Consider the following 200,571-nt stretch of genomic DNA (forward strand, 5'->3'; position numbering starts at 1 on the left):
ATAGACTTTTTCTACATAAGACCAAAGTTCTTTCAGCTGTTTTTTTAATGCGCTCTTTACTTGTTTTTATGGACTTGCCCCATACAAAGGTATAACGATTGGCGTTGGCTTCGATCTTAGTGCCATCGACATAAATATCCTTTAAACTAATAACACCTTGTTCAACTAAAAGCAGAACGACTTGATGAAAAAATTTCTTTAAATGGCCTTGTAAACGCTTTCCCCTAAAGTTATTGACCGTGTTGTGGTCCGGTTTGTTCTGCCCGCTGGGCCACATAAAATGGATGTTCTCATTTAGAGCTTGTTCTGTTTTACGTGAAGAATACAAATTACGCAAGTAAGCATAGACAATAACCTTGGGCAACATGCGCGGATGATAGCTTGAGGTTCCGCCACCTTTATAGCTTTTTTCCTAAGCACTTATATCGACATGGTCAATAATTGTATTTACAGTACGAACGGGATGATTGACGGGAACTAGATCATCATAACTGGGAGGTAAAAGACTTAGCTGGTCTTGATTGTAAGTCTTAAAAACTACTTTTCTGCTCATTCTTAAATTTAAGAATTTACTAGAAATTAGAGTATAAAAAAGAGACTGCCTTTTCAGACAGCCTCTTTTTTATGCATTTTATTTTTAATAAAAGTTATGCGTCGATATTAGCGTAAACGGCATTTTTCTCAATAAAATCTCTACGTGGTGGCACTTCATCACCCATTAACATAGAGAAAATTCTATCGGCTTCAGTACCGTTATCAATTTGTACCAAACGTAGGGTTCTAAACTCTGGATTCATAGTAGTATCCCAAAGCTGCTCGGCGTTCATCTCACCCAAACCTTTGTATCGTTGGATGTTGGCCGTTCCTCCGTACTCTTCAACCAGCGCATCGCGTTCCTTATCATTCCAAGCATATCGCTTCTTCGCTCCTTTTTTAATTAAATAAAGTGGCGGCGTAGCAATATAAACGTGTCCGTTTTCAATCAGTTCCTTCATATATCTGAAGAAGAACGTTAAAATCAATGTTGCAATGTGGCTACCGTCAATATCGGCATCACACATAATCACGATTTTGTGGTAACGTAGTTTTGAAAGATTCAAAGCTTTGCTGTCTTCTTCCGTACCTATGGTTACCCCAAGTGCGGTAAAAATATTTTTAATCTCTTCATTTTCAAAAACCTTGTGCTGCATGGCTTTTTCAACGTTTAGGATTTTACCTCTTAACGGAAGAATAGCCTGAAAGTTTCTGTCACGACCTTGTTTCGCCGTTCCACCTGCCGAATCTCCCTCTACCAAGAACACTTCACATTTTGTTGGGTCTTGTTCTGAGCAATCGGATAATTTCCCAGGTAAACCACCAATACTCATGGCCGTTTTACGCTGTACCATTTCACGGGCCTTTTGTGCTGCATGACGAGCTTGCGCTGCCAAAATTACTTTTTGCACAATGGTTTTGGCATCGTCTGGGTGCTCTTCCAAATAATCAGATAGCATTTCTGATACCGCTTGACTTACCGAGGCCGACACTTCTCTGTTACCCAATTTGGTTTTGGTTTGCCCCTCAAATTGTGGCTCGGCTACTTTTACAGAAACGATAGCCGTTAAACCTTCACGGAAATCATCACCGGCAATATCAAATTTCAGCTTATCCAACATACCCGATTCATCGGCATATTTTTTAAGCGTATGCGTTAAACCACGGCGGAAGCCCGATAAATGGGTGCCTCCTTCGTGGGTATTGATATTGTTTACGTAAGAGTGTAAGTTTTCTGCATACGACGTGTTGTAAACCATAGCTACCTCAACTGGAATACCATTTTTCTCTCCCTCAAAAGCAATAACATCCTGCATTAAAGGTTCGCGTGTCGCATCCAGATATTTTACAAACTCGGTCAACCCAGCTTCAGAATGGAATGTTTCCCCTTCAAAAGAACCATCTTCCTTTTTGCTTCTTCTATCAACCAAGTGCACTGTAATACCTTTATTCAAAAAGGCCAACTCGCGCATACGGTTTGCTAAAGTATCGTAACTATATTCTAGGGTTTGCTGAAAAATAGTAGGATCCGGCTTAAAGGTTACAATAGTACCACGCTTATCGGTTTCGCCTATAGATTTTACTGGATACAGTGGCTTTCCGCGCTCGTATTCCTGCTCCCAGATTTGTCCGTTACGATAAACAGTTGCTTTTAGGTGCTCTGACAACGCGTTAACGCAACTTACACCAACACCGTGCAGACCACCAGATACTTTATAAGAATCTTTATCGAATTTACCCCCAGCACCAATTTTGGTCATTACTACCTCAAGTGCCGAAACGCCTTCTTTTTTATGTAAATCTACCGGGATACCACGTCCATCATCTTCAGTAGTGATGGAATTGTCTTCGTTAATGGTAACGGTTATATTATTACAGTGTCCGGCTAGCGCCTCATCAATGGAGTTATCAACCACCTCGTAAACCAAATGGTGCAATCCGCGCACCCCAACATCTCCAATGTACATAGACGGACGCATACGTACGTGCTCCATCCCTTCGAGGGCCTGGATACTATCTGCCGAATAGCCCTGCTTGTTTAAATCTTCGTTTGCTTCGCTCATATCTTCTTTAATCTAAATTTTGTTAGGTGTTGTTCACAAAAAAAGATGCCTTTTGAGCATCCTTTTGAACACAAACAAATATACGAAATTTTCAGCTACAAAGGAAGCTTTTTATCGACCCAAACATAAAATTATCAACATTTGTTGATTACTCAAAAACGCCTTAAATCGTCTAAAAAGCACCTTAAAATGGATTTCAACCACCTTCACCCCGCTCCCTAAAACTCAAATTTTACAAAATTGCTCTCCGACGCTTATTTCACTTTGCTACACACATATCATATCAAAAGAAACAGACGAATTATGGCCAATTACCGCTCGAAATTAAGCGAAACAATCGCACGTAAAATCCCTAAACCTGATTTATATCAGAATTCAGCAGCAAAGTTCATACTAATTTTGCATTGAATCTTTAGAAACACTCATACATGACACCTAAAAGAGACGTTTTAAGCCTGTATATTTCTATTTTTGCGTTGATTATTACTACTCTCGCCAGCGGCCAGACAGAACCATTTAAGCCCACTCTAAAATGGAATATCACCTCTCAGTTTTGGATGAGGTATTCCGATTTAAATAACGGTTCGATTATTCACGGCGAGCCTACCTCTCAGTTTTTCGATATTTCCATTCGCCGATTGCGCATTCCGGTTTCTTCGCAAATCTCTCCTAAGGTTTTCGTCTATGCGATTTTTGGCGGCAACAATTATAATTTTAAAGGAGACGATTTCCCTATTGAGATTTTAGATCTTTACGCCGAATATTCCTTTGCCAAATTTTTAGAAATAGGCATTGGAAAATCCGGGTGGCAAGGCTTGAACCGTTGGAACATCCGCTCCAGCAGCACGCTCATGGGGCTAGATTCTCCTTTATTCACGCTTAACTCCGTTCAAATTAATGACGACGTGGGGCGTTTGTTCGGTTTTTGGCTTAAAGGCCAGACCGGGCAGTTCGATTACAGAATGGCGTTTAACCGCCCCTTTTACGTAAAAACTATTCCCAGCGGCGCCGTAAACTTTGCCAATAACAAACCACGTGTAAAAACTTCAGCCTATGTGAAATATCAATTTTTTGAACACGAATCGAACAAATCGGCCTACCAAATTGGCACCTATATGCAAAACAAAAAAGTATTCAATATTGGAGCTGGGTTTCAATACCAACCAGAAGCCATGAGTGATGGCGATACCAATCTTCCAGAAACCAATATTTATGATATCTCACATTTTGCTGCCGACTCCTTCATAAATCTTCCTCTAAAAAATGGCCATGCCATTACGGCTTATTTAGGCTATTACGACTACAATTTTGGAAAAGATTACATAAGGAACGTTGGAGCCAACAATCCCACTACGGGGGGCGATAGTGACTTTAATGGTTCGGGCGTGGCCTTCCCAATGATTGGAACGGGCACCTCGTGGTACGTACAGTTTGGTTATGCCTTTAAGCATACAAACATTTTTAACCACATGGCCGTTATCCAGCCGAATATTGCCGTACAGCATTCCGATTGGGACCTCCTGAACGACAACTTGACCGTTTTCGACTTTACCGTTAACTTTTTTGTGAACGGCTCACACAAAGATAAAATTAGCTTGGGCTACCAACACCGCCCTATTTTTGATGCCACAACACTGCAACAAAAAAACTATAAAGGTATGGCCGTTTTGCAGTATCAAATTTCGTTTAAATAATAAAACCAGCTCTTCAGCTTATCCATTTTCAGAAGTAAAAACCACCAACTTTTGTATTTACTTAAAAAACCTGCAATTATAATTGTAAATTTTTAACAATTTGACAATAGCATATAGGTTATCTGTAAAACATGGTGCGCAGTACATTATTTCTACATATATTTGAGGCGCAAAAAAATGATGAACACTAATAACAACAATAATAATTTCAATAATCCTAACATTTAGGACTGGAAGGTTGTTGTTTAAAAATATGTAAAGCCTTCCGAGTTCGGAAGGCTTTTTTTTAATCTAAATAGTTAAGACATGAGCAAAATTATGACAGTCGATGTATTGTCGAGCATTAAGGGAGCACAGCCCAGCGAGGCCGTAAACCAATTATTTGAGGTGATTAAAAACGCCAACGCATCAAACAACAATGCTATTAACCATAATACCAGCAGTGTGTCTTTAGATGATTTGCGCGACGATGTGGTGATAGACAGCCCCGAAACGGAAAAACAAATCATCATCGAAAACTTCCCAAAAGAAAAAAACGGCTATTTAGTAGTCTCTAAAGTTATAGAAGAATAATTATGGACTCGCAAATACGCAGCATACACCAACAATTGGTGAACAAAGAAATTACTTGCACCAGCTTGGTTCAGGAAAAATTGGATTTACTGGCCAAGAACAGCCATAACACCGTAAACAGCCTATTAATCGATACCGCATTAAAATTGGCTAAAAAAGTGGACGATAAAATTGCCAAGGACGAAAAGATTGGCCTATTAGAAGGTATTCCCTTTGGCATTAAAGACGTTTACATGGTTCAAGGCACGGTAACCACGGCCAGTTCTAAACTGCTTAAAGATTATAAATCGGCATACACGGCCACGGCTATCCAAAAACTGTTGGATGCCGGCGCCATTCCATTGGTAAAAGAAAACTGTGATAGTTTTGGGCACGGCTCATCGAGCGAAAACACCATATTTGGTGCCGTAAAAAACGCCAACAACCCCGATTTGGTCGGTGGTGGCTCTAGTGGCGGATCGGCAGTAAACGTGGCGTTGGATTACACGGTATTTTCCATTGGTGGCGACACCGGTGGCTCCATTCGCCAGCCAGCAGGTTACAACCACGTGTATGGTTTAAAACCCACATACGGACGCATTTCGCGCTACGGATTGATGGCTTATGCCTCGTCGACCGACTGTGTTGGCCCAATTGCCAAATCGGTGGAAGATATTCGCATTGTTTTGAACGCGATGAGCGGAAAAGACACCAAAGACCAAACCACTTACGCTTCCGAGCACATTTCAGAAGACAGTCTTTCTACTTCCGAAAACATAAAAACGGTAGGCTACTTTAAAAACTTTATTGAAAGTGAAGCCATCGACGATAAGGTAAAAACCGATTTTTTATCAGCCATTGAAAACATAAAAGCTAAAGGCATCGAGGTAAAAGCCTTAGATTTCTTTGAGTCGAATACTTTGGTATCCACTTATTATACTTTGGCCATGGCCGAAACCGCTTCCAACCTTTCGCGATTGGACGGCACCAATTACGGCAACCGCATTGAAGCCGAAAATTTAAAGGAAACTTATGCCGTTACCCGTTCGGAAAACTTTTCGGAAGAAACCAAACGCAGAATCGTTGGTGGAAACCAAGTGCTTTCTCAAGGGTTTTCAGATGAAATTTATTTAAAAGGTTTGGCGCTTCGCGATGCCATTTCGAATAATTTCGAGGAAGATTTTAAAGCCGTTGATGTGATTATTTCACCCGTAACCCCAAGCACACCGCCAAAAATTGGCGACAGCTTAAAAGACCCGCTGGCCATGTATTTAAGCGATGCATACACCGTTGGGTTCAGCTTAGGGCAATTACCTACGCTAACTATTCCGCAAGGCACCGAAACTGGGCTACAAATTACCGCTGCAAAAAATAACGACGAACTTGTTTTGAAGTTTGCTAACTTCTTAAAAGACACGATATAATGGAACTGGAACAATTAAACGATTTACTGAAAAAACACGAACTGGAGTTAGTCATTGGGTTGGAAACCCACGTTCGGTTAAACACCAAAACCAAACTGTTCTGTTCTTGCGCCAATCAGGAAACTGAAACCCCAAACACCAATATCTGTTCGGTATGTACCGGGCAAATGGGCGTGCTTCCTGCGGTGAACAAAGAAGCGGTAAAAAAGGCCATTTACTTTGGAAAAGCCGTAAAATCGACTTTTGAAAATGAGGTGATTTCGTGGGATCGTAAGCATTACGAGTACCCCGACAACCCGAAAAACATTCAGATTACCCAATTCCACAACCCCATTATTCCCGATGGGCAAGTGTCGTGTTTCAGAAATGACGGTTCGCAATTCACGGTAAACTTAACCCAAGTCCACATCGAGGAAGACGCCGCTAAATTGATGCACGAAAAGAAAATTTCGTTGGTCGATTTTAACAAAGCCGGTGTTCCGTTGATTGAAATTGTTACCGAGCCTTGCATCCGCCATATCGAAGATGCTTCAACCTATGCACAGTACATTCAGCGTATTGTCCAAAACCTAAAAATATCGGAAGCCAACCTTGAAAAAGGGGAATTCAAATCGGATGTTTCCGTTTCACTCAGAAAAAAACACACTTACAATTTAAATCCGCGTACCGAGATAAAAAACCTCAACTCGTTCAAATTTATGGTTGAGGCTTTAAAAGAGGAAGTTGAAAAACAGCTTAATTATTATTTGGAGCACAAGGAGTTTAGGCCAGACCAAACCACCGTGCTTTTTGATGCCGATTTAAAGCAGACCAAAACCATGCGTAAAAAGGAGTTTGAGGCCGATTACCGTTTTATTTCGGAGCCAGACCTTCCTTTTGTAAACATAAAAAATGCCGTCGAGTCGATCGATGTCGATATAAGCGCACTGCCCTTTGCCGTAGAGCGTATTTTGATAAAAGGCGGCGTTTTGCCACAAGACGCTAAGTTTTTTACGGCCGATGCGTTGCGTTCGGAAACCTTTGTTGCCATTAACAACCAACTGCACGACCCATCGTTTGTTGCCAAAACATTAACCAACAATATTAAGCCTGAAGACTACACAAAAATTGAAAATCTTGCCGATTTCATTGAAATTTTCAGCTTGTTTAAAGATGAAAAGGTAACGCCAGTATTGGCCCAACACGCCATAAAATCGTTGTTGGCCGATGCGCAATTCGACTACAAATCTTATTTTGAGGAAAACACCATTTCTGAAGAAAAAATAGAAGCGGCCATTGCCCAAGTGATTTCAGAAAACGAAGCCATCGCCAAAGACATTAAAGCTGGAAACCAAGGCAAAGCCGGTATTTTAGTCGGAAAGGTGATAAAAATAATTGGTAAGGGCGCATCAGGAAAAGTAATCCGTGAAGGCATTTTGAAGCAATTGGCTGGTGATGCTAACCTAAGCTCAAAGGCCGAAATCAGCAGCACCAATGATGTCAAGCTGAGCGGAGTCGAAGCTAGCAAAAGCAACAAACATCAAGAAGAAGTATTGCCGCAAATACCCATCGTGGTAAAAGATGAATACCGCACACATCTCATCACCGATATTACTGATGACAGCATTGACGAAACAGTGACTTTCTCGGGGTGGGTAGCCAGTGTCCGCGACCACGGCGAACTCATGTTTATTGATTTACGCGATTCGAGTACCGAAAAATTCCAAGTGCGACTAAGCCGCGAATCGTTCCCTAATTTGGATGAATTGGTGCGATTGAAACCCGAATCGGTGATTTCGGTGTCCGGGAAAATCGTTCAACGAAAAGAAGACGATTACAACCCGAGTTTGCGCACCGGAAAAATTGAAATGGAAGCCACCGAACTGGATATTTTAAACCTATCCAAAACGCTTCCGTTTGAAATTAAACGTGCTACAAAAACCAACGAAAACACCCGTTTTCAGTATAAATATTTAGACCACAGAAACGACGATGTGCGCCGCGTTATCGTCAACCGCCACAAAGTCATTAAGTTGATGCGCGACATTCTGGACGAAGAAAACTTCCTTGAAATAGAAACGCCTATTTTAAGCGCCGGAACCGACGAAGGTGCCCGAGAATTTATCGTACCATCTCGAAAGCAAGCCGGAGCATTTTATACGCTTCCGCAAGCACCGCAGCAGTTTAAGCAAATGCTTATGGTGAGCGGTTACGAAAAGTATTTTCAGTTGGCCCGCTGCTTTAGGGATGAAGATTCGCGTGGCGACCGCCAACCGGAATTCACCCAATTGGATATCGAAATGGCCTATGCCAGCATGCAACAAATTATCGATTTGAACACTAAAATGTTCAACGAAATTGTTGAAAAAATTTACGGCAAAAAATGGATTTTACGTCCGTTTGAAGTGCTGACTTATAAACAAGCGATGGACGATTATGGTTGCGACCGCCCCGATTTACGCTTCGGTTTAAAACTACAGGACATTACCGAAATTGTAAAGGACACCACGTTCCAAGTATTCAGTAAACCCATTGAAGAAGGCGGTATTGTAAAATGCATCAAGGTTTCAGCCGAAGAGCAGGGCAAAAAGCGCCTTTCAAAAGGACAAATTGAAAAACTTACGGGCATTGCCCAACAACATGGTTTAGGCGGATTGGCCTATATTATTGTAAACGAAAACGATTTGCAATCGCCCATCATTAAATTTTTGGGCGAAGAGATTGCTGCAGGAATCATAAAAGCCACCAACGCGCAGGTGGGCGATATTGTATTCTTTTCGGCTGCCGATTACGCCACGGCCAATAAGGCCCTCGATGCTGTTCGTCAGGAATTGGGCAGTATGTTGCGACTCATTAATCCGAAGGAATTACGCCCAGCTTGGGTAATTGATTTCCCGATGTTCGAAAAAACCGACGAAGGGCGCTGGACCTTTACCCATAACCCGTTCTCGATGCCAGCTGTTTACGATATTGAAAAGCACATGAACGGAAAAGAGGAAGAAATTGGAAGCATCATTGCCCAACAATACGACCTTATTTTGAATGGTTACGAAATTGGCGGCGGCTCGGTACGTGCGCACAAGCCTGAAATTTTAGAAGCTACCTACAAAAATATGGGCTACAACAAAGAGGAAATGATGAAAAGCGTGGGCACCATGTACAAAGCCTTCCATTACGGGGCACCACCACACGGTGGTATTGCTTGGGGCGTAGACCGATTGATGATGATTTTAGAGAAAAAAGCATCTATTCGAGAGGTTATGGCCTTCCCTAAAACCGGCACTAGTGATGATTTATTATTTGGAGCACCATCCTTACTTTCCGATAAAAAGGTAGAGGAAATGAATGTAAAAGTGATGAAGAAGTAGTTAATTTAAAGACAACTTATAAATGAAAAAATCCCGACATGAATTTGTCGGGATTTGTTTTATTAAATAGGTTTATTCATCAGAAATTAAAAATTTCATTTTCTTCCAAAACAACATTGCAGTAACACTTGTAGGCTTACTTAAATCTGCTAACATGATTAAATTGCTTTTAAATTGATTCAACTCCGATTGAGTAGAGTTGTCATTAGCTGTGTAATATGCCATACCCCAGTCAGGAAAATTACGTTCCGAAATGTTGTCTTCTGAAAAAAGAGAAACGTCGGTATGTCTTTTGTCGTTTTCAATTTGAGCGAACAATTCCTTTACTTTTTCTCGTGGCCCTTCAAGTATTTGAATAAATTGATTGGCATAAAAAATGAGGCAACCAGTTATACCATGAGATGTATTAAATGATCTTGCTGTCTCTAAAATATCATTTATCGCTGTTTCCTTTAAGCCATCAATTGCTTTAGACTCATAAGTGAGAGTATACATGTAGTTGTTTTTTTTTAAAGGATTAGATTACTTCGATACTAATTTACGTAATATAGTTATGCTTATTTCTTTTTCACAAACAATTAGTCACAAAGATTATAAAAACAAAAACTTTAACTTTACCTAATCATCCAAACTTTAACAAAAACTCCGCACTTTTATAAAAACTTTAAAGGTTTTTCGGCTTAACTTTAAAACATTAAAAACCACTAAGATTTTAAGCATGAAAAAAGTGACCACAATGATTATCTGTGTTTTTGCTTTGCTCCTTTCGGGCAATGTTATGGCACAGAAATTTGCAAAATTGGATAAAAGTCCGCTAGACATTAGCTACTACCGCACCAGCCGCAATGCCACACCTATGGCGAAAGTGATTTACAGTCGTCCACAATTAAACGGTCGTGATTTAAGTCAGTTAGCCCCGAACGGTAAAGTCTGGAGAACCGGTGCCAACGAAGCTGCCGAAATTAAATTTTACCAAGACACCCAATTTGGTGGCAAAAGCGTAAAAGCCGGCACGTATTCGTTGTACACCATTCCAGGAGAAAAAGAATGGACCGTTATTTTAAGCAACGACACCGATGTTTGGGGCGCCTACAACTACAATGAAAGCAACGATGCCTTGCGCGTTCAAGCGCCTGTAACTATTGGCGAACCTATCGAAGCCTTTTCAATAGCCTTTGATGACAACCAAATGTTTTTGGCTTGGGGCACGGTTAGGGTTGCTGTTCCTGTGAGTATTTAATCCAGTCTATATAATAAAGCACATTGTCATTTCGAGCGGAGTCGAGAAATCTCAATACTTTGTGAATCTGACTTTTTATTCATAAGATTCTTCGACTCGCTCTGAATGACATGCTAATTAAAACAACCGTTTTTATTTGTCGTCTCCATTATTAACCGATTCAGACATGTAATACAAACGCTTTAAACTCTTTTTTAGCAGGGTAAATCGGTACACCCCAATCACAAAAAATATAATACTGAAAAAGAGCGAGGCCAAGGCCAAATACTCAAAGTTGGGATATTTTTTTATCTGAAAAAGCGCAATGCTGCCCAACAGCAAATACAACGACGACCGAATGTAAGACAGTAAAGTACGTTCATTGGCCAAGCGGGTGCGCTCAATGGCTAAATAATCTCGTAGAATAACTTCTTGGTCGGGCTTAAAATCGCGCCCAAAACGCAGAAGTTTCATTTTTTTCAACTTTACTGGTGCTTTCATAAAAGGTCGCTCTTTTGGTTGAACACCTAAAAATAAACAAAAATTTAAGGAATATTCAAATACTTGTGGGTTTGTAGCGACACTTTCCACTTGGGGTTCTGCATCACGTAATCCACAATTTGCGGAATCATTTTATCACGTTTGCTCCATTCGGGCTGCAAATACAAAATACAATTGTCGTTTACCCTGGCAGCTTGTTCTTCAGCAAACCGAAAATCGTCCTTGTTGTAAATAATCATTTTAAGCTCGTGGGCTTTCACATAAACCTCATCGGTTGGCAGCTTCATTTTTTTTGGCGACAGGCAGATCCAATCCCATTGCCCTGTCAACTCATAAGCTCCAGAAGTTTCAATATGAACTTGAAGTCCTTCAGCCTTCAATTTTGAAGTGAGGAAAGTCATATCCCAAGTTAGGGGTTCACCTCCGGTTACCACAATCGTGTCACTGTACTTTTTGGCATTTTCAACAATTTTGGTCGTTAATGTAGGTGGGTGCAATTTAGCATTCCAACTTTCTTTCACATCACACCAATGGCAGCCCACATCGCAGCCACCAATCCTAACAAAATATGCCGCTGTGCCCTTGTGGAAGCCTTCACCTTGTATGGTGTAAAACTCTTCCATAAGCGGCAACATCTCTCCTTTGTTTACCAATAATTGTATCTCTTTCTCCATAATTAAGTGTGCAAAGATACATATTCCATCCTGATTTGGAATATTTTAAACTTCAATTCAACCTTAATACGCAAAACCCTATTTTTTTATTTTTTAATTTCTGTATTTTTATGCAAAATTTAGGCATGGGCACAAAACAGACTTTTCACGAATACATTACCAAAGGCTACGAAACTAAAGGCGAACACATCCCTGTTGGCGCAGCGATGTTAAATGGCGAAACCATTACTGGGGCGCATGTAAAAATCCCACTAAAAACCATGAACCGCCATGGGTTAATCGCAGGGGCGACCGGAACCGGAAAAACTAAATCGCTGCAAGTTTTGGCCGAAAATTTAAGTGAAAAAGGCGTACCGGTGTTGCTAATGGACATTAAAGGCGACCTTAGTGGTTTAGCGCAACCCAGCCCAGGGCATCCTAAAATTGACGAGCGTCACGAAAAAATAGGACTGCCTTTTGAAGCCAAAGCCTTTCCAGTGGAAATTTTAACCCTTTCCGAACAAGACGGTGTTAGACTGCGGGCCACCATCAGCGAGTTTGGCCCGGTTTTATTATCCCGGATTTTAGATTTAACGGAAACGCAAAGCGGTATTGTTTCTGTGATTTTTCAATATTGCGACGACAATAAATTACCGCTTCTCGATTTAAAGGATTTTAAAAAGATTTTACAGTACGCCACAGATGAAGGTAAAGCTGAATTCAATGAGGCCTACGGACGTATTTCTACGGCATCAACGGGCGCCATTCTTAGAAAAATAGTGGAATTGGAGCAACAGGGCGCCGATTTGTTTTTCGGGGAAACCTCGTTCGACACCCAAGATTTACTGAGGGTGGATGAGAACGGAAGAGGTTACATCAACATTTTAAGGCTTACTGATATTCAAGATCGGCCCAAATTATTTTCAACCTTTATGCTGAGTTTGTTGGCCGAAATTTATTCCACATTTCCAGAGCAAGGCGATAGCGGCCGACCAGAATTGGTAATGTTTATTGACGAGGCCCATTTAATTTTCGACCAAGCTTCGAAAGCGCTTTTAAACCAAATTGAAAGTATTGTCAAATTAATTCGCAGTAAAGGTGTCGGTTTATATTTTGTAACCCAAAACCCTACCGATGTTCCGGAGGAAATATTGGGTCAATTAGGCTTAAAAGTACAGCATGCGCTGCGAGCGTTCACGGCTAAAGACCGAAAAGCGATAAAGCTCACCGCGCAAAACTATCCCGATTCTGATTATTACGACACTACCGAAGTGCTTACCTCCTTGGGTATTGGCGAGGCCTTGGTTTCTGCCCTCGATGAAAAAGGTCGCCCCACACCATTGGCTGCCACTATGATGCGGGCACCCATGAGCCGAATGGACATACTTTCTGAAACTGAATTGACTCAGTTACTTTCGCAATCTAAATTAGCTAAAAAATACAACGAAACGGTAGATCGCGAAAGTGCCTACGAATTGCTGAACGATAAAATAGAACGCGCTGAAGCCGAAGAGGCCAAGGAAAAAGCCAGAAAGGAACGTGAAGCCATTAAAAAAGCGGAATCTAAAAAACGTACATCGTCCCGAAGCCGCAGCACCCGAATGAACCCCATTGTAAAAGTGCTTACCAGCGCGACCTTCATCCGCAGTGTTTTTGGCATTTTAACCAAAGTGATGAAAAAATAAATTGATTAACTTTTTACTAATTTAAAACCCGAACTATTTAATGCGCTTATCTCATTTAGGCTTGATTGCCACCATATTTTTTGCTGCTGCTTGCAGCAACCAACCTGGTCCTTTCGAAATTTCAAAACAGCATATTGGACACTTAACCGACTCCACTCAAGTAAAAGACCTTGAAGCCATTTATGCTAAAGATTCCATCGTTAGATCGGTTAGCGGCGAGGAGTTTTCAGGAAACCCAAACCAAATAGAAATTTTTGAAAAAGGCGGCAAAAAATTGCTCACGCTCACCGCAAAACGAGCGTTAGATTCTACCTCAACCATTTCCAGTATTCGTATTTACGACGAACGTTTTAAAACTGAAAAAGGAATAACTTCAGCCAGTACTTTTAAGGACATCAAAGACCATTACAAAATATCGAGAATCAGCAACTTAATCAACTCGATTGTAGTTGGGGTGGATGAAATAAATGCAGCCTTTACCATCGACAAAGAAGAACTTCCTGCCAACTTAAGGTTCGATAGAAACCTAAAATTCGAAGCAACACACATACCGGACGACGCCAAAATTAAATACTTTTTCATAAATTGGAGTAAGTATTAAAATTTATGAATCCGTTTCTGTCTAAACTTTTATTTGAGGCCGCCCGAAAACGGCTCGAAAAAAAACGGCTTGGAAAACCCGTAAGAAAAAGGGAAGTTTTACCCTTGGTAAGACGGTTGCAGGTTGAACTTACACATGCCATAAAAGAATATATTTTTATTGTAGTTGGGGTGTTTTCGGCAGGTTTTGGACTGAAAGGTTTTTTACTTCCCAATAAGTTTATTGACGGTGGTGCCACTGGTATTTCACTGTTGTTACAACACGTTACCTCAATACAACTGGGCATCCTTTTGGTGATGGTAAACTTGCCTTTTTTAATTTTAGCCTATAGAACCATTGGCCAAAAATTTGCATTAAAAAGTATTGCCGCCATTGCCTTTTTGGCCGTGGTAGTCCATTTTGTGGAATATCCCACTATTACAGACGACAAACTACTAATAGCCGTTTTTGGCGGATTCTTTCTCGGGCTGGGTATTGGCATGTCTATGCGAGGCGGAAGTGTTATTGACGGCACCGAAGTACTCGCCATATTTTTAAGTAGAAAACTATCGCTCACCATTGGTGATGTGCTGCTAATCATCAACATTATCATTTTCTCGGTGGGTGCTTATATTCTTTCTGTTGAAACGGCGCTTTACGCAATTTTAACCTATTTATCGGCTGCAAAAACCGTCGATTTTGTGGTTGATGGCGTTGAAGAATACGTGGGCGTCACCATCATTTCCAATAAACATGAAGAACTACGGCTTATGCTTACCGAAAAACTACAGCGGGCCTGTACCATTTATGCGGGAAAGGGCGGCTACGGCAAAAGCGGCGATAGCTACGATAAAGACATTATTTATACCATCGTTACCCGACTTGAACTCGCCAAGTTACAGACTGAAATTGATAAAATTGATAAAAGGGCATTCATTATAATGGGCATTGTAAAAGACCTAAAAGGCGGTATGATTAAAAAGAAACCGATGAAGGACCATTGACCAATGACTATTGACTAATGACTATTAACTATTGACTATTGACTATTGACTATCAAAATAAATGAAAAAGAAGTATACCATACAAAATGCGCCATTTGAAGTACCAACCACCGATGGCAAAATTATCCGCGAGCATTTCGGCTTGGCAAGCGATGGCAACTCCAAAATAAGTATTGCTCACATGAAAGCCCCAGCTGGTTGGAGCGAACCTTTCCAAACGCCAGAATTCGATGAGTACACCTTTATAATAAAAGGCAAAAAACAGTTTATTATTGAAGGCGAAACCGTAATTTTGCAAGCTGGACAATCCATAAAAATACAACGTAACACGAGGGTGCAGTATTCCAATCCGTTTACTGAAGTTTGCGAATATATCGCTATTTGCACCCCAGCGTTTTCAATGGATGCCGTAAATCGAGAAGATTAAATGAACAATATTAAAATAGTTGGTTTTTTAATAAACCTACTGAGCTACCTATCGCCTAGCTTATCGGCCAAAATTGCAGTAAAATTATTTTCAACGCCTCGAAAAGCAGCATTAACACACGAGGGAAGCAGTTACTTAAAAACGGCTAAACAACAAAACCTATCTTTCAACGACTTTGAAATACAAACCTATCAATGGGAAGGCCACGGAAAAACCGTCCTATTGGTACATGGCTGGGACAGTAATTCATTTCGATGGAAAGACCTCATTGAGCTTTTAAAACAGGACGGCTACAACATTATATCGATTGATGCCCCCGCACATGGTGCTTCTGGAAACAATATTTTTAATGCGCCACTGTATTCCGAGTGCATCAATATTGCTATAAAAACATTTAAGCCAGAAATTGTTATTGGCCACTCCATTGGTGGTACAGCAACGGCCATTGCCCTAAAAAATCACAATGCGCCTTCAGTAGAGCAAATCGTCCTATTGGGAGCGCCTTCCAATTTGGCTATTTCGGTGGGCAATTATGTAAACATGATGGACTATAACCAGCGTGTTGAGAAAGCCATCAACCAATACTATTTAAAACATTTTAACCAATTACCCGAATTCTATAACGTTGAAAATTTCTTCTCGAACATCACGCCCGAAGGCCTAATTATTCACGATAAAAAAGATCGCATCATTTCATTTAAAGAGGCATTGGACATCCATCGGGCCTACAAAAACTCCAAACTCATTAAAACCAAAGGTTTGGGGCACCGACTAAAATCTGAAACGGTTTACCAACATATTTTAGACTTTTTAAACGCATAAGTTTATCGTATTTTTGAAGCATGGCAGACACATCCTTAAAACGAATCAACAAATACCTTAGCGAAGTAGGCTATTGCTCACGCCGTGAGGCCGACAAGCTTATTGAAGCAGGACGTGTAACCATTAATGGCAGCATTCCTGAAAAGGGCACTAAAATAGGGCCAAAGGATGAAGTTGCCGTTGACGGAACTTTGGTTAAAAACACCAAAGAATCATTTGTGTATTTAGCCTTCAACAAGCCTGTGGGCATTGTGTGCACTACCGATACTTCGGTTGAAAAGGATAACATAATCGATTTTATCAACTACCACAAACGTATTTTTCCTATCGGAAGACTAGACAAACCCAGCGAAGGCTTGATCCTTTTGACGGATGATGGTGACATTGTGAATAAAATTCTAAGGGCCAGCAACAATCACGAAAAGGAATACATTGTAACCGTTGACAAGCCCATTTCGCAAACTTTTATTGAGCGCATGTCTGGTGGCATACACCTACCCGACCTCAACAAAACCACCAAAAAATGCAAGGTTGAAAAATTGGGCACTTATAAATTTAGGATTGTGCTGACCCAAGGATTAAACCGCCAAATCCGACGCATGTGCCAATATCTCAACTACGAGGTACAAACCTTAAAACGCGTTCGGATTATGAACATTAAGCTAGACGTTCCCTTTGGCCAATACCGCGAATTGACCAAAGAGGAATTCACCCAACTGAATCAACTTTTAAAAGATTCTTCTAAAACTTTTAAAAGTAAAACTCAAAAGTAGTCCATAAAAAAAGGATTTCAAGCCTATGCCTAAAATCCTTTTCTTATTATGTAGTACAAATTCTATCCGCGTCTTTCTCTAGCAAGAAGTGTGTTTTTTAGCAACATAGCAATCGTCATTGGTCCAACGCCACCTGGCACCGGTGTAATGTAACTCGCTTTTTGACTTACACTTGCAAAATCTACATCGCCAGCTAATCGGTAGCCATTTTTCTTTGTAGCATCTGGCACACGGGTAATACCTACATCAATAACCACAACATCTTCCTTAACCATGTCTCCTGTTAAAAATTCTGAAATCCCAATAGCTGCAACAATGATATCGGCCTGCTTCGTAATCTCTGCCAAGTTTTTAGTTCGGCTGTGAACAACTGTTACGGTAGCATCGCCAGCTTTTCTTTTTTGGCTCATTAAAATACTCATAGGTCGGCCTACAATATGGCTGCGCCCCATAACCACCACGTTTTTACCAGAAGTTTCTACTTGGTAACGCTCTAAAAGCTCTAGTATTCCGTATGGTGTTGCCGGTAAAAAGGTAGGCAAATCTAAAGCCATTCTGCCAACATTTACAGGATGGAATCCATCCACATCTTTATCAGGATCAATCGCCATCAATATCTTTTGCTCATCAATTTGTTCTGGTAGAGGCAACTGCACGATAAACCCATCGATGTCATCATTGGTATTCAGCTCGTTGATTTTTTCAAGCAATTCTTCTTCAGAAGTGTACTCTGGAAGCTCGATTAGCGTCGATTCAAAACCGATACGCTCACATGCTTTTACCTTGGCGTTAACGTAGGTCATACTCGCACCATCGCTACCTACTAAAACTGCTGCCAAGTGTGGCACTTTTTCACCTTTTGCCTTCATGCCACTTACGTGCTCGGCAATTTCTTCTTTAATGTCGTTACTTACTTTTTTACCGTCTAAGATTGTCATTTAATATAAGTTTTCAGTGGCAGTCGCAGTTGCAGTTTTAAAAAACTGCTACAGACAGCAAAGCTATTCCGTTTTAACTCCAAACTTCCCTGGGTTATTTATCATATAATTTATAAGTTTCCCAATGTTTTTTCCTTCTTCCGAACACTTTGTATGCTCTTCCTGTGAGATATAATTGCAAGCCAGTGCAAAATCCAACCAGGTGCTAGTTTCAGAGTTTTCACCATCCGCATCTGTTAATTTACTAACAAAATGTTTTGGATATATTCTTTTCCGGTAAGCTTCGAAAAGATTTACACAAACCGACCGAGAACTCCGTCGTATCTGATCTGTTAACGAGTATGTTTCCTCCTTTGGGAAGGATTTTGAGATTTCAAAAATATTCATAGCCAAATCAAATGCTTTTTGATAAGCCAATAATTTTTTGAAATCCATAAACTTTTATTTTCTACTAATTACTGAAACTGTGACCGAGACTGCAACCGCGACTTAAATTAGCGCATATTCTTCATCATTTGCATCATCTTTTTGCCGCCACCACCTTGCATCATTTTCATCATTTTGCTCATTTGGTTGAACTGCTTTAAAAGTTGATTCACTTCCTGAACCGAAGTTCCCGACCCTTTAGCCACTCGCTTCTTTCTGCTGGCATTTAATATTGAAGGGTTGGTTCGCTCTTTTGGCGTCATGGAGTGGATAATGGCCTCAATGCCTTTAAAGGCGTCATCATCTATGTCTACATCTTTCAGCATTTTACCAGCACCAGGAATCATGCCCATCAAATCTTTCATGTTACCCATTTTCTTGATTTGCTGGATTTGCTTCAAGAAATCGTCGAACCCAAACTGGTTTTTGGCTATTTTCTTTTGAAGTTTTCTAGCTTCTTGCTCATCAAATTGTTCTTGGGCACGCTCTACTAAAGACACCACATCACCCATGCCCAAAATACGGTCGGCCATACGAGACGGATAGAACACATCGATAGCTTCCATTTTTTCACCCGTACCAATAAATTTAATTGGTTTGTTCACCACCGATTTAATGGAAATAGCGGCACCACCACGGGTATCACCATCTAATTTGGTAAGGATAACCCCATCAAAATTCAACACATCGTTGAAGGCTTTTGCCGTGTTTACGGCATCTTGTCCCGTCATGGAATCAACCACGAAAAGGGTTTCCTGTGGTTGGATAGCCTTATGGATATTAGATATTTCGGTCATCATGGCCTCATCAACCGCCAAACGACCTGCGGTATCGATGATTACCACGTTGTGTCCGTTTGCCTTGGCATGAGCAATAGCCGCTTGTGAAATGGCTACCGGATCGTTATTGCCTTTATCACTAAACACCTCAACACCTATTTGCTCTCCAACTACGTGTAACTGGTCTATCGCTGCCGGACGGTAAACGTCGCAAGCTACCAATAAAGGTTTTTTAGTCTTTTTGTTTTTAAGATAGTTAGCCAGTTTACCAGAAAAAGTGGTTTTACCAGACCCCTGTAAACCCGACATTAAAATAACACTTGGTGTCGCAGATAAATTAATTCCTTCAGCATCACCTCCCATTAATTGGGTCAGTTCATCCTTAACGATTTTCACCATTAACTGCCCCGGCTGCAAGGTGGTCAATACATCTTGCCCCAATGCTTTTTCCTTTACCTTATTGGTAAATTCTTTAGCTATTTTAAAGTTAACATCGGCATCTAAAAGTGCACGTCTCACCTCTTTTAAAGTTTCAGCAACGTTCACTTCGGTGATGCTTCCGTGCCCTTTCAGGACGTGTAAGGCCTTATCTAATTTATCGCTTAAATTATTGAACATAATTCTTCTAAATTTTTAAGAGTTGCAAATTTAATGATTTGAAGCGTATTATGACAAGAATCGTTCATTAATGTGAACAAAAAAAGGCTGCCATTTTAAAATGACAGCCTTTATAAAGGAATCTGTAATAATTAACCTAACCAACCGAAAATGCAGGATTCCTTTTTGTTGCAAACATATTTTTTTATGCTTTCTTTTCCAGAACCAAAATTCTTTCTATGCCGCCATTGGCATTTAAATCCTTTAGCTCAATTCTATTAGGCGAAACTTCTCTAATTTTCCATCTATGGTTTAGTTTGCCGAAAGGCTCATTGTTTCCAAAGTACAACCCTAGGTTTAAACCTTCTTTTCGGTAAGCCAACCAAGCTCCGCTAAACGTACCATTGTTAGGATCGGTTACCACTACTCTTCCTGTTTCCTTAAAATCTAGAGTGTACATATAAAATGGCTCTGGGTTATTATTGTCTTCAACATGATAGGCTGCAACCTCCCATAGACCGTTAACCAACACTCTATCAATATAAGTTAAATCGTCGTCAACATCTGGGCAATGTCTTTCTAAAATCATTTTATTGTTGGCGTTTTCAAGTTTTATCAACCCTTCTTCCAAGAAGGTAATTAACCACTCGAGTTTTAAATTTGGTCGGCCTTCCAACATGATTTTAAGGGTAAAACCAGCATTTCTGAAGCCTATTTCGTAAGTCCCTTCAACCAATTCGCCATTCACACGAAGCTTTACTACATTATTTTCAAAAAACTTAAGCGGCGTTCCTATATAGTCTTTTTCATTATCTGCACCATCAACACTCAATCGAGCCACGCGCCACAGGCATTTTTGAAGGTAGTTTTCAATACGTTCTTTGGTAATATCGATTACGATTTCGCAATTACGCTTCATGATAATGCGGTTACCGCCTTCTTGGTACAGTTTAATTTTACCATCTTCAATATCGTAAACAAACCATTCGAGGGTGAAATCGGCTAAGTTTTCAAACTCCATTTTCAGCAAGGCTCCTCTCTGACCTACACGAGTACTCCATGTTCCGGTTAAAATATCGCCTCCTCTAGCACGCATTACCACAACGCCATTGGCTCTAAAGTTTAAGGCATACTCTTTAAAATCTGCTGTATTATCCAGATTATTTCTTTGGTATTCGTAAACTACCCAAGGACAAGCTACCAAGTATTTATCTAAACGCTCTTTTGTGAAATCGTCGTCGCCATAATCGTTATCGTCGTCTTCATCACAAGCATCTTTAGCTTCCTTAATGGTTCGTGCCAATTCTATGTTATTATTTACCACAATTTCGGTACCGTCTGCCAATTGCATGGTTACAGGGAAATTTAAACTAGCAAATACTTCTGAATTTTTAACTCGTTTAATGAAACGGTATAATTGGCGGTCGTTTTCAATGGTAACGACATTGATGATTTGGAAATCGGTATCGTACACCGAAAATGAAATAGGATATTGAAAATCGATACACTCAATATCATCATCGGGTTCGTTTTCATCTTTACATTCATCAATCAATTCTTCAAGGGCATCTTGATTTTGGATAACAATTTCTTCGTGATTGGACATTACAATGGTAATGGGGAACACAATATCCAATCGGTCTTCATCATCATCAAACTCCTTAAACAAGGCTTCAATAACCTTGAAGTCTTCTTTAGAATCGATAATGATTTCAACACCTTTAACAATAACGGTAACCGGGAGTTCTACCGCCAAACAGCTGGCGCCGTCAATAATATTGTCTGCAGAGCCATCCATGGTAGATGTGGAGAGCATTAAATTGGTTAACTCTGCATCTGGGGCTAGGGCTTCACTTTCGTCAATGGGCGTTATTTCAACGGCCTCCTCTTGACAGGACGTGAACAATAAAAGGGCAAAAAAAGGAATTAGTAATAACGTTTTAATGTTAGTTTTCATGATTAGTGATTTTGGGTTAAACATAGCTTTTGTTTATAAAACAGGTCAACTTTAAAAATTCCTACCCCTAATGTTAAAAAAAATTAAAATTTCCTAAATCCCAAACTGTAAAAAGACTTATTTTAGTGGCACCAACTACCAATAAACATGGGGAAACAACTACACGAAAACATTTGTGAAGAGCGTTTATTTTCTTCTATTTTCACGAAATACTCTAAAGATTTACACCATTTTCTCTATTACAAATTTGGTGAATTGCTCAACCCCAAAGACAAAGTGCAAGAAGCCTTTATTAAACTTTGGGAAAACTGCGCTAAAATTTCGCCCGATAAGGCCAAGAGTTTTTTGTTTACCACTGCCAATAATTTAATGCTGAATGAAGCCGCACACCAAAAAGTGGTTTTAAAATACCGGCAGACCAAGCCCAAACTAAGCACCAACGAAAGCCCTGAATTTTTAATGCAGGAGACTGAATATAATGACAAACTGCAAAAAGCCTTGGCCAATTTAACCGAAGCACAGCGCGAAGCTTTTTTAATGAACCGCGTGGAAGGCAAACGCTTTAAGGAAATTGCTACACTTTTGGATATTTCGACCAAAGCCGTTGAAAAACGTATTTATGGCGCTTTGGAAAAATTGCGGAAAGACATTAAAGAACTATAGGTTTAAAATTCCGGGTTCAAAGTTCAAAAAAACCGCTGATTGAACTTTGAATTTTAAATTTTGAACTTTTTTAACCAAAGGGGTAGGAAAAAATAAAAGTTAACTGTTATATAGTTGAATAAGCAAATGATGAACCGAGAAGAACTCATATTAAAATGGCTGGACAACAACCTAACCGAGAAAGAACTCGAGGCTTTTAAAAGCCTTGAGGACTACGACGAATTGGTTGCATTGAACAGGGGTTTACAGGCATTTAAAGCTGATGATTACAACACCGAGCAAGAACTCGAAAAAGTGATGCAGGTGGTAAAAACCAGAAAAAAAACGTCTGTTAACCTTTTAAAGCCACTATTGCGCATCGCCGCCATTTTGGCCATTTGCTTTTGTGTATACTATTACACCACCACTTTAAACACGACAGTTGCTACCGAGTTTGCCCAAAAAACAACCATCGAACTACCGGACGCTTCCAAAGTATCGCTTAACGCCAAATCGGTTTTGGTGTACAATAAAAGCGATTGGAAAGACCACCGCGAAGTAGAGTTGCAGGGTGAGGCCTTTTTTAAAGTAGCCAAAGGGTCGTCGTTTAAGGTGAACACCGCAGCTGGGTACGTAACCGTTTACGGCACCCAGTTTAATGTAAAACAACGCGACAATTATTTTGAAGTTATTTGCTACGAAGGGCTTGTTGGGGTAACCTACAATTCTCATGAAACGAAATTAAAACCTGGCGACAGTTTTTTAATTATCGACGGGAAAACAATTGCTAAAGAAAAAGAAAACCTCAGCGGGCCTTCGTGGTTAAATAATGCCAGTAGCTTTACCAGCGTACCGTACAAAATGGTGGTTGAAGAATTTGAACGCCAATACAACGTCAACATCACCCTATTGGGCATCGATTCCTCACAGCGGTTCACGGGTAGTTTTACTCACGACAATATCGATGTGGCCTTAAAATCTATTACCTTACCTTTACATGTAACTTATAGCAAAACCGACAATTCGATTACATTAAAGCGTGAGTAGAAACCACTTCTTTTTCATTGTTTTTTTATTGTTTCTTTTGAATGTAGTGCCACTTAGGGCGCAAAACTTGCAAAAGAAACAACAACCGCTTACCACCGTTTTAAAGGTGCTTTCGGAAAAATTTGGAGTGAGTTTTTCGTATATCGACGATACCATAAAAGACAAGGAAAGTGTGCTTCCGCCAACTGATATATCATTGGAAGCCACTTTGGAATTTCTGAGAACCGAAACCCAATTGGATTTTGAACTGCTCAACAACAAATATATCGTCATTTCAAAACCAAAATATTCTGAAGCCAAATTTTTAACCCAGAAATTAAAAGAGGTTTTTGTCACCAATTATTTAACCTCGGGAATCACTAAACTCAACGATGGTTCGTTAACCATAAAACCGAGAACCTTTGGCATTTTACCCGGATTGATTGAGCCGGACGTACTGCAGACCATTCAGGCTCTTCCCGGTGTATTGAGTGCCGACGAAACCGTATCGAACATTAACGTTCGCGGCGGCACGCACGATCAAAACTTGCTACTTTGGGATGGCATAAAAATGTTTCAATCAGGGCATTTTTTCGGACTCATTTCAGCCTTCAATCCGCATACCACAAAAAAAGTTTCGGTGTTTAAAAACGGTACCCGCGCCAAATACGGCGATGGCATTTCGAGCATTATCGACATGCAATTGCCCGACGAAATTGATAACGAATTTAAAGCCGGAATGGGTTTCAACTTTATCAACGCCGACGGTTTTGCCAAAATCCCGCTTTCAAAAAACACCGAACTGCAATTATCGGCCCGACGTTCCATCACCGACCTCATCAATACCTCAACCTACGAACAGTATTTTAAACGTATTTTTCAGGATTCCGATTTTAACGATGCCACAAAAAACGATGATTTCATTTCGCAAAACGAAAGCTTTTACTTTTATGATATTGCGGTGAAATTTCTGTTTGATGCTACCAAAAAGGATAAGTTCCGTTTTCATTTTTTAAACATCCACAACCAATTAAATTACGATGAGCAATCGGTAATCAACGACCGAAGCGAGGCGCTTAACAGTAATTTAATTCAAAACAATTTGGCTTTTGGGACTACTTATTTGCGCGATTGGAGCGACAAACTATCCACCACAGCACAAGTGTATGTTACCAATTACGATTTGGATGCCACGAATTTCGACATTCTCAACAACCAACGGCTTATCCAGGAAAATGAAGTTTACGATGGCTCGGCAAAATTCGATATTAATTACGAGGCCAACCTCAACTTCCATTTTAACGGCGGTTACCAATTTACCGAAACGGGCATCAGCAATTTAGAAGATGTGAACAACCCCACTTTTAGAAGCTACATAAAGGAAGTAGTGCGCACGCATTCGGTTTATGCCGAGAGCCAGTATTTATCCAACGATGCTAAAACCCGATTAAATTTGGGCGGGCGACTGAACTATTTTGGGAAATTCGATTTAATTCTCGCCGAACCGCGACTCAGTTTCAGTCAGCGGTTTTTAAACTTTTTTAGGTTTGAGGTTTTGGGTGAATTTAAAAGCCAAACCACCCAACAAATTATCGATTTACAAAACGATTTTCTGGGCATTGAAAAACGCCGTTGGGTCCTTTCGAACAACCAAACCCAAGTGATTGAAAACGGTAACCAAACCATTTACCCTATTCCGGTGCTGAGGAGCAAACAGCTTTCCACGGGTATTCATTTTAACAAAAATAAACTGTTGGTGAGTGCCGAAACCTATATTAAAAAAGTGGATGGCATTACCACGAGAAGCCAAGGTTTTCAAAACCAATACCAGTTTGTAAATGCTATTGGCAGTTACGAAATTAAAGGCATTGATGTGCTTCTCAACAAACAGTTTAGCGATATAGTGGGCGGTTGGGTGTCGTATTCGTACAGCAATAACCGTTACCAATTTGACGCATTAAACAACGGCAAACCTTTCCCCAATAATGTTGATATTACCCATGCCGTAAGCTTTGCGGGCACCTACACCAATAACAACCTAAAATTGGCCGTAGGCGTGAATTGGCACTCTGGAACACCCCACACCGAACCCAGTGCCAACGATAATCCAGACGATAACCGCATTAGCTATGCCCTACCCAACAGCAGCCGATTAAATGACTACCTCCGTGCCGATTGCTCTGCCACTTATGCCTTTAATATTAGCGATGCCACCCGTGCCAGCATTGGCGCTTCGGTTTGGAACGTGCTCAACAAACGAAACGTCCTGAACACCTACTACACTTTAGACAGCGACAACAACATCAATACGATTGAAAACGAATCGCTGGGCATTACACCCAATGTGAGTTTTCGGGTTTATTTTTAAAATCACTCGCTTAATTTGTACGAAAAATTTTTAGTTTGGTTTGTTGTTGGTATATTTAGGCAGATAAATTTAATGGGAGTAAACGCAATTGTGTTTATTCCATTTTTGGCCACCATAAAAAACACTACACTTTAATTCAAAATGGAATATCTGATTCCGAGCATATTAGTCATTTGGACAATCTTGGTGATTAACTCATCAAGAAAAAATCAAAAAGCTAAAAAAGAGTTGAACCAACAATCGCATGCACTCTCAAGAAAAAAGTATGAACTGGAAAAAGCGAATTTAGAGGCAGAAAAAAATAAACTTCGTTCAATTGAAATTATTAAAAACGAAAAGCAAATATTTTCTGATTATCAACTTCAAAAGAGAGAAGAATTTCAAAAGCTTGTTTTAGAAGCACAAAAGCTAAAAAATGAATTTTACAAGGGTTTTATTGCTGGAAGAGAATGGCTTGCACAGTTGTACTCGGAATACATCAAAATAAAGGATAGTGAATTAGCGTGCTCACTAATTGTTAAACCTAATCCAGCTTGGAAATCTTCAGAAACGGTATCTGCAATAAAACAGTCTCGTATAGAAATGTCAAAAAGATTGAAGTTTATGGAGTATCAACTTAAAACTTATGAAGAATATTTCCCTCAACTTGCCGACTATAAAATTGCCATTCTCGATGAACCAATTGATTTTAGACATCAAGGTTTGGAAGAGGATGATACGGTTGACCCAGCCTTGAAATTTGGTTATTTAAGAAAAGAAGAGTTTGACAAATTGGAAAATATTGATAAGTTTCAGCTTGCACTTGACAGATACTGGAAAAAACACAAATCCAATCTTGAAATTGGTCGACTTTATGAGAGATATGTTGGGTTTTTATATGAGTCACAGGGGTGGATTGTTAAATATGAAGGTATAATCAAAGGATTTGAAGATTTTGGTAGAGATTTGATATGCACAAAAGGTGATGAAATATTGATTATACAGTGTAAATGCTGGTCGAAGGAAAAGGTGATTCGTGAAAAACACATAATGCAATTATATGGTTCTACAATACTTTATGAATATGAACATTCTATCAAAAACGTTAAACCTGTTTTCTATTCGACTACTGAGCTGTCAGCAGAAGCTAAACACGTTGCTGGACGACTTAATATTGAAGTTCGATATGAAAAGCTTGTAAGATATCCAATGATAAAATGCAATATAAACCATCTAAGTAAAGAGAAAATATATCATTTGCCATTTGACCAGCAATATGATAAAATTATTATCGGCGACGAAATTGGCGAACAATATGCAGATACTATATTGGAGGCTGAAAATTTGGGTTTTAGACGAGCATACAGGTGGAAAGGACAAGATTAAATGGACTATTCAATTTACATCATAAGACAAAATACACCAGAAAGCAAATTGCTTCACTTTTCTGGTTTAAACAGAAAAGAACTGGAGATTAATAAATGGAAAGGAAGAAAAAAAATTAATGGAGGCTTTGGCAGAGCGCCTATTGAATGGAAAATTGAAGGAATTGAAAATGTAGAGCTATTATGCAAAACAATTATCAGAATTTTAGGAAAAAGAAAGAAACTTACCCAAGAAGAACAAAAATCATACGACCGAGCGGAAAAAACACTTAAAGGAATTAAAAACCAATTTGCAAAAGAAAAGAAAAATGAGAACCTAAAGGAAAGAAAAACAACCAAAATAATTGCTTTATTAGAATTAATATATCCCTCAATTCAAAGAGATAAAATAATAAATTTTGCTAAAGAAAAATGCAATAACAAATCATTGACTTTAGAAATCTTGTTGGGAGAGTTTAATCAAGAAATAAAAGAAGTTTCGGCTATAAATGAAGCAAGAAGAGAATTCAACAAAACAATGAAGTTATCTAATTAAATTACGGTAGCTAAGAACGGTAACCGTTGCACAAGCACATAATTTTGTAAAAACATAATAAAAACGCCCATTTAAGGGTGTTTATGGTTTTTAAACTTGGTTTCATCACCCCATAAAATCAAAACCACAAATTGATATTTTCGTATCTTTGATAAAAAGCTGAATAAAATGAACTTAGAAGCTCGTAAAATAGAATTTGTAAAAGAATTCTTAAAACTTCAAAGCGAAGAAGCCATTTCGCGTCTCGAAAATATATTGAGAAAAGAAAAAAACGCTTCTTACGAGCGCCAATTGGAACCTATGACCCAAGATGAACTGAACCAAAGAATTGACCAATCGGAATCCGACTTCGAAAACGATAAATTTAAAACCAGTTCTGAACTTTTAGCCAAATATAAATAATGGCATTAAAAATAATTTGGTCTGAATTTGAAAATGCAATGTCAGGAATGACCGAAAACTAAAATTTAGCTATCTAACCACTTTTCTACATCCGTTCCGGAACCTGAATTCCCAAAAGCCCAAAGGCATTTTTAATGGTATTGGCAACGGTGTTTGACAACTGCACACGGAATAGTTTTTCGGTGTCGCTATCGGCCCCTAAAATGGATACGTTTTGGTAAAACGAATTGAACTCCTTTACCAAATCGTAAGTGTAATTGGCAATTAACGCCGGACTGTGGTTTTCGGCCGCATTTTGCACCACTTCGGGGAACAACTGTACTTGTTTGATGAGCTCGCGTTCTTTGTCGTGCAGCGACACTTCAATAGCGCTTAGTGTAGCCGTTGAACCGACATTAGCTTTTCGTAAAATCGATTGGATTCGGGCATAGGTATATTGAATAAATGGCCCGGTGTTTCCTTGAAAATCGATGGACTCTTTTGGGTCGAACAAAATACGTTTCTTCGGATCTACTTTTAAAATGTAGTATTTCAAGGCGCCCAAACCAATGGTTTTGTAAAGCTCCTGCTTCTCTTCTTCCGAATAGCCATCTAGTTTGCCCAACTCTTCTGAAATTTCTTCGGCGGTTTTTGCCATATCGTCAATTAGGTCGTCGGCATCAACCACGGTACCTTCACGACTTTTCATTTTTCCGCTGGGCAAATCGACCATCCCGTAACTTAAATGGTATAGGTTTTCGGCCCAATCGAAGCCTAATTTTTTCAAGATTAAAAACAGTACCTGAAAGTGGTAATCTTGTTCGTTACCCACGGTGTAAACCATTCCACCCACATCTGGAAAATCCTTAATACGCTGTATGGCCGTACCAATATCCTGCGTCATGTAAACGGCGGTACCATCGGCACGTTGTACAATTTTTTTATCGAGGCCTTCTTCGGTTAAATCGCACCACACCGAACCGTCTTCTTCTTTATGGAACACCCCCGATTTTAAACCTTCCGCTACAAATTCCTTGCCTAATAAATAGGTGTTGCTTTCGTAATATAAAGTATCGAAATCTACGCCCAGGTTTTTATAGGTTTCATCAAACCCATCGTACACCCAACCGTTCATTTTTTCCCAAAGGGCAACAACAGCTTCATCACCTGCCTCCCATTTTCGCAACATGTCTTGGGCTTCGATTAAAAGTGGCGCATTCTTTTTGGCTTCCTCTTCGGTACTTCCGTTGGCCACCAGTGCTTCAATTTCCTTTTTATATTCCTGGTCGAACTTCACGTAATAGTTCCCCACCAATTTATCGCCTTTTAAACCAGTGCTTTCGGGCGTTTCACCATTTCCAAATTTCTTCCAAGCCAACATACTTTTACAAATATGGATGCCGCGATCGTTGATAATTTGGGTTTTATAAACTTTTTTACCCGAAGCCTTTAAAATTTCGGCCACGCTATAACCCAATAAATTGTTTCGGATATGTCCTAAATGCAGTGGTTTGTTGGTGTTTGGCGACGAGTACTCTACCATGATAGCCTTTTCATCGGGGTTGGGTTGCACCAATCCGAACGATTCTTCAGCTTTTATGCCGTTGAAAAAATCGATGTAATACGAATCGCTTATTTCAATATTCAAAAAGCCTTTTACTACATTAAACGCCTTTACGTTATCGACGTGCTCTACCAAATAATTTCCAATGGTTTCTCCTATTTGCACCGGATTGCCCTTTACAAAGCGTAACATCGGGAACACCACTACGGTAATATCGCCCGCAAATTCTTTCCTGGTGGCTTGGAATTCAACAGTTTCCAACTCTACATTAAAGTTGGATTTTACAGCTTGCTTTACGTCGTTCGATAAGGTGTCTTGAAGGCTCATTTCGCTTATTTTATTAAGTGTGCAAAGATAGAATTTTTAAATCAAGATTATAACTCAAATGGCATTAGTTGTATTCGCTTATGTTTTTAGAAAAAATATAAAAATCAACCCTGTTCACTTGTAATATTTATCTTTAAAAACACCTTCCCGCCCTATTAACAAACACGTTCTCAACGCATTAAATTCCAATCGAAATATTGAAAGAAAAGGTAGGCTTTTTAGCTGTGGTTTTGCCTTTTTTCTATGTTTTTTGCCTTTTATCTATTCGTCGATTTTTGCCCTTTTTGCACCTTGTCGTTTTAACTAATTTATTGGTATTAAAACCCAGAAATTAGAAATTAAATATGCTTTTTTGCCACTTTTGTGGGGTAATGCTATTATTCAATTTTAACTGGATTGAATTTAATTAACACCAAAATTACAGCTTAGTAAAGCTATCTTATTTTCCCTCAAATATAAGACACCTTTAAACGTGGCTTTATTACCGTTGTGATTAATCGTTTTATGAGGAGAATAATAATTTTAGTGATGATGCTATCTGTATCTATAGGCTTTTCGCAGGCCAATGATATAGATGGATTGGCTATAGAGCTCGCTTTTCAGGACCAAGATTCCCTAAAGGTAGACACGTCTTTAAAATTGATAAGGTTGCTTTATGACGCCAATGATTACGAGCGGGCATTAAAATACGTCATTGAAAGCGAAAAGCTGTCGCACGCCTTAAACTACACCGAAGCCATAGCCGAAATCACCTATTATAAATCCTTGATTTATGCCCATAAAGGTGATTATATTAATGCCGTGAGCGGTTATAACAAATCGAAAGATTTATTTAAAAGCTTAAAAGATACCTTGGGTGTTGCCAAAGTAAACAATAGTATTGGTTTAATTGAAATTAAGCGTGGCAACTACACCAAAGGTCTTCAATATTCACTTTTGGCTATAAGTGAATTAGAAAAACGCAATCTAACAAAAGAACTCAATGTTACCTATAGTAATTTAGCCGAAGCCTATTACAACATTAATGCATACGATAAAGCACTTGAATTCTATTTAAAAGCACTTGAAAAGCAGAAATCACTAAAGGATGTTGAAGGCATAAATCAATCGAGCCTCAAACTGGCCGAGTTGTATTCAAACCGAAAAGAACACCGCAGAGCCATTGACTATTATCAAAGTGTTTTACAAAGTAACGTTACTAAAAGTGATTCGCTTCGTGGTTTACTGCTTCCTAAATTGGGTGGCGAATACCTGAAGTTTAACGATTACGGGAACGCCACCAAATATCTAGTACAGGGCTATAACTTAAACCACCGCAGTAACGACCAATTGGGCATGTTGCTTACCCTAAACAATCTTGGAGATTTAAACATTAGGCAAAACCGCTTAAAAACAGCCGAAAGCCAATTGATGGAGGCGGGCGAGCTGGCAAGAGCTTTAGATAATAAAGCGGAATTGCTGAAGCACTACAAACTACTAAGAACCCTAGATTCTACCCGAAAACGATTTGATAAAGCCTTTGTTTGGCAACGTGAATACTACGAACTGAACAAAGCTTTAAAAAATGATGCGCCCGAAATAACGGTAACAACCAGCTCGATTGATGAATTTGGTTTAAACCCTGATACCGCTGAAGAAACGCGTTTAGACGATAGTAATGAACAATCGATGGCAGCGACTACCACAGCATCAAATTCAACCGATGAACGCTTACGGAAGTTCAAATTGATTTTTTACGGCTTATTGGCTACCTTGGCTATTGTTTCAACCTTTTTAGTTCTGATTTACCTAAAACGAAACAACCACATCAAGTACATGCAAGAGCTGGAAGAAAAGAATCTGAAAATAGAACTTCAAAACGAAGCCTTTTTAGAACAGACCAAACACCTTGAAAACGTTAACAACGTAAAGGATAAATTGTTCTCAATTGTTTCGCACGATTTAAAGGATTCGCTATCTTCCATCAATGGATTTATCGACTTGCTTCGCGAAGGCTCTTTATCACGCGAGGAGTTCGACAATTTAATTCCTGAATTAAGCGAAAATGCCAACAATGCCTCGTTATTGTTATTCAACTTGCTTAATTGGTCTAAATCGCAAATGCAGTCGTTAGAGCCCAAACCGAGTTTATTCGATGTGCAGGAAGTTTTTGAAAACAAAGTGAAATTGATTGAACCCCGCATGCAAAGTAAAGGTATCAATTTGGTAGATCATTCATTACGCGATTTTGCCTATGCCGACAGAAGCATGTTTGAAATTGTGATACAAAACCTATTAGCCAACGCCTTGAAATTCTGTAGTAAAGGCGATACCATTACCATTTCTAACCACATTAGCAACGGCAGTTGTATTATTAGCATTGCCGATACCGGAGTGGGCATTTCAAAAGAAAACCTGTCTAAATTATTTAAAAACAGTTCGTTTACCACGGTAGGCACCAATAACGAAAAAGGTACCGGTTTAGGATTATCGATTTGTAAAGAATTGGTGGAACTCAACAACGGTAAAATTTGGGTAGAAAGCACCCAAGGCGTGGGTAGTACATTTTATGTACAATTGCCCAAATCGAAACCGGCAGAGTAATCCAATCCAACCTCATTACGCATTTTGAAAACTACTCGTCAATTCGAGTGGATTTTTCGATTGAAATGAGAAAAATTTATATCGAGAATTAAGATTTGAGTAAGCAAAAAGTTCTCGATACGATTTTTATACCTCAAAATCACTCGAACTGACGGTTAAACTAAATTTTATGTTCAAAATGCTCGATGAATTCAGTTATTTTTTAGGCAAAAACACCTCGGCCATCATGCAGCGCGCCGAGCCGCCACCACAAGTTTCAATAGTTTCCAGTGAACTGTAAAGGGTTTCGGTATGCTTTTTTAACGCTGTAATTTGATTTTCGGTAAGAGCACTGTGTGCGGCTTCACTCATCACCAAATAGCGCTTATCATTCTCCCCTTTTACCTGAAGCATGTTTCCTGCGAAATGTTTTAATTGCTCTTCGGTAATATCAATAATGTCTTTGCCACTTTCCTTTAAATGCTTGATGACATTTTTACGTTCTTTTTTATCGTCAATGCAGCTTAGGCAGATCACGGCAAAGGTTTCGCCCACACACATCATCACATTAGTATGGTAAATGGGCTTTCGTTGGCCGTCAACGGTTTGGTTAGCCGTAAATACCACGGGGAAATATTCAAAATCTTCGCAAAACTCGATGAACAAATCCTCATCGGCCCGTGGTGATAGTGCACAGTAAGCCTTTCGGTTTTCACGATCCAACACCACACTGCCGGTACCTTCTAAAAATACGGCTTCTTCTTCGGCACTGGTGTAATCAATGATATTTTCAATTGAAAACCCCTCTTCTTCCAAAGTTTCCAAAATATCCTCTCGGCGTTCCAAACGACGATTTTCTGCAAACATAGGATACAATCCCACATCACCATTTTCGTGAAACGACACCCAGTTATTTGGGAAAACCGCATCGGGGGTATCGGTGTCCTTAATATCACTCACCACAACAACGTTCACTCCCACTTCCGTTAGCTTTTCAACAAAGGCATCAAATTCCTGTTGTGCTTTGGTCGTAATGGCAGCAGGCAACAAGTTTGCTGACTCCTGATAATAATTGTTTACCGCAGTTTGTTCGTTCATCCTGAAATTTACAGGGCGAACCATTAAAATGGTATTGGTGGTTTGTGACATGATGTTAACATTTATGTTACAAAAATAGCATTTCGGCATTAACTACTCAACCCCGAACCAAAGGCATAGTGCTACAACGCAGCAGCCCTTCCTGCTTACCGATTTCGGCATAGGGTACTTCTTCAACGGTAAAACCGTTTTCACGCAGCCAGGTGTTTAACCTGGTGAAGTTTTGCTCGGAGATAATGACATCTTCCGAAATGGAAAACACATTGCTACACATTTGGTACATTTCGTCTTTTGTAATTTCAAAAATGTTCTCCTTTCCGAAGAAATTAACCAGCCAATCATATTCTCTTTCTATTAAAAATCCGTTTTTATGCAGGATGGCCTTGCCTTTACCCAAGGGCTGAAAACAGCAATCGAGATGCAGCGCGTTTTCTTTGGCATTGGTATTCGATTTTCTTAGTTCGAACGACTTCACGATTTTATCGGGAAACAACTCCTGGATGGCTATTACCGCATCTATATTTGTGCGTGCCGTGATAAGCTGCGGGTAATCCTCTCCCGAATAAGTCCCCATAAAAATATAGTCGTTCCACGGTATAACATCTCCACCTTCCACGTGGCATTCCTCAGGTAAAATAATACGGTTTTCGGGTGTCACTTGATTCCAGACATAACGTATGGCTTCAATTTCCTTTTCTCTGTTTGGCAAAATATTAGCCCGTATTATTTTGTCTTCCACCACAAAGGCAATATCGCGTGTAAAAATTTGGTTGCAATCCTTTATTACTTCGGGCCGAAATACCTGTACATCATATTTTTTAAAAACTTCGGCAACGGCATCCATTTCGCGTACCATATCGGCTTCAGTCGGGTAAGTACCAGCTAGCACGTGCTCAATGCTTTTGGGGTCATAACACTCCTCTACTTTTGGCGTAGGGCCATTACTCTCTGCTGTTCCCAGAACAACAGAGCGCAAACGCGACGTTTCGTTTTTTACATTGAGCTTTATCATGTTGTAAATATAAAAAAGCTCCTTAACTAAAATGTTAAGGAGCTTTTATTTAAAACATAAAATTGCTTTTATTTATCTTTCTTCAATAGGCACAAACTTTCTTTCGGTTGCTCCAACGTAAATTTGTCTTGGTCTACCTATTGGCTCTTTACGTAAACGCATTTCTCTCCATTGTGCGATCCAACCTGGCAAACGTCCTAAGGCGAACATTACGGTGAACATATCGGTTGGGATGCCCATGGCTCTGTAAATAATACCAGAATAAAAATCTACATTCGGGTATAGTTTTCTATCCACAAAATATTGATCTTCCAGAGCTTCTTTTTCAAGACCTTTTGCAATATCTAAAACAGGATCGTTAACACCTAAATCGCCTAAAACTTCATCGGCTGCCTTTTTAATGATCCTGGCACGGGGATCGAAGTTTTTGTAAACACGGTGACCAAAGCCCATTAAACGGAAAGAATCTTGCTTGTCCTTAGCTTTAGCCATATATTTTTTGGTATCTCCACCATCAGATTTTATAGCTTCAAGCATTTCCAATACGGCTTGGTTGGCCCCACCGTGAAGTGGCCCCCAAAGCGCTGAAATACCAGCTGAAATCGAAGCGAACAAACCAACGTGAGATGAACCAGCAATTCTTACCGTTGATGTTGAACAGTTTTGCTCGTGATCGGCATGAAGGATTAAAAGTTTATCTAAAGCGTTGATTAAAACCTTATTTTGTTCGTACTCGCCATTTGGTTTTTTAAACATCATTTTTAAGATGTTCTCAACATAGCCTATGGTATCGTCTCCGTAGTTTAATGGTCTTCCCACTTTTTTTCTGAAAGTCCATGCTACCAAAACTGGAAATTTACCCAATAATCTTACTACCGACTTATACATATCTTCTTCAGACTCAACGTTAACCGAAGAAGGGTTAAAGGCCGTTAAAGCACTGGTTAAAGAAGAAATAACTCCCATGGGATGTGCAGATTTTGGAAAAGCCTCAACAATTTTCTTAACATCTTCGTCAACTACCGCTTCTGCTTTTATATCGTCATGGAATTTATCGTTTTGCTCTTTTGTTGGCAGTTCACCAAAAATTAAAAGATAAGCCACTTCCAAGAAATCTGCTTTTTCAGCTAACTCTTCTATAGAATAGCCACGGTAACGTAAAACTCCTTTTTCTCCATCCAAAAACGTTATGGCACTTTCACAAGATCCGGTGTTTTTATATCCAGGATCTAGCGTGATCACCCCACCTGTTGAACCTCTAAGTTTTGTGATATCAATTGCTACTTCATTTTCTGTACCTTTTACTAAAGGAAAATCATACTTTTTCCCGTCTATTTCTATACTAGCTGTGTTTGCCATTATTTATTGTAAGTTTTTTTGTTAAGAAGAACGCTAATTTACAAAATATAGCTTGATTTATAAAGTTAATTTAGATTCATTTAAACGATTAACCAAATTATCAAAATTGATATTAAATAAAAAAGCGATTATTAAAAAATAATCGCTTTTGTTATAAAGTTTTAATATTCTATTACTTAACCTTAAAGGCTTTTTCTTGTGGAAAATAAGCTACATCGCCCAATTCTTCCTCAATTCTAAGTAATTGGTTGTACTTGGCCATACGGTCGCTACGAGAAGCCGAACCTGTTTTTATTTGACCACAGTTAAGTGCCACTGCCAAATCTGCAATAGTATTATCTTCTGTTTCACCAGATCGGTGAGACATTACTGAAGTATAACCTGCATTTTTAGCCATATTTACAGCTGCAATCGTTTCAGTTAAAGAACCGATTTGGTTTACTTTAATAAGGATTGAGTTGGCAATACCGTTTTCAATACCTCTTGATAAACGTTCTACGTTGGTTACAAATAAATCGTCACCAACCAACTGCACTTTATCACCGATTTTTTCGGTTAATAATTTCCAGCCTTCCCAGTCGTTTTCGTCCATACCGTCTTCGATTGAGATGATTGGGTATTTTGAAGTCAGTTCCGCTAAGTACTCTGCTTGCTCGGCTGAAGATCTTACTTGACCTTTATCGCCTTCAAATAAGGTATAATCGTATTTTCCGTCTTTGTAGAACTCGGCAGAAGCACAATCAAGAGCGATCATAATTTCATCACCGAAAGAATAACCTGCTTTTTCTACAGCTACTTTAATAGAATCTAAAGCGTCTTCTGTTCCACCAGCTAAGTTTGGTGCAAAACCACCTTCGTCACCTACAGCAGTACTTAAACCTCTGTCGTGCAATACTTTTTTAAGGTTGTGGAAAATTTCAGTTCCCATTTGCATAGCATGAGTGAAATCTTTAGCCTTAACCGGCATAATCATAAACTCTTGGAATGCGATTGGCGCATCACTGTGCGAACCACCGTTGATGATGTTCATCATTGGTACGGGAAGTGTGTTAGCAGAAACACCACCAACGTATCTGTACAATGGCATGTTCAATTCGTTTGCAGCTGCTTTAGCCACGGCCAAAGACACACCTAAAATAGCGTTGGCTCCTAGTTTTGATTTGTTTGGCGTACCATCCAAATCAATCATTACTTTATCGATTAGGTTTTGTTCGAAAACCGAAATGCCAATCAATTCTTCTGCAATTATGGTATTTACGTTTTCAACGGCTTTTAACACCCCTTTACCCATGTAAGTGTTTCCACCATCGCGTAATTCTACAGCTTCGTGCTCTCCGGTTGATGCTCCTGATGGTACGGCAGCTCTACCTAAAATATTATTTTCTGTTACTACATCTACTTCAACTGTAGGATTTCCTCTTGAATCTAGAATTTGTCTAGCGTGAACGTTAATGATTATACTCATAATTGGTTTGTTTTATTCTTTTTATTATTTCAAATTTACGCTTAAATCTTGTTTGTTTTTTAATGTTTTAACAAAAATCATCATAAAATGTTCTACAACGTTTTAGTTATTTCATTTACAAACAACACTGATTTTAAACTTAGCTAGCGCTTACTTTTTGCTTTTTGATATTTTCAATAAACTGATCAAAAAGATAAGACGAATCGTGTGGCCCTGGACTAGCTTCTGGGTGGTACTGTACCGAAAACACATTCTTGTTTTTCATGGCCAATCCAGCTACGGTATCATCATTTAGGTGTACATGGGTTACTTCTAAATCTGGGTTATTCTCAACCGATTCACGATTCACGGCAAAACCATGGTTTTGTGAAGTAATTTCACCTTTACCTGTTTTTAGGTTTTTAACCGGATGGTTGATTCCACGGTGACCATTGTACATTTTGTAAGTGGTAGCACCGTTTGCCAATGCAATAACTTGGTGACCTAAACAAATCCCGAACAATGGCAAATCCCGTTTAATAATCTCCTTAGCTATTTCTTGGGCTTCAACCAATGGCTCCGGATCTCCAGGCCCGTTCGATAGAAAATATCCATCTGGATTGAACGCTTCCAAATCTTCAAACTTTGAATTGTACGGAAATACCTTGATGTAAGCATCGCGCTTAGCTATATTTCTAAGTATGTTCTTCTTTATACCGATATCTAAAGCAGCTACTCTGTAAGTGGCATTTTCATCACCATAATAGTAAGGCTCTTTGGTTGATACCTTCGAGGCCAGTTCCAAACCTTCCATGTTCGGTACTTCTGCCAATTGTTTTTTCAAACCTTCAATGTTATCTACATCGGTAGAGATAACGGCATTCATTGCACCGTGCTCTCTTATGTAACTTACCAATGCTCTGGTATCGACATCTGAAATGGCCAATAGGTTATTTTTATCGAGGAAGCTCTCCAGTGAATCATCAGCCGCAACCCTTGAATAATCGTAACTAAAATTCTTTACAATTAATCCAGCGATTTTAACTGAATCTGATTCTACTTCATCTTCATTGGTTCCGTAATTACCAATATGGGCATTGGTTGCCACCATAAGCTGTCCGTAGTACGATGGGTCGGTAAAAATCTCTTGGTAACCCGTCATCCCGGTGTTGAAACACACCTCACCAAACGATGTTCCTTGCTTGTTGCCAACTGCTTTACCGTAAAAAATGGTACCATCTGCTAGAAGTACGATGGCTTTTTGTCTTTTTTGATATTTCATAAATTCGAAAAGTTTTACAAAATTGCATAAAAAAAAGGATAAACTAAAATAGTTTATCCTTAATATTTAAAATGCTTACTAACATTTATTCTTCTTCGTTAGATGCCTTAGTTTCAACAGGAGCAGCTGCTGGCTTAGAACCACCTCTTCTACTTCTTCTTGTTGTCTTCTTTTTTGCCTTCTCTGCATTGTAAATTTCGTTGTAATCTACAAGTTCGATCATAGCCATATCGGCGTTATCACCTAATCGGTTTCCTAACTTGATAATTCTGGTATAACCACCTGGTCTGTCTGCCACCTTTGTAGCCACCTCTCTGAACAATTCGGTTACCGCATCTTTTTGTCTAAGTTTAGCCATTACCAAACGTCTGTTGTGGGTGGTATCAGTTTTAGACTTTGTAATCATAGGCTCAACAAATTGCTTTAAGGCTTTAGCTTTTGCAACAGTTGTGTTGATACGCTTGTGCTCGATTAAAGAACAAGCCATGTTGGCCAACATTGATTTTCTGTGAGCCGTTTTTCTACCTAAGTGGTTGAATTTTTTTCCGTGTCTCATGACATTTGTTTTAAACCCTTATCTTGCTTCTACTTTTTTAAGGAGCAAAATATAAAGGAGTTAGAATTAATCTTTATCTAATTTATATTTGCTTAGGTCCATTCCGAAATTAAGGCCTTTAACGTTTACTAGCTCTTCAAGCTCGGTTAACGATTTTTTACCAAAGTTTCTGAACTTCATCAAGTCGTTTTTGTTGAATGATACTAAATCACCTAAAGTATCAACCTCTGCAGCTTTTAAACAGTTCAGTGCACGAACCGAAAGATCCATATCGATCAATTTCGTTTTAAGCAATTGACGCATGTGAAGTGATTCTTCATCATAAGTCTCTGTTTGTGCAATCTCATCAGCCTCTAAAGTGATACGCTCATCAGAGAATAACATAAAGTGGTGAATCAATGTCTTTGCCGCTTCAGTTAAAGCATCTTGTGGCGTGATTGAACCATCGGTAATGATTTCGAAAACTAATTTTTCGTAATCGGTCTTTTGCTCAACACGGTAGTTCTCAATGCTATACTTAACATTTTTTATTGGCGTATAGATAGAATCTGTAAAGATGGTACCTATTGGTGCAGAAGCTTTTTTGTTTTCTTCAGCAGGTACATATCCTCTACCTTTTTCTATAGTGATTTCCATGTTAAGGTTCACTTTAGGATCTAGGTTACAGATTACCAATTCGGTATTCAATACTTGGAATCCTGAAATAAACTTTTGGAAATCCCCGGCAGTGATGCGCTCTTGTCCAGAAATTGAAATGGAAATCGATTCGTTATCGATATCTTCAATTTGTCTTTTAAAGCGGATTTGCTTAAGGTTTAAGATGATTTCTGTTACATCTTCTACTACTCCAGCTATTGCTGAAAATTCATGATCAACGCCTTCAATTCTAACCGATGTAATGGCGAATCCTTCTAATGAAGATAAAAGAACGCGACGCAACGCATTACCAACTGTTAGACCGTAACCTGGTTCTAATGGTCTGAATTCGAATTTACCTTCGAAATCAGTAGAATCAATCATGATTACTTTATCCGGCTTTTGAAAATTAAATACTGCCATATTGTTTTCTTCGTTTTAATTGTTACTTGGTTGCGCGGTTTATAAGTTTGAAGAAGTACGAATAAACCCTTTGGCCAAATACCAATGTGATTAATTTATTATTTAGAGTATAATTCGACGATGAATTGCTCGTTGATGTTTTCAGGAATCTGAATTCTTTGTGGCACAGAAACGTAAGTTCCTTGCTTGGTATCGTTGTTCCAAGTAATCCATTCGAAAACATTGCTTGAGTTTGAAAGTGATCTTTCGATAGCCTCAAGAGACTTTGATTTTTCACGAACCGCAACAACGTCACCAGCCTTTAATTCGTAAGATGGAATGTTTACCAACTCACCATTTACTGTAATGTGTCTGTGCGATACCAATTGTCTTGCAGCACTTCTTGTTGGAGCAATGCCCATACGGAATACTACGTTATCTAAACGAGACTCGCAAAGTTGTAAAAGCACTTCACCAGTAATTCCTTGTGCAGCTCTTGCCTTTTTAAACAAACCTCTAAACTGACGCTCTAATATACCATAAGTATATTTGGCTTTTTGCTTTTCCTGTAATTGGATTGCGTATTCAGATTTTTTACCACGACGACGGTTGTTTCCGTGTTGCCCTGGAGGGTAATTTCTTTTTTCGAATGACTTGTCGTCTCCGAAGATAGCTTCGCCAAACTTACGAGCTATTTTAGTTTTAGGACCAGTATATCTTGCCATTTTAAATTAATTTGTGAGAGTGGTTATGAATTAAGGTCTAAATCTTATCCTTCGATAACCGTAGTCCTCTCGGTGATACTTGTTTATTTTTTTCAGTCTGCAAATGTACATATAAAAAATGAATATCAACTGCAAAAACAATTGATATTCATTCTACTATGTAAATTTGTTATACTCGACGTCTTTTTGGAGGACGACATCCGTTATGTGGTAATGGAGTAACATCGATGATTTCGGTTACTTCGATACCAGCATTGTGGATAGAACGGATAGCAGATTCTCTACCATTTCCAGGTCCTTTTACATAAACCTTTACTTTTTTCAATCCAGCTTCTTGAGCTACAGCAGCTGCATCTTCAGCAGCCAATTGAGCAGCGTAAGGTGTATTTTTCTTTGAACCTCTAAATCCCATTTTACCAGCAGAAGACCAAGAAATAACATCTCCGTTTTTGTTGGTAAGTGAAATAATTATGTTGTTGAACGATGCTGTAACGTGAGCTTCACCTACAGCCTCAACATTAACTTTACGTTTTTTTGTGCTTGTTTTTGCCATGATTCTTTTAGTTTTTAGTTCTTAGTAATAGTCGCTAGAATCCTAAACCGTATAAATTTCAAACAGATTCCTTCCAACGTCTAAAGACTAAAGACTATTTATTACTTAGTTGCTTTTTTCTTGTTAGCAACAGTTTTTCTTCTACCTTTTCTGGTTCTGGAGTTGTTTTTGGTTCTTTGACCTCTTAATGGTAATCCCGCTCTGTGACGGATACCTCTGTAACAACCAATATCCATTAATCGCTTAATGTTCAATTGGGTTTCAGAACGTAACTCACCTTCAATAGTGTAAGTTCCAACGGCCTCACGGATTCCGCTAATTTGGTCGTCAGTCCAGTCTTGAACTTTAATACTTTCGTCCACTTTAGCAGCCGCTAAAATTTCTTTTGCTCTACTCTTTCCTACACCGTAGATATAAGTTAAAGCAATAACTCCTCTTTTGTTTTTTGGTATGTCTACACCTGCAATTCTTGCCATATTGTTTTTATTAGTTTTTGTTGCTAGTTTTTAGTTGTTAGAATCCTAAACATTGCTATTTCAAACAGATTCATCTAACTACCAAACACTAATAACTCATGTACAAATTAACCTTGTCTTTGTTTAAATCTAGGATTCTTTTTGTTTATAACGTAAAGTCTTCCTTTTCTACGCACAATTTTACAATCTGCGCTTCTCTTTTTTACTGATGCTCTTACTTTCATCTCTTTTAAGTTTAAGGTTTTTGGTTTAAAGTTTAAGGTTTGCCCTAATGGGAACTTACAACTTTAAACTTGAAACTTTGAACTATTTAATATCTATAAGTTATACGAGCCTTTGTTAAATCGTAAGGGCTCATTTCTAATTTTACTTTGTCTCCTGGTAACAACTTAATGTAGTGCATTCGCATTTTACCAGAAATATGGGCAGTCACTATGTGACCGTTTTCCAATTCAACACGGAACATCGCATTTGATAATGCTTCTATGATGGTTCCGTCCTGTTCTATTGCTGCTTGTTTTGCCATAGTATAATATATTATGCTACTGCTTTTCTATTTTTACCTGTTTTCATCAACCCATCGTAATGACGGTTCAACAAATAAGAGTTTATTTGCTGCATGGTGTCAATTGCCACACCAACCATAATCAATAATGAGGTTCCTCCAAAGAACAATGCCCAACCTTGCTGTACCCCCATAAGTTTAACAATAAATGCAGGGAATACTGCAATTAACGCCAAAAATATAGAACCAGGCAACGTGATTTGCGACATGATTTTATCTAAGTACTCTGAAGTTTCAGAACCTGGACGGATGCCTGGAATAAAACCACCGCTACGCTTTAAGTCGTCGGCCATTTTATTGGTCGGTACTGTAATCGCCGTATAGAAATAGGTAAATACAATAATCAACAACGCAAATGTGATGTTATAAACCAATCCGAAAATATCTGAAAAGTTAGTCTGTAACCAAGTTCCGGTTGCCGTTTCCTTTAAGAAAGCCGACCCTCCAATTAAACCAGGTACAAACATAATAGCTTGAGCAAAAATGATTGGCATTACCCCAGAGGCATTCAGTTTTAATGGTATGTATTGTCTAGAACCTGCAGCGGCGCTTTTTTCGTAACCTCCAGTAGCCGTTCTTCTTGCATACTGCACTGCAATCTTTCTTACGCCCATTACTAACATAATAGAAGCTAAAATGATTACAAACCAGATTACGAATTCAATCAATACCATCATTAATCCACCGTTACCACCACCTTCTAATCGGGTAGCTGCATTTTGTAAAAATGCCTGTGGCAAAGTAGCAATGATACCAACCATAATTAACAATGAAATACCGTTACCGATACCTTTATCTGTAATTTTCTCACCCAACCACATCGCGAAGATACAGCCTGTTACCAAAATAGTAACCGAAGAGAAGTAAAACAATGGTCCTGTTCCTAATAAGAACGCACTAGTTGGAATACCCAAAGCTGGTAAGCTAGCCAAGTAGCCCGGTGCTTGCACCAAACAGATTGCAATAGTTAACCAACGTGTAATTTGGGTGATTTTCTTTTGCCCACTAGCACCTTCCTTTTGCAATTTCTGCAAATAAGGAATGGCAATACCCATTAACTGTACAACAATAGAAGCAGAAATGTAAGGCATGATACCAAGTGCGAATACCGAAGCATTAGCGAATGCTCCACCGGTGAAGGCGTTTAATAAACCTAATAACCCGCTATCGGTTTTATCGGCCAAGCCACTTAATTGGGCGGCGTCAATACCTGGTAATACTACTTGGGCACCAAATCGATAGACTAACAACAGACTCAAAGTCACTATGATTCTGTTTCTTAGTTCCTCTATCTTCCAAACATTTTTAATTGATTCTATAAATTTCATACTTATAACAAGTCTTATATAGTTACAGCCTCTCCTCCAGCAGCCTCAATAGCAGCTTTAGCCGAAGCAGTAAACTTATGAGCAGATACTTTTAATTTAGCTTTCAATTCACCTCTACCTAATATTTTAACTAGGTCGTTTTTACCAACCAAACGGTTAGCAAACAAGGTTTCAAAATCTACAGTATCGTTTATCTTTTTATCATCAACCAATTGTTGCAAGGTATCAAGGTTAACACCTTGGTACTCCACTCGGTTAATGTTAGTGAAGCCAAACTTAGGAACACGTCTTTGAAGTGGCATTTGTCCACCTTCAAAACCTAATTTCTTAGAATAACCAGAACGCGATTTGGCACCTTTGTGACCACGTGTAGCGGTACCACCTTTACCAGATCCTTGCCCTCTACCTACTCGTTTTCCTTGGCTTTTTACTGAACCTTCTGCAGGTTGTAAATTACTTAAATCCATTTCAGTTTATATTTTTAAGCTTCTTCAACAGAAACTAAATGTGAAACTTTAGCTACCATCCCCAAAACACTTGGTGTAGCTTCGTGCTCTTTTACTTGACCAATCTTGCTAAGACCTAAAGATTCTAAAATTCTTTTTTGTCTTTGCGGACGATTGATTGCGCTTTTAACTTTTGTTACTTTAATCTTTGCCATTTCTGTCTGTATTAAGCGTTAAAAACTTTTTCAAGTGAAATACCTCTATCTCTCGCGATAGTGTTAGCATCTCTTAATTGCAATAAGGCATCAAAAGTAGCTTTAACTACGTTGTGTGGGTTTGAAGACCCTTGAGATTTAGACAATACATCGTGTACACCAACTGCTTCAAGCACTGTTCTTACAGCACCACCAGCGATTACACCGGTACCAGGAGCAGCAGGAATAATGTTTACTCTAGCTCCACCGTATTTTCCTTTTTGTTCGTGTGGCAACGTTCCTTTTCTAATTGGAATTCTAACCAAGTTTTTCTTTGCATCCTCAACGGCCTTTGCGATAGCACTGGCAACGTCTTTAGATTTTCCTAAACCTTGGCCTACAACACCAGCTTCGTCACCAACTACTACAATTGCTGAAAAACCAAATGCTCTACCACCTTTAGTTACTTTAGTAACCCTTTGTACACCAACCAAACGATCTTTAAGATCTAGTCCACCTGGTTTTACTAACTCTGCACTTTTATATTTTTGAAACATAATATCTTAGAATTTTAGTCCGCCTTCTCTAGCTCCTTCAGCTAATGATTTTACTCTACCATGGTAAAGGTAACCGCCTCTATCAAAAGAAACCGTTTCAATACCTGCTTTTACAGCTTTTTCGGCAATTGCTTTACCTACTAATTTCGCTACTTCAGCTTTAGTTGCTTTCGCAGAACTAATATCTTTATCTCTTGAAGATGCCGCGCTAATGGTGTTACCAGTTAGGTCATCTATCAACTGAGCATAAATTTCTTTATTACTTCTATAAACAGCCAATCTTGGTCTTTCTCCTGTACCAGAAATAACCTTACGGATTCTGTTTTTTATTCTTAGTCTTCTTTCGTTCTTTGTCAATGCCATAACTTAATTATTAAGCTGATTTACCTGCTTTTCTTCTTATTTCTTCACCAACAAACTTGATTCCTTTTCCTTTGTAAGGCTCAGGCTTTCTAAAACCACGAATCTTCGCTGCTACTTGACCAACTAATTGTTTATCATGAGAAGTTAGTTTAACGATTGGGTTCTTACCTTTTTCAGAAATAGTTTCCACTTTAACTTCTGGAGCTAAATCTAAAACGATATTGTGTGAAAAACCTAATGCTAAATCTAATTTTTGGCCTTGGTTTGATGCTCTATAACCTACACCAACCAATTCTAGCTCTTTTGTCCAACCTTTTGAAACACCAGCAATCATGTTGTTAAGCAATGCTCTGTACAAACCGTGCTTAGCTTTGTGATCTTTGGCTTCTGAAGAACGCTCTACAATAATATTACCTTCTTCAACTTTAATTTCAACAGTATCGAACGCTTGAGTTAACTCTCCTAATTTTCCTTTTACAGTTACAACGTTATCTTTAACGTCAACTGTTACACCTTCTGGAATGGCTACTGGATTTTTTCCTATTCTTGACATTTCTTTTCGGTATTAAAAATTAGTATACGTAACATAAAACTTCGCCACCTACATTTTCCTTTTTGGCTTGTTTGCCCGTCATTACTCCGTGAGAAGTTGAAACGATAGCAACACCAAGACCGTTAAGGATTCTAGGCAATTCCTTAGCACCGGCATACTGACGTAAACCTGGCGTACTAATTCTTTGAAGCTTCTTGATTACTGGTTCTTTTGTTTCTTTGTTGTACTTAAGCGCTATTTTGATAGTGCCTTGTACTGTGGAATCATCAAATTTGTAACTTAAAATATATCCTTGCTCGAATAATATTTTAGTGATGTCCTTTTTTAAATTAGATGCTGGTATCTCCACCACTCTGTGGTTGGCACGCACTGCGTTTCTAATTCGAGTCAAATAATCCGCAATTGGATCTGAGTACATAATGAATTGATTTTGTGGCCTTGGTTTTCGGTTGGTCCCGAACCTTAAGCCTGATTATTTAAATAATATTACCAACTTGCTTTTTTTACTCCCGGAATAAGCCCTTGGTTGGCCATTTCCCTAAATGTTACACGAGAGATACCAAATGTACGCATGTATCCTTTTGGTCTTCCGGTTAACTTACATCTATTATGCTGACGGATAGGAGATGCATTTTTAGGTAGCTTTTGTAACGCTTCGTAATCGCCTGCTTCTTTTAAAGCTTTGCGTTTAGCAGCGTATTTGGCTACTGTTTTAGCTCTTTTTACCTCACGGGCTTTCATTGATTCTTTAGCCATATCTTAGTTCTTTTGAAAAGGTAATCCTAGTTCAGTTAATAATGATTTTGCTTCTTTATCAGTTTCGGCTGAAGTTACAAATGTAATATCCATTCCAGAAATTTTGTTCACTTTATCAATGTTTATTTCTGGGAAGATAATTTGCTCGGTAATACCTAGGTTGTAGTTACCTCTTCCGTCGAAGCCTGTAGCCTTAATTCCATTAAAATCTCTTACACGTGGAAGTGCAGAAGTTACTAAACGATCTAAGAATTCGTACATTCTTTCACCACGTAAAGTTACTTTTGCCCCAATTGGCATCCCTTTACGAAGTTTGAAAGATGCAACGTCCTTTTTAGAAATCGTTGCTACGGCTTTTTGTCCAGATATAGTAGTCAATTCCTCTACGGCGTAGTCAATCAACTTTTTGTCTGCAACGGCAGCACCTACACCTTTAGATAATACTATCTTTTCCAGTTTAGGAACCTGCATTACATTATTATATCCAAATTCGTCTGTAAGAGCTGCAATTACTCTGCTTTTATACTCTTCTTTAAGTCTTGGTGAATATGCCATAACTATATTACTTCATTAGATTTTTTAGAAAATCGTACTTTTTTATCGCCTTCCATTCTGTAACCAACTCTTGTTTCTTCACCTTTTGAGGTTAACAATGATAAGTTAGATACGTGAATAGCCGCTTCTTTCTCTACGATTCCTCCTTGAGGATTTTGAGCACTTGGCTTAGTGTGTTTTTTCACTAAGTTTACGCCCTCAACAATCGCTTTGTTCTTTTCTATTAATACCTTTTGTACTTTACCTTCTGCACCTTTGTGGTCTCCAGCAATTACTTTTACGGTATCTCCAGTTTTTATTTTAAGCTTTCCCATCTTAATAATTTGTATTAAAGCACCTCTGGTGCCAATGATACAATCTTCATGAATTGTTTATCACGAAGCTCTCTTGCAACTGGTCCGAATACACGTGTACCTCTCATTTCACCTTGAGGGTTTAAAAGTACACATGCGTTATCGTCGAATCTGATATAAGATCCATCTGGACGTCGCACTTCTTTAACGGTACGCACTACTACTGCGGTTGAAACAGCACCTTTTTTAATGTTTCCATTAGGTGTTGCGTCTTTTACAGAAACTACAATTTTGTCTCCTACAGAAGCGTATCTTCTTTTAGTACCACCTAGAACACGTATGGTTAATACTTCTTTGGCTCCGGTGTTGTCTGCTACTTTAAGTCTTGATTCTTGTTGTACCATGATTACTTCGCTCTTTCAATTATTTCAACTAATCTCCAACATTTAGATTTACTTAAAGGTCGTGTTTCCATGATCCTTACAGTATCTCCTTCGTTGCAGTCATTTTTCTCGTCGTGCGCCACATATTTTTTTGTTTTTAACACGAACTTACCATACATAGGGTGCTTTACTTTTTTCACCTCAGAAACCACAATAGATTTCTGCATTTTGTTACTTGTAACAACTCCTATACGTTCTTTTCTTAACTTTCTTGTTTCCATTTTAAGCAGAATTATTGTGAATCTCTTTTAGTTAATTCAGTCGCAATTCTAGCAACGCTACGACGTAGGTTACGTAATTGAATTGGATTTTCTAAAGGAGAAATTGCATGAGCCAATTTTAGGTCTGAATAACTCTTTTTAGTTTCACTAAGCTTTTCTTGTAACTCAGCTACAGATAATTCTTTAATTTCTGATTGTTTCATAATATCAAATCAATTATGCTTCGTAATCTCTAGCAATTATAAACTTAGTTTTTACCGGTAGTTTTTGTGCGGCTAGACGTAATGCTTCTTTAGCAATGTCTAATGGCACTCCACCTACTTCAAAAAGCACTCTTCCTGGCTTTACAACAGCTACCCAAAGTTCTACGGCACCTTTACCTTTACCCATACGTACTTCAAGAGGCTTTTTTGTGATAGGCTTGTCTGGAAATATTTTAATCCAAAGCTGCCCTTCTCTTTTCATGTAACGTGTAGCGGCGATACGTGCTGCTTCAATTTGACGAGACGTTATAAATACTGAGTCTAATGCTTTTATTCCAAAAGTTCCGCTTGAAAGTTGGTTGCCTCTTCCGGCATTACCTTTCATGCGTCCTTTTTGCTGCTTACGAAATTTTGTTCTTTTAGGCTGTAACATTTTTCTTTACTTTATAAAAAATTACTTTCTACGACGAGGCCCTTTGTTTCCGCCACGTCCGGCTCCACCTTTTCCTTGCTTTTTGGACAATCCAACAAGCGGAGAAAGCTCTCTTTTACCGTATACTTCACCTTTCATGATCCATACTTTAACACCCAATCTACCGTAAGTAGTGTGTGCCTCAACTAAAGCATAGTCAATATCGGCTCTAAAGGTCGATAAAGGAATACGTCCTTCTTTGTAGTGCTCGCTACGTGCCATTTCAGCACCGTTTAAACGACCACTAATTTGGATTTTTATTCCTTCAGCATTCATACGCATTGTAGCAGCAATAGCCATTTTGATTGCACGACGGTAAGAGATTCTGTTCTCTATTTGACGGGCAATACTTGATGCTACTAAAAATGCATCTAGTTCAGGTCTTTTAATTTCAAAGATGTTGATCTGAACTTCTTTTCCGGTAATTTTCTTAAGCTCCTCTTTCAACTTGTCTACCTCTTGACCTCCCTTACCAATAATGATACCTGGGCGTGCCGTAGTGATAGTAACGGTTACAAGCTTTAAAGTTCTTTCAATAATTACTCTACTTACACTAGCTTTAGAAAGACGCGCGTGAACGTATTTTCTAATCTTATCGTCTTCGGCAAGTTTATCGCCATAATCGTTTCCTCCGTACCAGTTAGATTCCCATCCTCTGATAATTCCTAAGCGATTTCCGATTGGATTTGTTTTTTGTCCCATACTCTTTATTAAGCTTGTGTGTTATTGTTAGCACCAACCACCAATGTTACGTGGTTAGAACGTTTTCTAATTCTATGTGCACGACCTTGAGGTGCAGGACGTAATCTCTTTAACATCGATCCTCCGTCAACTCTAATCTCCTTTACAAATAATTCTGCAGATTCAACATCGGCGTCTTCATTTTTTGCTTGCCAGTTAGCGATAGCTGACAATAGTAACTTCTCTAAACGAGCTGAAGCTTCCTTTTGGCTGAACTTTAAGATATTAAGTGCTTTCTCTACCTTTTCACCTCTTACTAAATCGGCTACTAAGCGCATTTTTCTTGGTGATGTAGGACAATTATTAAGTTTTGCAAAAGCCACTTGCTTTTTACCTTCCTTAATAGCGTCTGCCATTTGTTTTTTACGACTTCCCATAGCTTACTACTTTTTACCTTTATTTTTAGCACCGGCATGCCCACGGAATGAACGTGTTGGTGAAAATTCTCCTAATTTATGACCTACCATGTTTTCAGTTACGTAAACTGGAACGAATTGACGGCCATTGTGCACTGCTATTGTTTGTCCAACGAAATCTGGAGTAATCATACTAGCACGAGACCAAGTTTTGATTACTGTTTTTTTGTTAGCCTCAACATTAGCGGCAACTTTTCTTTCTAATTTATAATGAACGTAAGGTCCTTTTTTTAATGATCTTGCCATGTCTTATTTCTTTCTACGTTCTACAATATACTTATTACTCGCTTTTGTTTTAGAACGTGTTCTATAACCTTTAGCTGGAACACCGTTTCTTGAACGTGGGTGACCTCCTGAAGAACGGCCTTCACCACCACCCATTGGGTGATCAATCGGGTTCATCACTACCGGTCTAGTTCTCGGTCTTCTACCTAACCATCTTGTTCTACCTGCTTTACCACCTACTATTAATTGGTGATCTGAGTTAGATACAACCCCGATGGTAGCCATACAAGTTCCTAGAATCATTCTGGTTTCACCTGAAGGCAATTTTATAGTAGCAAACTTACCGTCTCTTGCCATTAACTGGGCAAAAGCACCAGCACTACGTGCCATAACAGCACCTTGACCTGGACGTAATTCTACACAAGAAATAATGGTTCCTAATGGAATTTCACTTAATGGCATAGCGTTACCAATTTCTGGTGCTACACCTTCCTTACCAGACACAATGTTTTGCCCTACTTGCAATCCGTTTTGAGCAATTACATATCTTTTTTCGCCATCTTGGTAGTTTACCAAAGCGATAAAAGCTGTTCTGTTTGGATCGTACTCAATCGATTTTACTTCGGCAGGGATTCCTGCTTTGTCTCTTTTAAAATCGATAAGACGATACTTTTTCTTATGACCACCACCAATGTAGCGCATGGTCATTTTTCCTTGACTGTTTCTACCACCAGACCTTTTATTCGGAACGAGCAAGCTCTTTTCCGGCTTATCAGTAGTTATGGCGTCATACCCATTTACTACTCTAAAACGCTGTCCTGGTGTGATTGGTTTTAATTTTCTTACTGACATTGTTGTCTAATTACATGTTACTGTATAAATCAATCATTTCACCTTCCGCCAGTTGTACAATTGCTTTTTTAACAGCATTTGTTTTACCATGTTGAAGACCTGTTTTTGTGTAACGGGTTCTTCTATCTGGACGGACATTTATAGTACGAACTTTTTCAACAGAAACACCATAAGCAGCTTCAACCGCTTTTTTGATTTCTACCTTGTTCGCCTTTGTGTTCACCGAGAACCAATAGCAGTTTTTTAACTCACTATCAGCAGTCGCTTTTTCTGTGATTATAGGTTTAATTAAGATACTCATCTGTTTCTTATTTACTTAAGTTTGTTTCAATTCCTTCAATAGCACCTTCTAAAAGCACTACTTGATTAGCATTCATAATCTTGTATGTGCTTAATTCTGAAGCTGTTATCACTTCAGAACCTTTTAAATTGCGCGACGACAAATATACGTTATTATTTGACCCACCCAACACAAACAAAGACTTTTTGTTGTCTAACTCTAAGGCTTTCAGCACTGCAGTAAAGTTTTTGGTTTTTGGAGCATCAAAATTAAAGTCTTCTAAAACTGTAATTGATTGCTCTCCGGCCTTAATACTTAATGCAGATTTACGTGCTAAACGCTTAAGGTTTTTGTTAAGCTTGAAGCTATAGTTTCTTGGTCTTGGACCAAACATACGTCCACCACCTTTAAATACACCAGACTTGATGCTACCAGCACGAGCTGTACCAGTACCTTTTTGCTTCTTAATTTTACGCGTACTTCCGGCAATTTCTCCTCTTTCTTTCGATTTGTGAGTACCTTGACGTTGGTTTGCTAAATATTGTTTAACATCCAAATATACGGCGTGATTATTAGGCTCAATAGCAAACACATCTTTAGAAAGGTCTGCCTTTCTACCTGTGTCTTTTCCGTTTATATCTAAAACTGCTACTTTCATTACTTTCTAATAATTACATAAGAGTTTTTGTGTCCAGGCACACAACCTTTTACAACAAGTAGGTTCTTTTCAGCAACTACTTTCAATACTCTTAAATTTTCAACTTTCACTTTTTCACCACCCATTCTTCCGGCCATTTTCATGCCTTTGAATACTCTAGCAGGATAAGAAGCGGCTCCAATAGAACCTGGCGCTCTTAAACGGTTGTGCTGACCGTGGGTAGCTTGACCTACACCACCGAAACCATGACGCTTTACAACACCTTGGAATCCTTTTCCTTTTGAAATACCAGACACATCAACAAATTCACCTTCAACAAAGTGATCTACAGTGATAGAATCTCCTAATTTGTACTCCTCATCAAAACCTTTGAACTCAACGATTTTACGCTTTACAGAAGTACCCGCTTTTTTAGCATGACCGATGTCTGCCTTTGTAGCGCTTTTTTCTGTCGCGTCATCGAAACCTAATTGAACAGCTTCGTAGCCGTCAACCTCTTCAGTTCTGACTTGGGTAACGATACATGGACCTGCTTCGATTACTGTACAAGGAATATTTTTCCCGTTTTCATCAAAGATGCTGGTCATACCGATTTTTTTTCCAATTAACCCAGACATAATTTAATTATTAATTTATTTGTTACTTATTTAAAAAACTTCAGGGACAAAATACCTTCCGTCCCTGAAATGTATTTTTCCGTTTTTCCCGCGACCGCATCGGTGGGACATGCATGCCCTGAACTTGTTTCAGGGTCTTTTGATGAGATTCCGAAACAAGTTCGGAATTTCGATAAAAGTCCGTTAGACTTTTATCTCAACCTCAACACCACTAGGCAACTCAAGCTTCATCAAGGCATCAATTGTTTTTGATGATGATGAGTAAATATCCATCAATCTCTTATAAGAAGATAGTTGGAATTGCTCTCTCGATTTCTTGTTTACGTGTGGAGAACGTAATACAGTAAAGATTTTTTTGTGCGTTGGTAAAGGAATTGGTCCAGTTACAACAGCACCTGTACTTTTTACTGTTTTTACAATCTTATCGGCCGATTTATCAACCAAGTTGTGATCGTAAGATTTTAATTTTATTCTGATTTTTTGACTCATTTTCTTAGATTTTAAGCTTCAACACCTTTAGCTGCCTTAATCACTTCTTCAGAAATATTTGAAGGTGTTTCAGCGTAATGTGAAAATTCCATTGTTGACGTTGCACGACCTGATGATAATGTTCTTAATGTAGTTACATAACCAAACATTTCTGATAATGGCACAATAGCTTTTACTGCTTTAGCACCAGCACGGTCGCTCATGTCGCTTACTTGACCTCTTCTTCTGTTCAAATCACCTACAATATCACCCATGTTTTCTTCTGGAGTAATTACCTCCAATTTCATCATAGGCTCCATGATTACGGCTTTTGCAGCCTTAGCAGCAGCTTTAAAACCAAGTTTTGCAGCTAATTCGAAAGACAATTGATCAGAATCCACATCGTGGTAAGAACCATCAGTTAAAGTTACTTTCATAGAATCTACTTCGTAACCTGCCAACGGACCATTTACCATAGCCATTTGGAAACCTTTTTCAATTGAAGGGATAAATTCCTTAGGAACGTTACCACCTTTAATCTCAGAAATAAACTCTAATCCATCCTTACCTTCGTCAGCAGGCTCAATAGTAAATACAATATCGGCGAATTTACCACGACCACCAGATTGCTTTTTGTAAACCTCTCTGTGCTCGGCACGTTGTGTAATGGCTTCTTTGTACTCTACTTGAGGCTGACCTTGGTTAACCTCTACCTTAAACTCACGCTTAAGACGGTCAACAATAATATCTAAGTGAAGCTCACCCATTCCAGAAATAATAGTCTGTCCTGAAGCTTCGTCTGTTCTTGCTGTAAATGTTGGATCTTCTTCAGCCAATTTAGCCAAAGCCATACCCAATTTATCAACATCTGCCTTTGTTTTAGGCTCTACCGCGATACCGATTACTGGATCAGGGAATTCCATAGATTCCAATACAATTGGATTCTTTTCATCAGTTAAAGTATCACCAGTTTTGATATCCTTAAATCCTACAGCAGCTCCAATATCTCCAGCTTCGATATACTCGATAGCGTTTTGCTTGTTAGAGTGCATTTGGTAAATACGAGAGATACGCTCTTTTTTGCCAGAACGGTTGTTCATAACGTACGAACCTGCATCTAAACGACCTGAATAAGCACGGAAGAATGCTAAACGACCAACAAAAGGATCGGTAGCGATTTTAAACGCTAAAGCTGAAAATGGATCTTTAGCATCTGGTCTACGGCTCTCTTCCTCACCTGTATTAGGGTTAGTACCTACAATGTTATCTCTATCTAAAGGAGAAGGCAAGTAACGGCATACAGCATCTAACAAGAACTGAACACCTTTATTTTTAAATGAAGAACCACAAATCATTGGAATGATAGCCATATCCATTACAGCAGCTCTAAGTGCAGCATGCACCTCGTCTTCTGTAATTGAATCTTCATCTTCCATGAATTTTTCAAGAAGGTTTTCGTCGTAAGTCGCTACTTCCTCAATTAAAAGCGCACGGTACTTACGAGCCTCTTCTTTCATATCGTCTGGAATCTCAACAACATCAAAGGTAGCCCCTTGAGTTTCGTCATGCCAAACTACGGCTCTGTTTTTTACTAAATCTACGATACCTCTAAAATCTGCCTCGTCACCAATGTTCAATACAATTGGCACTGCGTTAGATTTCAACATATCTTTAACTTGCTGACATACTGCCAAGAAGTTAGAACCTTGACGGTCCATTTTGTTTACGAAACCAATACGTGGCACTTTGTAGTTATCTGCAAGTCTCCAGTTAGTTTCAGATTGTGGCTCAACACCATCAACCGCACTAAACAAGAACACCAAACCATCTAACACACGTAAAGAACGGTTTACTTCCACTGTAAAATCTACGTGGCCCGGAGTATCGATAATATTAAAGTGGTAGTCTTTGGTATCTGGTAACGGCTGAGCGTTTTCCATCGGGAATTTCCAAGTACAAGTTGTAGCTGCAGAAGTAATGGTAATACCACGCTCTTGCTCTTGCTCCATCCAGTCCATGGTTGCAGCACCATCGTGCACTTCACCAATTTTATGACTAACACCAGTATAATAAAGTATACGCTCTGTTGTTGTTGTTTTACCAGCATCAATATGAGCTGCAATACCTATATTTCTTGTATATTTTAAATCTCTTGCCATGTTTTATTAGAATCTAAAGTGTGAGAATGCTTTATTGGCTTCTGCCATTTTATGAGTATCTACACGTTTCTTAACTGCTGCTCCTTCTTCTTTAGCCGCTGCTAAAATCTCTGAAGCCAAACGCAACGCCATAGATTTTTCGTTACGTTTTCTAGCATAACCAATCAACCACTTCATGGCTGTTGAAACTTTTCTATCTGGACGAATTTGCATCGGGATTTGGAATGTTGCACCTCCAACACGACGACTACGCACTTCTACGTGAGGCATCACATTAGAAAGGGCATCTTTCCAAAGCTCTAAAGCTGTTTTTTCTTCGTCAGTTTTCTTTGAATCTACAATATCAATAGCATCGTAGAATACTTTAAAAGCTACAGACTTTTTACCATCCCACATCATCATGTTAACGAAACGCGTCACTAACTGATCGTTAAAACGTGGATCCGGTAAAAGCGGTCTCTTTTTTGCTGCTCTTTTTCTCATGTCTTCTTCTTAAAGTTTTAATTACTTTTTAGGGCGTTTAGCACCATACTTAGATCGACGTTGCGTACGGCCGTTAACACCTGCGGTATCAAGCGCGCCACGCACAATGTGATATCTAACACCTGGTAAATCTTTTACCCTTCCACCTCTAACCAATACTATCGAGTGCTCTTGTAAATTATGTCCTTCACCGCCAATGTATGCGTTAACCTCGTTTCCGTTTGTTAAACGCACCCTTGCTACCTTACGCATTGCTGAGTTAGGTTTTTTAGGGGTTGTTGTGTAAACACGAGTACATACACCACGTCTTTGCGGACAAGAATCCAAAGCAGCCGATTTACTCTTCTTGGTTATTTTGGCTCTTCCTTTTCTTACTAATTGCGAAATTGTTGGCATAAATTTTAATATAAATTTTATTAACCTCTATTTAGAGGGCTGCAAAGGTAGAAATTAAAATGAATAATTCAAATCCTAAATCATTAATTTTCAGTTGAATTTAAAAATAATAACATTCACTATATCAATCGGTAAAATTTTCCCTTAGATTTACATTAAAAACACGTCTTGTATTTCGTGAAAAAGTTCACCTTTTTACTCCTTTTTATATATATTATTTTTTCTCCGAAGAGTTTCGGACAAAATTTATGGCTTAACATGAAAGGTGCAAACAGCGACGAAACCAAGACAGTAGATTCCCTTAATTACCAAAAACGGCATATCGATTTTAAGTCTTTAACTGCCGAAGTAAACACCACACAGCAAACACTTTATAAACTGGGCTATATTGAAAATGAAGCTTACCCTATTAAAAAAGTAAACGACTCTACATTTTCAGTAAAAATTGCATTAAAAAGGAAATTCAACAGCATCCAAATCTATTACGACAATACAACCTTGGCTCCATCAATGCTTAAGTCTTTTTCCAAACGCATAACAAACGATTATTTTGAAATCCCCTTCCACCAAATCGAAGCCATCCTAGGCGGCATCAACCAGGACATTTCAGAAAAGGGACTTCCATTTTCAAAATTGAGACTTTCGGAAATCGAGGTAAAAAACAACCGCACACTACATGCCCAACTTGTAGTCGACTCTAACCAAAAACCCCGTACTATTGACGATATTACAATAAGAGGCTACGAAAAATTCCCGAGAAGTTTTTTAAAGCACTATTTAAAAATCAAACCCGGACAGGTGTTCTACTTGTCCACAATAAAAAGAAAAACCGAACAACTTGCCAACTTGAATTTCGCTGAACAACTCAAGTCCCCCGAAGTATTATTTTCGAAAGACTCGACCATATTATATGTATACACCAAAAAAACCAACAGCAATGCCTTTGATGGGTTTTTGGGTTTTGGCACCAATGAAGACAGCAATAAATTAGAATTTGACGGCTACCTAAACCTGAACCTAACCAACAATTTAAATTTTGGTGAGTCCTTTAGATTATTATACAAAAGCGACGAAAACGACCAAAAAACATTTGAAAGCAACATTACGATGCCCTATATTTTTAATTCCCCCATCGGAATAGAATTAGCATTACGCATTTTTAAAAAAGATTCATCATTCACCACCACCAACCAAACCGCTAAAATAAATTACCAAATAAACCCCAAGCACCGCATTGCCCTGGGAATAACTTCATCAGAATCCAGTTATTTACAATCCACCACCTCATTAACCCTTCGAGACTACAACTCCAACTTTTTCACCATTTCGCACCAATACAACAACCTACAAGCATCCAACTTATTGTTTCCTGTAAAATCACATTTCAACATTGAAATAGGAACGGGCAAAAGAAAAACGGAATCAGATTCCGAAAAACAAACACTGCTAACCCTGAATGCCTCGAATATTTTCAACCTAAACGCTAAAAATTCCATATACCTAAGAACGACCGGATCTTATCTACAATCGGACAATTATTTTAAAAACGAGCTGTTTCGTTTTGGCGGCATCAATTCAATTAGAGGCTTTGAAGAAAACAGCCTTTTTGCATCATTGTTCGGCATAATCAACACCGAGTACCGCTACCAATTGGCCAACACCGTTTACATACACACTATTTTCGATGCAGCCTATTTTGACAACAAAATCACCTCCGTACAACAAAAACTTTTTGGATTTGGCTTCGGCTTCGGGCTACTCACCAAAGCTGGCTTATTTAAACTGAATTATGCTAATGGCAAAAATGAAAATTCCAACTTTAAACTCTCCGACTCTAAAGTACACCTGAGCTTAACCGCATATTTCTAACACAAACAGTTAACACTTCTATTATTTTTTTAAAACAAAAACAAAACACCCCATAAACCCGAAAGAACCAAAAATTATGCATGCATAACTAAATGATTTCCAAACAATAGAATTCATATCAAACCTAAAAATATTTTAAATTATATCTTCCAATTCTCCATTTTCACTGCAAAAACAACAATCTTTTTCATTCTGTACACTAAATTTTAACGGGAAATTATTGTTTAATTAACTTTATTTTAAGATTTTTGACATTGACTAATTCAAATAATTACAAAATGAAAACAAAGTTTAGTGGAATTCTAACGCTATTACTAGCGTTTGTTGTGCAATTAACTTTCGCACAAGAAAAGACAATTTCAGGTACAGTTTTGGATGGCTCTGGCCTACCACTCCCTGGAGCAACTGTCTTAATTAAAGGTACTACAACCGGTACATCTTCGGATTTTGATGGTAATTACTCAATAAAAGCTTCTCAAGGTGCAACCTTGGTATTTAGCTTTGTGGGGTATGCTACTCAGGAGAAAACTGTTGGGGCATCAAACACGATTAACGTCACTATGGCTGAAGATGCAGCTGCTTTAGAAGAAGTTGTAGTAACAGCATTGGGCATTTCGAAAAAGGAACGAGGGCTTGGTGTATCTGTTGGTGAAGTAGACTCTGAGAGCTTAACTAGAGCTCGAAGCGCTAGCCCAGTAGACGCATTAGCAGGAAAAGTATCTGGATTAAAAATTACACAACAATCTGGAACACCTGGAGGTAGTGCCTCTATAATTATTAGAGGGGCAACATCGTTGTCTGGAGACAACCAGCCTATTTTTGTAATTGACGGTATGCCAATTAGCAATCAATCTTTAAATCAAGATGGTATAACAGGTGGTGTAGATGGCGGTAACAGAGCTGGCGATATAAATCCTGATGATATTGAAAGTGTTTCTGTTCTTAAAGGTGCAGCTGCGAGTGCACTTTATGGAGCTAGAGCCAAAAACGGTGCTATAATAATCACAACAAAAAAGGGTAGCAAAGGGCTAAAAGTAGAAGTAAATTCTTCCCTCAGGTTTGATTCTCCTCTAAAGTTACCGAATTACCAAAATGAATACGCTCAAGGTACGGCTGGAACTTATGATAAAGACCGTATTAACGGTTGGGGTCCAAAAATATCTGATGTATCTGGCCAAACTTTTGAAGATTTCAAAGGGGATCAAGTAACACTAACAGCAAAGCCTGATAATGTTGAAGACTTTTTCAATACTGGTATAACAATGATTAACACTGTTGCTTTATCCGGAGGTGATGAAAAATCTGACTACAGACTATCATACAACAACACCAATGTAGAAGGTATCGTTATCGGTAGTGATTATATAAGAAATAACTTCTCATTAAACGCTGGAAGAAATTTTACTGAAAATTTTTCAGCTAGAGCAAACGTTAATTATATAAATTCTAGATCAACAGGCAGAACTCAACAAGGTTCTAATGACGGAAACGTTATAATTGACAATGTACTTGGAATGTCCAGAACGGTATCATTTGCTGATTTACAGAACAACTACGTTGACGCTGCCGGCAATCAAATACCTCTAACAGAAAGAACCAATAACCCTTATTGGGTTATTAATAAAAATCCCTTCTCTATAGACGTTGAAAGGCTTATCGCTAGTGCAGAACTTGAATACGCACTAACCGATGATTTGAAAATTGTCAATAGATTGGGTACAGACTACTATAATGAGAATAGACAAAAAGTTTACGCTAATGGTAGTTTAGGAACATTAAATGGTAGTTTTACAAATTGGGATTACTATAACCAAATAATCAACAATGACTTTTATTTAAGTTATAGCAAAAGTAATTCGGAAGGGCTTTCCATTACTACATTAACGGGAGACAACTTAACTGTGCCTGGATTATATGCATTAGGTAATGCGGAAAAATTAACGGGAACTGATTTTAGAAGCAAAAGAAAGTTATATGGTGTATATACAGATATTAACCTTGATTATCAAAATACATATTTTCTCAACCTTACAGCGAGAAACGATTGGAGTTCCACTCTTCCTGAGAACAACAATTCTTATTTCTACCCGTCAGTGAATGGTGCCATTGTATTCAGCGAGTATTTTGGAAGCAACAACATTCTTTCTTTCGGTAAAATCCGTGCTGGTTACGCTGAAGTTGGTTCTGATGCCGATCCCTATAGCCTCTTATTTGGTTTTGAACCATCTCCAGATTATTATGTGCAATTTAGCTTGAGCAACACTCTTCCTCAAGGAGGGATAATAGGTTTTGAAGCCCCAAGAACACTACCTAACGCTAACCTTAAACCTCAAAGAAAGAAAGAATATGAAGTCGGTCTAGACCTAAGGTTATTCCAAAACATTTTGGATATTGGCTTTACCTATTACAACTCAGACACTTCCGACCAACTTATCAATATAGATGTTCCTTTAAGTACTGGTTTCTTTAGAAAAACACTAAATGCTGGTGTTGTTAACAATACTGGTATTGAATTGGACGTGAATATTTCTCCATTTAAAAATATGGAGACCAATTTCAGTTGGGACTTAGGCGTTGTGTTTAACCAAAACACTCAAAAAGTTACTAGTTTGGTTGAAGGTGTAGATGAATTTCAATTACAAAGCGGATGGTCTGGTTTAACAATAAAAGCGTCTCCCGGTCAAGAATTTGGTCTCTACGGAACTAGATTCAAAAAAAATGAAGATGGAGATTATATCATTAATGCCTCCACTGGTTTAAAAGAAGTTGAAACAGCCAAAAGGCTAGGAAATGTAGCTCCAGATTGGACTATGGGAATCAACAATTCATTTAGAATTAAAAACTTTGGATTCGGATTCCTAATTGATGTCAAACAAGGTGGAACTCTATACTCCGGGACGACAGCTGTTTTAAGAGGATCTGGTTTAGTAGCAGAAACACTAGCTAATAGAGGGGAAACCTTCATAGATACAGGTGTTAATGAAGTTACCGACAATGGTGGCAATGTTACGTATGTAGAAAATACCACTCCCGTTCAAAATATGGAAGAATATTGGGGTCATCAGAGTGCTACATCCAATACAGAGGGCAACATTTTTGATGCTTCATACATCAAATTACGAGAAGTTAACTTTTTCTACAATGTTCCGTCTAAATTAATAGAAAGAACAGGTTTGTCTAGTTTAAGGTTTGGTGTGGAAGCAAGAAACCTTTGGATAATTGATGACCATGTTCCTCACATTGATCCAGAGGTAAACTTTTTTGGTACTGGAGGACCGGCTGCAACTGTAGAGTTCTCTAGTGTACCTTCTGTTAAATCAGTAGGATTCAACGTTAATTTAACATTTTAAAAATGAAAAAGATGAAACTTAAAAATTATATATATATATGCGTTTTCATTCTCACATATTCGTGTAGTAATGAAGATTTATTAAGGGTAAATCAAGACCCAAACGTAGCCACTTCAATCGACCCAGATTATTTGATGGGGTATGCATCTTACGCTTGGACAGGAACCAGAACTGGTGGAGATTTATTTTTACCAGTAGGTTGGGCAAACCAAGCCTTTTCAACAGGTGGAAATGCTGGTTGGGGTTACGCTGATGACCGTTATGATATTAGTCCTTTCTCAATTGGAAATGTATGGAGCGGTTATTTTGTTAGTGCTGGTAATAATTTGAAAATCGCTATTGATCAGGCAGAAGCCTCATCACCAACAAATAACAATGGCGCCGCACAATGCAAACTTGTACTCGCAAATGTGATGTTCGAGAACACGATGATTTATGGAGACATACCCTATAGAGAGGCATGGCAGGCTGGAGAATTTCCTAATCCAGTTTTCGACCCCCAAGAACAGGTTTTAAACGATTTATTAGCCATGATTGACGAGGCATTAAATCAAATAGACCCTTCCTCTATTTTGAAAATATCTAGCAACGATCCTTACTATAAAGGAGATATGAATAAATGGATAAAATTTGGAAATTCACTGAAGCTTAAGATTCTAATGGTGATGGTTGACAAAGACCCTAGCAAGGCTAGCGAAATAGGCTCTTTAGTAAACTCTTCTAACCTAATCACTTCTTCTTCTGACAATTTTAAAATAGACTTTTATGATGAAACTAATGCCGAAAATCCTAAAAATAAAATATTCAAGCAATATGCAGGCGGTGTAAACCCATGGGTTTTTGCCAACACCATAGGCTTCACCTTTATGGACGATCGCAATGACCCTAGAATTCCAATATACTTTGATGCCAACGATAATGGTGACTTTATACCTGTTGATACTGCTACAGAAGCCCAAATAGACAACGATGGAGAACTTTTGTCTTCTCCAATAAGTGTTGATAACCTTTGGAAAGTGGACGCCCCTGATTTAATTTTGAGCTCATCAGAAATCCAGCTTTTAAGAGCTGAAATTTACACTCGCGGAATTGGCGTTTCTAGCGATTTAAGTATGGCTAACACTTTGTACAAAGATGGCGTTAAACAATCTCTAGTCTATCATTCTATTTCTGAAGCGGATGCCAATAACTATGTTGACAACGATTTACCTCAAATCGATGGACTAAGTGCTTCAGATGCAGAATATGAAATACATGTTCAACAGTGGATTGACTTTCAAGACAGAACACTTGAAGGGTGGATAAACTGGCGTAGATCCGGTACTGAAGGTAATGAAGTACCAGATTTACAATTGCCTCCAGGCGCACCCGCAGGTGGCTTGTTCCGAAGGTACACCTATCCTTCAGGAGAACTTACTTCAAATTCCAATGCTCCTGATGGCAGTGACAAATTATTCGATAAATTATGGTTTGATTTATAATTAAAACCTTTTTACATACAATGCAATAAACCATCTCTTCAAGAGGTGGTTTTTTTATACCTTTACCCCATGGAAAACCAAACTCAAATTTTCGGGATTCGCGCCATTATTGAAGCCATTAACTCAGGTAAAACCATTGATAAGGTTTTCCTTCAGAAAGGCTTGAAAGGCGACTTATTTAGCGAACTGGAATCGTTAGTTAACAAATCCTCTTTAAATAGGTCTTACGTTCCAATTGAGAAATTGAACAAACTTACCAAAGGCAACCATCAAGGTGCAGTGGCCCAAATATCGCCTATTGCATTTTATAATTTGGAAGAATTAGTAATTCAAGTGACCGAATCCGGAAAAACACCGTTATTCCTTTTACTGGACCAGCTTAGCGACGTACGCAACTTCGGAGCTATTATCCGAACTGCCGAATGCACAGGAGTAGATGGTATCATTATCCAGAAAAAAGGAGCAGCACCCATTAATGGCGACACCATTAAAACCAGTGCAGGGGCTGTATTTAAAGTTCCTATTTGTAAGGTAGACCACATAAAAGATGCTGTATTTTACATGCAAGCATCAGGAATTAAAGTGATTGCTGCAACCGAAAAAACAAACGATTCGCTATTTGATATTTCCTTTACCGAACCAAGCGCCATTATTATGGGGTCTGAAGGTCGTGGCATCAACCCATCTATTTTAAAGGTTGTAGATGCCAAAGCCAAACTGCCTTTATTGGGCGATATTGAATCGTTGAACGTATCGGTGGCCTGTGGCGCCTTTTTATACGAAGCGGTTAGGCAAAGACGCTAATCGTCCTGTCCACTTTTTTTAAAAATATAATTCACTTGGGTTGACTCGTCTTCTTCCGGCTCTTCTTTCAGTTCTATAAAATTGCCGTCTTCATCAAAATGCTTTAAAAACGGATCATCGTCTTCATTAAAAGTATCTTCTTCCCAGTCATACTTTTTGGGCTTAGCAATTTGCTTTCTAAAAACTATTGCGAAAAGGAATCCCGTAATTAACCCTCCCAAATGACCTTCCCACGAAATGCCTTCCTCAATGGGCATAGTGTACCAAATCATGCTTCCGTAAAGAAACACGACTAACAACGATAAAGCAACAAGCCGAAAATGCTTGGCAAAAACACCTTTAAAAAAGGTAAAACTCACCAAAACATAAATAAGACCACTAGCACCGATATGATATGACGGCCGCCCAAAAAACCAAGTAAAAAGGCCCGAAAGTAAAATACCAAAAATGATAACCTTCCAAGCTATACTGCGGTAGAAATAAAACAGCGCCGCCGAGAGCACAAACAACGGTATGGTGTTATGATAAATATGCTGTATGCTGCCATGAATAAACGGACTGAGCACCACACCCCGAAGCCCTTTAAAAGTTTGCGGGTAAACTCCATACTTACTAAAGTTATACCCAAACCGTACCTCAAACCAAAACACCAACCAAATAACAAGCACAAAAAAAATGGGATAGGCCACTACCCCTGTTGAAAATTTAAAATGGTCTTGTGTTTTCATTGAAATAAATATAGCAAATTACTAACCAACTTTTAAGATGATGCTAAATTGGCAGGGCTGCCTGCGTGAGGGATTGTAAAGAAAATCCTTTTTGTGAGGCACGATCAAAAAGATTGCAACGCAAAGCCCGACCCCGATTTTTTCGGGGGCACGCCCAAAACATTAAAAATTTGATTTAATTTTACATTTATGAATGCAAACGAACCTTTAGCAGAACGATTACGGCCAAAAACCTTAGATGAATACGTAAGCCAAAACCATCTGGTGGGGCCTAATGGCTCGTTAACGCAGCACATAAAGCAAGGTTTAGTGCCTTCAATGATTTTTTGGGGTCCTCCCGGAACAGGAAAAACCACTTTGGCCAATATTATTGCCACTGAATCGGGGCGACCATTTTATACTTTGAGCGCCATAAATTCGGGAGTAAAGGACGTTCGGGACGTGATTGATAAGGCTAAAAAAAACGGCGGCCTCTTCACCACAAAAAACCCAATTCTTTTTATTGATGAAATACACCGGTTTAGTAAATCGCAACAAGATTCACTTTTGCAAGCGGTTGAAAAGGGTTGGGTAACCCTTATTGGCGCCACCACCGAAAACCCAAGTTTTGAGGTTATTTCGGCATTACTGTCGCGCTGTCAGGTATACATTCTCAATGCCTTTAACAAAACCGACTTAGTGACTTTATTGAAACGTGCCATTGAAAAGGACGAATTCCTCAGCAAGAAACACATCGAACTTAAAGAAACCGATGCCCTTTTAAGGCTCTCTGGTGGCGATGGTCGCAAACTGCTCAACCTTTTTGAACTCATAGTCAATGCGTTCAACACCGAACCTATTGTAATTACTGATGACGCCGTATTGCAACGCGTGCAAAACAACACGGTACGTTACGATAAAACCGGCGAACAGCACTACGACATCGTTTCTGCGTTTATAAAATCCATTCGCGGCAGCGACCCCAATGGCGCCGTTTATTGGTTGGCCCGAATGATAGAGGGCGGCGAAGACGTAAAATTTATTGCCCGTCGCTTACTTATTTCGGCCAGCGAAGATATCGGCAACGCCAACCCCACGGCCCTGGTTATTGCCAACAACACCTTCCAAACCGTAACTACCATTGGCTACCCCGAATCGCGCATTATTCTGAGCCAGTGCACCACCTATTTGGCTTGTTCGCCCAAAAGCAATGCCGCCTACCAAGCCATTGGCAAAGCCCAACAACTGGTAAAACAAACAGGCGACTTAAGCGTTCCGTTAGAGATTCGCAACGCACCAACCAAACTCATGAAAGAACTCGGTTACGGCGATAACTACAAATATGCCCACAATTACGAAAACAACTTTGCCAATCAGGAATTTCTGCCCGACGAAATAAAAAACACCAAACTTTACGACCCCGGGAACAATACTCGGGAAAATGCGCACCGCGAGTTTTTAAAACAGCGCTGGAAAGACAAATACAACTATTAATTTCATTTTGGGCGCTACCCCACCCTTCGGCCCCGACCAAAGCAAATGGGGTCGGGCTTTTCATTCCAAGTCCTCGCTCGTTCCTCGCTATGGGCTTTCCATTACTCCCGATAGCTATCGGGACCCTAGCGCAAACCGGAACTAAAAAAACAGCATTGGAATAATTTTTGATTACATTTACAGTAAAACGGTCGTTATGAAACTTCTAAGCTCCATACTGTTACCCCTTCTTTTTATAGCTTGTGCTCCCATTCGGGTAAATTACGATTACGACAAGCAAGCTTCATTCAACAATTACAAAACCTACCAATATTACGGCGACATGGAAACGGGTTTGAGCGAACTGGATACCAAGCGCCTTTTGGATGCCATCGACGCCCAAATGGCAGCAAAAGGTTTCTCTATTTCCAAAACCCCCGACTTTTTTATCGATATAAAAAGTGCAGAATACCAACAACCTCAGCGCAGTACGGTGGGCGTAGGATTAGGTGGAAGCGGACGAAACGTTGGCGGTGGTATTTCAATTGGAATTCCCGTTGGCCAGAGCAATGTAAATAAACAGCTCACCATCGATTTTGTTGACGAAAACAAAAAACAACTCTTTTGGCAGGCCGTTAGCGAGTTCGATTTTAATCCTGCAGCAACCCCATTAAAAAGGGAAGAGACTTTTAAAGCAGTTGTTACAAAAGTGCTTTCAGAATATCCGCCCTCCAAGTAAGCATCCATATTTTATAAATATCATAACATTTTTAATGCTTTGGTCTTTTATTGATTTTGTAGTTTTACCAAAAACGATAGAATTATGAACGAGATAAAAAACAAAGTCGCCTTAATAACAGGAGGATCTAAAGGTATAGGTTTTGGTATCGCGGAAGCATTTTTGGCTGAAGGGATAAACGTAGCCATTACCAGTAGAAGTGAATCAGCTGCAAATGAAGCTGCTGATTTATTAAATAAAAACAACACCACAAAAGCCCAAGCTATTGGCCTAAAAGCCGATGTTAGAAACTTCGAGAGCCAAGAGAATGCCGTAAAAAAGGTTATCGCCCATTTCAATCAGTTGGATGTGGTCGTGGCCAATGCTGGGTTGGGACACTACGCCAGTATTGAAGATTTAAGCCTTGAACAATGGCACGAAACTATCGATACAAACCTTACTGGTGTGTTTTACACCATAAAATCGACAGTAGAAGCTCTAAAACAATCAAAAGGGTATTTCATTACCATTTCCAGTTTAGCGGGCACTAACTTTTTCGCCAACGGTTCGGCCTACAATGCGAGTAAATTTGGGTTGACCGGATTTACCCAAGCCGTTATGCTCGATTTAAGACACCACGGCGTAAAAGTGAGCACCATTATGCCTGGATCGGTATCTACATATTTTAATAACCGAACGCCTGGTGAAAACGACGAATGGAAAATACAAATTGAAGATATTGGTGAATTGGCGGTCGATTTATTAAAGATGAACCCTAGAACCTTGCCTAGTAAAATTGAGGTTCGCCCTACTATGCCACCAAAAAAATAATTAATTTTTAACTATCTTTTTTGTAGTTAAAAGCACATTATCGGAATAAAAACGGGCCATATATACGCCCGTTTTTAGTTTTCCGAGGTTTAATTGCTGAAGCCCATTATTTTCAACAGACAATGATGTTATTGCCCTCCCGTCCATTCCAATAATATCAATTTTTAAAGTTTGGCTATTACTGTTTTCAAACTTAAAATGAATTAGGTCACTCGCTGGGTTGGGATACATTAAAATACTTAAACTGTTTTCGGTGCTTGTAATCTCTTCTATGCCCAAGGTAGAATAATTAATGGTCCAAGTAACTGTATTAATGTGCAAACTTTCGTGGTTATCAACTTTTACGAAGGTGCTGCCATCGTGCACCGCGGCAGTCAATGTGTTTTCGCCTTCAACTAAATCGGCCGCTTCCACTGCAACACCGTCAAGGGAATTTGAAAAATGGGTTGCATTTAAAGTCCATTCCGTTTCCAAAGTATTTGGAATGGTCTCAATTAAATTCAGTTGAAACTCCATCGGGAAACCAGAGCCTTCAACCGTACTCGAAACGGGAGCATACCCTTCAATGGGAGAAATTAATTCATGTACTTTTTCAACCATGCCTTCTTTACACACCGAACAAAACGGGTAACCCAAATAGCGCATTTTACAAGATTGGTGTGGTCGGTACCATGCAGCAGGCGTACCAGAGCTTCCGTAAGCATAAATCCCAATATTGTTTAAACCCATCCAGTTTTTCCATTTTACTAAATTAGGATTAGATTCTTGGGTCATGTTTATGGCTTCTGCATAGTACACATCGGGCACGAGGTACTCATCTTTTAAATAGAACATGGAATGCCCAAGTTCATGAATGGCTATTTCACTAGAGTTGGCGTGAGTTGATGCAATTGGGAACTCACCACCCGTTCCCCCATAGGTTGGGGTGTTTACCAGAATTAAAGCCTGGTCATAACTCGGAAAATTATCCGCCAACACGGATCGGATTTTAGCTTCGGCCGTTGCTGCGGCAGCATAGTCAATACCGTAGTACAAATACCTATGATAACCAAAAGCATCGAAGGTTGCGTTAAAATAGGTATCTACAAACACTGGCGTACTTCCTGATTCATCCACATCAGATGCTGTGGCAGGGTGGTCTGCCCCACTTTCGTTCGAAGGTACTTTTATGGCGTAAACATTGAAGTAATTGGCGTATTCCTTAAACGGACTTTGACTAAACATGGCATCGCTAAATACCGTAACATCGGTAATAAACTTTGTAAATTCTGAAGTTTGATAACCCTCACTCAACACCACTAAATTAATGCGGTATTCGTTATCTCCTGAAATCTTTATGGGCTCCACATCAAATACCTGCGAAAATGAATGCCATCCCATTAAAAAGCAAATTAACCCACACAGTAACTGTTTCATTCTTGGTTGATTTTAGTTTGGATTAAACTTTTGTCTTCGGAAAATGGTTTTATTGAAATCTGCTTGGTTTCTGGGTGGAGCTGCATTCTAACAGAAAACGTTGCTTCATCCAAATTAAGTGTTTTAGTTTGAAGTCCCTTTGATTCATCCGCAAATTCCAAAGTTTTTCTTAAAGGATTTTTTATGAGCATTCGGCTGAGCAGTCTATGGTCCTTATCCAATTGAACCACCTCTAAGTCGCCTTCCTGCCCTGCACCATCAAATCGCTTTTTCAAACGGCCTTCACGAACCAAATGGTTAAGATGCTCAATTTCAATTTTTCCGTCAGCACGTTTTTTCACTTTATAGTTTAAAAAAATAATGCTGTTGCTTTTTTCAATACCATCTGAAACATTGGCCGCATACTTTCTACCCGCACAAGACAGACAAATCAACACCATCAAACCGAAAAATGAAACGGTTTTTATAATTCTATGGGGCAGAATGCATTTCACGACAGACTCAAGATTTTCACAAAATTAAGGATTAAAACCTTGAATCGGTTTGAAAAACACCAGTTTTGAGTCGGTTTTGGGTATATAGAACCGTTTAACGATAAGCGAACCCTATTTTACGTTTACCCGAACGCCTTCGCTATGGCTACTAAACTCGGGCGCATACATACTTTGTATGGTGGTGATGCCGTTGCTCATGTTACCGGCGTTGTTTATCCGCAAATCGTACTCAAAAACGTAAATGCCTTTGGGCAAATAATCGAAAAAGAAATTAGTACTGGCGTCTTTGGTGCTTTCGTAATAGCCCAAACCATCCTGCCATTTATATTTGCTTATTACGTTTACGGGCTCCAATCCGGCAGCACGCATGTCTTTCATGTGGATGAATTCCATGTTTCGATCGCTACGTAATTCAATACGCACACGCACCAAATCGCCCACTTTTAAATGAGTGTTTTCTGTGATTTCTGAAATTTCTTCACCCGCATCGGTATTCTTCTTCAAAAAGAGTTTTTTCTTCAATTTCAAAGGCGTTTCGGCCGAAGTAATTTTATCCAAATCCTCAAAATACTGCCAATACAGAGCACCCCATGCAATGCCTTCTTCTTTTTTAGACATTTTAACCTCGGCCATTTCAGGTTTTATTTCCCCAGTATTCCATGAGGTTTTAAAATAGCCCGTTCCAGCTTCCACTTTTACGTTTTCTAGTTTACTAGGTTCAATTTTCTGTCCGCCTAAAACCACATCAACCATGTCGGTTACACTTAACCAATCGTTCCCTTTAAGCAATAAGGCATAAACGGCTTCGGTGGTAGCTTTAGTGGTTTTCCAACTATTGGTCTGTTTGTTTTTTAGCAACCATATTTTTAGGTTGTCGATGGTTTCGAGGTTCTTTTTCTGCGCTTCGACTGCGCTCAGCGAGACATGAATTGATGCCCCCGCTTCCGAAAACACTTCAACCATCAACGCCTGGGTTTCAATCGGGGCTTGGTACCAAAACCACGAATTGGTGTTGCTTTTCCAGTACATGCCCAATTCTTCGGAAGTTATACTCGTTTCTAACAATGATTCTAAAATTTTGGCAGTGGTTTTTTCATCTTTATTTCTGTGTGAAACCAAAGCCATCAAACCTTTGGCATACAAGGAACGTTTTAACCAGTATTTTTGAATTTGTGTTTGATAATACTCGGTAACTTCCTCCACTTCCTTCGATTTCTTGATCTCCGGAAAAAAGCTGCGCATGTACAAATAGTGCAATTGCGTGTAGCTTAAATGGTCTTCGTTTAAATCCACTTTGGCATCGTATTTTTTGATGTCTTTATATTCTTTTATGAATTCTGAATCGAGATAGTTGATGGCTTTTTCAATCATAGATTCTTCGTCGGAGCCTGTCCTAAGCGCAGTCGAAGGGCTCAGGGTGACACCGAGTTTAGAAAGGTGCCCAAACCCTGAAATAATATATTGGGTAATGTATCGGTTTTCGTAACCGCCATTGAACCACGCCCAAGCGCCCGACGGCATTTGATTGTTTTTCAGTTTTCGTAAAGCCGATTGCAATTCGTTGTTCATTTTGTTTAAATCGAACAAAAGAGCGATACGTTTTTTCTGTTCGGCTTCACTTTGCGCGTCCCGTAACCAAGGGGTTTCTTGAATGAGAATGGACTTTAATTCCTCGTTTTTTTCAAGGTTAGAAATTAGTGCGTCTTGAGATTTCCATTGGTTGAAAACTTCCTGAATCCTCGGATTGGAATTCGCAATATGGCTCGCCAAAGCGTTGGCGTAATATCTGCTGAAAGTCTGTTCATTACACTCATACGGATACTCCATTAAATATGGCAAGGCCTGCACGGCATACCACGCTGGATTGGAGGTCATTTCCAAAGTCAGTTTATGATGGTCAAGTGTGCTTGAAGTCACATTCTTCAACTTATCCAAAACAAAGGTTCGGGTTTCGTTGCTCTTAACCCACATGGGTAGACTTTCGGTCACCAACATACGATTGCTTATAACCGGAAGTGCATTTTGTTCGCCATCACTATAATTGCCTGCTTTAGCAACTATTTTGTATTGAACGGCATCAACGTTTTCGGGAACGTTTAAGTTCCAATAGACTTGGGTGTTGCCGTTAGATGAAACTGAAAACGTCTCGACTCCGCTCGACGTGACAAGCCTTTCATTAATTTCCTCACCCGAAATGGCATCGGTTAAAATAATCTTCGCTTGCCCCGATAACGGTTTATCAGTTAGGTTGGCAATTTTTGTACTGATGGTGATTTGGTCGCCGTGGCGTAAAAAACGGGGTGCGTTGGGAATGACCATCAATTCCTTTTGAGTTACGGTTTCCAATTGGGTTACGGCACTTTCCAAAGTTTTGGTATGCGCCAGCAATTGCAATTTCCATTGGGTTAAAGCTTCTGGGGTTTTAAAACTGAAGCTGACGTTGCCCGCTTCATCGGTTTGCAACTTCGGAAAGAAAAAGGCAGTTTCCTGTAAATTCTTTCTAATTTGGATGTTATCGAAATGGGACTCTGTATGATTCGAATCAATTTCTTTATCATTTGCACTCACGCCTAACACGGCCAGTTCATCCAATTGAGTACTATCATCTAATTCTGAAATCGCAACTTCTTCTACTTCCATCTCATTCTCTACTATCTGAACACCAGCCACTCTTCCTTGTAACTTTCTTGCTATTCCATATCGGGGGTAACCAAAACTAAACCCAAACCAGTTCAGTTGGTCATAATCTTGTTTTGGGTAGCTCATGCGGATTTTATTATTATAAACTCTAAAGTTTCGTGTACCAAAACTATGGTGAGCTTGACTGTGGTTACGGGCATAATTTTGAGGCTGTTCTATGGGATTAAAACGCCAGAAATGCGACTTATACTGATCTAAGGAGGCATCGTACATGCTGGCCAACAACTCTGCACTCACTTTTTCACCTTGTGGTCCTTTTATTTTGAATTGCCAGGTTTCATCGCTTCCAGGTTGCAATTTATCACGAAACGTAAGCGTCTCGATTTTTAAATCGGTTTTGGGATATGGCACAGAAATAGGCACATTCCCCGACTGAAAGCTGTTGAACGCCGCAAAACTGTAATGCACTATAAATCCGCCTAAGTCACCTTTTTCAACAGGAATTTGGATGGTCTTTTTGTTGTTATTTAAAGTAACCTTTTCTGTTTTCTGGGTTTCCCCATCTTTTTCAATGGAAAGGGTTACCGTAATATTTTTGGCGGCCGATGCCAAAGTAACCTCTGCCATGTCGCCCACTTTATAGGTATCTTTATTAGCCGTGATACTGAACAATTGGTTATCGGCCAAAGTGTTATCGCTTTTACTATAAAGCGTAGTTTTTATTTGGTCTTTAACCAACTGCCCAAATTTATCTTTACTTTCCAGTTCAATGATGTACCGTCCCGATTCCCACTTTTTAATTTTTCCGAGACCGACCGTTTTCGAGGTTTCGGTATTAAACGTTTTCTCGAAAACCAATTCGCCTTTTTCCCAATTTTCCGGTTGGTGCTCATTGGTATAAGCTTCGTGGGGGAATAGTTTTTTGAATTCGGCTTTTGAAAGCATTTTATAATCGGGTGCCGGCCAAGGGCGCGGACGCAACACTGCATCCGGAGCTTTCAGTTTAAATATTTTAATATTGCCCTTTGCCGGAACAAACTCACCGTTAAGGTTTTTGGTTTCAATTTTTATGCTATGATTTTTATTCGTTTTATCCAAAACATTTGGCAATTCCATTTTTGCCAAAAACGCATGATACCCCACATTAACTATGGTTGTAGCACTTCGCGTTTCACCGTTTACATCGGTAACGTCGGCGGTGATTTCATAATTAAAAATGGGCAAACTACTTTTATTAACGCTGGTATCCGGAAGGGCTTTAAAGGTTATTTTGAACGCCCCATTTTCGTCGGTCATACTTTCTCCATGGATGATTTCCTGTGGCTCACTGTTAAACCAAGGGCGGTGCCAAAAGTACCATCTTGGGTATTGCACCTTTCGGTGAACGCGATACACCACCTTGGCATCGGTAATATTGCTGCCCGCATAGGCCATGGCCGTTCCTTTTACGGTTATGGAATCGTTTAGCCTGTAGGTTTCCGTAACGGGATTAAATTTCGTTTGGAACTTAGGGCGCTTGTATTCTTCCACAGAAAAATAATGCTCGGTATAAAAGTCCTCCTTATCACCATCAAATTCAATGTGATACTCACCGTTTAACCCGTTATTGGGCAATACAAACTCGCCTGAAACTGACCCAAAAGCATTGGTTTTAAATTCCAGTTCGGCAATTTCCTCACCATTTACATTATAGAGCGTGGCGTAAACGGGCTCGTTTGGCACAACTTCAGACTTCGTTTCGCTAGCTTTCATGGCAATGGCCTTAAAATATACAGTTTGGCCGGGTCTATAAATGCTCCTATCAGTAAACACAAAAGCCTTGTAGTTTTCTTCATCCTGCTCTCGATTATAAACCGAATCCAAGTAATAATCACCAAAATACCCCGTATCGTTACCATGGCTAATCTTAACTATAATATTCCGATAGCGGCCTTTCGATTTTGTTAATTTTATTAGCCCTTTTTCATCGGTCGCGTAGTTTTTTTTCGTGCTGCGTCTGTTATTGTTTTCGTAAAAAGTCAGTTCAACTTTAGCATTCCCCACCGGAGCTCCAGTGTTTCGGTTTATTACTTGGAATATTTTTTGTTTTGCCGTGTTGGTTTCCACCAAGGCCAAATCAGTCACTTGAATATTTGCATAACCAAACACCTCATCGTCATCTTCAACGTTTGTTAGAATGATGTATCTGCCATTATTAAATTTCGGAATTAAAACCTCGGTGGAATGCATTTGGTAATCACCCTCGTTCTTCAGTTGGCTTGCCCAAGACTCGACTACATTTAGCTTTTTTATGAATTTAAGCTGCTCGTCCTTCCTATATATTTTACTGAATGTTTTGAATTCATTTTCAGAAATGGAAAAGATTTTAAATTGCAGATTATTCAGGTTTTTATAACGCACCAACACTTTGGATGGCGATTGAATGGGCAGAAAATCTTCGGCCGTTATTTGAAGAGAACTAGCTTTTATTTGCGATTTTAAGGCTTCGCATCTTTTGGCAGCAATACTTTCCGGGAATTTTCCAATAACGCGATTGCATAATTCCAGAGCCTCCTTAGCTTTCCAACGGAAAGCTTCATCTGCCTTTGGTTGGTATTTTTGGCTTTGCTGAAAATAAATGGAAGCAATCTCAAAATCGTACAGACCGGAAGCTTCATGCGACTTTAAACGTTCACTTTCGGTTTTTAAAACTTTTAGTAACAAGGCTTCTTTATCTCCAAAAGTGGCATGGTTATTTACAAATTTTAACCTTTGAATATCAACATCGGCCAATGCTAATGGCGATTTGTACTTTAAGTGAAATTGAATTAAGTCTTGATAGATTTTTAATGCATTGAGTTGTAGCGAAACAGAATCTTTCGAGGTTATTTTTAATTCTGAAAACGTTTTGGCATCTCTCAAAAAGTCAGGATTGTCTACTTCAAATTTATAAGCGGGCTTCGTAATATAACTTTCGCTCGTTTTATAAAAACTGAGGGCTTGGTGGTTTAAAAAATCAAACAACGTAGGCCTAAAGGTTTTCGAACCTTTCGCTTCTTCCAATAAAACACTGAATTTGCTCAGTGGTTCCTGTTGCAGCATTAACCCGTTCTGTAATGAATTTTGAAAATGAAGATGAATTTCATCGAAAAGCGTTTGCAAATCCCAAGTTCTAAAATCAGAAGCCTGTCCTGAGCTTGTCGAAGGGTCGATCTTTTCGGCAGTTTTGGTTCGGTTGTAAAACTGATACCTGTTTTGGTTAAAATATTGCCAAAACATATTGGCCAATATGCTTTCTAAAACATTTTTTGTTGGGAATTCGCTAGTTTCAATCTGTTTTCTGAAGTCATTAACGATGTTCAATTGCGCATCCTCTTCCAAAACCAAGGCGAATTTACTTTTAAACAACATGGTTTTGATTAGTTGCGGTGAGTTTCCATCATTGGTAGCCCTTTCTGAAATTTCCTCAACTACTTTTAAAGCCGATTTTGGCAATCCTTCGGCTTCCAATTGCTCCACTTTGGCCCATAAATCGTTATAGTCGTTGGTTTGTGCGTTTAAAAATTGAGCGAAAAACAATATCATAAATAAGGGTAGTAAACGTTTCATGTATTAGAGGTTTAAAAGACCTTCCCGAATTTTTATCCAACGGAAATGCATCTATGTTTCATCAAAACTAGTTTCAAAAGACGTACCAAACCTTAATCGTTTACGTCCATCGAACATTTTATTGAGGGAATTTAGCCATTTTTTAAGTGAAGTAGAAACCCTAGCCATTAAATTATTGCCACAATTATAACTATTTTTGTTACCAGCCACCCGAACAAGCCAAGAATAAAAGTCAACTTTAATTTTTCAACAAAAAACCATGATTTACAGGATTTTACTACTATTACAACTTCCCCTTTGTGTTATGGGGCAAACCAGTTTAGAGCAGATTCCTTCGCTTATTGAAAACAAACAGTTTGAATTGGCAGAAAAACAGGTCGCCGAAGTATTAAAAACCAATCCTGAAAACTTAAAAGCTGTAGAATTATTGGGCGATGCTTACAGCCATCAAAAAAAATGGGATGCGGCCATCGAAGAATACAACAAATTGGTTGAAGCCGCCCCAAAAAACGCTAACTACCACTATAAATATGGCGGAGCCTTGGGCATGAAAGCCCTTGAAAACAAAATGAAATCTATCGGGTTTATTGGTGATGTAAAAGATGCCTTTTTAACTGCGGCCGAATTAGACCCAAACCACATGGGCGCTCGCTGGGCTTTGGTGGAACTTTACATGCAACTGCCTGGAATATTGGGCGGCAGCAAAACTAAGGCTCTCAAATTTGCTAATGAATTGGAAGCCCTGTCGAAAGTAGATGGCTATTTGGCAAAAGGCTATATTTATGAATACGATGACGAACCCGAACTTGCTGAAAAACATTATAAAATGGCGGTAAAAACAGGCGGTTCGTTGCTGTGCTACGATAAGCTCACTCAGTTTTACCTCGGGCAAAACCAACCCGAAAAAGCTCTTGCAAACCTATATGAAGCCTATAAAAAACATCAAAAGGAAAGTTTATTGAAACAAATTAAAGCTATAGAAGATAAACTTCAATAAAATTTTAAGGCCTTTGGTGAAGTGCAAAAAACAATCAATCCTTATATTTACGGCACACAAAACATTCTATGAACGTACATTTTATAGCCATTGGCGGTGCGGCCATGCACAACTTGGCCCTCGCTTTACATAACAAAGGATACCAAGTAACTGGCAGCGACGATACTATTTTCGAACCTTCAAAATCCAGATTGGAAGCTCAAGGCTTATTGCCTGAAGCCTTTGGATGGTTTCCGGAAAAAATCACCCAGAATTTAGATGCTATCGTTTTGGGCATGCACGCCAAGGCCGATAATCCGGAGTTATTGAAAGCCCAGGAACTGGGGCTTAAAATTTACTCGTATCCAGAATTTTTGTACGAACAATCCAAAAATAAAACACGTGTGGTAATTGGTGGCAGCCACGGAAAAACCACCATCACTTCTATGATTTTGCACGTAATGCACTACCATAACCGCGATGTAGATTATATGGTAGGGGCACAATTGGAAGGTTTTGATGTGATGGTAAAACTTACCGAAGAAAATGACTTTGTCGTTTTGGAAGGCGACGAATATTTAAGTTCGCCCATCGATAGGCGACCAAAATTCCACCTCTACAAACCCAATATTGCCCTGCTTAGCGGCATAGCTTGGGACCACATTAATGTATTTCCCACGTATGAGAATTATGTGGAACAGTTCAGCATTTTTGTCGATTCGATTGTTAGCGGCGGAAGCATTAATTACAACGAAGAAGACCCCGAAGTAAAACGTGTGGTTGAAGCCAGCGAAAACACCATTAGAAAAATACCTTACCACACTCCCGAATATACCGTTGAGGACGGCGAAACCCTTTTGGAAACCCCCGAAGGCCCATTGCCCATTGAAATTTTCGGAAAACACAACCTGAATAATTTGGCTGGTGCAAAATGGATTTGCCAACACATGGGCATTGACGAAGACGACTTTTATGAAGCCATTTCTACATTTAAAGGCGCGAGCAAACGCTTAGAAAAAATTGCCGAAAGCAAAAACAGCGTGGCCTACAAAGATTTTGCCCATTCGCCCAGCAAAGTAGAAGCCACTACAAAAGCGGTAAAGGAGCAATACAGCAACCGAACCTTAGTTGCCTGTTTGGAACTCCACACCTACAGCAGTTTAAATGCCGAATTTTTAAACGAATATAAAGGCGCTTTAGATGCTGCCGATGTGGCTGTGGTTTTTTACAGTCCGCATGCCGTTGAGATTAAAAAACTTGAAAAAGTAACGCAGGAACAAATTGCCAACGCCTTTCAGCGGGACGATTTAATCATTTATACCAACCCAGACGATTTCAAGAATTTCCTTTTTGAACAGAATTTCGAAAACAAATCACTTTTGTTGATGAGTTCGGGAAATTACGGCGGTTTGGATTTTGATGAGGTTAAAGGATTAATCGCATAGTTTTTGTCATCCGAGCGCAGCGTGGGAATCTGTTGGTTCATAGTTCTAATCAAAAGATTACCGCACTTCGACTACGCAGTGCAGGCCACACGTCCTTCCTACAACGCATTTTTTATTTGGAATCAGATGTCCGCAAAATCTTCTCCATTTTTCTGCCTTTAGCCAATTCGTCAACCAACTTATCCAAATACCGTACGTTTCGGGTCAGTTCGTTTTCAATCTCCTCAATACGGTAACCGCAAATCACACCTTTAATTAAATGCGCATTGGGGTTTAGCTCGGCTTTCGCGAAAAAGTCTTCAAAAGTCACCTTTTCATCAATGAGCTTCTGTATGGCTTCATCATCAAATCCGGTAAGCCACTCTATAACCTGATGCAGTTCTTCGGTTGATCTTCCTTTTTTTTCAACCTTTGCAACATAGTGCGGGTAAACCGATGCGAAGGTCATTTTTGCTATTCGGGCGTTATGTTCTGGGCTAGCTTTCAAAATACCTTAATTGAATATGGCTAATTCCGAAAGGTTAGATTTTAATTTTTATTGCTTCTGTAATTTACAATATTTATATTTAAAGCGTGACAGAAAAAAAGCCATCCTTTTCAATAAAAAACTGGAGCCAAGACGACCAGCCCCGTGAAAAACTACTCTACAAAGGCCGAGCCGCCTTGAGTGATGCCGAGTTAGTGGCTATTTTAATTGGTTCGGGAAACAGGGACGAAAGCGCCGTAGCCTTGTGCAAACGCATTCTGGCAACCGTTGACAACAATTTGAGCCAGTTGGGAAAACTTTCCATCAAGCAACTCATGGATTTTAAAGGTATTGGCGAAGCCAAAGCCATTACCATTGCTGCTGCTTTGGAACTGGGGCGCAGAAGACGCGGCGAGGAAGCCCTTCAAAAGAAAAAAATAACCTCCAGCGCCGATGTATTTGAACTCATGCAACCCATAATTGGCGAACTGGAACACGAAGAATTCTGGATTGTCTATTTAAACAATTCCAACAAAGTGATTCAAAAAAACCAATTGAGCAAAGGGGGCATGACAGGCACTTTAGTCGATGTGCGATTGGTAATGAAAAATGCCTTAGAAGTTGGCGCTACAGGCCTAATTTTGGCACACAACCACCCTTCGGGCACTTTAAACCCCAGTGTGGCCGACAAAGAAATCACCCATAAACTAAAATTAGCTGCTCAAAGTTTAGACATAAAAGTTTTAGACCATTTAATTGTTACCGAAAAAGCCTATTTTAGTTTCGCAGACGAGGGGATTTTATAATATCCCATAGAACAAACCTCAAAAAAATAGCTTAACACCCCATTAAATCGATGTTACTAGTTTACACCCATAAAATTTCACCACGTTTAAAATATGTATTTCGGCATATTTGCAAGCGTATTTTGGGTATCGAGGTAAATTTCACGACGCAAATCGAGGCTTTTATTGCTCACGACAGCCTAAAAATGTCGTACACCACAAAACAGTTAGGGAATGAGTTTTTTGTAAAGAGTCATGATATTTTGTTTGAGCAGGGCATTAACGATATTGAAATCCACATCCACAAATGGGAAAACACAAAATGCTTTTTTTATGTGGGCGAAAAAAGCACCATCCCATTCGATATTTTTTCGGCTTCATTCTATTTACTGTCGCGCTACGAAGAGTACCTTCCTCACATGAAAGATAAATACGGGCGTTTTACTGCCACCGAAAGCCTAGCCTTTAATGAAGGTTTTTTGCAACAACCCGTTGTCGATATTTGGGCATATAAATTTAAAGCGGCATTGCAAAAACAATTCCCAGATTTCGAATTTCCTAAAAAAACGTATAGCATACAGCCGGTTATCGATGTGCCCAGTGCTTATAAATACAAACTAAAGGGCATCATGCGTACTTGGGGCGGCATTATTAAAGATATTTTAGGCTTAAGGTTAAAAAGCATTTACACCCGGTTTTTAGTATTATCGGGCTTTCAGCACGACCCTTACGACACTTATAAATACATTATTAACCGACAGAAAAAAAGTCCGTTTAAATTCCTGTTCTTTTTCTTAATAGGTAATTACACGACTTACGATAAGGGCATCAATCCAAACAAGAAAAAATACGTTTCACTGATAAAACATGTTGGCGATTATGGCGCCGTAGGGTTAAAAGTCTCCTTTTTTGCCATTGAAAACCTGTCTATACTCAAACAGGAAAAATTAAGAATGGAAGAAATTATCAATACCAGCCTATATGCATCCCGGCAGTCGTTTTCAAAACTTAACCTGCCCGAATCGTACCGAAACCTTATTTCACTTGAAATTAAGGAAGATTATACCATGGGTTATGTAGACCACATTGGGTTTAGAGCTGGGTCGTGCACCCCGTTTTTATTTTATGATTTAGATTACGAAGTGCAAACACCCCTTAAAATAGTGCCTTACCATGTTATGGACTACGCCCTTTTAAAACACCGGTCGTTGCTCGATAAGAGGCAGGTTTTAAACAACATCATTAATGAGGTTAAACAAGTTAACGGCATGTTTATACCCGTTTTCCACAACTATACGTTTAGCGACCACAACCGTTGGAGTGGATTCAAGGAATTGTTTAACATCATACTGGATTCACCAAATGCAAACTAACGGCATAACAGACATATTTTTCGATTTGGACCATACCCTTTGGGATTTCAATAAAAATTCGGCTCTTACGTTTAAAAAGATTTTTGAAATCAACAAACTAGATTTTGATGTCGATGCCTTTTTATCGCACTACGAGCCCATTAACCTAAAGTACTGGAAACTGTACCGTGAGGAACAAATTGAAAAAGAAACACTCCGCTTTTCGCGCTTAAACGACACGTTTTTAGCCGTTGGTTTTTCAGCTGAAGCACAACTCATCAACAAACTCTCAAACGATTATATTACGCATCTTACGCATTTTAATTATTTGTTTGAAAACACCTTTGAAATTCTCGATTACCTAAGCACAAAATACCGTTTGCATATCATCACCAATGGGTTTGACGAAGTACAGAACACCAAATTGAACAAATCTAAAATTCATACTTATTTCAAAACTATTACCAACTCAGAAAATGCGGGTGTAAAAAAGCCGAACCCTCAAATTTTCAACTACGCGCTACAACTCGCTCAAACTACCGCACAAAACAGCATTATGGTTGGCGACAATTATGAAGCAGATATTTTAGGCGCAAAAAATATTGGCATGGATGCCGTTCACTTTGATGCTAACAATAATTTACCCACCCAAAACGGCGTTAAAAAAATCAATAACCTCATACAATTAAAGAAATATTTGTAAGTTGTACTTTTAAATCATTTAAACATATAATGAACACCAAGTTTTTTACATTTTTAATGGCTTGCTTCGTGGCCACCACAGTATTTTCGCAAGCTTCACTCAACGAATACAAATACGTGATTGTGCCAAACAGGTACGATTTTTTAAAGGAAAACAACCAATACCAACTCAATGCCTTAACCGAATTTTTATTCGAAAAATATGGTTTTGAGGCTTTAATGGAAGGCTCTGATTACCCTGAAGATTTAGACAGAAACCGTTGTTTGGCATTAAACTCTGATGTTTCAAAAGATACAGGATTGTTCAAAACAAAACTGACCATAGAACTTAAAGACTGCAACGGAAAAACGATGTTCACCTCAAAAGTAGGCGAAAGCAGGGAGAAAGACTACAAAAGCGCTTACAACTTGGCGTTAAGGGATGCTTTTGAATCGGTTGAAGCCTTGGATTATAAATACGAGCCCAACGAAAATAATGTAGCTACTGTATCCGTAAATACCACCGCAAAAAATGAAACAGCTTCAGAAATTGCGCAACTCAAACAAGAAATTGAAAATTTAAAAAAAGAAAAAAAAGCTACAGCTGAACAGACCGAAACTCTCGCCGAAGTTCCGAAAACTGAAACTCCCGTTGCAAAAGTTCCAAAGGTGAAGCCTGAAGCAACCTCAAACGGCCCACTAGTTTTATATGCCCAAGAAATTGAAAACGGTTTTCAGTTGGTAGACCGGACTCCGAAAGTGGTTTATAAAATCAAAAAAACAGGACGTGAAAATTTATTTTTGGTTGAAGGTGAAGACGCCGTGATTTATAAATCGGGCGACAATTGGGTTTACGAATACAACACCGACGAAGGCGTAAAACAGCAGGAACTGAACATTAAGTTTTAAGGGAATTATCCCCTTGAGGGGACCACAGGGGTGTTTTTTTCCAACAACCATTTTCAAAGTAAATAATGCTTAAGACCAAATGCGTCATTTCGAGTGAAATTATGAAAGAATTTTTGGGCTCGGGCTGCGCTCAACAGAACTATCGAGAAGTACATTTTTGATAAAAATTTTCTTGTTTTCGATACAAATTTCACTCATTTCAATCGTGAAATCCACTCTAACTAACGAAAATTTCTCACATACTATTCACGTATTTTTAGAAAATTAGAACTATCTGCTTTCCTCGTTCTTATCAACAGATTTCGTTAAGGCAGAAGAAATAATTCCGGTTGGAATGGCCACAATGCCCAAACCAATCATCAGGATAAAAAAGGTAAACACTTTTCCGCCCACGGTAATTGGGTAAACGTCACCATATCCAACTGTTGTTAATGTAATTACCGCCCACCATAAACTATCGAAAATTGACGAAAAATGCTCGGGCTGTGCTTCGTTTTCAAAATAGTAAATACCAACGGCCGAAAAGTATATTAAAATCAGGGTGATGAATATAAAAAGTAAAATTTCCTCTTTGGCCGATTTAATCGCGCGTGTAAAATGGTTCATGGCGTTGTTATAACGCACCAACTTTAGTATTCTGAACAAGCGCAAAAATCGCAGTGCCCGTAACGACCTTAAATCGACACCAAATGCCAAATAAAATGGCAGAATAGCCAATAGATCGATAATGCCGAAAAAGCTAAAAATAAACTTAGGCTTGTTATCGGCTACATAAATTCTTAAAAGGTATTCCAAGGTAAAAACCATAACGCTAAACCACTCAATAATCCTGAGCAGCATGCGGGTTTGTGGTTTGAGATCGGGAATCGTTTCTACTGAAAACGTAACGATGGAAAGCAGTATTAAACCTTGAATAAAAAAAGCGAAATATTTACTTTTTTTATTGTCGTTAATTTCAACTATGCTTTTTATGTACTGCTTCAAAACGCCAATGGCTTTAGGCATTCAACATTTTCCAGAGCTGGTCTTTTAGTTCGGTAATCCCTTTTTGGGCTACGGATGAAATAAACAAATACGGAATAGGCAATTCGTTGTCCAATTCCGTTTTGAGTTCGGCCTTTAGTTCTTCATCCAGCATATCGCTTTTCGAAATGGCGATAATACGTTCTTTGTCCAACATTTCGGGGTTGTAGCGGCGCAATTCATCCAACAAAATATCGTACTGCTTTTTAATATCGTCGGCATCCGCAGGAATTAAAAACAATAGAATGGAGTTGCGTTCAATATGACGTAAAAAGTAGTGCCCCAGTCCTTTTCCTTCGGCAGCGCCCTCGATTATTCCTGGGATATCGGCCATTACAAAAGTTTGGAAATCGCGGTATTTTACGATGCCTAAATTGGGTTTAAGCGTGGTAAACTCGTAATCGGCAATTTTTGGTTTTGCAGAAGTGATTACCGAAAGTAAAGTGGATTTCCCCGCATTAGGGAAGCCCACCAAGCCCACATCGGCCAATACTTTGAGCTCCATGGTAATATACTTTTCTTCCATGGGTAATCCCGGTTGGGCATATCGAGGCGTTTGGTTGGTAGAACTTTTAAAATGCCAGTTACCCAATCCGCCTTTACCGCCTTCTGCCAGTATTATTTCTTCACCGTCTTCGGTAATTTCAAACAGAATTTGATTGGTTTCAGTATCGCGAACTACCGTTCCCAATGGCACATCGATATAAGCGTCTTCACCATCAGCACCGAAGCTTCGGTTACTACTGCCGTGCTCGCCGTGGCCTGCACGAACGTGTTTTTTAAACTTTAAATGAAAAAGTGTCCAAAGGTTGGAGTTGCCACGAATAATAACATGGCCGCCACGACCGCCATCACCACCATCGGGCCCGCCCTTGGCAATATATTTTTCGCGGTGCAAGTGCGCAGAGCCTTTACCTCCGTTTCCGGAAGCTACATACATTTTTACGTAGTCAACAAAATTTCCTTCAGTCATGATTCTGTTATTCCCGCGAAAGCGGGAATCTTTTTAATTAGATCTCAAACAAAAATGATGAGATTTCCGCCTTCGCGGGAATGGCAATTACAAATTATCAATCACCTTGCTCAATCGCTCGGTAATATCTTCTATACTGCCTACTCCGTCAACACCGTGATATTTGTTTTGTGCAGAATAGTAATCCTTTAATATGGCCGTTTTATCGTAGTATTCCTTAATTCGGTTTCTAATGATAGACTCATCGGCATCATCGGCTCTTCCGCTGGTTTTGCCTCTTCCTATAAGACGTTTTACCAAAATCTCGTCTTCAACTTCCAAAGCAATCATCGCGTTAATTTGCGAGTCTTTGCTGTCCATTAACTTATCTAAAGCTTCGGCCTGTGCATTGGTACGCGGAAAACCATCGAAAATAAATCCTTTCGCATCGGCATTCTTTTCAACCTCGGCATTCAACATATCAATAGTTACTTGGTCTGGAACCAGCTCGCCTTTATCAATGTACGATTTGGCCAACATCCCCAAAGCGGTTTCGTTTTTAATGTTATACCTAAAAACATCACCCGTTGAAATATGCACCAAATTGTACTTTTCCTTTAAAAATTCTGCTTGCGTTCCCTTACCTGCTCCTGGAGGGCCAAATAATACTAAGTTCGTCATATGTTGTGTTTGTTTAATTTGATATACTTCTGTGAGATTGCGCCCTAAACCATCGTAGTCCAATCCGTAGCCCACAATAAATTTATCGGGAATTTCAATACCCACATAATGCAATTTAAAATCTTTTTTATAGGCTTCGGGCTTGTAAAACAGCGTGGCTATTTTTAACGATTTCACCTTTTCATTTTTGAAAATACGGTGTACCTCTGCCAGTGTTTTGCCCGAATCAATAATATCTTCTAAAATAATAACGGTGCGCCCGGTTAAATCTTGAGTCAATCCGATTAACCTTTGGATGTCTTCGGAAGATTTCAATCCTTCATACGACGCCAACTTAATAAAAGTGACCTCGCAGGTATTCGGGTATTTTTTAACAAAATCGCTGGTTAGCATAAACGACCCATTCAAAATGCCCACAAATACAGGAATTTCGTCACCTACATCTTTGGCTATATCGTTAGCCATGCGTTGCAACGCTTCATCAATTTGCTGTGCCGAAATAAACGGTTTAAAATATTTGTCGTGTAGCTTAATCACGGTTACTATTTTTGAAAGTGGCAAAGATAATCAATAGATTGACCAATAACCATTTTTTGATTTATGTTTTTATTTTAGACGTATCCAAACAAAAAAAACCACCAAGACAGCGTGGTGGTTTCTTAAAAAATAAATTAAAAAAAACTAATTTTTAATAAACTTGAGTAGGCTGTTATTTTCTAAATGTACAAAATAAACACCATTACTAAGAGGTTTTATATTAATCGGGGAGTTTGATTCCATCCTTCCCGATTTAACTTTTAAACCTACAGCATTGTAGATATCATAATTCAATTGTCCTTCAAAGCCATTGACCTTAAAAAAATCTTTGGTTGGATTGGGGTAAATTGATACGTTTTTTTCAATACGCACCTCTGTAACACTTAAACTTTCGCTTGGGCGCTCAACATAGTTACTCGAAGAACCGTTTAAACTGAATCCCGTTAAAGTTCCATTGTAATTCCACGTTAAGCTGTTAATTGTGGTAATAGCAGTATTATCTCCTTCTGCGGTAGCCCCTTCAGGGTCAAAATTATACGCGAACACCAAACCTGTTTCCTCTCCAACCGGTGGCGCACTTTTATATTTTAAAATATCTTCACCAGATAGAGCGATATTCCACACAGAGAATTCATCGATTTGGAAATTCCCTGACCCCTGCATTGTTCCGTTAATAAGTGCCGACCCCAAAGTTGTTTTCGTTGGAGTAATTGCAGAAAAATCAGCTGAGGCGGTTCCTTCATTAACACCATCAACATAAATAGCAACAGACCCCGAATTATTAGTCACAGCAACATGGTGCCAACCATTAAGTATCCTTGTTGAAGAGTACAAATTAATAACTCCTCCAGCTGAGTATATTTGGAAAGTACCATTAAAATTGGTTTTAATTTGAATGTATTTATTTACATTGGGACTGCCCCAAGAAAAAATCTGTGTGTGGCCAGCCCTAGCGTATACCCACCCCATAACAGTAAATGAGTCGGTTAATGGCACTATGCTAGATGTTTCGATATACTGTTCTGACGTACCGTCAAAATCCAACGCTAAATTCTGTGCCGTACTTGACAACACAAATGTGGTAAAAAGAAGTAAAAAAGTAATTTTTTTCATAGTAGGTTAAGTATTGTTTTAAACGCCACAAACATAATAAAAAAAGACAACAAAACGCACTTAATCGAAAAAAACAATCGTTTTGTCGACACCTTGTTCGAATTAACTAAACGTTTGTGTCACACTTCACTCTCAATCCAATCAATACTACCAGGTAGATATATGTTCCTTCCATATTAAAATGTATTTTTGCGGAACAATTTCAAGGTTTTAGATAAATTTTTTTCAAAATGAATTACTTTTCTTCAGATTTTAAACTCGGTATTTTAGGTGGTGGCCAACTCGGAAAAATGCTGCTTTACAATACCAGGAAATTTGATATTTACACGTGTGTTTTAGAAGCCAGTGACGATGCGCCCTGCAAAATTGCCTGCGACGAATTCCATTTGGGAAACCTTATGGATTTTGATGCTGTTTACAACTTCGGAAAACAAGTAGACGTACTCACCATTGAAATTGAAAACGTAAATGTGGATGCCTTGGAAGCTCTAGAAAAAGAAGGTGTAAAAGTTTACCCGGCATCAAAAACCCTGCGCACCATTCAAAATAAAGCAAAACAAAAACTGTTTTATGTAGATAACGATTTGCCAACGGCGCCGTTTTCGCGTTTTGCTTACCTTTCTGAAATTGAAGACGCCATTAAAAACGGTGGCCTGGAATTACCATTTGTTTGGAAGGCTGCCCAATTTGGTTACGATGGCAACGGCGTTAAGGTGGTGCGTAAACTTTCCGATTTGGACGGCTTGCCAAAGGGCGAATGTATTGCCGAAAACTTGGTGCCTTTTAAAAACGAATTGGCAGTTATTGTTGCGAGAAATGCTTCGGGCGACATCAAAACCTATCCGGTTGTAGAAATGGAGTTCCATCCCGAGGCCAACCAAGTAGAATATGTTATATGCCCGGCACGAATTGACGAAACGGTTGCTAAAAAAGCGCAAGAGGTAGCCTTAAACGTTTCAAAAGCATTCAACCACGTTGGTTTATTGGCTGTAGAAATGTTTCAAACCCAAAACGACGAAATTTTAATCAACGAAGTCGCGCCACGCCCTCACAACTCGGGCCACCAAACCATCGAGGCCAGTTATACGTCGCAGTTCGAGCAGCATCTTCGTGCTATTTTAGATTTGCCATTGGGAAGAACCGACAGTAAAGTGGGCGGTGTTATGGTGAATTTAGTGGGCGCCGAGGGCTACACCGGAAACGTAGTGTACCAAAACATAGAGAACATTATGGAAATGGACGGCGTTACCCCGCACGTTTACGGTAAAAAACAAACCCGACCCTTCCGTAAAATGGGTCATGTAACCATTGTTAATGAAGATTTAAGTCAAGCCAGAAAAGTGGCTGAAGACGTAAAGAAAACTATAAAAGTGATAAGTAAATAAATCACAAAAAAAATCAATTTTATGAGTAAAGTAGGAGTTATTATGGGAAGCAAAAGCGACCTTCCCGTTATGCAAGACGCCATAGATATTTTAAAAGGATTTGATATTGAAGTAGAAGTCGATATTGTTTCAGCACACCGTACCCCCGAAAAACTTTTCGATTACGGCCAAAACGCCCACACTCGTGGGTTTTCTGTAATTGTGGCCGGTGCCGGTGGTGCTGCGCACCTACCAGGCATGATTGCTTCCCTATCACCCCTGCCCGTTATTGGCGTGCCAGTAAAAAGCAGCAATTCCATCGACGGCTGGGATTCTGTATTGTCCATTTTACAAATGCCAGGCGGTGTACCCGTAGCAACGGTGGCACTTAACGGCGCCAAAAACGCTGGTATTTTAGCCGCACAAATTATTGGTGCAACCAACAAATGCGTGCTAGACAAAATAGTAGCCTACAAAGAAGGACTTAAAATAAAGGTACACGAATCGGCCAAAGACTTATAGCAATAAAAAAGCCCCGAACTTAAGTTCAGGGCTTTCCAGCTATTAACAAATAATCTCATGAGTTAGTCACTCTTCCTTATTGTCGATGCAAAAGTATTAAAAATTTTATTATGCATACATAGTAAAATTAATTTTTAACACATTCATTACAAAAATGATAAAGAAATCGCTAATTACTCCGTTTAGTACAAAATATAATACCGCTCCTTTTTCGAAAATCGAAAATTCAGATTTTCTCCCAACGATAAAAGAAGCCATCGAAATCGCTAAAAACGAAATAGATGCCATTGTAAACAACACCGAATCACCCACCTTCGAAAACACCATCGAAGCCTTAGATTTTTCGGGGGAGCAATTAGACCGCATTTCTAGCATTTTTTTCAATTTGAACTCCGCTGAAACCAACGAAGAGATTCAAAAAATAGCACAGGAAGTTTCTCCGCTGCTTTCAGAATTCAGTAACGATATCACTTTAAACGAAGACTTGTTCAAACGTGTAAAAACCATTTACGAACAAAAAGACAAGCTAAATTTAACCACTGAGCAGCAAACGCTACTCGACAAAAAATATAAAAGCTTTTCGCGAAACGGTGCCAATTTGCCTGAAGACAAAAAGCTAAAATTGCGTGAAATCGACAAAAAACTAAGTCAACTTAAACTGAAGTTTGGCGAAAACGTATTGGCCGAAACCAATAAGTTTGAATTGCATATTACCAATGAAGCCGACTTGGCCGGATTGCCCGAAGGCGCTAAAGAAGCTGCCGCACAAACGGCTGAAGCAAAAGGCAAAGAGGGATGGTTAATCACATTGGATTACCCAAGCTACATTCCATTTATGACTTATGCCGAAAATCGCGAACTCCGCAAAAAGCTCGCCATAGCATTTGGAGCAAAAGGATTCCATAACGACGAATTGGATAATCAAGAAAATGTATTGAACCTTGCCAAACTACGGCACGAACGCGCCAACTTGTTAGGCTACAAAACCCACGCCCATTTTGTTTTGGAAGAGCGCATGGCAAAAACACCGGAAACCGTTCAAAAATTCCTGAATGAATTATTGGAAAAAGCCAAACCAGCAGCCGAACGGGAATTTACAAATTTGGAACAATTCTCAAAAGAATTAGACCAGATTAAGGGATTGCAAAAATGGGATGGTGCATACTATTCTGAAAAGCTAAAACAGAAGCTTTTCGATTTGGATGACGAAAAACTGAAACCCTACTTTAAGTTGGAAAATGTTATCAATGGCGTGTTTACCGTTTCAAACAAGCTTTACGGATTGCATTTTGAAGAAATAAGCGACATCGATAAATACCACGACGAAGTTTTAACCTATAAAGTAACCGATAGCGACGGCAATTACATATCCATTTTATACGCCGATTTTTTCCCTAGACCCGGAAAACGCAATGGCGCTTGGATGACGGTTTACAAACCCCAATATGTAAAAGATGGCGAAAATAGCCGTCCACATATTTCGATAGTTTGCAATTTTACTAAACCGACAAAAACCAAGCCTTCGCTTTTAACTTTTAATGAGGTGACCACCTTGTTTCACGAATTTGGGCACGCCCTTCATGGCATGTTGGCCAACACCACCTACCCCAGTTTATCGGGCACTAGCGTGTTTTGGGATTTTGTGGAATTGCCCAGTCAGGTTTTAGAAAATTGGTGCTACGAAAAAGAAGCTTTAGAACTCTTTGCCACGCACTACGAAACAGGGGAAGTCATCCCCATGGAACTCATTGAAAAAATTAAAGCTTCGTCCACGTTTCACGAAGGTATGCAAACGCTACGCCAATTAAGTTTTGGGCTGTTGGATATGAGTTGGCATAGCTCAGACCCCACAGGTATAAATGATGTTAAAGAACACGAAAATAAGGCTTTCGAAAGCACCAAATTATATCCAGATGTTGCCGACAACTGTATGAGCACATCGTTTTCACATATTTTTCAAGGTGGTTATTCATCGGGTTATTACAGTTATAAATGGGCTGAAGTACTCGATGCCGATGCTTTCGAAATGTTTAGGGAAGAAGGTATTTTCTGCGAAACCGTTGCTCAAAAATTCAAAGATAATGTGTTGTCGCAAGGCGGTTCGGAAGACCCTATGACGCTTTACAAACGCTTCCGCGGAAAAGCGCCTCAACCCGAAGCATTATTAAGAAGGGCTGGATTAATCGAGAAGTAGTTTTTTTGCTTAAATTTGAATAAAAAACTATTTATGCCCAACAACCAAATAAATCCCAACAAGTGGATCGATTTATATTCCGACTACTTGTTCAACTACACCATTTCCCGTGTAAGCGACAGAGAAATTGCACAAGATTTGGTGCAGGACACCTTTTTGGCAGGGCTTAAATCTATGAAAAACTTCAAAGGGGAAGCCAGCGAACGTACTTGGCTCATTTCCATTTTAAAGCGAAAAATTATAGATTACTACAGAAAGATAAATTCCAACAAAGGCCAAGCAGAAGTTAGAATGAACTATAACTCTGGAGATGAGTCCGATGGCGACTGGCTGGAAGAACGCGTAGGTGACCCCTTCGACAAAACCGCTCAAGACACCCTTGAAAACGAAGAACTTGGAGATGCCATATACAGTTGCTTGGATATGCTGCCCAAAAAACAAGCCGAGGTTTTTAAAATGAAAACCATTTTGGGTCACGATACCGAAGCGATTTGTAATGAACTGAATATTACACCGTCTAACCTTTGGGTAATCATCCACAGGGCACGTACAGCTCTCGCCGAATGTCTAAAAGAAAATTGGTTTTAATTATGTGTGCAAAAATTAAGGTGTTTATGCCTTGCGAAAAGGTAAATATAATGTGCGACAAAGCACAGTATTGTGAAGCTACATTTTGGGAAAAAATAGTACTTAACTTACATTTGGTTTTCTGTAAGGCCTGCCGCAAATACACTAAAAATAACAGTAAATTGACCGAAACTGTTAAAAACTCAAAATTAAACTGCCTAGACAAAGCCTGTAAAGAAAACATGAAAAAAGAATTAAAAAAAGCTATGGAAGAACAATCGGCCTAACCCATTAAAGCCCAAATCAGCAACCAAAAAATGGGCAACCCTTCTACCCAAAATGCTGTATAATATTTATTCCTTACTTTATTAGAACACACAACAAAAAAGGACGTTACCACAGAAACGAATGCCAAAACCAAAATCCATGACATGGAGGTTTCATCTTTTAAAAACTCCATAAAAAACATTACCAAAAGCAAGGTTAACCCTAATAATTTAGTGGCATAAACCCCTATTTTTTGTGGCACTGTACTGAGTTTTAAACTATCATAAGCCAAATCCCTAATTTCAAAAGGCAGCATCAAAACCACCACAAAAACAAAACGCTGAATGGCGGTAACAATCACGTCCCAGCTTATTGGATATTCATTGTTTATTAACGGCAAAAACACGGTTACCCCACTCCACACCAAAGCAATCAAGTAAATTTTGAGTCCGCTTACACTCCTTAAATTTTGCTGCTTGTCCAGAAAAAAATGTTTCGGCAAAAACGGAATAGCGTAAAAAAAAGTTATCAGCCCAAAAACGGCAATGCACAACAACGTGTTTTGTTTTAATTGCCAAGCATAGTAACACATCAACAAAAAGCAGAAAAACGAAAATATTTGAATGGCTTTAAGCCAATTGGCCAAACTTCTGTGGTGAAATTTAGCTACCCCGAAGTACTTTACAAAGTTATACCCGGTAATTGACGCGTAGAATATAAAACACAACACATTTTCATCGTAAGGAACTTTAAACTGAAAAATCGTTATGAAAGATAAGGCATACACCGCTAAAGCCACATGGATGCTGGCATTAATGTAAAAATCGAAAAGTTGCTTAAACACCCTCATTAAACAAAAATAATCAAACTGTTGATAAGACTTCCTTGCGGTTGAAAACTTTCCATTTTATGCAATAAAAAGCCTTAAATAATGCTTATTTTTGCGAATCATTTTTTGAAAACCTAAAATTCATGAATACAAACGCATTTGCCCTACGTCATATCGGCCCCAGTGAAGCCGAACAAAAACAAATGTTAAACGCCCTTGGTCTTGACAGTTTAGACCAATTGATTTACGAGACTATTCCGGACGACATCCGTTTAAAAAACGGGTTAAAACTGGACGAGCCCATGACAGAATATGAGTATTTATTGCATATTCATGAGCTTTCAAAAAAGAACAAAGCATACACCACTTACATTGGTTTAGGCTATCACCCCTCCATTATGCCTGCTGTAATCCAACGTAACATTCTTGAAAATCCGGGTTGGTACACGGCGTACACGCCCTATCAAGCCGAAATTGCACAAGGTAGATTAGAGGCTCTTTTAAACTTCCAAACCATGGTAATTGATTTAACCGGTATGGAAATTGCCAACGCCTCGCTTTTAGATGAATCTACTGCAGCAGCCGAAGCCATGAGCTTACTATTTGCCGTTCGTGAGCGCGACCAGAAAAAAGCGGGCATCAACAAGTTTTTTGTTTCTGAACATATTTTACCGCAAACACTTTCTACCTTACAAACTAGAGCAACCCCTATTGGTGTGGAACTAATCGTTGGTAAGGAAGAAGAATTCGATTTTTCTGAAGATTTCTTCGGAGCCATTTTACAATACCCTGGAAAACATGGGCAAATCACCGACATAAAGTCCTTTATAAAAAAAGCCAATGATTCAAGAATAAAAGTTGCCGTAGCTGCCGATATTTTGAGTTTGGTAAAACTGGAAGCCCCCGGAAAATTTGGTGCCGATGTAGTAGTGGGTACCACCCAGCGTTTCGGTATCCCTATGGGCTATGGAGGTCCTCACGCTGCCTATTTTGCAACCAAGGAAGCTTATAAACGTGACCTCCCCGGGCGTATAATTGGCGTAACCAAAGATATGGATGGCAACCGAGCCTTGCGTATGGCTTTGCAAACCCGCGAGCAGCATATTAAACGCGATAAAGCCACATCAAATATTTGTACGGCACAAGTATTATTGGCCGTTATGGCGAGTATGTATGCCGTGTATCATGGCCCAAAAGGACTAAAATTTATTGCCAACAAAGTCCACAACCGCACCGTAATTCTGGCGAATGCTTTAAAGAAATTAGGTTACGAACAAGTGAATAGCTCTTATTTTGATACGCTTCAAATAAAAACCAAAGCGAAGAAAATTAAAAAAGTAGCCACCGAAAAAAAGGTCAACCTGTATTACCCTAACAAGCAAACGGTAACGGTTTCTATTAACGAAACTACTTCCATAAGAGATTTAAACTACTTAATTTCGGTATTTGCTGAAGCGGCAAACGAAGAAACCATTGTTATTTCAAACATTACTGATGAAAACAGCATCGACAGTACCGTTAAAAGAACATCAGATTTTTTAACCGACCCGATTTTCAACCTGTATCATTCTGAAACCGAATTGATGCGCTACATGAAAAATTTAGAGCGCAAGGATTTGGCTCTTAATCATTCGATGATTTCATTGGGATCATGTACCATGAAACTCAATGCCGCCTCAGAAATGTTACCATTAAGCATTTACAAATGGGCCAATATCCATCCTTTTGCGCCTTTAAAACAAGCCAAAGGCTACACCAAAGTTTTAAAAGAACTGGAAGACCAATTAACTGAAATAACAGGATTTGCCGCAACATCCTTACAACCTAACTCTGGTGCTCAGGGTGAATTTGCAGGCTTAATGGTTATCAAAGCTTACCACGAATCGCGTGGCGACCATCACAGAAACATTTGTTTAATACCATCGTCTGCACATGGTACTAACCCAGCTACTGCGGTAATGGCCGGAATGAAAGTGGTGGTTACGAAATCGACTGACGAAGGCAATATCGATGTTGACGATTTAAGAGCCAAAGCCGAATTGCACAAGGATAATCTATCGTGCTTGATGGTGACTTATCCATCCACCCACGGTGTTTACGAGTCGGCCATTAAGGAAATCACCAAAATCATTCACGATAATGGCGGACAAGTGTACATGGACGGCGCCAACATGAACGCCCAAGTAGGCTTAACCAACCCTGGAAACATTGGTGCTGATGTATGCCACCTCAACCTACACAAAACCTTTGCTATCCCCCATGGTGGTGGAGGTCCTGGCGTTGGCCCCATTTGCGTTGCCGAACAATTAGTTCCGTTTTTACCGGGCAATCCCGTGATAAAAACAGGAGGCGAAAAAGCCATTACGGCCATTTCGGCTGCGCCTTTTGGTTCGGCTTTAGTTTGTTTAATTTCATACGGATACATTAAAATGCTTGGCGCAGAAGGCTTAACCGCTGCTACCAAAACAGCCATTTTAAACGCCAATTATATAAAACAACGTCTTCAAGGCAGTTTCGATACCTTATACTCTGGCGAACGCGGTAGAGCCGCCCACGAAATGATTGTAGATTGCCGTCCGTTTAAGGCCCACGGCATCGAAGTGAGCGATATTGCAAAACGATTGATTGATTACGGTTTCCATGCGCCAACGGTTTCATTCCCCGTAGCTGGAACGCTGATGATTGAGCCTACCGAAAGTGAAAGCAAAGCTGAATTAGACCGTTTTTGCGATGCCATGATTTCTATTAAAAAGGAAATTGATCAGGTTTCAAAAGACAACCCGAACAACGTATTAAAAAATGCGCCGCATACTTTAAACATGGTAACCTCCAGCGATTGGGATTTCCCATACACGCGTGAGGAAGCGGCCTTTCCGTTAGATTATATTAGAAATAATAAATTTTGGCCAACCGTTCGCCGCGTGGATGAGGCCTATGGAGACCGCAATTTAGTGTGCTCTTGCACCCCAATCGAGGCTTATGCTGAAGCATAAAATACAGGTTGAACATCGTAAATTTTAATAGGAGCAAATTGGCATGTTTGCTCGGTCAAACTATATTAGCACGTATAAACTGTTTCAAGGCAATTTGATTTATGAACATTAAAATCACAGGAACGGGCAGCTACATACCCAGTACCGTAGAAAAAAATACGGCCTTCCATAACCATACCTTTTTAAATGCAGATGGTTCGGCCATAAACGCTCCTAACGAGGTTATTGTTGAAAAATTTAAGGAAATTACCGGGATTGCAGAACGTCGTTACGCAAAAGACCATTTAAATTCTTCTGATTTAGGTTTTTTTGCTGCCGAAAAAGCCATTGCAGATGCCAATATCGATCCCGAAACTATCGATTATATTATCGCGGCACACAATTTTGGCGATGTTAAACATAACACCATTCAGGGCGATATGTTGCCTTCTTTGGCCTCAAGAATAAAGCACAGTTTACGCATTAAAAATCCCAAATGTGTGGCCTACGACATATTGTTTGGTTGCCCTGGTTGGGTGGAAGGCGTTATACAAGCCAAAGCCTTTATTAAATCGGGCATGGCGAAGCGCTGCTTGGTGATTGGCACAGAAACCCTATCACGCGTTACCGATAAACACGACCGAGATGCCATGATTTTTTCCGATGGTGCCGGTGCTACTATAGTTGAAGCCAGCAATGAAGAAGGCGGTATTTTGGCACACGAAACAGCCAGTTTCACTTATGATGAAGCCTACTATTTGTTCTTCGGAAAGTCAAACAATCCAGAACTGCCACAAGACACCCGCTACATTAAAATGGACGGGCGTAAAATCTATGAGTTTGCGCTTACCAATGTGCCAAAGGCTATGAAAACTTGTTTGGACAATAGCGGTGTGGACATTAAAGACGTAAAAAAGATTTTTATACATCAGGCCAACGAAAAGATGGACGAGGCCATTTTAAAGCGTTTTTACCGCTTGTATAAAACGGCCATCCCCGAAGGTGTGATGCCGATGAGCATCCAAAAGTTAGGAAATAGTTCGGTGGCCACAGTCCCGACCCTTTTGGATTTAGTAAAACGCAAGCAATTGGAAGGGCATAGTTTAAACAAAGGCGATATTGTTATTTTTGCTAGTGTTGGTGCTGGTATGCATATTAATGCTATTGTGTATCAATATTAACACTATTAGAAAGAAGATGATTGGTAAAATATTTTTTTTACTTTTGAACTAACTCCAGTATTGTGCTGGAGTTTTTTAATTTATCCTCTTTATGCAAGTCTTTTATTTCTTAATTTATCAAAACAACTTTAACTGGATTATTCGTAACATTAACAGTTTTTTTTCTCCCTTCTTGCCAAAAAAAATTAAAATCCCTCCTTCTGGAATTGTAAATATTAAAACTGATTCGGGTAAAATAAAAATTGCCACCAACCAAACCAGTTACTTAACCCAATTACTATTTTGGAACGGATACAAAAAATTCGAATACTCAGAAATCTTTGAAAAACTATCAAAGAATGTAAATTGTTTTCTTGACATTGGTTCTAACATTGGCTACTATTCGTTAATAGCAGCAAAATCAAACCCCAATATTAAGGCCTATGCTTTCGAGCCGGCTATCGGCCCTAAGCATTTTTTAAATGAGAACATCAAATTAAATAATTTTCAAAAAAACATAAAAGCTATCGATTTGGCATTAAGCAACACATCAGGTTTAATCGATTTTTATGAGGTAGAAAGTAAAAAATATAAATACCTTAAACATAACTTAGCAGGCGAAGGAAACGCAGGCACAAAAACAACTTCAAGAAATTTTGTAAAGAATACCGTAACCGCTACAACTTTAGCCGATTTTGTGAAATCTGAAAACTTAAAAAACATCGATTTAATCAAGATCGACACTGAAGGCACGGAAATAGACATTTTGAATTCTGGTAAAGAAATTATTGAAAAATTAGAACCCATTGTAATATGTGAAACACTTTTCAATACTATTGAAGGAGAATTAGATGATTTTTTTACCTCTTTAAACTTTGAATTTTACAACCATACGGAAAATGGTTTAGTAAGAACCTCATCAATAAAAAGGGATTTTGATAATGGTATTAGGAATTGTTTTTTTGTTCCAAAATCTAAATTAAATTTAATTTCAGATTTTATAGTTAAAGAATGAACTTCACCATCATCATTCCCACGCATAACGAAGAAAGCTCGATCGGGCTTACTTTAGATTCTTTATCCAAGCAAACCCATTTGCCGAAACAAATTGTTGTGGTAAACGATAACTCTACCGACAAAACACAGGATATTGTTGAAGCCTATGCCGAAAGGCATCCTTTTATTTCATTGGTGAATTCAAAATCGTCGAACCAACATTTACCAGGATCTAAAATTATTAATGCTTTTTACAAAGGGTTTGAAGCTCTCAATGACAACTATGATGTAATCTGTAAATTTGATGCCGATTTAATTTTTCCGAAGGATTATTTAGAAAAATTGGCCTCCCATTTTAATAACAACCTGAAATTGGGCATGGCTTCTGGCTTTTGCTATATTGAAAAAAACGGCGATTGGGTATTGGAAAACCTTACTCGAAAAGACCATATTCGGGGCGCTTTGAAAGCCTATCGAAAAGACTGCTTTTTACAAATAGGAAAACTAAAGCGCTCCATGGGATGGGATACAGTGGACGAACTTTTAGCCAAATTTTACGGCTGGGAAATTTTAACCGATGAATCGCTTCACGTAAAACACCTAAAACCCACGGGCATAAGCTACAATAAAGCCTCAAAATATTTACAGGGCGAAGCCATGTATAAAATGCGTTACGGTTTTTTCATCACATTAATTTCGGCATTAAAATTGGCTTACAAAAAAGGCAGTTTTGCCCTATTTACCGATTACATGGCGGGTTACTTTAAAGCAAAACAAGAAAAGGTAGTTTTTTTAGTTTCGGAAGACGAAGGAAAATTTATTAGGAATTTACGTTGGAAGGGGATGTTGGGTAAATCGGTATAATTTGAGTCTTTCAAGTAAAAAAAATCGAGGCAATCTTTTCACAACAATTTGAAGATGCTTCGACTGCGCTCAGCATGACAATACAACTAACTTCTAACAAAACTAAAAACTCCAGCCTTTATAGCTGCTTGAAGCTTCCAATTTATTTTCGATAGTGTCGTCCAATTGAGGAAAAAAATCAATCCCTGTGAGTTTTTCAATAGAATCAACCGATACTACAAACTCGTAAAGCGGTTTTTTAGAATCTTGGTGCGGCATTAAAAAAGCAATCATTTTGGGGTTACCGTTGTTCGCATCAATAAGCACTTTGTAAAATTGCTTGGGCACGGAAACTTGTTCCTCTCCAATGGTTTCCAATCCCTCTTTCAAAACCCCTCCAGTTATTACAAAAACACCATCATATTTACTAGCCCAATAACGCACTTTTTGCTCCAAAGTATTCCAAATACCTGAATTGAACTGATGTTCTTGCGGACTAATATTACTGGTTAAAAACGTTTCATCGTGGGCTTGTTTAGTGTAACGCCTATCGCCTGCCGGGCATAAATGCCCGCGGTCGTAACCCGAATTTTTATAATTGCGCCAATGCGCCGCACCGGTTTTTACAGCTTCGTCAATTTCAAAATACGGGCGTTTATGGTTGGTGCTAGAAAGGTGTGATTTTTTCAATTCGTAAGCGACCCATTCGGCCTGTTCATGGGTTTCGCTATAAGATAACGAATAACCGTCGTGGTGCACTACCTGCCCTGTGGTACTGCTTGGCAAAAAATAGGCATTTGTTTCGGTCTTGACTTGAGTCCCTTCAAATACGGCTTCGTCTTTTTCTTCTTCCTTTAAAAAGTGTTCATAGCCATAAATTCCAATAACAATTAGAATCGCCACAACCGAATATATCGTTCTCTTACTCATTATTCAATTACAAACTCCAAAGGCTGTCCAATAGCCCCGTTAGGGAAACTGGTACCTAAAAGTGCGGACATAGTTGGAGCAATATCAGTGATTTCTGTTTTTTGAAAAGTATGTCCGTTTTTTATACCTTTTCCAAAAAATAACAAGGGCACGTGGGTATCGTAGTTCATTCCAGAACCATGAGTGGACCCTGTGCGACCATAGGAAATAAAAGCAGGATCGTTAACCAACAGTACATCTCCCGAGCGCTTTTGGTTAAAGCCTTTTTGTAAAAGCGCTTCAATACCATCAACAAAATTTACAGAGCTCATGGTAGTGGCTGTATAAGCCTTGTAAACATTAAGGTAACTTAATTGTTCGTACATAATGGCCTCTTGTACTTCTTTTAAATTTAATCCTAATTCTTTTATTTTCTTCCTGTTTAGAAAAATTTGGTCGTTACTAACGTTTTCCAAAATGTCACTGGTGCCATAGGTTTCAACTAGAAAGTTGTTAAAATCTTTTTTACGCTGATTATTATCCAAGTAACCCGCTGGAATTTTTACAGACTTTAAATAGGCCGGTACCTCAACCGCAGCGTGATCGGCTGTTAAAAATAAAGTGTATTCTCCCTTTCCAACGGTTTCATCTAAAAAGTTGAAAAAGCGTTCCAGCTCCAAATCCAAACGCAAATAAGTATCTTGAACTTCTTTGGAATTTACACCAAATTTATGACCGATATAATCGGTGCTTGAATAGCTCACCGCCAAAACATCGGTTATTTCATCCTCCCCAAGTTGCTCGCCTTTAACGGCCGCCATGGCAAAATCGGTTACTATGCTATTACCGTAAGGTGTGGTTTTTATAATATCGAAGCCTCCGTTAACTCTATTTAACTTTTTTAAATCGTACGGAAAGGTGGCGTTTTCTTTCCCAATAAACGTACCTTCAAAATCATTTAAATCGCTTCCACTTTCGTCATAGGTGGATATATCATACAAGGTATTCCATGGCTTTAAATAAGATTGTACGGTTTTGGATGCGTTAAAATTTTGCACCCATTTCGGTAACTCCTCCATGTAATAGGTACTTGAAATAAACTTGCCTTCAGATTTCCCTCGAAACCAATAGGCGGCATTACCAGTGTGTCCGGCTGGTAAAACAGCTCCTCTATCCTTGATGGAAATACCTATAGTTTTTCCACGCATTTGTGTAAACAATCTGTTTTCATCAGCAAAAGTGGTTGTTAACATACGATGTGGCGACATCTTTCCTTCGTGCTTGGATGTACCTACAGAATTTACGTTATCATCTCCAGCGCAGTATACCATCGATTTGGTTGCTTTATCATACCAATCGTTGCTCATTATACCATGGTATTTTGGAGTGGTACCCGTATGAACCGATGCATGCCCCGGCCCCGTTTTAGTTGGAATATAATTGTAATGGTTGTTCTTACAATTAAAGCCCTCGGCCATCATACGTTTAAAACCTCCATCGCCATATTTATTATAAAAACGGGTTAGGTAATCGTAACGCATTTGATCAACCACAATCCCAACTACAAGTTTAGGTCTGGAAAGCTCACTTTCGGTTTTATCCAAAACGGAAATACTTTGCGAACTCGAAGAAAATGCCACTGACATTAAAAGGATACCAAGTATTATATTTTTCATTTTTTTCTTCAATTTTGGCCAAAAATACAGTTTTAAAAACATCATAATTTAAAATTAAAGTTAAATACCCCTAACTTTTTTTTACTTTAGCACAACAAATTTACTTATGACTTACCTTCAAAATATAGGGTCTTATTTTTTAATGATTATTGAAATGTTTCGCAAGCCCACCAAATGGCCGGTGATGCGTTCATTAATTCTTAAAGATATTGACGACCTCATCATCGGGTCGTTGGGTATAATTGCATTCATTTCGTTTTTTGTGGGCGGGGTAATTACCATTCAAACTGCTTTAAACATTGACAACCCTTTAATCCCAAGGTATTTGGTAGGTTTTGCTACCCGACAATCTATAATTTTAGAGTTTGCTCCTACTTTTACCTCGATTATTATGGCTGGAAAAGTAGGGTCGTTTATCACCTCCAGCATTGGCACCATGCGTGTTACCGAACAAATTGATGCACTGGAAGTTATGGGCATAAATTCGTTAAATTATCTGGTGTTTCCTAAAACCATAGCCTTAATGCTTTACCCGTTTGCCATTGCCATTGGTATGTTTTTGGGCATATTAGGTGGTATGGCTGCCTGCGTTTTTGGAGGCTATTCCACGGTAGAAGATTACATTACCGGAATACAAACCGATTTTGAGACCTTTCACGTTATTTATGCCTTTATAAAAACCTTTGTGTTTGCCATTATTTTGGCCACCGTTCCTTCGTTTTACGGTTATTATATGAAAGGCGGGGCACTTGAAGTAGGAAAAGCAAGTACTACGGCTTTCGTTTGGACTTCGGTAGTTATTATTTTATTGAATTATTTATTAACCGATATGATGCTAGGCTAATGATAGAAGTTAAGGATTTACACAAATCGTTTGGGGATGCCCATATTTTAAAAGGCATTAGTACCACTTTTGAAAAAGGAAAAACCAACTTGATTATTGGGCAAAGTGGCTCGGGAAAAACAGTATTTTTAAAATGCCTTTTGGGACTTTTTAATTACGAGCAAGGCAGTATTGCCTACGACGGAAAGATATTTTCAAAACTCTCTGAGGATGAAAAACGTAACCTGCGTGCCGAAATAGGTATGGTTTTTCAGGGTAGTGCTCTTTTCGATTCCATGACCATCGAAGAAAACGTGATGTTCCCTTTAAAAATGTTTACCAAACAGAGCAAAAGCGAAATGCAGGATAGAGCCGATTTTGTTTTAAAGCGGGTTAACCTAGAAGGCGCCCATAAAAAAATGCCAAGTGAGGCCTCTGGTGGTATGCAAAAACGGGTGGCCATTGCACGTGCCATTGTAAACAAGCCCAAATACTTGTTTTGTGACGAACCCAATTCCGGACTCGACCCTAAAACGTCAATGGTTATCGATAACCTTATTCAAGAAATTACCGACGAATACCAAATAACCACCGTAATTAATTCGCACGATATGAATTCGGTAATGGAAATTGGTGAAAAAATCGTTTTTCTAAAACATGGGCTCAAAGAGTGGGAAGGCTCTAACGAGAACATCTTTAAAACCGACAACGAAGCCGTTACCAACTTTGTTTACTCTTCAGAATTATTTAAAAAAGTGCGTAAAATGTATTTAGAAGAAGACCAATAAACGGTTCTACTTTTCTTTAAGCAGCTTTAGTTTATCCGTTTTAAGAACAGTTTTTAGCCAGGTTTTCAGTTCATCTTCCCTTTTAGTTTTAACACTATCTTTAAGTTTTGTGTTCCATTTTACGCTAACCACGTCAACCGTATCTACTTTAATGAAATCGGTAGATTCCAGCATTTTGGCCATTCCGAAATAAGTTAAATCCGAAAATTTAATTTTGGCATCTTTCGCCAGGCTTGAATACAACACTACGTTCGCCTTTTTAGCTTTGTCTTCCAATTGGTCATTCAAACTCACTACATTATTTTTAAGGGTTTCAATTTCTTCCCTAAGCCCGTTAATAACGTAATCTTTTTGTTCAATTTCAATGGTGGCTTTATCGTAAAGCTCTAAAATTTTATCGGAACTTCTGTTTTTATTCCCCGAGATATTCAGTTTAAAATATTGAATGTTTTCGTAATCTTCCAGCTCGTTTTCCAAATCGCTGATAGTAGCATCGTTAAGCTCCCCATTAAAATAAAGTGATATGGTTTGAGTATCCATATTCATACTATGCCTTTGAAGCCACAAGTTTTCGTTCGATTCTACTTCGTTTTTTATAAAATTGTTGTAATCTCTTTGGTAGCGGCTTTCAGTAAGCACATTAATAAAAGTCCATATGGCGGGAATCATCACTACCACCGCCAAAGCTGTAGCTATCCTCGAAATAAAACGGCGTTTTTGCGAGTTGGCATACCGCAACATAGGGAACCGCAGTAGTTTTAAAACTAAAAACGTAGCCAGAGCAATAAAAATGGTGTTGATGGTAAACAAGTACATGGCCCCGCCAAAATAAAGCAGATTGCCTTCTGCAAGACCGTATCCTGCCGTACACAAGGGCGGCATTAAAGCTGTGGCAATGGCCACACCAAAAATAACCGAAGCGATTGTTCCTTTTTTGGTACGAGCGATAATGAGCGCCAATCCGCCAAAAAAGGCTATGAGCACATCCCGAATATCAGGACGGGTTCTCCCTAAAAGTTCGGAGGTTTCTTCACTAAGCGGAAAGAGCCAAAAGAATAAAAAAGCAGTAATTAAACTGAGCCCAATCATAATGGCCAAATTGACCAGCGACCGTTTTAGGGTATCGATATCGTTTATGGCTATAGATAGCCCAACACCCAAAATAGGCCCCATTAATGGCGAAATTAACATGGCACCGATAACCACAGCGGTAGAGTTGGCATTTAAGCCTATGGAAGCCACAAAAATAGAACAGACCAAAATCCAAGCTGTTGCACCTTTAAAAGAAATATCGGCCTTTATCGCTGTAATGGTGGCTTCTCTATCGGTATCGTCTCTAAAATCTAAAAGTTCTTTTAAAAACTTACTAACGCTTGCCGCCAAACCTTGAGCCTCTTTTTTTATTTCTTCTTTAGACTGCTCAACGTTTACTTTCTTTTTCTCCTCTTCCTCAGAGAAATTGAATTTGCTTTCTTCGCTCATATTCTAGCCGTATTGCTCACCAAACTTGTCCTTTACTTTTTGGAGTGTTTGCTTAATATCTTGTTCTTTGGACTTAGGAAAGATAAGCAAAACTTCGTCTTTATCAACAATAATATAATCTTGAATGCCGTCAATTACCACAATTTTATCTTTTGGGGTGCTTATCATATTTCCGGTAGCATCTTCAACCAGTGTTCTAGCGTTAACCACCGCATTGCCGTTTTCACTTTTATCCAATTTATCATAAAGGCTTCCCCAAGTACCCAAATCGTTCCAATCGAAATCTGCAGCAATCACATACACATTGTTCGATTTTTCCATAATGGCATAATCTACCGAAATGTTTTCTGCTTTCGGGTAGTTTTCTTCAATAAAAGCGGCTTCGGCTTCGGTATTATATGCTGAAATCCCCGCTTCAAAATGAGCGTACAAACTGGGTTGATTACCTTTAAAAGCTTCAACCACACTTTTTACGCTCCACATAAAAATGCCTGCATTCCACAGAAAATTCCCTTTGGCGATAAACTCCTTTGCGGTATCGTAATCCGGTTTTTCCCTAAACTGGTTTACCGATTTAATATCTTCGGAAGCCGATTTATCAAATTCAATATAACCATAGCCTGTGTTCGGAAACGTGGGCTGAATGCCCAATGTCATCAAAGCATCATTTTCTTGGCAAAAATCGAATGCCTGTTTTACGTTTTTCGAAAAGGCTTGTTCGTCTTCAATCCAATGGTCGCTGGGCGCCACAATCATTACCGCATCTGGGTTTTCCTTTTGAATTTTTAAGGAAGCGTACAAAATACAGGGCGCTGTGTTACGCATGGCAGGCTCTAAAACCACTTGTTTCTGGGTGACTTCGGGAAGTTGTTCCAACACCAAATCGTTATAGCGCTCGTTGGTTAAAATATAAATATTTTCTTTGGGGATTAAATCGGCCAAACGGTGGAATGTTTTCTGTATCAATGTATCGCCCGTGCCCAGCATATCGTGGAATTGCTTAGGAAAATCTTGCGTACTCACAGGCCAAAATCTCGATCCTACTCCTCCGGCCATTAATATGGCATAATAATTTTTATTCATAAGTATTTTATTTTATCTGAAACACACATCAGCTTTTCGCCAATAATGCGTGCTTCATTATTAAATGATTTCGACTTCGGCATTGGGATTAAACAAGTACATTCTACCTGTTTTAACCTCAATACACTCAAAGCGCTTTACGCGCTTGTTCCCTTTTTTAAAGATCCTTCCGTTATAGAGTTTAAACTCCTGCCCTAAAGGTACTTCAAAAACATACGATTTATCGTTAGGTTCGTCAAATTGCTTTAAGGCTAAGGCTAAAGGCACATCGGTGTCGCTCGATGCCCGCGGATTTTTAAAATGCTTTGCCAAAAGCGGTAATAATTCCAAAGGAAACACTTCCGGATTTAAAAACGGTAACATTAAATGCTGAAACGTTTTTTTCCACTCAGCTCCATGTGGTTTTATAGACTTTCCGTATTTGTTATAAGCTTCAAAATGCGCTACTTCATGCACTAAAGTGATTAAAAAACGATATGGGTTAAGGTTTGAATTTATGGTTATTTGGTGCTTCCCATTGGGCAAACGCATATAATCGCCATGCCTGGTTTTGCGTTCTTTCTTAATTTTAACCGTTAAATGTTCATGCTCCAATAAACCTAAAATTCTGGGCAATGCTTTTGGCGGAATGTAATTTTGAAGTCGTTCTTGCATTACTGCTAAAATAAAAAGAATTTTCTTAAACCCACTACAATAGAATGCGCCTTAACAAATACTTTATTTTAATTGGTCCTGAAACTACCGCCGCAAAATTCTGTAATGTGATTGACGTCTTCCCAAGAAAAATAATTTTCATCGTGAAAACCCCTTTCGAATAATGCTTACCTTCAAACACAAATTTGATATTGTTGTAAAAAATGCTGAAATTCGTTTAAAGCAAACAAAAACTGAACCCATGGAAATGACCCGAACGGTAGAGCAATATTTTGAAGCAGGCTGCGGAAGATGCTCTCTCGGCGGCACCCCAGACTGCAAAGTACACACATGGATTACGGAATTGGAACTGTTGAGAAAACTGGTTTTACAATGCGGACTCACCGAAGAAAGCAAATGGGGCATGCCCACCTACACTTACAATGAAAAAAATGTATTGATGCTTTGTGCTTTTAAAAACCATAGTGCCATCAGTTTTTTTAAAGGCACTTTGCTGAACGATTCCAAAAACATTTTAGAAAGGCCAGGCGAAAACTCGCAAGCCGTTCGGTTGATTAAATTTACCGACACCGATAAAATCAAATCTCTGGAAAGCGATATCAAAGCTTACATTTTTGAAGCCATCGAAGCCGAAAAAGCAGGGTTGAAAATTAAATTTAAAAAGTCTCCCGAACCGCTCCCCGAAGAATTGGAACAAAAATTTGAAGAAGACCCCACTTTAAAATCCGCCTTCGAAGCCTTGACTCCCGGACGACAACGCGGGTACATTCTTTACTTTTCTGCCCCAAAACAATCTAAAACCCGAATTTCCCGAATTGAAAAATGTACCGGTAAAATTTTAAATGGGGAAGGCTTGCATGATAAATATCAAAAAAGAAAAAATTAACTTGCTAAGGCGTAGAATTAGAAACCTGCAACAATTTACCGTTGTAATATTTTTGTCCTGTTAGTGAGAAATTAAAAATATACTCTGCCATTTCCTGTGCGGTGGTTGGCGCTTGGTAACCCGGAAAAGCTTCCTCGAGCATTTCGGTCTGTACTGCACCTAAAGCCAACACATTAAATGATATTCCTGATTCTTTATATTCTTCCGCGAGTAATTCGGTTAAAGTAATTACGGCGGCCTTACTGGAACTGTAGGCGGCCAAGCCCGGAAACTTCATACTGCCTTGAACGCCTCCCATGGAACTAATGGTTACCACATGGCTTTCTTCTTTCATAAAAGGCAATGTCACTCTGGTTAATTCGGCAACACCATAAACGTTGGTTTTGTAAACCGCCTCGAAATCTTGCATGCATATTTCTGAAAACGGTTTATTTAACAGCATGCCGGCATTGTTTATCAGAACATCAACTTGTTGCCAATTTTCATTTATGAAATTTTCAACTTTTGCATAGGCATCTTCATCTGTCAAATCGAAGGAAAAACAAGTAGTGTTTTTCAATCCCAAATCAAGAATGGACTTATCGTTTCTAGAAAGCGCCAACACCTGATGCCCAGCATTTGAAAATAATTTTACCAATTCAAAACCAATCCCTCTGCTTGTTCCTGTTATAATGATGTTTTTACTCATTGCTCAATTTTATTTCTTTGGTTGGCGCGTTAATCATGCCTTCTAACGCCGGTATCATTTTGTTTATAAAGTTTTGCATGTGGACTAAATCCATTTTATCGGCTTCGTCATCAACGTGGTGGTAATATTCAAAATTGGTAAAATCGAAGGTTGAAATGGCTTGTGCTGGAATTTTAAAAGCGTTGTAAAACGGATAGTTATCAGAGCGCTTAAACAAATTATACTGCTTGGCTTGTGGCAAAAAGCCAACAACCTTATCCTGTGCATATTCATTTAGCTTTTCAGCCATATTGGTCAGTTCAAAACCCGTTATATAAGCTAAAGTTTTACTCTCAGCTCGGGGCACTCCCACCATTTCAAAGTTAATCATGGTGTACAAATCCAAATTTTCTGTTTTAAGTCTTTCGGCTAAATGTTCCGAACCTTTTAACCCCATTTCTTCGGCATCATAAAGCGTAAATAATATACTGCGTTTATTGGTTTTGGTTTTGGCGAAGTATTTTGCCCACTCTAAAACCGCTACTGTTCCCGAAGCGTCGTCGTTGGCTCCATTGGCAATATTATCACCATCAACGGCTTCCACAATGCCTATATGGTCGTAATGGGCACCGAGAACAACGAATTCATTTTTCAGTTCTGAATCATGGCCTTCAAGATATCCCACAATATTATAACCATCTAACGTCTTTACTTTAAAGCTGTCGCGATACGTTTCAAAATAAGGCTGAACCTCATGTTTTTTGAAAACCCTTTCGATAAATTGTGCCGCCGACTCTAACCCTACCGATCCTGTTTGCCTGCCTTTTAATGCATCGGAAGCTAAATATTCCAAAGCCGATTTCATATCGGTTTTCGGTAACTTAACAATTGACTTTTCAATACTGGTTTCCGCAGTATTTCCTTCGGCAATCCTCTGCTGTGAGCCACAACCCAATAACGTTAAACCGCTTAAAAAAACTAAGAATTTGTTCATGCTGAAATTTTAAAAACTAAAGATAAAAAAAACCTGCATCAAATGAATGAAACAGGTTTTTGTATTGTTAGTTGAGTGGATTTACAACTATGCAATCATAGTTACAGGATTCTCAATAAATGTTTTTAAGGTTTGTAAGAACTGTGCACCTACGGCACCGTCAACAGTACGGTGATCGCAAGCTAAAGTCAACATCATCGTATTACCAACCACAATTTGTCCGTTTTTAACCACTGGTTTCTGAACAATAGCCCCAACCGATAAAATCGCTGAGTTTGGTTGATTAATAATTGATGTAAAACTTTCAATACCGAACATTCCTAAATTAGAAACTGTAAAGGTACTGCCCGTCATTTCGTCTGGCTTTATTTTCTTGTTTCTAGCTTTACCCGCTAAATCGCGCACAGCAGAACCGATTTGGGTTAAGCTCAATGCGTTGGTATGCTTAATTACCGGCACCACCAATCCGTCGTCTACCGCAACAGCAACTCCTACATGAATATGACTGTGGAATTTAGTTACATTATCACTCCAAGTAGTATTTACTTGAGGGTGCTTTGCCAATGCCATTGCACAAGCCTTAACCACCATATCGTTAAAAGATACTTTGGTATCTGGAATCTCGTTGATTGTTTTACGTGAAGCAATAGCGTTATCCATGTCTACTTCAATATTTAAGTAGAAATGTGGCGCACTGAATTTAGAATTACCCAATGATTTAGCAATCGCTTTACGCATAGAAGAATTTTTAACCTCTTCAGTTTTCTCTTCGCCCGCAACAGCAAAGCCTGTAACTGGAGCAGCGCTTTCGGCAGCAGCTGCAGCTGGTTCATAATTTTCTATATCGCGCTTAACAATACGTCCATTTTCACCAGAGCCTTGTACTTTTGTTAAGTTGATGCCTTTTTCATCGGCTAGTTTTTTCGCTAATGGCGACACAAACACGCGTCCGTTTTCTGTAACAGGCGTTGGTTTTGGCGCACTGGATTTTGATTCAGATTTAGAAGCTGACGCTTTCGGCGCTTCTTTTTTGGGTGCTTCTTGTTTTGGAGCATCTTCCTTCTTAGCAGGTCCAGCAGAAAAATTAGCAGCTACACCAGAAACATCGGTTCCTTCTGGGCCGATGATTGCCAATAAAGAATCTACTTTTGCCGATTCGCCTTCCTGCAACCCAATCTCCAATAAAGTACCCGATTGGAACGATTCGAATTCCATAGTCGCTTTATCGGTTTCGATTTCAGCCAAAATATCACCTTCCTCTACTTTGTCACCTACTTTTTTCAACCAAGTGGCCACCGTTCCTTCTTCCATAGTATCGCTTAATCGAGGCATGGTAACCACAATAACACCCTCTGGAAGTTCTTGAGCAGGTGCTTCACTTTCTTGAGAACCCTCTGCTTCACTTGAAGCCTCTTCAACCGTTTCTTCTTTTTCTTCCGCGGAAGCAGTACCACCATTCAACAAGCCAGAAATATCTTCACCTTCTTCCCCGATAATGGCTAAAAGCTCATCTACTTTTGTGGTTTCGCCTTCTTGAACCCCAATATGAAGCAGCGTCCCTTCGTTAAAAGACTCAAACTCCATAGTGGCTTTATCGGTTTCAATTTCAGCTAAAATATCGCCTTCCTCTACTTTATCTCCTACTTTTTTTAACCAAGCCGCAACGGTACCTTCTTCCATGGTATCGCTTAAACGCGGCATATTTACTACTATTGCCATAGCTTATATTTTGTGTTGAATAAATGGATAATCCTCTTGTTCGTAAACGGCATCGTACATCACGCTTTTTTCTGGCCAAGGTGATTCTTCTGCGAATTTTTCGCATTCAGAAACGCGTGCCTTTACTTGCTTATCTATTTCTTTTATTTCATCTTCAGAAGCATACTTCTTCTCAACAATGATGTCCTTTACTTGCGTTATTGGATCAATTTTCTTGTACTCTTCTACTTCTTCTTTTGTTCTGTAGTGCTGGGCATCACTCATAGAGTGTCCTCTATATCGGTATGTTTTAAGCTCTAAGAATGTTGGGCCATCACCACGACGACCTCTTTGAATGGCTTCATCGAATGCTTCGGCCACTTTTACTGGGTTCATTCCATCCACTGGTCCACATGGCATATCGTAGCCTAAACCTAATTTCCAAATTTCGGTATGGTTGGCTGTTCTTTCTACTGAAGTTCCCATGGCGTATCCGTTGTTTTCACAAACAAATACTACTGGCAACTTCCAAAGCATAGCTAAGTTGAATGCCTCGTGAAGCGACCCTTGACGGGCTGCACCATCACCAAAACAACATAAAGTAACTGCATCGCTACCGTGGTACTTATCACCAAAAGCAATACCCGCTCCTAAAGGAATTTGCCCACCAACAATACCATGACCGCCATAAAAACGGTGCTCTTTTGAAAAGATATGCATAGAACCACCCAAACCTTGAGAAGTCCCTGTGCCTTTTCCATACAATTCGGCCATAACGCGTTTTGGGTCCACACCCATACCTATTGGCTGAACGTGGTTACGATAGGCGGTTATCATTTTATCTTTGGTCAAATCCATGGCGTGTAAGGCTCCTGCCAATACTGCTTCCTGACCATTGTACAAGTGAAGAAATCCTCTTACTTTTTGTTGAATATATACTGCAGCTAGTTTGTCTTCAAACTTTCTCCAGAATAACATGTCTTCATACCATTTGAGGTAAACCTCTTTTGTGATTTTTTGCATGGAATACTTTTATAATTTTTTATAAGCGAAATACAAAAGTAACACATTGTGCCGTATTGGAAAAACCCAATTTCATTAAAGTAAAAAAAATATAAATATTTTACTTCTGTCTTTCTTCTTTAAATATTTAACAATAATTTTTAAGCAATTGTAGATTTATTCAAAACTTCAATCGATTAAGCAAACTTAAAACTACGTAAAACAGCCTAAAGCACAGACTTATCGAACATAAAAGGCAACAAATTTTTTATGGAAAGGGATTGGGCAACCTGACCTGTTTCCCCCATGAAATAAATTTCGATAGGTGTACTTTGTTTTATTTCATATTCTGAAATGGCCTGCCTACACGCCCCGCACGGCGGTATCGGCGTTTGAGTTATATTGGTTTTTGAACCTGCACAAATAGCCATTTTCAACATTTTCGCATCGGGGTACTGTGCTCCGGCCGCGTAAATTGCCGTGCGCTCGGCACATAGCCCTGAGGGGTAAGACGCGTTTTCTTGATTGCTTCCGGTGACCACTGCACCGTTATCCAAAAGGATGGCCGCACCAACGCTAAAATTGGAATAGGGCGCATAAGCCTTTGTTCTAGCGTTTATGGCGCTTTGCATCAAATTAAAAGCATCGATCGGGAGTTCTCCCAAACCTTCAAAAAGTCTTAATTTTGTTTCTATTTTTATTTCTTTCATATAGACGTGTGTTCAGTAAAAATAACAAACTCTGTTAAACAAAAAAACTATCGCCCAAGCAATAGTTTTTTTTATCTAACTGTTCATATTGAGATACTGAAACAACCCTTCGACTTCGCTCAGGATGATGATAGCATCTAGTATTCGTAATACTCTCCAGCGCCAATATTGAAGGTTAACGAAAATCGCAATGTTCCTTCTAATGGACTTTGTACTTTTGATGCGGAGAACAAATACGACAAATCGATATTTACCACGTTGGCCTTAAACCCGGCACCCAATGCCAAAAACTTTCTGGCTCCTTTTTCTTCGCTTTCGTTGAAATAACCACCACGGAAGGCGAAAGAATCTTGATAGGTATACTCGGCACCCAAAGCCCAAGTAAACTCTTTTAACTCTTCACTGAATCCGCCCGGTGCGTCACCGAAAGACTGGAATATTCCTGACAAAAAGCTAACATCTTGCGACTGCCCTTCGTAAATAACGTTTTCGGTTTCCCGGATTAAATTGTCTTCATCCTCTTCGTAAGTACCATTTCCGTTTTGGTCTTCAAAAACAATTTCCGTTCCTAATTTAGGCGGTGTTGGCACTAACAATTTAGCCACTTCGGCCGTTACCGACACTTTATTGTAATCGTCGAAAATAAAATCGAAGCCACCCCCTAAGCGTAAGTTGGTTGGCTGAAAGTTTTCTGTTCCTCCTTCATCATATTTAAATTTTGGCCCCACATTTTGAATGGCAAAACCACCACGCCACCTTCCGTTAAAATCAGAATAGGCCTGCTCTTCACTTTGGTAATACCCAGAAATATCAACTCCAAAAGTATTGGCTGCCGTTGCATCGCCATCAACACCATTTAATCTTAAATCGGAACGCAAATAGCGCATAGCTACCGACATCGCGAATTGATCGGACAAACGCAAAGCATAAGATGCATCAATAGTTAATTCGTTGGGACGCTGAATAAGCGGCTCTGAAAATTCATCTGGAACAAATTCTATATCCCCCAAAGAAAAATATTTCAAGCTCACCCCGAAGGCACTCCGTTCATCCAAACGGTTGAAATAAGTTAGGTTTCCTAAGAAAATATCATTCACCAATTTACTCAAGTACGGCGTGTAACTTACCCCGATTCCCGATTTGGTTTCTGAAAAAGCATATTTTGATGAGTTCCATTGTTGAGAAAAGGCATCTACACTGGTAGCCACCCCCATGTCACCCATACCTGCGGCACGCGCATCTGGTGCAATGAGCACAAACGGAACACCTGTTGTAATTACCCTCGAATCGTTTTCGTTAGGTATAATCACGGTAGTTTCTTGGGCATTGGTTTTTAAGGCAAAAGCAAATGCTAATAATAGCAATAATCTATTCTTCATGAATTCATTTTTAGTTAGCAAATATAATTTTTTTTAGAGTATTACAAGTTTTTCAATTTTTTCGACCGTTTTGTTCAGCACATTCGAGCGTACCCTCAATTTATACACATAAACGCCTTTTCCTATTTTATCGCCAAAATCGTCTCGGCCGTCCCAAACTAAATCGCGAGACAATGAGCTATTGGTTATGGCCCCTCCCGAGGTTTGCCCGTTTAGGGTTCTCACCAATTTCCCGGAAACGGTGAATATCTGTATAGAAACGTCTAAAGGCTCTGAACTATTGTGATTGAACCAAAATTCTGTGTAATTAACAAACGGATTAGGGTAGTTTAGCACATTATTAATTACCAAATCCTCATCTTTATCGAATACAATAAATTGAATTTCGGAAGTTGCCGAATTATTGTAAACATCCCACGCCTTAAGGGTTAAGGTGTGCAAGCCAGGTTCTAAATCGCGCATAGGGAAATTTACAACGCCCTTAGTATAATCATCTACCTCGGTTTGATAATAATCATTTAAAATTATAGGATTGGTTTCATCGCCATCTAAAATAGCTACAATATCGTGACCAATACCACTGGCCGTATTTATACCGTTAGCATCTTCCAGTTTGGCCAATAAGGTGGGCGACTCGTTGGTAATACCCCCCGAAACGAAACTTTCATCGTTCATATAAAGTGTAATGACCGGCCCAATATTATCTTCTGCAGCATTTTCATTGAGTCCGCCAATTTTAACCGTGTTAACACTCGCACCCGACCGGTCTTGCGTCAATTCCTGATCTTTCACATAAAAGCTCACCTTACCAAAACCAACAGGAATACCAATATCCTTTGGCACCACAAAATCGAACTCAAACTGTCCGTTTTTTACCGAAGCCTGCCCTCTAAAAATAATTTCGCCAAGGGTTTTAAAATCCAGTTTCACCAATTCACCATTCAATCTAGTGCCATCATTTGCCAAAGTTTGGCGTTCAATATCTTTATCGTAAATGGTGGTTGAAAGCGTACCGTTGTAGTCGGAAAGCAAATTGCCTGACAGATCGGTTACTTCGCCAGCCAGTTTAACATAACCCAAAGCCTTTAAAGTATCGGTAGCTTGCACGATGGGCACATCGTTTATTTGAGTTAACCTAATATTAGGTTGCGGAAACGCCAATTTCATAGCCGGATCGCCAATAAAAAAAATCAAACGTTTTTGGCTGGACCCCGAAACAGCCGAATCGCTTTTGGCCAACCTTAATGCTTCGGCCATCGAAGGATATTCATAATCGCCGTAATTATCATTATCACTATACGAAAACAAATATTGCCCCAAAATGCTATTAAAATTAATGGCAAAACTCACAAAAATTTGTCGCGTGGTAGTAATCAAACCAATAGCTCCCGCTCTTTCGTTCCAATATGTAAATTCACCGGCCGTTTCCCTAAAAGGATTGTCGAACCTAGTAAACTCGCAAGTTACGGTAACAAAACAGTTTAATTTACCAAAATTGCGAAACCCTTCGATATCGGGCTTGAGCAAAATACGTTCTTCTGCCAACCCGTCTTCACCTCCGTGACCAAAGTAATTAACGACCAAAGCCCCGTTATCAACGGCATTTGCGATTTCGGTGGTTACTGCCGGATACCGTTCTCCTCCTGCCGAAAACTCCTGTTTAAACGCATCGGAATGTATTTTAACCACATTCATAAAAGGCTTGGATTCGGTAACCAGATTCCCTATTTCGTCGGTAGTTTCCTGAAGCAAGCCTTCCCAATCTTGGTCTACGTCGTCTGATATCACCACAAAATTATTCCGCCAGCTTCCTAAAGCTTCTTTAGTGTAGTACGATTCTATTTTGTCCACCATGGTTTTGGCGCGCTGCGGCGTATCGGCCAATATTCTGCCTACCGCGATATCTAATCCTTCGGAAGTGCCCATCATACCTTCATTGTTGTCCATCATCCCATAAAAATCATCCGAAACAAACGAGCTTGCCAAACTGAAGCTATTATAAGAATACCACGAAGGCACCACGTTGGTGTTGTTTGGAATTCGGTCTTTATAGTCAAAAGAAGCATCGCCAACCAAACACAAATATTTCACTCTGTTTTCTGGCGAACTGGCATTATCGTAAACATATTTCACCATGTTTCGAATGGCAGCAATATCGGGATTTCCAGAACTAAACTCGTTGTAGATTTCGGTAAGGCTAAACACCTTTACGTTTAAACCGTATTGGTTTCTATTAATTTGCGCCAAACGTTCGGCGTGGTTCAGCATATTGTCGGGAGCGACAATTAAATAATCGACATCCTGAAATTGACCTTCACTATTCTGAAATACCGTACCTTTAATATTTTGATTTGGCACCGTGGTAGTCCTATCGAATTGTGGGGTAAAATAATCAGACGGCGATACAGCCACATAAGTTTTTAAACTTCCCATTGCGGATTTAAAACTTAAGGAAGAACTGTTGTCGGTATTCACAAAATTCGTGACATTGTAAATATCGGTAATATCCCAAATTTCTGAAAGATTATCCGCATTGGTAACATTGTACTGGGCAACACCCGAAGCCGATGCCACTGCACTGTTTTTAAACTTAAATTGCTTGCCATTGAAATTTAAACGCCTCGTGCCTTCAACCGAAATATAATCTAAATACCCCAACGTACTCGGGTTGCCACGGTTATCAAATTCCAACTCCACAGAAACGCTTGGTGAAGTGACATTAATATTACCGCTGAAAGTTGCTCCACTTGCATACGTCGGACTACTCACTCCCGAAAACGATAATGCTACTTGGTTGTTCCCATTGACCCTAACGTTCATGGCACTACCTACACTTCCCGTGGCTGCAGCAACCACGCTCAATCTTATGGATTCATCGGTAACCAAATCTGGAAAATCAAACTCGAAGGCTTTTTTACTTTCTACATCAAAGCGGTCGCCAAACCAACGCCTGCCCAACGACACCAAATTATATTCATCAATCTCATGAAATTGATAATCTTCAAAAGTATCGATTACCATATCTGCCGCGGCCGTAGGTTGGGCCAATGCCTGAATACGCTTTCCATTTCCCGCCCCAACATTGATATAATAATAGGTCTTATCGGTATAGCAATTTATGTGTGTTCGGCTATCGCTGTTATAGCCTTTTGGGCCTTCTCCATAAAATAAAATATAATCGCTATCGTTAAAAACGCCATCTTCCTCGCCAATAAATTTAATCGCATTTTCGGGCACATCAAACGGATAAGAAACGGCATTAGAATGGGGCGCCATACGGCCGCCATGCCCAAACAACTTTATATTACGCGGATCCACACTATTCACATTTACCCCTAAACGCTGTAAAAAGCTTTTTGACAATCTGAAAACACCCGTGGTATCGATGTAAAACCGATACCATTCGCCCGAATTCAACACCGAATTTGAAATGGAGGCTACAGCCGAAGACTTACTCGCCAATCTGCGGTTTTGCACACTACTGCTTCTACCTGTTTTATAATTTAATTGAAAAGACAGCACTTTTTTAAACTGTCCGTTTTCATCTTTAACAATAGGCGTTAAACGAAACAAAATGTGATTTTTATCTCGTGCTTTTGAATTTTTCAGACTATATTTTAAAGTACTTGGAATTGTGGCAACCTCTACATCCTTCAGTTCACTCTTTGAAATGGGTTGATACGACACATTGGTTAGGCTTACCGAATTTTCGTCAACCGTTGTTTTTTCATTCCATTGATCGACAAACTGCAATCCGTCGTTAAAATCGAAAACGAAATTAGCCCCATCAAAAGCGGGCACCTCAACAATAACCTCTCCTACAGAGAGACTTTGCGCCCCTTTCCAAGTTATTTTATAATTTTTCTGTTGCGCAAAGGTTACAATCGGAACCAACAACAGCGTAAGTAGTATTTTCTTTTTCATTGCTAAATTAACGCCAATAAAGCCCTGTTATTATCAAAAAACCAACAATTTGGTAAACTAGACCAAAAATACAATAATAAATTTGTAATACGAGCGTTAATACAACACAAAACACTGTCGGAAAACGACAAAAACATCGACGTAAGGTTTAAAAAACAGGGTGAAATACACATTTTTTTGGTTAAAATGCAAAAAATAGCTTGCGTTATTGGCTTTAATTATTATATTGCACCACCAAAACAATATTAGCTTACTTAAAAGTATGGATATGAAAAAAGTAGTAGCGTTAAAATTTCTGTTAGTTGTTGCGCTAACAGTTACTGCAACTGGTTGTAAAAAATCATCGAGCTCCAAAAACACTTCCAGAGCAACCGGATGGGATATCAATAAAAGGGAAGGCGGTTTTCAATATAACACAGACTTCAAAGAACAGGAAACTTCACCAGGACTGGTATTTATTGAAGGTGGAACATTTACCAAAGGTCGTGTACAGGACGACGTTATGCACGATTGGAACAACAGCCCCACCCAACAGCACGTACAGTCCTTTTATATGGACGAAACCGAAGTTACCAACATGATGTATGTGGAGTACTTAGATTATCTTAAGCGTGTTTACCCACCTTCTGAAGATATGTACAAAGCCATATATACAGGTGCTTTACCAGACACTTTAGTTTGGAGAAATCGTTTAGGATATAACGAAGTTATGACAGAAAACTACTTGCGCCACCCTGCCTATGGTGAGTATCCTGTAGTTGGAGTTAGCTGGATTCAAGCTGTAGAATTTGCGAATTGGAGATCTGATCAAGTAGCTCAGAGAGCGCTTCAATTAGAAGGGTATCTAAAACGCGATTCACACTTAGAAGTGGATGCCGATCAAACTTTTAGTACCGACACTTACATTAATGCACCTACCGAAGCTTTTGGAGGTAACGAAGAAATCACAAGACCAGAACGAGGAAATAGAAACATACGAGTGGATGCTGACGGTAACGAATCTGGTGTTTATGCTACACGCTCAACAGGTGTTATCCCACCAAAATACAGACTCCCAACCGAAACCGAATGGGAATACGCCGCTTTAGGATTAAGCGAAATAAGAAGCTACAACTTGTACCGTGGTCGTAAAAAATACCCATGGGAAGGACAGTACACCCGTAATGGTTCACGTAAATACCGTGGCGACCAATTAGCCAACTTCAAGCAAGGAAAAGGTGATTACGGCGGAATCGCTGGATGGTCTGACGATGGTGCCGACATTACCAATGCTGTGAAATCATACGAACCAAACGATTACGGTTTATACGACATGGCTGGAAACGTAGCCGAGTGGGTTGCCGATGTTTACAGACCAATTGTTGATGACGAGTTTAACGATTTCAACTACTACCGCGGAAACGTTTACACCAAAAACGCCTTAAACGAAGATGGCACAGTTAAAGTCGTAACTGCCGACGATATTGTTTACGACACACTTTCCAACGGAAAAGTAATTGCCAGAAACTTACCTGGAGAAATCAAGCAAGTGGCTATCGATGAAAACGAAACCTACTTAAGAACTAATTTCGACAGAAGCAATCAAATCAACTTTAGAGATGGAGATAAGCGTTCATCACGAGGCTATCAAAGTTTTAATGATGATGAAGGTGCCGATGGTGCTTCATCTGAAACTAGGGGCATGTACAACTCGCCAAAGCACAGAATCACAAGAGATTCGCTTGGAAACATTGTTAGAGAGTACGACCAAAGCAACAACAGAACATCTTTGATTAACGACGAAGTTAGAGTTTACAAAGGTGGCTCTTGGAAAGATAGAGAATACTGGTTAGACCCAGCTCAAAGACGCTACTTCCCACAAGATATGGCTACCGATTATATCGGGTTTAGATGTGCGATGTCTCGTTTAGGTTCAAAAAGTAAAATGACCAACAAAAAGAAAAACTAAACCTAGTTTTTAAAAATATACCAAAAAGTCCTGATGATGTATCAGGACTTTTTTTATACATTTAAATCCACAAACAAAACCGCATCATCATTGGAAATAAAAGCAATCCACCGCCTATTTTTAAACTGCAACGCCGCCAATACCGATACACGGAAAATAAAACCCAACGATATGTTTTTTGCCCTAAAAGGCGAAAACTTTAATGGTAACAGTTACGCAGAAAAAGCATTGGAACTTGGCGCTGCTTACGCTATCATTGATGAAGAAGAATTCCTTTCTTCAGAAAAAACGATTTTAGTCGACAATGTATTGGAAACACTACAACAATTGGCTTCATTCCACAGAGCGTTTTTGCACATTCCTATTATTGCCTTGACGGGAAGTAACGGCAAAACCACCACCAAAGAACTGATAAACGCGGTACTTTCACAAAAATTCAAGACTACGGCCACCATAGGTAATTTAAACAACCATATTGGCGTTCCGTTAACCTTACTTTCTATGACCAAGGATACTGAAATAGGTATTGTTGAAATGGGCGCCAATCATCAAAAAGAAATTGAGTTTTTATGCAGCATTGCCCAACCGGACTATGGCTACATCACTAATTTCGGCAAAGCCCATTTAGAAGGTTTTGGGGGCGTTGATGGCGTTATAAAAGGCAAGAGTGAAATGTATAATTATCTTATCGCGAACCACAAAACCATTTTTGTAAATGCCAATGACACCATACAGGTTGAAAAAACCAAAAAGGCCTCGATATTTTCTTTTGGACATTTAAACGACATTTCTGACGTCACTATTGAATTCAAAAACGCCCAACCTTTTGTAAAATCCACTTTTAACGACTTGGATATAGCAAGCAAACTCATTGGCGATTACAATTTTAATAATATATCTGCTGCCATTGCCATTGGCCATTATTTTAAAGTGGAAGACCAACTGATAAAAAAAGCGATTGAAAATTATATTCCATCCAATAACCGATCTCAAATTATTGAAAAAGGCACGAATAAAATTATTTTGGATGCTTATAATGCCAACCCGACCAGCATGACCGCCGCATTGCAAAATTTTAAAAAACAGGAAGGTTACAAAATAGCCATTTTGGGCGATATGTTTGAATTGGGCAACGAAGCCAAACAAGAACACCAAAACATTGCTGATTTAGCTGTTTCAATGGATATTGATTCCATTTTCTTTGTGGGTGAGAATTTTTATGGTTGTAATGTGAATTCTGAAAAAGCAAAGCAATATAAATCGTTTTCTGAATTTGAAACAGGTTTCAACACATCGAAAATAGAGAATACTACGCTTTTGATAAAAGGCTCCCGCGGCATGGCTTTGGAGCGGGCCTTAAACATTTTTTAAAATTTAGGCCGTTTAGCTTTTCCCTTTTTTCGAACATTCGCACTGAAAAACTAGATCCTAATTCAGGGGTTCAGCATGCCCCATAACACCAACGGCCAAGTAAGACCATTCAAAAACCAATTATGCAAGAAAACCTTTAATTTCGACGAAATGACCCAACAAGACTGTTAAAATTTTCACAAATATTGAACACTTTTTTTTTCATTTTTTTCTCAAAATATTAATTTCAACCGCCAAAAAATAGTCTGCATATAAAGCATTTTGTAATTAATAGATTAATCAATTTCATTTTTTAATAATAATTATTTTGTTTTGTTATGTTATTCAATTATTTACCAACACTAAGTGTTTCAAAGTGTTTTCGTTCATTATTCACTTTACTTTTATTTTTTCTTTTTGCAATATCTGCGAACTTGGTTGCCCAAAACAGAGCATCAAGTGGTACAGATAACAAATCGTCATTTTCTTCCGATTTAATTAACATTGAATCTTCGGCAGACCAAGTGTTCAGGTTTACCGGCACGCTACAAAACAACACCTCTGCCGACCAAATTTATGAACTTAGCGCAAAGCTGCCTGAGGGCTGGAGGACGGTTTTTAAAGCGAAAGGAAAGCAAATAACTTCCATTAAGGTAGACTCGGGAAAAAGAGAAACCATTAATTTGGAATTCTATCCTTCGCACCAGGCAAATCCGAAGAAATACGAAATTCCGGTAACAGCGGAATCTGAAGAAGAATCACTTAATTTAGATCTGGAAGCGGTAGTAAGCGGTGCTTATGCCCTTGAAATTACCACTCCATCGGGCAGATTGAGCGACAAGATTACCGAAGGCGAGAAAAAGGACATTCAATTGGTGGTTAAGAACACGGCCTCTTTAAAGCTTACCGATATAGACCTTAGCAGCAAAACCCCGCCCAAATGGAGCGTTGTTTTCAGTCCCTCTGAAATTGAAAGTCTCTCTCCCGGCGAAACCAAACAGGTTACTGCCACCGTAACCGTACCAGACAAAACCATTGCGGGCGATTACATGGCCACATTTACAGCAAAAAATGCGAGCACCAAAGACCAAGCCGTATTTAGGGTATCGGTTGTTACTTCTCTAACATCGGGGCTGCTGGGCACCGTAATAATTATTATAGCCATAGTTGTAGTTTACATTTTAATTAGAAAATACGGAAGAAGGTAGCGCGCCATGGAAACACATATTATAGAACTCAATGGGCTAACCAAGCGCTACGGGGGCATAAACGTGGTAGACCACTTGGACCTAAGCATAAAAAAAGGTGAGGTTTTTGGTTTACTGGGGCCAAACGGTGCCGGAAAAACCACCACAATCCTGATGATGCTAGGCCTGATTGAGCCCACCTCCGGAATCTCCAAGGTTTGCGGACACAACTCTACTTCCAACCCTATTGATATAAAACGGAAGGTAGGCTACATGCCCGACCGGGTAGGCTTCTATGACGATATGACCGGGCTTGGAAACTTAATATACATAGGGCAGCTTAATGGGCTCAATAAGTTTGAAGCAAAAAATTTGGCCATAGAAATGATGAAAACAGTAGGTTTGGAGAAAGCCCTTAACTCCAAAACCGGCACCTATTCCAGAGGCATGAAACAACGCTTGGGCCTGGCCGATGTATTAATCAAGCAACCCGAAGTGATTATTATGGACGAGCCTACACTGGGCATCGATCCAAGCGGCATTAACGATTTCCTAAAGCTCATAAAAAAACTAAGCTACGAACAAGGCCTAACCGTGCTGCTCTCGTCTCACCATTTAAACCAAGTTCAAAAAATATGCGACCGGGTGGGCATTTTTGTAAAAGGAAAGTTACTGGCCCAAGGCCATATTGAGCAGCTTTCTGAGCAGCTATTCCCGCAAACGTCGCATCAAATTCAAATAAGCCTTAAAGAAGCCTTTCCTAAAACAAATGGAGACGAGCAAGCATTGCTCCAATTGGTAAAGGCAAAACATATAGCCAAAAACAACAACAATATACAGGTGGACTGCAACAAGGATTTTACCCCACAAATCGTGAAGTTTCTGGTTGACAAAAACTACAGTATTACCGGAGTGCACCAAAAAAACTATGGATTGGAAGATATATACCAAAAATATTTTGAGAACAAAAAGCATAGCGCAGATTATGGCAAGATCTAATAATTATTTTACGTTAAAGAAATTTTCAAGTAAGAATATTCCTCTTTGGATAATGGTAAAAAAGGAAATTGCCGATTATATTAGAAGCTGGCAATTTATTATTTTGTTATTAATTACCGCTCTTACCTTTTTTGCCTCGATGTATGTGGCCATGAGCAATATAAATGCCGCTGTTTCGAACACCAAAGATCCGGACCATTTACTGGTATATTTAAAACTACTGACCATTACCGATGGCAGCTTACCTCCCTTCCATGTATTTTTAAGTTTTTTAGGGCCTCTTTTGGGTATCAGTTTAGGTTTTAATGCCATTAATTCCGAGCAAGAAAGCGGCACCCTGATAAGGGTTATGGCGCAACCAGTTTACCGAGACAACCTACTGCTCTCTAAATTTATAAGCGTTAATATTCTTTTAAGTGCCATATTTGCCACACTCGCTTTACTCATGGTGGGCTCGGGCTTGCTAATAACCGGGGCACCCATTGAATTTGAGGAATCTATAAGAATATTCAGCTATGTTATTTTATGTGTATTTTACGTAGGCTTTTGGTTTAGCTTGTCGATTATATTTTCAGTTCGTTTTAAGCAGGCGGCCACGGCGGCCATCGCATCCATAGGTTTTTGGTTGTTCTTTACTATATTTTACAACATCATCATCAATATGGTATCCAAAGTAATTATTCCAAAATCGAGCTTATTTTCGCAGCAGCAACACGCTTGGGTTAAAGCCTTGTTCCATATGGCCCCCAATCAACTGTATAACGATGCTACCACCACGCTTTTAATGCCCAAAGTACGAAGCCTTGGCCCCATGAGCATGGAACAAATGGCCGGAGCCATCCCTAACTCACTGCCCATACGAGACAGCCTTTTAATGGTGTGGCCGCAGGTTAGCGGATTAATTTCTGCAACAATTGTTTGTTTTGCCCTAGCATATTATTTCTTTATGAGGAAGGAAATAAAATGTTAGTTGGCGTTAATATATGGTATGAAGAAAGGAAAATTACATAGTATTAAAAGCCTATTGTACATCTCCAATATAGAGGTATTCTATATGATTATATAAAAAATGCCTACAAAAGTGAGTTTTACTTTTAAAGGCATTTTTAAATATTCTCCTAAGAATTAATTAATAGCAAAACAAAGATGCACAAATATTGAAAAGAGGGCAATACTCAATTTGAGTATTTTTATCAGAATAAAAACGTTTTGTTGGATTTTAGCATGCCTACCAATTCACCCGTAGATGAAATATTCAGTTTCTTTAAAATATTTCTTCGGTGCGTATCAACCGTATTGGGGCTTATGCCAAGTTTTTCAGCAATTTGTTTACTGGAATAATTCAACGCCAACAACCGGATAATGTCGCGCTCTCTATGACTTACTCCATCCGACAGAAGTTTTTGCGAAAGGTTGCTATAATACACTGTTTCGTATTCATTTTTGCTGTTTAGCAACTTAGCAGATGCTGTTATGGGCAACTTCAATTCGCCCGAAAGCACCGTATAATGGGCCAACCCAATAATGGGCTTTTCGTTCAAATCAAACTCCAAGGGCGTGGTATTTTGGATGATATTTACATATTCATCCGAATTGTTTTTAAATCGGTAATTCCAAGTGTAGCTCATTTTCCCCCGGTCATTCAAATCAATTTCGCTAAGTGTAAACGCCATCAAATCATTCAGTGCTTTTAGCCACGCCTCCAAGTCGTCTGGGTGAATCTTACTCCAGAAATAGCGCATCCCTTTAGCCTGTAAAGTAGCACTATCCAAGCCTAGGCAAGCAGAATAATTTTTACTCACATATTCAAAAGCCAATTCTTGGGTGTTTGTAACACAAAAAAAAGTTGAACCATACGGTAAAAAAGCATCCAATTCAACTATCTTTTTTATATGTTCTTCTAATGATGGGGCATCATAAGATTTAAATATTTCTTTGTAGGTATTTTTAATACTATTAAAGTTCATTTAGCAGAAGGATTGAGAAAAAGTAACGCAATTGACAAGCTAAATTTAAGCATAAAAAAAATCCCAAAGTAAAAAACTTTGGGATTTTAAAGTGGGCGCGAAGGGATTCGAACCCCTGACCCCTTGGGTGTAAACCAAGTGCTCTGAACCAACTGAGCTACGCGCCCTTGCTGTTAGCGTGTGCAAATATAAACTAGATTTTTATTCTGCAAAAACTTTTTTTGAAAAATTTTCAAATTATTTCTGCAACCACAAATGTACTTCCACCAGCAAAAATAAAATCGTCGTCGTTCGCTTGTTTCATAGCTTTTTTATAAGCCTCATTAACAGAACCGTAGACCTCACCTATCAGTCCAAATGGCATAAACCGTTCTTTTAGCACTTCGGCTTCAAGCCCACGTGGAATATCTGGTTTGCAGAAATAATATATTGCATCCTTGGGTAATAAATCTGTAATAGAATTCAAATCCTTGTCATTTACTACCCCAAAAACAATATGCAAGCGCTTATAATCTTCGGCTTTTATTTGGTTCATTACAAAACTTAAGCCATCTCTATTGTGTCCCGTATCGCAAACTACTTTGGGTTTGGATTGTAAAACCTGCCAACGCCCCAAAAGCCCTGTGCTTTTTATTACATTAAGCAATCCGTCCGAAATATGTTCTTCTGAAATACCGAATCCTTTATCAACCAATACCTTTAAAGCCTCAACAACGGTTTTTATATTTTTCTGTTGATAGGTTCCCACCAAATCGGAAGTATACACTTTGTTATTCTGTTGATCAGCGAAAGTAATTGAAGAATTATTTTTTACCGACAATTCCTTAAAAACAGGTTCGGTTTCCTCTTGCGTTTCACCGATAACCACTGGCACATCGGGTTTTATAATACCGCCCTTTTCAAAAGCAATTTCCCGGAGTGTCGTGCCCAAAAATTGAGTGTGGTCCAACCCGATGTTCGTTATCACCGACACTTCAGGGGTAATAATATTGGTGGAGTCTAGGCGTCCGCCCATTCCCACTTCCACAACGGCCACATCAACCTTTTCTTGTGAAAAATATTTAAAGGCCATACCCACGGTCATTTCGAAAAACGACAAATGATTAGCTTCAAAAAAAGACTTATTCTGCTCGATAAAATCAACAACAAAGTCTTCACTTACTTCCTTGCCGTTAATTTTAATGCGCTCCCTAAAATCTTTTAAATGCGGCGAAGTATAAAGACCTACCTTATAGCCTGATTCCTGTAAAACGGATGCCAACATATGGCTTGTGGAGCCTTTCCCATTGGTACCCGCCACATGAATAGATTTGAAATCTCTTTCGGGGAAGTTTAAGTGTTGAGCTAATTTATGAGTGTTGGACAAATCTTTTTTGAATGCCGAACTGCCCTGACGCTGGTACATGGGAAGTTGCGCAAACATCCAGTCCAAAGTATTTTGATATGTCATTTTATGATTACTGGCTAAGTTGGAAGTTAACACTAACGAAACCGATTTGACGCGTAGGCGCGTTAGGATCGGCCGGCCATTTGTGAGATAGGGCGATTTTTTTAGCTGGTTGGAGCAAACACTCGGCGGTGTTCGTTGTTCCTCTGACCCCTGGGGTTGCCTCAATAACATTGCCACTTTGGTTAACAATTATTTTTACGATAACCATTCCGGATTCATTGCAATCCTGTTTAAGCCTTTGGAAAGAAGCCCTTCCACGGCCATTGAGCCCGTAGCCAACGCCACCACTTCCTGAACCTTGTCCGCCAAAATAACTGGGCGCATACGGGTCGCCATCTAATTGACCTTTATCTCCTGCTTTATTATCATTACCTTCACTACCAGTTTCTGAGCCTTCAGATTTACTTACACCGCCAATTAGCGCATCCAGTTTTTTCTTTTTTTCTTCCTGTTCGCGCTTTTCCTTCGCGATTCTTTCAGCTTCTGCCTTCGCTTTGGCTTCTGCAATGGCTTTTGCCTTAGCTTCAGCTTCTTTTTGTTTTTTTATAGCTATTTCTTCAGCGTTATCGGCTGTAAGCACCTCTTCTTTAACTTCGGAAGTTTTGGCAGGTTCGGGTTCTGCCTTGGAAACATCGGGTTGTGGCGGCTCTTCAATTTCCCTCGGTTCAGATTTTACAGGTTTTAAAGGCTGAACATTGCCGCTGCCCACATTTGAATTTCCAAAATTTACGGCTACACCGTATTCTTCTGGCGGATCCATATATTTTGTACCAACCACAAACAGCAACAATACCAAAATAACCGTAATCAATGCGGTTAACTTAGCCGAGTTTCTTTCGTGTTTGGTTTTAAAAAACTTCATGAGTTTATGTTTTTGCGATGGTCACAAGGTCATTTTCAGAAGAAAAGAAACCTGTTTATTGCGGTTTTACGGCCAATATCACTTTGAACTTGTTTCTGTTCGCGATATCCATCACCTTAACCACATTTTCAACGGGCACCGATTTTTCGGCGCGAAGTACAATGGTGGGTTTTTCTTCCGCAGACAATGCCGCCAACAATTCATTTTCAAGGACACTCTCACCAACCCTTTTTTGGTCGATATAATAGGTCAAATCTTTTTTGATACTTACGGCAACCGATTTTTTGTTTTCGGTCTTTCCGCTAGCTTTTGGCAGCAAAATATCAATCGCATTGGTAGTTACCAAAGTAGAAGCAATCATAAAAAAGATAAGCAGCAAGAATACAATATCCGTCATGGACGACATATTAAATTCTGGCGTAACTTTATTTCTTCCTCTAAAATTCATATTAAGTTGGTTCGTTTAGGTGATCTAAAAACTCTAACGAGTTGGCCTCCATTTTATACACCACCTTATCGGTCTTTACAACCAAATGGTTGTATGCCATATAAGCCACAATACCTACAATTAAACCCGCAACCGTAGTGGTCATAGCGGTGTAAAGTCCGCTGGCCAACACATCCATTTGAATGGTTCCTCCAGCATTGGCCAATTCGAATATGGCTAGAATCATACCAATTACCGTACCAAGAAACCCAATCATGGGGGCCGCACCTGAAATGGTTGCCAGAATACTGATGTTTTTTTCGAGCCCATAAATTTCCAATCGGCCTGCATTTTCAATAGCGGTGTTGATATCGGCTAAGGGCTTTCCTATTCGTGAAATACCTTTCCCAATCAGGCGTGAAACTGGCGAATTTACCTGCGCGCAAAGCATTTGTGCAGAATCAATTTTGCCATTACTTACATGATCCTTTATTTGGTTCATGAAATTGGCATCGACGTTCGATGCGGCCTTAATTGCAAAAATGCGTTCAAAGTAAATATAGATGGCACTAACAAGCAATAAAAACAAAACAGCTATTATAACTTGTCCGGCCACACCTCCACTACTAATCAATTCAATAATGGATAATGTTTTTTCAACAGACTCACCATCTAGTGGCAGTTCTGCCGCTTCCTGTGTATTTTGCATTAACATGTTTATTTTTTCTTTAATATAGGTAACGAAAAATTACTGGGTAAATTATACTAATACCAATTTTACCATAATATATCCCAATCCTCCTAAAACTATGGTATAAGGCAAGGCCATTTTTACCATTTTCCCATAGGACAGATTAATAAGCGGCGCTAAAGTTGACGTTAACAAGAATAAAAATGCAGCCTGTCCGTTTGGTGTCGCCACACTAGGCAGATTAGTACCAGTATTAATCGCTATGGCCAATTTTTCAAAATGCTCTCTATCAATAGCTCCACTTTTAAAAGCCTCTTGTACCTCTCCAATATATACCGTTGCCACAAATACATTGTCGCTAATTGCAGAAAGCACACCGTTGGCCAAATAGAACAAACCTGGCTGTGATGCTGGATTCTGCTCTAATGCCCAATGTATAATCGGACTGAACAAATGCTGATCATGAATCATGGCCACAATCACAAAGAATACCACCAAAAGACCTGTAAATGGCAATGCTTCCTCGAAGGCATGACCTAACTGGTGCTCGTCAATAATCCCAATGAAAGCTGTTTGGAAAATAATCAATGCCAATCCTATAAAACCTACCGGTGCCAAGTGTAATGCTAAACCAGCAATTAGTAAAATAGCAGCAATGCCTTGCACCTTTAAGGCATATTTTTCTTTATCTGTACGGATTCTGTCTTGTTCTTCGGTATAGTTTTCAATAATACCAGCCACTACAGGAGGTAGTTTCGCTCCGAAACCAAAAGCACCTGTCAACTCTAAAACAACAGTTGTTGCCATACCTGCAAACAACACCGGAATGGTAATAGGCGCCATTTTCACGAAAAACTGAATGAAGTCCCAGCCCATACGTTCACCTATCAATAAGTTTTGTGGTTCACCTACCAAAGTACAAACCCCTCCTAGCGCCGTACCAACCACACCGTGCATGACCAAGCTACGTAAAAAACTTCGGAATTGCTCCAGCGTTTCGCCACTAAGCTCCTTTTTATCCTTTATACCGCTTTCATTGAAATCGGCCGTTTCGCTGGAATGTATTTTATGGTACACCCCATAAAACCCTACGGCTACACTAATTAAAACCGCCGTTACAGTTAACGCATCCAAGAACGCCGACAAAACTGCCGATAAGAAAACAAATAACAGCGAGAGCACTAACTTCGATTTTATTTTAGTGAACACCTTACTGAAAATATACATTAACAGTGGTTTCATAAAATAAATACCGGCCACCATGAAAACAAGCAGTAAAATCACCTCCAAGTTTTGATCCACTTCATGGTAAGCATTGTGCGGAGTTGTTAGGCCCAGAGCCAAAGCCTCAATGGCCAGCAACCCTCCCGATTGCAACGGGTAGCACTTTAACGCCATGGCCAAAGTAAAAATGAATTCACCAATAAATACCCAAGACGTTACCGTTTTTCCTAACACATAGAAGGAAAACACATTGAATATTAAAAAACTGATCATGGTTAACTTAAACCATCTGGGGCTATTTCCTAAAAAGTATTTCAACATAATTGTAATTTAAATAAGTTGGTTAAGTGCAATTTGATATGCTGTAGCACTCATTCCTGTTTTTGATTTATTGTTATTATAGATATTTTGTATTGCTTCTTTAATTCGTTTTGAAGTATCATAAAAAATGGCCTCATCGGTCATTTGTACTTTACGTTCCATAAAATAGGCAAACACCCTGGCCATACCGCAGTTTGAAATAAAATCGGGAATTAAACTCACTTTATAATCGGTATGTTCCATTATTGGGCCAAAGAAAATTTCCTTATCGGCAAAAGGTACATTAGCCCCGCAAGATATCACCTCTAAACCACTATCAATCATTTTGTTTATTTGATGGATAGTTATTAATCGTGATGCCGCACAAGGCGCAAATATTTCGGTTTGCAACGACCATATTCTTTTATTGCTTTCCGTAAACGGAATTAAATTTTCGGCGACTAATGTATTTCCTTTTTTGGCAAGAAACAAATCCTTTATCTCTTCAAACGAAAAACCGTCTTGATTTATCAATCCGCCACCAGCATCGATTATCCCTACAATCTTGGCTCCCATTTGAGACAAATAAAACGCTGCAGCCGCTCCCACATTCCCAAAACCCTGTACAACGGCCCGTTTTCCTATTACAGAACCGCCATAAATGTGATAATACTGCTTTACCGCCTCGGCCACACCAAAACCGGTAATCATATCGGCTATGGTATATTTCCTCGACACATTGGGCGAGTAATCTGGATTTTCAATCACCTTAATCACCCCTTGGCGTAACTGCCCAATTCTATTTATTTTATCGGCTTCAGTTGGTTTAAAATGTCCGTTGAACACGCCTTCCTGCGGATGCCAAACCCCACTTTCTTCCGTTATGGGTATCACCTCGTGGGTTTCATCAACGTTTAAATCGCCACCCGTACCATAATAGCTTTTCAGCAATGGAGACACGGCCGCGTACCAACGCTCCAAAACACCCTTTTTCCTAGGGTCATTTGGATTGAAATTAATACCCGATTTAGCTCCTCCTATAGGCGGACCAGAAACCGTAAATTTAATTTCCATGGTTTTGGCAAGCGACAGCACCTCGTTCATATCGAGGCCTTCACGCATGCGGGTTCCGCCACCGGCAGCACCACCTCGTAACGAATTAATCACGGCCCAACCTTCAGCTTCCGTTTCAGGATCCTTCCAATTGAAAACAATTTCGGGAGCCTTATTTTCGTACTTTTTTAGTAATTCTTTCATTTCTATGTTTTTGAATCTTTTTATGCATAATGTGTTTTGTTTTCCTGAAAAGTTTAGCAAAACCCAGCTACAATTGATTCATTTTTATAGAAAGTTTAAATTAAATTGCAACAAATATAACAAACAAAAAGCCCCATTGATATTAAATTTTCATAAAGTTTTAAGGCCAAAAAATCTTACCTGAACTGTGGTTTTTAAAAGCTCCCGTTACGCTTTTTAGGCAATTGATTTCGTTGCGAAGTTTTAACACCCCCAGAAACCCAAAAATGAGCGCTTCCTTAAATTCGACCAACTTCTTTTTGGGAATGACTATATTTTGATTGGAAAGCGAACGGATTCTGCCAATTAAATATTGATTGTAAGCACCGCCCCCGGTAATTAAAACGGTGGCTTCTTTTTTTGAAGTGATTTCTGAAGTGATTTGAATGGCGATATGCTCTACAACCGTTCTCAGAATATCTTTTATTTCTAAATTATAACCATCAATTACGGGGAGGATTTCTTTCTTCACCAATTCCAAACCCAAAGATTTCGGTGGATTTTCAGCATAAAACTGAAGCCTATTCAAATCTTTTAAAAGCGAAGTATTTATGTTTCCTGTTGAAGCGATTTTTCCACCGTCGTCATATTCAAAACCTAATTTTCGAACATAGTGGTTCAACACGATGTTTACGGGGCAAATATCGTAAGCAATCCGTTCGTCATGAATTTCGGTGGAAATATTTGCAAAACCGCCCAAGTTCAAACAATAATCATATTCCGAAAACAGCAATCGGTCGCCAATAGGAACCAACGGTGCGCCCTGTCCGCCCAGCTCCACATCCTGCACCCTAAAATCGCACACCACCGTTTCGTTCAACAATTTCGCCAAATTAGGAAGATTCCCAATTTGAAGTGTGAGTTTTTTTTCGGGTTGATGCAATGCCGTATGCCCGTGCGAACACACCGCGTCAAGGTTTTCTATTTTATGTTTTTGTATGAATGTTTTAATAACACCCGCCAAATATCCGGTGTAATCGGCATCAATTTTAGACAGTTCTTCCATTGAGCACGACACTAACGTCGCTAATGTTTTCTGCCATTTTTCAGGGTACGGAAGCGTTTCTGAAGTCAGCATTTCAAAACGCCACAACCCATCAAAATAAAATTTGACCTCAACCAAATCGATGCCATCCAACGAGGTGCCAGACATCACCCCTACAACGTGATATTCATTATTTACCATACCCGACAAAAATAACAAAGCGATTGAACAATTAACAACAAAAAGTTATATTTACAGATAATTTTCAGTGAAAACGCAAAAATTTTATCAATTATGAATTTCAACCTTTCCGAAGAACATAAACTAATTCGTGATGCCGCCCGCGATTTTGCCCAAAACGAATTACTGCCCGGCGTTATTGAACGCGACGAAAAACAGCATTTCCCAAAGGAATTAGTCAAAAAAATGGGCGATTTGGGTTTTCTGGGCGTGATGGTCGACCCGAAATACGGCGGCAGCGGTATGGACACGATTTCATATGTGTTGATTATGGAAGAGCTATCAAAAGTAGATGCTTCGGCCTCGGTGATTGTTTCGGTAAACAATTCGTTGGTATGCTACGGTTTGGAAGCCTATGGCACCGAAGAGCAAAAAGAGAAATACCTCACTAAGCTGGCCACTGGCGAATTTGTGGGCGCTTTCTGTTTAAGTGAACCTGAAGCGGGCAGCGATGCCACTTCACAACGCACCACGGCTATCGACCAAGGCGACCACTATCTCATTAATGGCACCAAAAACTGGATTACCAACGGCGGGCGCGCCGATGTATATATCGTGATTGCGCAAACCGACCGCGACAAAGGCTCGCACGGCATCAACGCTTTTATTGTTGAAAAAGGCACCGAAGGGTTTCACATTGGTCCGAAAGAAGATAAATTGGGCATCAGAGGAAGCGACACGCATACACTTCAGTTTAATGATGTAAAAATTCCGAAAACGCAACGCATTGGCCCCAACGGTTCGGGATTCCGGTTTGCCATGAAAACCCTTTCTGGCGGGCGCATTGGCATTGCGGCACAGGCTTTGGGTATTGCCGGCGGCGCTTACGAACTCGCCCTTAAATATTCGAAACAACGCAAAGCCTTTGGCACAGAAATTTGTAACCACCAAGCCATTGCGTTTAAGTTGGCCGATATGTATACCGATATTGAGGCTGCCCGAATGCTGGTAATGAAAGCGGCGTGGGATAAAGACCAAGGCCAGAGCTACGATAAAAGCAGTGCCATGGCTAAACTATATGCCTCGCAAGTAGCGATGGACCACACCGTTGAGGCCGTACAAATACACGGTGGCAACGGTTTTGTTAAGGAATACCACGTAGAACGCCTGATGCGCGACGCTAAAATCACCCAGATTTATGAGGGCACTTCTGAAATACAGAAAATTGTGATTTCGCGGAGTTTGATTCGGGAATAAGAATTTAAGAATTATTGAATGTGCAAAGTTTTTTAAACCAAAACAAAAAATGACCAAAATCACCACCATAGCAAGTTGCGGCAACTCCCCAAAGCAAGAATTCTTAAGAGACATCAACATTGCTTTTGCCCAAGGTCATTCCAAAATTTTGATTGAAAGTGCCACAGACGACATCGTTTGGGAGATTGTTGGCGACAAACCATTAAAGGCATAGCCCATTTTACGGAAGAACTTAAAACCATGGAAGCTGCCAAGACCAAAGAACTCATTCTGGAGCGCATTATCACGCATGGTAAAGAAGGCGCCGTAAGCGGTATTCTGAAAACGAAAAACGACAACAGTTATGCCTTTTAAGATTTCTATGAATTCAGCAGCATAAAAAAGTTATAAAACAAAACCGACAACCTGTTGTTTTCTAAAGCTATAAGACTTAAAACAAGTTCAACCGCTCCCTTCTTTCTAAATTCAAAATAGCAAAAAACCACCCGTTTCTGTTAAGTCTTTCTAAAACTGCCGACCTATTGTCTACATATTTATATATTTAGTCTAAAAAACTAACCCATGCAAAAAACATACTACGACCCTTCCGATTTAAAAAAATTCGGAAAAATTAGCGAGTGGAGTCCCGAGTTGGGCGAAAAATTCTTCGAATATTACAACTCGGTTTTTAAAGAAGGCGCACTCACCGAACGCGAAAAATCATTAATCGCCCTTGCTGTGGCGCACACCGAACAATGCCCCTATTGTATCGATGCTTACACGCAAGACGGACTGCAACGTGGCATTACCAAAGAAGAAATGATGGAAGCCCTGCACGTTGGCGCGGCCATTAAAGGTGGCGCATCGCTGGTGCACGGTGTGCAAATGATGAATAAAGTGAATAAGTTAGATATGTAAATCGTATGTCGTAAATTGAAATATGATCAAATCCCTACACAAGCGCAACAGCGATTTAGCCAAAAGCAACAAACAGTTGGAAATCCTATCGAACGGCATTTTCCAAAACGGCGATTTGCCTACTTTTAAAAATAAAATTGCCGAGACGAACCAGTTTCCGCTAAAAGCCAAAAAACTGGAAATCCTTCAAATTAACGTGGGCTATATGTGCAACCAAGTTTGTACCCATTGCCACGTTGATGCTGGACCCGATCGCAAGGAAATCATGACGTGCCATACCATGAAACAGTGCTTGGAAGTTATAAAAAATACGGGCGCACATACTTTAGACCTAACCGGCGGTGCCCCAGAAATGAATCCCAATTTTAGATGGTTTGTTGAAGAAGCTTCAAAAGCCGGCATAAAAGATTTTATTGTACGCTCCAACCTCACCATTATCCGGGCCAATAAAAAATATTACGATTTACCCGATTTTTTTAAAAAACACAATGTACACATAGTGAGCTCGATGCCTCACTGGACTCGTGGCAAAACCGACAAACAGCGCGGCGATGGGGTTTTCAACGCCTCCATCGAAGCCTTAAAAATGCTGAACGATGTAGGTTACGGCATGCCCGATAGTGCTTTGCGATTAGATTTGGTATACAATCCATCGGGTGCTTTTTTGCCGGCCAACCAGACCTCGATGGAAAAAGATTTTAAGAAAGCTTTGTTGGAAGATTTCAATATTCAATTCCATAATTTATTCGCTATCACCAATCTGCCTATTTCCAGATTTTTGGACTATTTGATTGCTTCTGAAAACTACGAAGATTATATGTACGCTTTGGTTGAGGCTTACAATCCGGCTGCGGTAAAAAACGTGATGTGCACAAACACCCTTTCCGTAAGTTGGGACGGCTATTTATACGATTGTGATTTTAACCAAATGTTGGAATTACCCGTAAACAGTAAGGTGAAGCACATTTCAGATTTCAATGAAGATATTTTGGAAGGCCGTAACATTGTTATTTCACAACACTGCTACGGTTGCACTGCTGGCGCCGGAAGCAGTTGCCAAGGTTCGGTAGCTTAATTTTGAAGTATGAACAAAGAATTAGTTATTGTTTTTGTAAAAAACACCCAACTTGGCAAAGTGAAGACTCGATTGGCACGAACCATTGGAGATGAAGCCGCTTTAACCGTTTATTCTGAACTGCTTAAAGTGACTGAAAAAGCGGTAAAACATTTGGATGCCGACATTCAAATTCATTTTTCAAAACACATTGAAAGTTCCAATTGGAATGGATTTTTAAAAACTATTCAACAAGGTAAAGATTTGGGCGAACGCATGTACAATGCCTTTCAAAAGGGCTTTTCAGAAGGATATGAACGTATAGTACTCATTGGTTCCGATTTACCCGATATTTCTAAAAAACACACCCAGCAAGCTTTCGATAAATTAAAGAAACAAGATGCCGTTTTTGGCCCTGCCGAAGATGGCGGCTATTACCTGATTGGACTCAGCAACATGCACCGCTGCATTTTTGAAAACAAACCATGGAGCCAACCGCAACTTTTAGCAGAAACCACAACCGAATTAAAGCAACAAACCATAAGTTTTACTACTTTAGAAACCTTAAACGACATTGATACTTTTGAAGATTTAGTGGCTTCAAAATTTTATCAAAACAACAACACATTACAAGAAAAAATCAAGCAAATCCATGATTAAGTTTATAGAAGAAACCGTTGATTACTTGCAAAATAGAGGCTTTAAAAGCCCCGAAATCGGAATCATTCTCGGTACCGGTCTGGGGCAACTCATCAACGAGGTAGAAATTATTAAAGAGGTCAGCTACAACCACATTCCCAATTTCCCAACAGCCACTGTCGAATTTCATAAAGGCAAACTCATTTACGGTGTTTTAGCTGGAAAAAAAGTAGTGGTGATGCAAGGCCGCTTTCATCTTTACGAAGGCTACACCTTGCAGGACGTAACCTTTCCCGTTCGCATCATGGAAAAATTGGGCATTAAAACACTTTTGGTATCCAATGCTGCTGGCGCCATAAACCTCAACTTCAAAAAAGGTGAATTGATGCTTATTGAAGACCATATTAATCTTCAGGGCAGTTCGCCATTGGCCTTTAAAGGGGTGAGCCTTTTGGGCGAGCGCTTTACTGATATGAGTGCGCCTTACGATGCCAAAATCAATGCCACTTTTAAAGACATCGCCAAAGCCAACAACATCACGTTGCACGAAGGCGTGTACGCCAGTGTCGTGGGGCCTCAACTGGAAACCCGTGCTGAATACCGCATGCTAAAAATCATTGGTGCCGATGCCGTGGGTATGAGTACCGTTCCAGAAATTATTGTGGCCAACCATTTAAACTTAAGGGTAGCAGCCGTATCGGTTTTAACCGATGAATGCGACCCAGACAACCTGAAACCCGTTGACATAAAAGACATTATTGCCAGTGCAGAAAAAGCAGAGCCGCAAATGGTAACATTATTTAAAGCATTAATAGAAACACTTTAACATCTTAGCGTCATTCCGAACCAAGTGAAGGAATTTATTAAAAAGATTGCCACACTTCGACTGCGCTCAGTGCAGGCTACGCCGAATGACCAACACAACACAAATGAGCTACCTAGAAACCACCCACAACGTTTACAAAGAAGCCGCACTAACCCCAGACGTTGGGCTGTGCTGTACCACCAACCCTATTTGGGAATTGCCCGGATTAAAAATTCCGAAAATCATGCAAGAAATGAACTATGGCTGCGGCTCAACGGTTCATGCCAGAGATTTATCGAATAACCCTAAGATGCTTTATGTAGGTGTGGGTGGCGGTATGGAATTGCTTCAGTTCGCTTATTTCAACCGAACAAAAAACGGTGTTGTTGGCATTGATGTAGTTGATGAAATGCTGGAAGCTTCCCGTAAGAATTTTGTTGAGGCCGAAGAACTTAATCCGTGGTTTAAAAGCGAGTTTGTCGATTTAAAAAAAGGCGATGCACTCAACCTTCCCGTTGAAGACAACAGCATCGACGTGGCTGCTCAAAACTGCCTATTCAATATTTTTAAAACCGATGACTTAAAAAAAGCCATTGCCGAAATGTACCGCGTTTTAAAACCACATGGCAAATTGGTAATGAGCGACCCCACTTGCGAACAACCCATGAACGAAACCCTTCGCAACGACGAAAGGCTACGTGCCCTGTGTCTAAGTGGCAGTTTACCTATTGCCGACTACGTAACAATGCTTACCGATGCAGGTTTTGGCACTATTGAAATCCGTGCCCGTAAGCCTTATCGTATTCTCGACCCGAAAAACTACCCAACAGACGAGTTGATTTATATCGAATCCATTGAAGTGGCAGCTATAAAAGACCCCATGCCCGAAGATGGCCCCTGCGTGTTTACCGGAAAAGCAGCCATCTATTTTGGCTCGGACGATTATTTTGACGACAAAAAAGGACACGTTTTATTAAAAAACCAACCCTTAGCGGTGTGCGACAAAACTGCGGGTGCTTTAGCGGCATTAAATAGGGACGATATTTTTATTAGTGAATCTACTTTCCATTATGATGGTGGTGGATGTTGCTAAACTTTAAACCATGCCTAGCTCCAAAAAAACATTAGCTTTAATTGTTTTAGCTCAGTTTTGTTGCACTTCACTTTGGTTCGCGAGCAATGGTGTGATAAAAAATATGATTTCAGAATTTAACCTGAACGAAAACGCCTTAGGCCATTTAACCTCGGCCATACAGTTTGGGTTTATTGTGGGCACATTAACATTTGCCGTGTTTACTATTTCCGATAGGTTTTCGCCCTCAAAAGTATTTTTTGGTTCGGCCATTCTTGGCGCACTTTTCAACTTGGGCATATGTTGGCCTGAAAACACTTTAACGAGCTTAATTATATTTCGCTTTTTAACGGGCTTTTTCTTGGCAGGAATTTACCCTGTAGGGATGAAAATTGCAGCCGATTATTTTGAAAAAGGCCTCGGGAAATCGCTCAGTTTTTTAGTCGGCGCCCTCGTTTTAGGCACTGCATTTCCGCATCTATTAAGTAAGTTTACAAATCCCAATATCTGGTACGCCGTTATTTTAGGTACTTCTGCACTATCAGTTGTTGGCGGCTCTTTAATCTTCACTTTGGTCCCCGATGGCCCAAATAGATTACCTAGCAAAACCCTTGATTTGACTTCCTTTGTTTCCATTTTTAGAAACAAACCATTCCGTTCGGCAGCTTTTGGTTACTTTGGGCACATGTGGGAGCTTTATACCTTTTGGGCTTTTGTTCCGTTGGTTTTAAAGTTTTACAACTCTCAATTCAAAAATGACTTAGACGTTTCGTTTTGGGCGTTTTTTATAATAGGCATTGGCAGTTTGGGCTGTGTTTTAGGAGGGGTTTTATCTGAAAAGTTCAGTGCTAAAAACATCAGTATCGCAGCACTTTCGGTTTCAGGATTATGCTGTTTGGTTTCGCCTTTTATATTTTCAGCAGCATCAAACACTTTACTTATTGTTGTCTTATTATTTTGGGGCATCGTGGTTATTATGGACTCGCCCCTACTTTCCACGTTAATCGCCCAAAACGCAACCCCCGATAAAAAAGGCACCGCGCTTACCATAGTAAATTGCATGGGATATTGCATTACCATAGTGAGCATTCAACTAACCACTGTTTTTCTTGAATCCTATGTCTCCATTTATATATTCAGCATTTTAGCCATTGGCCCCGTTTTTGGAGTGATTTCATTGGTGAAAAACAAAGCCTTAAAAGGCTAATGAGCACTATGGAAAGGTATATTGAAATTATTTTGAACGCTTACAAAGGATACTGGAATTATCTAAAAAACGAGATATTCTTCCCAAACCATTGGGACAATTATTTTTATGGGTTAATTATCATTTCATTAGCCGTTTGGCTGTTGGAAATCATCTTTCCGTGGCGAAAAAGCCAAGCCATTTTCAGAAAAGATTTTTGGCTCGATACCTTTTACATGTTTTTCAATTTCTTTTTACTGAACCTTATTGTCCTCATAGCCTTATCGAACACGGCCGAACATATGTTTAATGATATTTTAGGTGTTTTTGGATTGAGCATTTCCAACGTTCAACTTTTTGATGTGGATACACTACCCAAATGGCTGGGGTTGCTCATTTTCTTTTTAGTTTCCGATTTTGTTCAATGGAATACCCACCACCTTTTACACCGCGTGCCTTTCTTATGGGAATTTCATAAAGTGCATCATTCGGTGAAACAAATGGGCTTTGCAGCACATTTACGCTACCATTGGATGGAACCCGTGGTTTACAAATCGGCACTTTATATTCCCATTGCCCTCATCGGCGGTTTTGATGCGCAAGATGTCGCAATAGTCCACTTTTTTGCCATTACCATTGGCCATCTAAACCACGCTAATTTAGGTTGGGATTACGGCATTTTTAAATACATTTTCAACAACCCGAAAATGCACATTTGGCACCACGCTAAAGCTTTGCCCGAACATGTTAGGTATGGTGTAAATTACGGACTAACCTTGAGTATTTGGGATTACCTCTTTAAAACCGACTATTTGCCGTATAGCGGAAAAGACATTGAATTGGGCTTTGAAGGCGACCATAATTTCCCAAAAAAATTTATGGAACAAGAGTTGTTTCCATTCACAAAAAAACAATGATTAAAAGATTACTGATTGGCTTTGCAATTTCTTTTGGGTTATTTGCCCAAGCACAACATTTTGACCACAGTAAATTTTCAGAACTCTTACAAGCCCATGTTTCGGAAGGTGGAAACGTAAACTACAGTACCATAAAAGCTAACCCCAATGTTTTAAACCAATATTTAGCTGAATTTTCAAAAGCGCATCCTACGGAATCGTGGCCTAAAAACGAAACCTTAGCCTATTGGATTAACGCTTACAATGCCTTTACCATCAAATTGATTATTGACAATTACCCCATAAAAAGCATTAAAGACCTTAAACATCCGTGGGACCAAAAATTTATTCCCATTAACGGAAAGTTACTTTCACTGAACCATATTGAACATGACATTTTACGTAAAATGGGCGAACCTCGCATCCATTTTGCTATTGTTTGCGCCTCGCACTCTTGTCCGAAACTACAAAATGAAGCTTTTGTTCCTTCCCGCTTGGATGAACAATTCACCCATGCGACTAAAACATTTTTAAACGACCCTGAAAAGAATGTCATCTCTAAAGAGCACTTGGAACTTTCAAAAATCTTTAAATGGTTTAAAAAGGATTTTGAAGAAAACGGCTCTTTAATTGAATTTATAAGCCCATACACTGAAACTACTATTTCAAAAGCTGCAAAAATTAAATACAAAGACTACAATTGGACTTTAAATGAGTAAATTTACAATATGCACCTCATTTCAACCATTATTCCTGTTTTAAACGAAGCAGCCCATATTGGCCAATTATTAGATTATTTGGCTAAAAACGTAAAAAACAAAACCCATTTCGAAATTATAATTGTAGATGGCGGCAGTACCGACGGCACAGAAAAAGTTGTCCGTTCATTCATTGAAAATAACGGCACTAAAATTAGATTAACGCTTTTACATTCAGAAAAAGGTCGTGCCAAACAAATGAATTACGGCGTACAGCACGCGCGAGGCGACATCCTTTATTTTTTGCATGCCGACTCTTTTCCGCCCAAATATTTCGACCAATTTATAGTTGATGAAATAAAAAAAGGCAACCCAGCGGGATGTTTTAGAATGCAATTCGACAGCAACCATTGGTGGCTACAATTGGCGAGTTGGCTCACGCAGTTCAATTGGCGGGCTTGCCGCGGAGGCGACCAAAGTCAGTTTATCACTAAATCACTGTTTAATGACATAGGCGGTTTTGATGAGCGCTACGTGATTTACGAAGACAACATTTTAATCAACGCGCTTTATGAAAGGGAGCAGTTTGTCGTCATCAATAAAAAACTGAAAACTTCAGCCAGAATGTACCGCAAGCACAGCATCTGGAAAGTGCAATACCTCTATTGGTCTATTTACATCAAAAAATGGCTTGGTGCTGATGCTAATCAGCTTTACCAACATTATAAACGTCACCTTTCAACAAACAACTAGTCCTTGTTTCTTCCCTTTTCGTTGGGATACAAACAAGGCAAATTATCACTTTGCCAAAAGCTTTTAGTTTCGACATCCATGGCTGTTAATTTACCTTTAAAAGCTGCGCCTGTATCAACGTTCCATACGTTTGTGGCATTCATGGGTTTTTCAACACCAAAGTTTGTGGTTGGCGTGTGGCCAATATAAATTTCGTGGTAATGGGTCAGTCGTTTTGGAAACAATTCAGAATCCCTTTCAATACTTTTATCCATGGTCAAGGCCATTTCCCAAAGCGTTCTATCAAAATACAATGTGGTTTGGAACACTTCTTTTTCAACCCCATGCATCGAAGTAAAACCAGCGTGTAGAAACAAGCGGTTTTTATTATCCAAATGATACATTTTTAGGTTTTCAAAAAAAGCTAAATGCTTTTGTTTATCCTCTTTTGAAAAACCAGAATAGCTTTCCATGGTTTCTTTTCCACCATGGATGTACCAAGTCATATCCACGCTTCCGTCTCGCAACCATTCCTCGCACCACACATCGTGGTTTCCTTTTATAAAGATACAATTGATTTTCTCAGAAAGTTCAATTAAAAACTGAATCACCTGTGCCGACTCGCTCCAACCATCTACATAGTCGCCCATAAAAATAAGCGTGTCGCCATCCTTAATTTCCAATTTATTTAGAAGCTGAACCAAAGCTTTAAGTCCGCCATGAATATCTCCAATTGCTAATACCCGCATAATATTTTGTTTTCAGCAAAGCTAAGGGTTTACCACCAAAATAGTCAAGTGGAATATTAAATTAAGTTTAAATGGTTGACATACACCTGTTGAAATTTGTATTTTAAGCACTATATTTAATGACAAACTAACACGCATCGTATGAAAATAAAAAAAGTTTTAGTGGCCAACCGCGGCGAAATTGCTATCAGAATTTTTAGAGCCTGCACCGAAATCAACATAAAAACCGTGGGCATTTACACCTACGAAGACCGTTATTCTCTGCATCGTTACAAAGCCGACGAGTCCTATCAAATAGGTGAAGATAACGAGCCGCTAAAACCTTATTTGGATATTAATGCGATTATAAAAATTGCCATTGAAAATAGTGTTGATGCCATTCATCCGGGCTACGGATTTCTTTCTGAAAATGCAAAATTCGCACAAGCCTGTGAAGACAACGGTATTGTTTTTGTCGGCCCGAAAGTATCCGTTTTAAAAGCTTTGGGCGATAAAATTACAGCCAAAGAAGTAGCTATTTCCAATAACATTCCCATTATAAAAAGCAACGAAAAAGATTTGGTTGATGTTGATACGGCCATTGCTGAAGCAAAAAAAATAGGCTACCCCATTATGCTGAAAGCGGCTTCTGGTGGCGGCGGACGCGGCATGCGTGTGATTAGGAATGTTGACGAATTGAAAAAGGCGTACACCGAAAGTAAACGAGAAGCCCTAAATGCTTTTGGCGACGACACCGTTTTTCTCGAAAAATTTGTTGAAAATCCAAAGCATATTGAAATACAGATTGTAGCCGATAGCCATGGTAATACCGTTCATCTTTTTGAACGCGATTGCTCGGTACAACGTCGCTACCAAAAAGTGATTGAATTTGCGCCATCATACGGTTTAAAAGAAGAAACCAAACAGGCCCTTTACGACTACGCCATTAAAATTTGTACCGCTGTTGATTACAACAATATTGGTACCGTGGAGTTTTTGGTGGATGACGACGATTCCATCTATTTTATTGAGGTGAACCCTCGAATTCAAGTGGAGCACACGGTAACCGAGGTGATTACCAATATCGATTTGGTAAAAACCCAACTCTTTATCGCTGGCGGGTATAAATTGAGCGATGAGCAAATAAAAATCGCCAACCAAGAATCTTTAAAAATAAACGGTTATGCGCTACAATGCCGTGTAACCACTGAAGACCCTCAAAACGATTTTAAACCCAATTACGGAACGGTTTTAGCCTACCGCAGCGCATCGGGTTTCGGAATTCGACTTGATGCCGGAAGCATTTACCAAGGCGCCAAAATTTCGCCGTTTTTCGATTCTATGTTGGTAAAGGTTACGGCTCATGGCCGAACTTTAGACGGTGCCAGCAGAAAAATACGCCGGGCACTGGCCGAATTTAGAATCCGTGGTGTTAAAACCAACATGCCTTTCCTCGATAACATTTTAAAGCACAACACCTTTAGGCAAGGTCAGGTTACGGTTAATTTCATCAAGCAAAACCCCGATTTATTCCAATTTAAAGCCCCAAGAAACCGTGCAACAAAATTAATCACTTATTTAGGCGATATTATTGTGAATGGCAATCCGGATGTTAAAAAAGTGGATCCGAACAAGACTTTTGTAAAGCCCAAAGCGCCCAAGTTTGACACCTATTCTGATTATCCCGAAGGCACAAAAAACCTTTTGACCAAATTAGGTCCTGACAAGTTTTCCGAGTGGTTAAAAAATGAAAAGAAAGTCCATTTTACCGATACCACGATGCGCGATGCCCACCAAAGTTTGTTGGCTACCCGCATGCGAACTTTCGATATGCTAAAGGTAGCCGAAGGCTATGCCAAAAACCATCCCGACATTTTCAGTATGGAAGTTTGGGGCGGTGCCACCTTCGATGTGTGCTTGCGTTTTCTTCAAGAAAACCCTTGGGAACGCTTACGCTTATTACGAAAAGCCATGCCCAATTTGCTACTTCAAATGCTTATTCGTGGTTCTAACGGTGTCGGTTACAAAGCCTATCCCGATAATTTGATTGGTGAGTTTGTGGAACATTCTTGGGAAAATGGCGTTGATGTATTCCGCATTTTCGACTCCTTAAACTGGATGAAATCGCTCGCCCCCTGTATAGAACACGTTCGTACCCGCACGCAAGGTTTGGCCGAAGGCTCTATTTGTTACACCAACGATATTTTAAATCCCGACAACAAAAAGTACGATTTAAAATATTACGTGAGTCTAGCCAAAGACCTCGAAAATGCTGGCGCCCACATTTTAGGCGTGAAAGATATGGCCGGTTTATTGAAACCTTATGCTGCTTTTGAACTCATTTCGGCACTAAAATCGGAATTGAATATCCCCGTGCATCTGCATACCCACGATACCTCATCCATTCAATCAGCTACCTATTTAAAGGCTATTGAGGCTGGTGTTGACGTGGTTGATGTGGCCTTGGGCGGTCTCTCGGGCTTAACCTCGCAGCCCAATTTCAATTCGGTAGTGGAAATGTTGAAATTCCAGGAGCGTGCTAGTGATATTAACATCGATTCTTTAAATGAATATTCCAATTATTGGGAAACGGTTAGGGAATATTATTATCCTTTTGAATCGGGCTTAAAAGCGGGATCGGGTGAAGTATTTAAGCATGAAATTCCCGGCGGACAGTACTCCAATTTAAAACCACAGGCCAGAGCACTTGGTTTGGAGGATCGTTTCCATGAAATCACCCAAATGTATAGTGACGTTAATCAATTGTTCGGAGACATTGTTAAAGTAACGCCCAGCTCGAAAGTGGTTGGCGATATGGCGCAATATTTAGTAAGCAACAACTTGACTATTCAAGATGTTTTGGAAAAAGGCGAAAGCCTGTCATTTCCACAGTCGGTGGTCGATTTCTTCAAAGGCGATTTAGGTCAGCCTGTTGGCGGCTTTCCAAAAGATTTACAAAAAATCATTTTAAAAGACCAAAAGCCGTATTCTGACAGACCCAACGAGCACATGCCACCGTTGGATTTGAAAAAGGAATATGAAGATTTCAAAAAAATATTCGAACAGGATTTAAGTAGAAATATTGATTATACCGATTTTCTATCCTATCAATTATATCCAAAAGTATTTACCGACGCCTACAACAAGCATTTGAAATATGATAATTTAATGAACCTGCCCACCAAGAATTTCTTTTACGGCATGGAAATAGGCGAAGAAATTATTGTTGAAGTAGATCGTGGGAAACGCTTACTCATTACATTAGAATCTGTTGGGCAACCCAACAGCGACGGAATGGTTACCGTGTATTTTAAACTGAACGGACAAGGCAGAAGTGTTGAAATTAAAGACCAATCGGTTAAAGTGGACAAAGTAGAACACGTTAAAATCGATAAGGCGGACAGCAATGAAATTGGCGCTCCGCTACAGGGCATGCTTTCCACTATTTTAGTGAAACGTGGTGAAAAGGTAGCCAAAAATCAACCATTATTTATTATCGAAGCCATGAAAATGGAAACCACCATTACGGCTAACGCCGATGCCACAGTTAAAAAATTAGTTTTAAAACCCGGTATTATGGTGAATGCTGATGATTTAGTTATGGTTTTGGAATGACAAATTAGTTGTTAGTTCACAAAACTTCAAATATTTTGTTTATAAGCTTGTCGTACATTTTTTGGGAATTGGGATTTGAGCAATTTGCCAGAATTGAGACAACCACATTAGTTTCTGGATATACATAAAAAACACCATAACCCCCTAATGCATTTCCTATATGCCCAAAATAAGGACGGCCAGAAGAATCATTGCTCACTTGAAAACCAACACCATAATAGGTAGAAGTTAATGCTTTGTTGATTTTTATTTTTTGTGCAGTTGTAAATTCTTTTAGGCGGTTGGGACTAACCGATAACATTTTTAACAAGGCATTTCCAAAAGCATTAATATCTTGACTTGTTGACAAAAACCCTCCAGAGGCCAACTTAAAATAGTTGTTCACCTTTTCAACTGGCTTAAATCTTCTTCTGCCTTTCTTTTGGTAAAAAACAGCTTTTCCTCTTAAATTTTGGTTCTTATCAGCAAAGGTTTGTTCCATCCTAAAAGGCAATAACACCTCTGTCTTTACAAAATCTTCAAAAGCAACATTAGCTTGCTCAATTATGGCCAGTGAAATTAAATTCCAGTTATAGCTGGAGTAAATGAAATTTGTACCTGGTTTAAACCCAAGCGAACTATTTTGAAAAAAGGATATCCCTTCCTTTATACTAAGGGGCTTATTACTTTTAAATTCATTTCCCTTATAGCTTCTAATTCCAGACGTGTGCGTACCCAACTGTTTAACGGTGATATCATATTGTTTTTTGGGAAAATAGGGCACATACTTATATATTGAACTATCTAGGGCTATTAAGCCTTTTTCTACTCCCCTCAGTAAAGCAATTGCTGCTATAGGCTTTGAAATACTGCCAATTCTAAAAACAGTATGTTCTGAACTAATGGGTATTTTTTTTTTAATGTCTGCAAAACCAACACCTTTAGACCATACCACTTGTTGATTTTTAGAAACCGTTATTGCCATTCCAGGCACCTTTCGTTTGCGCACCATGCTTTCTAAAACACGTTCTGCTTTTTTAAACCTATTTAATGATTGACTTTGCGCAACAGATTTACCTGGAAACAAGCAAATGGCACAAAATGTAGTTATAACCAAAAAAAACGCTTTTATCATATCTAAAAATACTGGCCAACACCAAAAACAAAACCTCTACTGGCATTTTTACTTATACCATAGCCATAATCTATTCTAAAAATAGCATTATAAATTTTCTTGTGCATAAATCTGACCCCAAGGCCGGGGTAAAACTTTACGTTATCTGAGTTTGCAAAATCATCAAAATCACCGCCAGGATTCCTCCAAGATCCAGCATCGATAAAAACGTTACTCTGCAATACAAACCAGTTTTTTTGAATAATTGTATGCCTTAGCTCGGTATTTAATACAACGGCTCCCGTTCCTCTATCAATGGTATTGCCAACACCCCTAATATTCAAATTGTTATCTACAGAAAAGGGAGCAAAAGGGGTTTCGTCGTTTGAAGAAAGCCCTATACGAACCCTTGTTGCCCAATTTCCTTTTTCTCCCAGTCTCTTAAAATAGAAAAAATCGTTCCAGCCAATAAAAAAATCAGGCAGCATATCGTTGGTAGAGGTCACGTATTGCACATTTAACTGGTTTCTTATTCCAGAAACGTATTGATAGAAATAATCTAATTTATTGTAATCAAAAATACCTTTAGCCAACCATTTGTGCACATTTAACTCTGGCCTATTATTGATATTTTCACCTTTAAACCTGTAATCTTCCACAAAATAGTTCAGCCCAAGTTCCAACTTGTTTTCCACATTTATTTGATACAACCCCATGATTTCCATGGACTTATTTCGGTATTTATAATTAACGCCTTTATCATCAAAAAAAACGGGCTCTTGTGTTGTTAAATCCTGAAAATTTAGAGCCATTCCTAACTGGTTTGAAAACAAATAAGGCGCCCTAAAGTTGATAGCATAAGAGCTATAGATATCCTTTTGATAGAATCCTCCTACCATGATGTTCCGGCCAAACATGTTAAATTCATACAACCCTAAACGATAGGCAAACTCATCATCATTTGTAGTATAAACATTTACCGAAGGAATAAGAGTAATATTCTCAACAATATCATAAATTACTGTATACATATTGTCTTTGGTAGCTAAAACTTGGTAAGACGCGTTAGATATTGAAGGCAAACGCTTTAACAGAAGCATATCTTGGTTTAACTGTAAAGTATCTAATTTATCGCCAACCTTTAGAATGCTTATTTTTTTTATAAATGATGTTTTTAATCTTTTATTGCCCTGTATTTTAACATCATGTATATTCTGTGCCTGAAAAGTGACACTCAAAAGTAAAAATATAAAAGCTAAATATTTTTTCATTATTTCGCTTCAAATGTTTTTTCAACCACCCAATTAACCCAATTATCTTTACTTACATCCATTAAAGTAAAATTATATGTATTGCCGATTATTAAGTTGGGCGGTGTATTACGGGTGACATTGAGAATTACATTGCTTGTGTTATAATACTGAAATGTGTTTTCATGAGTATAAGTGCCAGACAGCAAATTATTTTCATCATCTGTTACCACTTGGAAATAAATAGCGTTATCGCCAACAGGGTTATCAACCCAGTAAAAAAATGGCATGGTTGATTGCGATTGTTCTATTGTAACAGCACCATTCCAAAGTGTAGGTTTTGATAATTGTTTTGAACGAATAGGGTTTGAAATTTTAATGTCCCCATCAAGCTCAAAAGTTACAATTATCCATTTTTCATGTTGCGCATTATGTGTAAACCTACCTAAATAACCATTAAACACAGGAACAATAGGATGTTTTACTTCAAAGTAACTCCCATAATCATTTTTATCAAAATTAGAATTTTCAGTTTCATAATATTTAATGTTTGTTGCTCCTGGTTCAGGATAAAAAAAGGCAAATATGTCTCCCGTTGTTTTATCACTGGCAGCACATGCTATAACGCCTCCTACTTCAATATTTTTGTCTTTTATGTACTGGGCCAAAGTGTTTTCAGTATTTACATCTTCATTTGAACAAGCACCAAACACAATCAATATAATGCAAAACCATAAACTATTTAAACGCTTCATAGTAGCTTTTTATAATCTTTTCAACAGGTTTGTTTTGTGGTGTAAACATATGGTTTTGTTCACCTCCAACCTGTTCATGATTTATAAACCATTTCCAAACAAAACCTCCAGCAAACCAATCTTGATGCCAAAAGGTTTCAAAAAGTGCTTTTGTGGTATTTACTTGTGCCTCCAAATTAACTCCCTGCATACTTCGTTCACTTTTCCAAGGTTCTTTCCCTGAGAAATCTACACTTCGGTAACCAAACTCTGTAAACAACACTGGTTTATTAAATGCCTTTTGCTTTGCTTTAATTTCTGGCAAATGGTTTTTCCAACCTTCCATAGCATCTTCAAAAGTTGGCGTTTTAACATCGCTTACCGGGAAATAAGCATCAATACCTATAAAATCTAACTCGCCCCAAAACGGTGTGCGTTTAAACTCATCCCAATTGGCTGCATAGGTTAATTTTCCTTTGTAAACCGTTTTTATTTTTTTTATAAGCTGAAACCAAAAGTTAGGCCTGTTTTTTATAAATGTTTCTAATTCTGTTCCAATACAAAAAATATCGGCATTTACCTCTTCGGCTAAAGCGGCGTATTCTAAAATAAATTTTGAATATGATGTTTCAAAAGCCTTCCAATTTTCTTCCGAAGTCATTTTAATAAACCCCGTAAACTCACCATGCCAAACCCAAATTTGAGGTTTTATCATTATTTTTATATGATGTTTTTGTAGTGTTTCAACATATTGTTTTACACCTTTTGCGGTTTCACCAAACCATTGCTTATTGGTGTTATAAGTTAACGTTGTACTGTTTAAACTTTTTACAAAGCCAAAAGGCATTACAGCCGCATAATTAGCATTTAGTTTTACAACCGGACTAACATGTTTTTCATTCACAGCATTTCTAGAAGCTACAAAACTAACACCATTTATTTTTTCAACTTGTGCTGTGCAAGATTGTAGCAACAGCAATAAAATTAGGAGCTTATATGTTTTCATTTTAAAAATATACAGCTCCTAAATTACTATTAATTAATCCCTAAAACAAGGCTCTCAAACCTATATTAAACGTTTGCCCTAACCCAGAGCTTTTACCTCTTACAAAGTTGGTGTAAAGTGCTTCTATATTTAAAACATTGGTTAATTGGTATTTTGCACCACCACCAACGGCTGTAAAATCTTGAGAGAAATCATTACCTAAATCTAGCAACTGCGAGTGTTGTGCCAATGCTAAAACTGTAAATTTATTACTAGGAAAATAACTTAAAAATACACCCGGTGTTAAACGTAAACTGTTGTTTGCAAAACTACCTTCTAAAGAGGTTGAAAAATCTGGAGTGTATACATCTTCTTTTCCAAAGTTAAACTCTGTGTTTAATTCTGAAAAAATTTGCCAATCGCCACTTCCAAAGGTATAATCATAAAAGAATCTATTTTGAAAAATGAATCCTTTTTGGTCAAAAAACACACCATCTTCAGTTTCATTACCTACTAAAGGAATATGTAATGCTGTTTGAATAGTGAAGTTTGACACATTTTTTAACGGATTAAATTTTATTGCCGGCGCAATAGATGTTAAACCAGAACGAGCGGTTCCACGTTCACCATCAAATTTAAAAACATCAAGTGCACTTCTATCACCCACTACATTTGAACGAAACTCTAAAATAACACCTACGTTAAGTTTACTATTTTTTGAAACGCCTGTAAATGCATCTAAAGTTGAAGTAAAATAGGTTTCTCTGCTAAGGTTTTTGGTAACATCACCATTTTCATCGGCGGCTTTGGTTTGGGTGTATAAATTATTAAACCACTTAATATCCCATTGTCCCTTTTTTAAAAGTTTTGATGGTGTGTAAGTTTGTATAACACTACCTTTATTTTCTTGGTTTTCTTCTTGTGAAAAAGCAGTAAATGCTAAAGCCACAAATACTATGGTTATTAGTTTTTTCATGTGTATGTATAATTATTTTTTTTGATTATTGTTTATTAAGTTGCCAGTTATACTCAAAGTATTTTATTTTGAAATTAGCTGGTATTTTTTCGGTTCTGTACTTATTTATAAAGTCTATTTCAGTAGTGCCATTCATAGTAAAATCTTCTTTGTACCACTCCATTATTTGTGATACCTCTACACGTTTCTTTTTAATATTCACCATTAAAAAATCACCATTCAAAGCTTTTTTTGTTTGCGTATCCATTAGTTTATTTAACGTAGAAGGTAAATACGCTTCACTAATTAATGGCGGGCAACCAATGGCACCACAAACTAATACAAAATGAAAACGAGCATCATTAAATTGGGCACGTAATAATTTGTGCTCAATATCATTTAGCGTTATATTTTTTCCGCCAATATTGTGTTTAACTTTATCAAAAAAACCAGCATTTGCTAAAGGTGAATTGGTTGGATAATTTTCAATTATACCTTTTATTACTGAAAGGTTGTAAGCGTTAATCCAAAATGCTTGATAGTTTTTTGCGTCGGTTTTATCTACAGCTATACCCTCTGCTAAATTCAACAAGTTGTAAAGGGCTTCAGGGTTATCATGTATTTTCTTGTAAGCAACCAAACCATTAGATACGTTAGCTTTCAAAAAAGCATCGGCCTTGTTAAAAAAAGCATCTAAGTCTTGGCCGTTTACCGAAAAGGCCATAAAGAAAACAGCCAATATTAAAGTATATTTTTTCATAATAAATTATTTTTTTACTTGAACTAAGTCTGCATCTTGATGAGAAACTTTCAAAAAAAAATATTTTTTCAACATCCCGTTATTTGGCAATCCTTACAAAAAAGCATCAATTTATATCTATTCTAAATTAAACCCTCAACAATTAAGTTATTATCTTTAGTTTCGACTCAACTCTCATAATTAAAAAAAAATGGAGCACATTGTTATCATAGGAAATGGTATTTCGGGCGTTACGGCTGCACGGCATATTAGAAAACTTTCTGATACTGAAATAACCATTATCTCTGCCGAAACAGATTATTTTTTCTCTCGTACAGCACTCATGTACGTGTATATGGGGCACATGAAGTTTGAGCACACGCAACCCTATGAAAATTGGTTTTGGAAAAAAAACAACATCGAGCTTAAAAAAGCCTATGTTAAAACGGTTGAAACCTCAACTAAAACCTTGCATTTTTCTGAAGGCGACACTTTAAAATACGATAAACTGATTATCGCCACAGGCAGTAAACCCAACAAATTTGGCTGGCCGGGGCAAGACTTAAAAGGGGTTATGGGGCTCTACCATAAACAGGACTTGAAAAGTTTAGAGCACTACGCCCCTAATAACAAAGTGTGCAAACGTGCCGTTATTGTTGGCGGCGGATTGATTGGCATCGAACTTGCCGAAATGTTGAGTTCGCGAAAGATTCCCGTTACGTTTTTGGTACGTGAGTCTAGTTTTTGGAATGGTGTGTTACCCAACGGAGAAAGCCAAATGATTAACCGGCACATAAAAAATCACCATATCGATTTACGGTTAAGCACCAATTTAAAGGAAATTAAAGCAGACGAAAACGGAAAGGTAAAATCGGTTATCATCGAAGAAACCGGTGAAGAAATCGCTTGCGATGTGGTAGGTTTAACAGCGGGAGTATCACCAAATATCGACTTTTTAAAATCGACTGAAATAGAAACAGGCAAGGGCGTAAAAGTGAATCGATACTTGGAAACTAATATCGAAGATGTTTATGCTATTGGCGATTGTGCCGAACAACGTGAAGCTATTGGTAACCGCCGCCCTATTGAAGCAGTATGGTACACCGGCCGCATGATGGGGGAAACCTTGGCACAAACCATTTGCGGCAACCGCATGCCTTATAACCCTGGGCACTGGTTCAACTCAGCCAAGTTTTTTGATATTGAATACCAAACTTACGGCTGGGTACACGGCAGTAAAGGCAGGCCAGATTACGAAGCTCATTTCCATTGGAAACATGACGATGACACCAAATGCATCACCGTTGCCTACAACAAAAACACCAATGCATTTTTAGGTATAAATACTTTCGGTATCCGAATGCGACACGAAACATTCAACAAATGGCTCAACGAAAAGCGCGATGTTGATTTTGTTATTAAACATTTAGCGGAAGCTAATTTTGACCCCGAGTTTTACAAACGATACGAAAAAGCCATTTTATTGGCTTACAATAACAGCTCACTAACAGCAACCACTTTTTAAAACAGAACTGCAATGGCTTTAACCAAACCCGAAATAAATCATCTATCAACAAAACAAAAGCTTGCTGTTTTTACTGGCTCCATTGGGCTGTTTATTTTAGCATTGACTCTGTTTGGCATGAATATCCCCTATAAAAGTTTACTTTTAGCGCTATCGTTAGGGCTTATTTCAATTGGCACTATTATTTTTTCAAACAACCTGTATTTATCAAAATCGAAAGGCATAAAAAATGATGCCGTCTGGTTTAAGTCCATCTCTTCGCGTGGTGTATTGGCTTGGGTTTTAGGCATTTTGCTTACCGGGTTTTACATTGTGCTATATTTTTACCCGGAGTATTTGGGCCAAACCGCTTCAGACGAACCCAACAAAGGACTCATTGCCCTATTCGACCCCTTGAGCGAATTACTTAGTGGCCGTCCGGCGAGCCAGTGGTTCGTTTATGGCACGCTTTATACCATAGCCATTTTAATTTTTGGATATAAGTTTCTTTTGAAATACCGCCATAATCGGTACGAACAACTCCGAACCGTTTCGGTGATGTTCTTCCAACTGGCCTTTGCCTTTTTAATACCAGAATTTATGTACGTGATGAATTCTGATTTACCGTACTACGACCTTAAAAATATTTGGCCACTCAACTATTATAATTTTGAACAGTACCGCGTCAACGCGTTTATAAATTCAGGAACTATTGGTTTGACTATGCTTATTTTTGGAGTGGTTTCCATTTTCGTCATTACCCCTATTCTCACTTATAAATATGGCAAACGCTGGTATTGCTCTTGGGTTTGTGGTTGTGGCGGACTAGCCGAAACAGCAGGCGACTCCTTTAGGCAATTAAGCGACAAAAGCCTTTTTGCTTGGAACATTGAACGATGGGTAATACACAGCGTTTTGGTTTTTGTGGTGGTGATGACCACTGCTGTGATTTATACCTATTTGGGCTACGACCCTAAAAAATACTGGCTTACCCGCGATGTTTTTTTGTATTTAGTCGCTGGATTTTTAACCCTAATTTTTGTATTAACCATGATATTTAAACGTCATGAATTAGGTAAAGATGCCAAATACGGCGCCATTGGCTATTTTATAATTATTATCGCTTTAATTGTCATTCACCTATTCAGTTCGCAAACCAAACTGTTTTTATTTAAAGCTGAAACACTGCGCTCTACCTATTCGTTTTTTATCGGAGCTATTTTTTCGGGAGTAATCGGCACGGGATTTTACCCTATTTTTGGCAATCGGGTTTGGTGTCGCTTTGGTTGCCCGATGGCCGCAATTCTCGGTTTTCAGCAACGTATGTTTTCAAAATTCAGGATAACCACCAATGGCGGACAGTGCATTTCTTGCGGAAACTGCTCAACATATTGCGAAATGGGTATTGATGTGCGAGCCTACGCCCAAAAAGGCGAAAACATTGTACGCTCCAGTTGCGTGGGCTGTGGCATTTGCTCGGCGGTTTGTCCGCGTGGCGTTTTAAAACTGGAAAACGACAGTATGAATGGACGCATCAATTCTAATGATATTTTATTAGGCAACGATGTCGATTTGATGGATTTAGTAAACCAAAATAAATATTCCTAATGAAGCAATCCATGATAGTCATTAGTGCTTTTCTGCTTTTAGGAGTTTACGGCCATACGCAAAAAGCATATCAAAGGAATTATGATGCTAACCATAATTTAACATCTGAAGGATGGGTTGAAAACCACCAAAAAGTTAATTACTGGAAATTTTACTATCCTAATGGTAACATTAAAAATCAAGGGCACTTTCTAAACGGAAAAAGGCATGAATTTTGGAAATTCTATACAAAAAAAGGCACTTTGAAAGTAGAAGGGCATTTTTTTAATGGAAAAAAAACTAACTGGTGGTTATTTTACGATGATAAAGGACAAATAAACCACAAATGCCAGTTATATAACAACCAAAAAAATGGATATTGTCTAAAGTACAACAACGAAAAACTTGTTTCAGCTTCAAAATACAAAGCGGGTAAAAAACTTAAAGAATGGACATCTCTTGCATCATTCAAAAAGGAAAACAGCTTAAGTGATTTATTATAGTATCATTACGCTAGTAAACAAACACATGACCACCATTAAACTTAATTCAACTTAAACCGCACATCTTGGGCTTCCAATTCACTAACCAATTCTTGGCACACATTCACTTTTTGTCGCCTGCTGGACATATTCAATTTCATTTTTTCCTTAGTATCATATACCAAAAAATTAAGGGCTTTACTACCAGGATACAAACTGATTAACTCTTTTAAAGACTTCACTTTTTCCTCGCTCAAATCACGAATATCCAATTGAATGGACAGTTTTTTAGCGTATTGTTCCATCACATCGTGCAACAACTGAAAACTATTAAACTGCAGCCTCGGGTCGCTGCGTTTTCCGGTATCTTTGTTCACCCAGCCTTCCCGCACAAAGGTTTTTACGAACACGAAATTATTCAGCATTAAAAAATGACGGAATTTTAAATATTCTTCTCCAAAAATCCGGAACTCGTAACTGTCGGTATAATCTTCAATGGTGAACAATGCCCAACCTTTCCCCTGTTTACTCACACGGTGCTGCACGTCGGTAACCACACCGCCAAAAACCAACTCCCGATTAACGTAAGGCTCTAAATTATGAAACATGCCCACTTTCGCGTTACAAAAGGTTTTCATTTCGAGTTTGAAATCATCGAGCGGATGTCCAGAAATATAAACCCCAACCACCTCGCGCTCTTTGCTGAGTTTTTCCATGGTGCCCCACTCTTCGCATGGCGGCACTTGGGGCTCTTCAATTTGTACTTCACTGGCTTCACCAAACAAACTTACCTGGGCCGAGTTTTCATTTTCTTTATGCTTTTGCGCGTATTTAATGGCTTTTTCCAAAAAGGTAATACCATCGCCGTCGTCATGGAAATACTGTGCCCGGTGTGTATCGCCAAAACTATCGAAACCTCCAGCCAGCGCTAAGTTTTCAAAGGCTTTTTTATTGGCTGCACGCAAATCGATACGTTTGGCCAAATCGAAAATGGATTTATAATGACCATCTTTTCGGTTTTCAACAATCGTCATTACCGCCCCATGGCCAACCCCTTTAATGGCGCCCATACCAAAACGCACGGCCCCATCTTTATTTACCGAAAACTTATAATAACTTTCATTAACATCGGGGCCAAGAACGTCCAACTTCATACGTTTACACTCCTCCATAAAGAAGGTGACCTGTTTGATGTCGTTCATGTTATTGGAAAGCACCGCCGCCATATATTCTGCGGGATAGTGTGCTTTTAAATAAGCTGTTTGGTAGGCAATCCAAGCATAACAAGTAGAGTGCGACTTGTTGAAGGCGTAACTCGCAAAAGCCTCCCAGTCTTTCCAAACTTTTTCCAGAACTTTAGCATCATGGCCGTTGGCACTAGCTTGTTCAATAAATTTGGGTTTCATTTTTGCCAGTACGGCAATCTGTTTTTTACCCATAGCCTTACGCAAAACATCGGCTTCACCTTTAGTAAAATTGGCCAATTTTTGCGACAACAACATCACCTGCTCCTGATATACTGTAATACCATAAGTTTCCTTGAGGTATTCTTCCATGGCGGGCAAATCGTATTCGATTTCTTCATCACCATGCTTTCTGCGAACGAAACTCGGAATGTATTCCATAGGACCCGGACGGTACAGGGCGTTCATCGCGATTAAATCTTCAAAAACTGTAGGCTTTAAATCGCGAAGGTGCTTTTGCATTCCGGGCGATTCGTACTGGAATACCCCAACCGTTTCACCACGTTGGAACAACGCATAAGTTTCTTCATCGTCAAGCGGAAAGGTTTCCGGGTCGAGCTCAATGCCGTGCTTCGCCTTTACAATCTTAACGGTATCTTTAATTAGGGTGAGTGTTTTCAGCCCTAAGAAATCCATCTTTAGAAGTCCGGCTGATTCCACCACCGAGTTATCAAACTGGGTAACATATAAATCGGAATCTTTGGCCACGGAAACCGGCACGAACTTGGTAATATCATCGGGGGTGATGATTACCCCACAGGCGTGGATTCCGGTATTTCGAACGGAACCTTCCAACACTTTAGCAAGATTTACCGTTTCGGCCTGGAGGTCGCTTCCATCGGCAATATTTAACAGCTCGTTGATTTTTTCCAAATCTTCTGCCCGAAACTTTTTGGCCAATTCCTTTTCATCCAAACCAAAAATCTTGTTCAGTTTAGACATGTTAGGGATGAGCTTTGCAATTCTATCGGCATCGAATAATGGCAAATCCAATACACGGGCGGTATCACGAATGGACGATTTTGCCGCCATGGTACCATAAGTAATGATTTGCGCCACCTGATTGGCTCCGTATTTTTCGATTACGTAATCCATCACACGGCTTCGACCTTCATCATCAAAATCGATATCGATATCAGGCATACTCACACGATCCGGATTTAAGAAACGCTCAAAAAGCAGATCGTACATCATCGGGTCGATATTGGTAATCCAGAGGCAGTAGGCTACTACCGAACCGGCTGCCGAACCACGGCCTGGCCCTACAGACACATCCATGTTCCGGGCTTCTCGGATAAAATCTTCCACAATCAAGAAATACCCCGGATATCCCGTATTTTCAATAACGCTAAGTTCGAAATCCAAGCGTTCGGTCACTTCTTGCGAAAGCGGTTCGCCGTAGCGTTTTTTAGCGCCCTCGTAGGTTAGATGCCTTAAATAGGCATTTTCGCCACGCTTGCCCCCATCAACCAAGTCTTCTTCGTGCCTAAATTCTTCAGGGATATTGAAAGCAGGCAATAATACATCGCGTGCCAACACGAAAGGTTCTACTTTATCGACAATTTCCTGAACATTGAAAATCGCTTCAGGAATATCCTGAAACAATTTTTTCATGTCTTCGGAAGACTTAAAATAATACTCCTGATTGGGTAAACCGTATCTGTAACCACGACCACGACCAATGGGTGTAGATTGCTTTTCGCCATCTTTTACGCACAAGAGAATGTCGTGGGCATTGGCATCTTCCTGCCTTTGGTAATAGGTATTGTTGGTGGCTACAAGTTTCACCCCATGTTTTTGGGCCAAACTAACCAGGGTCGGATTAACACGATTTTCGTCCTCTTGGTTGTGGCGCATCAGCTCGACATACAAATCGTCGCCAAATTCTTCTTTCCACCACATCAAGGCTTCTTCGGCCTGCTTTTCTCCAACATTTAATACTTTACTGGGCACCTCACCGTACAAGTTTCCGGTAAGCACCATGATGTCTTCTTTATATTGTTGGATGAGTTTTTTATCAATTCTTGGCACATAATAAAACCCGTCAACAAACGCATGCGACGACAGTTTTGCCAAGTTGTGGTAACCGTTTTTATTCTTGGCCAACAGCACAATTTGGTAACCGTTGTCCTTTCTGGATTTATCTTTGTGGTCTTCGCAAACAAAAAATTCGCAACCTACAATGGGCTTTATTTCTTTGGCCGTAACCGTTTCTCCCGACTCTTGGGCCGCTTCAATCTTTGCTTTAACCCCTTTGTTGTAGTTGCTTACCGCATTCACAAAGTGGAAGGCTCCCATCATATTCGCATGATCGGTCAAGGCCACGGCCGGCATATTATGTTCGGCAGCGGCACTCACTAAATCGCCAACACTCATGGTAGATTGCAATACCGAAAACTGCGAGTGGTTATGGAGATGTGCAAACTCGACTTCAGCAAGATCAGAACGGTTTTGTTTTATTTCTTCAGAAGAAATCTGCGTTCCTTCTGCCTTTTTTAATCGCTCGCGGATTTTAGCACTTTCCTTTTTAAGGTTGATGTGCTTAAGCCCGATGAGTTGAATTTCAGAAGGATTAGCTTCCTTGAAATTTTCGAAATAATCGGGTTCAACGTCCAGCTCTTCCTTGGTGTATTCCTCTAAACGGATCAATTCCAAAAAACAGCGGGTTGTGGCTTCCACATCGGCGGTGGCGTTGTGCGCTTCAGCAAATGGCTGGTTGAACAAATGTTCGTGCAACTCTGTCAACGTAGGTAATTTAAACTTGCCGCCACGACCACCGGGAATTTGGCACAACTGCGCCGTGTGCTCGGTACAGGTATCTAACACCGGTAATTCCTGCAATGGGTTTTCTATATTTTCGCGCACGAACTCGGCACCCATAATATTTAAATCGAACTTTACGTTTTGTCCCACCACAAATTTGGTTTTGTGCAAAGCCGCATTGAACTTTTCTAAAACCTCTACCAAATCCACACCCTGTTCTTCGGCCAATTCAGTGGAAATACCGTGAACTTTTTCGGCATCGTACGGAATGTTAAACCCATCGGGCTTTACCAAAAAATCCTGACTTTCGATGCAATTTCCCATCGCATCGTGCAATTGCCAAGCGATTTGTATACAGCGGGGCCAGTTATCTACATCGGTTATTGGGGCATCCCAACGTTTTGGTAATCCGGTAGTTTCGGTATCGAAAATTAAATACATGCGCTATGTTTTCAGATTGACTATTTGGGGTTCGTTTGCAAAAAACGAAGTGTATAAAAGTACGTAGAATTTATATTTCTGCACTCAGGAAAACCCAAAGAGTTGTAAACAAAAAACGCCCACATTGTTTAAAACAATGCAGACGCTCAAACTAACCAACCAAATTTATATTAGGAGACTAACTCCTCGTGTACTTTTTCTGTATTTATTGCTGCCTGAATAGCATTTCTTTGTTTAAATAACATTTGGTCGATGCTAGGTGGCAAGTTTCTGTCTTTAAGAACTTCGTTGTATTCTTCAAGGCTGGCTTCCTCACCGCGTATGGCTTCTTCTAAAATGGCCTCTTCGTCATTCGATTTAAATAACGATTTTAAGCTCATCCAATTACGGTGCACTGCGCCTTTAAAACTACCTGAGTCTTTTGGATCTTCGCCATACCTTAAAATTTCAGTTCTCAACTCTTTGGCAAATTCGCTCCGTTCGGTAGCCCGACGCTTAAAGAAAATTTTCAACGTTGAACTTTCCACATTATCGGCAGCATTGAGATAGCCTTTCTCGGCATCATAATTTTTTTCTAATAATTCGTTTAATTTGTTTGAAATCTCTTCTGTAAACTTCATAATATCCTGTTCATTTTTAAATTTCAATAAATTCTTTTTAGATGCGTATTGTTTCACATCTATCCCGAAGATACAAAGCATACACGGCCATGTCAAGGGCATTTAACAAAGTTTAGCATCGTAGCGTAGATTTTAACACACTAGGCGGATTTTTAACAACTGAAGCAAAGATGCTTTAACATTTACTTAAAAACCCTATTTTTGAAAAAACACCTGTTATGCAAACCACTTTTTCTCTTGCTTTTACTTTTTTATGGTCTATCGTTTTTTATGCTCAAAACATCCCACTGTACGTTGGCACATTCACCAATGAAGACGCCCAAGGCATTTACCAGTATCAATTCAATACGGCAACTGGGGAGATTTCCAATGAAATTTTAGCCATTGAAATAGAAAACCCAAATTTTTTAACCTATTCGCCCGACAGGAAGTTTATGTATTCGGTAAACCGTTCGAAAGACAAGTCTAAACCCGATTATGTTGCAGCTTACAAAATTAACAGCGACGGAACATTTACTTTAATCAATACCCAAGACAGCCATGGGGCGGCGCCTTGCCACATTGCCATGAACGCAGCAGGCACAAAAATTGTGGTTTCCAATTACAACGGCGGAACGGTATCGCTTTACAATGTAAATGATGATGGCAGCTTAAGTCAGGCCTCCCAAGTTTTTGACCATAATACTGAAAATGAAAAATCGCATGCTCACTCCGCGCAGTTTTTTAACGATGAATTATTCGTTGCCGATTTAGGGAGAAACGCTGTATATCAATATCAACTAAAAAATAAAGAGTACAAACTGGCAAAGCCTAAAATTGTGGAGATGTTGGGCAACCCCGGGCCTCGGCATTTTTCAATAAGCAAAAACGGAAAGTTTATTTACATTATTAATGAATACGGCAGCTCGATAACTACTGCAAAACGCACAAAAGATGGGTTCAAGGAAGTAGATTTCGACACCACGTTAAGCGATGATTACAAAGGCAAAAACTCATGTGCCGATATTCACCCTTCACCAGATGAACGCTTTTTATACGGCTCTAACCGAGGAGAAAACTCAATTGCTGTTTTTAGAAGGAATAACCGAAACGGAAAAATCAAAAAAATACAGAATATAAGTGTTGAGGGCGACTGGCCAAGGAATTTCACCCTCGACCCCAACGGAAACTTTTTATTGGTCGCCAACCGAAGAAGCAATAATATTTCCGTTTTCAAAATTGATAAAAACACTGGATTACTAACTTTTTTACACGACACCAAATCACCAACACCGGTACATCTATTGTTTTAATTTTCAGAAGTCTTGGCTTTTAATTTCATTTTAAAAATATCATGGTTTATTAAAAAAATAGCGTATCTTTGCGCCCTCATTAATAACCGAGGTCGAGAACCTCAAATAATTAATTATTATGCCAGTAAAAATTAGATTACAACGTCACGGTAAAAAAGGAAAACCTTACTACTGGATCGTAGCCGCAGATTCGCGTGCAAAAAGAGATGGTAAATACCTAGAAAAATTAGGCGCTTACAATCCTAACACTAACCCAGCAACTGTTGAACTAGATGTTGACGGTGCTGTAAAATGGTTGCAAAATGGTGCGCAACCAACCGATACCGCTAAGAATTTATTGTCTTACAAAGGGGCTTTATTAAAGAACCATTTGGCCGGCGGTGTTAAAAAAGGCGCTTTAACCGAAGAGCAAGCTGAAGAAAAATTCAACGCTTGGTTAGAGGAGAAAAACGCTAAAGTCCAAGCTAAAGCTGAAGGTTTATCTGAAGCTGAAGCAAAAGCTAAAGCTGAGGCACTAGCTGCTGAAAAAGCGGTTAATGAAGCTAGAATAGCTGCACAAGCTCCAGTTGTTGAAGAAGAAGCCGCTGAAGAGGAAGCTCCTGCTGCCGAAGCTGAAGCAACAAATGAAGAAGAATAAAAATTTATTTTTTATACTTTTAAACTCCGATGGGCAACCGTCGGAGTTTTTTATGCAAAAAGGTTTCTTTTCTGCATCATGCTGAACTCGTTTCAGCATCTCAAAACAAAAAAAATACAATAAGAACCTGAACCAACACTTCGACTCCGCTCAGTGTGACAGTTCGGGTTGACAAAAAAATGTCATGAAAAAAGAAGACTGCTTCTACTTAGGTAAAATTGTAAAAAAATATAGTTTTAAAGGCGAAGTATTGGCCAAGCTCGATACCGACCAACCTGAACTTTATGAAAACCTCGATGCTATTTTTTTGGAGTTGAGAAATAATTTAGTGCCTTTTTTTGTGGAACGGTCGCAATTGCACAAATCAGAATTGCTTCGGTTAAAGTTTGAAGAAGTAGATACCGAGGCCGATGCTGACAGCATCATGAAAAGCAACCTGTTTCTTCCGCTGGAACTACTCCCTAAATTAGAGGGCAACAAATTTTATTTCCATGAGGTTATCAATTTCACCATTGAAGATGTCAACTATGGCAAAGTTGGCATTATAAAAGCCATTAACGACTCTACCGCACAGGCACTTTTTGAAATTGACAGAAATGGCACAGAAATACTCATACCAATGAACGACGAATTTATCGTAAAGGTAGATCGCAAAACCAAAACCATTCTTGTAGAAACTCCAGAGGGCTTAATAGACCTCTACCTTCAGTAGGAATTCATTTTCATTATAAAAAAACCCGAGGACCATCTTTTAAGACAGCCCTCGGATTTTTTATTTATTAGTTTCAGCGTTCTAAGCAATCAACCGATCTCCAATTTGAATGGAATGTAAACTGCGCTCTAAAGTATCGCGTTGTTTTTTCAATAGTTGCGTAATGCCTTCTGAGTGTTTTATTTTATCTAGAATAGTGTTGTATTTTTCTAAGCTCCAAGTTTTAATGCGGCACACTTCATTAAAAAGCACATTCTCATCCTTATTTGAAACACCCTTTTTAAACTTACCCCAAAGCTTGGCCAAGCCATTTTTTTCTTGATCTGAATATTCGGGCTTACCGCCTTTTTGGATAATTTCGGCTCCTAAAAATCTACAAAACTCATTTCTTTCGAAGGCCATGGCCCTAAAAAAATGTTTTAATTCTTCGCTTTCAACCTGTTTTAAGGCGTCCAAATACATTTTTTCGGCCTCATAATTAATAGCTAAAAGTTCATTTAATTGAGCAATAGTTGGATTTGATTTCTTCATTGTTCTGGGGTTTTAAAGAGTTAGTACAATAAATTCAAATAAAGTTTAGCTTAGTAAGTTAATTAATAACTCGCAATAATTCAACGTTTTATGAGTTTATTTTATGTTTTCTTTAACACTTACACCTTTTAAGAACGGTAAAACCCGCAAGAATTACAACAATTAAAATCAAGCATCTTGAACAATTAAGTGCTCTAAACGCTTAATGGCATTCATGTTCGATTGTACCGTATCACGCTGCTCTGACAACAATTTACACAGAGACAAAGGCAAGTTCAATTCGCTTAACAAAGCATTATATTTATTAATGGTTATTTCCTTTATCCGGCATACCTCCTGCACAATCAAGCTGTGATCTTTCATAAAAATCAAGTTCCTGAAATTCATGGAGACTTTATAAGATTCATTGGTTACGCTTTTTGGAAGTTTAGCATCGCCAAGTAGTTTTTCCAATTCTAGGCATAATTGTTCGTTATATCTTCTGCGTTCTTCCTTTCTGTCGTTAAAAAACATCTTTAGCGATTCGCCCGGCACAGTTTTAAACGCCTCATCATAAATATTTTCAAGCTCTTGGTTGGTTACCAACAAATCATTTAATTTCTTTAATATTTTTTCTTTGTTCCTCATTATCTTTATTCCCTGAATCATCCTTGTGCGCTTAAAATTATATACGTGTCTAAGCTAAAAATTAGTCGACAAAAAACTTATTTTTTAACACGGTTTTATAAAATTTAATACACTTTAACGGTTATTTTAAACCAGAAACAACCACAATATTAATGCCAAAATCCACTTTCAACTTTAAACAATTTAGCGTAGACCAAGACCGATGTGCCATGAAAATTGGCACTGACGGTGTACTGCTCGGGGCTTGGACCTCTATAAAACATAATCCGTTTTCAATTTTAGATATTGGCACTGGCACGGGAGTTTTATCACTGATGCTGGCTCAACGGAGCCATGCTGAAGTTATCGACGCCTTAGAAATTGATGCCGATGCTTACGAACAGTGTGTTGATAATTTTGAACAATCGCCATGGGGAGACCGCTTATTTTGCTATCACGCTTCACTCGAAGAATTTACCGAAGAAATTGATGACCAGTACGATTTGATTGTTTGCAATCCGCCGTTTTATTCCGAAGACTACAAAGCGGAAAATCAACAACGCTCAACGGCCCGTTTTCAGGATGCCATGCCCTTTGACCATTTACTGGAAAGTGTTTCTAAATTGCTTTCAGAATCTGGAGTGTTTTCCGTAGTCATTCCTAAAAAAGAAGAAGTCGATTTTATAGAACTAGCTTCAAATTTCAATCTTTTTCCTAATCAGATTTTACATGTGAAAGGCACACCCACTACCGATATAAAACGAAGCTTAATAGAATTTTCGTTTAAACAAACAGAAGAAGAGGTAAACTCAAACCCGGAAATTGAGCAACTAATTATCGAAACTTCAAGGCATCAATACACCGAAGACTACATTAAATTAACCCAAGATTTCTATTTAAAAATGTAGCGTTTAAATTAAGATTAATTAAATTTGAGTGGATTTATTGTTAAATTTTCAAAAATATTAGCACTATCCTAATTATTTTGTTTTAACAGAACTTAAATTTGATCTTGATGAAACCCGATTTATTTCAAGCGCCCGACTATTATAATTTAGACGAACTACTTACCGAAGAGCATAAATTGGTACGCAACGCCACACGCGATTGGGTTAAAAAAGAAGTTTCGCCTATTATTGAGGAATATGCCCAAAAAGCAGAATTTCCCAATCAAATTATAAACGGACTGGCCGAAATTGGCGCCTTTGGACCTTATATTCCAACGGAGTACGGTGGCGCCGGATTAGATCAAATCTCGTACGGACTCATTATGCAAGAAATTGAGCGAGGGGATTCAGGCATTCGCAGCACGGCGTCGGTGCAATCGTCTTTGGTGATGTACCCCATTTGGAAATACGGCACTGAAGTCCAACGCAAAAAATATTTACCCAAATTAGCCAGCGGTGAATGGATGGGGTGTTTTGGGCTTACCGAGCCCGACCATGGCAGCAACCCCGGCGGAATGACCACAAATTTTAAAGATAAAGGTGACCATTATTTACTTAATGGAGCGAAAATGTGGATCAGTAATGCGCCATTTGCACAAGTAGCGGTGGTCTGGGCAAAAGATGAAAGCGGTCGTATTCACGGGCTTTTGGTAGAACGCGGCATGGAAGGCTTCTCTACCCCCGAAACCCACAATAAGTGGTCGTTGCGGGCCAGCGCCACTGGCGAATTGATATTCGACAATGTTAAAGTTCCAAAAGAAAACATTTTATCCAATAAATCGGGGCTTGGCGCGCCATTAGGCTGTTTGGATTCTGCCCGTTACGGCATTGCTTGGGGCGCTATTGGTGCCGCCATGGATTGCTACGACACGGCCCTGCGATACAGTAAAGAACGCACCCAATTCGGAAAACCCATTGGGCAATTTCAACTTCAGCAAAAAAAGTTGGCCGAAATGATTACAGAAATCACCAAAGCCCAATTATTAACTTGGAGGCTCGGTGTGTTGCGCAACGAAAGCAAAGCAACATCGGCACAAATATCTATGGCCAAACGCAACAATGTGGACATGGCTTTGAACATTGCCCGCGAAGCCCGACAAATTTTAGGGGGCATGGGCATAACCGGCGAGTACAGCATTATGCGCCACATGATGAATCTAGAAAGCGTCATTACTTACGAGGGCACTCACGACATCCACTTATTAATTACCGGGTTGGATGTTACAGGGCTCAACGCCTTTAAATAAATCTTTCATTGTCATTCTATTAGGCAAACAATTTCTCAAAAAAAATTGCCAAATATGACTTTCGACAGTTTTTTTCAGGAATTCGGAAATTAACTTTGTTGAAAATGTTCGTATAGCACGAGCAAAACTCAAAGTTAAGTATCATGGAAGCATCAAGAAAAGACATCATTCAATTTATCAATTTGCAATTGGCAGCGATTGGGCAACCCATTTTTAAAGACAAACCAGGTAGCAAGGAGCAACTTTGCGATCCTGAATTTGAAAAAACCACTCGTCCATTAATAATGAGCCTTAGGGAAAAGTCTAGACTTTTAGCAGACCACCTCTCTCCAGCCGATACAAGAATCCAAGCCTTTATTGACGATTATTTAAAAGATGTAAAAACCGATAAATCGTTTAAAATACCCAACAACACCCTAATACTTTCTAAAAAAGGTCAAGCCAGAGAAGCGAGTTTACCCCCAGATGGCGATTCGTTTGAAAGTGATTTGGTGAACTCAAAAAGACTAAAACAAGGGATTTTAAATAACCCATTGCACGATAAAAGAACAACAAAGGGAACTTTTCACATTGTGGAAGGGCCGCTTCCCGTTCCCTTAGATAAAAAAGAAGTGCCGCGTGAAGTGTTGGCGCACTTTTTAAACGCCGCTTTTAAACCTTCAGATGAACTAAATACACTTCCGTTTACATCCAACCAAGAGGAAAAAGCGAAAACCATGGTGTCGATGCTTTTAAGGCCTGTGGTTTGCCCCGAAGTAAAAGGTGTAATCTCCGAAAAACGACTGGAAGTTCGGTTTTTCGCTCCGGGCTCTTTGGTAAGTAACCTTGACTTTGTGGAGAACATTTTTGGCAACGCGGGCAACCCTAATTTAGTACATAACGATGCTGCACTAGACCCGGAACACTGGACGGGACACACGGGATGCATCATTCTTGCCCCGCAACTTTTAAAACTTAAAAAGAAAGATGTTGGCTTACCTCATTTCGACCAGGCTACCGAGCGCCAGAAAAAAGACGGCATGTGCTGGATCGATGAAAATGAACTTTACAATGATGGCGGCGCCTTTAAAATTACCTGTAGAGACGACAGGGGCGTTGTTGTGACTTTAATTGCCGACAACTATTATGGCTATTCCAAAAAGGAAATCAAAACCCAAATTAGCTATTCGGCTAACCTATACGGCATTCTGGAAGAAGAGCATGCCGGTGGGGCCATTGCTTACGCCAGACGCGTTATGGGAGACACTGTAAACTGCAATGATTACAGCAAGTATTATGGGCTAGACCATACCATCGAAGATGTAAAAACCTTACTTGGCGATCGCATTGAAATACAACCAGAAAATTATGCGATAGACAAAAAATACCCTAATGTGGTGTACATTCCCGAATCATCGTACTTCAATACCAACACCAACAGTATTACGTGGCATTATAAAGGCAAAGAACAAAAATTAAAACTGTCGCCTTTTAAAACCTACATGCATCCCTCTGGAAACAAGCTGAGATTGGAAAAACACAAATCTATCGACTTATGGCGCATAGTTGAAACCTATCCCGAAGGCGTATTCTGCCACAAGCCCTGTACGGTATCAGGAGGCGGAAAATCAGAAATTTCAAAATCGATGCAAAACGCCATAACCTACAGCCGTTTCAACATTCACAATATTGAAGAAGACTTCAAAAAAGCCGACGAAATCATTGAATTCGATTATTCCACCCGATGGAAAGACAAAGACCCCAACAGACCAAAATCAAGATCGCTCTTAAGCGAAAAAAGAACTTTGGGGTCGGTAGTAAAATTGCTAACTCCTTCTGAAGAAAACTCAGATGAGTTCAACGAGTGGCTAAACAATATTCCTGTGCATGTCCGCTCTCTTGTGCTATTTGTTAAGCGTTTGTTCAGACAAGCACACGGCGCCAACCTCAACTGGAAAGACATGATGTCTGTTGAAATCATTAACGGTGTAAAAGGCACCTCTTTACTGTACAACAACACGCCGGTTGTGGGGAGTTATGTGCGCATCGGCTTCAACCAACAAGGCAACTGGATGCTTAATAAACTGCGATCTGATTTTTCAGCATGTGAAAAAATCCAGACTGAAGACGACATTACGGCATCTATTACACTTCCTAGAAATCATTTTAAAGATTTAAATCCGGAATACACCAACAAAAGCGTAAAGGTATTAACCAACTGCGAGGCCCATCTATTCCAAAGGCCAGACGAAGCAATTGTAAGAGGCTACGATAAAGGTGCTGAACTGGACATTATTTCCAACGGAAGGTTCCTAACCAACTACCAAATGCTAACCAAAGAGGATGCGATTGAAATTTATGAAGACACCATCAATTACGACAAATACACGCAACCCGTAAAAGATTTTATAAAGGACATTATTGATAGTGACGAGGACCAAGTTCAGTTTGTATTGCCATCGCATCCAAGAATTATAGACGACGGATTGCCAACTAAAAACCCGCGTTATTTAGAGCCGAACAGATTCTACAATGAAACTGAAGCTTCATACATCTCAGATATGGGCGTACGCCTAAAACGGAAAATCAAACTGGACGACCCCGTAATCCACACGGTAAATGCCGTTCTTCCTGGCCGACGAAACAATCCTGTAGACAAAGAAGCTGGCATAAGACCTTTGGCCGTTTACAACCCCATTCACTATCAGGAAACGCCCGAATTGTTTATGGACTTCATTTGTAGTTTAACCGGTAAGTCACCATCAACTACCGGTGCCGGATCTGAAGGCGCATTAACCAAAGCTCCGTTTAACATGTTAACGCCCACCACCGATTTAAACAATGCTTTGTTATCGCATATTTTAACTGAATCCAACGGGTTCAGCACTGCCGCAGGCTATGTGGGCGCCGAAAAGAAAATAGACCACGACGTGAGTTTATTGATACCCGAAATTTGGGCAAGAATGGCTCCTGAAGACAGAAACCCTAAAAACCTCATCACTAACGGGGCTTTAGAAAAGTTGGAAGATTTTGAATATGAGGGCAAAAAAGTATTGGCAAGCCGTTTAGGTTACCGAATTACTAAAACTTTTGCTCTGCTATGCTTAAACCGATTGTTCGATGAGCCAACCGCGGTTTTTGACGACAGAATGCTAAAACCAGAACTGCAAGGCATGGAAGATTATGTTGACGGTATTAACAACATTGTTGAGGCCCAACAAAAAGTGGCCCTCAACTATTTTGAAGATGGCAGTATTGAAGCCGCCATACCGCCATTAAAAATCCTTTTAAACATCATGGCCTACGGAAATTATGAAGGTAAGGATATTAACAACCCCGAATTGCGCAAATATTTCAATAGAGATTACGTATTAAAAGCTGATTGGTATAAAGACCGATTAATTTTAAAACAGCAAAAAGACATGGAGTATTACAGCGCGCAAATAGCGTATTTAGAAACTTTTAAAGCAAACCCGAACAATAAAGAATTAATAGGCGAATTAAATCTTGAGCAACGTTTAAATAGGGCGAAATCATTGCACAACAAAGTAAAATCCGAAGAGTACCTAAACAGTTTGGTGGGTACCATTGGCGCAGACCCACTGTTTAGAAAGTAACTGTGTTTATCTTGGTGTTTGTTTTTTTAAGCCAAAAAAGTGTAGCACACAACACGCTTTTTTGGCTTTTTTTTACTTACATTTAACTTATGTTTTCATCGAGAAAAAGATTAAACAACGCCTACAAAAATGCCAAAATCATTGATTTTGATGATGACAGCAAATTTATTCTATTTAGTGATTGCCACCGTGGCGACAACAGCTTTGCAGACGATTTTGCCAACAATCGGAATATCTATTTCCATGCGCTGAAACACTATTACGCCGAAGGATTTCAATATTGCGAACTGGGCGACGGCGACGAGCTTTGGGAAAATTTATCGTTTGAATCTCTTCTGAATGCCCATAAAAACGTGTACATGCTTATGAAGCTTTTTCATAAAGATGGTAAACTGCACATGATTTGGGGTAACCACGACATGGTTTACCGCGACCCCAACTATGTAAAAAAACACCTTTCTTCCTATTTCGACCCTAAAACCGGAAAGGATGAAGAATTATTTGGCGATATTACTTATCATGAAGGCATTGTATTGAAACACTGCATGACGGGAAAGGAATTGTTTTTAACCCACGGCCACCAAGCCGACTGGTGGAATTTCCTGTTTTGGAAGTGGAGCCGATTTATGGTCCGCATTCTTTGGAAACCACTCAATGTTATGGGCATAGCCGACCCAACCAGCCCAGCAAAAAACTATAAAGAGCTTATTAAAGTAGAACGCCGCACAAAAAAATGGATTATTGAAAATAATAATTTATTGACCATCACCGGCCATACGCACCGCCCACGTTTTCCTGAGCCGGGCGATATCGCTTTTTTTAATGACGGAAGCTGTGTGCATCCGCGGAGTATAACTGGAATTGAAATTGAAAACGGCAGTATTTCACTAATTAAATGGCAAATTGCCACGAAAGACGACGGCACGCTTCAAATTGTACGGGTGCTTTTGGAAGGCCCCAAAAGACTCATTGATTATAAAACGTCTTCATAAAAAAGCCGTCTAAAAACGGTGTCATTCTGAACAAGTGAAGAATCTCAAAAATAGAACACTATTATTTTCAATATTATGAGATTTCTCGACTCCGCTCGAAATGACATAAAACCATTGATTAGACAGCTTTTGTCAATTGTATTCTTTGATAGAACAACTATTCCGTTGGGATACGCTCGTCAATCATTTTTAACGGCATACCTTCCATTAAGTCGAAAATATCGATGATACTTCTAAAAGTATCTTCTTCTTCAGATTGCTCGGTGATAAACCATTGCAAGAAGATTTCGGTAGTAAAATCGTCTACCTTTCTTGCGGTTTTAAATATCTTAAAAATGGATTGTGTTACGCTAATTTCCTGCTCCAACCCAGTTTCGTAAATAGACTTTAAACTTTCAAAATCGTTATTTACATTGGTAACATCTGGTGAAATTGCAGCGCCGCCATTATCATTTATAAATTCGAAAATTTTCATCGCGTGCTCACGTTCCTCTTCGGCTTGTCTGTAAAAAAACGCTTTACTGTTAAGTAATTCACGTTGATCGCACCAAGACGCCATGGCTAAATAAGACGCCGATGCTTTCATTTCCATTCCTATTTGATTATTGAGTAAATCCATCACCTCCGGGTGGATAGACATTTGTTTTCTAACTATTGTGTTCATAATTCCGCTTTTACACAAAGTTACAATAAAATAAGGGCTTAAAAGCTTGGGAATAAAATTTAAAGAAAGTCTAAATAAACTTAAAATTTACACCAAAACCGTTTCGGGTGTTTGGAAAAACATTGCGATTTCTTCTTTAAGTTTAAGCAATTGTGGAATTTCAAGAAAAATTAAATGCTCCTTATCGGCTACAAAAAGTAAGACAAAATTCTCGTTATTAACGATTCGATTAAGCGAATTGAAAGTGGTCAACTCATTGATTTTACGCCTGAGCTCTAGCATTTGCGGAAAGCTCAGATCTATAGTTTTGTTAGGGGTACGCAACACATACTTACAGAAGGTAAGGTAATCGATTTGGTAGCTCTGCTTTGTATCTATTTCTTTATTCACGGGCACAAATATAACTTTTATTTAGAACAAATAAAAATTAACTTTCCGGAGCCAATTCAACTTCAAGACCTTCCATTTCTGGCGTCATTTGAATTTGGCAGCCCAAACGGCTATTGTCCTTAACATCGAAAGCTTCTGCTAACATGGCGTCTTCGTCATCACTCATTTCGGGCAGTTCATGATCGCTCAACACATAGCACTGACAGGACGCACACATGGCCATACCTCCACAAATTCCAATAGTACCCTCTGGTGCCAACTCGTAGCTACGAACCACTTCCATCAGGTTCATGGCCATATCGGTAGGTGCTACAATCTCGTGTGTTACGCCGTCTCTGTCGGTTATTTTTATGTTAATGTCGCTCATTACTAAAGTTTTGTGTTTTTAAATAGCACGTCATTTTTCGTGCCACAAATTTAAGGTATGTGTGTATATTTTAATAGGAATTGAATGCCAATTTGAAAAAGGGCACGTAAAAATAAGAAATCATTAAAATTCCTTTATTTTCACATGCCTATTGACATTATAAACTTATTCTGATTGAAAGTTTATCAGTTTTTATTTAAAAAATCTAAGCTTCGATATTTACCACTTGCTCGATTTGTGGCGCATGTTTTTTAATGGTCATCTCAACCCCCGATTTTAGGGTCATTTGATTGACACTACAGCCCACGCAAGCACCGCTTAACTGAACCTTCACCAATTTATCGTCCTCAATGGACAATAACGAAATATCACCACCATCACTCTGAAGGAACGGACGGATTTCCTCTAGTGCTATTTCTACTTTTTCTCTTAATTCTTCTGAAGTCATATCTGTTTAGTTGCAATTACTTATCCTTAATTACAAAAGGCTGCAATATATTTATTTTTTCACTGCCGAACAGCCGGCCATAGTTGTTATTTTAATGGCTTCGGTAGGTGGTAAATCGTCGTTACGTCGCACCACTTCCTCCACTACGTTTTGTGTTAGTTTTTCGAAAGACTGCTCTAAAGGCGTTGCGGTTTGCAATGCGGCTGGGCGCCCAACATCACCTGCTTCCCTGATGCTTTGTACCAAGGGTATTTCTCCCAAAAACGGCACATCTAAATCTTCAGCTAAGTTTTTTGCGCCTTCTTTTCCAAAGATATAATACTTGTTATCGGGCAATTCGGCCGGAGTAAAATACGCCATATTTTCTATAATACCCAAAACAGGTACATTGATGCTTTCCTGTTGGAACATCGCCACTCCTTTTTTAGCATCGGCAAGCGCCACATTTTGAGGCGTACTCACCACTACCGCTCCCGTAATGGGCAACGACTGCATGATGCTTAAATGTATATCGCCCGTTCCTGGAGGTAAGTCCAACAATAAGAAATCCAGTTCACCCCAGTGCGCATCAAAAATCATTTGATTTAAGGCTTTAGCCGCCATTGGTCCTCGCCAAACCACCGCTTGGTTAGGCTGGGTAAAAAAGCCAATGGACAACACTTTTACGCCATAGTTTTCAATGGGTTTCATTTTAGATTTTCCTTCAACGTTGACTGCCAAAGGTTTTTCCGCCTCAACATCGAACATAATTGGAATAGAAGGCCCGTAAATATCAGCATCCAGAACCCCTACTTTAAAGCCCATTTTTGACAATGATACTGCTAAATTGGCCGTTACGGTAGATTTACCTACGCCTCCTTTACCAGACGCCACGGCAATAATATTTTGAATCCCGGGTATTGGTTTCCCTTTAATAACATTGGTTTTTGGTTTTTCGGGCGCATCAACTGTAATGTTAACTTTAATTTTAGCCTTTTCATACACCTGCTCATGAATGGTTTTTAAAATATCAACCTCAGTGCGTTTTTTCGCCTGCAGGCTAGGGTTTTTTATGGTAATATCCACAATCACCTCATCACCAAATGTCACTACATTTTTTACCGCTCCGCTTTCCACCATATTTTGTCCCTCACCAGGTACTGTTATGGTTTCCAACGCTTTTAATATATCGTTCTTGTTAAGTTTCATCGTTTTTATTCAGAATAAATCTAAGTGCAAAGATAAGTAAATAAGCTTGAAGACAGAAGGCGGTTGTTAGAAGTTTTATCGATAGCCAAATCGGGTTTTATTATTCTTTGGGGATGGTTTAGGTTTCCTTTTATTTTTTTAAATGAAGTAACTATCACAAAGCTTCACCAGGATCCCAAAACACTTTTTCAAAATTTTGTATTTGGTTATCCATCACTTCAATACCTTCGCTTTCCAATAGCTGCTGCATCAGGTTGGTGCCTTCAAAATGCTGTTTGCCGGTAAGGAGGCCTTTTCGGTTTACAACACGGTGCGCCGGAACATCTTTTCCGGAAGACCCATTCATGGCATAACCCACCATTCGGGCGCTTCTGGCCGCTCCCAAATATCGGGCTATGGCGCCGTAACTGGTTACCCTTCCGTAAGGTATTTGTTTGGCTACCTCATAAACCCTATCGAAAAAACTCAATGTTTCGGGTTTCATTGCCAAAAATCCTTTAGAATATTAATCAGTGTTATAATCGAGATTATTCCCGTTATACCGCCTATAATGAAGTTCATGTTTCGCTGGCTGGTGAATTTTTTGTCTTTTATCTTATCAAAAAAGAAAATGTACATGTACAAGGTTACAAAGGTTCCGGTGCCCGAACCTGCTACATACGATAGGATATTACTCTGCTCGAAAGACATCCACCCTACCGAAGCTAAAGTAATGGTAATATAGGCTTGATAAGGAATGGGAAACATATTGATGGCCGACATTAAAATGCCTTGAAAAAACCGACTGTGCTTGCTCCTCATTTTCGGTTCTATTTGCTGCTTGGGTGCCGACTTGGCTACGAACAAAAAATAAATGGTGATCAAAATAAAGATGACCAAGGCTACACCACGAAGCACGCTTACTGCTTCAGGATGTTTACTTAAATATCGGGCAAATATGGCCGCTAAATAAGTTTGCGCAAATACCACTATGCACACCCCTATTGAAAATATAATACCCCTAACATGGCCTTCCTTAAGACTTATTTTAGCCGCTGTCATGTTTAGCAAACCAGGCGGAATAACCCCAATTAGTGCAAAAATAACTCCCAGAAAGAATATAAGGGTAATATCCACGGTTACTTAATTTTAAACCTAATATACGTAATTGGTTTGTTATGCTCTAAATACTGCGATTCGTAAAAGGTTTGTATAGCCGTAACATCCTCTGGGCTCCCTTCTTGTTTATACACATTGTGGTTGGCGTACAGCACCTCGTGGCCTTCACCGTGCAATAACCCTAACGTGTAGCCGTGCATAAACTCGCTGTCTGTTTTCAAATTTACAACACCATCGGGTTTCAGCACTTTTTTGTAGCGTTGCAAAAATGCCGTGTTGGTCATACGGTGCTTGGTACGCTTATATTTTATTTGCGGGTCGGGGAAAGTAATCCAAATCTCGTCAACTTCATTTTCGGCAAAAGCATACTCAATCAATTCTATTTGGGTACGCAGAAAAGTGACATTGGGAATATTGTCTTCAATAGCCGTTTTAGCACCGCGCCAAAAACGCGCGCCTTTAATATCGATACCGATAAAGTTTTTATTGGGATACTTTTGCGCCAAGGCTACCGAGTACTCACCTTTTCCGCAGCCCAATTCCAAAACTATCGGGTTGCTATTTTTAAAAACTTCCTTTTGCCAGTTTCCTTTCAAATTGTAATCAGAATTTACCAAATCATCGCGTGTTGGCTGAAACACATTCGCAAAGGTTTCGTTTTCCTTAAATCGTCTAAGTTTATTCTTGCTTCCCAAGGCTTGTTAACTATTTCTTATTATTATTTTATTTTTGGTAAAATTAAGGAAATATACAACAGCCGTCATAGCCTTATTTTTGAATTTTTATAAACATGCGTGATACCACACCTTTGGCAATAATTAACACGCTATAAATATCTAAATGAAAAAAAGAATTTTAGTAGCACCGTTAAATTGGGGCTTGGGTCATGCCACCCGATGCATCCCCATTATAAACGCTTTAATGGAACAAGATTTCGTACCCGTTATTGCAAGTGATGGCGTGGCGTTGTCGCTGTTGCGGAAAGAATTCCCCAATCTGTCTTCCATAGAACTTCCGTCGTACAATGTCACTTATGCCAAAAGCGGAAAACTTTTTAAGCTGAAACTCATCAAGGATTCCCCAAAATTACTAAAAGCCATTAAATCTGAAAAAAAAGCCGTAAAAGATATTTTGGAACACAACGATATTGCCGGAATCATTTCAGATAACCGATTGGGGGTGCGGAACAAAAAAGTCCCGTCGGTATTTATCACGCACCAATTGAATGTTTTAAGCGGAAGCACCACTTGGTTTAGCACTAAAATGCATCAAAAATTCATTCAAAAATTCGACGAGTGCTGGGTGCCCGATGCCAAGGGAGAAATTAATTTAAGCGGAAAACTGGGGCATGTAAAAACCTTCGATACCCCCACAAAATACATTGGGCCGCTTAGCAGGTTTACCCCAACTACAAGTGAACCAAAAAACGACTTGATGGTTTTGCTTTCTGGGCCCGAGCCACAGCGCACCCTGCTTGAAAAAAAGTTGTTTTCAGAACTTAAAAACTATAAAGGTAAAGTGGTATTTGTAAAAGGCATCATGGAAACCGAGCAGACCATCCAGGTTATCGGCAATATGACCATTTACAATTTTATGACCTCAAAATTGTTAGAAAAGACCATTAAAGAAAGTAAGTTAATCATTTCGCGGTCGGGTTACACTACCGTAATGGACTTAGCCAAACTGAATAAGAAAGCGTTTTTTATCCCCACGCCCGGACAGTTTGAACAGGTTTACCTAGCCGAAAGACTCACCGAAATGCAAATGGTACCCAGTTGCAAACAGGACGATTTTAGTCTCGATAAACTCAACCAAGCCCAAAATTTTATGGGATTGAAAGCGTTTAATTTTAATGTGGACTATAAAGAATTATTCAGCCTTTTCCTTTTCTAAAGTGAACGAAAACTCGCTACCTACACCGTACTCACTTTCTACGTATATTTTTTCTTCGTGCGCCTCAATAATATGTTTAACGATAGAAAGCCCCAAACCAGAGCCACCTTCTTTTCTTGAGCCACTTTTATCAACCCGATAAAAACGCTCGAATAGTCTTGGCAAGTGTGCTTTACCGATGCCTTCGCCATTATCGGTTACCCGCACGATAACTTTGTTTTTTATAAGGTTTTCGATACTAATTTCGGTGGTGCCTTTCTGGTTTCCGTATTTTAGAGAATTCACCACTAAATTGACCAAAACTTGCTGGATGCGCTCTTTATCGGCACGAACCATTATGGGGTTGAGGTAATCGCGATCGAAGGTTAGCGTAATTTTCTTTTTGGCGGCCTTCATTTCCAACATATCGAAAACGCTTCTGGTGAGTTCAACGATATCAAATATTTCTATTTTCAAACGTAAATCGCCCACCTCTAATTTGGTAATCATGTCCAAATCCTTAACAATGTATCCCAAACGCTCAATACCCTTACTGGCCCGAAGTAAATATTTTTCTCTGATGTTTTTGTCGTCCATGGCGCCATCCAATAAGGTTAAAATATATCCTTGAACGGTAAACAGCGGCGTTTTAAGTTCGTGAGATACGTTACCAAAAAACTCTTTTCGGTACTCTTCCCTAACTTTTAGGGTTTCTATTTCAATCTTTTTGTGTCTGGCAAACTTGTCGATTTCCTGCTTAAGTGTCCGCATATCGGTAGTAATGGGGCCTTTGCTTAAGTTTGCCGATTCGAGTAGGGTTAAATCGTCGTATATTTTTTTTACCCTTTTGTATATAAATCGCTCAATACTGTATTGAATGATTAAAAAACAAAACACGAACAAACTAACGGAAATACCCAAAACTTGGTACCACTTAAACTCGTAGAAATGATACAAAAAAACACTCATAAGGAGTGTTATGTAAACAGTGATGTATAGCGATGTTTTTATCGCAAACTTATACGACCTCTTAAATTTTGTCTGCATTAATCTACAAACTTATAGCCTACGCCTTTTATGGTTTTAAAACTTTCGTCGCCCAGTTTTTCACGAAGTTTCCTGATGTGGACATCGATGGTGCGGCCTCCCACAACCACTTCGTTGCCCCAAACGGTATCCAGAATTTCGTCTCTTTTGAAAACCTTACCGGGCTTAGATGCCAATAAAGATAACAATTCAAATTCTTTTCGAGGCAATATTATTTCTTTTCCTTTTGAAGTAATCTTGTATTCGTCGCGATTTATCACCAAACTACCCACCTTCACCGTATCGTCAACGTCTTCTTCCTTGAAACGCCTTAAAAGCGCTTTCACTTTACTGATAAGCACTTTGGGTTTTATGGGTTTTGTTATATAATCGTCGGCTCCTGCATCAAAACCAGCCACCTGCGAATAGTCTTCGCCTCGTGCCGTTAAAAAGGTAACCATTGTATTTTTTAAATCGGGATTTTTTCGGATTTGCTCACAAGCTTCAATGCCATCCATTTCGGGCATCATCACATCCAAAATTATGAGGTGCGGCAGTTCCTTTTTTGCCTTTTTCACGCCTTCCAAACCGTTTTCGGCAGTAATTACTTGATAGCCTTCGTTGCTAAGATTATAACCAACAATTTCTAAAATATCTGGTTCGTCATCAACCAATAATATTTTGATGTCCTTTTTTTTCATTTGTCAACTACTAATTTTATCGAAGTAAAGATAAAACTTAAAACACAAATCCTTAACAAAGGGGGTATTAATAACGTTAAGATAACAAACCACTTACACTAAATTAACTTTCGTCGATTTTTCACCAGATTAACAGCATTTTTAACAAGGTTTTGGCATCAATTTTGATTACTCCTATTAACTTTGTAATTAATCCTTTGAACAAGATTTGTATAAATTTCAAATAGATGAAAAAAAACTACTTAGCTTTTTTATTCCTCTTTTTCTCCTTGTTTTTTGTCCCAGACATGACGGCACAAAACATGGCACGAACGAGTTCAATTGAAAAAAATATTGAAGGGCTAACCGTTTACCCCAACCCTTTAAGCAGCACAACACAATCTTTTTTAACCATTCAATCAAATTTGAATTCTGACAAATACATTGAATTTTTCGATGTTTTGGGCAAACGCCTTTTTACAACGGTTTTAAGAGGGAAGCAATTAAATATTTCTCGATTAAACCCCGGCGTTTATATTTTGAAGATTACCGAAAACGGTGTTAGTGAAGCTAGAAAATTAATTATTAAATAGATTGTATCTTAAACATAAAACCAAAGCGTTGCCCATTAGCAACGCTTTTTTTTATTTTTGTTCATTATTCAAAAATATGATAGACACCCAATCTATATTTCATATTAAAAATGATGCCGAGTTTGAAAAACAGGCATTGGATGTTTTCAGGTTTCAATTTGAAAACAATAGGATTTACCGCTCGTTTTGCGATTTACTGTACAAACATCCCAGCGATGTAAAAACGATAACCGACATTCCGTTTTTGCCCATTCAGTTTTTTAAAACCCGGCAGGTGCTGAGTAGCTCCAAACCTGTCGAAACCACATTTATCAGCTCGGGCACTACGGGCAGCACCACAAGTAAACATCTCGTTACCGATTTAAATATTTACAAAGAAAGCTTCAATAAAGGCTTTGAACATTTTTACGGTAATATAAAAAACTATGTTGTTCTAGCCTTGCTTCCGTCGTATTTGGAACGAGAAGGTTCGTCACTCATTTATATGGTCGATGCTTTAATAAAAGCGTCAGAACAACCCGAAAGCGGCTTTTACCTCAACAACCTTTCGGAATTACAAATGCAACTCACAAAATTGGATGCTGAAGAAAAAAAAGTATTGCTCATCGGGGTTTCCTTTGCGTTGTTGGATTTGGTTGAAACCCACCAATTCGAACTTAAAAACACTATTGTAATGGAAACGGGCGGCATGAAAGGACGGCGGAAAGAAATGATTCGTGCCGAGCTTCACCAGGAATTAAAACAAGGGTTTGGGGTTGAACACATACATAGTGAATACGGGATGACCGAACTTTTAAGCCAAGCCTACTCTAAAGGCAACGGTATTTTTGAATGCCCACCGTGGATGAAAATTTTAACGCGAGATACCGAAGACCCGCTTACACTGAACAGCCACAATAAAGCTGGTGGCGTTAACGTAATCGATTTGGCCAACATCAACTCCTGTGCTTTTATTGCCACACAAGATTTAGGTCGTGTACACGCCAATGGCACTTTTGAGGTGATTGGACGTTTCGACCATTCTGATATTCGAGGTTGCAACCTGTTAGCGCTTTAAAAAAATATTATATAATTGTAAGGTTTAAAGAAAACTAACGACTTAACAACCAGCTAATAAAAAGAAAAATTTAGTTATTAGTTTGGTTTGTTAACAACGCGGCCCGAATTTAAATTCGGGCCGCGTTTATTTTAATTGAATTGTAACACAAAATAATTCTTCTTGCCCCGTTGAAGCAAAACAAATTTATTGTTTATCAAATCTTCTGCTGTAATGCTATAGTCTTCTTTTACTTTTTCTTTATTCACCGAAATGGAGTTTTCCTTTAAGGCGCGTCTTGCTTCCCCGTTCGATTTTAAAAAACCTCCTTTTTCAGCCAATGCCGCTATAACGTCCAAGCCGCTTTCAATTTCAGATTTTGGCAACTGCATTTGTGGCACACCATCAAACACATCCAAAAAGGTTTGCTCGTTAAGTTGTTTTAAGTCCTCCGCAGTCGATTTTCCAAAAAGAATATTGCTAGCTTTTATAGCATTCTCCAAATCCTCTTTAGAGTGTACCATCGTCGTAATCTCTTCAGCCAAACGTTTCTGTAGCGCGCGCATATGCGGAGCTTCTTGATGTTCTTTTACTAAAGTCTCAATCTCCTCACGACTTAAAAAGGTAAATATTTTTATATATTTTTCGGCATCTACATCACTAGTATTTAACCAGTATTGGTAGAACTTATAAGGCGAAGTTCGGTTGGCATCCAACCAAATATTGCCGCCTTCGGTTTTTCCAAATTTGGTACCGTCGGCCTTTGTAATCAATGGCCACGTTAAAGCGTATCCTTTTCCAGAATCAATTCTTCTGATGAGCTCCGTTCCCGTGGTTATATTGCCCCATTGGTCGCTTCCGCCCATTTGCAGCGTGCAGTTTTTATCGCGGTACAAATGCAGGAAATCGTAACCTTGAACCAATTGATAGGTGAACTCGGTGAAACTCATCCCCACCGAAGCATCAGACGACAAACGTTTCTTCACAGAATCTTTCGCCATCATATAATTAACAGTGATATGCTTACCCACATCGCGAATGAACTCTAAAAACGAAAAGTTCTTCATCCAATCGTAATTGTTCACGATAATAGCTGCATTTTCGGCGTCGCTATCGAAATCCAAAAATCGCGATAACTGTTCTTTAATGGCGTTTTGGTTGTGCCTTAAGGTTTCTTCATCCAACAGATTTCTTTCAGCAGATTTTCCCGAAGGATCTCCAATCATTCCTGTGGCACCACCTACCAAAGCTACGGGTTTGTGGCCGGCCAACTGAAAATGCTTCAGCCCCATAACGCCCACCAAGTGCCCAATGTGCAAAGAATCGGCTGTAGGGTCAATCCCTACATACGCCTGGCGCATGGCTTCCATTAAGTGTTCTTCGGTTCCGGGCATACTATCCTGTATCATGCCGCGCCAAGTCAATTCTTCAACAAAATTCTTTATCATGGTTTACTTTTTAAAAAACTATGCAAAGATAAAAATACGGGTATAATTACCGGGCGTTATTGAATATTTCTTTAATTTCGTTTTTATGATTTTAGTAACAGGAGGTACGGGTTTGGTCGGTGCCCATTTGCTGTATAAACTGGTAAATGAAGGCCATGCCGTTCGGGCCATTTTTAGAAACGAACGCAAACTCGACAATACCAAAAATGTTTTTTCTTATTACACCGACGATTACGAAACCATTTTTAAAAAAATTGAATGGGTTGAAGCCGATATTTTAGACGTTCCCGCTTTAACCGAAGCTTTTAACGGCATTACACAGGTATATCACTGTGCTGCTTTTGTATCGTTCGAGCCGGATAAATACCAACTTTTACGAAAAACCAATATTGAAGGCACGGCAAATATTGTTAATATTTCGTTGGCGAAAAACATCCAAAAATTGTGCTATGCCAGTTCCGTGGCTACTTTAGGGAGCACTTTAAATAACGAACCCATTACCGAAAACACCTTTTGGAACCCTGAAACCGACAACAGTGTTTATGCCATTACTAAATACGGTGCCGAGATGGAAGTTTGGCGCGGCACACAAGAGGGCCTAAACGCTGTTATGGTGAATCCCGGTGTTATTATTGGTTCTGGAATTTGGCGTTACGGCACTGGCAGTTTATTTAAAAGAACCGAAAAAGGCTTAAAATTTTACACTCCCGGATCTGTAGGACTTATTGCGGTTGAAGATGTTGTTTCGGTAATGGTACAATTAATGGAAAGCAACATCACCAACGAACGTTTTGTTTTGGTGGCCGAAGATTGGAGCTACAAAAAATTTCTTCAAACTTTGGCAAAATCGGTAAATGCAAAACCGCCTAAAAAACAAATTGGCAGCACTTTACTCAATATAGCATGGCGACTTGATTGGTTAATACATAAAATAACGGGTAAGCGCCGACAACTTACCAAACAATTGGCAAAATCGCTTACCACCACCAATCAATATAGCAGCAAGAAAATAAAAGATGCTTTGGGTTTTGAGTTTCAAGATATGGAAAACACCATTAATGCTGTAGGGAAACAGTATCTAAAATAGGTTCGATTAAACCCTTGCCCTCATTAGCGTTTTTTTGAAGCAATTTTTCTGCTAACGAATCGCGCATTTTTTTAGTTTCCAAAGAATCGACTACTAAAGTTTCCCTAACCGCCTTAATAGAATCGGCTTTTATAGCCTTTAAGGAATCTTCCTCTCGTTTAGTTTGTATTTTCCATTCTTCGGCCTCTCGCTCTTTCAGCATTTGCTTCAAACTTTCCAAACTATCGGAAACCTTTGTGTAAATTGCATCGTAGTCCTTTACATGAAACGCATAATAGCTGTTACTTTCGGCAAATTGCACACTATCAATATTATGGCGTTTATACACATAGTCGCTAATTACCACGCCACTATCCTGCATAATTCTTTTGGTAATGGAACTTGCCGAAGATATTAGTTTGGCATCTATAATAATGTTGACCATCTCCTCTTTAGAAAGGAGATTTTTGGGTTTATCGGGCCCCTTTAACCGCTTGCATGCCACAACCAGTAAAAGCAACCCAACAACCCCTATTAATCTTCTAAAAATCATCTATCGAACGTTAATCGTTTAGCCGCTTTTTCCTTACTAAACTTTGAATTTTGATACACCAAACTACCATTTAAAAAGGTGTGTGTAATTCTCGACTTAAAGGTTGTACCCTCAAATGGCGACCACCCGCATTTATATAAAATATTGTCTTTGTTTACCGTCCATGGGTTATTTAAATCCACCATCACCAAATCGGCATAATAGCCTTCGCGAATGTAACCGCGCTTTTCCACTTGGAACAAAATAGCAGGATTGTGGCACATTTTTTCAACCACTTTCTCTAAAGTTATTTTGCCGCGATGGTACATTTCCAACATGGCCGGCAATGCATGTTGCACCAATGGCCCACCCGATGGCGCACTGGTATAAACGTTATTTTTCTCCTTTATAGTATGCGGAGCATGGTCTGTAGCAATCACATCAATTCTATCATCTAAAAGCGCTTCCCATAATTGCTCGCGGTCTGAAGCCTTCTTTACAGCGGGGTTCCACTTAATAAGTGTGCCTTTTTTCTCATAATCTTCATCTGAAAACCACAAGTGATGTATACAAACTTCGGCAGTTATTTTTTTATCTTTTAAAGGAATTTTATTGCTGAACAATTCTGTTTCCTTCCCCGTTGAAAGGTGGAAAATATGCAAACGCGCCCCTGTTTTTTTCGCTAGCTCAATTGCTTTCGATGAAGACAGATAGCAAGCCTCTTCACTCCTTATTTCAGGGTGATATTTAATAGGAATATCATCACCGTACGTATCGTGGTATTTTTTAAAATTGCTTTTTATGGTGCCTTCATCCTCGCAATGCACCGAGATAACCATATCGGTACTTTTAAAAATCTTTTCTAAAACCTCAGGATCATCTACCAACATATTACCGGTTGAAGACCCCAAAAACAATTTGAGCCCAGCCACTTGGCCCGATTCCAATTTTAAAATTTCGTCTAAATTATCGTTGGTGCCACCAAACATAAACGAATAGTTGGCCGAAGATGTTTTTTCGGCTATTTTAAATTTTTCTTCAAGCTTTTCAATAGTGGTAGTTTGCGGGTTGGTATTAGGCATTTCAATAAACGACGTTATACCCCCAGCTATGGCAGCCTTACTTTCGGTTTCGATATTTGCCTTTTGCGTTAGCCCCGGCTCCCTAAAGTGCACCTGATCGTCTATAGCTCCGGGCAAAATGTATTTGCCTTCGGCATCCACCACATTCACATCTGCCGATTTCGGACTTATCGATTCGGCTATACGCTTTATAAATTCGCCCTCAATTAAAATATCGCCACTAAAAACCGTGCCTTCATTTACAATATTGGCATTTTTTATTAAAGTCGTTTTTTTCATATGCTTATTTTTTAAAAATACTTTTCAATTTCATAGAAATCACACCAAAAATGGCTTCGGAAATTATTCCTGAACTCAACTTCGATTCGCCCTTGGTTCTGTCGGTAAAAATAACGGGCACCTCAACAATTTTAAAGTCTTTAATATACGCTTTAAATTTCATTTCAATTTGAAACGCATACCCAATAAATTTCACCTTATTAAGATTGATGCTTTCTAGAACTTCCCGTTTATAACATACAAAACCTGCTGTGGCATCATGGATTTTCATCCCAGTAATGAAGCGCACATATTTTGATGCAAAGTACGACATGAGCACACGTGCCATGGGCCAATTTACCACATTAACACCCTTAACATATCTGGAACCAATGGCCATATCGGCACCTTCGGTTTTACAGGCTTCGTATAGTCTTAAAATATCGTTGGGGTTATGCGAAAAGTCGGCATCCATTTCAAAAATGTAACTGTAATCCCTTTTCAAACTCCACTTAAACCCGTGGATATAGGCCGTACCCAATCCTGCTTTTTCCTTGCGGCTTTCTAAAAACAAACGGCCTGCAAACTCCTTTTGGAGTTCTTTTACTTTTAGCCCCGTTAAATCTGGAGAATTATCATCAACTATCAACACATCAATGTTTTCGGCCTGCGACAATACCGCCCTGATGATAGCTTCAATATTATCAATTTCATTATATGTTGGAATAATTACAACAATTTCGGCCATAATTCGGAATTACTAAAAGCTATAAAAGGTTTTCCGCAAATGTACATTAATCGCCGTTTATTTTTTTTAAATATTACTTAATTATATGTACCGAGTTTAAAAAATATAATAATTTTACGCCATGTTACGCCATATAGTTTCAAACGAATTATTTACCATTCTTATGGTTATTGGGTTGGTGGTAGTTGCGGCCGCAAAACTAACCGCTCCAAAGCGATTTGACGACTTTGTTTTGGTTTTGGGCAACGATAAATACCTTAAAATTTACTCTCGCGAGCAAAAATTCTTCGATAAATTCGACGCCCTGCTCTTTACCAATTTGGTGCTTTCGGTATTGGTGTTCTGCTTTATAGGCATGCGTCATATTAAAGAACACTACCAACTTTCAATGGACGATATGTTTAAATTACTGGTTGGTATAGCCGTTTTTATTTTGATAAAAGTACTTGCCGAACGCCTTATTGGGAGCCTTTTTGAAATTGATAAATTAATTGACCAATACATTTTTCACAAAATAAGCTTTAAAAATTACTTGGGCCTTATTTTAATTCCTATAAACGCATTATTGCTTTTTAGTTTCACGCCAAATACATCATTAATTTACGGCATTATTATCTTACTGTTAATTTTAAATATTGTAGGATTAATAAGTTCTTTTAAAGAGCATCAAAGTTTAATAAAACACAACATATTTTATTTTATTTTATATCTTTGCGCTCTCGAAATTGCGCCTTATGTAATTTTATATAAGGTGTTTATCGATAAATAAAAGAAAAACTGCCCGCGCTTATGAAAGTGAAAACAATTTTAGTGTCTCAACCAGAACCAAAAGTTGAGAATTCGCCATATTTCGATTTACAGGAAAAACAACGCGTAAAAATTGATTTCAGACCATTTATCCACGTTGAAGGCGTACCCGCTAAAGAAGTAAGGCAACAAAAAGTAGATTTGAGCAAATACACGGCAATTATACTTACCAGTAGAAATGCCGTAGACCATTTTTTTAGAGTTGCTAAAGAGATGCGCTTTAAAGTACCAGATACCTTAAAGTACTTTTGCCAATCGGAAGCTGTTGCATACTACCTTCAAAAATACGTGGTATACAGAAAACGTAAAATTTATGTGGGCAAACGCACCTTTGCCGAGCTTTCGCCATTAATCAAAAAGTATAAAGACGAAAAGTTTTTACTGCCAAATACCGATAAGGTAAAGCCCGAAGTGCCCAATACTTTAGATGCTCTTGGTGTAGACTGGAAACAAGCTACTTTTTACAGAACTGTGGTAAGCGACCTATCTGATCTTGAGAACGTAACATACGATGTATTGGTATTCTTTAGCCCTTCAGGAATTGAATCATTGTTTAAAAACTTCCCAGATTTTAAACAGAACGACACCAGAATTGCTGTATTTGGAAACACGACCATAAAAGCTGTTGAAGAAAAAGGATTGCGAGTAGATATTGCTGCTCCAACCCCTGAAACCCCTTCAATGACTATGGCTTTGGAAAAATATATTGAAAAGGTTAACAAAGGAAAATAAACAAACCTCACTCTTATAAAAAAGCGGGATGATTAAATTTAATCATCCCGCTTTTTTATTTGGCATCTTTCCTGTTTAAAACGCATAGCGTTGTGGTCCGCCCCGTCGAATTTCCTCACTACAATGGGCTTCAAACTTTTTAAAGTTATTCCTAAAGGCATTGGTTAATTTAAATGCCGTTGTGTAGTAAGCTTCATCGTCATTCCAAGTGGCTCTCGGGCTCAACACACTGGTTGGTACACCCGGACAACTTCGAGGCTGGGCTACTCCAAAAACCGAATGGATGTGGTAATCGTCGTAATTATAAAGTCCTAAATCGCCATTTAAAACGGCATTTATCATCGCTCGGGTGTACTTGAGTTCCATACGTTTTCCTATACCATAAGGCCCGCCAGTCCAACCGGTATTGACCAACCAAACATTTACACCAGCATCAATCATTTTTTTGCTCAACATTTCGGCATATTTCGAGGGGTGCAAAGGCATAAAAGGCGCCCCAAAACAAGCTGAAAATGACGGCACTGGCTCTACTACACCAGCCTCGGTCCCAGCTACTTTTGCCGTATAGCCCGAAATAAAATGATAGGCCGCTTGACTTGGCGTCAATTTTGAAATGGGTGGAATAACCCCAAAAGCATCAGCCGTTAAAAAGAATATATTCTTTGGATTTTTTCCAATGGAAGGAATTTTAATATTTTCAATATGATGAATGGGGTAGCTTACTCTCGTGTTTTGGGTAATGGAGGTATCTGCAAAATCTACATGGCCATCTTTATCTAAAATCACATTTTCGAGAATAGCCCCTTTTTTTATAGCATCGTAAATTTCGGGCTCGTTATCTCTCGACAGATTGATGACTTTGGCATAGCACCCACCTTCAAAATTAAATACTGAATTTTCGGAGGTCCATCCGTGTTCATCATCACCAATTAAACTGCGGTTTGGATCGGTTGACAGTGTGGTTTTCCCCGTACCGGAAAGTCCGAAGAAAATAGCCGTATCGCCTTTTTTACCCACATTGGCACTACAGTGCATGGGCAATGTGTTTTTTTCTACCGGAAGGATAAAATTCAACGCCGAAAAGATACCTTTTTTAATTTCGCCTGTGTAACCCGTTCCGCCAATAAGAGCTATTTTTTTTGTGAAGTTCAAAATCGCAAAGTTATGCTGCCGTGTGCCATCTTCATCCGGATTCGCCCTAAAACCTGGCGCATTCACAACCGTCCACTCGGGTTCAAAACGCTTAATATCTTCCTCAACGGGGCGCAAGAACATGTTGTAAGCAAATAGATTGCTCCAAGGGTATTCGTTAATAACACGAATATTCATTTTATAATTTTCATCGGCGCAAGCGTAACAATCGCGAACAAAAATCTCTTTGTTCGATAAATAATCTGTTACTTTTCTGTAAAGCGCATCGAAGGCATCCCCATCAAACGGAATATTAATGTTGCCCCACCAAATTTTATCTTCGGTTATTTTATCCTTTACAATAAACCGGTCTTGCGGTGACCGCCCCGTAAACTCTCCTGTATTCACGGCCAACGCCCCAGAAGAAGCCTCAACACCTTGCCCTTTTTCTATAGTGGTTTTGTGCAACTCATCGGGCGACAGTTGATATCTTACCGTTGCATTTTTAATACCGTAATTTTCTAATGAAACCGTTCGCTTTGCCTTGGCTTTTTTTTCCATAGTATTCCAGATTATTTTCCGTTAAGTTAATATAATGTTTCTAATTATTGGGGTTTATTCGCTTTTTCTGATTTTGATAACGTTCACCAATAACACTATCCACGCCGCTATTAAAAGGAGTCCGCCAATGGGTGTTACAAAGCCAATAGTTTTAAAATTGAATGCGGTTAAAACGTTTGTTGATAGCAAATAAATGGAGCCCGAAAATAAAATCACGCCCAGTAGCACCAAACACGCTATTGTTTTTTTAGGTTTTTCCGACATATTCGGAACCACAGCAACAAACAGCAAAAACAAAGCGTGGTACATTTGATACCTTACGCCAATTTCAAAACTGTTTTGTGATTCAACAGAAATCAACGCCTTTAAAGCATGGGCACCAAAAGCCCCTAAAACGATACTTAATCCCCCCAAAGCAGAGGCCGTAATTAAAACTTTTTTACTCATTGTACATAAATAATTCTCAACAATTCCTTTTATTGATTATTAATTTCGTAAAAATAAATATTATTTTAGCAGATAACTAAAATAAATTGAATTTTATTAAAACGTTTGCTATGCGTCAAGTTTTGGTAATTGGTTCGGGAAAATCGACGTCTTATCTGTTAAAATATTTAATGGACAACGCCGAAATGGAGCAACTTTTTATTACCGTTGCCGATATAAGCCTGAAGCATGCCGAAACGCTCATCGCGAATCATAGGCGAGCTACCACCCAAGTTTTGGATGTTTTTAACGCTACAGACCGAGCTAAGGCCATAAGTCAGGCCGATATTGTGATTTCAATGCTTCCGGCGCAATTGCATATTGAAGTCGCCAAAGATTGCATCCGCTTTGGAAAGCATATGGTCACCGCATCATACATCAGCCCAGAAATGCAAGCTTTGGATGATGAAGCCAAAAGCAAAGGGCTTATTTTTATGAATGAAATTGGCGTCGATCCAGGCATTGACCACATGAGTGCGATGCAGATTATTGACCGTATTCGAAATAAAGGTGGAAAAATGATCCTATTTGAATCGTTTACCGGCGGATTGATTGCTCCCGAAAGCGACAACAACCTTTGGAATTACAAATTCACTTGGAATCCCAGAAATGTTGTTATTGCGGGGCAAGGTGGCGTTGCCAAATTTTTACAAGAGGGCACCTATAAATACATTCCGTATCACCGACTCTTCCGTCGCACCGAGTTTTTAGACATTGATGGTTTTGGCCGATTTGAAGCTTATGCCAACCGTGATTCCTTAAAATACCAAACAGTTTACGGATTGGAAAACGTAAAAACTTTATATCGCGGTACTATGCGTCGTGTAGGTTTCAGTCGGGCTTGGAACATTTTTGTAGCATTGGGCATGACCGACGACAACTATACTATTGAAGACAGCGAGCACATGAGCTACCGCGACTTCGTCAATGCCTTTTTGCCCTACAGCCCTTCTGATTCTGTGGAATTGAAACTACGGCATCAACTAAAAATAGACCAAGACGACGTGGTTTGGGACAAACTGCTGGAACTCGATATCTTTAATCCCAACAAGCGAGTGGAACTAAAAAACGCCACACCAGCACAAATCCTTCAAAAAATATTGCAGGATAAATGGACGCTCTCGCTAAACGACAAAGACATGATTGTGATGTACCATAAATTTGGTTACGAACTGAATGGCAAAAACCATCAAATAGATGCCAATATGGTGGTTCTGGGCGAAAACCAAACCTACACCGCCATGGCCAAAACCGTTGGATTGCCCGTTGCCATGGCTACACTTGCTATTTTAAACGGCAAAATAAAGTCGACTGGCGTACAACGTCCCATCAACAAAGAAGTTTACCAGCCTATTTTAGCAGAACTGCAAAACCACGGGATTGTTTTCAAGGAAAAAGAAGTGCCTTATTTTGGGTATAATCCGTTGCATCAATAACGTCATTATCATAAGGACTGCAATAAACCTTTCAATTTAAAACCAAATGACTATTTTTATGTTTTAGACTGAAACGACAAGTATGCCCAAAAAACAAAAAACCATCACTATCGATGGTATCGACAAAAAAATACTCCGCGCCCTGATGCAAGACGCCCGAACCCCTATTTTGGAAATTGCCCGCAATGTGGGCATATCGGGAGCAGCTATTCACCAACGCTTACGAAAACTGGAAAAGGCCAAACTCATTTCGGGGTCTAAATTTATAATTAACCCCGAAGTTTTAGGGTACTCTACCATGGCTTTTATCGGTATTTATTTGGATAAAACTGCCAATACCACAGATGTTGTCCGTGCCTTAAAACGCATTCCCGAAGTTTTGGAGTGCCACTATACCACGGGGCATTACAGCTTGTTTATAAAGCTGCTCAGTTTAAACAACACCCATTTGATGCATTTACTGCACGAAAAAATTCAAAGTATTTCTGGAGTGCAGCGCACCGAATCGCTTATTTCTTTAGACCAGGTGATTGATAGGCAAATACATATTTAAAATAGAAAACCCGAGCGTTGCTGCTCGGGTTTAATTTATTCATGAGATGCTGAAAACAAGGCTTCGACTGCGCTCAGCCTGACAAGTCCAGCAAAATATTCTGGACATTACTTCATCTTCAACAACCAGTTACGCACATCGACTTCTTTTTTAATGATATCGCGTAAATCGTCAATTTTTACGCGTTCTTGCTCCATGGTATCCCTGTGGCGGATGGTTACGCTGTTATCTTCCAAAGTATCATGGTCAACCGTGATACAGAACGGGGTTCCATTGGCATCTTGCCTTCTGTAACGTCTTCCAACGGCATCTTTTTCATCGTAAATCACGTTGAAATCCCATTTCAGGTCTTCCACAATTTGTCGCGCTATTTCTGGCAATCCGTCCTTTTTTACCAATGGTAAAACAGCCGCTTTTACTGGCGCCAATACACTTGGCAATTTTAAAACCGTTCGGGTTGTACCATTTTCTAATTCTTCTTCTTGCAAGGAATTCGAGAATACCGCCAAGAACATTCTATCTAAACCAATAGAAGTTTCCAATACGTAAGGCACATAGCTTTTATTTTCCTCGGGGTCGAAATATTGTAGCTTTTTGCCTGAGTATTTTTCATGCTGACTCAAATCGAAATCGGTTCGCGAATGGATACCTTCCAGTTCTTTAAATCCGAATGGAAATTTAAACTCGATATCGGCAGCCGCATCGGCATAATGTGCTAATTTTTCGTGGTCGTGGAAACGGTAATTATCCTCACCCATACCCAAACTCAAGTGCCATTTTAGTCGGGTTTCCTTCCAATGCTCGTACCATTCTTGCTGCGTACCCGGCTTGATGAAAAATTGCATTTCCATCTGTTCGAACTCACGCATACGGAAAATAAACTGGCGCGCTACAATCTCGTTTCTAAAGGCTTTTCCGGTTTGTGCAATACCGAACGGAATCTTCAATCGGCTGGTTTTTTGAACGTTCAAAAAGTTCACAAAAATACCCTGTGCCGTTTCTGGGCGCAAGTACAAATCCATGGCATTTTCTGCGGAAGCCCCTAATTTGGTACCGAACATTAAATTGAACTGCTTCACATCGGTCCAATTTTTACTCCCCGTTAAAGGATCAGCAATTTCCAATTCTTCAATCAAAGCTTTTACATCGGCCAAATCTTCATTTTCCAATGATTGTGCCATGCGCGAGAGCGTGGTATTTATTTTTTCTTGGTAGCCCAACACGCGTTTGTTCGTGCTAACAAATTCTTCTTTATTAAAAGCATCACCAAAACGCTTTGCCGCCTTAGCCACTTCCTTATCTATTTTGGCTTCAATTTTTGCACAATAGTCTTCAATAAGGACATCGGCACGGTAACGCTTTTTGGAGTCTTTATTATCAATCAACGGGTCGTTAAAGGCATCCACGTGCCCGGAAGCTTTCCAAGTGGTGGGATGCATAAAAATAGCGGCATCGATGCCCACTATATTTTCATTCATCTGCACCATGGCGCGCCACCAATAATCGCGGATGTTTTTCTTTAATTCTGCACCGTTTTGTGCGTAGTCGTACACTGCACTTAATCCGTCGTAGATTTCACTACTCTGGAACACGTAACCATACTCCTTTGCGTGAGAGATTACTTTTTTAAATTGATCGTCTTGATTTGCCATGCTGCAAAAATAAAAAACCGCTGTAAACTAATGCGTTTTTTAATTGAAAATAAGTAAGAGTAATTTGGCCAGAAGCAAATATTCTGAAATCAAATAATTTTCAGTAAATTAAAGCATTAAAACAATTCGTGGATTCGTGGCTAATTTTAGATTTACCCAACGTCATTGTACATGCTAAACCCCATCATCAATTTATTTTTCCCAAAAGTATGTGTGGCCTGCCATAATTTATTGGGCGACAACGAGTACACCATTTGCATGGATTGCCGACATGACTTGCCTGTAACCAATTTTCATTTTGATGATAGCGATGTGGTTAAAAAAGTGCTGTACGGCCGTGCGAATATTGAAAACGGCACAGCGCTTTTTCGGTTCGAAAAGAAAGGCAAAGTACAGCAGCTTATTCATAATTTAAAATATCGAGGCCATGAAAACATTGGCTATTTCTTGGGAAACTGGTTGGGCGGCGAACTAAAAACAGTTGAAGCATACCAGCAGGTTGATGCGGTTATCCCCGTACCCATGCACCCTAAAAAGCTAAAAAAGCGCGGCTACAACCAAGTAGCCAAATTTGGACAGCAAATTGCCGAAGCCCTTAACGCCAATTATAAAGATGATGTTTTGATAAAAATTACCAACACCCAATCGCAAACCATAAAAAGCCGCTTTTCGCGGTGGGACAGCAGCAACGAATTATTTGCAATTAAAAACCCCAACAGTATTAAAGGCATGCATATTCTTTTGGTTGACGACCTCATTACTACCGGAGCAACGCTCGAGGCTTGCATTAATGTTTTAAACCAAGCCGAAAACATAAAAATTAGTGTTGCCACCATGGCAATAGCGTAAACGAACTCACGTTATATGTTGAAAAATGTTTAGGTTTCTTCTGTAAGAACTGAAATTTTATTCAAAAAAATGCAAAATTTCATTTCACTTTAGTAACCGCTTCGCTAGCACATAAATTATTTTATTCTGTTTTTTTGTGAATTTCAGAACAAAAAAATTCATGTACTTTTGTTAAAAATTTTTGAACTGTTGATGAGCAAGTCGTTTTTAAACTTTGTTTTGGCCATTTTCATTGGTCTTATTTTAGCCAATTGCGCCAATCGTGGTCGCCCCGAAGGAGGTCCAAAAGACGTTACACCACCTAAAATAATAAAGTCGATTCCCGAAAACTACTCCACCAATTTTAATGGCGATGAAATTGAAATTTATTTCGATGAATTTATCAAAATAAAAGATCTGCAAAAACAGCTCATTATTTCGCCACCAATGAACACCCAACCCAACGTGACCCCTTTGGGCGGTGCGAGCAAGTATATCACCATAAAAATTTACGATACGCTACAGCCCAACACCACTTACGCCTTCAACTTCGGAAACAGTATTACCGACAACAACGAGGGCAACCCGTATCCGTACTACCGTTATGTGTTTTCAACCGGCGATTATATCGATTCGCTTACCGTAAAAGGCAACATTGTTGATGCCCTTTTAAAGCAGCCCGAAACCTTCGTAAATGTGGCACTTTACGAGGTCGACTCCACTTATACCGACTCTATTGTTTACAAAGAAAAACCGAAATACATTACTAACACGCTCGACAGTTTAACAACGTTTACCATTGAAAACATAAAACCCGGAAAATATAAACTTATCGCACTGAAAGACAACAACGGCGATAACAAATTCCAACAAAAGGTGGATCAAATTGCATTTCATGAAGGATTTATTGAAGTACCTACCGACACTTCGTACACCCTAAAATTATTCAAGGAAAATTTAGATTTTAGGGCGACACGCCCCAGATTGATTTCGGGTGAAAAAATTGCTTTCGGTTTTGAAGGCAGTTATGAAAACATGCATATTGATATCCTTTCGGAAACGCCACCAGAGTTTGAATACCGCATCACCAAAGATGAAAAAACAGATTCATTGATGTACTGGTACAAACCCCGTTTGGAAGTCGATTCGCTTAATTTTTTAGTGTCACATCCAACGCTTGAAAAAGAATTCACCGTGCGCATTAGCGAACAAAAACGAGATTCTTTAACCATTAAAACGGTACCTTCGGGCTCTATTGGTATAGAAGAAGATTTAAAAATTATTGGAACAACACCTTTTATTGAATTTAACGCTTCAAAAATCACACTTTTAGACAAAGATTCAACAGCGGTAGATTTCAGCACACGTTTCGACACCATCAACAACACTTATGCCTTCCAATTCAATAAAACCGAAGGTAACAGCTATAAAATGCAAATTCTCCCCGAAGCCTTTACCGGATTTTTCGGAAACAAAAACGACACCATAAATGTATCGTTAAACACCAAAAAAGCTTCATCATTTGGCTACGTACGGTTTACCTTGGCCAATGCCCCGGAATACCCGCTTATTATCCAATTGACAGATAAGCAAGGGAAGGTAGAAGTAGAGGGCTACACACAAGAGCAAGACATGGTCGATTTTTTTAACTTAGACCCTGGCACGTATTCCATAAGAGTGGTGCACGATGTTAACGGCAATCAACTTTTCGATACGGGAAGTTTCCTAAATAAAATTCAACCAGAAAAAGTGAGTCATTTTCAAGATATTGAAATTCGTGCCGATTGGGGAATTCAAGAAACCTTGACTTTTAACTGATACTGAACGTATCGCGGTCGTTTAAGAATTTGAATTTATTGCGATAGGCTTCAACATGCCTTTTTTCTAAGGTAACTATTTCTATTTGTTCTTTTCCGGATTGAAAATCGGCGATGGAGTTCCCCAACACATCAAAAGCACCCGAATGCCCCACATATTCTATATTTATGCCATCAACGCCCACTCGGTTTACACCAATGCAGTAACTCATATTCTCAATGGCACGGGCTTTTAAGAGCGCATCCCAAGCTGAAATTCTAGGTTTTGGCCAATTCGCTACATAAATCAACACATCGTAATCTTCAACATTTCTGGCCCAAACCGGAAAGCGTAAATCGTAACAAACCTGCGGACAAATTTTCCAGCCTTTGAAATCAATAATCACTTTTTCTGTTCCGGCAGTATAGGTTTTGTGTTCGTTCGCCAAAGTAAAGGTGTGGCGTTTGTTGTAGATTGAAATATTTCCAGAAGGCTCGACAAACAAAAAACGGTTATAAAACTTACCATCTTCTACAATCACAAGGCTTCCCGCAATGGCAGCGTTCTTCTTAGTCGCCATTTGTTTCATCCAATTAACCGTTTCGCCCTGCATCGTCTCAGCTACTCTTTCAGCATTCATGGTAAAGCCCGTGGCGAACATTTCAGGTAGTACTACGACATCGACAGGATTGGAAATACCCTCTATTTTTTTGGTGAAGTTCTTCCGGTTTGCTTCGGGATTTTCCCAAACTAAATCAGACTGAACCAATGCTATTTGAAGCTGATTTTGCAAAACTTTTTTATTTATAGTTTTCTTTTGGCTTTGGCGGTTTGTTCTTTCAACTTTTCTATTTTCGAAAGCCATTTTTGTTCGTCTTGAGGTGACAATTTACCTTTCTTTTTTAACTTTTCATACTTTTGCTGGGCACTTTCGTATTTCCCTGTTAATTTTTCATAATTGGAGTGCGCCTTCTCTTTTTGCTTTAACGCTTTTTCAGCCTTTTTTTGTTTCTTTTCGGCTGCCTTTTGTTTTTTCTCTGCTTTTTTTAACGCCTTTTCTTTTTCATTGGCTGCTTCAATTGCTTCTACCTTTTTATTCAATGCCTTTTTTACTTCCAACCGTTCTTCTAAACTTAATGTATTCGTTACATCAACACCATCTTTTAAAACGGCTTCGCCTTTCACGGTATAGATTACGCCATTTAAGGTAACTTCTTGAGCTTGAATCATCAAACCCAAACAAAAAAACAGAGTAACAACTAACAATCTCATAATCTTCTTTTTAAAATTCAACTTACTATTTAGACCCACAATTTAAGGTTTGTCACGCCATTAACGCGCTTTTAACATTATAGCCCGCACAATATTTCGGCAGCTTGTTTTAGGGTATCTTCGGTCTTGGCAAAACAAAAACGCAATACTTTATGGTCGGCATTATCGATATTGAAAACCGACATAGGTATGGAAGCCACGCCGTTTTCAACTGTTAATCGCTTAGCGAAATCCACATCGTTTTCTTGGGTGATTTGGGAGTAATCCAAAACTTGAAAATATGAACCTTTGGCTGGGGTAAACCTGAACCTTGAATCCTTCATTAAATTTAAGAATAAATCACGTTTCTTTTGGTAAAACCCAGGCAATTTCAGGTAATGTTCTGGGCTTTGCATATAATCGGCAATACCTTTTTGCGTGGGATGATGGATGCCAAACACCGCAAATTGATGTACTTTTAAAAACTCGTCCATCAGTGATTTTGGCGCACAGCAATAGCCCACACGCCACCCCGTATTGTGGAAAGTTTTACAAAACGACGACACTACAAAACTCCGTGCTTTTAAATCGGGAAACAAACACGCACTTTGGTGTTTTTCACCATCGTAAATCATATGTTCGTAAACCTCATCACTCAAAACTATAATATTTGTGTTTTTGGTAATTTCCTGTAGCTGAAGCATATCTTCTTTCGAAAGAATACTTCCGGAAGGGTTGTGTGGCGTATTAATAATAATCATTTTGGTTCGGCTGTTCACTTTAGCTTTTACCAATTTCCAATCTACTTTATATCCGTTTGACGCGTTAAGCTGAACCGGAATGGGAATCCCGCCATTTAACTCAACATTCGGCTCATAGCTATCGTAGGCCGGTTTAAAAACAATAACCTCGTCATTCGGTTTAATAAATGTTGAAATAATAGTAAAAATAGCCTGTGTGGCTCCTGCTGTTACAATAATTTCGGTTTCAGGATGATAGCTTGCTCCATAAACCAACTCATATTTTTTTGAAATAGCATTTCGGAGTTCCAAATGGCCTCGCATGGGCGCATATTGATTGTAGCCCGAATTCATAGCCTTGTTGACCAAATCAATTAGTTTTTGGTCGCTTTTAAAATTAGGGAAGCCCTGCGACAAATTAATGGCATTGTGTTTTGCTGCCAAAGCACTCATTACCGAAAAAATGGTGGTGCCCACAAAGGGAAGTTTAGATGAATGTTGCATGCTTAAAACTACACAATTTTCATCTTTATGCAATAAAAAAGGTAGCTCAGAAAATCTAAATTTTACTGATTAAAAATTAATTTTCTGAATGGTCATTTTTGTTATTTAAGGCCTGTTCTATTTTTTGCTGACTTAAACGTTTTGCCTTTCGGAAGTTTTTTATATTATCTTGAAGTGCGTTTTCAATGGATTTCTTTGAATTTTCATAACGGTTTTCCATGGTTTGGATATACGCCAAAGCCTTAACACTTTTTGAAAGATCTGATTTTTCCTTGGTTTCGGCATCATTGAACACTGTTTTTTCTTCCTTATTTTCCTGTTGAAAATCTTCATCTTTCAATTCCATAGATTCTTCTTCAAACCTTCTAAAATCTAAATCAGATTTGAATACTTTTACTACGTATACAAACACAAGACCTACGAAGAAAACCCACAACCAAACCATAACCTCATTGATTTTAAACCTATTATACACTCAAAATAACAAAAACCTTTACAAATAGATATTTTCTTTCGACGAGTAAGTTTTATCTGTAGACCAACGGAGTTAACTACAAGTTAAGTTAATTCATACAACTCCCATTTTTTGTAATAAAAATGATGCGTTCATGTTTTTGCAAACGCCCTTTTTTAGAATGTAATCGAAATGAAGTTCGTCGTTGATGATTTCGGCATCAAAATAATAGTTTTTCACCGCTTCCAATGCCTCTTCAATTTCACATAAACTTAAATCGTGTGTGGCGATAATTCCCGTCGCTTTCGAAGCCACCAGTTTTTCAACAAACTTTCGCGACCCAATAGCTTTATCAGTGCTGTTCGTACCTTTTAAAATTTCATCCAATACAATAAAGTAGGACTCATTCTTCAATGCATCAACAATATATTTTAATCGGGTAAGTTCTGAAAAGAAATACGAACTTTCATCGGTAAGCGAATCGGTGGTCCGCATGCTGGTAATCAATTTTACTGGAGAATATCGACTGGACTCGGCACAAACAGGCAAACCAACGTTACCCATTACAATATGCAACGAAACCGTGCGCAAGAAGGTACTTTTTCCAGCCATATTGGCACCGGTTACGATAAAAAACTGCTCATTTTTAATGGTTAAATCGCTATCGATTCGCTTTTCTTTTTTCAATAGCGGATGCCCCAAGCCTTTAGCTTCAATAGTGGTTGTATTATTGGTTATTTCGGGAAACACAAATTCAGGGTGGTTAAAAGCAAAATTGCCCAACGAATTGTAAGCATCGAAAAAAGCGACGACTTCAAACCAATCGGACACTTTTTCGCCATATCGCTCAATCCATTTTTCAATACAGTAGCTATTTCGCAAATCGGTTAAAAACAACCCATTGCCAAAAATAGCACCGATAAGGTTATTTCTATTATCCAAGGCGTCCAAAGCTCGTGAAAAAGGTTTAAAAATAAGTGAAGCCTTTTCATTTTTCAATTGGATTTGCTGCTGCTTTTCTTTCAATAATGCCGAAGAAAAAGAAGCATTTTCAATTAAATATAACAATGAAGCATATTGACGAAAGGTATCCCGAATTTTATCGGTATTTGATGCTAAAACATTAATCTTTTTTAAATATATCCCAGTAATGGCCAAGCCCAAAACCAACCAATACCCTATAATGCCAAGGTTATTCAAAACTCCGAAAACAGCCAAACCGAATAGCAGCACTGTACCCAAGCCAAACGCCAAGGGCAACCATCGCATAAGTTTTGGCAGAAACGATTGATGTTTTTTAAACCAAGTGGTAATTTGGCTGGCAGGGGTTTCCACACGAACCAAACTAGAGGTGGCCGCATACTTTTGTCTCCACTCCGGATTTGCACTCAATTCTTTTATAACCTCCTGTCTTACTACAATTCCGTTGGCATTGTTGGCTTTTAATTCATCGGCTAATCTTTTAGCGCCTTCGGCACTCATTGTGCGGTTTATACATTGAAAGAACGAACCGCGCCCAAATAAATCGATATCCAAACTGTAAAAATGGTTGGCATCCTGGAACTGTAAGCCTTGCTCCCTATCGAGAAAATGTCCTGATGCTATGCTCAGTTCCGTTTCGTTAATATCTACCAAAGCTTTGTTGAGCGCCCTTTGCCTTTTAACGTCGGTGTATTTTGAAAGCAGAAAAACAAAAACTGAACATCCTAAAACGGCAATAGCCAAAGCCACCTGCCAAGTATTGAAAAACCAATAAATACCTACCGCCGTTGCTACAAAAACCAACAAACGCAAGGCACTCAACAGCACCATCTTTTTCTGGTATTTTTTTACTTGTAATTGATAGGTTTGCGAATGGGTTTTATAATATTCTGAAGGATTATTCATTTTAAGTTTTCTATTTTCTAAACCAGAAGTGTTTCATTTTTCAAATAAACGAAAAAAGCCCTGAAAAACTCAGGGCTCTTTTGGTATTGTAAAATTATAGGGATTTAATTCACTACTATCTTTTTGGTCAGCACGGCATTGCTCTCGGTCCTCAGGCATACCACATAGGTGCCCGTCGCCAAACTGTTCAACCGGATGCCCGTTTCCAGTTGGGCGTTCGATACGCCACTGAGGTCCAGCACTTCGCGCCCGCGCATGTCCACCACCGCCAAGCGGGTAACAGCACTGTCCATATTTTTGGCATAAAACGTTTTGGCTGGGTTTTGGTAATAAGTACGGTTTTTTGTTCCATCGGCCTCTTCTGCACTTAACATTTGCTGTTCGCTCTGGAATACAATTTCCAATCTGTTTTTAAACACCCCAGCTTCTGAACCAAACTGGTAAGCGTCACCTTTTGTAAGATTGAAATATTCGCCGGTTAGGTTGTCGTGCAAATAAATTCTTTGACTTTCTTTAATATTTTCCTTCTCGGATATTATAATTTCGAAAGTGTTATCGCCAGACGATTTCAAGTTTAAAGGCACTACTTTTTCATCGGTAATTTCGCCATAGGCCTGCATAATCATATTTTTTCCTTCCAATG

Annotated in this window: 191 protein-coding genes and 1 tRNA gene; 80 read left to right on the plus strand and 112 right to left on the minus strand. The window is 39.2% G+C overall.

Translation table 11 applies throughout. The features are described from left to right. Both HC176_RS04415 and gyrB read right to left on the minus strand, forming a co-directional pair. Positions 1-367: transposase (locus HC176_RS04415; RefSeq protein ID WP_167916978.1), on the minus strand; the 367-nt coding region annotated here is incomplete at its 3' end. 280 nt (positions 368-647) lie between these two features. After that, positions 648-2,597 carry a DNA topoisomerase (ATP-hydrolyzing) subunit B gene (gyrB, locus tag HC176_RS04420; protein WP_167916979.1) on the minus strand — a complete coding sequence of 650 codons (1,950 nt, stop codon included), beginning with the start codon at positions 2,595-2,597 and terminating at the stop codon, positions 648-650. A gap of 428 nt (positions 2,598-3,025) precedes the next feature. On the opposite strand from gyrB, the gene HC176_RS04425 reads away from it, so the two are divergent. From HC176_RS04425 to gatB/aspS, 4 genes are all read left to right on the plus strand, one after another. Beyond that, positions 3,026-4,291 (plus strand): porin, encoded by a 1,266-nt coding sequence (locus HC176_RS04425; protein ID WP_167916980.1) that lies wholly within the window; start codon positions 3,026-3,028, stop codon positions 4,289-4,291. Positions 4,292-4,597: 306 nt separating this feature from the next. Beyond that, positions 4,598-4,864 (plus strand): Asp-tRNA(Asn)/Glu-tRNA(Gln) amidotransferase subunit GatC, encoded by a 267-nt coding sequence (locus tag HC176_RS04430; protein WP_209309657.1) that lies wholly within the window; start codon positions 4,598-4,600, stop codon positions 4,862-4,864. 2 nt (positions 4,865-4,866) lie between these two features. After that, positions 4,867-6,267, plus strand: a complete 1,401-nt coding sequence (locus HC176_RS04435) for an amidase family protein (RefSeq protein WP_167916981.1) — start codon at positions 4,867-4,869, stop codon at positions 6,265-6,267. Then, positions 6,267-9,614, plus strand: a complete 3,348-nt coding sequence (gatB/aspS, locus tag HC176_RS04440) for a bifunctional amidotransferase subunit GatB/aspartate--tRNA ligase AspS (RefSeq protein WP_167916982.1) — start codon at positions 6,267-6,269, stop codon at positions 9,612-9,614. The genes HC176_RS04435 and gatB/aspS overlap by 1 nt, the downstream gene beginning before the upstream one ends. Positions 9,615-9,686: 72 nt before the next feature. On the opposite strand, the gene HC176_RS04445 is transcribed toward gatB/aspS, so the two are convergent. Further along, complete coding sequence (locus tag HC176_RS04445; RefSeq protein WP_167916983.1) at positions 9,687-10,109, minus strand: BLUF domain-containing protein; 423 nt, start codon at positions 10,107-10,109, stop codon at positions 9,687-9,689. Between the two features lie 223 nt (positions 10,110-10,332). Between HC176_RS04445 and HC176_RS04450 the strand changes: the two genes are divergently transcribed. Continuing rightward, positions 10,333-10,854, plus strand: coding sequence for a DUF2911 domain-containing protein (locus HC176_RS04450; RefSeq protein WP_167916984.1), 522 nt, complete (start codon positions 10,333-10,335; stop codon positions 10,852-10,854). 132 nt (positions 10,855-10,986) lie between these two features. On the opposite strand, the gene HC176_RS04455 is transcribed toward HC176_RS04450, so the two are convergent. Both HC176_RS04455 and HC176_RS04460 read right to left on the minus strand, forming a co-directional pair. Next, complete coding sequence (locus tag HC176_RS04455) at positions 10,987-11,334, minus strand: DUF202 domain-containing protein (RefSeq protein ID WP_342448664.1); 348 nt, start codon at positions 11,332-11,334, stop codon at positions 10,987-10,989. A 44-nt stretch (positions 11,335-11,378) separates the two neighbouring features. After that, a complete protein-coding gene (locus HC176_RS04460; protein ID WP_209309658.1) occupies positions 11,379-12,008 on the minus strand; it encodes a 7-carboxy-7-deazaguanine synthase QueE in 630 nt (209 codons plus the stop codon). A 125-nt stretch (positions 12,009-12,133) separates the two neighbouring features. On the opposite strand from HC176_RS04460, the gene HC176_RS04465 reads away from it, so the two are divergent. The 6 genes from HC176_RS04465 to rluF all read left to right on the plus strand — a co-directional run bounded on the left by HC176_RS04465 (position 12,134) and on the right by rluF (position 17,278). Then, positions 12,134-13,672 (plus strand): helicase HerA-like domain-containing protein, encoded by a 1,539-nt coding sequence (locus HC176_RS04465; RefSeq protein ID WP_167917150.1) that lies wholly within the window; start codon positions 12,134-12,136, stop codon positions 13,670-13,672. 40 nt (positions 13,673-13,712) lie between these two features. Beyond that, the gene (locus HC176_RS04470; protein ID WP_167916985.1) at positions 13,713-14,273 is read left to right on the plus strand and encodes a hypothetical protein; all 561 of its coding nucleotides are present in this window, start codon (positions 13,713-13,715) and stop codon (positions 14,271-14,273) included. A 5-nt stretch (positions 14,274-14,278) separates the two neighbouring features. Beyond that, positions 14,279-15,256: a YitT family protein gene (locus HC176_RS04475; protein ID WP_167916986.1), complete on the plus strand. Its 978-nt coding sequence runs from the start codon at positions 14,279-14,281 to the stop codon at positions 15,254-15,256. A gap of 61 nt (positions 15,257-15,317) precedes the next feature. Next, positions 15,318-15,683 carry a cupin domain-containing protein gene (locus HC176_RS04480; RefSeq protein ID WP_167916987.1) on the plus strand — a complete coding sequence of 122 codons (366 nt, stop codon included), beginning with the start codon at positions 15,318-15,320 and terminating at the stop codon, positions 15,681-15,683. Continuing rightward, on the plus strand, positions 15,684-16,505 hold the full coding sequence (locus HC176_RS04485) for an alpha/beta fold hydrolase (protein WP_167916988.1): 822 nt from the start codon (positions 15,684-15,686) through the stop codon (positions 16,503-16,505). Between the two features lie 20 nt (positions 16,506-16,525). After that, positions 16,526-17,278: a 23S rRNA pseudouridine(2604) synthase RluF gene (gene rluF, locus HC176_RS04490; protein ID WP_167916989.1), complete on the plus strand. Its 753-nt coding sequence runs from the start codon at positions 16,526-16,528 to the stop codon at positions 17,276-17,278. 62 nt (positions 17,279-17,340) lie between these two features. On the opposite strand, the gene folD is transcribed toward rluF, so the two are convergent. From folD to HC176_RS04510, 4 genes are all read right to left on the minus strand, one after another. Beyond that, positions 17,341-18,216, minus strand: coding sequence for a bifunctional methylenetetrahydrofolate dehydrogenase/methenyltetrahydrofolate cyclohydrolase FolD (folD, locus tag HC176_RS04495; RefSeq protein ID WP_167916990.1), 876 nt, complete (start codon positions 18,214-18,216; stop codon positions 17,341-17,343). A gap of 63 nt (positions 18,217-18,279) precedes the next feature. Continuing rightward, positions 18,280-18,651 carry a four helix bundle protein gene (locus HC176_RS04500; protein ID WP_167916991.1) on the minus strand — a complete coding sequence of 124 codons (372 nt, stop codon included), beginning with the start codon at positions 18,649-18,651 and terminating at the stop codon, positions 18,280-18,282. A gap of 59 nt (positions 18,652-18,710) precedes the next feature. Further along, complete coding sequence (ffh, locus tag HC176_RS04505) at positions 18,711-20,039, minus strand: signal recognition particle protein (RefSeq protein WP_167916992.1); 1,329 nt, start codon at positions 20,037-20,039, stop codon at positions 18,711-18,713. 184 nt (positions 20,040-20,223) lie between these two features. After that, complete coding sequence (locus tag HC176_RS04510; protein WP_167916993.1) at positions 20,224-21,975, minus strand: hypothetical protein; 1,752 nt, start codon at positions 21,973-21,975, stop codon at positions 20,224-20,226. Positions 21,976-22,122: 147 nt separating this feature from the next. Here HC176_RS04510 and HC176_RS04515 point away from each other — a divergent pair, with 147 nt between their 5' ends. From HC176_RS04515 to HC176_RS04540, 6 genes are all read left to right on the plus strand, one after another. Next, positions 22,123-22,638, plus strand: a complete 516-nt coding sequence (locus tag HC176_RS04515; RefSeq protein WP_209309659.1) for an RNA polymerase sigma factor — start codon at positions 22,123-22,125, stop codon at positions 22,636-22,638. Between the two features lie 114 nt (positions 22,639-22,752). Further along, positions 22,753-23,664 carry a FecR family protein gene (locus HC176_RS04520; protein WP_245234835.1) on the plus strand — a complete coding sequence of 304 codons (912 nt, stop codon included), beginning with the start codon at positions 22,753-22,755 and terminating at the stop codon, positions 23,662-23,664. Positions 23,665-23,731: 67 nt separating this feature from the next. Next, positions 23,732-26,011 carry a TonB-dependent receptor plug domain-containing protein gene (locus tag HC176_RS04525; protein WP_245234836.1) on the plus strand — a complete coding sequence of 760 codons (2,280 nt, stop codon included), beginning with the start codon at positions 23,732-23,734 and terminating at the stop codon, positions 26,009-26,011. A gap of 141 nt (positions 26,012-26,152) precedes the next feature. Beyond that, positions 26,153-27,376 carry a restriction endonuclease gene (locus HC176_RS04530; protein ID WP_167916994.1) on the plus strand — a complete coding sequence of 408 codons (1,224 nt, stop codon included), beginning with the start codon at positions 26,153-26,155 and terminating at the stop codon, positions 27,374-27,376. Beyond that, complete coding sequence (locus tag HC176_RS04535) at positions 27,377-27,910, plus strand: hypothetical protein (protein WP_167916995.1); 534 nt, start codon at positions 27,377-27,379, stop codon at positions 27,908-27,910. It abuts the gene before it with no gap. Between the two features lie 168 nt (positions 27,911-28,078). Continuing rightward, a complete protein-coding gene (locus HC176_RS04540; protein ID WP_167916996.1) occupies positions 28,079-28,312 on the plus strand; it encodes a hypothetical protein in 234 nt (77 codons plus the stop codon). An 85-nt stretch (positions 28,313-28,397) separates the two neighbouring features. On the opposite strand, the gene argS is transcribed toward HC176_RS04540, so the two are convergent. Next, on the minus strand, positions 28,398-30,182 hold the full coding sequence (argS, locus tag HC176_RS04545) for an arginine--tRNA ligase (RefSeq protein ID WP_167916997.1): 1,785 nt from the start codon (positions 30,180-30,182) through the stop codon (positions 28,398-28,400). Positions 30,183-30,686: 504 nt separating this feature from the next. Here argS and HC176_RS04550 point away from each other — a divergent pair. Further along, positions 30,687-32,765, plus strand: coding sequence for a tetratricopeptide repeat-containing sensor histidine kinase (locus tag HC176_RS04550; protein ID WP_167916998.1), 2,079 nt, complete (start codon positions 30,687-30,689; stop codon positions 32,763-32,765). Positions 32,766-32,960: 195 nt separating this feature from the next. On the opposite strand, the gene ctlX is transcribed toward HC176_RS04550, so the two are convergent. The 37 genes from ctlX to rpsL form a co-directional block, all read right to left on the minus strand. Beyond that, positions 32,961-33,893, minus strand: a complete 933-nt coding sequence (gene ctlX / locus HC176_RS04555) for a citrulline utilization hydrolase CtlX (RefSeq protein WP_167916999.1) — start codon at positions 33,891-33,893, stop codon at positions 32,961-32,963. Positions 33,894-33,939: 46 nt separating this feature from the next. Next, positions 33,940-34,854, minus strand: coding sequence for a dimethylarginine dimethylaminohydrolase family protein (locus HC176_RS04560; RefSeq protein ID WP_167917000.1), 915 nt, complete (start codon positions 34,852-34,854; stop codon positions 33,940-33,942). Positions 34,855-34,926: 72 nt separating this feature from the next. Further along, complete coding sequence (locus HC176_RS04565; RefSeq protein WP_167917001.1) at positions 34,927-36,213, minus strand: citrate synthase; 1,287 nt, start codon at positions 36,211-36,213, stop codon at positions 34,927-34,929. A 172-nt stretch (positions 36,214-36,385) separates the two neighbouring features. Continuing rightward, the gene (gene eno, locus HC176_RS04570) at positions 36,386-37,678 is read right to left on the minus strand and encodes a phosphopyruvate hydratase (protein ID WP_167917002.1); all 1,293 of its coding nucleotides are present in this window, start codon (positions 37,676-37,678) and stop codon (positions 36,386-36,388) included. A gap of 139 nt (positions 37,679-37,817) precedes the next feature. Further along, positions 37,818-38,939 (minus strand): glutamine-hydrolyzing carbamoyl-phosphate synthase small subunit, encoded by a 1,122-nt coding sequence (gene carA, locus HC176_RS04575; RefSeq protein ID WP_167917003.1) that lies wholly within the window; start codon positions 38,937-38,939, stop codon positions 37,818-37,820. A gap of 85 nt (positions 38,940-39,024) precedes the next feature. Then, complete coding sequence (gene rplQ / locus HC176_RS04580; protein WP_167917004.1) at positions 39,025-39,495, minus strand: 50S ribosomal protein L17; 471 nt, start codon at positions 39,493-39,495, stop codon at positions 39,025-39,027. Positions 39,496-39,561: 66 nt separating this feature from the next. Continuing rightward, entirely contained in the window at positions 39,562-40,554 is a 993-nt protein-coding gene (locus HC176_RS04585; RefSeq protein ID WP_167917005.1) for a DNA-directed RNA polymerase subunit alpha, read from the minus strand. 98 nt (positions 40,555-40,652) lie between these two features. Next, complete coding sequence (rpsD, locus tag HC176_RS04590; RefSeq protein ID WP_167917006.1) at positions 40,653-41,258, minus strand: 30S ribosomal protein S4; 606 nt, start codon at positions 41,256-41,258, stop codon at positions 40,653-40,655. Positions 41,259-41,427: 169 nt separating this feature from the next. After that, entirely contained in the window at positions 41,428-41,811 is a 384-nt protein-coding gene (rpsK, locus tag HC176_RS04595) for a 30S ribosomal protein S11 (protein WP_167917007.1), read from the minus strand. Between the two features lie 101 nt (positions 41,812-41,912). Then, positions 41,913-42,287: a 30S ribosomal protein S13 gene (gene rpsM / locus HC176_RS04600; protein WP_167917008.1), complete on the minus strand. Its 375-nt coding sequence runs from the start codon at positions 42,285-42,287 to the stop codon at positions 41,913-41,915. 107 nt (positions 42,288-42,394) lie between these two features. After that, positions 42,395-42,511, minus strand: coding sequence for a type B 50S ribosomal protein L36 (ykgO, locus tag HC176_RS04605; protein ID WP_013305171.1), 117 nt, complete (start codon positions 42,509-42,511; stop codon positions 42,395-42,397). Positions 42,512-42,597: 86 nt separating this feature from the next. Beyond that, positions 42,598-42,813, minus strand: coding sequence for a translation initiation factor IF-1 (gene infA, locus HC176_RS04610; protein ID WP_007094967.1), 216 nt, complete (start codon positions 42,811-42,813; stop codon positions 42,598-42,600). A gap of 11 nt (positions 42,814-42,824) precedes the next feature. Then, the gene (gene secY / locus HC176_RS04615; protein WP_167917009.1) at positions 42,825-44,180 is read right to left on the minus strand and encodes a preprotein translocase subunit SecY; all 1,356 of its coding nucleotides are present in this window, start codon (positions 44,178-44,180) and stop codon (positions 42,825-42,827) included. Between the two features lie 14 nt (positions 44,181-44,194). Continuing rightward, the gene (rplO, locus tag HC176_RS04620) at positions 44,195-44,647 is read right to left on the minus strand and encodes a 50S ribosomal protein L15 (protein WP_167917010.1); all 453 of its coding nucleotides are present in this window, start codon (positions 44,645-44,647) and stop codon (positions 44,195-44,197) included. Positions 44,648-44,661: 14 nt separating this feature from the next. Continuing rightward, positions 44,662-44,841 (minus strand): 50S ribosomal protein L30, encoded by a 180-nt coding sequence (gene rpmD, locus HC176_RS04625; RefSeq protein WP_167917011.1) that lies wholly within the window; start codon positions 44,839-44,841, stop codon positions 44,662-44,664. A gap of 11 nt (positions 44,842-44,852) precedes the next feature. After that, positions 44,853-45,377 carry a 30S ribosomal protein S5 gene (gene rpsE, locus HC176_RS04630; RefSeq protein WP_167917012.1) on the minus strand — a complete coding sequence of 175 codons (525 nt, stop codon included), beginning with the start codon at positions 45,375-45,377 and terminating at the stop codon, positions 44,853-44,855. A gap of 6 nt (positions 45,378-45,383) precedes the next feature. Then, positions 45,384-45,740: a 50S ribosomal protein L18 gene (gene rplR / locus HC176_RS04635; RefSeq protein ID WP_167917013.1), complete on the minus strand. Its 357-nt coding sequence runs from the start codon at positions 45,738-45,740 to the stop codon at positions 45,384-45,386. A 10-nt stretch (positions 45,741-45,750) separates the two neighbouring features. After that, positions 45,751-46,293: a 50S ribosomal protein L6 gene (gene rplF, locus HC176_RS04640; RefSeq protein WP_167917014.1), complete on the minus strand. Its 543-nt coding sequence runs from the start codon at positions 46,291-46,293 to the stop codon at positions 45,751-45,753. Positions 46,294-46,312: 19 nt separating this feature from the next. Beyond that, positions 46,313-46,711 (minus strand): 30S ribosomal protein S8, encoded by a 399-nt coding sequence (gene rpsH, locus HC176_RS04645; protein WP_167917015.1) that lies wholly within the window; start codon positions 46,709-46,711, stop codon positions 46,313-46,315. A gap of 68 nt (positions 46,712-46,779) precedes the next feature. After that, the gene (gene rpsN, locus HC176_RS04650; protein ID WP_136480159.1) at positions 46,780-47,049 is read right to left on the minus strand and encodes a 30S ribosomal protein S14; all 270 of its coding nucleotides are present in this window, start codon (positions 47,047-47,049) and stop codon (positions 46,780-46,782) included. A gap of 3 nt (positions 47,050-47,052) precedes the next feature. Further along, positions 47,053-47,604 carry a 50S ribosomal protein L5 gene (gene rplE, locus HC176_RS04655; RefSeq protein WP_167917016.1) on the minus strand — a complete coding sequence of 184 codons (552 nt, stop codon included), beginning with the start codon at positions 47,602-47,604 and terminating at the stop codon, positions 47,053-47,055. A 2-nt stretch (positions 47,605-47,606) separates the two neighbouring features. Beyond that, the gene (rplX, locus tag HC176_RS04660) at positions 47,607-47,918 is read right to left on the minus strand and encodes a 50S ribosomal protein L24 (protein ID WP_167917017.1); all 312 of its coding nucleotides are present in this window, start codon (positions 47,916-47,918) and stop codon (positions 47,607-47,609) included. 14 nt (positions 47,919-47,932) lie between these two features. Further along, positions 47,933-48,301 (minus strand): 50S ribosomal protein L14, encoded by a 369-nt coding sequence (gene rplN / locus HC176_RS04665; protein WP_116038984.1) that lies wholly within the window; start codon positions 48,299-48,301, stop codon positions 47,933-47,935. 2 nt (positions 48,302-48,303) lie between these two features. Then, positions 48,304-48,561: a 30S ribosomal protein S17 gene (gene rpsQ / locus HC176_RS04670; RefSeq protein ID WP_167917018.1), complete on the minus strand. Its 258-nt coding sequence runs from the start codon at positions 48,559-48,561 to the stop codon at positions 48,304-48,306. Positions 48,562-48,572: 11 nt separating this feature from the next. Next, a complete protein-coding gene (gene rpmC / locus HC176_RS04675) occupies positions 48,573-48,764 on the minus strand; it encodes a 50S ribosomal protein L29 (RefSeq protein WP_167917019.1) in 192 nt (63 codons plus the stop codon). Between the two features lie 13 nt (positions 48,765-48,777). Next, positions 48,778-49,197, minus strand: a complete 420-nt coding sequence (gene rplP, locus HC176_RS04680; protein WP_167917020.1) for a 50S ribosomal protein L16 — start codon at positions 49,195-49,197, stop codon at positions 48,778-48,780. Positions 49,198-49,218: 21 nt separating this feature from the next. Beyond that, positions 49,219-49,938, minus strand: coding sequence for a 30S ribosomal protein S3 (gene rpsC / locus HC176_RS04685; RefSeq protein WP_167917021.1), 720 nt, complete (start codon positions 49,936-49,938; stop codon positions 49,219-49,221). A gap of 8 nt (positions 49,939-49,946) precedes the next feature. Then, positions 49,947-50,354 (minus strand): 50S ribosomal protein L22, encoded by a 408-nt coding sequence (gene rplV, locus HC176_RS04690; RefSeq protein WP_167917022.1) that lies wholly within the window; start codon positions 50,352-50,354, stop codon positions 49,947-49,949. 6 nt (positions 50,355-50,360) lie between these two features. Then, positions 50,361-50,639 carry a 30S ribosomal protein S19 gene (gene rpsS, locus HC176_RS04695; protein ID WP_013869040.1) on the minus strand — a complete coding sequence of 93 codons (279 nt, stop codon included), beginning with the start codon at positions 50,637-50,639 and terminating at the stop codon, positions 50,361-50,363. A 3-nt stretch (positions 50,640-50,642) separates the two neighbouring features. Beyond that, positions 50,643-51,470, minus strand: a complete 828-nt coding sequence (gene rplB, locus HC176_RS04700) for a 50S ribosomal protein L2 (RefSeq protein WP_167917023.1) — start codon at positions 51,468-51,470, stop codon at positions 50,643-50,645. Between the two features lie 10 nt (positions 51,471-51,480). Further along, a complete protein-coding gene (gene rplW, locus HC176_RS04705; protein ID WP_167917024.1) occupies positions 51,481-51,771 on the minus strand; it encodes a 50S ribosomal protein L23 in 291 nt (96 codons plus the stop codon). A 7-nt stretch (positions 51,772-51,778) separates the two neighbouring features. Continuing rightward, a complete protein-coding gene (gene rplD / locus HC176_RS04710; RefSeq protein ID WP_167917025.1) occupies positions 51,779-52,408 on the minus strand; it encodes a 50S ribosomal protein L4 in 630 nt (209 codons plus the stop codon). Then, positions 52,408-53,025 carry a 50S ribosomal protein L3 gene (rplC, locus tag HC176_RS04715; RefSeq protein WP_167917026.1) on the minus strand — a complete coding sequence of 206 codons (618 nt, stop codon included), beginning with the start codon at positions 53,023-53,025 and terminating at the stop codon, positions 52,408-52,410. The genes rplD and rplC overlap by 1 nt, the downstream gene beginning before the upstream one ends. 183 nt (positions 53,026-53,208) lie before the next feature. Continuing rightward, entirely contained in the window at positions 53,209-53,514 is a 306-nt protein-coding gene (gene rpsJ, locus HC176_RS04720) for a 30S ribosomal protein S10 (RefSeq protein WP_076698044.1), read from the minus strand. 11 nt (positions 53,515-53,525) lie between these two features. After that, positions 53,526-55,652, minus strand: a complete 2,127-nt coding sequence (gene fusA, locus HC176_RS04725) for an elongation factor G (RefSeq protein WP_167917027.1) — start codon at positions 55,650-55,652, stop codon at positions 53,526-53,528. Between the two features lie 6 nt (positions 55,653-55,658). Then, positions 55,659-56,135 carry a 30S ribosomal protein S7 gene (rpsG, locus tag HC176_RS04730; RefSeq protein WP_167917028.1) on the minus strand — a complete coding sequence of 159 codons (477 nt, stop codon included), beginning with the start codon at positions 56,133-56,135 and terminating at the stop codon, positions 55,659-55,661. Positions 56,136-56,156: 21 nt separating this feature from the next. Continuing rightward, positions 56,157-56,531 (minus strand): 30S ribosomal protein S12, encoded by a 375-nt coding sequence (gene rpsL, locus HC176_RS04735; RefSeq protein ID WP_053975748.1) that lies wholly within the window; start codon positions 56,529-56,531, stop codon positions 56,157-56,159. A gap of 258 nt (positions 56,532-56,789) precedes the next feature. Here rpsL and HC176_RS04740 point away from each other — a divergent pair, with 258 nt between their 5' ends. The 4 genes from HC176_RS04740 to rlmB all read left to right on the plus strand — a co-directional run bounded on the left by HC176_RS04740 (position 56,790) and on the right by rlmB (position 64,035). After that, positions 56,790-58,400: a POTRA domain-containing protein gene (locus tag HC176_RS04740; protein WP_245234837.1), complete on the plus strand. Its 1,611-nt coding sequence runs from the start codon at positions 56,790-56,792 to the stop codon at positions 58,398-58,400. Between the two features lie 278 nt (positions 58,401-58,678). Beyond that, positions 58,679-61,750, plus strand: a complete 3,072-nt coding sequence (locus HC176_RS04745; RefSeq protein ID WP_167917030.1) for a SusC/RagA family TonB-linked outer membrane protein — start codon at positions 58,679-58,681, stop codon at positions 61,748-61,750. An 11-nt stretch (positions 61,751-61,761) separates the two neighbouring features. Further along, the gene (locus tag HC176_RS04750; RefSeq protein WP_167917031.1) at positions 61,762-63,231 is read left to right on the plus strand and encodes a SusD/RagB family nutrient-binding outer membrane lipoprotein; all 1,470 of its coding nucleotides are present in this window, start codon (positions 61,762-61,764) and stop codon (positions 63,229-63,231) included. Between the two features lie 69 nt (positions 63,232-63,300). After that, positions 63,301-64,035 (plus strand): 23S rRNA (guanosine(2251)-2'-O)-methyltransferase RlmB, encoded by a 735-nt coding sequence (gene rlmB, locus HC176_RS04755; protein WP_167917032.1) that lies wholly within the window; start codon positions 63,301-63,303, stop codon positions 64,033-64,035. Here the strand turns inward: rlmB and HC176_RS04760 are convergent. Beyond that, the gene (locus tag HC176_RS04760; protein ID WP_167917033.1) at positions 64,032-64,763 is read right to left on the minus strand and encodes a rhomboid family intramembrane serine protease; all 732 of its coding nucleotides are present in this window, start codon (positions 64,761-64,763) and stop codon (positions 64,032-64,034) included. The genes rlmB and HC176_RS04760 overlap by 4 nt on opposite strands. A gap of 189 nt (positions 64,764-64,952) precedes the next feature. Between HC176_RS04760 and HC176_RS04765 the strand changes: the two genes are divergently transcribed. The 3 genes from HC176_RS04765 to HC176_RS04775 all read left to right on the plus strand — a co-directional run bounded on the left by HC176_RS04765 (position 64,953) and on the right by HC176_RS04775 (position 67,764). Then, entirely contained in the window at positions 64,953-66,236 is a 1,284-nt protein-coding gene (locus HC176_RS04765) for a replication-associated recombination protein A (RefSeq protein WP_167917034.1), read from the plus strand. 196 nt (positions 66,237-66,432) lie between these two features. Next, on the plus strand, positions 66,433-66,954 hold the full coding sequence (locus tag HC176_RS04770; protein WP_167917035.1) for a DUF4136 domain-containing protein: 522 nt from the start codon (positions 66,433-66,435) through the stop codon (positions 66,952-66,954). An 84-nt stretch (positions 66,955-67,038) separates the two neighbouring features. After that, on the plus strand, positions 67,039-67,764 hold the full coding sequence (locus HC176_RS04775) for an SDR family oxidoreductase (RefSeq protein ID WP_209309661.1): 726 nt from the start codon (positions 67,039-67,041) through the stop codon (positions 67,762-67,764). Here HC176_RS04775 and HC176_RS04780 read toward each other — a convergent pair whose 3' ends face one another. From HC176_RS04780 to HC176_RS04790, 3 genes are all read right to left on the minus strand, one after another. Then, positions 67,765-69,180: a T9SS type A sorting domain-containing protein gene (locus HC176_RS04780; protein ID WP_167917036.1), complete on the minus strand. Its 1,416-nt coding sequence runs from the start codon at positions 69,178-69,180 to the stop codon at positions 67,765-67,767. Next, positions 69,177-69,674 carry a hypothetical protein gene (locus HC176_RS04785; protein ID WP_167917037.1) on the minus strand — a complete coding sequence of 166 codons (498 nt, stop codon included), beginning with the start codon at positions 69,672-69,674 and terminating at the stop codon, positions 69,177-69,179. Before HC176_RS04785 ends, HC176_RS04780 begins: the two co-directional genes overlap by 4 nt. 111 nt (positions 69,675-69,785) lie before the next feature. Continuing rightward, positions 69,786-75,902 carry an alpha-2-macroglobulin family protein gene (locus HC176_RS04790; protein ID WP_167917038.1) on the minus strand — a complete coding sequence of 2,039 codons (6,117 nt, stop codon included), beginning with the start codon at positions 75,900-75,902 and terminating at the stop codon, positions 69,786-69,788. A 259-nt stretch (positions 75,903-76,161) separates the two neighbouring features. On the opposite strand from HC176_RS04790, the gene HC176_RS04795 reads away from it, so the two are divergent. Both HC176_RS04795 and HC176_RS04800 read left to right on the plus strand, forming a co-directional pair. After that, a complete protein-coding gene (locus HC176_RS04795; RefSeq protein ID WP_167917039.1) occupies positions 76,162-76,899 on the plus strand; it encodes a tetratricopeptide repeat protein in 738 nt (245 codons plus the stop codon). A gap of 68 nt (positions 76,900-76,967) precedes the next feature. Then, positions 76,968-78,323, plus strand: coding sequence for a UDP-N-acetylmuramate--L-alanine ligase (locus HC176_RS04800; RefSeq protein WP_167917040.1), 1,356 nt, complete (start codon positions 76,968-76,970; stop codon positions 78,321-78,323). Between the two features lie 112 nt (positions 78,324-78,435). Here the strand turns inward: HC176_RS04800 and HC176_RS04805 are convergent, their stop codons facing one another. Continuing rightward, the gene (locus tag HC176_RS04805; protein ID WP_167917041.1) at positions 78,436-78,810 is read right to left on the minus strand and encodes a DUF2200 domain-containing protein; all 375 of its coding nucleotides are present in this window, start codon (positions 78,808-78,810) and stop codon (positions 78,436-78,438) included. Between the two features lie 86 nt (positions 78,811-78,896). Between HC176_RS04805 and radC the strand changes: the two genes are divergently transcribed. The 4 genes from radC to HC176_RS04825 are packed head-to-tail and all read left to right on the plus strand — an operon-like array spanning position 78,897 to position 82,516. Next, positions 78,897-79,595, plus strand: coding sequence for a RadC family protein (gene radC / locus HC176_RS04810; RefSeq protein WP_167917042.1), 699 nt, complete (start codon positions 78,897-78,899; stop codon positions 79,593-79,595). A gap of 50 nt (positions 79,596-79,645) precedes the next feature. Further along, positions 79,646-80,947, plus strand: a complete 1,302-nt coding sequence (locus HC176_RS04815; protein WP_167917043.1) for a polysaccharide deacetylase family protein — start codon at positions 79,646-79,648, stop codon at positions 80,945-80,947. Beyond that, positions 80,937-81,629 carry a YjjG family noncanonical pyrimidine nucleotidase gene (locus HC176_RS04820; protein WP_167917044.1) on the plus strand — a complete coding sequence of 231 codons (693 nt, stop codon included), beginning with the start codon at positions 80,937-80,939 and terminating at the stop codon, positions 81,627-81,629. The genes HC176_RS04815 and HC176_RS04820 overlap by 11 nt, the downstream gene beginning before the upstream one ends. 29 nt (positions 81,630-81,658) lie before the next feature. Next, positions 81,659-82,516, plus strand: coding sequence for a hypothetical protein (locus HC176_RS04825; protein ID WP_167917045.1), 858 nt, complete (start codon positions 81,659-81,661; stop codon positions 82,514-82,516). Between the two features lie 270 nt (positions 82,517-82,786). Here HC176_RS04825 and HC176_RS04830 read toward each other — a convergent pair whose 3' ends face one another. From HC176_RS04830 to HC176_RS04845, 4 genes are all read right to left on the minus strand, one after another. Continuing rightward, the gene (locus HC176_RS04830; protein ID WP_167917046.1) at positions 82,787-83,521 is read right to left on the minus strand and encodes an ion transporter; all 735 of its coding nucleotides are present in this window, start codon (positions 83,519-83,521) and stop codon (positions 82,787-82,789) included. Beyond that, entirely contained in the window at positions 83,514-84,512 is a 999-nt protein-coding gene (gene obgE, locus HC176_RS04835; RefSeq protein ID WP_167917047.1) for a GTPase ObgE, read from the minus strand. Before obgE ends, HC176_RS04830 begins: the two co-directional genes overlap by 8 nt. An 87-nt stretch (positions 84,513-84,599) precedes the next feature. Continuing rightward, positions 84,600-85,709: an adenylate kinase gene (locus HC176_RS04840; RefSeq protein ID WP_167917048.1), complete on the minus strand. Its 1,110-nt coding sequence runs from the start codon at positions 85,707-85,709 to the stop codon at positions 84,600-84,602. 144 nt (positions 85,710-85,853) lie between these two features. Then, positions 85,854-86,822, minus strand: coding sequence for a LamG-like jellyroll fold domain-containing protein (locus HC176_RS04845; protein WP_167917049.1), 969 nt, complete (start codon positions 86,820-86,822; stop codon positions 85,854-85,856). 230 nt (positions 86,823-87,052) lie between these two features. On the opposite strand from HC176_RS04845, the gene HC176_RS04850 reads away from it, so the two are divergent. From HC176_RS04850 to HC176_RS04870, 5 genes are all read left to right on the plus strand, one after another. Then, positions 87,053-88,207: a 5-(carboxyamino)imidazole ribonucleotide synthase gene (locus tag HC176_RS04850; protein WP_167917050.1), complete on the plus strand. Its 1,155-nt coding sequence runs from the start codon at positions 87,053-87,055 to the stop codon at positions 88,205-88,207. Between the two features lie 21 nt (positions 88,208-88,228). Then, a complete protein-coding gene (purE, locus tag HC176_RS04855) occupies positions 88,229-88,708 on the plus strand; it encodes a 5-(carboxyamino)imidazole ribonucleotide mutase (protein ID WP_167917051.1) in 480 nt (159 codons plus the stop codon). A 154-nt stretch (positions 88,709-88,862) separates the two neighbouring features. Beyond that, a complete protein-coding gene (locus HC176_RS04860) occupies positions 88,863-90,902 on the plus strand; it encodes a M3 family metallopeptidase (protein ID WP_167917052.1) in 2,040 nt (679 codons plus the stop codon). Between the two features lie 33 nt (positions 90,903-90,935). After that, complete coding sequence (locus HC176_RS04865; protein WP_167917155.1) at positions 90,936-91,490, plus strand: sigma-70 family RNA polymerase sigma factor; 555 nt, start codon at positions 90,936-90,938, stop codon at positions 91,488-91,490. Between the two features lie 26 nt (positions 91,491-91,516). Then, positions 91,517-91,756: a hypothetical protein gene (locus HC176_RS04870; protein ID WP_245234838.1), complete on the plus strand. Its 240-nt coding sequence runs from the start codon at positions 91,517-91,519 to the stop codon at positions 91,754-91,756. On the opposite strand, the gene HC176_RS04875 is transcribed toward HC176_RS04870, so the two are convergent. Continuing rightward, positions 91,753-92,586: a hypothetical protein gene (locus HC176_RS04875; protein ID WP_167917054.1), complete on the minus strand. Its 834-nt coding sequence runs from the start codon at positions 92,584-92,586 to the stop codon at positions 91,753-91,755. The two genes, HC176_RS04870 and HC176_RS04875, sit on opposite strands and share 4 nt — an antisense overlap. Positions 92,587-92,708: 122 nt before the next feature. Between HC176_RS04875 and gcvP the strand changes: the two genes are divergently transcribed. From gcvP to HC176_RS04895, 4 genes are all read left to right on the plus strand, one after another. After that, complete coding sequence (gcvP, locus tag HC176_RS04880) at positions 92,709-95,558, plus strand: aminomethyl-transferring glycine dehydrogenase (RefSeq protein ID WP_167917055.1); 2,850 nt, start codon at positions 92,709-92,711, stop codon at positions 95,556-95,558. 101 nt (positions 95,559-95,659) lie between these two features. Continuing rightward, positions 95,660-96,718 carry a 3-oxoacyl-ACP synthase III family protein gene (locus HC176_RS04885; protein WP_167917056.1) on the plus strand — a complete coding sequence of 353 codons (1,059 nt, stop codon included), beginning with the start codon at positions 95,660-95,662 and terminating at the stop codon, positions 96,716-96,718. 91 nt (positions 96,719-96,809) lie between these two features. Then, positions 96,810-97,712, plus strand: a complete 903-nt coding sequence (locus HC176_RS04890; protein WP_167917057.1) for an FkbM family methyltransferase — start codon at positions 96,810-96,812, stop codon at positions 97,710-97,712. Next, positions 97,709-98,557, plus strand: coding sequence for a glycosyltransferase family 2 protein (locus HC176_RS04895; RefSeq protein WP_167917058.1), 849 nt, complete (start codon positions 97,709-97,711; stop codon positions 98,555-98,557). The genes HC176_RS04890 and HC176_RS04895 overlap by 4 nt, the downstream gene beginning before the upstream one ends. A gap of 102 nt (positions 98,558-98,659) precedes the next feature. Here the strand turns inward: HC176_RS04895 and HC176_RS04900 are convergent, their stop codons facing one another. Together HC176_RS04900 and pafA are read right to left on the minus strand one after the other, a co-directional pair. After that, complete coding sequence (locus tag HC176_RS04900) at positions 98,660-99,466, minus strand: DNA/RNA non-specific endonuclease (RefSeq protein WP_167917059.1); 807 nt, start codon at positions 99,464-99,466, stop codon at positions 98,660-98,662. After that, positions 99,466-101,121 (minus strand): alkaline phosphatase PafA, encoded by a 1,656-nt coding sequence (gene pafA / locus HC176_RS04905; RefSeq protein ID WP_167917060.1) that lies wholly within the window; start codon positions 101,119-101,121, stop codon positions 99,466-99,468. Before pafA ends, HC176_RS04900 begins: the two co-directional genes overlap by 1 nt. A 106-nt stretch (positions 101,122-101,227) precedes the next feature. On the opposite strand from pafA, the gene HC176_RS04910 reads away from it, so the two are divergent. Continuing rightward, the gene (locus HC176_RS04910) at positions 101,228-101,965 is read left to right on the plus strand and encodes an MlaE family ABC transporter permease (protein ID WP_167917061.1); all 738 of its coding nucleotides are present in this window, start codon (positions 101,228-101,230) and stop codon (positions 101,963-101,965) included. Continuing rightward, complete coding sequence (locus HC176_RS04915; protein ID WP_167917062.1) at positions 101,965-102,732, plus strand: ABC transporter ATP-binding protein; 768 nt, start codon at positions 101,965-101,967, stop codon at positions 102,730-102,732. The genes HC176_RS04910 and HC176_RS04915 overlap by 1 nt, the downstream gene beginning before the upstream one ends. A 6-nt stretch (positions 102,733-102,738) precedes the next feature. On the opposite strand, the gene HC176_RS04920 is transcribed toward HC176_RS04915, so the two are convergent. The 3 genes from HC176_RS04920 to HC176_RS04930 are packed head-to-tail and all read right to left on the minus strand — an operon-like array spanning position 102,739 to position 105,951. After that, complete coding sequence (locus HC176_RS04920; protein WP_167917063.1) at positions 102,739-104,214, minus strand: DUF389 domain-containing protein; 1,476 nt, start codon at positions 104,212-104,214, stop codon at positions 102,739-102,741. Between the two features lie 3 nt (positions 104,215-104,217). Further along, on the minus strand, positions 104,218-105,297 hold the full coding sequence (locus HC176_RS04925) for a mannose-1-phosphate guanylyltransferase (protein WP_167917064.1): 1,080 nt from the start codon (positions 105,295-105,297) through the stop codon (positions 104,218-104,220). Positions 105,298-105,357: 60 nt separating this feature from the next. Beyond that, complete coding sequence (locus HC176_RS04930; RefSeq protein ID WP_167917065.1) at positions 105,358-105,951, minus strand: SprT-like domain-containing protein; 594 nt, start codon at positions 105,949-105,951, stop codon at positions 105,358-105,360. A 163-nt stretch (positions 105,952-106,114) separates the two neighbouring features. On the opposite strand from HC176_RS04930, the gene HC176_RS04935 reads away from it, so the two are divergent. Next, positions 106,115-106,837 (plus strand): YdeI/OmpD-associated family protein, encoded by a 723-nt coding sequence (locus HC176_RS04935; RefSeq protein WP_245234839.1) that lies wholly within the window; start codon positions 106,115-106,117, stop codon positions 106,835-106,837. 4 nt (positions 106,838-106,841) lie between these two features. Here the strand turns inward: HC176_RS04935 and HC176_RS04940 are convergent, their stop codons facing one another. The 7 genes from HC176_RS04940 to porU form a co-directional block, all read right to left on the minus strand. Continuing rightward, the gene (locus tag HC176_RS04940) at positions 106,842-107,525 is read right to left on the minus strand and encodes an SDR family NAD(P)-dependent oxidoreductase (RefSeq protein WP_167917066.1); all 684 of its coding nucleotides are present in this window, start codon (positions 107,523-107,525) and stop codon (positions 106,842-106,844) included. Continuing rightward, entirely contained in the window at positions 107,518-108,498 is a 981-nt protein-coding gene (locus HC176_RS04945; RefSeq protein WP_167917067.1) for a M20/M25/M40 family metallo-hydrolase, read from the minus strand. The genes HC176_RS04940 and HC176_RS04945 overlap by 8 nt, the downstream gene beginning before the upstream one ends. An 87-nt stretch (positions 108,499-108,585) precedes the next feature. After that, positions 108,586-110,217 (minus strand): pyruvate dehydrogenase complex dihydrolipoamide acetyltransferase, encoded by a 1,632-nt coding sequence (locus HC176_RS04950; protein WP_167917068.1) that lies wholly within the window; start codon positions 110,215-110,217, stop codon positions 108,586-108,588. Between the two features lie 3 nt (positions 110,218-110,220). Then, the gene (gene pdhA, locus HC176_RS04955) at positions 110,221-111,219 is read right to left on the minus strand and encodes a pyruvate dehydrogenase (acetyl-transferring) E1 component subunit alpha (protein ID WP_167917069.1); all 999 of its coding nucleotides are present in this window, start codon (positions 111,217-111,219) and stop codon (positions 110,221-110,223) included. Between the two features lie 206 nt (positions 111,220-111,425). Then, the gene (gene cdd / locus HC176_RS04960) at positions 111,426-111,908 is read right to left on the minus strand and encodes a cytidine deaminase (protein ID WP_167917070.1); all 483 of its coding nucleotides are present in this window, start codon (positions 111,906-111,908) and stop codon (positions 111,426-111,428) included. 137 nt (positions 111,909-112,045) lie between these two features. Then, positions 112,046-113,287 (minus strand): type IX secretion system outer membrane channel protein PorV, encoded by a 1,242-nt coding sequence (gene porV, locus HC176_RS04965; protein WP_167917071.1) that lies wholly within the window; start codon positions 113,285-113,287, stop codon positions 112,046-112,048. A 33-nt stretch (positions 113,288-113,320) separates the two neighbouring features. Beyond that, entirely contained in the window at positions 113,321-117,211 is a 3,891-nt protein-coding gene (porU, locus tag HC176_RS04970) for a type IX secretion system sortase PorU (RefSeq protein ID WP_167917072.1), read from the minus strand. Positions 117,212-117,473: 262 nt separating this feature from the next. Between porU and gldJ the strand changes: the two genes are divergently transcribed. The 5 genes from gldJ (at position 117,474) to HC176_RS04995 (ending at position 123,665) form a co-directional block, all read left to right on the plus strand. Continuing rightward, positions 117,474-119,159: a gliding motility lipoprotein GldJ gene (gldJ, locus tag HC176_RS04975; RefSeq protein WP_209309667.1), complete on the plus strand. Its 1,686-nt coding sequence runs from the start codon at positions 117,474-117,476 to the stop codon at positions 119,157-119,159. A gap of 90 nt (positions 119,160-119,249) precedes the next feature. Next, positions 119,250-120,530 (plus strand): UDP-N-acetylmuramoyl-tripeptide--D-alanyl-D-alanine ligase, encoded by a 1,281-nt coding sequence (locus HC176_RS04980; protein WP_167917074.1) that lies wholly within the window; start codon positions 119,250-119,252, stop codon positions 120,528-120,530. 413 nt (positions 120,531-120,943) lie between these two features. Next, a complete protein-coding gene (locus HC176_RS04985; RefSeq protein WP_167917075.1) occupies positions 120,944-121,717 on the plus strand; it encodes a COG1470 family protein in 774 nt (257 codons plus the stop codon). A 6-nt stretch (positions 121,718-121,723) separates the two neighbouring features. Beyond that, the gene (locus tag HC176_RS04990; protein ID WP_167917076.1) at positions 121,724-122,695 is read left to right on the plus strand and encodes an ABC transporter ATP-binding protein; all 972 of its coding nucleotides are present in this window, start codon (positions 121,724-121,726) and stop codon (positions 122,693-122,695) included. Further along, positions 122,682-123,665: an ABC transporter permease gene (locus HC176_RS04995; protein ID WP_209309663.1), complete on the plus strand. Its 984-nt coding sequence runs from the start codon at positions 122,682-122,684 to the stop codon at positions 123,663-123,665. Before HC176_RS04990 ends, HC176_RS04995 begins: the two co-directional genes overlap by 14 nt. 223 nt (positions 123,666-123,888) lie before the next feature. Here HC176_RS04995 and HC176_RS05000 read toward each other — a convergent pair whose 3' ends face one another. From HC176_RS05000 to HC176_RS05040, 9 genes are all read right to left on the minus strand, one after another. After that, positions 123,889-124,662: a LuxR C-terminal-related transcriptional regulator gene (locus HC176_RS05000; RefSeq protein ID WP_167917077.1), complete on the minus strand. Its 774-nt coding sequence runs from the start codon at positions 124,660-124,662 to the stop codon at positions 123,889-123,891. 92 nt (positions 124,663-124,754) lie between these two features. Next, positions 124,755-124,829: transfer RNA gene (locus tag HC176_RS05005), tRNA-Val, on the minus strand. Between the two features lie 65 nt (positions 124,830-124,894). Then, the gene (locus HC176_RS05010) at positions 124,895-126,112 is read right to left on the minus strand and encodes a bifunctional folylpolyglutamate synthase/dihydrofolate synthase (RefSeq protein WP_167917078.1); all 1,218 of its coding nucleotides are present in this window, start codon (positions 126,110-126,112) and stop codon (positions 124,895-124,897) included. 7 nt (positions 126,113-126,119) lie between these two features. Next, positions 126,120-126,974: an energy transducer TonB gene (locus HC176_RS05015; protein ID WP_167917079.1), complete on the minus strand. Its 855-nt coding sequence runs from the start codon at positions 126,972-126,974 to the stop codon at positions 126,120-126,122. A gap of 55 nt (positions 126,975-127,029) precedes the next feature. Beyond that, positions 127,030-127,422, minus strand: coding sequence for an ExbD/TolR family protein (locus tag HC176_RS05020; protein ID WP_167917080.1), 393 nt, complete (start codon positions 127,420-127,422; stop codon positions 127,030-127,032). 1 nt (position 127,423) lies between these two features. Continuing rightward, the gene (locus HC176_RS05025) at positions 127,424-128,116 is read right to left on the minus strand and encodes a MotA/TolQ/ExbB proton channel family protein (RefSeq protein WP_209309664.1); all 693 of its coding nucleotides are present in this window, start codon (positions 128,114-128,116) and stop codon (positions 127,424-127,426) included. 45 nt (positions 128,117-128,161) lie between these two features. Then, positions 128,162-129,637 carry a sodium/proton antiporter NhaB gene (gene nhaB / locus HC176_RS05030; protein WP_167917082.1) on the minus strand — a complete coding sequence of 492 codons (1,476 nt, stop codon included), beginning with the start codon at positions 129,635-129,637 and terminating at the stop codon, positions 128,162-128,164. Positions 129,638-129,646: 9 nt separating this feature from the next. Beyond that, positions 129,647-130,873, minus strand: a complete 1,227-nt coding sequence (locus HC176_RS05035) for a Glu/Leu/Phe/Val dehydrogenase dimerization domain-containing protein (RefSeq protein ID WP_167917083.1) — start codon at positions 130,871-130,873, stop codon at positions 129,647-129,649. Between the two features lie 160 nt (positions 130,874-131,033). After that, entirely contained in the window at positions 131,034-132,098 is a 1,065-nt protein-coding gene (locus HC176_RS05040; RefSeq protein WP_167917084.1) for an anhydro-N-acetylmuramic acid kinase, read from the minus strand. A gap of 93 nt (positions 132,099-132,191) precedes the next feature. On the opposite strand from HC176_RS05040, the gene HC176_RS05045 reads away from it, so the two are divergent. The 11 genes from HC176_RS05045 to HC176_RS05095 all read left to right on the plus strand — a co-directional run bounded on the left by HC176_RS05045 (position 132,192) and on the right by HC176_RS05095 (position 141,334). Continuing rightward, a complete protein-coding gene (locus tag HC176_RS05045) occupies positions 132,192-133,334 on the plus strand; it encodes an acyl-CoA dehydrogenase (protein ID WP_167917085.1) in 1,143 nt (380 codons plus the stop codon). Between the two features lie 49 nt (positions 133,335-133,383). Beyond that, positions 133,384-133,548: a hypothetical protein gene (locus tag HC176_RS05050; RefSeq protein WP_167917086.1), complete on the plus strand. Its 165-nt coding sequence runs from the start codon at positions 133,384-133,386 to the stop codon at positions 133,546-133,548. 347 nt (positions 133,549-133,895) lie between these two features. Further along, entirely contained in the window at positions 133,896-134,231 is a 336-nt protein-coding gene (locus HC176_RS05055; protein WP_167917087.1) for an arsenosugar biosynthesis-associated peroxidase-like protein, read from the plus strand. 22 nt (positions 134,232-134,253) lie between these two features. Next, positions 134,254-135,306: an arsenosugar biosynthesis radical SAM (seleno)protein ArsS gene (gene arsS, locus HC176_RS05060; RefSeq protein ID WP_167917088.1), complete on the plus strand. Its 1,053-nt coding sequence runs from the start codon at positions 134,254-134,256 to the stop codon at positions 135,304-135,306. 9 nt (positions 135,307-135,315) lie between these two features. Further along, positions 135,316-135,945 carry a TIGR04282 family arsenosugar biosynthesis glycosyltransferase gene (locus HC176_RS05065; RefSeq protein ID WP_167917089.1) on the plus strand — a complete coding sequence of 210 codons (630 nt, stop codon included), beginning with the start codon at positions 135,316-135,318 and terminating at the stop codon, positions 135,943-135,945. Further along, the gene (locus HC176_RS05070) at positions 135,938-136,750 is read left to right on the plus strand and encodes a purine-nucleoside phosphorylase (protein WP_167917090.1); all 813 of its coding nucleotides are present in this window, start codon (positions 135,938-135,940) and stop codon (positions 136,748-136,750) included. The genes HC176_RS05065 and HC176_RS05070 overlap by 8 nt, the downstream gene beginning before the upstream one ends. Positions 136,751-136,853: 103 nt before the next feature. After that, positions 136,854-137,822, plus strand: a complete 969-nt coding sequence (arsM, locus tag HC176_RS05075; protein WP_167917091.1) for an arsenosugar biosynthesis arsenite methyltransferase ArsM — start codon at positions 136,854-136,856, stop codon at positions 137,820-137,822. A 10-nt stretch (positions 137,823-137,832) separates the two neighbouring features. Next, on the plus strand, positions 137,833-139,008 hold the full coding sequence (locus tag HC176_RS05080) for an MFS transporter (protein WP_167917092.1): 1,176 nt from the start codon (positions 137,833-137,835) through the stop codon (positions 139,006-139,008). Positions 139,009-139,016: 8 nt separating this feature from the next. Beyond that, the gene (locus tag HC176_RS05085) at positions 139,017-139,904 is read left to right on the plus strand and encodes a sterol desaturase family protein (RefSeq protein ID WP_167917093.1); all 888 of its coding nucleotides are present in this window, start codon (positions 139,017-139,019) and stop codon (positions 139,902-139,904) included. Beyond that, positions 139,901-140,602, plus strand: a complete 702-nt coding sequence (locus tag HC176_RS05090; protein WP_167917094.1) for a DUF547 domain-containing protein — start codon at positions 139,901-139,903, stop codon at positions 140,600-140,602. Before HC176_RS05085 ends, HC176_RS05090 begins: the two co-directional genes overlap by 4 nt. A 9-nt stretch (positions 140,603-140,611) precedes the next feature. After that, the gene (locus HC176_RS05095; protein ID WP_167917095.1) at positions 140,612-141,334 is read left to right on the plus strand and encodes a TIGR04283 family arsenosugar biosynthesis glycosyltransferase; all 723 of its coding nucleotides are present in this window, start codon (positions 140,612-140,614) and stop codon (positions 141,332-141,334) included. On the opposite strand, the gene HC176_RS05100 is transcribed toward HC176_RS05095, so the two are convergent. Next, positions 141,331-142,062, minus strand: a complete 732-nt coding sequence (locus tag HC176_RS05100) for a metallophosphoesterase family protein (protein ID WP_209309665.1) — start codon at positions 142,060-142,062, stop codon at positions 141,331-141,333. The genes HC176_RS05095 and HC176_RS05100 overlap by 4 nt on opposite strands. A 141-nt stretch (positions 142,063-142,203) precedes the next feature. Between HC176_RS05100 and HC176_RS05105 the strand changes: the two genes are divergently transcribed. Beyond that, entirely contained in the window at positions 142,204-145,656 is a 3,453-nt protein-coding gene (locus HC176_RS05105) for a pyruvate carboxylase (RefSeq protein WP_167917096.1), read from the plus strand. A gap of 16 nt (positions 145,657-145,672) precedes the next feature. Here HC176_RS05105 and HC176_RS05110 read toward each other — a convergent pair whose 3' ends face one another. From HC176_RS05110 to HC176_RS05135, 6 genes are read right to left on the minus strand one after another with little or no spacing between them, the layout of a single operon-like run. Then, positions 145,673-146,770, minus strand: a complete 1,098-nt coding sequence (locus HC176_RS05110) for a serine hydrolase domain-containing protein (RefSeq protein WP_167917097.1) — start codon at positions 146,768-146,770, stop codon at positions 145,673-145,675. 2 nt (positions 146,771-146,772) lie between these two features. Beyond that, positions 146,773-148,020, minus strand: coding sequence for a POTRA domain-containing protein (locus tag HC176_RS05115; protein WP_167917098.1), 1,248 nt, complete (start codon positions 148,018-148,020; stop codon positions 146,773-146,775). Further along, on the minus strand, positions 148,020-148,754 hold the full coding sequence (locus HC176_RS05120; RefSeq protein ID WP_167917099.1) for a hypothetical protein: 735 nt from the start codon (positions 148,752-148,754) through the stop codon (positions 148,020-148,022). The genes HC176_RS05115 and HC176_RS05120 overlap by 1 nt, the downstream gene beginning before the upstream one ends. Next, positions 148,738-149,739, minus strand: a complete 1,002-nt coding sequence (locus HC176_RS05125; protein ID WP_167917100.1) for a glycoside hydrolase family 113 — start codon at positions 149,737-149,739, stop codon at positions 148,738-148,740. The genes HC176_RS05120 and HC176_RS05125 overlap by 17 nt, the downstream gene beginning before the upstream one ends. Positions 149,740-149,779: 40 nt before the next feature. Next, positions 149,780-150,694 carry a hypothetical protein gene (locus HC176_RS05130; RefSeq protein ID WP_167917101.1) on the minus strand — a complete coding sequence of 305 codons (915 nt, stop codon included), beginning with the start codon at positions 150,692-150,694 and terminating at the stop codon, positions 149,780-149,782. 25 nt (positions 150,695-150,719) lie between these two features. Beyond that, positions 150,720-151,433 carry a DUF547 domain-containing protein gene (locus HC176_RS05135; protein ID WP_167917102.1) on the minus strand — a complete coding sequence of 238 codons (714 nt, stop codon included), beginning with the start codon at positions 151,431-151,433 and terminating at the stop codon, positions 150,720-150,722. A 190-nt stretch (positions 151,434-151,623) separates the two neighbouring features. On the opposite strand from HC176_RS05135, the gene HC176_RS05140 reads away from it, so the two are divergent. Genes HC176_RS05140 through HC176_RS05150 form a run of 3 tightly spaced genes read left to right on the plus strand, consistent with a single transcriptional unit; the run spans position 151,624 to position 155,006 of the window. Next, positions 151,624-152,937 carry an NAD(P)/FAD-dependent oxidoreductase gene (locus HC176_RS05140; protein WP_167917103.1) on the plus strand — a complete coding sequence of 438 codons (1,314 nt, stop codon included), beginning with the start codon at positions 151,624-151,626 and terminating at the stop codon, positions 152,935-152,937. 12 nt (positions 152,938-152,949) lie between these two features. Further along, positions 152,950-154,524 carry a 4Fe-4S binding protein gene (locus tag HC176_RS05145; protein WP_167917104.1) on the plus strand — a complete coding sequence of 525 codons (1,575 nt, stop codon included), beginning with the start codon at positions 152,950-152,952 and terminating at the stop codon, positions 154,522-154,524. Further along, positions 154,524-155,006, plus strand: a complete 483-nt coding sequence (locus HC176_RS05150; protein ID WP_245234840.1) for a toxin-antitoxin system YwqK family antitoxin — start codon at positions 154,524-154,526, stop codon at positions 155,004-155,006. Before HC176_RS05145 ends, HC176_RS05150 begins: the two co-directional genes overlap by 1 nt. A 41-nt stretch (positions 155,007-155,047) precedes the next feature. On the opposite strand, the gene dnaE is transcribed toward HC176_RS05150, so the two are convergent. Next, positions 155,048-159,433 carry a DNA polymerase III subunit alpha gene (gene dnaE, locus HC176_RS05155; RefSeq protein WP_167917105.1) on the minus strand — a complete coding sequence of 1,462 codons (4,386 nt, stop codon included), beginning with the start codon at positions 159,431-159,433 and terminating at the stop codon, positions 155,048-155,050. Positions 159,434-159,603: 170 nt separating this feature from the next. Beyond that, positions 159,604-160,053, minus strand: a complete 450-nt coding sequence (locus tag HC176_RS05160) for a ferritin-like domain-containing protein (protein ID WP_167917160.1) — start codon at positions 160,051-160,053, stop codon at positions 159,604-159,606. Positions 160,054-160,271: 218 nt separating this feature from the next. Between HC176_RS05160 and HC176_RS05165 the strand changes: the two genes are divergently transcribed. The 3 genes from HC176_RS05165 to rimM all read left to right on the plus strand — a co-directional run bounded on the left by HC176_RS05165 (position 160,272) and on the right by rimM (position 162,694). Then, positions 160,272-161,345, plus strand: a complete 1,074-nt coding sequence (locus tag HC176_RS05165) for a lactonase family protein (RefSeq protein WP_167917106.1) — start codon at positions 160,272-160,274, stop codon at positions 161,343-161,345. Positions 161,346-161,463: 118 nt separating this feature from the next. Continuing rightward, positions 161,464-161,982 (plus strand): 30S ribosomal protein S16, encoded by a 519-nt coding sequence (locus HC176_RS05170; RefSeq protein ID WP_167917107.1) that lies wholly within the window; start codon positions 161,464-161,466, stop codon positions 161,980-161,982. A gap of 184 nt (positions 161,983-162,166) precedes the next feature. After that, positions 162,167-162,694, plus strand: a complete 528-nt coding sequence (gene rimM / locus HC176_RS05175) for a ribosome maturation factor RimM (protein WP_167917108.1) — start codon at positions 162,167-162,169, stop codon at positions 162,692-162,694. A gap of 81 nt (positions 162,695-162,775) precedes the next feature. Here the strand turns inward: rimM and HC176_RS05180 are convergent, their stop codons facing one another. Both HC176_RS05180 and HC176_RS05185 read right to left on the minus strand, forming a co-directional pair. Then, the gene (locus HC176_RS05180) at positions 162,776-163,225 is read right to left on the minus strand and encodes a PA2169 family four-helix-bundle protein (RefSeq protein ID WP_167917109.1); all 450 of its coding nucleotides are present in this window, start codon (positions 163,223-163,225) and stop codon (positions 162,776-162,778) included. Between the two features lie 168 nt (positions 163,226-163,393). Next, on the minus strand, positions 163,394-163,852 hold the full coding sequence (locus tag HC176_RS05185) for a DUF2383 domain-containing protein (protein WP_167917110.1): 459 nt from the start codon (positions 163,850-163,852) through the stop codon (positions 163,394-163,396). A gap of 152 nt (positions 163,853-164,004) precedes the next feature. Here HC176_RS05185 and HC176_RS05190 point away from each other — a divergent pair, with 152 nt between their 5' ends. From HC176_RS05190 to HC176_RS05205, 4 genes are all read left to right on the plus strand, one after another. Then, positions 164,005-164,739 carry a tRNA1(Val) (adenine(37)-N6)-methyltransferase gene (locus tag HC176_RS05190; protein ID WP_167917111.1) on the plus strand — a complete coding sequence of 245 codons (735 nt, stop codon included), beginning with the start codon at positions 164,005-164,007 and terminating at the stop codon, positions 164,737-164,739. 107 nt (positions 164,740-164,846) lie between these two features. Further along, positions 164,847-166,025, plus strand: a complete 1,179-nt coding sequence (locus HC176_RS05195) for an acyl-CoA dehydrogenase family protein (RefSeq protein ID WP_167917112.1) — start codon at positions 164,847-164,849, stop codon at positions 166,023-166,025. A gap of 143 nt (positions 166,026-166,168) precedes the next feature. Further along, the gene (locus HC176_RS05200) at positions 166,169-169,621 is read left to right on the plus strand and encodes a PPi-type phosphoenolpyruvate carboxykinase family protein (protein ID WP_167917113.1); all 3,453 of its coding nucleotides are present in this window, start codon (positions 166,169-166,171) and stop codon (positions 169,619-169,621) included. Positions 169,622-169,710: 89 nt separating this feature from the next. Further along, positions 169,711-170,613 carry a metallophosphoesterase family protein gene (locus HC176_RS05205; RefSeq protein ID WP_167917114.1) on the plus strand — a complete coding sequence of 301 codons (903 nt, stop codon included), beginning with the start codon at positions 169,711-169,713 and terminating at the stop codon, positions 170,611-170,613. Between the two features lie 157 nt (positions 170,614-170,770). Here the strand turns inward: HC176_RS05205 and HC176_RS05210 are convergent, their stop codons facing one another. The 8 genes from HC176_RS05210 to trmB form a co-directional block, all read right to left on the minus strand. After that, positions 170,771-171,277 (minus strand): ferritin, encoded by a 507-nt coding sequence (locus tag HC176_RS05210; RefSeq protein WP_167917115.1) that lies wholly within the window; start codon positions 171,275-171,277, stop codon positions 170,771-170,773. Between the two features lie 87 nt (positions 171,278-171,364). Further along, positions 171,365-171,667: a hypothetical protein gene (locus HC176_RS05215; protein WP_342448665.1), complete on the minus strand. Its 303-nt coding sequence runs from the start codon at positions 171,665-171,667 to the stop codon at positions 171,365-171,367. A 37-nt stretch (positions 171,668-171,704) separates the two neighbouring features. Then, complete coding sequence (locus tag HC176_RS05220; RefSeq protein WP_167917116.1) at positions 171,705-172,034, minus strand: 2Fe-2S iron-sulfur cluster-binding protein; 330 nt, start codon at positions 172,032-172,034, stop codon at positions 171,705-171,707. A gap of 205 nt (positions 172,035-172,239) precedes the next feature. Next, complete coding sequence (locus HC176_RS05225; RefSeq protein WP_167917117.1) at positions 172,240-172,482, minus strand: NifU family protein; 243 nt, start codon at positions 172,480-172,482, stop codon at positions 172,240-172,242. Between the two features lie 51 nt (positions 172,483-172,533). Further along, entirely contained in the window at positions 172,534-173,670 is a 1,137-nt protein-coding gene (locus HC176_RS05230) for an Mrp/NBP35 family ATP-binding protein (RefSeq protein WP_167917118.1), read from the minus strand. A gap of 154 nt (positions 173,671-173,824) precedes the next feature. After that, the gene (locus HC176_RS05235) at positions 173,825-174,154 is read right to left on the minus strand and encodes an MGMT family protein (protein ID WP_167917119.1); all 330 of its coding nucleotides are present in this window, start codon (positions 174,152-174,154) and stop codon (positions 173,825-173,827) included. Next, entirely contained in the window at positions 174,151-174,786 is a 636-nt protein-coding gene (locus HC176_RS05240; protein WP_167917120.1) for a lysine transporter LysE, read from the minus strand. Before HC176_RS05240 ends, HC176_RS05235 begins: the two co-directional genes overlap by 4 nt. A gap of 2 nt (positions 174,787-174,788) precedes the next feature. Then, positions 174,789-175,463, minus strand: coding sequence for a tRNA (guanosine(46)-N7)-methyltransferase TrmB (gene trmB / locus HC176_RS05245; protein WP_167917121.1), 675 nt, complete (start codon positions 175,461-175,463; stop codon positions 174,789-174,791). Positions 175,464-175,608: 145 nt separating this feature from the next. Here trmB and HC176_RS05250 point away from each other — a divergent pair, with 145 nt between their 5' ends. Further along, complete coding sequence (locus HC176_RS05250) at positions 175,609-176,661, plus strand: glycosyltransferase (RefSeq protein WP_167917122.1); 1,053 nt, start codon at positions 175,609-175,611, stop codon at positions 176,659-176,661. On the opposite strand, the gene HC176_RS05255 is transcribed toward HC176_RS05250, so the two are convergent. Then, positions 176,638-177,687 (minus strand): sensor histidine kinase, encoded by a 1,050-nt coding sequence (locus HC176_RS05255; RefSeq protein ID WP_167917123.1) that lies wholly within the window; start codon positions 177,685-177,687, stop codon positions 176,638-176,640. The two genes, HC176_RS05250 and HC176_RS05255, sit on opposite strands and share 24 nt — an antisense overlap. Then, on the minus strand, positions 177,687-178,367 hold the full coding sequence (locus HC176_RS05260; protein WP_167917124.1) for a response regulator transcription factor: 681 nt from the start codon (positions 178,365-178,367) through the stop codon (positions 177,687-177,689). Before HC176_RS05260 ends, HC176_RS05255 begins: the two co-directional genes overlap by 1 nt. A 302-nt stretch (positions 178,368-178,669) precedes the next feature. On the opposite strand from HC176_RS05260, the gene HC176_RS05265 reads away from it, so the two are divergent. Then, the gene (locus HC176_RS05265; RefSeq protein ID WP_167917125.1) at positions 178,670-178,939 is read left to right on the plus strand and encodes a T9SS type A sorting domain-containing protein; all 270 of its coding nucleotides are present in this window, start codon (positions 178,670-178,672) and stop codon (positions 178,937-178,939) included. A 76-nt stretch (positions 178,940-179,015) separates the two neighbouring features. After that, positions 179,016-179,996 (plus strand): LuxE/PaaK family acyltransferase, encoded by a 981-nt coding sequence (locus HC176_RS05270; RefSeq protein ID WP_167917126.1) that lies wholly within the window; start codon positions 179,016-179,018, stop codon positions 179,994-179,996. Between the two features lie 131 nt (positions 179,997-180,127). On the opposite strand, the gene tyrS is transcribed toward HC176_RS05270, so the two are convergent. Next, positions 180,128-181,423, minus strand: coding sequence for a tyrosine--tRNA ligase (tyrS, locus tag HC176_RS05275; RefSeq protein ID WP_167917127.1), 1,296 nt, complete (start codon positions 181,421-181,423; stop codon positions 180,128-180,130). An 85-nt stretch (positions 181,424-181,508) separates the two neighbouring features. On the opposite strand from tyrS, the gene HC176_RS05280 reads away from it, so the two are divergent. Next, entirely contained in the window at positions 181,509-182,510 is a 1,002-nt protein-coding gene (locus HC176_RS05280) for an NAD-dependent epimerase/dehydratase family protein (RefSeq protein WP_167917128.1), read from the plus strand. Here the strand turns inward: HC176_RS05280 and HC176_RS05285 are convergent. The 3 genes from HC176_RS05285 to HC176_RS05295 are packed head-to-tail and all read right to left on the minus strand — an operon-like array spanning position 182,479 to position 185,109. Continuing rightward, on the minus strand, positions 182,479-183,042 hold the full coding sequence (locus HC176_RS05285; protein WP_167917129.1) for a DUF4296 domain-containing protein: 564 nt from the start codon (positions 183,040-183,042) through the stop codon (positions 182,479-182,481). The genes HC176_RS05280 and HC176_RS05285 overlap by 32 nt on opposite strands. Further along, positions 183,039-184,382, minus strand: coding sequence for a dihydroorotase (locus HC176_RS05290; RefSeq protein ID WP_167917130.1), 1,344 nt, complete (start codon positions 184,380-184,382; stop codon positions 183,039-183,041). The genes HC176_RS05285 and HC176_RS05290 overlap by 4 nt, the downstream gene beginning before the upstream one ends. A 4-nt stretch (positions 184,383-184,386) precedes the next feature. Beyond that, positions 184,387-185,109: a polyprenol monophosphomannose synthase gene (locus HC176_RS05295; protein ID WP_167917131.1), complete on the minus strand. Its 723-nt coding sequence runs from the start codon at positions 185,107-185,109 to the stop codon at positions 184,387-184,389. Between the two features lie 121 nt (positions 185,110-185,230). Here HC176_RS05295 and HC176_RS05300 point away from each other — a divergent pair, with 121 nt between their 5' ends. Both HC176_RS05300 and HC176_RS05305 read left to right on the plus strand, forming a co-directional pair. Beyond that, positions 185,231-185,878: a DUF4271 domain-containing protein gene (locus HC176_RS05300; RefSeq protein ID WP_167917132.1), complete on the plus strand. Its 648-nt coding sequence runs from the start codon at positions 185,231-185,233 to the stop codon at positions 185,876-185,878. A 20-nt stretch (positions 185,879-185,898) separates the two neighbouring features. Beyond that, entirely contained in the window at positions 185,899-186,648 is a 750-nt protein-coding gene (locus tag HC176_RS05305) for a uroporphyrinogen-III synthase (protein WP_167917133.1), read from the plus strand. A 75-nt stretch (positions 186,649-186,723) separates the two neighbouring features. On the opposite strand, the gene pckA is transcribed toward HC176_RS05305, so the two are convergent. Together pckA and HC176_RS05315 are read right to left on the minus strand one after the other, a co-directional pair. Further along, a complete protein-coding gene (pckA, locus tag HC176_RS05310) occupies positions 186,724-188,340 on the minus strand; it encodes a phosphoenolpyruvate carboxykinase (ATP) (RefSeq protein WP_167917134.1) in 1,617 nt (538 codons plus the stop codon). A gap of 54 nt (positions 188,341-188,394) precedes the next feature. Beyond that, positions 188,395-188,787 (minus strand): DUF423 domain-containing protein, encoded by a 393-nt coding sequence (locus tag HC176_RS05315; RefSeq protein WP_167917135.1) that lies wholly within the window; start codon positions 188,785-188,787, stop codon positions 188,395-188,397. Positions 188,788-188,897: 110 nt separating this feature from the next. Here HC176_RS05315 and HC176_RS05320 point away from each other — a divergent pair, with 110 nt between their 5' ends. Beyond that, positions 188,898-190,262, plus strand: a complete 1,365-nt coding sequence (locus HC176_RS05320) for a saccharopine dehydrogenase family protein (protein ID WP_167917136.1) — start codon at positions 188,898-188,900, stop codon at positions 190,260-190,262. 82 nt (positions 190,263-190,344) lie between these two features. Beyond that, the gene (locus HC176_RS05325) at positions 190,345-190,815 is read left to right on the plus strand and encodes an Lrp/AsnC family transcriptional regulator (protein ID WP_167917137.1); all 471 of its coding nucleotides are present in this window, start codon (positions 190,345-190,347) and stop codon (positions 190,813-190,815) included. A 107-nt stretch (positions 190,816-190,922) separates the two neighbouring features. On the opposite strand, the gene HC176_RS05330 is transcribed toward HC176_RS05325, so the two are convergent. Further along, positions 190,923-192,467, minus strand: a complete 1,545-nt coding sequence (locus HC176_RS05330) for a glycine--tRNA ligase (protein WP_167917138.1) — start codon at positions 192,465-192,467, stop codon at positions 190,923-190,925. A gap of 171 nt (positions 192,468-192,638) precedes the next feature. Here HC176_RS05330 and HC176_RS05335 point away from each other — a divergent pair, with 171 nt between their 5' ends. Then, entirely contained in the window at positions 192,639-193,316 is a 678-nt protein-coding gene (locus HC176_RS05335) for a ComF family protein (RefSeq protein WP_167917139.1), read from the plus strand. Positions 193,317-193,508: 192 nt separating this feature from the next. Beyond that, positions 193,509-195,113, plus strand: a complete 1,605-nt coding sequence (locus HC176_RS05340; RefSeq protein ID WP_167917140.1) for an Ig-like domain-containing protein — start codon at positions 193,509-193,511, stop codon at positions 195,111-195,113. Here the strand turns inward: HC176_RS05340 and HC176_RS05345 are convergent. From HC176_RS05345 to HC176_RS05370, 6 genes are all read right to left on the minus strand, one after another. Then, on the minus strand, positions 195,106-195,885 hold the full coding sequence (locus HC176_RS05345; protein ID WP_167917141.1) for an amidohydrolase: 780 nt from the start codon (positions 195,883-195,885) through the stop codon (positions 195,106-195,108). The genes HC176_RS05340 and HC176_RS05345 overlap by 8 nt on opposite strands. An 11-nt stretch (positions 195,886-195,896) precedes the next feature. After that, on the minus strand, positions 195,897-196,385 hold the full coding sequence (locus tag HC176_RS05350; RefSeq protein WP_167917142.1) for a hypothetical protein: 489 nt from the start codon (positions 196,383-196,385) through the stop codon (positions 195,897-195,899). A 56-nt stretch (positions 196,386-196,441) separates the two neighbouring features. After that, positions 196,442-197,587, minus strand: coding sequence for a methionine aminotransferase (locus HC176_RS05355; RefSeq protein ID WP_167917143.1), 1,146 nt, complete (start codon positions 197,585-197,587; stop codon positions 196,442-196,444). A 76-nt stretch (positions 197,588-197,663) separates the two neighbouring features. Further along, the gene (locus HC176_RS05360) at positions 197,664-198,032 is read right to left on the minus strand and encodes a hypothetical protein (RefSeq protein WP_167917144.1); all 369 of its coding nucleotides are present in this window, start codon (positions 198,030-198,032) and stop codon (positions 197,664-197,666) included. A 123-nt stretch (positions 198,033-198,155) separates the two neighbouring features. After that, entirely contained in the window at positions 198,156-199,928 is a 1,773-nt protein-coding gene (locus HC176_RS05365; protein WP_167917145.1) for a MutS-related protein, read from the minus strand. Between the two features lie 104 nt (positions 199,929-200,032). Beyond that, the coding region (locus tag HC176_RS05370; protein ID WP_167917146.1) for a T9SS type A sorting domain-containing protein at positions 200,033-200,571 on the minus strand (539 nt) is incomplete at its 5' end.

The sequence above is a fragment of the Tamlana crocina genome, from assembly GCF_012037625.1.

Excerpts from the sequence above, each read along its gene's own strand:
- gyrB (WP_167916979.1), bottom strand. The coding sequence starts at position 2,597 with ATGAGCGAAGCAAACGAAGATTTAAACAAGCAGGGCTATTCGGCAGAT.
- HC176_RS04425 (WP_167916980.1), top strand. The coding sequence starts at position 3,026 with ATGACACCTAAAAGAGACGTTTTAAGCCTGTATATTTCTATTTTTGCG.
- HC176_RS04430 (WP_209309657.1), top strand. The coding sequence starts at position 4,598 with ATGAGCAAAATTATGACAGTCGATGTATTGTCGAGCATTAAGGGAGCA.
- HC176_RS04435 (WP_167916981.1), top strand. The coding sequence starts at position 4,867 with ATGGACTCGCAAATACGCAGCATACACCAACAATTGGTGAACAAAGAA.
- gatB/aspS (WP_167916982.1), top strand. The coding sequence starts at position 6,267 with ATGGAACTGGAACAATTAAACGATTTACTGAAAAAACACGAACTGGAG.
- HC176_RS04445 (WP_167916983.1), bottom strand. The coding sequence starts at position 10,109 with ATGTATACTCTCACTTATGAGTCTAAAGCAATTGATGGCTTAAAGGAA.
- HC176_RS04450 (WP_167916984.1), top strand. The coding sequence starts at position 10,333 with ATGAAAAAAGTGACCACAATGATTATCTGTGTTTTTGCTTTGCTCCTT.
- HC176_RS04455 (WP_342448664.1), bottom strand. The coding sequence starts at position 11,334 with ATGAAAGCACCAGTAAAGTTGAAAAAAATGAAACTTCTGCGTTTTGGG.
- HC176_RS04460 (WP_209309658.1), bottom strand. The coding sequence starts at position 12,008 with ATGGAGAAAGAGATACAATTATTGGTAAACAAAGGAGAGATGTTGCCG.
- HC176_RS04465 (WP_167917150.1), top strand. The coding sequence starts at position 12,134 with ATGGGCACAAAACAGACTTTTCACGAATACATTACCAAAGGCTACGAA.
- HC176_RS04470 (WP_167916985.1), top strand. The coding sequence starts at position 13,713 with ATGCGCTTATCTCATTTAGGCTTGATTGCCACCATATTTTTTGCTGCT.
- HC176_RS04475 (WP_167916986.1), top strand. The coding sequence starts at position 14,279 with ATGAATCCGTTTCTGTCTAAACTTTTATTTGAGGCCGCCCGAAAACGG.
- HC176_RS04480 (WP_167916987.1), top strand. The coding sequence starts at position 15,318 with ATGAAAAAGAAGTATACCATACAAAATGCGCCATTTGAAGTACCAACC.
- HC176_RS04485 (WP_167916988.1), top strand. The coding sequence starts at position 15,684 with ATGAACAATATTAAAATAGTTGGTTTTTTAATAAACCTACTGAGCTAC.
- rluF (WP_167916989.1), top strand. The coding sequence starts at position 16,526 with ATGGCAGACACATCCTTAAAACGAATCAACAAATACCTTAGCGAAGTA.
- folD (WP_167916990.1), bottom strand. The coding sequence starts at position 18,216 with ATGACAATCTTAGACGGTAAAAAAGTAAGTAACGACATTAAAGAAGAA.
- HC176_RS04500 (WP_167916991.1), bottom strand. The coding sequence starts at position 18,651 with ATGGATTTCAAAAAATTATTGGCTTATCAAAAAGCATTTGATTTGGCT.
- ffh (WP_167916992.1), bottom strand. The coding sequence starts at position 20,039 with ATGTTCAATAATTTAAGCGATAAATTAGATAAGGCCTTACACGTCCTG.
- HC176_RS04510 (WP_167916993.1), bottom strand. The coding sequence starts at position 21,975 with ATGAAAACTAACATTAAAACGTTATTACTAATTCCTTTTTTTGCCCTT.
- HC176_RS04515 (WP_209309659.1), top strand. The coding sequence starts at position 22,123 with ATGGGGAAACAACTACACGAAAACATTTGTGAAGAGCGTTTATTTTCT.
- HC176_RS04530 (WP_167916994.1), top strand. The coding sequence starts at position 26,153 with ATGGAATATCTGATTCCGAGCATATTAGTCATTTGGACAATCTTGGTG.
- HC176_RS04535 (WP_167916995.1), top strand. The coding sequence starts at position 27,377 with ATGGACTATTCAATTTACATCATAAGACAAAATACACCAGAAAGCAAA.
- HC176_RS04540 (WP_167916996.1), top strand. The coding sequence starts at position 28,079 with ATGAACTTAGAAGCTCGTAAAATAGAATTTGTAAAAGAATTCTTAAAA.
- argS (WP_167916997.1), bottom strand. The coding sequence starts at position 30,182 with ATGAGCCTTCAAGACACCTTATCGAACGACGTAAAGCAAGCTGTAAAA.
- HC176_RS04550 (WP_167916998.1), top strand. The coding sequence starts at position 30,687 with ATGAGGAGAATAATAATTTTAGTGATGATGCTATCTGTATCTATAGGC.
- ctlX (WP_167916999.1), bottom strand. The coding sequence starts at position 33,893 with ATGTCACAAACCACCAATACCATTTTAATGGTTCGCCCTGTAAATTTC.
- HC176_RS04560 (WP_167917000.1), bottom strand. The coding sequence starts at position 34,854 with ATGATAAAGCTCAATGTAAAAAACGAAACGTCGCGTTTGCGCTCTGTT.
- HC176_RS04565 (WP_167917001.1), bottom strand. The coding sequence starts at position 36,213 with ATGGCAAACACAGCTAGTATAGAAATAGACGGGAAAAAGTATGATTTT.
- eno (WP_167917002.1), bottom strand. The coding sequence starts at position 37,678 with ATGAGTATAATCATTAACGTTCACGCTAGACAAATTCTAGATTCAAGA.
- carA (WP_167917003.1), bottom strand. The coding sequence starts at position 38,939 with ATGAAATATCAAAAAAGACAAAAAGCCATCGTACTTCTAGCAGATGGT.
- rplQ (WP_167917004.1), bottom strand. The coding sequence starts at position 39,495 with ATGAGACACGGAAAAAAATTCAACCACTTAGGTAGAAAAACGGCTCAC.
- HC176_RS04585 (WP_167917005.1), bottom strand. The coding sequence starts at position 40,554 with ATGGCAGTATTTAATTTTCAAAAGCCGGATAAAGTAATCATGATTGAT.
- rpsD (WP_167917006.1), bottom strand. The coding sequence starts at position 41,258 with ATGGCAAGATATACTGGTCCTAAAACTAAAATAGCTCGTAAGTTTGGC.
- rpsK (WP_167917007.1), bottom strand. The coding sequence starts at position 41,811 with ATGGCAAAAACAAGCACAAAAAAACGTAAAGTTAATGTTGAGGCTGTA.
- rpsM (WP_167917008.1), bottom strand. The coding sequence starts at position 42,287 with ATGGCAAGAATTGCAGGTGTAGACATACCAAAAAACAAAAGAGGAGTT.
- ykgO (WP_013305171.1), bottom strand. The coding sequence starts at position 42,511 with ATGAAAGTAAGAGCATCAGTAAAAAAGAGAAGCGCAGATTGTAAAATT.
- infA (WP_007094967.1), bottom strand. The coding sequence starts at position 42,813 with ATGGCAAAACAAGCAGCAATAGAACAGGACGGAACCATCATAGAAGCA.
- secY (WP_167917009.1), bottom strand. The coding sequence starts at position 44,180 with ATGAAATTTATAGAATCAATTAAAAATGTTTGGAAGATAGAGGAACTA.
- rplO (WP_167917010.1), bottom strand. The coding sequence starts at position 44,647 with ATGGATTTAAGTAATTTACAACCTGCAGAAGGTTCAGTAAAAAGCCAA.
- rpmD (WP_167917011.1), bottom strand. The coding sequence starts at position 44,841 with ATGGCAAAGATTAAAGTAACAAAAGTTAAAAGCGCAATCAATCGTCCG.
- rpsE (WP_167917012.1), bottom strand. The coding sequence starts at position 45,377 with ATGTTTCAAAAATATAAAAGTGCAGAGTTAGTAAAACCAGGTGGACTA.
- rplR (WP_167917013.1), bottom strand. The coding sequence starts at position 45,740 with ATGGCATTGACAAAGAACGAAAGAAGACTAAGAATAAAAAACAGAATC.
- rplF (WP_167917014.1), bottom strand. The coding sequence starts at position 46,293 with ATGTCAAGAATAGGAAAAAATCCAGTAGCCATTCCAGAAGGTGTAACA.
- rpsH (WP_167917015.1), bottom strand. The coding sequence starts at position 46,711 with ATGTACTCAGATCCAATTGCGGATTATTTGACTCGAATTAGAAACGCA.
- rpsN (WP_136480159.1), bottom strand. The coding sequence starts at position 47,049 with ATGGCTAAAGAATCAATGAAAGCCCGTGAGGTAAAAAGAGCTAAAACA.
- rplE (WP_167917016.1), bottom strand. The coding sequence starts at position 47,604 with ATGGCATATTCACCAAGACTTAAAGAAGAGTATAAAAGCAGAGTAATT.
- rplX (WP_167917017.1), bottom strand. The coding sequence starts at position 47,918 with ATGGGAAAGCTTAAAATAAAAACTGGAGATACCGTAAAAGTAATTGCT.
- rplN (WP_116038984.1), bottom strand. The coding sequence starts at position 48,301 with ATGGTACAACAAGAATCAAGACTTAAAGTAGCAGACAACACCGGAGCC.
- rpsQ (WP_167917018.1), bottom strand. The coding sequence starts at position 48,561 with ATGGAAACAAGAAAGTTAAGAAAAGAACGTATAGGAGTTGTTACAAGT.
- rpmC (WP_167917019.1), bottom strand. The coding sequence starts at position 48,764 with ATGAAACAATCAGAAATTAAAGAATTATCTGTAGCTGAGTTACAAGAA.
- rplP (WP_167917020.1), bottom strand. The coding sequence starts at position 49,197 with ATGTTACAGCCTAAAAGAACAAAATTTCGTAAGCAGCAAAAAGGACGC.
- rpsC (WP_167917021.1), bottom strand. The coding sequence starts at position 49,938 with ATGGGACAAAAAACAAATCCAATCGGAAATCGCTTAGGAATTATCAGA.
- rplV (WP_167917022.1), bottom strand. The coding sequence starts at position 50,354 with ATGGGAAGTCGTAAAAAACAAATGGCAGACGCTATTAAGGAAGGTAAA.
- rpsS (WP_013869040.1), bottom strand. The coding sequence starts at position 50,639 with ATGGCAAGATCATTAAAAAAAGGACCTTACGTTCATTATAAATTAGAA.
- rplB (WP_167917023.1), bottom strand. The coding sequence starts at position 51,470 with ATGTCAGTAAGAAAATTAAAACCAATCACACCAGGACAGCGTTTTAGA.
- rplW (WP_167917024.1), bottom strand. The coding sequence starts at position 51,771 with ATGAGTATCTTAATTAAACCTATAATCACAGAAAAAGCGACTGCTGAT.
- rplD (WP_167917025.1), bottom strand. The coding sequence starts at position 52,408 with ATGAAAGTAGCAGTTTTAGATATAAACGGAAAAGACACAGGTAGAAAG.
- rplC (WP_167917026.1), bottom strand. The coding sequence starts at position 53,025 with ATGTCTGGGTTAATTGGAAAAAAAATCGGTATGACCAGCATCTTTGAT.
- rpsJ (WP_076698044.1), bottom strand. The coding sequence starts at position 53,514 with ATGAGTCAAAAAATCAGAATAAAATTAAAATCTTACGATCACAACTTG.
- fusA (WP_167917027.1), bottom strand. The coding sequence starts at position 55,652 with ATGGCAAGAGATTTAAAATATACAAGAAATATAGGTATTGCAGCTCAT.
- rpsG (WP_167917028.1), bottom strand. The coding sequence starts at position 56,135 with ATGAGAAAAAGAGCAGCAAAAAAGAGACCGCTTTTACCGGATCCACGT.
- rpsL (WP_053975748.1), bottom strand. The coding sequence starts at position 56,531 with ATGCCAACAATTTCGCAATTAGTAAGAAAAGGAAGAGCCAAAATAACC.
- HC176_RS04740 (WP_245234837.1), top strand. The coding sequence starts at position 56,790 with ATGAAAGGTGCAAACAGCGACGAAACCAAGACAGTAGATTCCCTTAAT.
- HC176_RS04745 (WP_167917030.1), top strand. The coding sequence starts at position 58,679 with ATGAAAACAAAGTTTAGTGGAATTCTAACGCTATTACTAGCGTTTGTT.
- HC176_RS04750 (WP_167917031.1), top strand. The coding sequence starts at position 61,762 with ATGAAACTTAAAAATTATATATATATATGCGTTTTCATTCTCACATAT.
- rlmB (WP_167917032.1), top strand. The coding sequence starts at position 63,301 with ATGGAAAACCAAACTCAAATTTTCGGGATTCGCGCCATTATTGAAGCC.
- HC176_RS04760 (WP_167917033.1), bottom strand. The coding sequence starts at position 64,763 with ATGAAAACACAAGACCATTTTAAATTTTCAACAGGGGTAGTGGCCTAT.
- HC176_RS04765 (WP_167917034.1), top strand. The coding sequence starts at position 64,953 with ATGAATGCAAACGAACCTTTAGCAGAACGATTACGGCCAAAAACCTTA.
- HC176_RS04770 (WP_167917035.1), top strand. The coding sequence starts at position 66,433 with ATGAAACTTCTAAGCTCCATACTGTTACCCCTTCTTTTTATAGCTTGT.
- HC176_RS04775 (WP_209309661.1), top strand. The coding sequence starts at position 67,039 with ATGAACGAGATAAAAAACAAAGTCGCCTTAATAACAGGAGGATCTAAA.
- HC176_RS04780 (WP_167917036.1), bottom strand. The coding sequence starts at position 69,180 with ATGAAACAGTTACTGTGTGGGTTAATTTGCTTTTTAATGGGATGGCAT.
- HC176_RS04790 (WP_167917038.1), bottom strand. The coding sequence starts at position 75,902 with ATGAAACGTTTACTACCCTTATTTATGATATTGTTTTTCGCTCAATTT.
- HC176_RS04795 (WP_167917039.1), top strand. The coding sequence starts at position 76,162 with ATGATTTACAGGATTTTACTACTATTACAACTTCCCCTTTGTGTTATG.
- HC176_RS04800 (WP_167917040.1), top strand. The coding sequence starts at position 76,968 with ATGAACGTACATTTTATAGCCATTGGCGGTGCGGCCATGCACAACTTG.
- HC176_RS04815 (WP_167917043.1), top strand. The coding sequence starts at position 79,646 with ATGTTACTAGTTTACACCCATAAAATTTCACCACGTTTAAAATATGTA.
- HC176_RS04820 (WP_167917044.1), top strand. The coding sequence starts at position 80,937 with ATGCAAACTAACGGCATAACAGACATATTTTTCGATTTGGACCATACC.
- HC176_RS04825 (WP_167917045.1), top strand. The coding sequence starts at position 81,659 with ATGAACACCAAGTTTTTTACATTTTTAATGGCTTGCTTCGTGGCCACC.
- HC176_RS04830 (WP_167917046.1), bottom strand. The coding sequence starts at position 83,521 with ATGCCTAAAGCCATTGGCGTTTTGAAGCAGTACATAAAAAGCATAGTT.
- obgE (WP_167917047.1), bottom strand. The coding sequence starts at position 84,512 with ATGACTGAAGGAAATTTTGTTGACTACGTAAAAATGTATGTAGCTTCC.
- HC176_RS04845 (WP_167917049.1), bottom strand. The coding sequence starts at position 86,822 with ATGAAAAAAATTACTTTTTTACTTCTTTTTACCACATTTGTGTTGTCA.
- HC176_RS04850 (WP_167917050.1), top strand. The coding sequence starts at position 87,053 with ATGAATTACTTTTCTTCAGATTTTAAACTCGGTATTTTAGGTGGTGGC.
- purE (WP_167917051.1), top strand. The coding sequence starts at position 88,229 with ATGAGTAAAGTAGGAGTTATTATGGGAAGCAAAAGCGACCTTCCCGTT.
- HC176_RS04860 (WP_167917052.1), top strand. The coding sequence starts at position 88,863 with ATGATAAAGAAATCGCTAATTACTCCGTTTAGTACAAAATATAATACC.
- HC176_RS04865 (WP_167917155.1), top strand. The coding sequence starts at position 90,936 with ATGCCCAACAACCAAATAAATCCCAACAAGTGGATCGATTTATATTCC.
- HC176_RS04870 (WP_245234838.1), top strand. The coding sequence starts at position 91,517 with ATGCCTTGCGAAAAGGTAAATATAATGTGCGACAAAGCACAGTATTGT.
- HC176_RS04875 (WP_167917054.1), bottom strand. The coding sequence starts at position 92,586 with ATGAGGGTGTTTAAGCAACTTTTCGATTTTTACATTAATGCCAGCATC.
- gcvP (WP_167917055.1), top strand. The coding sequence starts at position 92,709 with ATGAATACAAACGCATTTGCCCTACGTCATATCGGCCCCAGTGAAGCC.
- HC176_RS04885 (WP_167917056.1), top strand. The coding sequence starts at position 95,660 with ATGAACATTAAAATCACAGGAACGGGCAGCTACATACCCAGTACCGTA.
- HC176_RS04890 (WP_167917057.1), top strand. The coding sequence starts at position 96,810 with ATGCAAGTCTTTTATTTCTTAATTTATCAAAACAACTTTAACTGGATT.
- HC176_RS04895 (WP_167917058.1), top strand. The coding sequence starts at position 97,709 with ATGAACTTCACCATCATCATTCCCACGCATAACGAAGAAAGCTCGATC.
- HC176_RS04900 (WP_167917059.1), bottom strand. The coding sequence starts at position 99,466 with ATGAGTAAGAGAACGATATATTCGGTTGTGGCGATTCTAATTGTTATT.
- pafA (WP_167917060.1), bottom strand. The coding sequence starts at position 101,121 with ATGAAAAATATAATACTTGGTATCCTTTTAATGTCAGTGGCATTTTCT.
- HC176_RS04910 (WP_167917061.1), top strand. The coding sequence starts at position 101,228 with ATGACTTACCTTCAAAATATAGGGTCTTATTTTTTAATGATTATTGAA.
- HC176_RS04915 (WP_167917062.1), top strand. The coding sequence starts at position 101,965 with ATGATAGAAGTTAAGGATTTACACAAATCGTTTGGGGATGCCCATATT.
- HC176_RS04920 (WP_167917063.1), bottom strand. The coding sequence starts at position 104,214 with ATGAGCGAAGAAAGCAAATTCAATTTCTCTGAGGAAGAGGAGAAAAAG.
- HC176_RS04925 (WP_167917064.1), bottom strand. The coding sequence starts at position 105,297 with ATGAATAAAAATTATTATGCCATATTAATGGCCGGAGGAGTAGGATCG.
- HC176_RS04930 (WP_167917065.1), bottom strand. The coding sequence starts at position 105,951 with ATGCAAGAACGACTTCAAAATTACATTCCGCCAAAAGCATTGCCCAGA.
- HC176_RS04935 (WP_245234839.1), top strand. The coding sequence starts at position 106,115 with ATGCTTACCTTCAAACACAAATTTGATATTGTTGTAAAAAATGCTGAA.
- HC176_RS04940 (WP_167917066.1), bottom strand. The coding sequence starts at position 107,525 with ATGAGTAAAAACATCATTATAACAGGAACAAGCAGAGGGATTGGTTTT.
- HC176_RS04945 (WP_167917067.1), bottom strand. The coding sequence starts at position 108,498 with ATGAACAAATTCTTAGTTTTTTTAAGCGGTTTAACGTTATTGGGTTGT.
- HC176_RS04950 (WP_167917068.1), bottom strand. The coding sequence starts at position 110,217 with ATGGCAATAGTAGTAAATATGCCGCGTTTAAGCGATACCATGGAAGAA.
- pdhA (WP_167917069.1), bottom strand. The coding sequence starts at position 111,219 with ATGCAAAAAATCACAAAAGAGGTTTACCTCAAATGGTATGAAGACATG.
- cdd (WP_167917070.1), bottom strand. The coding sequence starts at position 111,908 with ATGAAAGAAATAAAAATAGAAACAAAATTAAGACTTTTTGAAGGTTTG.
- porV (WP_167917071.1), bottom strand. The coding sequence starts at position 113,287 with ATGAAGAATAGATTATTGCTATTATTAGCATTTGCTTTTGCCTTAAAA.
- porU (WP_167917072.1), bottom strand. The coding sequence starts at position 117,211 with ATGAAAAAGAAAATACTACTTACGCTGTTGTTGGTTCCGATTGTAACC.
- gldJ (WP_209309667.1), top strand. The coding sequence starts at position 117,474 with ATGGATATGAAAAAAGTAGTAGCGTTAAAATTTCTGTTAGTTGTTGCG.
- HC176_RS04990 (WP_167917076.1), top strand. The coding sequence starts at position 121,724 with ATGGAAACACATATTATAGAACTCAATGGGCTAACCAAGCGCTACGGG.
- HC176_RS04995 (WP_209309663.1), top strand. The coding sequence starts at position 122,682 with ATGGCAAGATCTAATAATTATTTTACGTTAAAGAAATTTTCAAGTAAG.
- HC176_RS05000 (WP_167917077.1), bottom strand. The coding sequence starts at position 124,662 with ATGAACTTTAATAGTATTAAAAATACCTACAAAGAAATATTTAAATCT.
- HC176_RS05010 (WP_167917078.1), bottom strand. The coding sequence starts at position 126,112 with ATGACATATCAAAATACTTTGGACTGGATGTTTGCGCAACTTCCCATG.
- HC176_RS05015 (WP_167917079.1), bottom strand. The coding sequence starts at position 126,974 with ATGAAGTTTTTTAAAACCAAACACGAAAGAAACTCGGCTAAGTTAACC.
- HC176_RS05020 (WP_167917080.1), bottom strand. The coding sequence starts at position 127,422 with ATGAATTTTAGAGGAAGAAATAAAGTTACGCCAGAATTTAATATGTCG.
- HC176_RS05025 (WP_209309664.1), bottom strand. The coding sequence starts at position 128,116 with ATGTTAATGCAAAATACACAGGAAGCGGCAGAACTGCCACTAGATGGT.
- nhaB (WP_167917082.1), bottom strand. The coding sequence starts at position 129,637 with ATGTTGAAATACTTTTTAGGAAATAGCCCCAGATGGTTTAAGTTAACC.
- HC176_RS05035 (WP_167917083.1), bottom strand. The coding sequence starts at position 130,873 with ATGAAAGAATTACTAAAAAAGTACGAAAATAAGGCTCCCGAAATTGTT.
- HC176_RS05040 (WP_167917084.1), bottom strand. The coding sequence starts at position 132,098 with ATGGTAAATAATGAATATCACGTTGTAGGGGTGATGTCTGGCACCTCG.
- HC176_RS05045 (WP_167917085.1), top strand. The coding sequence starts at position 132,192 with ATGAATTTCAACCTTTCCGAAGAACATAAACTAATTCGTGATGCCGCC.
- HC176_RS05050 (WP_167917086.1), top strand. The coding sequence starts at position 133,384 with ATGACCAAAATCACCACCATAGCAAGTTGCGGCAACTCCCCAAAGCAA.
- HC176_RS05055 (WP_167917087.1), top strand. The coding sequence starts at position 133,896 with ATGCAAAAAACATACTACGACCCTTCCGATTTAAAAAAATTCGGAAAA.
- arsS (WP_167917088.1), top strand. The coding sequence starts at position 134,254 with ATGATCAAATCCCTACACAAGCGCAACAGCGATTTAGCCAAAAGCAAC.
- HC176_RS05065 (WP_167917089.1), top strand. The coding sequence starts at position 135,316 with ATGAACAAAGAATTAGTTATTGTTTTTGTAAAAAACACCCAACTTGGC.
- HC176_RS05070 (WP_167917090.1), top strand. The coding sequence starts at position 135,938 with ATGATTAAGTTTATAGAAGAAACCGTTGATTACTTGCAAAATAGAGGC.
- arsM (WP_167917091.1), top strand. The coding sequence starts at position 136,854 with ATGAGCTACCTAGAAACCACCCACAACGTTTACAAAGAAGCCGCACTA.
- HC176_RS05080 (WP_167917092.1), top strand. The coding sequence starts at position 137,833 with ATGCCTAGCTCCAAAAAAACATTAGCTTTAATTGTTTTAGCTCAGTTT.
- HC176_RS05085 (WP_167917093.1), top strand. The coding sequence starts at position 139,017 with ATGGAAAGGTATATTGAAATTATTTTGAACGCTTACAAAGGATACTGG.
- HC176_RS05090 (WP_167917094.1), top strand. The coding sequence starts at position 139,901 with ATGATTAAAAGATTACTGATTGGCTTTGCAATTTCTTTTGGGTTATTT.
- HC176_RS05095 (WP_167917095.1), top strand. The coding sequence starts at position 140,612 with ATGCACCTCATTTCAACCATTATTCCTGTTTTAAACGAAGCAGCCCAT.
- HC176_RS05100 (WP_209309665.1), bottom strand. The coding sequence starts at position 142,062 with ATGCGGGTATTAGCAATTGGAGATATTCATGGCGGACTTAAAGCTTTG.
- HC176_RS05105 (WP_167917096.1), top strand. The coding sequence starts at position 142,204 with ATGAAAATAAAAAAAGTTTTAGTGGCCAACCGCGGCGAAATTGCTATC.
- HC176_RS05110 (WP_167917097.1), bottom strand. The coding sequence starts at position 146,770 with ATGATAAAAGCGTTTTTTTTGGTTATAACTACATTTTGTGCCATTTGC.
- HC176_RS05115 (WP_167917098.1), bottom strand. The coding sequence starts at position 148,020 with ATGAAAAAATATTTAGCTTTTATATTTTTACTTTTGAGTGTCACTTTT.
- HC176_RS05120 (WP_167917099.1), bottom strand. The coding sequence starts at position 148,754 with ATGAAGCGTTTAAATAGTTTATGGTTTTGCATTATATTGATTGTGTTT.
- HC176_RS05125 (WP_167917100.1), bottom strand. The coding sequence starts at position 149,739 with ATGAAAACATATAAGCTCCTAATTTTATTGCTGTTGCTACAATCTTGC.
- HC176_RS05130 (WP_167917101.1), bottom strand. The coding sequence starts at position 150,694 with ATGAAAAAACTAATAACCATAGTATTTGTGGCTTTAGCATTTACTGCT.
- HC176_RS05135 (WP_167917102.1), bottom strand. The coding sequence starts at position 151,433 with ATGAAAAAATATACTTTAATATTGGCTGTTTTCTTTATGGCCTTTTCG.
- HC176_RS05140 (WP_167917103.1), top strand. The coding sequence starts at position 151,624 with ATGGAGCACATTGTTATCATAGGAAATGGTATTTCGGGCGTTACGGCT.
- HC176_RS05145 (WP_167917104.1), top strand. The coding sequence starts at position 152,950 with ATGGCTTTAACCAAACCCGAAATAAATCATCTATCAACAAAACAAAAG.
- HC176_RS05150 (WP_245234840.1), top strand. The coding sequence starts at position 154,524 with ATGAAGCAATCCATGATAGTCATTAGTGCTTTTCTGCTTTTAGGAGTT.
- dnaE (WP_167917105.1), bottom strand. The coding sequence starts at position 159,433 with ATGTATTTAATTTTCGATACCGAAACTACCGGATTACCAAAACGTTGG.
- HC176_RS05160 (WP_167917160.1), bottom strand. The coding sequence starts at position 160,053 with ATGAAGTTTACAGAAGAGATTTCAAACAAATTAAACGAATTATTAGAA.
- HC176_RS05165 (WP_167917106.1), top strand. The coding sequence starts at position 160,272 with ATGCAAACCACTTTTTCTCTTGCTTTTACTTTTTTATGGTCTATCGTT.
- HC176_RS05170 (WP_167917107.1), top strand. The coding sequence starts at position 161,464 with ATGCCAGTAAAAATTAGATTACAACGTCACGGTAAAAAAGGAAAACCT.
- rimM (WP_167917108.1), top strand. The coding sequence starts at position 162,167 with ATGAAAAAAGAAGACTGCTTCTACTTAGGTAAAATTGTAAAAAAATAT.
- HC176_RS05180 (WP_167917109.1), bottom strand. The coding sequence starts at position 163,225 with ATGAAGAAATCAAATCCAACTATTGCTCAATTAAATGAACTTTTAGCT.
- HC176_RS05185 (WP_167917110.1), bottom strand. The coding sequence starts at position 163,852 with ATGAGGAACAAAGAAAAAATATTAAAGAAATTAAATGATTTGTTGGTA.
- HC176_RS05190 (WP_167917111.1), top strand. The coding sequence starts at position 164,005 with ATGCCAAAATCCACTTTCAACTTTAAACAATTTAGCGTAGACCAAGAC.
- HC176_RS05195 (WP_167917112.1), top strand. The coding sequence starts at position 164,847 with ATGAAACCCGATTTATTTCAAGCGCCCGACTATTATAATTTAGACGAA.
- HC176_RS05200 (WP_167917113.1), top strand. The coding sequence starts at position 166,169 with ATGGAAGCATCAAGAAAAGACATCATTCAATTTATCAATTTGCAATTG.
- HC176_RS05205 (WP_167917114.1), top strand. The coding sequence starts at position 169,711 with ATGTTTTCATCGAGAAAAAGATTAAACAACGCCTACAAAAATGCCAAA.
- HC176_RS05210 (WP_167917115.1), bottom strand. The coding sequence starts at position 171,277 with ATGAACACAATAGTTAGAAAACAAATGTCTATCCACCCGGAGGTGATG.
- HC176_RS05220 (WP_167917116.1), bottom strand. The coding sequence starts at position 172,034 with ATGAGCGACATTAACATAAAAATAACCGACAGAGACGGCGTAACACAC.
- HC176_RS05225 (WP_167917117.1), bottom strand. The coding sequence starts at position 172,482 with ATGACTTCAGAAGAATTAAGAGAAAAAGTAGAAATAGCACTAGAGGAA.
- HC176_RS05230 (WP_167917118.1), bottom strand. The coding sequence starts at position 173,670 with ATGAAACTTAACAAGAACGATATATTAAAAGCGTTGGAAACCATAACA.
- HC176_RS05235 (WP_167917119.1), bottom strand. The coding sequence starts at position 174,154 with ATGAAACCCGAAACATTGAGTTTTTTCGATAGGGTTTATGAGGTAGCC.
- HC176_RS05250 (WP_167917122.1), top strand. The coding sequence starts at position 175,609 with ATGAAAAAAAGAATTTTAGTAGCACCGTTAAATTGGGGCTTGGGTCAT.
- HC176_RS05255 (WP_167917123.1), bottom strand. The coding sequence starts at position 177,687 with ATGCAGACAAAATTTAAGAGGTCGTATAAGTTTGCGATAAAAACATCG.
- HC176_RS05260 (WP_167917124.1), bottom strand. The coding sequence starts at position 178,367 with ATGAAAAAAAAGGACATCAAAATATTATTGGTTGATGACGAACCAGAT.
- HC176_RS05265 (WP_167917125.1), top strand. The coding sequence starts at position 178,670 with ATGGCACGAACGAGTTCAATTGAAAAAAATATTGAAGGGCTAACCGTT.
- HC176_RS05270 (WP_167917126.1), top strand. The coding sequence starts at position 179,016 with ATGATAGACACCCAATCTATATTTCATATTAAAAATGATGCCGAGTTT.
- tyrS (WP_167917127.1), bottom strand. The coding sequence starts at position 181,423 with ATGATAAAGAATTTTGTTGAAGAATTGACTTGGCGCGGCATGATACAG.
- HC176_RS05280 (WP_167917128.1), top strand. The coding sequence starts at position 181,509 with ATGATTTTAGTAACAGGAGGTACGGGTTTGGTCGGTGCCCATTTGCTG.
- HC176_RS05285 (WP_167917129.1), bottom strand. The coding sequence starts at position 183,042 with ATGATTTTTAGAAGATTAATAGGGGTTGTTGGGTTGCTTTTACTGGTT.
- HC176_RS05290 (WP_167917130.1), bottom strand. The coding sequence starts at position 184,382 with ATGAAAAAAACGACTTTAATAAAAAATGCCAATATTGTAAATGAAGGC.
- HC176_RS05295 (WP_167917131.1), bottom strand. The coding sequence starts at position 185,109 with ATGGCCGAAATTGTTGTAATTATTCCAACATATAATGAAATTGATAAT.
- HC176_RS05300 (WP_167917132.1), top strand. The coding sequence starts at position 185,231 with ATGTTACGCCATATAGTTTCAAACGAATTATTTACCATTCTTATGGTT.
- HC176_RS05305 (WP_167917133.1), top strand. The coding sequence starts at position 185,899 with ATGAAAGTGAAAACAATTTTAGTGTCTCAACCAGAACCAAAAGTTGAG.
- pckA (WP_167917134.1), bottom strand. The coding sequence starts at position 188,340 with ATGGAAAAAAAAGCCAAGGCAAAGCGAACGGTTTCATTAGAAAATTAC.
- HC176_RS05315 (WP_167917135.1), bottom strand. The coding sequence starts at position 188,787 with ATGAGTAAAAAAGTTTTAATTACGGCCTCTGCTTTGGGGGGATTAAGT.
- HC176_RS05320 (WP_167917136.1), top strand. The coding sequence starts at position 188,898 with ATGCGTCAAGTTTTGGTAATTGGTTCGGGAAAATCGACGTCTTATCTG.
- HC176_RS05325 (WP_167917137.1), top strand. The coding sequence starts at position 190,345 with ATGCCCAAAAAACAAAAAACCATCACTATCGATGGTATCGACAAAAAA.
- HC176_RS05330 (WP_167917138.1), bottom strand. The coding sequence starts at position 192,467 with ATGGCAAATCAAGACGATCAATTTAAAAAAGTAATCTCTCACGCAAAG.
- HC176_RS05335 (WP_167917139.1), top strand. The coding sequence starts at position 192,639 with ATGCTAAACCCCATCATCAATTTATTTTTCCCAAAAGTATGTGTGGCC.
- HC176_RS05340 (WP_167917140.1), top strand. The coding sequence starts at position 193,509 with ATGAGCAAGTCGTTTTTAAACTTTGTTTTGGCCATTTTCATTGGTCTT.
- HC176_RS05355 (WP_167917143.1), bottom strand. The coding sequence starts at position 197,587 with ATGCAACATTCATCTAAACTTCCCTTTGTGGGCACCACCATTTTTTCG.
- HC176_RS05360 (WP_167917144.1), bottom strand. The coding sequence starts at position 198,032 with ATGGTTTGGTTGTGGGTTTTCTTCGTAGGTCTTGTGTTTGTATACGTA.
- HC176_RS05365 (WP_167917145.1), bottom strand. The coding sequence starts at position 199,928 with ATGAATAATCCTTCAGAATATTATAAAACCCATTCGCAAACCTATCAA.